This is a genomic window from Novosphingobium sp. Sphag1I (assembly GCF_056279125.1).
In genome coordinates, this window is record NZ_JBWBQS010000005.1 from 1 (window position 1) to 223279 (window position 223279).

219 protein-coding genes, 8 tRNA genes and 2 riboswitches (1 of these 229 cut by a window edge) are annotated in these 223279 nt (G+C 61.6%); of the genes, 102 read left to right on the forward strand and 125 right to left on the reverse strand.

What is annotated here, in order from left to right; translation table 11 throughout:
• The first annotated feature begins 103 nt into the window (after window positions 1–103).
• A tRNA-Glu gene (locus ACZ9HU_RS06685) sits at window positions 104–178 on the forward strand.
• Window positions 179–206: 28 nt separating this feature from the next.
• Window positions 207–281: transfer RNA gene (locus tag ACZ9HU_RS06690), tRNA-Glu, on the forward strand.
• A 102-nt stretch (window positions 282–383) separates the two neighbouring features.
• Here the strand turns inward: ACZ9HU_RS06690 and ACZ9HU_RS06695 are convergent.
• The 3 genes from ACZ9HU_RS06695 to ACZ9HU_RS06705 all read right to left on the reverse strand — a co-directional run bounded on the left by ACZ9HU_RS06695 (window position 384) and on the right by ACZ9HU_RS06705 (window position 4779).
• Window positions 384–2579 (reverse strand): TonB-dependent receptor, encoded by a 2196-nt coding sequence (locus tag ACZ9HU_RS06695; RefSeq protein ID WP_476103702.1) that lies wholly within the window; start codon window positions 2577–2579, stop codon window positions 384–386.
• A gap of 177 nt (window positions 2580–2756) precedes the next feature.
• The gene (gene aptA, locus ACZ9HU_RS06700) at window positions 2757–4058 is read right to left on the reverse strand and encodes an omega-aminotransferase AptA (protein WP_476103704.1); all 1302 of its coding nucleotides are present in this window, start codon (window positions 4056–4058) and stop codon (window positions 2757–2759) included.
• A 175-nt stretch (window positions 4059–4233) separates the two neighbouring features.
• Window positions 4234–4779 (reverse strand): cupin domain-containing protein, encoded by a 546-nt coding sequence (locus tag ACZ9HU_RS06705; RefSeq protein WP_476103706.1) that lies wholly within the window; start codon window positions 4777–4779, stop codon window positions 4234–4236.
• A gap of 236 nt (window positions 4780–5015) precedes the next feature.
• Here ACZ9HU_RS06705 and ACZ9HU_RS06710 point away from each other — a divergent pair, with 236 nt between their 5' ends.
• From ACZ9HU_RS06710 to phoB, 8 genes are all read left to right on the forward strand, one after another.
• Complete coding sequence (locus ACZ9HU_RS06710) at window positions 5016–6131, forward strand: P1 family peptidase (RefSeq protein WP_476103707.1); 1116 nt, start codon at window positions 5016–5018, stop codon at window positions 6129–6131.
• A 39-nt stretch (window positions 6132–6170) separates the two neighbouring features.
• Window positions 6171–6413, forward strand: coding sequence for a hypothetical protein (locus ACZ9HU_RS06715; RefSeq protein WP_476103709.1), 243 nt, complete (start codon window positions 6171–6173; stop codon window positions 6411–6413).
• Window positions 6410–7825, forward strand: coding sequence for a sodium:solute symporter family protein (locus ACZ9HU_RS06720; RefSeq protein WP_476103711.1), 1416 nt, complete (start codon window positions 6410–6412; stop codon window positions 7823–7825). Before ACZ9HU_RS06715 ends, ACZ9HU_RS06720 begins: the two co-directional genes overlap by 4 nt.
• Before the next feature lie 15 nt (window positions 7826–7840).
• Complete coding sequence (locus ACZ9HU_RS06725) at window positions 7841–9340, forward strand: CoA-acylating methylmalonate-semialdehyde dehydrogenase (protein ID WP_476103713.1); 1500 nt, start codon at window positions 7841–7843, stop codon at window positions 9338–9340.
• Between the two features lie 67 nt (window positions 9341–9407).
• Complete coding sequence (locus tag ACZ9HU_RS06730; protein ID WP_476103714.1) at window positions 9408–10799, forward strand: amidase; 1392 nt, start codon at window positions 9408–9410, stop codon at window positions 10797–10799.
• A gap of 140 nt (window positions 10800–10939) precedes the next feature.
• Complete coding sequence (locus ACZ9HU_RS06735; RefSeq protein WP_476103716.1) at window positions 10940–12196, forward strand: sensor histidine kinase; 1257 nt, start codon at window positions 10940–10942, stop codon at window positions 12194–12196.
• A gap of 120 nt (window positions 12197–12316) precedes the next feature.
• Window positions 12317–12997, forward strand: coding sequence for a phosphate signaling complex protein PhoU (gene phoU / locus ACZ9HU_RS06740; protein ID WP_476103718.1), 681 nt, complete (start codon window positions 12317–12319; stop codon window positions 12995–12997).
• A 30-nt stretch (window positions 12998–13027) separates the two neighbouring features.
• Window positions 13028–13717: a phosphate regulon transcriptional regulator PhoB gene (gene phoB / locus ACZ9HU_RS06745; protein ID WP_168605257.1), complete on the forward strand. Its 690-nt coding sequence runs from the start codon at window positions 13028–13030 to the stop codon at window positions 13715–13717.
• A gap of 55 nt (window positions 13718–13772) precedes the next feature.
• Here phoB and ACZ9HU_RS06750 read toward each other — a convergent pair whose 3' ends face one another.
• Complete coding sequence (locus ACZ9HU_RS06750) at window positions 13773–15302, reverse strand: amino acid permease (protein ID WP_476103720.1); 1530 nt, start codon at window positions 15300–15302, stop codon at window positions 13773–13775.
• Between the two features lie 198 nt (window positions 15303–15500).
• On the opposite strand from ACZ9HU_RS06750, the gene panB reads away from it, so the two are divergent.
• On the forward strand, window positions 15501–16373 hold the full coding sequence (gene panB / locus ACZ9HU_RS06755) for a 3-methyl-2-oxobutanoate hydroxymethyltransferase (RefSeq protein ID WP_476103722.1): 873 nt from the start codon (window positions 15501–15503) through the stop codon (window positions 16371–16373).
• A 20-nt stretch (window positions 16374–16393) separates the two neighbouring features.
• A complete protein-coding gene (locus ACZ9HU_RS06760; protein WP_476103724.1) occupies window positions 16394–17440 on the forward strand; it encodes a DUF475 domain-containing protein in 1047 nt (348 codons plus the stop codon).
• Window positions 17441–17654: 214 nt separating this feature from the next.
• Here ACZ9HU_RS06760 and prsR read toward each other — a convergent pair whose 3' ends face one another.
• From prsR to ACZ9HU_RS06780, 4 genes are all read right to left on the reverse strand, one after another.
• Window positions 17655–19016 carry a PEP-CTERM-box response regulator transcription factor gene (gene prsR, locus ACZ9HU_RS06765; protein ID WP_476103726.1) on the reverse strand — a complete coding sequence of 454 codons (1362 nt, stop codon included), beginning with the start codon at window positions 19014–19016 and terminating at the stop codon, window positions 17655–17657.
• 1 nt (window position 19017) lies between these two features.
• Window positions 19018–21129, reverse strand: a complete 2112-nt coding sequence (prsK, locus tag ACZ9HU_RS06770; RefSeq protein WP_476103728.1) for an XrtA/PEP-CTERM system histidine kinase PrsK — start codon at window positions 21127–21129, stop codon at window positions 19018–19020.
• Window position 21130: 1 nt separating this feature from the next.
• The gene (locus tag ACZ9HU_RS06775; RefSeq protein WP_476103730.1) at window positions 21131–22516 is read right to left on the reverse strand and encodes a TIGR03013 family XrtA/PEP-CTERM system glycosyltransferase; all 1386 of its coding nucleotides are present in this window, start codon (window positions 22514–22516) and stop codon (window positions 21131–21133) included.
• 130 nt (window positions 22517–22646) lie between these two features.
• Window positions 22647–24179 (reverse strand): methyl-accepting chemotaxis protein, encoded by a 1533-nt coding sequence (locus ACZ9HU_RS06780; protein ID WP_476103733.1) that lies wholly within the window; start codon window positions 24177–24179, stop codon window positions 22647–22649.
• A 145-nt stretch (window positions 24180–24324) separates the two neighbouring features.
• Between ACZ9HU_RS06780 and ACZ9HU_RS06785 the strand changes: the two genes are divergently transcribed.
• Window positions 24325–25389 carry a hypothetical protein gene (locus tag ACZ9HU_RS06785; protein ID WP_476103735.1) on the forward strand — a complete coding sequence of 355 codons (1065 nt, stop codon included), beginning with the start codon at window positions 24325–24327 and terminating at the stop codon, window positions 25387–25389.
• Here ACZ9HU_RS06785 and ACZ9HU_RS06790 read toward each other — a convergent pair whose 3' ends face one another.
• A complete protein-coding gene (locus ACZ9HU_RS06790; protein ID WP_476103737.1) occupies window positions 25390–26661 on the reverse strand; it encodes a M28 family peptidase in 1272 nt (423 codons plus the stop codon).
• 154 nt (window positions 26662–26815) lie between these two features.
• On the opposite strand from ACZ9HU_RS06790, the gene ettA reads away from it, so the two are divergent.
• The 3 genes from ettA (at window position 26816) to ACZ9HU_RS06805 (ending at window position 30465) form a co-directional block, all read left to right on the forward strand.
• Complete coding sequence (gene ettA, locus ACZ9HU_RS06795) at window positions 26816–28495, forward strand: energy-dependent translational throttle protein EttA (protein ID WP_476103739.1); 1680 nt, start codon at window positions 26816–26818, stop codon at window positions 28493–28495.
• A gap of 208 nt (window positions 28496–28703) precedes the next feature.
• On the forward strand, window positions 28704–29705 hold the full coding sequence (locus ACZ9HU_RS06800; RefSeq protein WP_476103741.1) for an RcnB family protein: 1002 nt from the start codon (window positions 28704–28706) through the stop codon (window positions 29703–29705).
• 73 nt (window positions 29706–29778) lie between these two features.
• On the forward strand, window positions 29779–30465 hold the full coding sequence (locus tag ACZ9HU_RS06805) for a prolyl hydroxylase family protein (protein ID WP_476103743.1): 687 nt from the start codon (window positions 29779–29781) through the stop codon (window positions 30463–30465).
• Window positions 30466–30691: 226 nt separating this feature from the next.
• Here ACZ9HU_RS06805 and ACZ9HU_RS06810 read toward each other — a convergent pair whose 3' ends face one another.
• The gene (locus ACZ9HU_RS06810; protein WP_476103745.1) at window positions 30692–32284 is read right to left on the reverse strand and encodes a lysine--tRNA ligase; all 1593 of its coding nucleotides are present in this window, start codon (window positions 32282–32284) and stop codon (window positions 30692–30694) included.
• 390 nt (window positions 32285–32674) lie between these two features.
• Between ACZ9HU_RS06810 and ACZ9HU_RS06815 the strand changes: the two genes are divergently transcribed.
• Window positions 32675–35449: an ATP-dependent DNA helicase gene (locus ACZ9HU_RS06815; protein ID WP_476103748.1), complete on the forward strand. Its 2775-nt coding sequence runs from the start codon at window positions 32675–32677 to the stop codon at window positions 35447–35449.
• A gap of 6 nt (window positions 35450–35455) precedes the next feature.
• Window positions 35456–36016 carry a SixA phosphatase family protein gene (locus tag ACZ9HU_RS06820; protein ID WP_476103750.1) on the forward strand — a complete coding sequence of 187 codons (561 nt, stop codon included), beginning with the start codon at window positions 35456–35458 and terminating at the stop codon, window positions 36014–36016.
• Between the two features lies 1 nt (window position 36017).
• Here the strand turns inward: ACZ9HU_RS06820 and ACZ9HU_RS06825 are convergent, their stop codons facing one another.
• The 5 genes from ACZ9HU_RS06825 to rpmF form a co-directional block, all read right to left on the reverse strand.
• Window positions 36018–36425, reverse strand: coding sequence for a MerR family transcriptional regulator (locus tag ACZ9HU_RS06825; protein WP_476103752.1), 408 nt, complete (start codon window positions 36423–36425; stop codon window positions 36018–36020).
• Between the two features lie 29 nt (window positions 36426–36454).
• Window positions 36455–36739: an integration host factor subunit alpha gene (locus ACZ9HU_RS06830; protein ID WP_476103754.1), complete on the reverse strand. Its 285-nt coding sequence runs from the start codon at window positions 36737–36739 to the stop codon at window positions 36455–36457.
• Window positions 36740–36872: 133 nt separating this feature from the next.
• A complete protein-coding gene (locus ACZ9HU_RS06835; protein WP_476103756.1) occupies window positions 36873–37841 on the reverse strand; it encodes a beta-ketoacyl-ACP synthase III in 969 nt (322 codons plus the stop codon).
• A 14-nt stretch (window positions 37842–37855) separates the two neighbouring features.
• Window positions 37856–38923, reverse strand: a complete 1068-nt coding sequence (gene plsX / locus ACZ9HU_RS06840) for a phosphate acyltransferase PlsX (RefSeq protein WP_476103758.1) — start codon at window positions 38921–38923, stop codon at window positions 37856–37858.
• A gap of 43 nt (window positions 38924–38966) precedes the next feature.
• Complete coding sequence (rpmF, locus tag ACZ9HU_RS06845; protein ID WP_127707171.1) at window positions 38967–39146, reverse strand: 50S ribosomal protein L32; 180 nt, start codon at window positions 39144–39146, stop codon at window positions 38967–38969.
• A gap of 161 nt (window positions 39147–39307) precedes the next feature.
• Here rpmF and ACZ9HU_RS06850 point away from each other — a divergent pair, with 161 nt between their 5' ends.
• Window positions 39308–39721, forward strand: coding sequence for an MAPEG family protein (locus ACZ9HU_RS06850; RefSeq protein WP_476103760.1), 414 nt, complete (start codon window positions 39308–39310; stop codon window positions 39719–39721).
• Window positions 39722–39737: 16 nt separating this feature from the next.
• Here the strand turns inward: ACZ9HU_RS06850 and ACZ9HU_RS06855 are convergent, their stop codons facing one another.
• On the reverse strand, window positions 39738–40424 hold the full coding sequence (locus ACZ9HU_RS06855) for an MBL fold metallo-hydrolase (protein ID WP_476103762.1): 687 nt from the start codon (window positions 40422–40424) through the stop codon (window positions 39738–39740).
• 94 nt (window positions 40425–40518) lie between these two features.
• Between ACZ9HU_RS06855 and ACZ9HU_RS06860 the strand changes: the two genes are divergently transcribed.
• On the forward strand, window positions 40519–41034 hold the full coding sequence (locus ACZ9HU_RS06860) for a thioredoxin family protein (RefSeq protein WP_476103764.1): 516 nt from the start codon (window positions 40519–40521) through the stop codon (window positions 41032–41034).
• 16 nt (window positions 41035–41050) lie between these two features.
• Here ACZ9HU_RS06860 and ACZ9HU_RS06865 read toward each other — a convergent pair whose 3' ends face one another.
• On the reverse strand, window positions 41051–41701 hold the full coding sequence (locus tag ACZ9HU_RS06865) for a S24 family peptidase (protein WP_476103767.1): 651 nt from the start codon (window positions 41699–41701) through the stop codon (window positions 41051–41053).
• A gap of 112 nt (window positions 41702–41813) precedes the next feature.
• Between ACZ9HU_RS06865 and ACZ9HU_RS06870 the strand changes: the two genes are divergently transcribed.
• Window positions 41814–42002 carry a hypothetical protein gene (locus ACZ9HU_RS06870; protein ID WP_476103769.1) on the forward strand — a complete coding sequence of 63 codons (189 nt, stop codon included), beginning with the start codon at window positions 41814–41816 and terminating at the stop codon, window positions 42000–42002.
• A complete protein-coding gene (locus ACZ9HU_RS06875) occupies window positions 41992–42417 on the forward strand; it encodes a hypothetical protein (protein ID WP_476103771.1) in 426 nt (141 codons plus the stop codon). Before ACZ9HU_RS06870 ends, ACZ9HU_RS06875 begins: the two co-directional genes overlap by 11 nt.
• A gap of 44 nt (window positions 42418–42461) precedes the next feature.
• On the opposite strand, the gene cysS is transcribed toward ACZ9HU_RS06875, so the two are convergent.
• The 5 genes from cysS to fsa all read right to left on the reverse strand — a co-directional run bounded on the left by cysS (window position 42462) and on the right by fsa (window position 47694).
• Entirely contained in the window at window positions 42462–43931 is a 1470-nt protein-coding gene (cysS, locus tag ACZ9HU_RS06880; protein ID WP_476103773.1) for a cysteine--tRNA ligase, read from the reverse strand.
• Window positions 43932–44008: 77 nt separating this feature from the next.
• Window positions 44009–44527, reverse strand: a complete 519-nt coding sequence (locus ACZ9HU_RS06885) for a DUF2846 domain-containing protein (protein ID WP_476103775.1) — start codon at window positions 44525–44527, stop codon at window positions 44009–44011.
• 59 nt (window positions 44528–44586) lie between these two features.
• A complete protein-coding gene (locus ACZ9HU_RS06890) occupies window positions 44587–45177 on the reverse strand; it encodes a hypothetical protein (RefSeq protein WP_476104201.1) in 591 nt (196 codons plus the stop codon).
• A gap of 31 nt (window positions 45178–45208) precedes the next feature.
• Window positions 45209–47023, reverse strand: coding sequence for a cobaltochelatase subunit CobT (gene cobT, locus ACZ9HU_RS06895; protein ID WP_476103777.1), 1815 nt, complete (start codon window positions 47021–47023; stop codon window positions 45209–45211).
• A 20-nt stretch (window positions 47024–47043) separates the two neighbouring features.
• Entirely contained in the window at window positions 47044–47694 is a 651-nt protein-coding gene (gene fsa, locus ACZ9HU_RS06900; RefSeq protein WP_476103779.1) for a fructose-6-phosphate aldolase, read from the reverse strand.
• A gap of 198 nt (window positions 47695–47892) precedes the next feature.
• On the opposite strand from fsa, the gene ACZ9HU_RS06905 reads away from it, so the two are divergent.
• From ACZ9HU_RS06905 to ACZ9HU_RS06930, 6 genes are all read left to right on the forward strand, one after another.
• Window positions 47893–50079 carry a primosomal protein N' gene (locus ACZ9HU_RS06905; protein WP_476103781.1) on the forward strand — a complete coding sequence of 729 codons (2187 nt, stop codon included), beginning with the start codon at window positions 47893–47895 and terminating at the stop codon, window positions 50077–50079.
• A gap of 372 nt (window positions 50080–50451) precedes the next feature.
• Complete coding sequence (locus ACZ9HU_RS06910; RefSeq protein WP_476103783.1) at window positions 50452–51006, forward strand: F0F1 ATP synthase subunit delta; 555 nt, start codon at window positions 50452–50454, stop codon at window positions 51004–51006.
• 66 nt (window positions 51007–51072) lie between these two features.
• Window positions 51073–52602 carry a F0F1 ATP synthase subunit alpha gene (gene atpA, locus ACZ9HU_RS06915; RefSeq protein WP_476103785.1) on the forward strand — a complete coding sequence of 510 codons (1530 nt, stop codon included), beginning with the start codon at window positions 51073–51075 and terminating at the stop codon, window positions 52600–52602.
• Window positions 52603–52632: 30 nt separating this feature from the next.
• Window positions 52633–53505 carry a F0F1 ATP synthase subunit gamma gene (locus tag ACZ9HU_RS06920; RefSeq protein WP_476103787.1) on the forward strand — a complete coding sequence of 291 codons (873 nt, stop codon included), beginning with the start codon at window positions 52633–52635 and terminating at the stop codon, window positions 53503–53505.
• Window positions 53506–53534: 29 nt separating this feature from the next.
• Complete coding sequence (gene atpD / locus ACZ9HU_RS06925) at window positions 53535–54971, forward strand: F0F1 ATP synthase subunit beta (RefSeq protein ID WP_476103790.1); 1437 nt, start codon at window positions 53535–53537, stop codon at window positions 54969–54971.
• Between the two features lie 3 nt (window positions 54972–54974).
• Window positions 54975–55232, forward strand: coding sequence for an ATP synthase F1 subunit epsilon (locus ACZ9HU_RS06930; RefSeq protein WP_476103792.1), 258 nt, complete (start codon window positions 54975–54977; stop codon window positions 55230–55232).
• 232 nt (window positions 55233–55464) lie between these two features.
• Here the strand turns inward: ACZ9HU_RS06930 and ACZ9HU_RS06935 are convergent, their stop codons facing one another.
• Complete coding sequence (locus ACZ9HU_RS06935) at window positions 55465–55707, reverse strand: hypothetical protein (protein ID WP_476103795.1); 243 nt, start codon at window positions 55705–55707, stop codon at window positions 55465–55467.
• Between the two features lie 158 nt (window positions 55708–55865).
• Between ACZ9HU_RS06935 and ACZ9HU_RS06940 the strand changes: the two genes are divergently transcribed.
• Window positions 55866–56132, forward strand: a complete 267-nt coding sequence (locus ACZ9HU_RS06940) for a hypothetical protein (protein WP_476103799.1) — start codon at window positions 55866–55868, stop codon at window positions 56130–56132.
• A 158-nt stretch (window positions 56133–56290) separates the two neighbouring features.
• Here the strand turns inward: ACZ9HU_RS06940 and ACZ9HU_RS06945 are convergent, their stop codons facing one another.
• A complete protein-coding gene (locus ACZ9HU_RS06945; RefSeq protein ID WP_476103801.1) occupies window positions 56291–56632 on the reverse strand; it encodes an HNH endonuclease in 342 nt (113 codons plus the stop codon).
• Window positions 56633–56746: 114 nt separating this feature from the next.
• Here ACZ9HU_RS06945 and ACZ9HU_RS06950 point away from each other — a divergent pair, with 114 nt between their 5' ends.
• Both ACZ9HU_RS06950 and ACZ9HU_RS06955 read left to right on the forward strand, forming a co-directional pair.
• On the forward strand, window positions 56747–58264 hold the full coding sequence (locus ACZ9HU_RS06950; RefSeq protein ID WP_476103804.1) for a CpaF family protein: 1518 nt from the start codon (window positions 56747–56749) through the stop codon (window positions 58262–58264).
• Window positions 58265–58329: 65 nt separating this feature from the next.
• On the forward strand, window positions 58330–59238 hold the full coding sequence (locus ACZ9HU_RS06955) for a DMT family transporter (protein ID WP_476103808.1): 909 nt from the start codon (window positions 58330–58332) through the stop codon (window positions 59236–59238).
• A 49-nt stretch (window positions 59239–59287) separates the two neighbouring features.
• Here ACZ9HU_RS06955 and gcvPB read toward each other — a convergent pair whose 3' ends face one another.
• From gcvPB to ACZ9HU_RS07010, 11 genes are all read right to left on the reverse strand, one after another.
• Window positions 59288–60841, reverse strand: a complete 1554-nt coding sequence (gene gcvPB, locus ACZ9HU_RS06960) for an aminomethyl-transferring glycine dehydrogenase subunit GcvPB (RefSeq protein WP_476103811.1) — start codon at window positions 60839–60841, stop codon at window positions 59288–59290.
• Window positions 60841–62196 carry an aminomethyl-transferring glycine dehydrogenase subunit GcvPA gene (gene gcvPA / locus ACZ9HU_RS06965; protein WP_476103813.1) on the reverse strand — a complete coding sequence of 452 codons (1356 nt, stop codon included), beginning with the start codon at window positions 62194–62196 and terminating at the stop codon, window positions 60841–60843. The genes gcvPB and gcvPA overlap by 1 nt, the downstream gene beginning before the upstream one ends.
• A gap of 6 nt (window positions 62197–62202) precedes the next feature.
• Window positions 62203–62574: a glycine cleavage system protein GcvH gene (gene gcvH, locus ACZ9HU_RS06970; protein ID WP_476103816.1), complete on the reverse strand. Its 372-nt coding sequence runs from the start codon at window positions 62572–62574 to the stop codon at window positions 62203–62205.
• Window positions 62571–63758 carry a glycine cleavage system aminomethyltransferase GcvT gene (gcvT, locus tag ACZ9HU_RS06975; RefSeq protein ID WP_476103818.1) on the reverse strand — a complete coding sequence of 396 codons (1188 nt, stop codon included), beginning with the start codon at window positions 63756–63758 and terminating at the stop codon, window positions 62571–62573. Before gcvT ends, gcvH begins: the two co-directional genes overlap by 4 nt.
• A gap of 34 nt (window positions 63759–63792) precedes the next feature.
• A riboswitch (glycine riboswitch) is annotated at window positions 63793–63909 on the reverse strand.
• A riboswitch (glycine riboswitch) is annotated at window positions 63910–64011 on the reverse strand. It lies immediately after the preceding riboswitch.
• Window positions 64012–64114: 103 nt separating this feature from the next.
• Window positions 64115–65275: a deoxyguanosinetriphosphate triphosphohydrolase gene (locus tag ACZ9HU_RS06980; RefSeq protein WP_476103821.1), complete on the reverse strand. Its 1161-nt coding sequence runs from the start codon at window positions 65273–65275 to the stop codon at window positions 64115–64117.
• Between the two features lie 255 nt (window positions 65276–65530).
• Complete coding sequence (locus ACZ9HU_RS06985; protein WP_476103823.1) at window positions 65531–65836, reverse strand: hypothetical protein; 306 nt, start codon at window positions 65834–65836, stop codon at window positions 65531–65533.
• Between the two features lie 12 nt (window positions 65837–65848).
• Window positions 65849–67312 carry an NAD(P)(+) transhydrogenase (Re/Si-specific) subunit beta gene (locus ACZ9HU_RS06990; RefSeq protein WP_476103825.1) on the reverse strand — a complete coding sequence of 488 codons (1464 nt, stop codon included), beginning with the start codon at window positions 67310–67312 and terminating at the stop codon, window positions 65849–65851.
• A complete protein-coding gene (locus tag ACZ9HU_RS06995) occupies window positions 67312–67608 on the reverse strand; it encodes a proton-translocating transhydrogenase family protein (protein WP_273619060.1) in 297 nt (98 codons plus the stop codon). Before ACZ9HU_RS06995 ends, ACZ9HU_RS06990 begins: the two co-directional genes overlap by 1 nt.
• A gap of 12 nt (window positions 67609–67620) precedes the next feature.
• Complete coding sequence (locus tag ACZ9HU_RS07000) at window positions 67621–68739, reverse strand: NAD(P) transhydrogenase subunit alpha (RefSeq protein ID WP_476104188.1); 1119 nt, start codon at window positions 68737–68739, stop codon at window positions 67621–67623.
• Between the two features lie 22 nt (window positions 68740–68761).
• On the reverse strand, window positions 68762–68869 hold the full coding sequence (locus ACZ9HU_RS07005; RefSeq protein WP_476104189.1) for an aa3-type cytochrome c oxidase subunit IV: 108 nt from the start codon (window positions 68867–68869) through the stop codon (window positions 68762–68764).
• Entirely contained in the window at window positions 68827–69060 is a 234-nt protein-coding gene (locus tag ACZ9HU_RS07010) for a hypothetical protein (RefSeq protein WP_476104202.1), read from the reverse strand. The genes ACZ9HU_RS07005 and ACZ9HU_RS07010 overlap by 43 nt, the downstream gene beginning before the upstream one ends.
• Window positions 69061–69101: 41 nt before the next feature.
• Here ACZ9HU_RS07010 and ACZ9HU_RS07015 point away from each other — a divergent pair, with 41 nt between their 5' ends.
• The gene (locus ACZ9HU_RS07015) at window positions 69102–70526 is read left to right on the forward strand and encodes a sigma-54-dependent transcriptional regulator (RefSeq protein WP_476103828.1); all 1425 of its coding nucleotides are present in this window, start codon (window positions 69102–69104) and stop codon (window positions 70524–70526) included.
• Window positions 70527–70733: 207 nt separating this feature from the next.
• Here the strand turns inward: ACZ9HU_RS07015 and folP are convergent, their stop codons facing one another.
• The 3 genes from folP to ACZ9HU_RS07030 form a co-directional block, all read right to left on the reverse strand.
• Complete coding sequence (folP, locus tag ACZ9HU_RS07020) at window positions 70734–71816, reverse strand: dihydropteroate synthase (RefSeq protein ID WP_476103830.1); 1083 nt, start codon at window positions 71814–71816, stop codon at window positions 70734–70736.
• Window positions 71817–71835: 19 nt separating this feature from the next.
• Window positions 71836–73029, reverse strand: a complete 1194-nt coding sequence (locus tag ACZ9HU_RS07025) for a DNA methyltransferase (RefSeq protein WP_476103832.1) — start codon at window positions 73027–73029, stop codon at window positions 71836–71838.
• Window positions 73030–73245: 216 nt separating this feature from the next.
• Window positions 73246–73824, reverse strand: coding sequence for a ribonuclease HII (locus ACZ9HU_RS07030; protein ID WP_476103834.1), 579 nt, complete (start codon window positions 73822–73824; stop codon window positions 73246–73248).
• 83 nt (window positions 73825–73907) lie between these two features.
• Between ACZ9HU_RS07030 and ACZ9HU_RS07035 the strand changes: the two genes are divergently transcribed.
• The 6 genes from ACZ9HU_RS07035 (at window position 73908) to ACZ9HU_RS07060 (ending at window position 78335) form a co-directional block, all read left to right on the forward strand.
• On the forward strand, window positions 73908–74423 hold the full coding sequence (locus ACZ9HU_RS07035) for a GNAT family N-acetyltransferase (protein WP_476103835.1): 516 nt from the start codon (window positions 73908–73910) through the stop codon (window positions 74421–74423).
• Window positions 74424–74482: 59 nt separating this feature from the next.
• The gene (locus tag ACZ9HU_RS07040) at window positions 74483–75052 is read left to right on the forward strand and encodes a DUF1285 domain-containing protein (RefSeq protein ID WP_476103837.1); all 570 of its coding nucleotides are present in this window, start codon (window positions 74483–74485) and stop codon (window positions 75050–75052) included.
• Window positions 75049–75645, forward strand: a complete 597-nt coding sequence (locus ACZ9HU_RS07045; protein WP_476103840.1) for a CoA pyrophosphatase — start codon at window positions 75049–75051, stop codon at window positions 75643–75645. Before ACZ9HU_RS07040 ends, ACZ9HU_RS07045 begins: the two co-directional genes overlap by 4 nt.
• Window positions 75646–75652: 7 nt before the next feature.
• A complete protein-coding gene (locus ACZ9HU_RS07050; protein WP_476103842.1) occupies window positions 75653–76819 on the forward strand; it encodes a CCA tRNA nucleotidyltransferase in 1167 nt (388 codons plus the stop codon).
• 9 nt (window positions 76820–76828) lie between these two features.
• Window positions 76829–77581, forward strand: a complete 753-nt coding sequence (locus ACZ9HU_RS07055; RefSeq protein WP_476103844.1) for a retropepsin-like aspartic protease family protein — start codon at window positions 76829–76831, stop codon at window positions 77579–77581.
• Window positions 77582–77684: 103 nt separating this feature from the next.
• A complete protein-coding gene (locus tag ACZ9HU_RS07060; protein WP_476103846.1) occupies window positions 77685–78335 on the forward strand; it encodes a retropepsin-like aspartic protease family protein in 651 nt (216 codons plus the stop codon).
• Here ACZ9HU_RS07060 and parC read toward each other — a convergent pair.
• Genes parC through ACZ9HU_RS07080 form a run of 4 tightly spaced genes read right to left on the reverse strand, consistent with a single transcriptional unit; the run spans window position 78326 to window position 83115 of the window.
• Entirely contained in the window at window positions 78326–80617 is a 2292-nt protein-coding gene (gene parC, locus ACZ9HU_RS07065; protein WP_476103848.1) for a DNA topoisomerase IV subunit A, read from the reverse strand. The genes ACZ9HU_RS07060 and parC overlap by 10 nt on opposite strands.
• 41 nt (window positions 80618–80658) lie before the next feature.
• Window positions 80659–80988, reverse strand: coding sequence for a 2Fe-2S iron-sulfur cluster-binding protein (locus ACZ9HU_RS07070; RefSeq protein ID WP_476104190.1), 330 nt, complete (start codon window positions 80986–80988; stop codon window positions 80659–80661).
• Between the two features lie 37 nt (window positions 80989–81025).
• Entirely contained in the window at window positions 81026–82090 is a 1065-nt protein-coding gene (locus ACZ9HU_RS07075; RefSeq protein WP_476103850.1) for a cysteine desulfurase family protein, read from the reverse strand.
• Complete coding sequence (locus tag ACZ9HU_RS07080) at window positions 82087–83115, reverse strand: cysteine desulfurase family protein (protein WP_476103852.1); 1029 nt, start codon at window positions 83113–83115, stop codon at window positions 82087–82089. Before ACZ9HU_RS07080 ends, ACZ9HU_RS07075 begins: the two co-directional genes overlap by 4 nt.
• 157 nt (window positions 83116–83272) lie before the next feature.
• Between ACZ9HU_RS07080 and ACZ9HU_RS07085 the strand changes: the two genes are divergently transcribed.
• On the forward strand, window positions 83273–83929 hold the full coding sequence (locus tag ACZ9HU_RS07085; protein WP_476103854.1) for an alpha/beta hydrolase: 657 nt from the start codon (window positions 83273–83275) through the stop codon (window positions 83927–83929).
• 91 nt (window positions 83930–84020) lie between these two features.
• On the opposite strand, the gene ACZ9HU_RS07090 is transcribed toward ACZ9HU_RS07085, so the two are convergent.
• Together ACZ9HU_RS07090 and ACZ9HU_RS07095 are read right to left on the reverse strand one after the other, a co-directional pair.
• Window positions 84021–84206, reverse strand: a complete 186-nt coding sequence (locus ACZ9HU_RS07090; protein WP_476103856.1) for a hypothetical protein — start codon at window positions 84204–84206, stop codon at window positions 84021–84023.
• Between the two features lie 3 nt (window positions 84207–84209).
• Complete coding sequence (locus tag ACZ9HU_RS07095) at window positions 84210–84572, reverse strand: hypothetical protein (RefSeq protein ID WP_476103858.1); 363 nt, start codon at window positions 84570–84572, stop codon at window positions 84210–84212.
• A 529-nt stretch (window positions 84573–85101) separates the two neighbouring features.
• Here ACZ9HU_RS07095 and ACZ9HU_RS07100 point away from each other — a divergent pair.
• The 7 genes from ACZ9HU_RS07100 to ACZ9HU_RS07130 all read left to right on the forward strand — a co-directional run bounded on the left by ACZ9HU_RS07100 (window position 85102) and on the right by ACZ9HU_RS07130 (window position 90601).
• Window positions 85102–85857, forward strand: a complete 756-nt coding sequence (locus ACZ9HU_RS07100) for a response regulator transcription factor (protein ID WP_476103860.1) — start codon at window positions 85102–85104, stop codon at window positions 85855–85857.
• Window positions 85854–87446: a sensor histidine kinase gene (locus tag ACZ9HU_RS07105; protein ID WP_476103862.1), complete on the forward strand. Its 1593-nt coding sequence runs from the start codon at window positions 85854–85856 to the stop codon at window positions 87444–87446. Before ACZ9HU_RS07100 ends, ACZ9HU_RS07105 begins: the two co-directional genes overlap by 4 nt.
• A complete protein-coding gene (locus tag ACZ9HU_RS07110) occupies window positions 87443–87868 on the forward strand; it encodes an HPr kinase/phosphorylase (protein ID WP_476103864.1) in 426 nt (141 codons plus the stop codon). The genes ACZ9HU_RS07105 and ACZ9HU_RS07110 overlap by 4 nt, the downstream gene beginning before the upstream one ends.
• A 94-nt stretch (window positions 87869–87962) precedes the next feature.
• Entirely contained in the window at window positions 87963–88922 is a 960-nt protein-coding gene (gene rapZ, locus ACZ9HU_RS07115; protein WP_476103866.1) for an RNase adapter RapZ, read from the forward strand.
• Between the two features lie 94 nt (window positions 88923–89016).
• Window positions 89017–89421, forward strand: a complete 405-nt coding sequence (locus ACZ9HU_RS07120) for a PTS sugar transporter subunit IIA (protein WP_476103868.1) — start codon at window positions 89017–89019, stop codon at window positions 89419–89421.
• Between the two features lie 19 nt (window positions 89422–89440).
• Window positions 89441–89719, forward strand: a complete 279-nt coding sequence (locus ACZ9HU_RS07125; protein ID WP_476103870.1) for an HPr family phosphocarrier protein — start codon at window positions 89441–89443, stop codon at window positions 89717–89719.
• Between the two features lie 81 nt (window positions 89720–89800).
• The gene (locus tag ACZ9HU_RS07130; RefSeq protein ID WP_476103872.1) at window positions 89801–90601 is read left to right on the forward strand and encodes a TrmH family RNA methyltransferase; all 801 of its coding nucleotides are present in this window, start codon (window positions 89801–89803) and stop codon (window positions 90599–90601) included.
• On the opposite strand, the gene ACZ9HU_RS07135 is transcribed toward ACZ9HU_RS07130, so the two are convergent.
• The 4 genes from ACZ9HU_RS07135 to recR all read right to left on the reverse strand — a co-directional run bounded on the left by ACZ9HU_RS07135 (window position 90598) and on the right by recR (window position 93952).
• Window positions 90598–90909, reverse strand: coding sequence for a hypothetical protein (locus ACZ9HU_RS07135; protein ID WP_476103874.1), 312 nt, complete (start codon window positions 90907–90909; stop codon window positions 90598–90600). The two genes, ACZ9HU_RS07130 and ACZ9HU_RS07135, sit on opposite strands and share 4 nt — an antisense overlap.
• A 355-nt stretch (window positions 90910–91264) precedes the next feature.
• Window positions 91265–92668 (reverse strand): DNA recombination protein RmuC, encoded by a 1404-nt coding sequence (locus ACZ9HU_RS07140; RefSeq protein WP_476103876.1) that lies wholly within the window; start codon window positions 92666–92668, stop codon window positions 91265–91267.
• 52 nt (window positions 92669–92720) lie between these two features.
• Window positions 92721–93290 carry a peptide deformylase gene (locus ACZ9HU_RS07145; RefSeq protein ID WP_476103878.1) on the reverse strand — a complete coding sequence of 190 codons (570 nt, stop codon included), beginning with the start codon at window positions 93288–93290 and terminating at the stop codon, window positions 92721–92723.
• 68 nt (window positions 93291–93358) lie between these two features.
• Window positions 93359–93952, reverse strand: a complete 594-nt coding sequence (gene recR, locus ACZ9HU_RS07150; protein WP_476103880.1) for a recombination mediator RecR — start codon at window positions 93950–93952, stop codon at window positions 93359–93361.
• A 53-nt stretch (window positions 93953–94005) separates the two neighbouring features.
• Here recR and fmt point away from each other — a divergent pair, with 53 nt between their 5' ends.
• Window positions 94006–94914, forward strand: coding sequence for a methionyl-tRNA formyltransferase (fmt, locus tag ACZ9HU_RS07155; protein WP_476103882.1), 909 nt, complete (start codon window positions 94006–94008; stop codon window positions 94912–94914).
• The gene (gene truA, locus ACZ9HU_RS07160; protein WP_476103884.1) at window positions 94911–95657 is read left to right on the forward strand and encodes a tRNA pseudouridine(38-40) synthase TruA; all 747 of its coding nucleotides are present in this window, start codon (window positions 94911–94913) and stop codon (window positions 95655–95657) included. Before fmt ends, truA begins: the two co-directional genes overlap by 4 nt.
• A gap of 232 nt (window positions 95658–95889) precedes the next feature.
• Here truA and ACZ9HU_RS07165 read toward each other — a convergent pair whose 3' ends face one another.
• Together ACZ9HU_RS07165 and cobS are read right to left on the reverse strand one after the other, a co-directional pair.
• The gene (locus tag ACZ9HU_RS07165) at window positions 95890–96387 is read right to left on the reverse strand and encodes a hypothetical protein (RefSeq protein WP_476103886.1); all 498 of its coding nucleotides are present in this window, start codon (window positions 96385–96387) and stop codon (window positions 95890–95892) included.
• The gene (cobS, locus tag ACZ9HU_RS07170) at window positions 96387–97379 is read right to left on the reverse strand and encodes a cobaltochelatase subunit CobS (protein ID WP_476103888.1); all 993 of its coding nucleotides are present in this window, start codon (window positions 97377–97379) and stop codon (window positions 96387–96389) included. The genes ACZ9HU_RS07165 and cobS overlap by 1 nt, the downstream gene beginning before the upstream one ends.
• 87 nt (window positions 97380–97466) lie before the next feature.
• Here cobS and ACZ9HU_RS07175 point away from each other — a divergent pair, with 87 nt between their 5' ends.
• The gene (locus ACZ9HU_RS07175) at window positions 97467–98099 is read left to right on the forward strand and encodes a glutathione S-transferase family protein (RefSeq protein WP_476103890.1); all 633 of its coding nucleotides are present in this window, start codon (window positions 97467–97469) and stop codon (window positions 98097–98099) included.
• On the opposite strand, the gene ACZ9HU_RS07180 is transcribed toward ACZ9HU_RS07175, so the two are convergent.
• The gene (locus tag ACZ9HU_RS07180) at window positions 98072–98770 is read right to left on the reverse strand and encodes a winged helix-turn-helix transcriptional regulator (protein ID WP_476103893.1); all 699 of its coding nucleotides are present in this window, start codon (window positions 98768–98770) and stop codon (window positions 98072–98074) included. The two genes, ACZ9HU_RS07175 and ACZ9HU_RS07180, sit on opposite strands and share 28 nt — an antisense overlap.
• A 69-nt stretch (window positions 98771–98839) precedes the next feature.
• Between ACZ9HU_RS07180 and ACZ9HU_RS07185 the strand changes: the two genes are divergently transcribed.
• The 4 genes from ACZ9HU_RS07185 to ACZ9HU_RS07200 are packed head-to-tail and all read left to right on the forward strand — an operon-like array spanning window position 98840 to window position 101259.
• Window positions 98840–99625, forward strand: coding sequence for a VOC family protein (locus ACZ9HU_RS07185; protein ID WP_476103895.1), 786 nt, complete (start codon window positions 98840–98842; stop codon window positions 99623–99625).
• 52 nt (window positions 99626–99677) lie between these two features.
• Window positions 99678–100316 (forward strand): glutathione S-transferase family protein, encoded by a 639-nt coding sequence (locus ACZ9HU_RS07190; RefSeq protein WP_476103898.1) that lies wholly within the window; start codon window positions 99678–99680, stop codon window positions 100314–100316.
• The gene (locus tag ACZ9HU_RS07195) at window positions 100313–100822 is read left to right on the forward strand and encodes a VOC family protein (protein ID WP_476103900.1); all 510 of its coding nucleotides are present in this window, start codon (window positions 100313–100315) and stop codon (window positions 100820–100822) included. The genes ACZ9HU_RS07190 and ACZ9HU_RS07195 overlap by 4 nt, the downstream gene beginning before the upstream one ends.
• The gene (locus ACZ9HU_RS07200) at window positions 100822–101259 is read left to right on the forward strand and encodes an SRPBCC domain-containing protein (protein ID WP_476104191.1); all 438 of its coding nucleotides are present in this window, start codon (window positions 100822–100824) and stop codon (window positions 101257–101259) included. Before ACZ9HU_RS07195 ends, ACZ9HU_RS07200 begins: the two co-directional genes overlap by 1 nt.
• Before the next feature lie 5 nt (window positions 101260–101264).
• On the opposite strand, the gene ACZ9HU_RS07205 is transcribed toward ACZ9HU_RS07200, so the two are convergent.
• Window positions 101265–101855: a J domain-containing protein gene (locus tag ACZ9HU_RS07205; RefSeq protein WP_476103902.1), complete on the reverse strand. Its 591-nt coding sequence runs from the start codon at window positions 101853–101855 to the stop codon at window positions 101265–101267.
• Window positions 101856–101913: 58 nt separating this feature from the next.
• Between ACZ9HU_RS07205 and ACZ9HU_RS07210 the strand changes: the two genes are divergently transcribed.
• The 8 genes from ACZ9HU_RS07210 to ACZ9HU_RS07245 all read left to right on the forward strand — a co-directional run bounded on the left by ACZ9HU_RS07210 (window position 101914) and on the right by ACZ9HU_RS07245 (window position 109708).
• Window positions 101914–102192 (forward strand): BolA family protein, encoded by a 279-nt coding sequence (locus ACZ9HU_RS07210; RefSeq protein WP_476103904.1) that lies wholly within the window; start codon window positions 101914–101916, stop codon window positions 102190–102192.
• Window positions 102189–102635, forward strand: a complete 447-nt coding sequence (locus tag ACZ9HU_RS07215) for an NUDIX hydrolase (protein WP_476103906.1) — start codon at window positions 102189–102191, stop codon at window positions 102633–102635. The genes ACZ9HU_RS07210 and ACZ9HU_RS07215 overlap by 4 nt, the downstream gene beginning before the upstream one ends.
• Window positions 102636–102793: 158 nt before the next feature.
• A complete protein-coding gene (gene hisG, locus ACZ9HU_RS07220) occupies window positions 102794–103456 on the forward strand; it encodes an ATP phosphoribosyltransferase (protein ID WP_476103908.1) in 663 nt (220 codons plus the stop codon).
• On the forward strand, window positions 103453–104748 hold the full coding sequence (gene hisD, locus ACZ9HU_RS07225; protein ID WP_476103910.1) for a histidinol dehydrogenase: 1296 nt from the start codon (window positions 103453–103455) through the stop codon (window positions 104746–104748). Before hisG ends, hisD begins: the two co-directional genes overlap by 4 nt.
• 25 nt (window positions 104749–104773) lie before the next feature.
• Window positions 104774–105223, forward strand: a complete 450-nt coding sequence (gene nusB, locus ACZ9HU_RS07230) for a transcription antitermination factor NusB (RefSeq protein ID WP_476103912.1) — start codon at window positions 104774–104776, stop codon at window positions 105221–105223.
• A 5-nt stretch (window positions 105224–105228) separates the two neighbouring features.
• Window positions 105229–106101, forward strand: coding sequence for a thiamine-phosphate kinase (gene thiL, locus ACZ9HU_RS07235; RefSeq protein WP_476103914.1), 873 nt, complete (start codon window positions 105229–105231; stop codon window positions 106099–106101).
• Window positions 106102–106262: 161 nt separating this feature from the next.
• Window positions 106263–108356, forward strand: a complete 2094-nt coding sequence (locus ACZ9HU_RS07240) for a sodium-translocating pyrophosphatase (protein ID WP_476103916.1) — start codon at window positions 106263–106265, stop codon at window positions 108354–108356.
• A gap of 128 nt (window positions 108357–108484) precedes the next feature.
• Complete coding sequence (locus ACZ9HU_RS07245) at window positions 108485–109708, forward strand: GNAT family N-acetyltransferase (protein WP_476103918.1); 1224 nt, start codon at window positions 108485–108487, stop codon at window positions 109706–109708.
• 7 nt (window positions 109709–109715) lie between these two features.
• Here the strand turns inward: ACZ9HU_RS07245 and uvrC are convergent, their stop codons facing one another.
• Complete coding sequence (gene uvrC / locus ACZ9HU_RS07250; protein ID WP_476103920.1) at window positions 109716–111653, reverse strand: excinuclease ABC subunit UvrC; 1938 nt, start codon at window positions 111651–111653, stop codon at window positions 109716–109718.
• An 84-nt stretch (window positions 111654–111737) separates the two neighbouring features.
• Entirely contained in the window at window positions 111738–114341 is a 2604-nt protein-coding gene (locus tag ACZ9HU_RS07255; protein WP_476103922.1) for a TonB-dependent receptor, read from the reverse strand.
• Between the two features lie 241 nt (window positions 114342–114582).
• Between ACZ9HU_RS07255 and infA the strand changes: the two genes are divergently transcribed.
• The 5 genes from infA (at window position 114583) to ACZ9HU_RS07280 (ending at window position 116741) form a co-directional block, all read left to right on the forward strand.
• The gene (gene infA, locus ACZ9HU_RS07260) at window positions 114583–114828 is read left to right on the forward strand and encodes a translation initiation factor IF-1 (RefSeq protein WP_168605162.1); all 246 of its coding nucleotides are present in this window, start codon (window positions 114583–114585) and stop codon (window positions 114826–114828) included.
• Between the two features lie 3 nt (window positions 114829–114831).
• Window positions 114832–115428, forward strand: coding sequence for a Maf family protein (locus tag ACZ9HU_RS07265; RefSeq protein WP_476103924.1), 597 nt, complete (start codon window positions 114832–114834; stop codon window positions 115426–115428).
• Between the two features lie 6 nt (window positions 115429–115434).
• The gene (locus tag ACZ9HU_RS07270) at window positions 115435–116391 is read left to right on the forward strand and encodes a ribonuclease (RefSeq protein WP_476103926.1); all 957 of its coding nucleotides are present in this window, start codon (window positions 115435–115437) and stop codon (window positions 116389–116391) included.
• Window positions 116388–116549, forward strand: coding sequence for a DNA gyrase inhibitor YacG (gene yacG, locus ACZ9HU_RS07275; protein WP_476103928.1), 162 nt, complete (start codon window positions 116388–116390; stop codon window positions 116547–116549). Before ACZ9HU_RS07270 ends, yacG begins: the two co-directional genes overlap by 4 nt.
• Before the next feature lie 116 nt (window positions 116550–116665).
• Window positions 116666–116741 (forward strand) — tRNA-Phe (locus ACZ9HU_RS07280).
• On the opposite strand, the gene ACZ9HU_RS07285 is transcribed toward ACZ9HU_RS07280, so the two are convergent.
• From ACZ9HU_RS07285 to ACZ9HU_RS07315, 7 genes are all read right to left on the reverse strand, one after another.
• The gene (locus tag ACZ9HU_RS07285; protein WP_476103930.1) at window positions 116742–117011 is read right to left on the reverse strand and encodes a hypothetical protein; all 270 of its coding nucleotides are present in this window, start codon (window positions 117009–117011) and stop codon (window positions 116742–116744) included. It lies immediately after the preceding tRNA gene.
• A gap of 127 nt (window positions 117012–117138) precedes the next feature.
• The gene (locus ACZ9HU_RS07290; RefSeq protein WP_476103932.1) at window positions 117139–118449 is read right to left on the reverse strand and encodes a spinster family MFS transporter; all 1311 of its coding nucleotides are present in this window, start codon (window positions 118447–118449) and stop codon (window positions 117139–117141) included.
• Complete coding sequence (locus tag ACZ9HU_RS07295) at window positions 118446–119312, reverse strand: TauD/TfdA family dioxygenase (protein WP_476103934.1); 867 nt, start codon at window positions 119310–119312, stop codon at window positions 118446–118448. The genes ACZ9HU_RS07290 and ACZ9HU_RS07295 overlap by 4 nt, the downstream gene beginning before the upstream one ends.
• A gap of 44 nt (window positions 119313–119356) precedes the next feature.
• On the reverse strand, window positions 119357–120985 hold the full coding sequence (locus tag ACZ9HU_RS07300; RefSeq protein ID WP_476103936.1) for a thiamine pyrophosphate-requiring protein: 1629 nt from the start codon (window positions 120983–120985) through the stop codon (window positions 119357–119359).
• A 16-nt stretch (window positions 120986–121001) separates the two neighbouring features.
• Complete coding sequence (locus ACZ9HU_RS07305; protein ID WP_476103938.1) at window positions 121002–121949, reverse strand: TauD/TfdA dioxygenase family protein; 948 nt, start codon at window positions 121947–121949, stop codon at window positions 121002–121004.
• Window positions 121950–122027: 78 nt separating this feature from the next.
• A complete protein-coding gene (locus ACZ9HU_RS07310; protein WP_476103940.1) occupies window positions 122028–124463 on the reverse strand; it encodes a TonB-dependent receptor in 2436 nt (811 codons plus the stop codon).
• A gap of 121 nt (window positions 124464–124584) precedes the next feature.
• Window positions 124585–125364, reverse strand: coding sequence for an IclR family transcriptional regulator (locus tag ACZ9HU_RS07315; RefSeq protein WP_476103942.1), 780 nt, complete (start codon window positions 125362–125364; stop codon window positions 124585–124587).
• A 98-nt stretch (window positions 125365–125462) separates the two neighbouring features.
• Here ACZ9HU_RS07315 and ACZ9HU_RS07320 point away from each other — a divergent pair, with 98 nt between their 5' ends.
• Together ACZ9HU_RS07320 and ACZ9HU_RS07325 are read left to right on the forward strand one after the other, a co-directional pair.
• A complete protein-coding gene (locus ACZ9HU_RS07320) occupies window positions 125463–125852 on the forward strand; it encodes a YybH family protein (protein WP_476103944.1) in 390 nt (129 codons plus the stop codon).
• Complete coding sequence (locus ACZ9HU_RS07325) at window positions 125849–127198, forward strand: MFS transporter (protein ID WP_476103946.1); 1350 nt, start codon at window positions 125849–125851, stop codon at window positions 127196–127198. Before ACZ9HU_RS07320 ends, ACZ9HU_RS07325 begins: the two co-directional genes overlap by 4 nt.
• Here the strand turns inward: ACZ9HU_RS07325 and ACZ9HU_RS07330 are convergent.
• The 3 genes from ACZ9HU_RS07330 to ACZ9HU_RS07340 are packed head-to-tail and all read right to left on the reverse strand — an operon-like array spanning window position 127183 to window position 129821.
• A complete protein-coding gene (locus ACZ9HU_RS07330; RefSeq protein WP_476103949.1) occupies window positions 127183–127656 on the reverse strand; it encodes a DUF3237 domain-containing protein in 474 nt (157 codons plus the stop codon). The two genes, ACZ9HU_RS07325 and ACZ9HU_RS07330, sit on opposite strands and share 16 nt — an antisense overlap.
• Window positions 127653–129338, reverse strand: a complete 1686-nt coding sequence (locus ACZ9HU_RS07335; RefSeq protein ID WP_476103951.1) for a CocE/NonD family hydrolase — start codon at window positions 129336–129338, stop codon at window positions 127653–127655. Before ACZ9HU_RS07335 ends, ACZ9HU_RS07330 begins: the two co-directional genes overlap by 4 nt.
• A complete protein-coding gene (locus tag ACZ9HU_RS07340; RefSeq protein WP_476103953.1) occupies window positions 129339–129821 on the reverse strand; it encodes a DUF3237 family protein in 483 nt (160 codons plus the stop codon). It lies immediately after the preceding gene.
• Between the two features lie 82 nt (window positions 129822–129903).
• Here ACZ9HU_RS07340 and ACZ9HU_RS07345 point away from each other — a divergent pair, with 82 nt between their 5' ends.
• Complete coding sequence (locus ACZ9HU_RS07345) at window positions 129904–130371, forward strand: MarR family winged helix-turn-helix transcriptional regulator (RefSeq protein ID WP_476103954.1); 468 nt, start codon at window positions 129904–129906, stop codon at window positions 130369–130371.
• A gap of 246 nt (window positions 130372–130617) precedes the next feature.
• Here the strand turns inward: ACZ9HU_RS07345 and ACZ9HU_RS07350 are convergent, their stop codons facing one another.
• From ACZ9HU_RS07350 to ACZ9HU_RS07405, 12 genes are all read right to left on the reverse strand, one after another.
• Window positions 130618–131244 carry a TetR/AcrR family transcriptional regulator gene (locus ACZ9HU_RS07350; protein ID WP_476103956.1) on the reverse strand — a complete coding sequence of 209 codons (627 nt, stop codon included), beginning with the start codon at window positions 131242–131244 and terminating at the stop codon, window positions 130618–130620.
• Between the two features lie 38 nt (window positions 131245–131282).
• Window positions 131283–132056: an enoyl-ACP reductase FabI gene (gene fabI, locus ACZ9HU_RS07355; RefSeq protein ID WP_476103957.1), complete on the reverse strand. Its 774-nt coding sequence runs from the start codon at window positions 132054–132056 to the stop codon at window positions 131283–131285.
• Entirely contained in the window at window positions 132053–133252 is a 1200-nt protein-coding gene (locus ACZ9HU_RS07360) for an acetate/propionate family kinase (protein WP_476103958.1), read from the reverse strand. The genes fabI and ACZ9HU_RS07360 overlap by 4 nt, the downstream gene beginning before the upstream one ends.
• Window positions 133249–134670 (reverse strand): bifunctional enoyl-CoA hydratase/phosphate acetyltransferase, encoded by a 1422-nt coding sequence (locus ACZ9HU_RS07365; RefSeq protein ID WP_476104192.1) that lies wholly within the window; start codon window positions 134668–134670, stop codon window positions 133249–133251. Before ACZ9HU_RS07365 ends, ACZ9HU_RS07360 begins: the two co-directional genes overlap by 4 nt.
• Window positions 134671–134672: 2 nt before the next feature.
• Window positions 134673–136427: a PHA/PHB synthase family protein gene (locus tag ACZ9HU_RS07370; protein WP_476103959.1), complete on the reverse strand. Its 1755-nt coding sequence runs from the start codon at window positions 136425–136427 to the stop codon at window positions 134673–134675.
• Entirely contained in the window at window positions 136424–137920 is a 1497-nt protein-coding gene (locus tag ACZ9HU_RS07375) for a TolC family protein (RefSeq protein ID WP_476103961.1), read from the reverse strand. Before ACZ9HU_RS07375 ends, ACZ9HU_RS07370 begins: the two co-directional genes overlap by 4 nt.
• On the reverse strand, window positions 137917–139044 hold the full coding sequence (locus ACZ9HU_RS07380; RefSeq protein ID WP_476103963.1) for an ABC transporter permease: 1128 nt from the start codon (window positions 139042–139044) through the stop codon (window positions 137917–137919). Before ACZ9HU_RS07380 ends, ACZ9HU_RS07375 begins: the two co-directional genes overlap by 4 nt.
• Entirely contained in the window at window positions 139041–141755 is a 2715-nt protein-coding gene (gene rbbA / locus ACZ9HU_RS07385) for a ribosome-associated ATPase/putative transporter RbbA (protein ID WP_476104193.1), read from the reverse strand. Before rbbA ends, ACZ9HU_RS07380 begins: the two co-directional genes overlap by 4 nt.
• Before the next feature lie 23 nt (window positions 141756–141778).
• A complete protein-coding gene (locus tag ACZ9HU_RS07390) occupies window positions 141779–142765 on the reverse strand; it encodes an HlyD family secretion protein (protein WP_476103965.1) in 987 nt (328 codons plus the stop codon).
• Window positions 142766–143136: 371 nt separating this feature from the next.
• Window positions 143137–143700 carry an RNA polymerase sigma factor gene (locus ACZ9HU_RS07395; protein WP_476103967.1) on the reverse strand — a complete coding sequence of 188 codons (564 nt, stop codon included), beginning with the start codon at window positions 143698–143700 and terminating at the stop codon, window positions 143137–143139.
• Window positions 143700–144152, reverse strand: a complete 453-nt coding sequence (locus ACZ9HU_RS07400) for a periplasmic heavy metal sensor (protein ID WP_476103970.1) — start codon at window positions 144150–144152, stop codon at window positions 143700–143702. Before ACZ9HU_RS07400 ends, ACZ9HU_RS07395 begins: the two co-directional genes overlap by 1 nt.
• The gene (locus tag ACZ9HU_RS07405) at window positions 144149–144412 is read right to left on the reverse strand and encodes a hypothetical protein (RefSeq protein WP_476103972.1); all 264 of its coding nucleotides are present in this window, start codon (window positions 144410–144412) and stop codon (window positions 144149–144151) included. The genes ACZ9HU_RS07400 and ACZ9HU_RS07405 overlap by 4 nt, the downstream gene beginning before the upstream one ends.
• An 89-nt stretch (window positions 144413–144501) precedes the next feature.
• Between ACZ9HU_RS07405 and ACZ9HU_RS07410 the strand changes: the two genes are divergently transcribed.
• From ACZ9HU_RS07410 to ACZ9HU_RS07485, 16 genes are all read left to right on the forward strand, one after another.
• The gene (locus ACZ9HU_RS07410; protein WP_476103974.1) at window positions 144502–144936 is read left to right on the forward strand and encodes a copper resistance CopC family protein; all 435 of its coding nucleotides are present in this window, start codon (window positions 144502–144504) and stop codon (window positions 144934–144936) included.
• Window positions 144937–145486: 550 nt separating this feature from the next.
• Complete coding sequence (locus tag ACZ9HU_RS07415) at window positions 145487–147619, forward strand: TonB-dependent siderophore receptor (RefSeq protein WP_476103975.1); 2133 nt, start codon at window positions 145487–145489, stop codon at window positions 147617–147619.
• Window positions 147620–147713: 94 nt separating this feature from the next.
• Window positions 147714–148691 (forward strand): PepSY-associated TM helix domain-containing protein, encoded by a 978-nt coding sequence (locus ACZ9HU_RS07420; protein ID WP_476103976.1) that lies wholly within the window; start codon window positions 147714–147716, stop codon window positions 148689–148691.
• Window positions 148688–149641 (forward strand): 2-hydroxyacid dehydrogenase, encoded by a 954-nt coding sequence (locus ACZ9HU_RS07425; RefSeq protein WP_476103977.1) that lies wholly within the window; start codon window positions 148688–148690, stop codon window positions 149639–149641. The genes ACZ9HU_RS07420 and ACZ9HU_RS07425 overlap by 4 nt, the downstream gene beginning before the upstream one ends.
• Before the next feature lie 148 nt (window positions 149642–149789).
• On the forward strand, window positions 149790–150458 hold the full coding sequence (locus ACZ9HU_RS07430; protein ID WP_476103979.1) for a haloacid dehalogenase type II: 669 nt from the start codon (window positions 149790–149792) through the stop codon (window positions 150456–150458).
• Window positions 150459–150463: 5 nt separating this feature from the next.
• A complete protein-coding gene (locus ACZ9HU_RS07435) occupies window positions 150464–151744 on the forward strand; it encodes an NAD(P)/FAD-dependent oxidoreductase (protein ID WP_476103980.1) in 1281 nt (426 codons plus the stop codon).
• Window positions 151744–153261, forward strand: a complete 1518-nt coding sequence (locus ACZ9HU_RS07440) for an ABC transporter substrate-binding protein (RefSeq protein WP_476104194.1) — start codon at window positions 151744–151746, stop codon at window positions 153259–153261. The genes ACZ9HU_RS07435 and ACZ9HU_RS07440 overlap by 1 nt, the downstream gene beginning before the upstream one ends.
• On the forward strand, window positions 153258–154244 hold the full coding sequence (locus tag ACZ9HU_RS07445; RefSeq protein ID WP_476103982.1) for an ABC transporter permease: 987 nt from the start codon (window positions 153258–153260) through the stop codon (window positions 154242–154244). The genes ACZ9HU_RS07440 and ACZ9HU_RS07445 overlap by 4 nt, the downstream gene beginning before the upstream one ends.
• A complete protein-coding gene (locus ACZ9HU_RS07450; protein WP_476103984.1) occupies window positions 154241–155062 on the forward strand; it encodes an ABC transporter permease in 822 nt (273 codons plus the stop codon). Before ACZ9HU_RS07445 ends, ACZ9HU_RS07450 begins: the two co-directional genes overlap by 4 nt.
• A complete protein-coding gene (locus ACZ9HU_RS07455) occupies window positions 155059–156831 on the forward strand; it encodes an ABC transporter ATP-binding protein (protein WP_476103985.1) in 1773 nt (590 codons plus the stop codon). The genes ACZ9HU_RS07450 and ACZ9HU_RS07455 overlap by 4 nt, the downstream gene beginning before the upstream one ends.
• A 421-nt stretch (window positions 156832–157252) precedes the next feature.
• Window positions 157253–158068 (forward strand): GNAT family N-acetyltransferase, encoded by an 816-nt coding sequence (locus ACZ9HU_RS07460; RefSeq protein ID WP_476103986.1) that lies wholly within the window; start codon window positions 157253–157255, stop codon window positions 158066–158068.
• Window positions 158069–158071: 3 nt separating this feature from the next.
• Window positions 158072–159532 (forward strand): NAD-dependent succinate-semialdehyde dehydrogenase, encoded by a 1461-nt coding sequence (locus ACZ9HU_RS07465; protein ID WP_476103988.1) that lies wholly within the window; start codon window positions 158072–158074, stop codon window positions 159530–159532.
• A 5-nt stretch (window positions 159533–159537) separates the two neighbouring features.
• A complete protein-coding gene (locus tag ACZ9HU_RS07470) occupies window positions 159538–160605 on the forward strand; it encodes a tartrate dehydrogenase (protein ID WP_476103990.1) in 1068 nt (355 codons plus the stop codon).
• Between the two features lie 74 nt (window positions 160606–160679).
• Entirely contained in the window at window positions 160680–162068 is a 1389-nt protein-coding gene (locus ACZ9HU_RS07475) for an aminotransferase class III-fold pyridoxal phosphate-dependent enzyme (protein ID WP_476103992.1), read from the forward strand.
• Between the two features lie 15 nt (window positions 162069–162083).
• Entirely contained in the window at window positions 162084–162578 is a 495-nt protein-coding gene (locus tag ACZ9HU_RS07480; protein WP_476103994.1) for an Lrp/AsnC family transcriptional regulator, read from the forward strand.
• Between the two features lie 11 nt (window positions 162579–162589).
• Window positions 162590–163747 (forward strand): M20 aminoacylase family protein, encoded by a 1158-nt coding sequence (locus tag ACZ9HU_RS07485; protein ID WP_476103995.1) that lies wholly within the window; start codon window positions 162590–162592, stop codon window positions 163745–163747.
• 3 nt (window positions 163748–163750) lie between these two features.
• Here ACZ9HU_RS07485 and ACZ9HU_RS07490 read toward each other — a convergent pair whose 3' ends face one another.
• The 22 genes from ACZ9HU_RS07490 to ACZ9HU_RS07595 all read right to left on the reverse strand — a co-directional run bounded on the left by ACZ9HU_RS07490 (window position 163751) and on the right by ACZ9HU_RS07595 (window position 184106).
• A complete protein-coding gene (locus ACZ9HU_RS07490) occupies window positions 163751–164986 on the reverse strand; it encodes a DUF3422 domain-containing protein (RefSeq protein WP_476103997.1) in 1236 nt (411 codons plus the stop codon).
• On the reverse strand, window positions 164983–167223 hold the full coding sequence (gene hypF, locus ACZ9HU_RS07495) for a carbamoyltransferase HypF (RefSeq protein ID WP_476104000.1): 2241 nt from the start codon (window positions 167221–167223) through the stop codon (window positions 164983–164985). The genes ACZ9HU_RS07490 and hypF overlap by 4 nt, the downstream gene beginning before the upstream one ends.
• Entirely contained in the window at window positions 167223–168692 is a 1470-nt protein-coding gene (locus ACZ9HU_RS07500) for a nickel-dependent hydrogenase large subunit (RefSeq protein ID WP_476104002.1), read from the reverse strand. The genes hypF and ACZ9HU_RS07500 overlap by 1 nt, the downstream gene beginning before the upstream one ends.
• Window positions 168689–169717: an NADH-quinone oxidoreductase subunit B family protein gene (locus ACZ9HU_RS07505; RefSeq protein WP_476104004.1), complete on the reverse strand. Its 1029-nt coding sequence runs from the start codon at window positions 169715–169717 to the stop codon at window positions 168689–168691. Before ACZ9HU_RS07505 ends, ACZ9HU_RS07500 begins: the two co-directional genes overlap by 4 nt.
• On the reverse strand, window positions 169714–170769 hold the full coding sequence (locus ACZ9HU_RS07510) for a sensor histidine kinase (protein WP_476104006.1): 1056 nt from the start codon (window positions 170767–170769) through the stop codon (window positions 169714–169716). Before ACZ9HU_RS07510 ends, ACZ9HU_RS07505 begins: the two co-directional genes overlap by 4 nt.
• Window positions 170766–172271 carry a sigma-54-dependent transcriptional regulator gene (locus tag ACZ9HU_RS07515; RefSeq protein WP_476104008.1) on the reverse strand — a complete coding sequence of 502 codons (1506 nt, stop codon included), beginning with the start codon at window positions 172269–172271 and terminating at the stop codon, window positions 170766–170768. The genes ACZ9HU_RS07510 and ACZ9HU_RS07515 overlap by 4 nt, the downstream gene beginning before the upstream one ends.
• Before the next feature lie 11 nt (window positions 172272–172282).
• Window positions 172283–173320 (reverse strand): hydrogenase expression/formation protein HypE, encoded by a 1038-nt coding sequence (hypE, locus tag ACZ9HU_RS07520; protein ID WP_476104010.1) that lies wholly within the window; start codon window positions 173318–173320, stop codon window positions 172283–172285.
• On the reverse strand, window positions 173317–174444 hold the full coding sequence (hypD, locus tag ACZ9HU_RS07525) for a hydrogenase formation protein HypD (RefSeq protein ID WP_476104012.1): 1128 nt from the start codon (window positions 174442–174444) through the stop codon (window positions 173317–173319). Before hypD ends, hypE begins: the two co-directional genes overlap by 4 nt.
• Window positions 174441–174683 carry a HypC/HybG/HupF family hydrogenase formation chaperone gene (locus ACZ9HU_RS07530; RefSeq protein WP_476104014.1) on the reverse strand — a complete coding sequence of 81 codons (243 nt, stop codon included), beginning with the start codon at window positions 174681–174683 and terminating at the stop codon, window positions 174441–174443. The genes hypD and ACZ9HU_RS07530 overlap by 4 nt, the downstream gene beginning before the upstream one ends.
• A gap of 4 nt (window positions 174684–174687) precedes the next feature.
• Window positions 174688–175662, reverse strand: a complete 975-nt coding sequence (gene hypB / locus ACZ9HU_RS07535; protein WP_476104017.1) for a hydrogenase nickel incorporation protein HypB — start codon at window positions 175660–175662, stop codon at window positions 174688–174690.
• Entirely contained in the window at window positions 175593–175925 is a 333-nt protein-coding gene (gene hypA, locus ACZ9HU_RS07540; protein WP_476104019.1) for a hydrogenase maturation nickel metallochaperone HypA, read from the reverse strand. Before hypA ends, hypB begins: the two co-directional genes overlap by 70 nt.
• A gap of 8 nt (window positions 175926–175933) precedes the next feature.
• Window positions 175934–176650 (reverse strand): Ni,Fe-hydrogenase I large subunit, encoded by a 717-nt coding sequence (locus ACZ9HU_RS07545; protein ID WP_476104021.1) that lies wholly within the window; start codon window positions 176648–176650, stop codon window positions 175934–175936.
• A complete protein-coding gene (gene hybE, locus ACZ9HU_RS07550) occupies window positions 176647–177117 on the reverse strand; it encodes a [NiFe]-hydrogenase assembly chaperone HybE (protein ID WP_476104023.1) in 471 nt (156 codons plus the stop codon). The genes ACZ9HU_RS07545 and hybE overlap by 4 nt, the downstream gene beginning before the upstream one ends.
• Window positions 177114–177335: a rubredoxin gene (locus tag ACZ9HU_RS07555; RefSeq protein WP_476104025.1), complete on the reverse strand. Its 222-nt coding sequence runs from the start codon at window positions 177333–177335 to the stop codon at window positions 177114–177116. Before ACZ9HU_RS07555 ends, hybE begins: the two co-directional genes overlap by 4 nt.
• Window positions 177332–178177 carry a hydrogenase expression/formation protein gene (locus tag ACZ9HU_RS07560; RefSeq protein ID WP_476104027.1) on the reverse strand — a complete coding sequence of 282 codons (846 nt, stop codon included), beginning with the start codon at window positions 178175–178177 and terminating at the stop codon, window positions 177332–177334. The genes ACZ9HU_RS07555 and ACZ9HU_RS07560 overlap by 4 nt, the downstream gene beginning before the upstream one ends.
• Complete coding sequence (locus ACZ9HU_RS07565; protein WP_476104029.1) at window positions 178174–178635, reverse strand: thioredoxin domain-containing protein; 462 nt, start codon at window positions 178633–178635, stop codon at window positions 178174–178176. Before ACZ9HU_RS07565 ends, ACZ9HU_RS07560 begins: the two co-directional genes overlap by 4 nt.
• The gene (locus ACZ9HU_RS07570) at window positions 178632–178943 is read right to left on the reverse strand and encodes a HypC/HybG/HupF family hydrogenase formation chaperone (RefSeq protein WP_476104031.1); all 312 of its coding nucleotides are present in this window, start codon (window positions 178941–178943) and stop codon (window positions 178632–178634) included. The genes ACZ9HU_RS07565 and ACZ9HU_RS07570 overlap by 4 nt, the downstream gene beginning before the upstream one ends.
• Window positions 178943–179647 (reverse strand): HyaD/HybD family hydrogenase maturation endopeptidase, encoded by a 705-nt coding sequence (locus tag ACZ9HU_RS07575; protein ID WP_476104033.1) that lies wholly within the window; start codon window positions 179645–179647, stop codon window positions 178943–178945. The genes ACZ9HU_RS07570 and ACZ9HU_RS07575 overlap by 1 nt, the downstream gene beginning before the upstream one ends.
• 239 nt (window positions 179648–179886) lie before the next feature.
• The gene (cybH, locus tag ACZ9HU_RS07580; protein WP_476104035.1) at window positions 179887–180606 is read right to left on the reverse strand and encodes a Ni/Fe-hydrogenase, b-type cytochrome subunit; all 720 of its coding nucleotides are present in this window, start codon (window positions 180604–180606) and stop codon (window positions 179887–179889) included.
• A 12-nt stretch (window positions 180607–180618) separates the two neighbouring features.
• Window positions 180619–181185: a HupE/UreJ family protein gene (locus ACZ9HU_RS07585; RefSeq protein WP_476104038.1), complete on the reverse strand. Its 567-nt coding sequence runs from the start codon at window positions 181183–181185 to the stop codon at window positions 180619–180621.
• A gap of 12 nt (window positions 181186–181197) precedes the next feature.
• On the reverse strand, window positions 181198–182997 hold the full coding sequence (locus tag ACZ9HU_RS07590; protein ID WP_476104041.1) for a nickel-dependent hydrogenase large subunit: 1800 nt from the start codon (window positions 182995–182997) through the stop codon (window positions 181198–181200).
• On the reverse strand, window positions 182997–184106 hold the full coding sequence (locus tag ACZ9HU_RS07595; protein WP_476104044.1) for a hydrogenase small subunit: 1110 nt from the start codon (window positions 184104–184106) through the stop codon (window positions 182997–182999). The genes ACZ9HU_RS07590 and ACZ9HU_RS07595 overlap by 1 nt, the downstream gene beginning before the upstream one ends.
• Before the next feature lie 286 nt (window positions 184107–184392).
• Here ACZ9HU_RS07595 and ACZ9HU_RS07600 point away from each other — a divergent pair, with 286 nt between their 5' ends.
• The 4 genes from ACZ9HU_RS07600 to ACZ9HU_RS07615 all read left to right on the forward strand — a co-directional run bounded on the left by ACZ9HU_RS07600 (window position 184393) and on the right by ACZ9HU_RS07615 (window position 188617).
• A complete protein-coding gene (locus tag ACZ9HU_RS07600) occupies window positions 184393–184746 on the forward strand; it encodes a DUF2946 family protein (protein ID WP_476104047.1) in 354 nt (117 codons plus the stop codon).
• Window positions 184747–184825: 79 nt separating this feature from the next.
• Entirely contained in the window at window positions 184826–187069 is a 2244-nt protein-coding gene (locus tag ACZ9HU_RS07605) for a TonB-dependent receptor (RefSeq protein WP_476104049.1), read from the forward strand.
• Between the two features lie 58 nt (window positions 187070–187127).
• Window positions 187128–188084 (forward strand): asparaginase, encoded by a 957-nt coding sequence (locus tag ACZ9HU_RS07610; protein ID WP_476104051.1) that lies wholly within the window; start codon window positions 187128–187130, stop codon window positions 188082–188084.
• Between the two features lie 2 nt (window positions 188085–188086).
• A complete protein-coding gene (locus ACZ9HU_RS07615; protein WP_476104054.1) occupies window positions 188087–188617 on the forward strand; it encodes a GNAT family N-acetyltransferase in 531 nt (176 codons plus the stop codon).
• 70 nt (window positions 188618–188687) lie between these two features.
• Here the strand turns inward: ACZ9HU_RS07615 and ACZ9HU_RS07620 are convergent.
• The 3 genes from ACZ9HU_RS07620 to efp all read right to left on the reverse strand — a co-directional run bounded on the left by ACZ9HU_RS07620 (window position 188688) and on the right by efp (window position 190260).
• Window positions 188688–188772, reverse strand: a tRNA-Leu gene (locus tag ACZ9HU_RS07620).
• Window positions 188773–188857: 85 nt separating this feature from the next.
• Window positions 188858–189694 (reverse strand): inositol monophosphatase family protein, encoded by an 837-nt coding sequence (locus tag ACZ9HU_RS07625; RefSeq protein ID WP_476104056.1) that lies wholly within the window; start codon window positions 189692–189694, stop codon window positions 188858–188860.
• 2 nt (window positions 189695–189696) lie between these two features.
• Window positions 189697–190260 carry an elongation factor P gene (gene efp / locus ACZ9HU_RS07630; RefSeq protein WP_168602661.1) on the reverse strand — a complete coding sequence of 188 codons (564 nt, stop codon included), beginning with the start codon at window positions 190258–190260 and terminating at the stop codon, window positions 189697–189699.
• Between the two features lie 108 nt (window positions 190261–190368).
• Here efp and ACZ9HU_RS07635 point away from each other — a divergent pair, with 108 nt between their 5' ends.
• Window positions 190369–190716: a hypothetical protein gene (locus tag ACZ9HU_RS07635; protein ID WP_476104058.1), complete on the forward strand. Its 348-nt coding sequence runs from the start codon at window positions 190369–190371 to the stop codon at window positions 190714–190716.
• A gap of 9 nt (window positions 190717–190725) precedes the next feature.
• On the opposite strand, the gene ACZ9HU_RS07640 is transcribed toward ACZ9HU_RS07635, so the two are convergent.
• The 6 genes from ACZ9HU_RS07640 to tkt all read right to left on the reverse strand — a co-directional run bounded on the left by ACZ9HU_RS07640 (window position 190726) and on the right by tkt (window position 198877).
• Entirely contained in the window at window positions 190726–192708 is a 1983-nt protein-coding gene (locus ACZ9HU_RS07640) for an OPT family oligopeptide transporter (RefSeq protein WP_476104060.1), read from the reverse strand.
• Window positions 192709–192771: 63 nt separating this feature from the next.
• Entirely contained in the window at window positions 192772–193452 is a 681-nt protein-coding gene (gene thiE / locus ACZ9HU_RS07645) for a thiamine phosphate synthase (protein WP_476104062.1), read from the reverse strand.
• Window positions 193453–193531: 79 nt separating this feature from the next.
• Window positions 193532–194443, reverse strand: coding sequence for a class I fructose-bisphosphate aldolase (locus ACZ9HU_RS07650; protein WP_476104066.1), 912 nt, complete (start codon window positions 194441–194443; stop codon window positions 193532–193534).
• A gap of 141 nt (window positions 194444–194584) precedes the next feature.
• Window positions 194585–195781 (reverse strand): phosphoglycerate kinase, encoded by a 1197-nt coding sequence (locus tag ACZ9HU_RS07655; protein ID WP_476104068.1) that lies wholly within the window; start codon window positions 195779–195781, stop codon window positions 194585–194587.
• A 100-nt stretch (window positions 195782–195881) separates the two neighbouring features.
• Window positions 195882–196889, reverse strand: coding sequence for a type I glyceraldehyde-3-phosphate dehydrogenase (gene gap / locus ACZ9HU_RS07660; protein ID WP_476104069.1), 1008 nt, complete (start codon window positions 196887–196889; stop codon window positions 195882–195884).
• A 14-nt stretch (window positions 196890–196903) separates the two neighbouring features.
• Window positions 196904–198877: a transketolase gene (tkt, locus tag ACZ9HU_RS07665; protein ID WP_476104071.1), complete on the reverse strand. Its 1974-nt coding sequence runs from the start codon at window positions 198875–198877 to the stop codon at window positions 196904–196906.
• A gap of 195 nt (window positions 198878–199072) precedes the next feature.
• On the opposite strand from tkt, the gene ACZ9HU_RS07670 reads away from it, so the two are divergent.
• The 4 genes from ACZ9HU_RS07670 (at window position 199073) to ACZ9HU_RS07685 (ending at window position 200745) form a co-directional block, all read left to right on the forward strand.
• The gene (locus ACZ9HU_RS07670; protein WP_476104074.1) at window positions 199073–199303 is read left to right on the forward strand and encodes a hypothetical protein; all 231 of its coding nucleotides are present in this window, start codon (window positions 199073–199075) and stop codon (window positions 199301–199303) included.
• The gene (locus tag ACZ9HU_RS07675) at window positions 199300–199611 is read left to right on the forward strand and encodes a cell division protein ZapA (RefSeq protein WP_476104076.1); all 312 of its coding nucleotides are present in this window, start codon (window positions 199300–199302) and stop codon (window positions 199609–199611) included. Before ACZ9HU_RS07670 ends, ACZ9HU_RS07675 begins: the two co-directional genes overlap by 4 nt.
• A 343-nt stretch (window positions 199612–199954) precedes the next feature.
• Complete coding sequence (locus ACZ9HU_RS07680) at window positions 199955–200530, forward strand: 5-formyltetrahydrofolate cyclo-ligase (RefSeq protein ID WP_476104079.1); 576 nt, start codon at window positions 199955–199957, stop codon at window positions 200528–200530.
• Complete coding sequence (locus ACZ9HU_RS07685) at window positions 200530–200745, forward strand: DUF2842 domain-containing protein (RefSeq protein WP_476104081.1); 216 nt, start codon at window positions 200530–200532, stop codon at window positions 200743–200745. The genes ACZ9HU_RS07680 and ACZ9HU_RS07685 overlap by 1 nt, the downstream gene beginning before the upstream one ends.
• 108 nt (window positions 200746–200853) lie before the next feature.
• Here the strand turns inward: ACZ9HU_RS07685 and ACZ9HU_RS07690 are convergent.
• The 4 genes from ACZ9HU_RS07690 to thyA all read right to left on the reverse strand — a co-directional run bounded on the left by ACZ9HU_RS07690 (window position 200854) and on the right by thyA (window position 202786).
• Window positions 200854–200930, reverse strand: a tRNA-Asp gene (locus tag ACZ9HU_RS07690).
• A gap of 34 nt (window positions 200931–200964) precedes the next feature.
• Window positions 200965–201041 (reverse strand) — tRNA-Asp (locus tag ACZ9HU_RS07695).
• A gap of 206 nt (window positions 201042–201247) precedes the next feature.
• A complete protein-coding gene (locus tag ACZ9HU_RS07700) occupies window positions 201248–201832 on the reverse strand; it encodes a YdeI/OmpD-associated family protein (RefSeq protein WP_476104083.1) in 585 nt (194 codons plus the stop codon).
• Between the two features lie 9 nt (window positions 201833–201841).
• Window positions 201842–202786, reverse strand: a complete 945-nt coding sequence (gene thyA / locus ACZ9HU_RS07705) for a thymidylate synthase (RefSeq protein WP_476104086.1) — start codon at window positions 202784–202786, stop codon at window positions 201842–201844.
• A gap of 213 nt (window positions 202787–202999) precedes the next feature.
• Between thyA and ACZ9HU_RS07710 the strand changes: the two genes are divergently transcribed.
• The 8 genes from ACZ9HU_RS07710 to ACZ9HU_RS07745 all read left to right on the forward strand — a co-directional run bounded on the left by ACZ9HU_RS07710 (window position 203000) and on the right by ACZ9HU_RS07745 (window position 210551).
• Window positions 203000–203257, forward strand: coding sequence for a hypothetical protein (locus tag ACZ9HU_RS07710; protein WP_476104088.1), 258 nt, complete (start codon window positions 203000–203002; stop codon window positions 203255–203257).
• Window positions 203254–204786, forward strand: coding sequence for a methyl-accepting chemotaxis protein (locus ACZ9HU_RS07715; RefSeq protein WP_476104090.1), 1533 nt, complete (start codon window positions 203254–203256; stop codon window positions 204784–204786). The genes ACZ9HU_RS07710 and ACZ9HU_RS07715 overlap by 4 nt, the downstream gene beginning before the upstream one ends.
• A 161-nt stretch (window positions 204787–204947) precedes the next feature.
• Window positions 204948–205024 (forward strand) — tRNA-Pro (locus ACZ9HU_RS07720).
• A gap of 350 nt (window positions 205025–205374) precedes the next feature.
• Window positions 205375–206952 carry a putative bifunctional diguanylate cyclase/phosphodiesterase gene (locus ACZ9HU_RS07725; RefSeq protein ID WP_476104092.1) on the forward strand — a complete coding sequence of 526 codons (1578 nt, stop codon included), beginning with the start codon at window positions 205375–205377 and terminating at the stop codon, window positions 206950–206952.
• A gap of 41 nt (window positions 206953–206993) precedes the next feature.
• A complete protein-coding gene (dapF, locus tag ACZ9HU_RS07730; RefSeq protein ID WP_476104094.1) occupies window positions 206994–207806 on the forward strand; it encodes a diaminopimelate epimerase in 813 nt (270 codons plus the stop codon).
• A complete protein-coding gene (gene mtaB, locus ACZ9HU_RS07735) occupies window positions 207803–208993 on the forward strand; it encodes a tRNA (N(6)-L-threonylcarbamoyladenosine(37)-C(2))-methylthiotransferase MtaB (RefSeq protein WP_476104099.1) in 1191 nt (396 codons plus the stop codon). Before dapF ends, mtaB begins: the two co-directional genes overlap by 4 nt.
• The gene (gene ftsY / locus ACZ9HU_RS07740) at window positions 208990–209919 is read left to right on the forward strand and encodes a signal recognition particle-docking protein FtsY (RefSeq protein WP_476104101.1); all 930 of its coding nucleotides are present in this window, start codon (window positions 208990–208992) and stop codon (window positions 209917–209919) included. Before mtaB ends, ftsY begins: the two co-directional genes overlap by 4 nt.
• Window positions 209916–210551: an inner membrane-spanning protein YciB gene (locus ACZ9HU_RS07745; protein ID WP_476104102.1), complete on the forward strand. Its 636-nt coding sequence runs from the start codon at window positions 209916–209918 to the stop codon at window positions 210549–210551. The genes ftsY and ACZ9HU_RS07745 overlap by 4 nt, the downstream gene beginning before the upstream one ends.
• A gap of 236 nt (window positions 210552–210787) precedes the next feature.
• Here ACZ9HU_RS07745 and ACZ9HU_RS07750 read toward each other — a convergent pair whose 3' ends face one another.
• From ACZ9HU_RS07750 to bamA, 14 genes are all read right to left on the reverse strand, one after another.
• The gene (locus ACZ9HU_RS07750; RefSeq protein WP_476104103.1) at window positions 210788–211408 is read right to left on the reverse strand and encodes a superoxide dismutase; all 621 of its coding nucleotides are present in this window, start codon (window positions 211406–211408) and stop codon (window positions 210788–210790) included.
• 135 nt (window positions 211409–211543) lie between these two features.
• The gene (locus ACZ9HU_RS07755) at window positions 211544–213472 is read right to left on the reverse strand and encodes a potassium transporter Kup (protein WP_476104195.1); all 1929 of its coding nucleotides are present in this window, start codon (window positions 213470–213472) and stop codon (window positions 211544–211546) included.
• Between the two features lie 119 nt (window positions 213473–213591).
• Window positions 213592–214278 (reverse strand): tetratricopeptide repeat protein, encoded by a 687-nt coding sequence (locus ACZ9HU_RS07760; protein ID WP_476104104.1) that lies wholly within the window; start codon window positions 214276–214278, stop codon window positions 213592–213594.
• A complete protein-coding gene (locus ACZ9HU_RS07765; protein ID WP_476104196.1) occupies window positions 214275–214694 on the reverse strand; it encodes a cytochrome c-type biogenesis protein in 420 nt (139 codons plus the stop codon). Before ACZ9HU_RS07765 ends, ACZ9HU_RS07760 begins: the two co-directional genes overlap by 4 nt.
• A complete protein-coding gene (locus ACZ9HU_RS07770) occupies window positions 214694–215245 on the reverse strand; it encodes a DsbE family thiol:disulfide interchange protein (RefSeq protein WP_476104105.1) in 552 nt (183 codons plus the stop codon). Before ACZ9HU_RS07770 ends, ACZ9HU_RS07765 begins: the two co-directional genes overlap by 1 nt.
• Window positions 215242–217221 (reverse strand): heme lyase CcmF/NrfE family subunit, encoded by a 1980-nt coding sequence (locus tag ACZ9HU_RS07775; RefSeq protein ID WP_476104106.1) that lies wholly within the window; start codon window positions 217219–217221, stop codon window positions 215242–215244. Before ACZ9HU_RS07775 ends, ACZ9HU_RS07770 begins: the two co-directional genes overlap by 4 nt.
• An 11-nt stretch (window positions 217222–217232) precedes the next feature.
• On the reverse strand, window positions 217233–217679 hold the full coding sequence (gene ccmE / locus ACZ9HU_RS07780) for a cytochrome c maturation protein CcmE (RefSeq protein ID WP_476104107.1): 447 nt from the start codon (window positions 217677–217679) through the stop codon (window positions 217233–217235).
• Window positions 217680–217820, reverse strand: coding sequence for a hypothetical protein (locus ACZ9HU_RS07785; RefSeq protein ID WP_476104108.1), 141 nt, complete (start codon window positions 217818–217820; stop codon window positions 217680–217682). It lies immediately after the preceding gene.
• Window positions 217820–218578 carry a heme ABC transporter permease CcmC gene (gene ccmC, locus ACZ9HU_RS07790; protein WP_476104109.1) on the reverse strand — a complete coding sequence of 253 codons (759 nt, stop codon included), beginning with the start codon at window positions 218576–218578 and terminating at the stop codon, window positions 217820–217822. The genes ACZ9HU_RS07785 and ccmC overlap by 1 nt, the downstream gene beginning before the upstream one ends.
• Before the next feature lie 187 nt (window positions 218579–218765).
• Window positions 218766–218842, reverse strand: a tRNA-His gene (locus ACZ9HU_RS07795).
• Window positions 218843–219015: 173 nt separating this feature from the next.
• The gene (rpmE, locus tag ACZ9HU_RS07800) at window positions 219016–219249 is read right to left on the reverse strand and encodes a 50S ribosomal protein L31 (RefSeq protein WP_168602635.1); all 234 of its coding nucleotides are present in this window, start codon (window positions 219247–219249) and stop codon (window positions 219016–219018) included.
• 91 nt (window positions 219250–219340) lie between these two features.
• Window positions 219341–219820, reverse strand: a complete 480-nt coding sequence (gene fabZ, locus ACZ9HU_RS07805) for a 3-hydroxyacyl-ACP dehydratase FabZ (protein ID WP_476104110.1) — start codon at window positions 219818–219820, stop codon at window positions 219341–219343.
• A 20-nt stretch (window positions 219821–219840) separates the two neighbouring features.
• Window positions 219841–220518: an OmpH family outer membrane protein gene (locus ACZ9HU_RS07810; protein WP_476104111.1), complete on the reverse strand. Its 678-nt coding sequence runs from the start codon at window positions 220516–220518 to the stop codon at window positions 219841–219843.
• Window positions 220518–223279, reverse strand: the 3' portion of a protein-coding gene (gene bamA, locus ACZ9HU_RS07815; protein WP_476104112.1) for an outer membrane protein assembly factor BamA. Its footprint extends 16 nt past the window's final position; 2762 of the gene's 2778 nt are visible here — the last part of the coding sequence; the start codon falls outside the window, past its right edge — the gene reads right to left on this strand; it ends in the stop codon at window positions 220518–220520. Before bamA ends, ACZ9HU_RS07810 begins: the two co-directional genes overlap by 1 nt.

Here is a 223279-nt window from a genome sequence, read left to right on the forward strand (position 1 = left end):
GCCCCTTCGTCTAGCGGTTAGGACGCGGCCCTTTCACGGCTGAAACACGAGTTCGATTCTCGTAGGGGTCACCATTATATAGCCTGCCTTGGCTTTCAAGGATGGCCCCTTCGTCTAGCGGTTAGGACGCGGCCCTTTCACGGCTGAAACACGAGTTCGATTCTCGTAGGGGTCACCATTATATAGCCTGCCTTGGCTTCAAGGATGGCCCCTTCGTCTAGCGGTTAGGACGCGGCCCTTTCACGGCTGAAACACGAGTTCGATTCTCGTAGGGGTCACCACTTGATTTTGCAGCAAAGGCTGCGCCCTCCATCCCATATGTTGCGCAACATGCCGCACCCCCGGACCAGTAAAGATCCGAGGATGCGAAAATGCGTCATCCATCAATATTTCAGGCCAAAGCGGACGCCATAGCTGACCGGGCGCGCCGGTTGCGCGATGTCGGCGCTGGTAAAGAAGTTACGCGTCAGGTCGTATTTCTCGTTGAAAATGTTGCGTCCCCAGATCGAGAGCGTCCATTTTCCATCGGCAGGCGCCAAAGACACTTCGGCATTGGTGACAAAATAGGCGCCAATGTCATAGGTCCTGCCCAGCCATGACGGATATTTCGAGCGATAGGTAAAGGTGGCCGATGGCGTCACCACGAAATCGCCAACCGGCTTGGCATAGCTGATCGCCGCGCCCCATGACCATTTGGGAAACGGAATGCTGGTATGCGACCGGTCGGAATAGACCGCCGCCCCCGCCGCGCGCGATGCCGCCACGTTCAGATCGCTGAAGCTGAGATAACGCCCCGAACTGTAGCCAAGATATTGGCTGATCATCAGCCCTTTGACCGGTTGCAGCGTCATTTCCAATTCGCCGCCCAGCACGCGGGATTTGTCGGCATTGGTGAATCGGCCCACCGGACCATTGGCGCCCCAAACCGCCGAGAGCACCTGTTGATCGCGATAGTCGTAATAATAGAAAGACCCGTTGACCTGAAGGAAGCTGAGAGGATTGCTCTTGAAGCCCACTTCATAGGCGTTGATCTTTTCCGGGGCAAAGGGCTGAATACCGCTGGAATTGCCGGTGTTATAGGTGGTGAAGCCGCCCGACTTTGTGCCCCTGCTGGCCGAGGCATAGACCATCAATGCGCGGCTGGGTTGATATTGCAGGGCGATCTTGCCGGTCACAGGGCTCATGCTGGTATCCACACTGGTCGGGCGTAGGGCCTGCGCCCCGCCAAAGGCGCTGCCGAAGCCCTGAAGCGAGCGTTTTTCATATTCATAGCGCAGGCCTACCGTCGCCTTCAGCTTGGGCGTGATCGCATATTCGGCCTGACCAAAGGTGCTGATCGATTCGACCTCTTGCGCATAATTCACGCGGGCATAGGTGCCGTAGATGTTGATGAAGTCGGAATAGTAGCGCTCGTTCAGATTTTGCTTGGCGTAATAGACCCCCGCCACCCATGTCAGGCGCCCCGGCTTGGAATTGCTCAGACGCAGTTCCTGGGCAAAGACCTTGACCTTGGACCCGAAAAACGTGTCGGCCTCGATCGAGGAGGAGGAGTCCCAATCGCCAAACTGGCGACGGTCCAGCCAGTCATAGGAGGTGATGCTGGTTAAGGTGGCCGGGCCAAAATCATAGGCCAGATTGGCCGATGCGCCCCATGTCCGGTTATTGACGCCGGGCTTGGAATTTTTGGTCAGCCCGGCGTCCGCGATCAATTGCGGTGACAAGCCCCAACCCGTGGCAAAACGATCCGTGTCGGCCGGGATGGTCACCCCCGTGCCCCCGGCCGTTCGCAACGGATTGAGCAGATAGAGTCCCGTCGCCTCCGATTTATCGCGCCCATAATGGAAATCGATCAAGGCGGTAAACTTGCCGCCGGTCGGCGCGACGGAGAGCAAAGCGCGACCGCCCCAGCGGTTGGCGTCGCCCAAGGGCGCGCCCGTGCTGCGGTTATATTGATAGGCCCCGCCCTGCTGCGTCGCGCCCGCCACGCGCAGGTTTACGCCCTCGGTGATCGCGCCCGAAACAAAGGCCTCGCCGTTAAAGGCGCCAAAGCGGCCATATTCCATCGTGCCTCCGGCATGAAACTCGCTGGTCGGGCGGTTGGTGATGAAATTGATCGCGCCTCCGGTTGTGTTGCGGCCGTAAAGCGTCCCCTGCGGCCCGCGCAGCACCTCGACCCGGCTGACGTCAAAGATCAGGCCCTGGGTCATGATCGGCACCGGATAGGCCACTTCGTTCACATAGACGCCGACGGTGGGCGAATTGTTCGACGCGTAATCCTGAAAACCCACCCCGCGCAGGCGGAATTGCGGAGCGCCTCCGCCAAAGGCCGGTTCGACCTGTAGGCTGGGCGTGGCGTCCTGTAACTGATTGACGTTGGTGATCCCGCGCTCTTTCAACATGTCGGCGTTCACCACGCTCAGCGCGATGCCCACGTCCTGTGCCGATTGGGCGCGGCGTTGAACGGTCACGACGATTTCGGATTCCGGCCCCTTTTCGGCACCGGCCTCCGCTGCAAACAGGGGAGCGCCATAGCCCCCGATGATGGCGCAGATGGCTGCGCTGGTCAGTAAACGCTTCATCTTGGCTCCTCGTCGAATTGCCGCCATGCGAAATTGCACGACAGGATCGGCCAAAGGAGGCACCCTCTGTTGTCCCGTATTCCCCGATTTGGGTTGGGGCGGCTTGGGCCGCCCTCTGTCTTTGCCCTGCGATTTACTGATCTTGTTTCTATTGCGCCGGCGATCCGGCGTTACGCATCATCGGATCGCGGCCAACTCTCGCCGGATCACATGCACGATCTCGTCAATCTGCTCCTGTGTGATGATAAGGGGTGGGGAAAGCGCGACAATGTCGCCCGTTACGCGGATAAGCACGCCCGCATTCCAGCAGGCGTCAAACAATTCCTTGGCCCGCGCGCCCGGTTCATTTTCACGCGGGGCCAGTTCGATCCCGGCCACCATGCCCAGATTGCGGATGTCGATAATATGGGGCGCATCGGCCAGACTGTGGACGGCGGCCTCGAAACCAGCCTCCATCGCCAAGGCCCGCCCAAACAGATCATCCTGTGCATAGACGTCCAACGTCGCCAGCGCGGCCGCACAGGCCAAAGGATGCGCCGAATAGGTATAGCCGTGGAAGAATTCGATCCCCTTGGCCGCATGGGCGATCACGGTGTCATAAATCTCGCGGCGCACACCGACACAGCCCATGGGAACAGTGCCATTGGTAATGCCCTTGGCCGTGGTGATGATGTCGGGAATGACGCCCAAACGTTGCGCCGCCGTCGTCGCGCCCAGACGCCCGAAACCGGTGATCACCTCGTCAAAGATCAACAGAATGCCGTGTTCGCAGGTGATTTCGCGAAGGCGCTCCAGATAGCCCACCGGCGGCACCAACACGCCAGCCGACCCCGACAGCGGCTCGACAATCACCGCCGCGATGGTTTCCGCACCATGTTCGGCGATAATATCCAGCAATTCCTCGGCCAGTTCCGCGCCCCATTCGGGCTGTCCCTTGGAAAAGGCGGTGCGGTTGATGACCAATGTCGCGGGCATGTGGCTGACGTCCGGCAAGAGCGGAAAACCACGGCGGTTATTGGGCAATCCGCCCACCGAAATCCCGCCGAACCCCACACCGTGATAGGCCCGTTCCCGCCCGACAAGGCGCGTGCGCCCCGGTTCCCCTTTCGCCGCATGATAGGCAAAGGCGATTTTCAGCGCCGAATCAACCGCCTCCGAACCGGAATTGGCATAAAAGAATGTGTCGATTTCCGCGGGAAACACTTCGGCCAATCGCGTGGACAATTCAAAGGCCAGCGGATGTCCCAGTTGAAACGTCGGCGCATAATCAAGCACCTGGGCCTGCTTCTGGATCGCATCGACGATAGGTTGCCGCGCATGCCCCGCATTCACGCACCAAAGCCCTGCCGTCCCGTCCAGAATGCTGCGCCCGGCAACATCGGTATAATGACACCCGCTGGCCGAGGCGAAAAGTTTGGGCGATGCCTTGAAGCCCCGGTTATCCGTAAACGGCATCCAGAAATTGTCGGGCGAATGCATGATAAAAGGGGTCTCCATTCCACTGTCGATGACAGATTGATGGCACAGGCCCCATTCCCACAAGACTGTTATTTGCGTGGCAATCCGCAGCGATGCAATGCAACAAGATCCAAGCATTCCAGCGATTGCGCGCTCATTATCCTGAGCGGATTAATCACTTTCCACCATGCATCCATCAAAAACTTGGCGGGGTACAGGCGCTGACGACAACGCATTTTTCCTTGCCGATATTGCGGAAACGATGCGGCTTGGTGCTGGCAAAGAGATAGCCGTCCCCCGCCTCCAACACCTGTTTTTCGCCTGCGACCGTCACTTCCAGCTTGCCGGAAATGACAATGCCCACTTCTTCGCCCTCATGGCTCAACATCACGCGGCCGCTTTCCGCCCCGCTCTGATAAACCTCATACAACATCTGGATCGAGGATGAGGCCATGCTGCCCAACTGGCGATAGCTGACACCATCCTTGCCGATTTCGATCAATTCGCTGCTGCGGAAATAGAAGCGCTCCTGCTGCGCCGCCTCCAGGTTGAAGAACTCGCCCAAGGGCATGTTGATCGCCCCCAATATCCGCTTGAGCGACCCCACCGACGGATTGGTGGCCCCGCTTTCAATCAGCGAGATCGTGCTGCTGGGCACCCCGGCCATTTTGGCCAGCATCCGCTGGCTCAAGCCTTTTTTCTCCCGCACCAGACGCAGGCGCATGCCAACCTCATTGTCCATCACGATCTCCGTCACCTAAAGGCCGAGCTTTGCGTGTCGCCTTACGGAATAAGATGGTGCATCAGACGTTTGTGGTGTTCAATATTTCATATTGGTTGCACTGCAAAAAACAGGCTTGCCGGTGAACGCCCTTGGCTCTCTACTTGCCCCACCACAAAGAGCGCGAGGTCGCAAACAGGGTTTGACCGCCAAGGCCCAATTGATTCAGTTAGCATCCCAATAGCAAAAGGATCGTCATGCATCGTCGCCATCTGTTAACGGGTGCGGGATATCTCGCCGGTCTTTCGATGACCCCTTGGGGTTTCGCGCGCGCTGCCGGGGTGCCCTATGTCGGCAGCCAGACGGGGCCGTTCAATCTGATCACCGACGTGCCGGGCATTCTGGTGGGCTGTGCCGAAGATCCGGCGGTGCGGACCGGCACGACGGTCATCCTGCCCGACAAATTGGCGACGGCGGCGGTGGATGTGCGCGGCGGAGGCCCCGGAACGCGGGAAACGGATGCTCTGGATGCGCATAATCTGGTTGCGGCGGTCAATGCCATCGTCCTGTCGGGCGGGTCGTCATGGGGCCTAGCGGCGGCTGATGGGGTGGCGGCGCATTTGGGCGCAAAGGGTGTTGGCTATGGCGGCATGGCGCGTCCCGGCGTTCCGGTTTCCCCCATTGTGCCTGCGGCCATCCTTTATGACCTTGCCAATGGCGGGAACAAGAATTGGGGCACAGAGCCGCCCTATCGCAACCTTGGCATAAAGGCACTGGCGGCGGCGGGATCGCAATTCAAACTTGGCACATCGGGCGCCGGTTATGGCGCGATGTCGGGGGGGCTGAAAGGCGGGCTTGGTTCGGCCTCTACTCTTACCAGCGACGGCGTCATGGTGGGCGCGATTGTCGCGGTCAATTCGATGGGTTCAACCGTCATCCCCGGCACGCAACAATTCTGGGCGGGCGCCTTTGAAATCGGCGATGAATTCGGCGGCCTGACCCCCACCCCCATGCGCGTGGGGCCGGAAGAATGGGGCTATACCAAGACGCCAGCCGCGCGCGAGAACACGACCATCGCCTGTATCGCCACCGATCTGGCGCTGACGCCCGATGAAATGAAGCGCGTGGTCATCATGGCGCAGGATGGGATGTCGCGCGCCATTCGTCCGGTGCATACGCCCTTTGATGGGGATGTGGTTTTCGGCATTTCCACTGGCCGCATCGAACCCAAGGGGCCTCGCCAGATCGCCGTGCTGAAGGTCGGCACCATTGCCGCCGACACATTGGCCCGCGCCATCGCACGCGGCGTGCATGAGGCCGTTGCCCCGCCCGGATCGAATGTGAAAACCTGGTCCTCGCTCAAACCCAAGTAACCATCGCCAGCCGGATTTGCCATCAACAGGAATAGACCCATGCATGAAATTCCTGAAGACAGACCGACCGACCTGCCCGACACGCCGCAACCGCGTTGGACGGTGTTGGTCGGGCTGATCCTGCCGCTGGTTCTGGTCATCACCTGCGGATTGGCCATTCCGGCGGATGCGGGGCGGTTTCTGGGCATATCCTTGGCCACATGGTGCCTGTTTGCATGCGCGCCGGTGGTCAGCCTGTGTCTGACCCTGTGCTGGCGCTATGGCTCTGGGGACGGTTCATGATCGCGGCGTTTATCGCCATCATGCTGCTTTCCCTCGCTCTGGCCATATGGTCTCGGCGCGGGCATGACCGGCCCGATGCGCGCGAATTCTTCACCGCATCGGGACAGTTCGGCCCCATCCTGTTCTTCTTCCTCTCGGTAGGCGAAACTTATTCCATCGCCACGATGCTGGGCTTTCCGGGCGGAGTTTATGCCGGGGGGGAAAGCTTTGTCCTGTGGTTCTTCGGCTATATCCTGATGGCGGGACCGGCGATCTATTTCGTAGGCCCATGGATCTGGCGGGCGGGCGCGCTTTATTCCAGCGCGACGATACCGGACTTCTTCCGCTCTCATTTCGACAGCCGGACACTCGAAGTTCTGATTGCGGCCAGCGCCATCATCCTGCTGATCCCTATCGGCACGACCCAGTTTCTGGGGCTGCGGCTGGTCTTTGGCGGATTGGCGCCGGGCGTGCCGACGGTGATGTTGACCGCCATGGCGGGGCTTTTGACCTTTACTTATGTCGCCTTGGCGGGCTTGCGGGCATCGGCCTTTGTCGCGGTTTTGAAAGACGTGCTGATGATGGGCTCGATCGTGCTGGTAGGCGGCGTGGCCATCATGATGTGGGAAACGGTGCATCCATCCTCCCCCCTGCCCGCGCCGAAACCGGCCAGCCCGGCCAACATGACTTTCGCCGTTTCAACCATCGTGTTGCAGGCGGCAGGCTTTTTGATGATCCCGCAGAACTGGGCCTTCATCTTTTCCGCTCGCGCCCCGCGCGCCATCCAGCGGGCACAGGTTGTCGCGCCCATCTATATGCTGATGTTCCCGCTGCTGATGATCGTGGCCTATTATGCCAAGGCGGGCGGGATCGTGCCGCATGTGCCCGATTATGTCTTTCTGGCAACGGCCACGGCTCTGCTGCCGGGCTGGATGGTGGGGGTGGTCATGGCGGCGGTGGTTCTGTCCGGTCTGGTCGTGCTCAGCAGCGTGTGCCTTGCCATTGGCCCCCTGTTTGCGCGCAACATCGTGCCGGGTTTGAATGGTCAGGCGCAACAGCGCTGGTCGCGGATCATCATTGCGCTGTTCATCCTGTTCTCGCTGATCGCGGCGGAAATGTCGGTGCCGCTGATCGCCACGCTCAACAACATTTTCTATTTCGGCATAGTCCAGCCATTGCCAGGATTTGTCGCGGCGATGCTGCTGCCCCGCGTTCCGGCCAAGGCGGTGATTATCGGCATTCTGTCGGGCGATGCCTTTGTCCTCTATGCCCGTTTGGCACAGGTGGATCTGGGCGGGATCAATCCGGGCCTTATCGGTCTGGGTGTCAACGCGGCGATAATGTCGACCATCGCCACCCTTTGGCCAAGGATCGGCCATCAATCGGTCATGCAGCAATTTGCCTCGCCCGCCAATCATGCAATCCAGACATAAGGCACAAAGAAATCCATGTCTCTGATCCTGCATTTCATCAACGGTTCGGCCCTTAGCGGCGCCGACAATGCGCTCTCGCCCGTGTACAACCCCAATGTCGGCGAGGTGCAGGCGCAGGTTCAATTGGCCACGCAGGTCGAACTCGATCTGGCCATTGCCGTGGCGCAGGCGGCACAGCCCGCATGGGCCGCCGCCAACCCGCAGCGCCGCGCCCGCGTCATGTTCCGCTTCAAGGCCTTGATCGAGGAACAGATGGATGAACTCGCCATCCTGCTGTCGAGCGAACATGGCAAAGTGATTGAGGACGCCAAGGGCGATATTCAGCGCGGGCTGGACGTGGTCGAATTTGCCTGCGGCGCGCCCCATCTGCTGAAAGGCGAATATACCCAAGGCGCAGGCCCCGGCATCGATGTCTATTCCATGCGCCAGCCTTTGGGCATCGTGGCCGGGATCACGCCCTTCAACTTTCCCGCGATGATCCCGCTGTGGATGGCGGCGCCCGCGATTGTTTCGGGCAATGCCTTTATCCTCAAACCTTCCGAACGCGCGCCCTCGGTGCCCGTCCGCCTTGCCGAACTGGCGCGGGAAGCCGGATTGCCCGACGGTATTTTCAACGTCATCCATGGCGACCGCACCATCGTCGAAGCGATCATGGACCACCGCGCGATCAAGGCGGTCAGCTTTGTCGGCTCATCCGATGTGGCACAGGCGATATATGCGCGCGGAACCGCCAATGGAAAGCGTGTTCAGGCGATGGGCGGGGCCAAGAACCATGGCATCGTCATGCCCGACGCCGATATGGATCAGGCCGTGGCCGACATCGTTGGCGCGGCTTTTGGTTCGGCGGGCGAACGCTGCATGGCCTTGCCCGTGGTGGTGCCGGTGGGCGCGCAAACCGCAGATCGCCTGCGTGGCAAGCTGGTCGATGCGATTGCCGGTTTGCAGGTGGGCATCTCCACCGACCCACAGGCCAATTACGGCCCCGTCATCACCGCCCAGCATAAAAAGCGCATAGAAGATTATATCACCATGGGCGTTGAGGAAGGCGCCGAACTGGTCGTCGATGGGCGCGGTTTCGTGCTTCAGGGCTATGAAGGCGGCTATTTCGTCGGGCCGACCCTGTTTGACCATGTTACGCCCACCATGCGCAGTTATCAGGACGAAATCTTCGGCCCCGTCCTCCAGATCGTGCGCGCCGACACGCTGGAGGAAGCCACCGCACTGGCCAGCCGCCATGCCTATGGCAATGGCGTCGCGCTGTTCACCCGCGATGGCGGCGCGGCGCGCGCCTATGCCGGCGCGGTCGAGGTGGGCATGGTGGGCATCAATGTGCCGATCCCGGTGCCGGTGGCCTATCACAGCTTTGGCGGGTGGAAGCGTTCGGCCTTTGGCGACCACAATCAATATGGCACCGAAAGCTTCCGCTTCTTCACGCGGGTCAAGACCGTGACGCAGCGCTGGCCAGCGGCGGGTGAAAGCGCGGGCAATGCCTTTGTGATGCCCGTCATGAAGTAAAGCGCGGCCCCAACCCCAATGCCAAGTATGACATGCGGCCCCATCGCCGCCCAACGAGGACATGTGCATGGACGAGACACTGGCCGATCTGACCGGCGCCCAAATGGCCAAGGCTTTTGCAGCGCGCAGCCTGTCGCCGGTGGAGGTCATGCGCCACGTCATTGCCCGTGTCGAAAGGCTGGAACCTCATCTATGCGCCACCTATGCTTTTGATCCCGTCGCGGCGCTGGAATCGGCCCGCGCGTCCGAACAACGTTGGACGGATGGGGTGGCGTTCAGCCCTCTCGACGGCATACCGGCGACGATCAAGGAATTGATCGCCACGCGGGGCACGCCAAAGCCGGTGGGCACCGCCGCCGGTGACATGACCCCGCAAAGCGTTGACGCCCCACCCGCCGCGCGCCTGCGAGAAGCCGGTTGCGCGATTTTTTCCAAAACCACCGTTCCCGATTACGGCATGCTGTCATCGGGCCTGTCGAGCTTTCACAAACTGGCCCGCAACCCATGGGACATTTCTAAAAACCCCGGCGGGTCCAGCGCAGGCGCCGGCGCGGCGGCGGCGGCCGGTTACGGTCCGTTTCATGTCGGAACCGACATTGGCGGGTCGGTGCGCCTGCCCGCGGGGTGGTGCGGGGTTTTTGCGTTAAAGCCCAGCAACGGGCGCATTCCGATTGACCCGCCCTATATTGGCCGGGTTGCCGGGCCGATGACCCGGACAGTGACGGACGCGGCGCTAATGATGACCATGCTGTCGCGCCCCGATCCGCGTGATTACATGGATCTTCCCTATCAGGACTTGCCGTGGCTTGATCTGAACGCCGATGTGGCGGGCCTGCGCATCGGTTTGATGATGGATGCCGGTTGCGGTTCCGCCCCCGAGCCAGAGATTGTCGAGGCCGTTGAGGCGGCGGCGCATCTGTTTGAAGAAGGCGGCGCAATTGTCGAGCCCGTCGAACCCTTTATGACCCCGGCCATGCTGGACGGTCTGGACCGTTTCTGGCGCACGCGCTTTTGGGAGGAAACAAGGTATTTGCCGCCCGATCGCTATGGCCTGATCCTTGAATATATTCGCCAATGGGTTGAACCGGCGGCGGGCTATGATGGCGCGTCGGTCTATACCGGATTTGATCAGATCATCAAAATGCGCGAACGCGGACGGGCCTATAATGACTATGACCTGATCCTCTCGCCCGTTTCCCCCATGCCCGCCTTTGCGGCGGAATTGCCCTCGCCCACCAATGATCCGGCGCGCCCGTTTGAACATATCGGCTTTACCGTGCCGTTCAACATGACCGAACAACCCGCCAGCTCGATCAATTGCGGCTATACGTCGGATGGTCTGCCCATCGGGTTACAGATTGTCGGGCGGCGGTTTGATGACATGGGCGTCATGCGCGCGTCACGCTGGTATGAAAAGGCCCGCCCCGCCCAGCGCCCGTGGCCTATGTCGTTGAAATAGGCCTATGCCGAGGGGCGCCAATTAACATGCATTCTTGTGGTCAATGCTTGGCTGTTTCATAAAACTGTCATACGTCTTCCCCATGCGCAGAACAAAGCGCCTCGCCTGATGCAGGCGCCAAGGAATGGACGATCCAAGCAATGCGCGACAGCAAGCTTCCCTGGCCTGCCATAATTCTTGAATTGCTGACGCTTTTGTTGCTCTACCTTGATGGGGTGGGGCTGTTGATGGTGTGCCTGACGGGGGCATTCTGGACCTTCTCGCTGCTGGCCGTATGGTGGTGGTGCAGCGATCAGGCCGAACCCGACGCCCCGCGTGAAATCGAGGGGACGGCCCGCCAATTGCAACTGGAACAGGGGCATATGGTGCGCCGCGCGCTGTCATCGGCGCTGGAGGGCACCGGATCGCCCATGCTGCTGATCGACCGGGCGCGGATCATCGACGCCAACAGCGCGGCCCGTGCGGCCCTTGGCGATCATATTCTGGAACAGGACCCGCGCATCGCCCTTCGTCACCCCGATGCTATCCGCCTTTTGGACAGCCCCGATGATGAAAGCGCAACGGCCAGCATCCGCGGCCTGACCCGCAGCGGCAGCCTGTGGCAATTGACGCGCCGCCCGGTCTATCCTGGCCTGTGGGTGATCGAGGCGCGCGACCGCACCGCAGAGGCCGACATCAGCCGCGCCCACACCGATTTCGTCGCCAATGCCAGCCATGAATTGCGCACGCCCCTCTCCTCGGTCATCGGCTATGTCGAAACGATCAGCGAGAGTGCCGGGTCGATGGACAGTTCGGTCATGCAGCGTTTCCTCGGCACCGTCCTGCGCGAGGCCAAGCGGATGCAGGCATTGCTCAACGATCTGATGTCGCTGTCGCAATTGGAGGCCGAAAAGCATGATGCGCCGACGGCCTTGATCGATCTGGCGCCGCTTGCCGCGCGTGTCGTAGGCGAATTTGCGCCGCCGCCGGGCAATCCGGTTCGTGTTGAATTTGCCAAACCCGATGAACCGTTCGAGGTCGCCGGCGACGTCAAGCAGATCGAGCAAGTGCTGCGCAACCTGATCGACAATGCGTTGAAATATGGCGACGCGGATCAACCCGTGACCGTTACGCTGACCCATGCGCCGCGCGGCATGGCCGAACTTTTGGTGACCGATCGCGGGGCGGGTATTTCGGCCGATCACCTTCCCCACCTCACTCGCCGTTTCTATCGCACCGATCCGGGCCGCAGCCGCGCGGCGGGCGGCACCGGCCTTGGTCTTGCGATTGTAAAACATGTCGTCGAACGCCATCGCGGCAAACTGGACATCACCAGCAAGGTGGGCGTCGGCACCAAGGTTTCCGTGCGTTTGCCCTTGATGACACCAGCGCAGGAAAAAGTCACAAGCCTGTCATAGTCCTGTCACCAAAACGCTGCATGGCGCTTTCAAGGCACGATGGATCGAGCGAAAGCTTCCAACCTTGTTACACATATGTGACAAGGCATCCATCACAGCTTGAACAGGGAATAGCGTCCAGTGGCAGAACATACGGTCAAAGCCTTTGACGAAGAAATCACCACGCTGCGTGGTCTGATCGCCGAAATGGGCGGTCTGGCCGAACTGGCCATTGGGGAATCGGTCGAAGCGCTTACCAAACGGTCACTGGAACTGGCCGCACAGGTGATCGAGCGGGACAAGCGGATCGACCGGCTTGAGGCCGAGGTGGACCGCCTTGCCGTCAAGATCATCGCCTTGCGCGCGCCGGTCGCGGATGATTTGCGCGAAGTGCTGGCGGCTCTCAAAATCGCGGGCATTCTGGAACGCATTGGCGACTATGCCAAAAACATCGCCAAGCGGGTGTCACGGATCGAAGGCAGGCTCAATTCCGAGACGCAGACACTGATCCCGGCCATGGCCGAAATCGCGGGCGAAATGGTGCATGACGTGTTGACCGCTTTTGCGGCGCGCGATCCCTCGCTGGCGGTGGATGTGATCGAACGCGACGCCCGGGTGGATGCTTTTTATGACAGCATTTTCCGCAACATGGTGTCTTTCATGATGGAAAATCCCTCCACCATCACCTCTGCGGCGCACTTGTTATTCATTGCGCGCAATATCGAACGGATCGGCGATCACGCCACCAATATTGCCGAACAGGTCTATTTCGCGGCCACCGCTGAATATGTGGTCGACCGGCTGGAACGTCCGGAAAACTAACCTCTTTTTAGAAGGTATCAGGGGGCAACCATGAAACAACCCCGGCTCTTGCTGGTAGAAGATGATCCGGCGCTGGCGGAACTGCTGGAATTCCGCTTTCAGGCGGAGGGCTATACGGTCCTTTCAACGCCCGATGGCGATGAAGCGCTGTTGCTGGCCGCCGAAGAAGCGCCCGATCTGGTCCTGCTCGACTGGATGATCGAGGGCACCAGCGGGATCGAAGTCTGCCGCCGGTTGCGCCGCGACAAGGCGACGGCCCATGTGCCGATCATCATGCTGACGGCGCGCGGGGCCGAGGATGACATGATCCGCGGCCTTGAAACCGGGGCCGATGATTATATCACCAAACCATTCAGCCCCCGCGAACTGATCGCGCGCGTATCGGCCATCATGCGCCGTATTCGCCCTGCGCTGGCGGGTGAACAGATCACGGTGGGCGACCTGACGCTGGACGCCACCGCGCATAAGGTGACGCGCAAGGGGACGATCCTGGCGCTGGGGCCGACCGAATTCCGCCTGCTCAAGTTTTTCATGGAGCACCCGGGCCGCGTATTCTCACGCGGGCAATTGCTGGATGCGGTATGGGGCACGGACAGCGATATCGAATTGCGCACCGTGGACGTCCATATCCGCCGGTTGCGCAAGGGGATCGAATTGGAAGGCGCGGTTGACCCTGTCCGCACCGTCCGCTCGGCAGGCTATGCGTTGGAAGCGGTGTAAACCAAACCCGCAACCCGGAATCAAAAAGGGCGGCCCGATCAGGCCGCCCTTTCTTTTAATCAACGCCCGGAAGCGGCGGCACCGGAAGATCCGGCGCATCGGCGTCATCTTCATGAACATCGATGATCCCGCGACCGACATAGGAACGGCTGCGGCTGTAGGTGAAATAGACAAACAGACCGATCAGGCCCCAAATCCCGAACAGCATCTGGCTCTTCACGTCCAGCTTGTAGAACAGATAGAGGCAGCCCAAAAACGACAACGGCGCCGTGACAAACAGCGCCGGAGTGCGGAACGGGCGATGACGATGCGGGTCTTTCTTGCGAATGACCATCACGGCAATCGAAACCGCCGCAAAGGCAAACAGCGTGCCCGAGTTAGAAATATTGGCCAGCAGACCGACCGGGAAAAAGGCCGAGAAAAGAGCCACAAACACGCCGGTGATGATCGTGATCACGTGGGGCGTGTTGAACTTGGGGTGGATGCGCGAAAAGACTTCAGGCAGCAGGCCGTCACGGCTCATCACGAAGAAGATGCGGGTCTGGCCGAACATCATCATCAGGATAACCGAGGGCAAAGCAAGGCCGGCGGCAAGGCCAACCAGATTACCGATCTGGGGCCAGCCGATCGTGCGCAGCGTCCATGCCAGTGCTTCCTTGGAACAGACAACGGCCTGATCGCCAATGGCCGAACAGGCGGCGCTCAATTCACGGCTGCCGGGTTCCAGTTCAACGCCACCGGGCCCGAACACGGGCTGTGCGCCGACCGAACCGATCACGCCAGAGGCCACCAGCAGATAGAAGATCGTGCAGATCGCAAGGCTGCCGATCAGGCCGATCGGCATGTTGCGCTGGGGGTTCTTGGTTTCTTCGGCGGCGGTGGAAACCGCGTCAAAACCCACATAGGCAAAGAAGATCGACGCCGCAGCCGCCCCGATGCCGGCAAAGCCGAGCGGAGCAAAAGGATCGAAATTCTGCATCTTGATGACCGGAACCGACAGCGCCACAAACAGCGTCAGCGCGGTGATTTTGATAGCCACCAGCACGGCATTGACCGACGCGCTTTCCTTTGTCCCGATCACCAGCAGCCATGTCACCAGCGATGCAATCAACATTGCCGGCAGGTTTACCACGCCGCCGTCATAGGGGCCGCGCACCAGCATATCGGGAATATCGATATGGAAAGCATGCTCGATCAGGCCCACGACATAGCCAGACCACCCGACCGAAACCGCACCAGCGGCCACGGCATATTCCAGAATAAGCGCCCAGCCCACCATCCAGGCGACCAGTTCGCCCATCACGGCATAGGAATAAGTATAAGCAGAGCCGGAAACCGGCACCATGCTGGCCATTTCGGCATAGCACAGCGCGGCCACGGCGCAGACAAGACCAGCGATGATGAAGCTGATCATCATGCCGGGGCCAGCCTTTTGTGCGGCTTCGGCGGTCAGAACGAAGATACCCGTCCCGATCACCGCGCCAACACCCAGCATGGTCAATTGAAAGGCGCCCAGCGAGCGATGAAGTGATTTTTTCTCAGCCGTGGCCAATATGGCATCCAACGGCTTGACGCGACCGAACATGCAGTTCCCCTGAACGCAATAAGCAATGGGAAAGAAAATTAACGGATCGCGCAACATTCGCAAGGGCGGATTATGCGTAGTCCCCCGTCTGATGAACCACCTTGCCTCAAAGCGGATCGCCTGTCACCCGCTTCGCGCTTTATGAACAGGTCATTCATCGCACTTTCCCGATGCGCTCTGCCGGGCTAGAAGCCGCCCATGTCTACGACCTTTCAGATCGATACCGCCACCAGCCGGGCCCATCCCACGCCCGCGCCGATGCGCCGCCTGACCATTCCGGCCATACGCCAACGTAAAGTGGACGGCGTCACCGCCGATCCTGTGGTGATGCTGACGGCCTATACGGCGCGCCAGGCCCAATTGCTGGACGCGCATTGCGACCTTTTGCTGGTGGGCGATTCGCTGGGCCAGGTCATTTATGGCCTGCCCTCGTCCCTGCCCGTTACGCTGGACATGATGGTGGCCCATGGGGCGGCGGTCGTCCGGGGCAGCTGGCATGCGGCGGTGATCGTTGACCTGCCCTTTGGCACGTATGAAGCGTCACCTGTTCAGGCGTTTGAAACCGCATCACGCGTCCTGCGCGAAACCGGATGCGCGGGCGTCAAGCTGGAAGGCGGCGTCGCCATGGCCGAAACGGTCGCGTTCCTTTCGCAACGCGGCATTCCGGTGATGGGCCATATCGGCCTGACGCCGCAGGCGGTGAACCAGCTCGGCGGCTATGGCGCGCGCGGACGCAGCGAGGCGGAAGCCGAAAAGATCGTTGGCGACGCACGCGCTCTGGCCGATGCGGGCGCCTTTGCCATTGTGGTGGAGGGCGTGGTGGAACCTTTGGCCATCGCCGTCACACAGGCGGTCGCATGCCCGGTCATCGGCATTGGCGGATCGGCGCAATGTGACGGGCAAGTCCTTGTGACCGAGGACATGCTGGGGATGTTCGAGCGTGTTCCCCGCTTCGTCAAACGCTATGCCGATGTCGCAACATTGATTGCCGACGCCGCCGCCCATTACGCCCAGGAAGTGCGCGAACGCAGCTTTCCCGGCATCGAACAAACCTATCAGCCCAAAACCTGATCCTTCGGAGTAATTCTCAAGTGGCTCAATTTTTTCGCCATTTCAGCGGATCGCTGATCTTTTCCGCGGTCTGTCTGGCGCTGGCCGCGGCCTATGGGTGGAATGACACCGCATCGGTTTCGGCGGTGGGCGGTATGCTCTGGGTCGTGCTGGTGCTGGCCGTACTGGAAGTGTCGCTGTCTTTCGACAATGCCGTGGTCAATGCCGCCGTTCTAAAAGACATGGACCTCATCTGGCGCAAGCGCTTTTTGACATGGGGTATGTTATTTGCGGTGTTTGGGACGCGCGTGGCTTTTCCGCTGCTGATCGTGGGGCTGACTGCCGGGCTTGGGCCGATTGAGGCGATCCATCTCTCGCTCAACCAACCTGCGCAATATGAGGCGATCATGCGCCATGCCCATATTCCGATTGCGGGCTTTGGCGGGGCGTTTCTGGCGATGGTGGGCCTCGGCTTTTTCATCGATCCGGACAAGGAAACCCATTGGCTGCGCTGGGTCGAGGTGCGATTGAAACTGGTCGGGTCGATCAAGGCGGGCGAAGTGGCGCTTTTGCTGCTGGCCCTTGTCGTGATCGGACGCTGGCTGCCCGCGGACGAGGCCTATACTTTGCTGGTGTCGGGCATCTTTGGCATCATCACCTTCATCGCGGTGGAGGGGCTGGGCCATTATCTGGAAAGCCGTGAGGCGGCGCGCGCGCTGGCTGGGACCGCTGTACGGTCGGGGCTTGGCGGCTTCCTCTATCTCAACGTGCTCGATTCCTCGTTCAGCCTTGATGGCGTGATCGGTGCTTTTGCCTTGTCGAACAATATGGTGATCATCGCGCTGGGCCTGTCGATCGGCGCGATCTTTGTGCGTTCGTTAACGGTAATGCTGGTCGAACAAGGCACGCTGTCGGAATATGCCTTCCTCGAACATGGCGCGTTTTGGGCGATCATTGCGCTGGCGGCGATCATGTTGGGTTCGGCGCTGGTCGAAATTCCTGAAACCGTGACGGGTCTGATCGGTGCCGTTCTTATCGGCGCGGCGCTTTGGGCCTCGGTTCGGTTGAACCGGCGGGAAGAAGGTTAATCTCGAACTAAGGGTGCCAGTGTGGTTCGTTTGCCACAATAGGCGGCAAATTACCCGGTGAGTGCTGCGCCGCCATTGAAGCCCCGCACTTTCTGTGTAAATCGGGCGGCGGAAGAAAAAATGGGAGAGGAAGGGCGGCTTTCGGGCCGCCCTTTTTCATTTCGGACAATCGAAATCGCAGACGGAAAATTGTACGATATGGTACATCTTTTCATCAATTCTGCATGTCATACTGTTTCAGCAAATCATAAAGCGTCGGACGGCTGATACCGAGCAGCTTGGCGGTCGACGATATATTCCCCTCGCTACGCGCCAGAGCATGGCGGATCACGCGCCGATCGGTCATTTCCCGCGCCGATTTCAGGTTGAGCGGAAAATCCTCCTCGGCCCCCGGCGCGGCCAGATCAAGATCACCGGCATGGACCAGTTTGCCATCGGCCATAATGACGGCGCGCTTTATCCGGTTTTCCAGTTCGCGCACATTGCCGGGCCAATTCCATGCGTCCATCGCCGCCAGAGCATCAGGCGCAAAGCCTTTGACCTGCGGGTTCATTTCTTTGGCAAAACGCACAAGGAAGGCCTTGGCCAACAGTCCCGCATCGCCGGGACGTTCTGACAGCGACGGGATCTTCACCACGATTTCGGCCAGCCGGTACCACAGATCTTCGCGAAACCGGCCATCGATGATCATGGCCTCAAGGTTCTGATGAGTCGCGCAAACAATACGAGTGTCGACCGCGATTGAGCGCCGTCCACCGATCCGCTCGATCACCCGTTCCTGCAAAAACCGCAGCAATTTGACCTGAAGCGCAAAGGGAATATCGCCCACTTCGTCCAGGAACAGCGTCCCGCCATGGGCCTGCTCGATCTTGCCCTCGGTGGTCTTGATGGCCCCGGTAAAGGCGCCCTTCTCATGGCCGAACAATTCGGATTCGAGAAGGTTTTCCGGGATGGCCGCGCAATTGATCGCGACAAAGGCCCCTGCCCGCCCGCTGGCCTCATGCAGGCCGCGGGCCAGCAATTCCTTGCCCGTGCCGCTGGCGCCCAGCAGCATGACCGACACATTCGTGCCCGCCACGCGTTCAATCGTGCGCGCAACCCGCAGCATTTCCGGCGCCGCGGTAATCATCGTGCCCAGCACGCGATTATCCTTGCCCGCGCGTGAGGCAAGCTGGCGGTTTTCGGCCTCCAACCGATGCAGCCGATAGGCCCGGCGCACGATCAGCGCCATTTCGTCAAAATCCATCGGCTTTTGATAGAAATCATAAGCCCCGCGCTCGATCGCCTGCAACGCACTTTCCCGCGCGCCATGGCCGCTGGCCACGATGATCTTGGTGTCGGGTTTCAACGCCATGATTTCGTCCAGCACCGCAAAGCCCTCGCTGGTGCCATCCGGGTCGGGCGGCAGGCCAAGGTCGAGCGTCACCACCGCCGGCTCCTCGGAACGCAGAGCTGCCATTGCGCTGGCCCTGTCCCCGGCGACGATCACGTCGAAATCCTCATAGGCCCATTTGAGCTGCGCCTGCAGACCCGGATCGTCCTCGACGACCAGCAATTTGGGGCGCGTCTCACTCATTTCAGGCAACCTTTGTTTCATTATCCAGAGTTTTCAAGATTTCGGCCGCGCTGGCCAAAGGCAGACGGATGATGAAGCGTGTGCCGATCCCTTCGCGGCTCTCCACGTCCAACCGCCCGTGCATCGCTCGGACCAATTCGCGCGCTTCATAGGCGCCAATGCCAAAACCGCCGGGTTTCGAGGAATCAAAGGGTTTGAACAGGCGGTTGCGGACAAATTCCGGCGCCATGCCATGTCCGGAATCGACAATCTCGATCCGACAAAACAGCCCGTCGCCGGTGATCGAAACAAACACCGGCATTTCGGGCGCGCTGGCATCCACGGCGTTCTGGATCAGATGGGTCAAGATCTGTTCGATACTGTGACGCTGGCCCGCGATGGTGCATTCGTCGCGCTCGATCACCTGAACATTGTGCCTCACGCGGAAAGTCTCGGCCAATTGCTGGGCCAATTCGCCCACCTCAACCGGCTCGACCTTGTCCACCGTGCTGGAACCATAACGCGACAGGCGGGCGACCAGATGGTTAAGCTTGTCGGATGAGTTACGCAAAGTAACCAGCATATCAGCGCGAAAGGCCGGATTTTCCGCATGACGCTCGGCGTTGCGGGCCAACAGGGCAAGCTGGCTCGACAGGTTCTTGATGTCATGCATGACAAAGGCGATGCGGCGATGGAATTCATCGAAACGCGCCGCCTCGGCCAAGGCCTGTTGCCCCAGATGCTCGGCCAGATAGGTGCCGATCTGTTGGGCCACAACGCGCAAAACGTCGAAATCTTCCCAATCCAGTTGGCGATCCTGTGGCGGACGGGCCAGGATGACCACGCCCACCAAACGCCCATTATGCTGAAGCGGGACGATGGCCCATGCGCGGATTTCCTCACGCAGCCAATCGGGGATGCCCATGATCTCGGTTCCCGGCGCGCCCGCGCGCACGGTATCCAGATCAACGATATGGTCGCTGGCGGAAAGGAAGTGGGCGGCGGCCAACCCCATGGCTTGGGCCGGAACATCGGCGGTCGACCATTGCCAACGCGCGGCCAGCACCAGTTCGCCCGTTTCATCGGGCGTCAACAGCAGGCCCGCCGGGCTGTCGGTAATATCGGCCATCGCCTGTACCGCGCGCTGGTGCAATGGGGCGGCATCCTTGCCCTGCCCCCCGATGGTGCGGGCAAAGCGGAGCCATTCCTCGCGATAGTCATAGCGGTGCTGAAAGAAATGCTTGGTGAACATCACCCGCATCCAACCGCGCAGGCGCCGCGAAGGCAGCAGCAGCGCCGCCGCCGAAATCGAAGCGATCAGGAAGCTGAATTGCCACCAACGCCCCAATTCGCCGCCCGCATTGGCCAGCCAACGGGCAATCGCGATCATGGCGATGAAATAGCCGCCGATCACAATCAGCGACATCGATTGAAACGTCACCGTCCGCGAAGGTTTCAGGCGCAGCGGTTCCCGCCCCTTCATCGCGCCCAGCGCCAGAATGCCCGCAAAGCCCACATCGAGCAGCCCATGAAGCGAGGCCAGTTCGACCGGCCAATGTTTGGCCAGATAGGCGACCGTAAACAGGTTGAGTTCAAACACCCACACCGCCGCCAGCGCCAAAGCGGGCCAACGCAACATCTGGCGCGAACTGCTCGACGCGCTGGCATAGAGGTTGTGGACCAGCACCAGCGACCCCACCACGCCCAGCATCGCCAGCATGATGTTCAATTGATACAGCGCCACTTCATTAAGCAGCGCCGGGTTGATCCGATGCTCGATGAATTGCACCGTCGGCACCAGAATATCGACCAGGCACAGCGCCGCCACCACCGGCCCGACCTCGGCCAGGCTGGTGTGCCGTCCATCGCTGGCGAACATGGCATAGGTGGCCCACAGATAGGTCAGATTGCGCAGGCCCATCAGCCCCTGCGCGACAAGGCTGAGTTCGCCCTCGGCCGCCACGGCAAGGCACCACAGCGCGGTCATCACCAGGGCGGCGACAATGGCCTTTCCCGCGCCGCTGTAGCGTTCGCGCTGTCCCCAAAGGCTGACGGCCACGGTAATCGCGGCGCATGCGCCGGCCACATGGCTGGCGTTGGACACCCAGTCCCACAGGCTGGGGCCAGCCGCCATCTTACCGCGCCCCTTCGTGCCAGAGGACCACGCGCAGCGTTTGAAGGATGATCAGGATGTCGAGGAAAGGCGTGTAATTCTTGACGTAATAAAGGTCATATTCCAGCTTGTTACGCGAATCCTCAAGGCTGGCACCATAGGGATAGTTGACCTGTGCCCATCCGGTTATGCCCGGTTTGACCATGTGCCGCTCGGCATAATAGGACAGCTTGTCTTCCAGATCGGAGACGAATTCGGGGCGTTCCGGGCGCGGGCCGACAAAGCTCATCTCGCCTTTGAGAACGCTCCACGTCTGGGGCAATTCGTCGATGCGGACCTTGCGGATGAAATTGCCGATGCGGGTGACGCGAGGGTCATTCTTGGCGGCAAATTGCGCGCCATTGACCTCTGCGTCCAAACGCATGGAACGCAATTTGATCACATCGAAATTCTGGCCATAAAGGCCGACGCGGCGTTGGCGGAAGAAGGCGGGGCCTTTGCTGTCCAGTTTTACCAGCGCGGCGAAAATCAGGATAATGGGCGCGGTCAGCAGCAGGAGTACAAGGCTGACGATCACGTCAAAGATCCGCTTGGCTGCGCTGGAAAAGGCGCGGCCCGAGGAAAAGCCGTCCGAGAAGATGAACCAACTGGGGTTAACCGTGTCCAGATCGACGCGGCCCGTCTCGCGCTCCATAAAGCTGGAGAAGTCATTGACGTGGACACCCGCCGTCTTGATCCGCAACAGATCCTTGAGCGGGAGCGCATTGCGGCGTTCTTCCAGCGCCAGCACGACCTCGGACACGCCAAGGTTTTCGACATGGCGCTTCAGATTGTGGATCGCGGTGCGCGGGATCGCTTCTTCGACCACGGGGGTTGCTTCGCTCATCGCGACATAGCCGACGATGGCAAAGCCGCTTTCGGGGCGATCACCCAATTCACGCAGGCGTTGGGCACGCAGACCCGCCCCTAGCACCAGCACCCGTCGACGGAACGCCGAAGTGCCCAAAATTCCGCCCACAATCAGCCGGTTCATCACCAGCATCGCGATCGAACCCAGCATCGCGTAGAACAGGGTCGAACGCCAAAAAATCTGACTGGTGAACATCGAATTGAACAGCGCCAGACCGATCACGCCCAGCGACACCGCCACCAGCAACCGCGCCGAGGCAAAGCGCACCGAACGCAGCGCATCGGCGCCGTAAACGCCCACCGCGATCATCGCCATCAACATCACCAATGCAAAAGCGATCAGTGGTTGAAGCCGCGTTTCAAAACTTTCCGGCGGCATGCCCAATTGGTCCGCCCGCAAACGCCAGGCAAAATCCGCCGAAATCATCAGCAGCACCAGATCAATCAAACCCAACAGAATGACCGAATGGGGGATGTAATGTTTGAAAAGACGAATCATCGGCCTGCTCAATTATGCGCCAGCCATCAGGCGGGCTTTGAGCATGGATTAGGGATGAGACGTAAAATGTCGGTAAATTTTACAGTGATTGCGGGAATTAGGGCCGATGACCGGTCCGGCCCTGCGCGATTTAGAATTCGCTCCAATCATCATTGGTCGGCGTTGGCGTAGGGTTCAATGCCAGATTGCCGGTCATGGGCATAAAGGGACGTTCCGCCGCGTTGCTGATCCGCCTTGCGGTGGATTTGGCTTTTGAATTCTGGCGTGTTTCAATCTCGCGCGTGCGAAATGCGCGCACCAGCGTGGACAGTTGTTCAGCCTCATTGGCCAGATCGCGCGTCGCGGCGGTGGTCTGTTCGACCATGGCGGCATTCTTTTGGGTCACGCGGTCCAATTCGCCCACGGCATTGTTAACCTGATGGATGTTTTGGGCCTGTAATTCGGCGCTGGTGGCAATTTCGGTGATGACTTCGTTGATCTGACCCACTCGCCCCAGAATAAGGCGCAAGAGATCGCCCGTTTCGCGCACCAGCACGACACCGCCGGCAACCTGATCGGTCGAATCATGGATCAGGTGGCCGATATTCTTGGCCGCATCCGCGCTGCGCTGGGCCAGAGCGCGCACTTCGGCGGCAACCACGGCAAAGCCTTTGCCCGCCTCGCCCGCACGCGCGGCCTCTACGCCTGCATTCAAAGCGAGCAGGTTGGTCTGGAACGCGATGCCGTCGATTACGCCCACGATCTTGCCGATTTCGGTGGCCGAACTTTCCAGCGCGGCCATGGCGTCGATGGCGCGGGTGATGACGCCGGCCCCTTCATCACCCTGGGCGCAGGTTTCGGCAATGGATCGCTGCACCTCGGTCGCGCGGGTCGCGGTTTCCTGTACGCCATCGGTAACCTGGCTCATTGCGGCGGCGGTTTCTTCCAACGTGGCGGCCTGCTGCGTGTTGCGATGGGCCATATCGTCGCTGGCGCTGCGGATGTCCTGAATGGATTCCATGACGCTGGCCGCGCCCACGCGCACCGACCCGATGGCCTTGGCCAAAGACACCAGCGCCAGATTGAAATTGACGCGCAATTGTTCATATTCAGGCGGGAAAGGCGTTTCGATACGAAACTCCAGATCCTGTCCGGCCAGCTTGTCCAAACCTTCGGTCAGGGCGCGTACAACCATTTTCTGCTGATCATCGGCATCAACTTTGGCCAAGGCGGTTTCGCGAAAGACGGCGGCGGCGGCGTACATTTGCGCCACTTCATCGCCCTGATTGTCGCCTTCCAGCGCCACGCCATAGTCGCCCGCCGCCATCGCGTTCAACCTTTCGGCCAGATGCGAGACAGGATCAACAATCGCGCTCGACACAAAAGTCCATGCCCACCACAGCGTCGCGGCACCCACCGCAATGGTGATCAATGTTGTGATCACCGCCGCCATGATCAACCAATCCACACCGCCAGCCGACCCGGCCGCCGCGCTCAACGCCTGATTGGCGGCATAGAGCCGATAATGCAGGAAAGTCGCCGCCGACACCTGCACCACACTGACCAATGCCAGAGCGCCAAGGCAGAAGACCAGCTTTTGCCGGAGGCTGTTTGCAGTTGAATTACCACCGAAAAAAGCCCTGCCGGAATTGGCCGTGCCGGAAAAACCATCGCCGGAAAGCACGCAAGCGTCCCCTTATTGATTCCGATGTTTCGTGTGATGCGCTGATAATATGGCCCTCGCCAAATCACCCCTTATCGGCGTTTAGGTAACTCCACTTATTCGCTTGGCTCTTGCATCCGTAATCGGATTGTCCAAAGGAGAGCGCGTGATAGCTCTCCTTCCCCGCCCCGCCGCGATCCTGTTCGCTTTGCTTGTCCTTGCAACGACCGCATGGTGTTTTTCGGTCACGCCCCCGCCGATCAAGACCGCGAAAAAGGGCGGATATACCGACGCGCGGCTATATCACGACATTGCCGCCGAAGTGGCCAAGGGAAAGCCCTATCATCAGGCCGCCGCCGAATTGCATCGCGCGCATCACTATCCGCTTAAACCCTTTGTAACGATGCGCCCGCCCACGGAAATGGAAATCGCCGCCTTCATCGGGTGGAAGGGTTTTCAAAAGCTGTGCATCCTGATGCTGGTGGCCGCGATCTTCACCTGGGCCATCGCGCATGAAGGGCGATTGACCGGCATCGAGCGCTTTTTGGCCGGGGCGGCGGTGGCCGCGGGGGGGACGGCGGTGTCCTCGGACTGGTTGATGGCGTTGCAGGAATATCCGGCGGGCCTGTGTATAACGGTCGCCTTTGCCGGGGTGATCGGTTGGCCGCGTCAGTGGTGGTATGTCGTGCCGGTGCTGGGCGCGGGCCTGTTTATCCGCGAACTGGCGCTGCCTTTTGCCTTGCTGGCCATGGTGTTTGCCGGATGGAACAGGCGCTGGGTCGAGGTCGGCGCATGGGCGCTGTTGATCGCGGCATGGGGCGTGTTCATGGCCATTCATGCGCAACTGGCCATGGCGCAATGGTTGCCCAATGATATTCAAAGCCAGGGCTGGCACGCGATGCAGGGCTTTTCAGGCTTTCTGAAGGCGGTGATTTACACCACCCCGCTGCAACGTCTGCCTTTGCACTGGGCGCTGTTCGGGGCGAGTTTGCCGTTGATGGGTTGGCTCTCGCTGGGCGGGCGAGAAGGCGTTTTCGCCAATCTGCTGGTCTGGGGCTATGCGATTATGATCGCGATGTTTTCGCGGGCCGATACATTTTACTGGGGGGCCATCATGAACCCTTGGTATCTGGTCGGCTATGCGCTGCTGCCCCGCGCATCGGTGCAACTCTATTGGGCCGTCCGGGGACAGCGAAAGGCGCAAGTGCCCCCGCTGCCCGCCGGGGCGTGATTATCCGGCCGGATTGATTGTGCCGGTATAGGAACCCAGAATTTTCAGCACGGTGCTCCACGCATCGACATTCTGCTGCAATTGCACCGGGTCGACCTTGTCCAGCGTATCGTCGGGCGTGTGGTGCCAGTCGAAATAGCGCGTCATGTCCTGATTGAGGTCGATGACCGCCAACTTCTGCTTCTGGGCGATATAGCCCACGTCCTCGCCGCCTTCGGGCGTACCCTCGCCGGTATAGATGCCCATCTTGGCCAATTCGGCACCGATGCGCTCGGCCAAGGGCTTGTCCTGCGCCGACAATTTGAACAGCGCGCGGAAAACCTTGTCCGCGCCCGTGTCCGATTCCATCACAATGGCATGGGGTTCATTGCCATGGGCCGCCGCATAGGCCTGCCCGCCAAAGCCGCCCATTTCCTCGGTCCCGGCCCAAAGCACGCGGATCGTGCGGGCAAGCTGGCCCGACTTGCTGGCCTCCAGCGCAGCGGCGGTGATGATGCCGCAACCCGATGCGTCATCAATCGCCCCCTGCCCCAGGTCCCAGCTGTCGAGATGGCAAGCAACAAGGATCGGCGCCAGTTTGGGATCACGCCCCGGCAATTCGGCAATCACATTGCCCGACATCACTTGCCCGGTGAAACGAGGGGTCAAGGTGACGCTGGCGGTCAAAGGCTTCCCCTTGGCGGCCATTCGCGCGATCAGGTCCGCATCGGGGTTGGACACCGCGCCCGAGGGCAAAGGCTCGCCCTGCGGCGGCAAACGGGTGACGCCGGTATGCGGATCACGCGCATGATCGGTGCCGATGGAACGGATCAACAGCGCCGACGCGCCCTTGGCCGCGGCAATGGTCGGCCCCTGACGACGGGCCGCGCCAAACGGGCCGTATCCGCCGCCATCCTGCGCCGCCTTCATCGCGTGATCGACAAAGGCGATCTTGCCCCGAAGCGAACCTTCGGGCGCGAGTTTCAAAGCGTCCAGTGTCGGGAAATAGACCAGTTCGCCGCTCACACCCTGCGCCGGGGTGGCCCCGGAATAGCCAAGCGCCGTCACGGCCAGTTTCTGCGGAACCGGCGCGGTGATTGCGGCACGTTCCTCGCCACGCACCCAACCCTTGATCGGGAAAGGTTCGGCATGGACATTGGCAAAGCCCAAAGCCTTTAACCGCGCCACGGCCCAATCGCGCGCCGCCGCCTCGCGGTCGGTGCCGCCAAGGCGTTGCCCCACATCCGTGGTCAAATCGGTGATAATCGAGAGAGCATCGCCCCCCGCCGCCATGGCAGGAGAAGCAATCAATCCAACGGATAAGGCCAACAGGCTACAGAATTTTCGCATGGGGCCCAGGCTATCGCCCAAGCGCGCGCTTGGCAACTGCGCGCCCAGGTTGTAGAGCGGCGCGCAAATTCATCATCCTTTATCCGGAGACCGCCACGTGGCCGCCCAATATGCCTTCGTCATGAAGAACATGACGAAAACTTTCCCCGGCGCGCAAAAGCCGGTGCTGAACAACATCAGCCTGCAATTCTATCAGGGCGCCAAGATCGGTATCGTTGGCCCCAACGGTGCGGGTAAATCGACGCTGATCAAGGTCATGGCCGGGATCGACACTGATTTCACGGGCGAAGCATGGCCGGGTGAAAACATCACCGTCGGCTATCTGGAGCAGGAGCCCCAGCTCGACAATTCCAAGACGGTTCTGGAAAACGTCAAGGATGGCGCGCGCGCGACCGCCGATCTGGTGGACCGCTTTAACGAAATCAGCAACATCATGGCCGACCCGCCAGAAGATTGCGATTTCGACGCGCTGATGGAGGAAATGGGCGATCTTCAGGGCAAGATCGACGCGGTCGATGGCTGGACGCTCGACAACCAGCTTGAAATCGCGATGGAAGCGCTGCGCTGCCCGCCCAGCGACTGGTCGGTGGAAAGCCTGTCGGGCGGTGAAAAGCGCCGTATCGCGCTGACCCGCCTGCTGATCCAGAAGCCTGACATTCTGCTGCTCGACGAACCGACCAACCACTTGGACGCGGAAAGCGTGGAATGGCTGGAAAACCACCTTAAGGAATATCACGGCGCGGTGTTGATGATCACCCACGACCGCTACTTCCTTGACAATGTGGTGGGCTGGATCCTCGAACTCGACCGCGGAAAGTACTTCCCCTATGAGGGAAATTACTCGACCTATCTGGAAAAGAAGTCGCAGCGTCTGGCGCAGGAAGACCGCGAGGCCACCGGCCGCCAGAAGGCGATCAACGACGAATTGGAATGGATCCGCGCCGGCACCAAGGGCCGCCAGACCAAGTCCAAGGCCCGTATCAAGAAGTTCGACGAACTGGTCGCCAGTCAGGAAAACCGCACCCCCGGCAAGGCCCAGATCGTCATTCAGGTGCCCGAACGCCTTGGCGGCAAGGTTATCGAGGCCAAGAACATCTCGAAGGCCTTTGGCGACAAGGTGCTGTTCAACGACCTTTCGTTCCTGTTGCCGCCGGGCGGCATCGTGGGCGTGATCGGTCCGAACGGCGCGGGTAAATCGACGCTGTTCAAGATGATCACCGGTCAGGAAACCCCCGACAGCGGCACCATCGAAATCGGTTCGACCGTCCGCCTCGGCTACGTTGACCAGAGCCGTGACCACCTTGATGATTCCAAGAACGTCTGGGAAGAAATCTCCGATGGTCTGGATTACATGACCGTCAACAAGCACGAGATGTCGACGCGCGCCTATGTCGGGGCCTTCAACTTCAAAGGTCAGGATCAGCAGAAGAACGTCGGCAAGCTGTCGGGCGGTGAACGCAACCGCGTCAACATCGCCAAGATGCTGAAGCGTGGCGGCAACGTGCTGCTGCTCGACGAACCGACCAACGACCTTGACGTGGAAACGCTGGCCGCTTTGGAAGAAGCCATCGAAAACTTTGCCGGTTGCGCCGTGGTCATCAGCCACGACCGCTTCTTCCTTGACCGTCTGGCCACCCACATCCTCGCCTTTGAGGGCAATGGCCATGTCGAATGGTTCGAAGGCAACTTTGAATCCTATGAAGAAGACAAGCGCCGCCGCCTTGGTGATGCGGCCGACCGGGCAAGCTCCGGCTCGTACAAAAAGCTGACGCGCTAATAGTAGCTTAGCGATAACAAAAAGGGCGGCAGGCATCGCGCTTGCCGCCCTTTTTTGTATTAGGCCTTGCTTATAGATGAATGATCGCCAACAAGGCGGTTCAGACTGCCGACAGAGGCCAGCAGATATACGCATGATCACAGGAAGTGCACCGGCCATGCGATGGGAAGCATGCCGACCGGCCAACGCTTTGACTGGGAGGTGGCTTATGAAGACAATTTATGGGCGTATGCGCCCTCTGGCCAATCTGGCGATGGGTCTGGCTCTGGTTTCGATGCCGATGCAGGCGATGGCGCAGGAAGGCCATGGTGGCGGTGAACGCGGCAATCGCGGCGGCGGTCGCGGTGCGGAAATGTCGGGCGGCGAACGCATGGGCGGCGGCGCCCCGATGGCACGCGGTGGCGGCGATATGGGGGCCCCTCGCGGCGCTCCGGCTCAGGCACAGCCTTCGGGCGGCGGTTTTGGCGGTGGCCAGCCGGGTGGATGGCAACAGGGTGGTCGCCCCTCATGGGGCGGCGGCAATGCTGCCCCGTCGGCACCTGCGGCGCGCCCTGCTCCGGCGGCACCTTCGGCCCCGGCCGCGCCGGGTGGGTGGAATGGAGGCCAGCGCGGCCCTGATCGCGGGTATGATCGGGGGGCGATAGGCGGCGGCTGGAACAACGGTCGCGGCGATGGGCAACCCCAGCGCAATGTTCAGCCGGGCCGTAATGACGAATTTCGTGGTGATCGTGGGCGTAACGACGGTTTCCGCGGCGATGGAATGCGCGGCGGCAATGAAAGCTGGCGCGGCACGCCGGGTTGGCCGCAGGGCGGCGTGAATCGCGGTCCGGGCGGGTATAATCAAGGTTGGAACGGCAACCGTGGTCCGGGCGGCTTCAATGCGCCGCGCGGTGACTATCGCCGCTGGACACAGGATTGGCGGCGCGACAACCGGTATGACTGGCAGCGTTTTCGGTCCAGCAACCGGATGGCGTTTCACGTCGGACGCTATAACCCGCCCTATCGCGGCTATGCCTATCGTCGGCTCAGCGTAGGTCTGTTCCTGCAACCGCTGTTCTACAGCCAGAGCTATGTGATCTACGATCCCTATACCTATCGCCTGCCGGCGGTTTACGGCCCCTATCAATGGGTGCGTTATTACGATGACGCCATGCTGGTGGATACATACACCGGCGAAGTGGTGGACGTTCTCTACGATTTCTTCTGGTAAAAAAGCCCGAATGGGTCGCAAGGAACAGGGCGGGGTTGATCCCCCGCCCTGTTCTGTTTCATAATCGGCCATCATGAAGAAACCTGATCCAGCGCCAGACCGCGATGCCCTTGTTGCGCAGGGTGATGCGGTTCGTGCGCGCCTCGACGGCGATCCCTATGCCTATCGCGTCCCGCTGGACACGATGGACATGTATGCGATCACCGATTTCCTGTCGCCGGCCGAATGCCATCGGTTCATGACGCTGGTGGACGAGGTGGCACGACCTTCGGCAACCTTTGAACCGGGCGATCAGCAGGACTATCGCACCAGCTTTTCGGGCGACGTGGACCGGGCCAATCCCTTTGTCGCGATGATCGAGCGGCGGATCGACGACCTGATGGGAATCGACCCGCATTTCGGTGAGGCCATTCAGGGCCAACGCTATGCCGTAGGTCAGGAATATCGCGGGCATTGCGACTGGTTTCCCCCCCTCTCCTCCTATTTCCGCAAAGAGATTCCATGCGGCGGGCAGCGTAGCTGGACCGCGATGATCTATCTCAACGAACCGGACGAGGGCGGCGAGACCGATTTCATGCATGTCGGCGTCTGCGTCGCGCCGCGTCAGGGCATGTTGCTGGCATGGAACAATGCCAATCGCGAGGGCGTGGTGAACACATACACCCAACACGCGGCCAAGCCTGTCCTGAAGGGGCAGAAATATGTCATCACCAAATGGTATCGCACGCGGGAATGGGCGGCGCGGGTGGCGGATGTTTAGAGTTTTGCCTCCGGCGGGCAAAGGGACTCGGTCCCTTTGCAATCCCGTTAATGGGGTGGTGGCTAAAACGCTGGCCCTTGCGTGGATAGATTAAAGCCTGCGGCGCGAGGATGATGCGCCGCAGGCTTTAAAATTCCAAACATCGCGTCCGACACAATTGGCCGAACACATGGCTCAACGAAGACAGTAATGGGAGCGCGAGGGTCCAGACCCTCGCATTAAACCCTTACCCCTCCAACGCCTCCGCAATCAGCTTGCGTGTATTCTCAACGCCATAGAGCGCAATGAACGACCCCATGCGCGGCCCTTGGCTAGAACCAAGCAGCGTTTCATACAGTGCCTTGAACCAGTCGCGCAGGCTTTCGAAGCCGAAATGCGGGTCCTTGCCGATTTCATAGACGATGTTTTGCAGCAATTCCGCCGTGGCATCGTCGCTCGTTGCGGCCAGTTCTTCGTCCAGCGCGGCCAGAGCGGCGGCCTCACCTTCCTCCGGCTTGCGGCGATGCAGCGTGGGTGCGATAAAGTCGCGGTTATAAGCCAACGCCCGCGTCACCAGAGCATCGAGCGCGGGATGTGCTTCGGGACGGGCATCCTCGACATAATTGGCAAGGTAGGACCAGACCTGATCGCGCGTTGCATGGGCGCCCAGCACACCGACAAGGTTGAGCAGCAGGCCAAAGCTGACCGGCAGCTTGTCGCCCTCACCGCCCTGATAGCCATTGGTGCGCAGCAGGTGCCACACCGGATTGCCCAGCTGCTGCTCGACCGGCTGGGTCGCCAGCTTTTCGCGGAACTGCCAATATTCGTCCACCGCGCGGCCGATGATGCCAGGGTGCAGGCTCTTGGCGCTCTTGGGGTCACGGAACAGATAGAAGCCCAGCGATTCCTCGCTGCCATAGGTCAGCCATTGCTCTATGGTCAGGCCGTTGCCCTTGGACTTGCTGATCTTCTCGCCCTTTTCGTCGAGGAAAAGTTCGTAGATCAGCCCTTCCGGCTTCTGCCCGCCCAGAACGCGGGCAATCTTGCCCGATTGCGTCACCGAGTCGGTCAGATCCTTGCCACACATTTCATAATCGACGCCCAGCGCTACCCAGCGCATGGCCCAATCGACCTTCCATTGCAGCTTGGACCAGCCACCGAACACGGTCTGCTCAATCACTTCGCCGTCGTCCTCGAAACGGATCATGCCGGTTTCGGCGTCGACCACTTCGATGGGAACCTGCAACACCACCCCGCTCTTGGGGCTGACAGGCAGGATCGGCGAATAGGTCTTGCGGCGCTCTTCGCGCAGCGTGGGCAGCATAATACCCATGATCTTGTCATAGGCGCGCAGCACGCCGCGCAGCGCATCGTCAAAGGCGCCCGAATTATAGCGGTCGCTGGCCGAAACGAACTCGTAATCAAAACCGAACTGATCCAGGAATTCACGCAGCATGGCGTTGTTATGATGCGCAAAAGATTCATGCGTGCCGAACGGATCGGGAATCCGGCTCAACGGCTTGCCCAGATTGTCGGCCAACACCTGCCCATTGGGGACATTGTCGGGCACCTTGCGCAAACCGTCCATATCGTCCGAAAACGCCACCAGACGCGTGGGCAGACCCGTCAACGTCTCATAGGCGCGGCGGACCAGCGTCGTGCGCAACACTTCCTGAAACGTGCCGATATGCGGCAGGCCCGATGGGCCATAGCCCGTCTCGAACAGCACCGGCTCTCCGTTCGGTTTCCCGTTTGGATAGCGTTTCACGATCTTGCGGGCCTCCTCGAAAGGCCATGCTTTGGAAACCTGTGCGGCGGCAAGAAGTGCTTCGTCTGTCATAATGCCACGCCTTTTGCCCAAGGGGCCCGAAATGGCAAGCAGGGAATGGCGCATAGGGAAACACCCGGCCCGCGCGAACACGCATCCCCGCTTTACATTATCGCAGCCCACCCTGCGCCATCATTTACCATCACAGTCGCCCAGAACCGTCCAACAGAGGTGTCCGAACATGGTGCAAACACCCCGGAATGTTCATAATCCTGAAGGCCATAGCCCCACATATTGCACATCCCGACCGATGGACCCGTGCGATCGCCTGCGCCGATATGGCCCAATCCGCCCGATGCAAAACCGCCCCAGCCTGATTGAGCGCATTTTGTTCTCCTGACGGGGTAAAACCGCCCGCTGCTCCATTGCCAATCGGCCTGCGCCCCGGCATCAGTCGAGCCAATGGATGACGCCCCCGCCCTGCCCACGCTGGAATTGCCCGCCCTTCATGCCAATCAAAGCGGTTGCTGGCTGCGATTGCGGGGCGGCGTCACCAATGCCGTGGGCAAGGGTGAGGCGATTGTCACGGCGGCTGATACGCCGCTGCTGATCCTGAACGCGCCGCTGGTGGCCAGCCGGTTGGGCTATCCCGACCTGTCGGGGCTGGATCTTCTGGAACTTTACGCCTTCGTTCATCCCGCGCGTTTCGTTGTGCCAACGCCCAAGGGGCTGGCGCAAGCCTTGGGACTGCCGGTGCCGGGGGGGGATGATGATGTGCCGCTCTTGCTGCAACAGGCGGCGGCGGCGCTCTTGGCCCATTGCTCCGCGCCCGATTGGGTCGAACGCGAAGGTGCGTGGACCGCGCTTCAGGGGCTGGCCAAATTGCGCTGGTCTTGGGCGCCGGTGCTGGCCACGGCCATTGATAAACCGGCGCGGGCGGAACGCTGGCTGTTCTCACGCCTGCCCGAATGGGAGGAGACCGCCGAACGCCCCCAACCCGCGCAGGTTGATTTGCTTCAGGCCGATGTGCTGGGTCAATTGGACCATATCACCGGCCATGGCAGCGAGAGCAGGCAGGGCCAACAGGAATATGCCGCTCGCGCCGCGCATATCTTTGCCCCGCGCACGTCGCGTGGCGCCCCGCACATGCTGCTGGCCGAGGCGGGCACGGGTACGGGCAAAACGCTGGGCTATCTTGCCCCCGCCTCGCTCTGGGCGCATGCCAGCGGCGGGACGGTTTGGGTTTCGACCTATACCAAGGCGTTGCAACGTCAATTGCGGCGCGAGGCCCGGCGCGTCTGGGGAGATTCCGACCGGGTTGTGGTGCGTAAGGGGCGCGAGAACTATCTGTGCCTCCTGAACCTTGAGGACGCGCTGCAAGGCGGATTTGGCGGGCGTGCCGCCATCCTTGCGCAACTGGTCGCCCGCTGGGCCGCCTATACGCAGGACGGGGATATGATCGGGGGCGATCTTCCGGGCTGGCTGGGCACTTTGTTTCGCCAGCGGGGAATTACATCCCTGACCGACCGGCGGGGTGAATGCGTCTATGCCGGTTGTCCGCATTACCGCAAATGCTTCATCGAACGCTCCGCCCGGGCCAGCGCCGACGCCGATCTGGTGATCGCCAACCACGCGCTCGTCATGGTCAATGCGGCGCGCGGCAAGGATGTCGCCCAGCGCCCCACGCGCATCGTCTTTGACGAAGGCCACCATGTGTTCGAGGCGGCAGACAGCACCTTTTCCGCCGACCTGACCGGGGCCGAGGCGATCGAGTTGCGCCGCTGGGTCATCGGGCCGGAAAAGGGATCAAAGGGCCGCCGCCGGGGCCTGTCCGCCCGCCTTGCCGATGTGGCCAGCTATGACGAAGCAGGCGCCCGCGCCATCGCCGCCGCGCGCGAGGCCGCCGAGGCATTACCCGGCGATGGCTGGTTGCAGCGCGTGGTCGAGGGTGAGCCTAGCGGCGAGATTGAATGTTTGCTGGCCGCCGTCCGGGCCACAACCTTTGCCCGCGATGAAAGTGGCGGACAGGAAGCGGGCTATGGATTGGAAACCGAGGCCGCCTCGCTCGATGGCCCCTTTATCGAGGCCGCACTGGCCGCAGGTGAGGCATTGGCGGCCTTGCGAAAACCGTTGATCCAACTGGGCTTGCGGCTGGAAGCCATTATGGATGAGCCGCCAGACTGGCTCGATGGCCAGGGCCGAGCGCGCATCGAGGGGGCGCGCGCATCGCTGAGCTGGCGTGTCGATCTGATCGCCGCGTGGGAGGTTTTGCTGGCGCGCCTGTCGGGGCCAGCCGATCCCGCCTTTGTCGACTGGCTGGCGGTGGACCGGGCCGATGGGCGCGAATATGACATGGGCCTGCACCGCCGCTGGGTCGATCCGATGCAGCCCTTTGCCGCCACAGTTCTGAACGGAGCGCATGGGGTAATGATGACCAGCGCCACCCTGCGCGACCGGGCCGGGGACGCGGATTGGGACCAAAGCTGGGAGGGCGCGGTGGCCCGTTCCGGTGCGTCGCATATCGAGGTCGCGCCCGAAGTCGCGGCTTTCGACAGTCCTTTCGATTACGCCAGTCAGGCCGAAGTTTTGATCGTCACCGACATTCCGCGCGGCGACATTCCGGCGCTGGCCGGGGCCTATGGCCAATTGATCGAGGCGAGCGGTGGCGGCGCGCTGGGCCTGTTCACCGCGATCCGGCGGTTACGCGCCGTGCATGGGCGCATTGCCGACCGCATGGCGCGAAACGGCCTGCCGCTCTATGCCCAGCATGTCGATCCGATTGATACCGGAACGCTGGTCGATATTTTTCGCGATGATCCCCATGCGTCTTTGCTGGGCACCGATGCTTTGCGCGACGGCGTGGACGTGCCGGGCGATTCCCTGCGTCTGGTCATCATGGAACAGGTGCCTTGGCCCAAACCGTCGATCCTGCACCGCGCGCGCCGATTGGCGCATCCGCAAGGCGGCCAGGCGCATGATGACCGCATCATCCGCGCACGACTGGCACAGGCTTTTGGCCGGTTGATCCGGGGTCGCGGCGACCGGGGCCATTTCGTTGTTTTGTCCGCCGCATTCCCGTCGCGATTGTTGACGGCCTTTCCCGCCGGCACGCCTGTTGTGCGCTGCACGCTTGCAGAGGCTTTACAAAGGCTGCGCGCCCATGCTTCAGGCGATGCTACTCCTTTTTCGCGGGCCGAGTCTTCGGCCCAAAGTCGAAATGATTGCCAGAATGGTTGAACGCCGATGAAAACGCTGGGCCTGTTGCGTCACGCCAAATCCGATTGGGGCGATGCCCGCGCGCGCGATTTCGACCGCCCGTTGAACGAACGCGGGCGAAAGGGCGCGCCGTTGATGGGTAAGCATATCGACCGATATTGCGCAGATCGTGGTCTGCGCTGGGGCCGCATTCTGGCATCGCCTGCGGTGCGGGCGGCCGAAACCATCGAATTGGGCGCGCAGGGGGCCGGCTATGGCCACGCCCTGCCGGTCAATTGGGACCGCCGGATCTATCTGGCATCCTCGGCATCGCTGCTCGATGTGCTGCGTGATCAGGCCGATGATATCGAATCCGTCTTGCTGGTCGGCCATAATCCGGGGTTGGAAGATCTGATCTTTGATCTCGTGCCCGACGACGGTTCATCGCCCTTGCGCGATGTGGTCGAACAGAAATTCCCCACCTCCGCCTTTGCGGTGATGGAGGTGGATGTTGATAGCTGGAAGGACATTGAGGAAGGTCAGGCGCGCCTGGTCCACCTGATGCGCCCCCGTGATCTGGACCCCGCCTTGGGGCCGGAAAGGCTCTAATTCAGGCCAGCGCCGCGGCCAGTTGCGCGCGCAGGGCGATCAGGTCGGCGAGCAATTGAGAGTCATTGACGGACGCTGCCACCACTGGCGCAGTTTCCGGCACAGTTTCCAGTTCCGGCGCCAATTCGACCTTCTTTTGCGATTGGAGCCATTTCTTGGCGCCGCGCAACGTGAACCCTTCACGATGGACCAGTCGGTCGATCGTGCTGATCAGTTCCACGTCTTCGGGACGGTAAAGGCGCCGTCCACCAGCACGCTTGACCGGACGCAACATCGGGAATTGCTCTTCCCAATAACGCAGGACATGCGGCTGGATCGACAGCGCCTTGGAAACTTCACCAATCGTGCGGAATGCTTCGGGCGCCTTGCCGTCGTCGGTGGACGTTGATGCGCTCACTTCTTCAGCCATGCCCGAAACTTCCCACTGTCCAGACCCGATCAACCGGCAACCCGGTCTTTCAACATCTGGCTGGCGCGGAACGTCAGCACGCGGCGCGGCGTAATCGGCACTTCAACCCCGGTTTTGGGATTGCGCCCGATGCGCTCGGTCTTGTCGCGCAAAAGAAAGGTGCCAAAGCCCGAGATCTTCACGTTCTCGCCCTCGGCCAAAGAGTCGGAGACCAGATCAAGGATCGATTCCACCATGTTCAGGGAATCGGCCCGTGAAAGGCCCAGCTTGCGGTTGATGGCTTCAGCCAGATCAGCTCTTGTCAGTGTAGACATAGATCGCACTACTACCCCCTCCAAAGGCCTCTTGTGGGCACCCCTCACCACACAAGATAGCAAATATCGCGGGTAATACAATGCCATCCCGCGTCGGATTCGACGCAATATAAGCAAATTCGCAATAAAGAGTTTAGATGCGGATCAGGCTTGCGCCCCATGTAAATCCGCCACCCATCGCCTCGAGCATGACCAGCTGCCCCGGTTGAATCCGGCCATCACGCACCGCGCAATCCAGCGCCAAGGGCACCGATGCGGCCGAGGTATTGGCATGATCCTGCACCGTCATCACGACCTTTGCCGAAGGCATGTTCAGCTTCTTGGCGGTCGCCTCAAGGATGCGCGCATTGGCCTGATGCGGGACCAGCCAATCGATATCCTGCGGCGTAAATCCTGCTTCTTCAAGCACTTCGCCAAGAACAGAGGCCAGATTGACCACGGCATGACGGAACACTTCGCGCCCCTTCATCCGCAGTTTGCCAACATCGCCGGTGGTCGAAACGCCACCATCGACGAACAACAACTGGTTATGCGCGCCATCGGCATGCAGCTTGGTGGCAAGAATGCCCGGCGCATCAGCATCTTCGCTTTCGCGCGCCTCGAGAACCACCGCGCCGGCGCCATCGCCGAACAGAACACAAGTCGCGCGATCGTCCCAATCGAGGATTCGACTGAAAGTTTCTGCGCCAATAACCAGCGCGCGGCGCGCCTGACCACAGCGCAACATCGAATCGGCCACGCCCATGGCATAAAGAAAGCCCGAGCATACCGCCGCCACGTCAAAGGCGATCCCGCCATTGGCGCCAATCGCATTCTGAACGATCGTTGCGGAGGCGGGAAAGGTCTGATCAGGCGTGGCGGTCGCCAGAATGATCAGGTCAATGTCCTTGCCCTCAACCCCGGCCGCTTCCAGCGCCTGACGCGCCGCAGCCGTGGCCAGCGAACTGGTGGTTTCCCCCTCACCCGCCAGATAGCGTTGACGGATGCCGGTGCGTTCGACAATCCATTCGTCGCTGGTGTCCACCTTTTCCGCCAGTTCCACATTGGGAACCACACGCGAAGGCAGAGCGCTGCCCGTACCGATCAAAACCGAACGCCGCATGACCTGCCCCATATTTATCGACCGGCCTCGGCCGCGATCTTGTGGGGTGCGCGCAGCGTCTCGGTGCCAAGCCTTGCCAGGTCGGCCTTGATCCGTTCGGTCAGATTTTCCTCCAGCAGCCGTTGAGTCACCCCAACCGCATTGGCCACGCCAACCGCATTGGCGCTGCCGTGGCTTTTGACGACAACCCCGTTCAGGCCCAGAAAAACCGCGCCATTATGATTGTTGGGGTCAAGATGATGTTTGAGAAGATCCGTCGCAGGACGTGAGATCAGAAAACCGACCTTCGAACGCAGCGAGGATGAAAACGAACGGCGCAGCAGGTCACCGACAAAACGCGCGGTGCCTTCAATCGCCTTGAGCGCGATATTGCCCGAAAAACCGTCGGTGACGACAACGTCCACCTCGCCGCGACAGATCTTGTCCGCCTCGGTAAAGCCGTCAAAGGCCATCGACAGATCACCCGCACGCTCTTTCAACAGAGCCGCGGCTTCGCGCAATTCTTCGGTGCCCTTGATATCTTCGGTGCCAATGTTGAGCAGGCGCACGCGCGGCTCAGGCTGGCTGTTCACGATGCGCGCATAAGCGGCGCCCATGATAGCAAATTGCACCAGATTGCGTGCGTCGCACTCGGTATTGGCACCAAGGTCGAGCATCACGACATCGCTGGGTTGCAATGTGGGCATGATTGCGGCCAGAGCCGGACGATCAATACCGGGAATTGTACGCAGGGCCAGCTTGGCAATCGCCATCAGCGCGCCTGTATTGCCCGCGCTCAGGGCTGCGCCCGCCGAACCATCCTTGACCGCATGGATAGCCATGCCCATCGAAGTGGTCCGCGCGCGGCGCAGAGCCTGACTTGGCTTGTCCTCGCCACTGATGACATCATCAGCATGGAGGATCTCTACCAGCGGACGAAGGGCCGAATGACGGTCCAGCGCCCGCTCAATCCCGGATTGGTCACCTACGAGGAGGAAGCGCACCTGCGGATAACGGTCCGCCGCCAGGGCCGCACCAGCGACCATGACCTGCACACCTTCATCCCCGCCCATCGCGTCGATTGCGATACGCGGAAAATTCATGGTGCAACTACCCCTTCACAGGCCCCCAATCGGGAGCCGGACATTAAAGACCGACTGCGATGATCTCACGACCATTGTAATGGCCGCAGGACGGGCAGAGGTTGTGCGGGCGCTTCAGTTCGCCGCAGTTCGAGCACTCGTGGAAAGCTTCGACCTTCAGCGCATCATGGCTGCGACGCATGCCGCGACGGCTGGGGGAAGTTTTTCTCTTAGGGACAGCCATTTCGGCACCTATTCCTGAAATATACGAATTAGACGACAAAAGCCGCCCGATATGCGTTGCCGCACAGGCGGATGCGAAGCGGCGCCTATACCGGATTTCTCGTGCGTTGCAAGTCGCTGATGGCTATGGCGACCACGAAAGATCGAGAGGGAGCTGCAAATATGAACTTACTGAACCTCAACGCCGTGCTTTTGCCCACAACTCTATGCCTTTGCGCGGCGGCGGCTGTCATCAATTTCTGGCTTGGCCTGCGCATTGGACGCCTTCGCATCGCACGAAAGGTGGAGATGGGCGATGGCAATGACCCTCTGATCTATGCCCGGATGCGCGCCCAATCCAATTTCATCGAAAATACGCCCATCACCCTGATTCTCTTTGCCGCTGTCGAATTGGCGGGCAAGGGCAGCTGGTGGCTCGCGCTTGTGGGCGCGGTATTTATGGCCGGGCGGATCATGCACGCCTTTGGCATGGACGGTAATTTCAAACCCGGCCGCCCCTTTGGCACGGCCAGCGCCTATCTGGTGCAACTGGGCCTTGCCGTAGTGGCCGTGTTGACGGCGGTCCGCGTTATCTGAACCGCCGTACACTTACTTAGCCATAGATGCTGCCCACGAAAGGATTGGTCAGCATCTCATGGCCGAATGTGCTGCACGGACCATGGCCGGGGACGAAAGTAATGTCCTTGCCCAGCGGCCAGAGCTTGCCCGTGATCGAATCGATCAATTGCTGATGGTCGCCCTTGGGAAAGTCGGTGCGCCCGATGCTGCCCTGAAACAAAACATCGCCGACAATGGCCAGACGCGAGGGTTCGTGGAAAAACACCACATGCCCCGGCGTATGGCCGGGGCAATGCAGGACCTGAAACTCCAATTCGCCCACCGTCACCGTATCACCATCGACCAGCCAGCGGTCAGGCTCAAAGCTTTTGCCCGCAAGGCCCATGCGCATATTGGGGTTGTCGAGGCCCTCGATCCAGAAGCGGTCGCCTTCATGCGGCCCCTCGATCGTCAACCCCAGATCCTGCGCCAGAACGCCCGCCAGACCGCAATGATCCATATGCCCATGCGTGACGAGCAGCTTTTCCAGCGTCACGCCGCGCCGTGCCACCTCGGCCTTTAATTTATCCAGATCGCCGCCCGGATCGATCAACGCCCCGCGCATGGTTTTCGTACACCACACCAGCGAGCAATTCTGCTGGAACGCGGTGACAGGGATGAGATGGATGCGCAGCGGCGGTTCACCGCTTGCACCGGTGTCAGTAGGTTTGCTTTCAGCCATGACGGAAATCCTAGTGCCACCGCGGCGCGAAGGCCAGTAGAGAAGAGCGAAAGGATCGCTATATATACTCTATCGTCTTACTAAGGATTACGAGATGCGTCACCTCCTCGTCGGCCTCGCCCTTGCCGCTGCTCCCATGATGAGCGCGCCCGCCATGGCCGCCCCCGCCCCGCGCCTGCCCGAAACCAGCTTTGCCGCCCTGCCCCAGCCGTTGCCGCTGCCCTATGATGAGGCCGCCGACGCGCATAAGGACGTGGCCGCCGCCATCGCCCGCGCCAAAAAGGCCAAGAAACTGGTGCTGATCGATCTGGGCGGCAACTGGTGCCCCGATTGCCGCATTCTGGCCGGAACCATGGCTCTGCCCAGCCTGAACCCCTGGGTCAAAAAGCACTTTGAACTGGTGACCGTGGACGTGGGCCGCTACACCAAAAATCTGGACATCGGCGCGACCTATGGCGTGACGCGTCCCAAGGGTGTTCCGGCGCTGTTCGTAGTGGATCCCAAGACGAACAAACTGCTCAACCCAACCACTTCCGTTACGGCTCTGGCCGATGCGCGTTCGATGACGCCGCAATCGCTGGCCGACTGGCTGGCACAGTGGACCAAGTAATCGGGATGCGGGCGGCTTAAAGCCGCCCGCCCTTCCACACGACGCGGCCGATCACGGCCACCTCCTCCGGCGACAGATCGATGGGATCATAGGCCGGATTTTCACTTTTCAGGCGCACCTTTCCGGGGCGCCCCATGTCGATCCTCTTGACCAGAACATGGTCCCCCACGCGCACCACATGGATGCCATCGGCCAAGGCGCGGCGCGACTGATCGACCAGAATTTCATCGCCATCATTGAGCACGGGATGCATCGAATCCCCCGCCACCGCGATCGTCGTCAATTGCGACGGGGTCAGCCCCATGCTGCGCAACCAATCGCGCGAGAAACGCAGGGCGCCAAACGGCACTTCTCCGCCCGCAAAGGCGCCCGGCCCCGCCGAGGCGTCAACCGCCAGACGCGGCACATCGACCCAATGTTCGCGTGGGGATTTTTCCAGCGGAGAAAAGGATTTTTCCTCTGATCCGCCCAATCGCGACTCGTCGATTCCAAAGAAATTGGCCAGTTTCCGCCGGTCACCTTCCTCCAGCTTGCGCGGGCTGCCCTTTTTGACAAATTGCTGCAAGTAACTGGAATTACGACCTATTAACCCGGAAAGTGCCGCCAGGCTCACGCCTCGCTCTGCCGAAAGAGCCATCAGAGTGGATTGCGCATTTTCCTGTTCCATGTCCAAATTTATACCATAGGAAATTTCCTAGACAAGTAGGATTTCTTATGAGAACAAATGAGCAACAGATCCGGCGAATCGGACCAAACTTCAAACCAATGAAGGGGGCTTCATGCTGTTGCGAATGATAGAGGATTTCCTGTGCCGTACCGGCATGCCGTGGACAAAGTTCGGGCGCATCGTGGCCCATGATCCGCGTCTTGTCGGCGATATGCGCAATGGGCGCAGCCCCCGGCCCGATCTGGCCGCCCGCATCGAAAACTATATCACCACCTATTCGGAGATGCCCAATGCGCTTTGACTTTCGCACCAGCAACGACATCGACGCCCAGCGCGTAGCCCTGTTCAGCCCCGCCGCCCGCATGAATGAAACCAAGGGCGTCGGCGCCCCGCGCGCCCGTTTACGCCCCCCTTCGGTCCTTCTGCTCGATGCGGTTATGCGCCTTGCGGGGGAACGTGGCGAATTGATCTCTCACGCCGAACGGCCTTGGGCCAGCGCGACTTTTAACGGCTCGCGCCATACGATCACGCTGCTGTTCAATGGCAAGGACGGCGCCGCCGCCGCCGAGGAATTTATCGCCAGCATTCCCGAACATGAATTCACCATCCGCGGCCAACTGGTCGCCGATGCGGTGGTCAGCGAAGTCACCCACGTTCAATTGCCCGTGGAGCGCGTCGTTGTGGAAACCGAACTGCTGCTTTTGGCCGACGGATAAGCCTTGCTGGATGGCAAGGGGCATCCGGCCCCTTGCCTAAATCCTCAACCCAACTTCCATTCCCAGCCAAGCGGGTCGCCATCCATGGCCTCGACACCCTTGGCCGCCAATTCATCACGAAGCGCGTCGGATCGCGCAAAATCCTTTTCCGCCCGCGCTTCCTTGCGCTGAACCAGAACGGCCTCGATCTCTCCCTCGGTGATCGAGGCGGCCTTGGGACGGATCCGCAGATCACCGCGTTCCATGGCCAACAGGTTCAGGCCCAGCACATTGTCCATCGCCGTGATCGCGCCCAGCTTTTCGGTGGCCGGCACCTTCTTCATCGAGGCGACTTCCTCCAGCAGCGTCAAAGCGACCGGCGTGTTGAGATCATCGCTGATGGCCGCTTCGAAACGCTCCATCACCGGCGCGATCTTCTGGCCCCAACCGCCGATGGCCGCATAGCCGGCGTCGGCGCATTGCGCCTTCACCTGCGCCACGGCCATCAGCAGACGTTTCAGGCGTACCAATGCCGCGCCCAGACCTTCCCAACTGAACTCCAGTTCGCTGCGATAATGCGCCTGAAGGCACATCAGGCGATAGGCCAGCGGGTGATAACCACGGTCGATCAGCAATTGCAGCCGAAGAAATTCGCCCGAAGACTTCGACATCTTGCCGCTGCGTTCAACCAGGAAATTGTTGTGCATCCAGAATTGCGCGCCCGAATTGGCGGCGTGATCCAGCCCGCCACAACCACAAGCGGCCTGATTCTGGGCAATTTCATTGGGGTGGTGGATTTCGCGATGGTCGATCCCGCCGGTGTGGATGTCAAAGGGAAAGCCCAGCACCTCACCCGACATGACCGAACATTCCAGATGCCAGCCCGGCGCACCGCGACCCCACGGGCTGTCCCACTCCATCTGCCGCTTCTCACCCGGCGGCGTTTTGCGCCAGATGGCGAAGTCGGCGGCATTGCGTTTGCCATCGACCTTTTCGATGCGCCCCTCACCCTCCTCGGTATTGGCGCGGGCCAACCGCCCATAGTCGACCACCGTGGAAACGTCGAAATAAAGGCCACTGTCCAGTTCATAGCAATGAGCGGGCGCGATCTTCTTGGCAAACTCGATCATCTGGGGCACGTAATCGGTGGCGATGGTCCACTTGGCGGGCTGACGAATATTCAGCGCGCGCACATCGGCCCAATAGGCCTGCTTGTAATGTTCGGCGATGTCCCAGATGGATTGGGCCTGCGTCCGGGCCATCTTCTCCATCTTGTCCTCGCCCGCATCGGCGTCATCGGTCAAATGGCCAACATCGGTGATGTTGATCACATGGGTCAGCTTCAACCCCTTAAACGAGAGCGTACGGCCCAGAATATCGGCGAATACATAGGCGCGCATATTGCCGATATGGGGGTAATTATAGACCGTCGGCCCGCAGGAATAGACCCGCGCCTCACCGGGATGGACAGGCGTAAAGGTCTCGGTCTGGCGGGTCAGGCTGTTGAACAGCCGAAGAGGCGTTTGCTCGGTCATGGCGCGCGGCGTAAACGCCCGCCCGGCAAAAGGTCAAGAGGGCGCGGGCGCGCATAAAGCGGCCCGCACGAAATTCATCAATGTGCAGCGACCGGCGCCGAAACCGTCACCCCGGCCAGCGTAGCGATCTCGTCAGGCTTGAGCACGCCTTCGCCATAATTTTTCGGATCGGAAAGCGAGAGCTTCTTGTTACCCCGGAAATCGGCTTCCTTGGCAGGGAAAAGGTCAGGGCGGCCCGTCATGATGCCCATCTTGATCCGGCAACCGACATATTGCACTTCATCGGCTTCAAGCTCGAGCGTCACCTTATCCTTGGCTTCGCTGGACACCGAAAAGCTGTGCTTGCCCGGTTCAGCGGCATAGACGAAATAGCGCCCGACCCCCATTGAGCTGATCTTCTTGTCATTTTCCGAAACAGCACAGCTGATGGCCGCGCCAAAGATCGACGCGCTGCGATAGAAAACCACCAAACCCTTGCCCTTGGGCGCGGGGGGCACAACCATCATCAATTCGGGCGGCGTGTCATAAGCCATCGCCGGCATCGAAATCCCACATGCCAACACCGATGCCAACACCGCCATTTGTTTGAAACGCATTGAAACCCACTCCCGTTGTAAAACTGCTTTCGTTTGGATCGAGTTTCAGCGCTCAACCGTCAGGGAGCGACCGAAAAATCTGCGGCCACCTTGGCTTCCGCGATCGTACCTGAAGGAACAACCACTTCCTTGCCCTTCATGAACCAGCCCGCCATGGCCGCGATTGGAACGGTTGCCGCCGAAGCTATCATGATGCGATTGACGTCTTTGATGCCGCTTTTCCCGTTTTCCGCCATATGCATCGAACGCAAACGCAAATGCTGTCCATTCACGTCAATCCAGCGGGCGGCCAGAATAAGCTCACCCGGCCCGCCACTCATACTGGATTTTTTGGCGTGCACGACTTCACCTTCGCCCAAGGCGCCAGCGGCGATGATGGTTTTACCATCCATGACAATGGGGTCGGCCAGTCGGATGGGGAAATGCGCATCCGGCTTGGAAATCGCACTTCCTTGCGCTTCAAGAATCTCGATGCGGACAGGGGTCAATGCCGCAATAACCTTCGCATTGGTTACGGGCACAGCCCCATTAGGCACTTCCTGGGCAAACAAATGACAAGAGAACAGCGCAAGGCCACATGCCGCCGAGCGCAAAAAAAGCCTAATCATAAAGTGATAGCCCCCCCAGACCCTGTGGAAGCTATCGTTCAAATTCCTTAGTGGCAATCACCAATAACGTGATTCATCCATCTTCGAACAAACCAGCCAATTGTTCGATCATCGTGCCGCCCAATTGTTCGACATCCATGATCGTCACGGCGCGGCGGTAATAGCGCGTCACATCATGCCCGATGCCGATCGCCACCAACTGCACCGGCGACTTGCTTTCGATCCAGCCGATCACGCGGCGCAGGTGGCCCTCAAGATAGCCCGCAGCATTGACCGACAAAGTGCTGTCATCAACCGGCGCGCCGTCGGAAATTACCATCAGGATGCGGCGATCTTCCGGTCGCGAGAGCAGACGGTCATGCGCCCATTTCAGCGCCTCGCCGTCGATGTTTTCTTTCAGCAAACCTTCGCGCATCATCAGGCCAAGGTTCTTGCGCGCCCGGCGCCAAGGTTCATCGGCCTTTTTATACACGATATGGCGCAGGTCGTTCAAACGCCCCGGATGCGCCGGCTTGCCCGCGGCCAGCCACGCCTCACGGCTCTGTCCGCCCTTCCACGCGCGGGTGGTAAAGCCAAGGATCTCGGTCTTGACCCCGCAACGTTCCAGCGTGCGCGCCAGAACGTCGGCGGAAATGGCCGCGATGGAAATCGGGCGCCCGCGCATCGAGCCGGAATTGTCGATCAGCAGCGTGACGATCGTATCCTTGAACTCGACATCACGCTCGACCTTATAACTGAGCGAGGAACCGGGCGCGACGACGATACGCGAGAGACGCGCCGCGTCCAAAATGCCCTCTTCCTGATCAAAGTCCCAACTGCGGTTCTGCTGCGCCATCAGACGCCGCTGGAGCCGGTTGGCAAGGCGCGTGACAATGCCCTGCAACCCCTTCAACTGTGCATCCAGATAGGCGCGCAGACGGGTCAGTTCATCGTCGTCACACAGATCCTGCGCAGCCACGACCTCGTCAAATTTTTCCGAAAAGACCTTGTAATCAAAATCATTGGGCAGATCGGTCCACGGGCGATTGGGGCGCGTGGGCAACATGCCTTCGTCGCTGTCGTCGCCTTCGTCGTCCATCTGACCGTCATCTTCGATTTCGGTCTGCTGTTCGCTGTCGCCCTGTTCGTCGCCCTGGCTGCGGTCAGCGGCCATTTCGACGGGCTGCTGCTCCTGTCCGGGCTGATCCTCGTCCTGCTGCTCTTCCTTGTCCTGCTCGGCGTCCTCATTGTCCTCATCCTCGCCGGGTTCATCCACGGCTTCGGGCTTGGTCAATTCCAAATGGCGCAGCATGTCCAAAGCAAGGCTTTGAAAGGCGCGCTGATCGTTCAGCTTTTCGGCCAGCGCGGCAATATCCCCGCCCGCCTTTTCCTCGATAAAGGCGCGGCGCATTTCAACGCCGCCTCTGGCCATTTCCGGGATCGGCTGGCCAGTCAGCTTTTCGCGCAGGATGAGAGCAAGCGCCGTGTGCATCGGCACCTGCTCTGCGCGTTCGGCGCGGGAAATGGCGTCTGTTGCCATCCGCATATCCAGCGCCGCACCCAGATTTTCACGCATTCCGGCATAGTCATTGGCCCCGAGCGCCTCAAAGCGCACGGTTTCCACCGCATCAAAGGCCGCACGAGCCACCGCATCCTGCGGCGCGTTCTTGCGGTGAAGCGCCTCATTATGGTGCTTCAAACGCAGCGCATAGGAATCGGCAAACCCGCGCGCCTCCATGGCGGCTTCGCGCGGGATGCCACGCCCCGGCATCGGGATGCGGAAAGTCGCACCCGTCTGGCTGGGGTTATCCGCGCTCCAGTTCACCTCAATATCCGCGCGTTCAGCGATCGCGCGTGAGGCCCCGGTCAGCGCAGCCTTGAAACGGTCGAGAGGAGTTTCCTCGGCCAATGTCTATCCTTCGGAAATTATTACAAGCTCTGGCCGGTCTTGGCCCAGTCAGCCATGAAACCTTCAATGCCCTTGTCCGTCAAGACATGCTTGACCAGCCCCTTGATGACGGCGGGCGGCGCGGTCATCACGTCGGCGCCGATGCGGGCGCATTCCAGAACATGCACGCCATGACGGATCGAAGCGGCCAGAATTTCGGTCGCATAGTTATAGTTGTCGTAGATCAGGCGGATGTCACGGATCAGGTCCAGACCATCAAAGCCATTGTCATCGTGACGACCGATGAAGGGCGAGATGAAGGTCGCGCCCGCCTTTGCGGCCAGCAGAGCCTGATTGGCCGAGAAGCACAGCGTCACGTTGACCTTGGTGCCGTCGCCGGTCAACGCCTTGCAGGTTTTCAGGCCATCGATGGTCAGCGGAACCTTGATGCAGACATTGTCGGCGATCTTGCGCAGGATTTCGGCCTCACGCATCATGCCTTCGTGGTCCAGGGCAATGACTTCGGCCGAAACCGGGCCATCGACGATGCCGCAGATTTCCTTGGTCACTTCCAGAAAATCACGGCCCGACTTGGCGATCAGCGAAGGGTTGGTGGTGACGCCATCAAGCAGGCCCGTTGCGGCCAGTTCCTTGATGTCGTTGATCTCGGCGGTATCGACGAAAAACTTCATGGGGTGTCCCCTGATTGGCGCGCGCCCGGCGGTGGGCGCGATTCTTGAAACGCTCTACCCCGCCGCCTATAGGCATGAGCGCCGCGCAACCCAAGCCCCCACTTGCACGAGTTTTATCGCCACATCGCTCGTCGGCCAAATTATGCCTGCGCGAAGGCGACTTGACCCACCGGGGCGTTTGGTCGCATGGCCTTGCCCATGACCCGCGCGCGCCTGCTTGTGATGAACTCTGCCCTGCCGGTGCTGGATTACCGGGTGCCCCATGGCATGGAGGTCGAACACGGCAGCGTGGTGATCGCGCCGCTCGGGCCTCGTCAGGTTATGGGCATCGTGTGGGAACCTGAACGCCTGCCCGGTGAAGAAGTGGGCGACAATCGCCTGCGTCCGCTGCTTGCTGTGTTGCCGGTGCCGCCCTTGCCCGCGCCTTTGCGCCGGTTGATCGAATGGACGGCGGATTATTATTGCGCCTCGCTGGCCAGCGTCGCGCGCATGGCCTTGTCTTCCACCGCCGCATTGCAGGGCGGGCGGATGATGACCGAATATCGGCTGGCGCCCAATGCCGAACCGCCCAAACGCCTGACCCCGCAACGCGCCGCGGCATTGGAAACCTTACAGGGCATGCAGGGCACCCTACGCGAATTGGCCGAGGCCGCCAGCGTGACCGAGGGCGTCTTGCGCGGCATGGTCAATGGCGGGATGATGGAAACGGTGCGGGTCGATCTGGACCGCCCCTATCCATTGGCCGACCCGGCCTTTGATCAACCCGACCTGTCCGAAGGGCAACAGGCCGCCGCCGATCAGATGGTCGATGCGGTGCGCGCCGGAATATCGCAGAAGGGCGCCTTTGCGCCCTTCCTCCTCGACGGCGTAACAGGCAGCGGCAAGACCGAAACCTATTTCGAAGCCGTCGCCGAGGCAATCCGCCTTGGCCGACAGGTTTTGGTGATGCTGCCCGAAATTGCGCTGACGCAGAACTTCCTGCGCCGGTTCGAGGCGCGCTTCGGGGTGGAGCCGGTCTTGTGGCACTCCAGCCTGAAGTCAGCCGAACGCCGTCGGGCCTGGCGGGCCATCGCCGCGGGCCAAGCTCAAGTGGTGGTGGGCGCGCGATCGGCACTGTTCCTGCCCTTCCCGCGCCTCGGCCTTATCGTGGTGGACGAAGCGCATGAGGTGTCGTTCAAGCAGGACGATGGCGTGCGCTATAATGCCCGCGACGTAGCGGTGATTCGCGCAAGGTTTGAAAAGATCCCCGTCGTGCTGGCTTCGGCCACTCCCGCGCTGGAAAGCCTGACCTTGGCCGAGGCGGGCGTATACAAACGAATCATCCTGCCCGATCGTTTCGGCGGGGCGCAATTGCCCGATATTCAGATCATCAATCTGATCCAGCATCCGCCAGAGCGGAACCACTGGATTTCGCCGCCATTGGTCAAAAAGCTGGAGGAACGGTTGGAGAAAGGTGAGCAATCGCTGCTGTTCCTCAACCGGCGCGGTTATGCGCCTTTGACGCTGTGCCGATCATGCGGCCATCGGTTTCAATGTGATACGTGCAGCGCGTGGCTGGTCGAGCACCGCCTCTCGCGCCGCCTCGCCTGTCACCATTGCGGACAGGAACAGCCCATGCCCACCGCCTGCCCCGAATGCGGAGAGGCTGATTGTCTGGTCGCCTGCGGGCCGGGGGTGGAACGCATCGCCGACGAAGTGGCCGAGATTTTGCCATCGGCCCGCGTCGCGGTGGTCACGTCGGACACATTGAACACGCCCGACAAGGTGGCCGAATTCGTGGCGACGGCCGAAGCCAAAATGGTCGATGTGATTGTCGGCACGCAGCTGGTTACCAAAGGTTACCATTTCCCTGACCTGACTTTGGTTGGCGTGATTGATGCCGATCTGGGGCTGGAAGGCGGCGATCTGCGCGCGGGCGAGCGCTCTTATCAACAGATCGCGCAGGTGGCCGGGCGCGCGGGACGCGGTGAAAAGCCGGGCGAAGTGCTGATTCAAACCCGCCACCCCACCGCGCCCGTCATCGCCGCTCTGGCCGCAGGCGACCGCGACGCCTTTTATGAGGCCGAGGCGGAGGGGCGCCGCCATGCCGGTGCGCCGCCTTTTGGTCGCTGGGCGGCCATTATCGTTTCCAGCGAGGAAGAATCAGAGGCCAAGGAGGCCGCAAGGGCCATTGGCGGCACGCGCCCCAACCTGCCCGATGTCGCGATTCTGGGGCCGGCGCCGGCGCCTTTGTCCCTCTTGCGCGGGCGCTATCGCTATCGCCTGCTGGTCAATGCCAAGCGCAGCGCTGAATTGCAAAAGGTGCTGCGCGAATGGCTGGGCGCGCTGAAATTCCCGCAAGGCGTGCGAGTCAGCATCGATATCGACCCTTATTCCTTTGTCTAAAGGCGGCCTTCACAGGCGACCATCGACTAAACCATGCGCCGAACGGGCCGATTATGCCCCAAAAAAATTCAATTCAGCGCATCACCGATAGAAATACGCGTAACGCCGTCCATGGCATCCAATGGTCCCCTTGCGATCAATGATTTTTCGGGCAAAGTGACGCATAGGAATGCATTGCGCATTTCTCAGACAATCTGACCAATTCGGCGCTGGACCATGGACTTTGGAATCAGGTCGCATCGGGCCGCTTGCATCGCGCGGTAATCGTCGCTATGCGCGCCGCCCAAGGGGGACAGATACGCAGTTTGACGCTGCGCATCCTTACCTTTGCGAACCGGCATAGAGCCTTCCGGCAAGAGGGGACGTAAAAGCGTGGACAATTCCGCCGGCATTACTGCCAGTCTTCAGGGGCGCTACGCGTCCGCCCTGTTTGAACTGGCGCAGGATTTGGGCGCGGTCAGCGCCGTAGAAGCGGACCTTGAGACTTTGGGTGCGGCCATTGCCGAATCCGACGATCTGGGTGCCCTGATTCGCAACCCGCAGATCAGCCGCGATGCGGCTGGCCGTGCGGTAGAGGGTGTCGCCGGGGTGTTGGGCCTTGGTGATGTGACCCGCAAGTTCCTTGGCGTGTTGGCTGCTGGCCGCCGTCTTTCGGCCCTGCCCGACATTCTTCGTGCATTTGCAGCCATCGCGGCTGCTGCGCGCGGCGAAGTGACGGCACAGGTCACCAGCGCCCACCCGCTCAGCGACGATCAGCTTTCGGCCCTTTCGGCCAAGCTGGCGGCCCGCGAAGGCAAGGCCATCAAGCTGAAGACCAGCGTGGATCCGGAACTGCTTGGCGGTCTGGTTGTACGCATCGGCAGCCAGCAGATCGATAGCTCGATCCGCACCCGTCTCAATTCTCTCGCCCAAAAGATGAGGGGCTAACAGGCCCCTCCTAAAGGGTCGATTGCGGGGCCTTGGCCCCCAACAAGGTTCGATGAAAGGCTGAACATGACAATTCGCGCCGCAGAAATCTCGAAGGTCATCAAGGACCAGATTGCCAACTTCGGCACCGAAGCCCAGGTTTCGGAAGTCGGCTCCGTTCTCTCGGTGGGTGACGGTATTGCCCGCATCCATGGTCTGGACAAGGTTCAGGCCGGTGAAATGGTGGAATTCGCCAACGGCGTTCAGGGCATGGCTCTGAACCTGGAAGCCGACAACGTCGGCGTCGTGATCTTTGGCTCGGACAGCGAGATCAAGGAAGGCGACACCGTCAAGCGCACCGGCACCATCGTGGACGTGCCGACCGGCAAGGGTCTGCTGGGCCGCGTGGTGGACGCTTTGGGCAACCCGATCGACGGGAAGGGCCCGATCATGTACACCGAGCGCCGCCGCGTCGAAGTCAAGGCTCCGGGCATCATCCCTCGCAAGTCGGTGCATGAACCCGTGCAGACCGGCCTCAAGGCCATTGACGCTCTGGTTCCGGTTGGCCGCGGCCAGCGCGAACTGATCATCGGCGACCGTCAGACCGGCAAGACTGCCGTGGCGATCGACACGTTCATCAACCAGAAGGCCGCCAACGCCGGTGATGACGAATCGAAGAAGCTGTACTGCATCTACGTCGCCGTGGGTCAGAAGCGTTCGACCGTCGCCCAGATCGTGCGTCAGCTCGAAGAAAACGGCGCGATGGAATATTCGGTCGTGATCGCCGCGACCGCTTCGGAACCCGCTCCGCTTCAGTACCTGGCGCCCTACACCGGCGCTGCGATCGGTGAATTCTTCCGCGACAACGGCATGCACGCCGTGATCGTGTATGACGACCTTTCCAAGCAGGCCGTGGCCTATCGTCAGATGTCGCTGCTGCTGCGTCGTCCTCCGGGCCGTGAAGCTTATCCGGGCGACGTGTTCTATCTGCACTCGCGCCTTCTGGAACGCGCTGCCAAGCTGAACGATGACATGGGCGCCGGTTCGCTGACCGCCCTGCCGATCATCGAAACGCAGGCGGGCGACGTGTCGGCCTACATTCCGACCAACGTGATCTCGATCACCGACGGCCAGATCTTCCTTGAAACCGGCCTGTTCTATCAGGGCATCCGTCCGGCCATTAACGTTGGTCTGTCGGTGTCGCGCGTGGGTTCGTCGGCTCAGACCAAGGCGATGAAGAAGGTTGCCGGCTCAATCAAGCTGGAACTGGCCCAGTATCGCGAAATGGCCGCGTTTGCCCAGTTCGGTTCGGACCTCGACGCTTCGACCCAGAAGCTGCTGAACCGCGGTGCGCGTCTGACGGAGCTGCTCAAGCAGGCTCAGTTCTCGCCGCTCGGTTTTGAAGAACAGACCTGTGTCATTTTCGCTGGCACCAACGGCTATCTGGACACCGTTCCGGTCAACCGCGTCACCGAATATGAAGCCGAACTGCTCAGCTTCCTGCGTTCGCAGCATGGCGACCTGCTCGACCTGATCCGCAACACCAAGGATCTGGGCGACGAAGCCAAGGGCAAGCTCAAGGCCGCTCTGGACGCCTTCGCCAAGCAGTTCGCTTAAGTCCGTTCTAGCTACGAAAGGTAGTTGGCAATGGCCAGCCTTAAGGAACTCAAAGGCCGGATCAACTCGGTCAAATCGACCCAGAAGATCACCAAGGCCAAGCAGATGGTCGCGGCAGCGAAATTGCGTAAAGCGCAATCCGCTGCCGAGGCCGCGCGCCCCTATGCATCGCGGCTGGCTGGCGTTGTCGCCAGCCTCGCCTCGCGCATTGTGGTCAGCGAAAACAGCCCGAAGCTGCTGGCGGGCACCGGCAAGGATGCGGTGCATCTGCTGGTGGTGGCCAATTCGGACCGTGGTCTGTGCGGCGCGTTCAACTCGAACATCGTCAAGGCCGCTCGCCTGAAGGCCAAGGCTCTGGAAGCCGAAGGCAAGAAGGTGGCGTTCTATCTGATCGGTCGCAAGGGCCGCGCGGTTATCCGTCGCGAATATCCCAACGCAATCATCGGTGGCTTTGACACCACGACCGTTCGCGAAGCAGGATATGCCGAAGCGGACGCGATCGTTGCCGAACTGATGGCGCTGTACGAAGCTGGCAAGTTTGACGTAGCGCACCTGTTCTTCAGCCGTTTCCGCAGCGCCCTGCTGCAGGAACCGACCGAACAGCAGATCATCCCCGTGCCCGCTCCCAAGTCGGAAGTGGCCGCGGATTCGGTGGTCGAGTATGAGCCCGAGGAAGAAGAAATCCTCGCCGCTCTGCTGCCGCGCTATCTCAAGACCCAGATCTTTGGCGCGCTGCTGGAAAATTCGGCCAGCGAGCAGGGTGCATCCATGACCGCCATGGATAACGCCACCCGCAACGCCGGCGAACTGATCAGCAAGCTGACCATCCAGTATAACCGCAGCCGTCAGGCCGCGATCACCACTGAACTCATCGAAATCATCGCGGGCGCCGAAGCGCTCTGACGACGACACAGCAGGCAAGGAAGAAACCCATGTCCACCAGCACTGGCAAAATTGCCCAGGTTATCGGCGCCGTCGTCGACGTTGCCTTCGACGGGGAACTCCCGGCGATTCTGACCGCTCTGGAAACCGACAACAACGGCAACCGTCTGGTTCTCGAAGTTGCTCAGCACCTTGGCGAAAACACCGTCCGCACCATCGCCATGGACGCGACCGACGGCCTGACCCGTGGTCAGATCGTGACCAGCACCGGCGCGCAGATTTCGGTGCCGGTTGGCCCGATGACGCTGGGCCGCATCATGAACGTCGTGGGCGATCCCATCGACGAACGCGGTCCGGTTGGCGCTGCTCAGGTTGCCCCGATCCACGCCAAGGCCCCGGAATTCATCGACCAGTCGACTGAAGCCGCGATCCTCGTGACCGGCATCAAGGTCATCGACCTTCTGGCTCCCTATGCCAAGGGTGGTAAGATCGGTCTGTTCGGCGGCGCGGGCGTTGGCAAGACGGTCCTCATTCAGGAACTGATCAACAACATCGCCAAGGGTCACGGCGGCGTGTCGGTGTTCGCTGGCGTGGGTGAACGTACCCGCGAAGGTAACGACCTTTACCACGAATTCCTCGACGCCGGCGTTATCGCCAAGGACGCCGATGGCAACCCGACCCCCGATGGTTCGAAGGTTGCTTTGGTGTTCGGCCAGATGAACGAACCGCCGGGCGCGCGCGCGCGCGTGGCTCTGTCGGGTCTGACCATGGCTGAATACTTCCGCGACCAGGAAGGTCAGGACGTGCTGTTCTTCGTGGACAACATCTTCCGCTTCACGCAGGCCGGTTCGGAAGTGTCGGCTCTGCTGGGCCGTATTCCTTCGGCCGTGGGTTATCAGCCCACCCTGTCGACCGACATGGGCGCGCTGCAGGAACGCATCACCTCGACCACCAAGGGTTCGATTACCTCGGTTCAGGCCATTTACGTTCCCGCGGACGACCTTACCGACCCGGCGCCGGCTACCTCGTTCGCCCACTTGGACGCAACGACCACGCTGAACCGTGCGATTTCGGAACTCGGCATCTATCCGGCGGTTGACCCGCTCGACTCGACCTCGCGCGTGCTGACGCCCGCCGTTGTCGGTCAGGAACACTACGAAACCGCCCGCCGCGTTCAGGAAACGCTGCAGAAGTACAAGTCGCTGCAGGACATCATCGCGATCCTGGGCATGGACGAGCTTTCGGAAGAAGATAAGCTCACCGTTGCCCGCGCTCGTAAGATCCAGCGCTTCCTGTCGCAGCCCTTCCACGTGGCCGAAGTGTTCACCGGCATCAGCGGCAAGTTCGTTCAGGTCGAAGACACGGTCCGTTCGTTCAAGGCAGTTGTGGACGGCGAATACGACCACCTGCCCGAAGCAGCCTTCTACATGGTTGGCGGCATCGACGAAGCGGTCGAAAAGGCCAAGAAGCTGGCTGCGGAGGCCTAAGTCATGGCCCTGCACTTCGAACTCGTCACGCCTGCGAAGCTGGTCCGCTCCGAGGAAGTCCACATGGTGGTCGTCCCCGGTTCGGAAGGTGAGTTCGGCGTGCTGGAAGGGCATGCGCCCTTCCTTTCGACCATCACCGACGGCACCGTGAAGGTTTACAAGACCGAAAACGGCACGCCGGAAGAAATCGTCATCGTCGGCGGCTTTGCCGAAGTGACGCCCAAGGGCCTGACCGTTCTGGCGGAAAAGCTTGCCGGGTAAACGTCACGATTGACGGAAATCAGATTGAGGGGCTGGAAAGGGGGTTGCGCCTTTTTCCGGCCCCTTTTCTGTTTGATGCGGGAATTTTGCCTCCGGCGGGCAAAGGGCGGTGGCCCTTTGCAATCCCGATACCGTCAATGTGAAGTTACAGGACCAGCGTCGTGGGATCGCAGAGCCAATGGATTTGAAAGCTGCTTCGCAGCGGGGAAAGACCGGAAATGCTGGGAAGCAGTCATTGTGCCCAGCCGCCCGCAAGCTGGGCTATTCCGCCCACTGTAAATCCAAAAATCACCGCGCCAACAAAGATGCCATAGCCTTTAAGGGCCTTCCGCCCGTAACCTTTGCGACTTTCAGACTTCTGGAAGCGACTGACCCACATCGGCAAAAAGAAGCAGGTACCATAGAACCACGCGCCTAACGCCACCAACCATGCGATGATGAATAGAATAAGCATGGCATGGGCCAATAAGGTCATCGCCGATTGATAGCTCGGGGTATGGTCGTCCGCAACAGCACCGTGTCCGGAAAGGCGCTTATCGTCGAAATTTGGTGGGAAACGGTCATTGTGTGGTAGAGCTATGTTACAGTGAACAAATCGGACCAAGCATGCCAACCCTCAGCGACTGGCTAGTAATGACCACTTCAACGGCCACTGAACCTGAGGCAATGGCTTATCTGCGCTCCCAAATGGATGCGGAAACCCTCAACGAGCTAGTTCAAATTGCGCTTGAAGGGGAAGACATGGGAGATGCGCCATGGGCCGCCGCGAACGTGATTGCAGAGTATCCCGCTAAACTGCTGAAGAAACACGTAAATCAGCTTCGCGAGATCGCTGCGGAGCCATGGGATTACCTAAATCGTCCAGCAAAAATCGCGCTAGAGAAGATAGCCGACCACTGAAGCTCAGGCTTCGCGAATGTCGGCAAGTGGGGCGATTGCTGTCATTCAGGCAACAAAGTCTTCCGAAACGCCATACCTACAACAGCGAGATTGCAAAGGGCCCCTACTCTTTACCCGCCGGAGGCATCAAACGGAGGCTCAAACCCTCTATCAAAACCCTACCGCTTTCCCTTTCTGGCCGTTGGCGCATGAAAATTCGGGTCCTTTCCGGCCACCCATTTCATGAATTTCCCGATAGCCTCATGGCCGCGCAGCAGGTCGACATCCATGCCCACCCGCGCCAATTCGGCGTTGGTGAAAGTGGTATGCAAAATGCGATGGCAAATCGGGTGAACGCCCACCACGGCGCGGCCCCCTCGCGATTTTGGTACGGGATGGTGCCATTCGACAAGATCGCCCAACATCCGTTCGCACAGCCAGCATGTTGCAGGTGGGGTTACCGAATTGGGCTCATCTGCCTCATCATAATCGGTATTTGCCCGATAGCGCCGCTTGGCCATTAGCAAATCCTCAAAGTTTGCACTCTAATCACCTTGTCAAATTGGCACAGGCTGTTCGCGTTCCAAAGCGGGCCTGCGCGAAAATTGTGTGGTTTGTGAAGGAATGGACGAACGATGAGCGCATTCGGTCGACGCACTGGCCCCGGCAGCTTCGGCGCTGGCGCAAGACCGCAATTTGGCGTGGCGCGTCCGATGCGGGCCGATGGCCTGCCCGCCGGTGCGCCCCCGCCGCCATCGGGCGGGGAACAGTTCCCTCCCCTGCCCGCCGAACCCGACATGCCGATGGAAATGTCCAAAGGCGGCGATGCCATGGCCCGCCTTGCCGAGCGGATGAATTCCACCGTCGAGGGCACCCGTCAGGCCGAAGGTTTCGAAGCCAGCGTCCACAAGATCAAGGAGCAGGTGCTTCCCCGCCTGCTGGAACGTGTGGACCCGGAAGCGGCCGCGACGCTGACCAAGGATGAACTGGCCGAGGAATTCCGCCCTATCATCATGGAGGTGCTGGCCGAGCTGAAAATCACGCTTAACCGTCGCGAACAATTCGCGCTGGAAAAGGTGCTGATCGACGAATTGCTCGGCTTTGGTCCGCTTGAGGAATTGCTCAACGATCCTGACGTGTCCGACATCATGGTCAACGGGCCGGACCAGACCTATATTGAAAAGAAGGGCAAACTGACCCTTTCAACGATCCGTTTCCGCGATGAACAGCACCTGTTCCAGATCGCCCAGCGCATCGTCAATCAGGTCGGCCGCCGCGTTGACCAGACCACGCCTCTGGCCGACGCCCGTTTAAAGGACGGCAGCCGTGTGAACGTGATCGTCCCACCGCTCTCCTTGCGCGGCACGGCGATCTCGATCCGTAAATTTTCCGAAAAGCCGATCACGATCGACATGCTGCGCGATTTCGGGTCGATGAATGACAAGATGGCCACGGCGCTGAAAATCGCGGGCGCCTGCCGGATGAACATCGTGATTTCGGGCGGTACGGGTTCGGGTAAAACCACGATGCTCAACGCCCTGTCGAAAATGATCGATCCGGGCGAGCGTGTGCTGACCATCGAAGACGCGGCCGAACTTCGTCTGCAACAACCGCACTGGCTGCCGCTGGAAACCCGCCCGCCCAATCTTGAAGGCCAGGGCGCGATCACCATCGGCGACCTTGTGAAGAACGCTCTGCGTATGCGCCCCGACCGCATCATCCTGGGCGAAATTCGCGGCGCGGAGTGTTTCGACCTGCTGGCCGCGATGAACACGGGCCACGATGGTTCGATGTGTACGCTCCACGCCAATAGCCCACGCGAATGTCTTGGCCGTATGGAAAACATGATCCTGATGGGCGACATCAAGATCCCCAAGGAAGCCATCAGCCGTCAGATCGCCGAATCGGTGGACCTGATCGTTCAGGTCAAGCGCCTGCGCGATGGCAGCCGCCGCACCACCAACATCACCGAAGTGATCGGGATGGAGGGCGACGTGATCGTGACGCAGGAATTGTTCAAATTCGAATATCTGGACGAAACCGACGACGGCAAGATCATCGGCGAATGGCGTTCATCGGGCCTGCGCCCCTATACGCTGGAAAAAGCGCGCCAATTCGGCTTTGATCAGACTTTCCTCGAAGCCTGTCTTTAACACGCAGGCGGGCCTTGCGTAAAAAAGCGGTGCCACAAACCGCCGCTTTGCACTAAGGCCCGCCTGTGCTTCAAAATCAACGCCCCTTTCTTGCGCTGGGCCTTCGGCTGACGGCAACGGTCGCGCTTGCAACGCTTTATATGATGGTCAAATTGCTCCATCAGCGCGGCGTTCCATTGCCCGAAATCATGTTCTGGCGCCAGGCGATCACCTTGCCCTTGCTGGGCGGCTGGCTGTTGATGCGGGGCAAACTTTATTCGCTTTATACCAAGCGGTTAAAGAACCATGCGATGCGCACCGTCACGGGGACAATCGGCATGGTCTGCCTGTTTGGTGCACAGGTTTTGCTACCCTTGCCGGTGGCCACTATCCTGGGTTTCACCACGCCGCTCTTTGCGGTGCTGTTGACGGCGATTGTCTATAGATCAGCGCCGGGTATGTTGCGCTGGCTGGCGGTCGCGCTGGGCTTTGCCGGCGTGTTGATCATCACCGCCCCGGCGGGCGGCGGCGCATCCATGGCCGGTTCCATCTCGCCGCTCGGCCTTGCCGCAGGTCTGTGTTCGGGCTTTCTGGTGGCCGTCATCAGCCTTCAGATCCGCGATCTGACCAGCACCGAAACGCCGATTTCCGTGGTGTTCTATTTCGCGCTCTTTGGCACATTGCTGACACTGATCCCGATGCTGCTCTATCGCACGCCCCATCCCGCCATGGTCTGGGCCGGGATCATCGCCATGGGCGTGGTGGGTACCTTGGCACAGGTCCTGATGACCGCCGCCTTGCGCTTTGGTTCGGCGGCCAGCGTTCTGGTCATGGATTACGCGACGCTGATCTGGACCACATTCTATGGCTGGGCGATCTTTGAGCAATTGCCGCCCGCGCATACATGGGCCGGGGCGCCGCTGATCGTGGCGGCGGGGATGATGATTGCCCTGCGCGAACATCGCCGCATCAAGGCGGCCCGCGAAACCGCATAGAAAAGGGCCGCTGCGCGAACGCAACGGCCCCCTCCTGCGACCCTATAGCTTAGTCCTTCCAGACCAGCTTGGGCTTGCGCGCTGCCAATGTTTCATCAACACGGCGACGCGGTGTATAATGCGGCGCGCTTTTCAGCGTGACGTCCCCGGCACGCCCACGCTCGGCCAGTGAACGGAGCGAGGAGATCAGGCGGTCGGTGCCTGCCTTGCTTTCGGTTTCGGTGGGTTCGACCAGCATCGCACCATGGACCACCAGCGGGAAATAGACCGTCATCGGGTGGAAACCCTCGTCGATCAGACCCTTGGCAATATCCAGCGTCGAGAAGCCATCGGCCATGCCATCGTCGCTGAAGAGGGCTTCGTGCATGCACGGGCCAGAGGCGGCGAAGGGCGCATCCAGCACGTCTTCAAGCGAGCGCAGGATGTAATTGGCGTTCAGCACCGCATCTTCCGACACCTGACGCAGACCATCGGCCCCGTGGCTGAGGATATAGGTCAGCGCGCGGGTGAACATGCCCATCTGGCCATGGAATGCGGTCATGCGGCCAAAGCTGCTGGGGTGGCCGTGGGTTTCGGCATCGCCCTCTTCGACCAGATGCGCAACGCCATCGGCGTCCAGCGTGGCAAAGGGCAGAGGCGCAAACGGCGCCAGCGCCGCCGACAGCACCACCGGACCCGAACCCGGACCACCGCCGCCATGGGGCGTCGAAAAGGTCTTGTGCAGGTTGATGTGCATGGCGTCGATGCCAAGGTCACCGGGGCGCACCTTGCCCACGATGGCGTTGAAATTCGCGCCGTCGCAGTAAACATAGCCGCCAATGGCGTGAACCGCATCCGAGATCGTCTTGAGATCACGTTCAAACAGCCCGCAGGTGTTCGGATTGGTGATCATCACGCCCGCAATATCCGGCCCAAGGCGAGCGGTCAGAGCGTCAACATCCACGCGGCCATCAGCAGTCGCAGGGATATTTTCCACGCGGAACCCGGCAAAGGCGGCGGTGGCGGGATTGGTGCCATGCGCGCTTTCGGGGACCAGAACGACCGGGCGTTCCTCACCGCGAGCGGTCAGAGCGGCACGGATGCAGAGCAAGCCGCAAAGCTCACCATGCGCGCCCGCCTTGGGCGTCATGGCCACGGCGGGCATGCCCGTCAGCGCCATCAGCCAGTCGGCCAGCTGCGTGATGACCTTCAAAGCGCCCTGCACCGTCTGGGTCGGCTGCAACGGGTGAACATCGGAAAAACCGGCCATCCGCGCGACCTTTTCATTGAGGCGCGGATTGTGCTTCATCGTGCAGGAGCCGAGCGGGAACGGCCCCAGATCAATGGCATAATTCTGACGCGAGAGGCGGGTATAGTGGCGCACCACTTCCGGCTCGGTCAGTCCCGGCAGAGCGGGCGCAGCCTTGCGCAGGAACTTGCCCAGCGCGGGCGCGGGGGCGACATCGGCGTCATCGAAATCGACGCCATAGGTGCCCGGCGCGGCCAGTTCAAAGATCAGCTTTTCTTCAAGGTTGAGACCATGATCGCCGCTGTTGGTGGGGGGCAGGACGGCGCCCGCCTCACCCATTTCCGGACGCCAGCCCGAAGCGTTGGGAGCGTTCATCACAGCACCTCCTTGAGCGCCGCAACCAGCGCCGCAATATCTTCATCACTCGTGCATTCGGTCGCCGTCAGCAGCAGGCCATTGGCCAGCGCTGGAACCTCGGCATAGAGGCGGCCCAAAGGCACACCGCCCAGAATGTCCCGCGCCGCCAGAGCATCAACCACTTCACGTGCATCCTTGGGCAGGATCACCGTGAATTCGTTGAAATAGGCATCATTCAGGACCGACACGCCCGGAACCGCCGCCAAAGCGGCCGCCAGAGCCTGCGCCTTGCCATGGTTGATGCGGGCCAGACGTTCCAGACCAGCGCCGCCCAGCAGGCTCATGTGAATGCTGAAAGCCAGCGCGCACAGGCCGGAATTGGTGCAGATATTGCTGGTCGCCTTTTCGCGGCGGATGTGCTGTTCGCGGGTGGAAAGCGTCAGCACGAAGCTGCGGCGACCTTCGGCATCCACCGTTTCGCCGCAAAGGCGGCCGGGGATCTGGCGCAGGAACTTTTCACGGCAACCGAACAGGCCCAGATACGGCCCGCCAAATTGCAGGCCTACGCCCAGCGACTGCCCCTCACCCACGACGATGTCGGCGCCCAGCGCACCCGGCGCTTCGAGCAGACCCAGCGCCACAGGCTCGGTCACGACCACGATCAGCAGCGCGCCGTTGGCCTGCGCCGCCGAAGAAATCGCGGCCAGATCGGGAATGCGGCCCAGAATGTCAGGGTACTGGACCACAACCGCGCTGGTTTCACCGTCGATGGCCGCAATGATCGCGGCATCCTCGGCGTCCGCCGACAGCACCGGGGCCTGCGCCACCAGCACGTCATCGGTGAAACGCGCCATAGTCTGCGCGGTAGCTACATAATGCGGGTGCAAACCGCCCGTCAGGATCGACTTCTTCCGCTTGGTCACGCGATGCGCCATGGCGATCGCTTCCCAGCATGCGGTCGAACCGTCATAGAGGCTGGCATTGGCGATGTCGGTGCCCAGCAAACGCGCTACCTGCGTCTGGAACTCGAACAGCACCTGAAGCGTGCCTTGGGCGATTTCCGGCTGATAGGGCGTATAGGCCGTCAGGAATTCGCCGCGCTGGATCAGGTGATCGACGCTGGCCGGAATATGGTGCTTGTACGCGCCCGCGCCCAGAAAGAAGGGCGCCGCGCCCGCCGACAGGTTTTCCGCCGAAAGGCGGCCCATGTGGCGTTCCACAGCCATTTCGCTGGCATGGGCCGGAAGGCCCGCGATCGGCCCGCTTTGCAAAGCATCGGCGGGCACATCGGAAAACAGCGCGTCAATATTGTCCACGCCGATCCGCGCCAACATGGCGGCGCGATCGGCCGGGGTGAGAGGCAAATAGCGCATAAGGGATTAGAGCTCCGCAATATAGGCGGCGTAGGCGGCCTCATCCATCAGATCGGCCAGATCACCGGCATCGGCCACGCTCATGCGCCACAGCCAGCCTTCGCTTTCGGGCGAGGTATTGACCAGTTCGGGCGCTTCTTCCAACGCCGGATTGCCTTCGGTCACTTCGCCCGCAACGGGGGCGTAAACGTCGCTGGCGGCCTTGACGCTGTCCACCACGCTGGCGGTGTCGCCCTTGGCCAGGGTCTTGCCCGCTTCGGGAACTTCGACAAAGGTGATGTCACCCAGAGCGTTCTGCGCGAAATCGGTGATCCCAACGGTCGCAACGTCGCCGTCAACGGAAATCCACTCGTGGTCCTTGGTGAAATAACGGGTCATTTTGCGGCTCCTTTGCGGAAATAGCGATGGGGAACAAAAGGCATGGCAGCGACTGTGGCGGGCAATTTCTTGCCGCGCACGTCGATGAAGAGTTCGGTGCCGGGCTCGCCCAGAGCGGCGGGCACATCGGCCATGGCGATGGGGCAACCAAGGCTGGGCGCGAAACCGCCCGAGGTCAGCACGCCGACCTTTTCCTCGCCGCTGTAAACCTCAGCGCCTTCACGCGCGGCCTGACGGCCCGACAGTTTCAGGCCGACACGGACCGTTTCCGTGCCCTGTGACAGGCCGGTCAGGATGCGGTCGGCGCCGGGGAAACCGCCTTCGGCGCGGCGGCGCTTGGAAATAGCGAAGGACAGGCCCGCGCTGATGGGGTCGATTTCTTCGTTCAGGTCATGACCGTAGAGCGGCAGGCCAGCTTCCATACGAAGGCTGTCACGCGCGCCAAGGCCGATGGGCTTGACCGCCGGATGGGTGCAGAGCATTTCGGCCAAGGCTTCGGCGCTCTCGGCCGGGACCGCGATTTCATAGCCATCTTCGCCGGTATAACCGCTACGGCTGATATGCAGTTCGACGCCGTTCCAGACATAATGTCCGGCCTGCATAAAGGAGAGCTGGTCCACCGCGGCAACCTCCGGCTGGGCCGGTTCGATACCAAAAGAGGCCAGAGCCTCCGCCGCGCAGGGGCCTTGCAGCGCGAGCAGCGCGAAATCGTCGCGATGCGTCAGCGTGATGTCGTCGGGCAGGAATTCGCGCAAATGGCCGATGTCGTCCCACTTGGTCGCGCCATTGACGATCAGGAAGAAACCATTGGCCCAACGTGTGATCATCAGATCATCGATAATGCCGCCGGTTTCGTTGAGCAGCAGCGAGTAACGTTGACGACCAACCTTGAGGATCGAAAGGTCGGCGGGCATCAGCGCTTCCAGTGCGGTGATCGCGTCTTCCTGCGCTTCGTCTTCGCTCGACACGACCAACTGGCCCATGTGGCTGACGTCGAACAGGCCGGCGTTTTCACGGGTCCACAGGTGTTCGCCCATGATGCCTTCGTATTGCACGGGCATCCAGTAACCGGCGAATTCGACCATGCGGCCGCCGCGTGCGCGGTGCCATGCATCAAGGGGAAGCGTGAGGGTTTCGGGGGTTTCGATCTCTTCGACCGAGTCAGAATCGTATGTGTCGCTCACTAATCAGCCTTCCGCACAGCGTTGCACCAATCTCGGTGCCCCCTCTGTCACGGAAACCTGAGAGCTTAGCCCGCACATGGAAATGCGCAGATTTACCCCTTCGGCGGCCCTCGAACCGATTGGTCCGATTGCACTTTCCAGAGCGTCGCTATTGACCGACACGGTCCTTATTGCCTGAGAGATTCCGGGGCGGTTGCTCCTTCGGCGTCGAGCGATCCTTGACGAATCACCCGAACTCTCCCGCATCGTTCAGCGACTGGTGTCCGCCTTCTCTTTTTGCGGCGCAAAAGTCAAACAGAGTGTCAGAAATTCTACCCCAATACGCAATCTGGTCACCAAATCCGGCACGATGTGGCTCAGACGTTGCTCAAACCCTCCGGCGCGGTGCCGAAAATGGTCCTATATTGTGCAATGGCGAAGCGATCCGTCATGCCGGCGATGAAATCGGCGATGTGGCGGCTGCGTTGAGGTTCAGCCGCAGGCAGGCGCCCGGCCCAATCCGCCCCCATGTGCCACGGATTTTCGCGATAAGCGGCAAACAGACCCGACACGACCTGATGCGCCTTTTCCGCCGTGGCCAGTTGTTCGGGGTGATAATAGAGCTTGGCGTACATAAAGCGCTTCAGCGTACGCTCGGCCTCACCCATCGCGGGCGAGAAGGCGACGCTGGCACGCGTGGCGGCGCGCACATCGGCGATGCTGGCCATGCCCGCCGTGCGGGCCTGCGTTTGCGCGATGACGTCATTGACCATGATGCCAATCTGGCTGCGCACCAGTTCGCGCAATTTGCGGTCATGAGGGGCGTTGGGGTGCTTTGCCTCCACCGCGCGCCATTGTTCGGCCACGAAGGGTTGGGTCAGCAGATCGTCGAGATGCAGGAATCCGGCGCGCAGCCCATCGTCAATGTCATGATTGTCATAGGCGATGTCGTCGGCAATCGCGGCCACCTGCGCCTCAAGACATGACCATTCACCCAGATGCAGCGGATAGGCCGCATCCAGTTCGGCCAACGCCCAGTTGGGATTGCGCACCGGCCCGTTATGCTTTGCCAGCCCCTCCAGCGTCTCCCACGTCAGGTTCAGCCCCTCATGCTCGCAATAGGGGCTTTCAAGGCGCATCAGCGTGCGGAGCGTATTGGCATTGTGGTCCCATCCACCCTGCTCTTTGAGCGCTTCGTCCAACGCGTCCTCGCCGCTGTGGCCAAAGGGCGGGTGGCCGATGTCATGGGCAAGGCAGAGCGCCTCGGTCAAATCCTCGTCCAGCCCCAGCACGCGGGCAATGACGCGGCCGATCTGGGCCACCTCAAGGCTGTGCGTCAGGCGGACGCGGTAGTGATCTCCGTCGGGGGCAACGAAAACCTGCGTTTTATGGCGCAAACGTCGGAACGCAATCGAGTGGATGATCCGGTCGCGGTCGCGCTGATACGGGCTGCGCGGACCGCGGGCGATCGAGCCTTCCAGCGCGAATTCACGGCCAAGGGTTTGCGATGGGTCACAGGCCAGGGGGGATAGAGGCATCGGGTAGGGGTAGGCGGATTTCAGTTGAAGAAAAAGGGGAAAATGCGAGGGACTTGTCCCTCGCGCTCCCATTACTGTCTTTGTTGCGCCACGGGTTCTGCCTCAGGTGTCGGACGCGGCGTTGAAATGATAAAGCCTGCGGCGCCCATAACCAGCGCCGCAGGCTTTAAAAATCATCACACAACCGGGCAATTTCACGCCACCCATTAATGGGATTGCAAAGGGCCACCGCCCTTTGCCCGCAGGAGGCAAACCTTATCTTTCCCACCCGCTCATGCACAACCCAGCCGCCGCAGCCGTCACGCGAATGACTTCCGGATCCTGAATTCGGCGCACCGCCATCACGTAATCAAACAGCGACCGCTTTGGCCCCTGCAACGCCTCCAACTGGCGCAATTGGCTGATAGTCAGCTTGTCCACCATATGCTCGGCCATGCAGGCCGACACCGGTTCGGACAGCCCCGCCCCGACAAGGGCCGATTTAACCCGGCCTCTGGCGACCCCCTGAACACAGCCCGACAGGGCAAGGGTAAGGGCAAGGACTGTCAGAACTTTACGCATTCAATGGACCCTTTAGTGGGCCAGCGCCTTGACGATGTCTTCCACCATCTTCTTGGCGTCGGCCAGCAGCATCATGGTCTGGTCCATGTAGAAGACATCATTATCAACACCTGAATAACCCACGCCGCCCATCGACCGTTTGACGAACATGACCGTCTTGGCCTTGTCCACGTCGAAGACGGGCATGCCATAGATCGGGCTGGACTTGTCGGTCTTGGCGGCGGGGTTGACCACGTCATTGGCGCCGATGATGAAGGCAACGTCGCACTGGCCGAACTCGGAATTGATGTCCTCCAGTTCGAAGACTTCATCATAGGGCACATTTGCTTCGGCCAGCAAGACGTTCATATGGCCCGGCATTCGCCCGGCAACCGGGTGGATGGCATATTTGACGCTGACGCCTTCCTTTTTCAGCACATCGGCCATTTCGCGCAGCGCATGTTGAGCCTGCGACACCGCCATGCCATAGCCGGGGATGATGATGACGCTCTCGGCCTCCTTCATCAGGAAGGCCGCGTCCTCCGCGCTGCCGCGCTTCCACGGGCGCTGCTCCTTGGCCGCGCCGCTGGCCGCTTCCGGCGCCGCGCCAAAGCCGCCAGCGATCACGCTGATGAAGCTGCGATTCATCGCCTTGCACATGATATAGGACAGGATCGCGCCCGACGAACCCACCAGCGCGCCCGTGATGATCATCGCGCTATTATGCAGCGTGAAGCCCATCGCCGCCGCCGCCCAGCCGGAATAGGAATTGAGCATCGAGACGACCACCGGCATATCCGCCCCGCCAATCGGGATAATCAGCAAGAAGCCGATGATGAAGGCCAGCAGCGTGATCAGGCCGATCACCCAGAGCGACTGATCCATCGTGAAATAGCCGACAAGGCCAAGGATCGCGACAATCGTGCCAAGGTTGATGACATGCCGCCCCGGCAGCATGATCGGCGAACCCGACATCTTGCCCGCCAGTTTGAGGAAGGCGATGATCGAACCGGAAAAGGTGATTGCGCCAATGGCGATGCCAAGGCCCATTTCGATGCAGGATTGGGCGTGGATCTGGCCTGCTTCGGCAATGCCGAAAGCCCCCGGATTGAGATAGGCCGCCCAGCCCACCAACACCGCCGCCATACCGACCAGCGAGTGAAACGCCGCCACCAGTTGCGGCATCGCCGTCATGGCAATGCGGCGGGCAATGACAAAACCGATGCCACCGCCGATGGCGATGGCGGCCATGATCAGGCCGAAGCTACTGCTATCAAACGCAGTCGGAGCACTTGAATCGCCATCGAGACTAAGAGAAATACGTGGCACATGCGTCACCAACGTCGTGGCCACAGCAATCAGCATGCCGATCATGCCATAGCGATTGCCCGCCCGGCTGGTTGCCGGAGACGACAGCCCGCGCAAGGCCAGAATGAACAACACGCCGGAAACAAGATAGGCAAACATCGCCCATGAAGGAGTTGTGACATGTTCCATCACTTCTTCTCCTTCTTCTTATACATGGCCAACATGCGCGCCGTGACCGCAAAACCGCCGAAAATATTGACGCTGGCCAGCACCACCGCGCCCAGCCCCAGCCATTTCGACACGCCGCCCGCAGCGCCAATCCCGCTGGCCGCCGCCGCAATCAACGCGCCCACCACGATCACCGAGGAGATCGCATTCGTCACCGCCATCAAGGGCGTGTGCAGCGCAGGCGTGACCGACCACACCACATAATAGCCGACGAAACACGCCAGCACGAAAATCGACAGGATCGAGATAAAGTCCATAATGCCCTCCCCTCAGAGCAGTCGTGGATTGACGACCTGGCCGCCTTGCGTCAGCCGGATCGCATTGCCGATTTCCTCGTCCAGAACGGGTCGCCCCGCCTCCTTGTCCCAAAAGGCCGAGAGGAAGTTGTAGAGATTGCGCGCAAACAGCGCCGAAGCATCGGCGGCCAGATGCGCGGGCGTATTGGAATAGCCCATGATCTTGACGCCATGGCGCTCGACAATCTGATCTGGCAAGCTGCCCTCGACATTGCCGCCCTGCGCCACGGCAAGGTCGAAAATGACGCTGCCGGGTTTCATCGTGGCAATCTGGGCATCGGTGATCAAACGCGGCGCGGCCCGTCCGGGGATCAGCGCCGTGGTGATGACAATGTCCTGCTTGGCAATATGGCTGGACACCAGTTCGGCCTGCGCCGCCTGATATTCCGCGCTCATTTCGGTGGCGTAACCACCCGCGCCCTCGCCCTCGATGCCGGCGACCTTTTCAACAAAGATCGGCTTGGCACCAAGGCTCTGGATCTGCTCCTTGGTCGCGCTGCGCACGTCGGTGGCCGACACCTGCGCGCCAAGACGGCGCGCGGTGGCGATGGCCTGCAAGCCGGCCACGCCCACGCCCATGATAAAGGCCTTGGCCGCCGAAATCGTGCCCGCCGCCGTCATCATCATCGGAAAGGCGCGACCATAGGTGGCCGCTGCATCAATCACTGCTTTGTAACCGGCAAGGTTGGATTGCGACGAAAGGATGTCCATCGACTGCGCACGGGTGATGCGCGGCATGAATTCCATCGCCAGCGCCTCAACACCGGCCGCCGCATAGGCATCAACCCGCGCACGCTGGCCAAAAGGATCCAGCCCCGCCGCGACCCATACGCCCGGTTTTGCACCGGACAGCATCGCCACATCCGGCCCTTGAACCCCCATCACGATATCCGCGCCCGCCACAACCGAGGCCGCATCACCGACAATGGCGCCCACAGCCGCATAATCAGCGTCAGCAATCGAGGCGGCATGCCCCGCCCCGCTTTCCACCGCGACCAAAGCGCCCAAGGCCGTGAATTTCTTGACCGTTTCCGGCGTCACACAGACGCGCGTTTCCCCCGCCGCCCTTTCACAAAGAGCAGCGATACGCAATTTTTCAGCCATTCCAGACCTTTCAGCGGGAGATAAGGTAGACGATGAAGGCAGCCAAAATAGCAATAATGGGGGTACTGATTTTGATCAGCCGAATGAAACCTTCATAGGTTTGCTTGGCCGCGGTAATATCCTGACTTTGCGCCATTGATTTTTCCCCTGTCCCATTAGTTCTTGTGCAATTCTTATCACCACGCCCATGAGGCACAAGGCAAAACTGCCCCATTCGAATGTCGCCGCGATAAATGGCCCAAAGGTAGGATTGGCCTCAGAAGAATTCCGGTCCCGAAACAAGACAGGTTTAAGCAGGTCTTTACCCATATTGGCTAAATGCCAAAGCCATGACGACAGACCGGGCAAATATGGCAGAATCCGAACAGCGCCTGTTGATGCTGATCGATGATGAACCGGCGCAGAGCCGCCTGATCACGGCTCTGGCCGCGCGTGAAGGGTGGCGGACGCTGGTGGTCAATGATGCCGAAACGGCGGTGGCCATGCTGGGCACGCGTCAGGGCATGCAATTGGGCGCGGTCATCCTTGACCAATGGGTGCCCGGTGACGAGGCCTGCTCGCTGATTGCCGATTTGCGCGGGCGCCGTCCGGCGCTGCCGATCCTGATGCTGACCACGTCGGCGTCGCCTTTGTTGGCGGTCGAGGCCATGCGTGCGGGGGCAACCGATTACCTGATCAAACCCATCGCGCCCGACCGGTTGATGAGCGCGCTGCGCAACGCCACAACGCGGGAAACGCCGCGCGATGAATTGCAGCCGCTGACCGAAAAGATGAACGGTCCGGCCGATTTTGAATCGATGATCGGGGCCGCGCCCTCCTTCCGCACCGCTTTGGCCATTGCGGCAAAGGCGGCGCGGGGTCAGAGCCATTTGCTGATCGAAGGCGAAAGCGGGACCGGCAAGGAAATGCTGGTGCGCGCCATTCACGCCGCTTCGCAACGCGCAAAAATGCCGCTGCGTATCGTCAATGCCGGGTCAACGCCGGGCAATTCAATTGAATCGGCCCTGTTCGGCCACGAAAAGGGTGCATTTCCGGGCGCGTTTGACCGGCAAATGGGCGCGATCCAATATTGCGATGGTGCAACGCTGGTCATTGATGAGATCGACCGCCTGCCCATCGGGGTTCAGGCGCGGCTGGCCGAATATCTGACCACGGGGTCATGCCGACCGATTGGCGCGCGCCATGCATTTCGTGTGGATGTGCGCCTGATCGCGGCGTCGAATTATCCTCTCAAGGAATTGATCCTCCACGGCGATTTCCTGCCCGAATTGCACGCGGCAATTTGTGCAACCACAGTGGCGCTGCCTCCGCTGCGTGCGCGGCTGGGGGATATTCCGGCGCTGGCGCGGCATTTTCTGGCCCGGATTGGCGAGCAACCCGGCTTGCGCCAACTGGGCATTACCGATGGGGCGCTGGCGCTGCTCTCTGCCTATGACTGGCCCGGCAATGTTCGACAATTGCAGGCGGTGCTCTTCCGCGCCGCGGTGTTCTGCGATGGCGATGCGCTGACCGCCGACGACTTCCCGCAGCTGTCCAGCATGATTTCCGCCGAGCCCATTGGCGCAAATAGCGGCGTTACCCATGAAAGCGCAGGCGTGATGCTGTTCACCGCCGACGGCAATCTGCGCCCGCTCGAAGACATCGAGGCTGACGTCATCCGGCTGGCCATCGGCCATTATCGCGGCCGTATGACCGAGGTCGCGCGGCGGTTGGGGATCGGGCGCTCGACTCTCTATCGCAAATTGAGCGAGCTTGGGATTGGGGATGCGGCTTAGGTTTTAATTTGAGCCTCCGGCGGGCAAAGGGTCCCGACCCTTTGCAATCCCATGAATTTGGCGTTTGGCCTGCCAAATAACGCCGATCCGCGAAGTGGTTTCATAGCCTGCGGCGCGGCAACTTCGCGCAAGGACGATTAGGAGCGCCACCCCTTAAAGGGATTGCAAAGGGGCAAGACCCTTTGCCCGCCGGAGGCACCCTTAACCCTAAACCAACTGCCCAAAATCCGTCAGCGCCGCGTCCCGCACCCCGCGCCACACGTGCAAGGCCTGCACCGTCTGCGCCACATCGTGCACGCGGATGACCTGAACCCCGGCGTCCATCATCTTCGTCGCCAGCATCAGCGAGCCGCCCAGACGCTTATCCGCAGGCGCTTCATTGGACAGCGCGCCGATCATCCGCTTGCGGCTGGCCCCGACCAGCAAAGCACAGCCAAGCGCATGGAACAGCGGCAAACCATTCATCAGCGCGAGGTTTTCCTGCAACGTCTTGCCAAAGCCGATGCCGGGGTCGAGCAGGATCCTGTCCCGCGCCACGCCTGCCGCCTCCGCCGCATCTCGCTGAACCTTGAGCCAGTCGAAAACATCCAACACGACGTCCTGATAGATCCCGTCATCGTGCAGGTCATCCCCCTTACCCGGCGCATGCATAATGCAGACCGGGGCGCCGGAATGGGCGGCAAATTCCCGGCTGCGCGGATCATGGCGCAGGCCCGACACATCGTTCCACAAATGCCCGCCCGCGGCCAAGGCAGCCTCGAATACCCCCACGCGGCGCGTATCGACGCTGATGGCCGCCCCGGTACGCGACAGCTTTTCAATCACGGGGACAATGCGCTCGATCTCGTCGCCTTCCCACACCGGGGGGGCGCCGGGGCGCGTGCTTTCGCCGCCAATGTCGATGATGGCCGCGCCTGCCTCCAGCATCGCGCTGGCATGGGCGATGGCGACATTGGGGCCGGACATGTTGCGCCCGGCGTCGGAAAAACTGTCGGGCGTGATGTTCAAAATGCCCATGATCTGGGGCTGATCAAGGCGGATGATGCGCTCGCCCATGTGCAGCGGCGCGCGGGGGTTGCGCAAAGCCTCCCACTGTTCCTCAACATCGCCGCGGATCACACGCCCCGCCTCGGCCACGCCAAAGCGGGTGCGTTCGACAATCTTGCCGCCTTCGCGCCGGATCAGCGCAAAACGGCTGGCATAGGTCAGCCCCCCGGCCAGACGGATGGCTTCACCATCCTCGGACTGGGGGCTGTCGGCAAGGGCGATCGGGCGCAGATATACAGTCATGCGCCGCGTCTAAACCCGATCAGTCCTCGTTTGCCAGCAGATAAAGCTGACGGATGGCGTCGAGGGGCTTCATCTTGCCCTCATGCTCGATGTTCCAAAAGGTCCAGCCGTTGCAGCTGGGCGCGCCCTGCAATTGCGCACCGCAGGAATGGATCGAGCCTTCAATCTTGTCCGAAACCAGCGAGCCATCCGCGCGCACCACGGCGGTAAAGGCCGGACGATTGCGCCCCTTCTTGCCGGTCAGAACCGTGCCCGGCTTAATCCAGCCGGTTTCGATCAACGTGCCGAAGGGAACCTTGGGCGCGGCGCGCTTGCTCTTCATCGTGCTGATGGCGGATTCGTCCAGAGGCAGCGCCATTTCGATACGTTCCATCGCGGCATCGCGATAGTTCTGCTCACGCTCACAACCAATCCATTCCCGACCCAAACGCTTGGCCACAGCCCCGGTCGTGCCGGTGCCAAAGAACGGGTCAAGCACCACATCGCCTTTGTTGGTCGTGGCCAGCATCACGCGATAGAGCAGGCTTTCGGGCTTTTGCGTCGGGTGGACCTTCGACCCGCCCTTCTTCAACCGCTCGGCCCCGTTGCAGATCGGCAGCACCCAGTCGCTGCGCATCTGAAGCTCATCGTTCAACGTCTTCATCGCGCGATAATTGAACGTGTATTTCGCCTCCTCGCCCATGCTGCACCAGATCAGCGTTTCATGGGCATTGGTAAAGCGCGTGCCCTTGAAATTGGGCATCGGGTTCGATTTGCGCCACACGATATCGTTCAGGATCCAAAAGCCCATGTCCTGAAGGATCGCGCCGACGCGGAAGATGTTGTGATACGAACCGATCACCCAGAGCGAGCCATTAGGCTTCAACACGCGGCGTGCTTCGGCCAGCCAGGCGCGGGTAAAACGGTCATAGGTGCCGAAACTGTCGAACTTGTCCCAATCATTGGTGACGGCGTCCACATGGCTGCCATCCGGGCGGGCAAGGTCGCCGCCGAGCTGAAGGTTATACGGCGGGTCGGCGAACACCATATCGACGCTGGCCGTGGGGATGCTGCGCATCGCCTCGATGCAATCACCGTCCAGAATGCGGCCCAGCGGCAGGTCGGCCTTGGGCGTTTCGACCGGCTTGAGGACAAGATCCTTCCTGATGCGGCTGGCGATCTTGCGCGGAGCCGGGGTGGAGCGTGCGCGCTCCTTGAGAAGGACGTTGCCCATGATAATTCCTGTGAATAAGTGTCTCTAACACCCCCTCAATGATTCAAACACAGACTCCCGTCAAGGCCCGACTCGTGGATTCAGCACGAGTCGCGGCGTATGAACCGAGTCAAGAACAGGAGAACAGAAAGAGTCTGACACAAGGGATAGAGTCACAGGCGAATCGACAGACTCAACATCTAGTGGCGTGACAAAGCAGACTCACACCGCAAATTTTTACAAAAGCGGCAATTGAGCAACCGGCGCGAAGGACCGCCGATGATGCACCGTCGCCCCATGTTCACGCAGCGCGGCCAGATGCTCCGCCGTGCCATATCCCGCATTGCGGTCCCACCCATAATGCGGATGCGCCAATGCCAATTCCCGCATCACCCGGTCGCGGTGCTCCTTGGCGATAATGCTGGCGGCAGAGATCGCCGTCTCACTGGCATCGCCCCCCACAATCGCCCGCGCGGCCCAGCGCCAGTCCGCGACCCGCCCCTGCGGCGTCTTGTTGCCGTCGATCAGCACCATCGCCGGTTCACCCACCTTGGCCACCAGCCCGGCCACAGCCCGCGTCATGGCCAGCATCGTGGCGGCAAAGATGTTGATGCGGTCGATCTCATCGGCCTCGACCACGCCAATGGCCCAATGCGCTTCGGCCATGATCCGCGCCTCTAATGGCCCGCGCTTTTTGGCCGATAATTTCTTGCTGTCGTTCAGCCCCGCAATGGCGCTGTCGGCCAACCACACTGCGCCCGCCACAACAGGCCCCGCCAAGGGGCCGCGCCCCGCTTCGTCCACACCAAAGATCATGCGCCGATCCGTGGCGCGACAGCCTGCGCCCTGCAAGCATTTCCTTGCATATGGTGCCCCCCTGCCCTAACGCGCCGGGCATTATGGCAATCGAACCCTCGCTCATTCCGCTGGACAATGTCGACCCCTCGCTCGTCGAGGAATTGCTTGATCGTGCGTTCGAGCCGGAACGACGCGGACGCACCGCCTATAAGGTGCGCGGCGATGCCGAATGGCTGCCCGCGCTTTCCTTTGCCGCGGTGGACGAGGAACAGCATCTGGTCGGCTCGATCCAGTGCTGGCCGGTCGCGCTGACCGATCCCGATGGGCGGCGCCATCCGATGGTCATGGTCGGCCCTGTGGCCGTCCTGCCCGAAATTCAGGGGCGCGGCTTTGGCAAGGCGCTGGTCACCGCCGCGATTTCGGCCATGAACCCGCAGGCGCCGCTGCCGATGGTGATGATTGGCGACCCGGAATATTATGGCCGCTTCTGGGGCTTTACCAATGCGCCCACCGGCGAATGGGAATTGCCCGGACCGTTTGAACAGCACCGCCTGCTTGTGCGCTGTGACAACACCGCCGTTCTTCCGCAAAAGGGCATGCTTGGCCCCTGGGCTTAAACAGAATTTGGGCAGGCGGACCACTGGCGCATAGCCACCGCCTGCCCCATATTGCCGATATGCCTTATACGCCGCCCCCCGATCTGGCCGCACTTTCGTTGCAGGAAATCGCCGACATGGTGGCACAGCGCCGCCTGCCGCCGGTCGATCAATGGCATCCGGCCGAAGAACTCGACAGCCAGATGGAGATCCGAGCCGACGGATCATGGTGGCATCAGGGCGGGCCGATCACCCGTCCGGCCATGGTGAGGGCCTTTTCAACACTGTTGATGCGCGATGAAGCGGGCCAACACTGGCTGGTCACGCCGCAGGATCGACAGAGGATCGCGGTGGCCGATGCCGCCTTTGTCGCGGTGGATGTGGCGCGGATTGACGGGGCACTGGCGTTTCGGTTGAACACCGATGACACGGTGATTGCAGGGCCGGACCATCCCTTGATCGCGCGGGGCGATGCGGAAACGCCCGCCATTTACCTTGGCGTACGCCATGGGTGTCTGGCGCGGATCAATCGCTCCACCTGGGGACAATTGGTGGATATGGCGCTGGAAAACCCCGGTACAGGCGATGGCACAGACGGTGGACTGGCTGTGGATAGCCTGGGGATAAACTTCCCCCTTACCCCGCAATGAGCAATCTGCGGCATAAGCTGGAACGGTTGTATCAGGCCGGAATGGCCGGGCCTGCGCCCGCGCTTTTCCCCGATCCGCGCACCGAAGGCATGGTCGAATTCAAACCCGCCGCCGTGTTGATTGCCGTCACCGAAAGGGCCAATCCCGGCGTTCTACTGATCCACCGCCCCGGCACGATGCGCGCCCATGCGGGACAGGTTGCCCTGCCCGGAGGCCGCCTTGACCCCGGCGAGAATGAAATCGACGCCGCCGTTCGTGAGGCAAATGAGGAATTGGGCATTGATCCGCACCATGTGGACATCATCGGCCCTCTGGACACATTCCTTACCGGATCTGGCTATGCGGTAACGCCGGTTCTGGCGCTGATCCCGCCCGATCTGCCGCTGGTGCCAAATCCCGATGAAGTGGCGGAATGGTTTGAGGCCCCCTTCGACTTTGTCATGGACCCGGCCAATCATCAAAGCCGCGCCATTGAATGGCAGGGCAAGCTGCGCCATCTGGTCGAAATCCCTTGGGAAGGGCATCATATCTGGGGCATTACCGGGGCCATTCTGGCCAATCTATCCCAACGGCTGAATTGGCCCAAAATCTGAAAGTGGTATGACGCAATTTCTTGAACGTGACGGCTGGATGGGCCGGGATGATCTGGCGCAATTGGTGGCCGCTGTTGGCCCCTTGCGTTGGGTGGGCGGCGCGGTGCGCGACACGCTGCTGGGCCTGTCGGTCAAGGATATTGATGCGGCAACCCCGCTGCTGCCTGATGAGGTGATCGCGCGATGCAAGGCGGCGGGCATTCGCACCGTGCCCACCGGGATCGAACATGGCACGGTGACGGCGGTGCTGGATGGCGGGCCGGTGGAGATCACGACGCTGCGTCATGATGTGTCCACCGATGGGCGGCGCGCAACGGTCGCCTTTGCGCAGGATTGGCGCGATGATGCGGCGCGGCGCGATTTCACGATCAACGCCCTGTATGCAGACCCGATCACCGGCGAGATTTTTGACTATTTCGGCGGGCTGGACGATCTGGCGACGCGGCGGGTGCGTTTTATCGGCGATGCGGCGCAACGCATCCGCGAAGATCACCTGCGTATCCTGCGCTATTTCCGGTTTCAGGCGCGTTTTGGCCAGAGTGCCGATGTAGAGGCCGAAAAGGCCTGCGCCGCACTGGCCGCAACGCTCAAGGGCCTGTCGCGTGAAAGGATCGGGATGGAGATGATGAACCTCCTCGGCCTGCCCGATCCGGCCCCGACGGTGGCGCGGATGGCACAGTTGGGCGTGCTGGCGGTCGTCCTGCCCGAAGCGTCGCCAGAGACTTTGGCGCAATTGGTGGCGCAGGAAAAGGTCGAGGGCGTGGCGCCCGATGCCTTGCGCCGGCTTGCGGCCTTATTGCCCGCGAATGTGTCTTTGGCCGAACAGGTTGCCTCTCGTTTCCGCCTTTCGGGCGCGCAGAAAAAGCGGCTGGCTGCTGCGGCCGCGCGTGATGGGCAAGTGAGTGATGCGCGCGCGCTGGCCTATCAATTGGGCATGGACGGGGCGATGGACCGGCTACTGCTTTGCAATGGGACAATTCGTGATTTGCGCGACTGGACCATCCCCGTTTTCCCCTTAAAAGGTGGGGATATCGTGGCGCGGGGCATCGCCGCAGGCCCGCGTATCGCGCAATTGTTGCGCATGGTCGAACGGCTTTGGGTTGCCGAAGGTTTTCCCGATGCCGCGCGGGTCGATGCCCTGTTGAACGAAGCGCTGAATACAGAAGCGCCATAAGGAGACGGAATGACCACTGCCCGCGCACAAACGGCTGGAAGCGATGCCATCGATCGATTGATCGCGGCGGGCTCGGCCCTTTGGGCGCAGGTGGGCGATCTGGTCGCGACGCAGCCTTTGCTGAAATATTCGCTGATCTGTGCGGGCATTCTGATCCTGGGCAATCTTCTGCGCTATCGCGTGCCGTTGCTGGGCGGGCTGTTGCGCTTTATCGGCAATCTGGGGCTGATCGTGGCGCTGATTATGGTGTTTCTGGGCTTTGTCGATCTGCGCCAATTCGGGATCGACACGCCGCTGCCCAAGGCGATCACGCAATATCTGCCCGGCCCAAAGGATGAGCAGGTGGTCGAGGGCAATGTCACCCGCGTGCCCTTGTCGGGCGATGGGCATTTTTGGGTTCGGGTATCGATCAATGGCGTATCGCGACGTTTCCTTGTCGATACGGGCGCGACGCTGACCACCATTTCCCCCGACACGGCGCGCGAAACCGACCTGACCATACCCAGCAATGGGCGAAAAATCGAATTGCGCACCGCCAATGGCAATTCGACAGGCCGGATCATCGTTATCCCCGAATTGAAGGTGGGCAATGCGGTGGCGCGCAACATCGAGGCGGTGGTGGCCCCCGGCCTTGGTGAAACCAATGTGCTGGGCATGAACTTCCTGACCAAGCTCAAAGGCTGGCGGGTGGAGGATCGCGTGATGGTGCTGGAACCCCACCATCCGACCAATGAAGACGCGGATACCGACAGCGCGAATTGATCCGTCCCACGCTGGTACGGGTTGGCGTGGTTAACGCAATTGAGATCGGGCCACTCGCGGGAAATACATAGGGCATTCTTCGATACAATCGAAAGCCTGCCTGATGCCGCTGATTGATTCCCTGCTCGACCTTCCCAACCATCTGGTTTTGGGTGCGGCCTTTGCGTTTATGGCGCTGGTGCTGGTGGGCGGCATCATCCGGGCCGAGGCCAATGGCGCCTTGGGAGCCTTGATCCGCATGGTGGGCAGCGCGGGCCTGACCGTCGCATTTGGCATTACGCTGATCCAGCTTGGCGGGGCCTTTATCGGCGTGCCGGTGATCGCGGGCGCGGCCATGGCGGCGCAAGTGTCCATGCAAAGCGTGCGCGGGGGCGAAACGCGCGTTCCTCTGGCCGAGGATGGGCATTACTGGGTCGATGCCAGCGTCAATGGCACGCCCCAACGTTTTCTGATCGATACGGGGGCCACCTATACCACCGTCTCATCCGAAGTGGCGCGTGAGGCGATGGTCGAACCCGGCCCGCAATCCACGCAGGTCAATCTGCACACCGCCAATGGCGATGCCCCGGCCCAGATGGCCGCGATCAGCAGCCTTGACGTAGGTTCCATTCACGCCGCCGACATGACCACCATCATCGCCCCCGCCATAGGCACGACCAATGTGCTGGGCATGAATTTCCTGTCGTCGCTCGAAGGCTGGCGGGTAGAGGGCAAGGTGATGATCCTTACCCCCAAAACCTCAAATCAGACCTGAAACTTGTTGTCGCGAGGGAAGCCTTGCGGGGCAAAGCTGCCCGCGGCCCCGCGCGCCACACGCCATTGACGCAGGTCTTTTTCCACCCGCGTCCGGCCCGTTTCGCCGCCCATTTGCCAGCTTAGCCCGTCCTCGAATTTCAGCGTGATAATGTCGGACAGGCCGCCATCGCGGTAACGCTGGAGCGTCACGCCCTGCCCCTTGGCCAGAACAGGCACTTCGACCAGGCCGAAGATGACGATGCGGCGGTTTTCGCCCATCACCGCGACGTAATCATGTTCAGGCGGTATCTCGCGCACCACCATCAGTTTGACGCCATCCTTGACTGTCATCACCGCGCGCCCCTTGCGGGTTTCGGCCAGCAATTCGTCGGCCTCGGCCGCGAAACCACGTCCGGTGTTGGCGGCCAGCAGCAATTGCGCCTTGGGGTGATAGACGATCATCGCGACGATATGGGCGTCGGCGTCAATATCGACCATGCTGCGCACCGGCTCACCAAAGCCGCGGGCGCCGGGCAATTTGTCGCAACCCAGCGTATAGAAACGCCCATTGTCACAGGCGATCAACAGCTTGTCCGTCGTCTGGGCATGCAGGACAAAGGCGGGGCCATCGCCCTCCTTGAACTTATATTCCTTGTCCAGCGGCTCATGCCCGCTGGCCGCACGTATCCATCCGCGAGCCGAGAGGATAACCGTCAGGGGCGCCTTTTCGATCATGGCGTCCATGCTGAATTCGCGGGTGGGCGCGGCTTCCTCGATCGTGGTGCGGCGGCGGCCCAGAAGTGTCGTTTCCGCATAATCCTTGCGCAGGGTCGTCAGGTCGCGCTTCAACCGGGTCCGCTGACGCGCCGGGTTTTCCAGCAGCTTGTTCAGCTCATCCTGTTCCTTGAGAAGATCGTCCCGCTCACCGCGCAGCTCCATTTCTTCCAGCTTGCGCAAGGACCGCAGGCGCATGTTCAGGATGGCTTCGGCCTGACGGTCGGTCAGGTTGAATTCGGCCATCATCACCGGCTTTGGCTCATCCTCGGTACGGATGATCTCGATCACCCGGTCAAGGTTGAGATAGGCGATGATATAGCCTTCAACCAGTTCAAGCCGGTTGGCGATCTTGTCCAGACGGTGGCGGGCGCGGCGTTGCAGGATGTCGATCTGCGCCACGACCCATTGCAGCAGCAAGGGCTTGAGCCCCAACACGCCGGGGGTCCGCTGCGCATCCAGAACGTTGAGGTTGAGGCTGAACCGGCTTTCCAGTTCAGAAAGCTTGTACAGGCTTTCCTTGAGCAGATCTGGATCAACATTGCGCGTCTTGGGCACCAGAACGATGCGGATCTGCGTGTCGCTTTCATCGCGCACATCTTCAAGGATCGGCAGTTTCTTGTCCGCAATCAGGCCCGCAAGCTGTTCGATCAGCTTGCCCTTTTGCACCATGTACGGAATTTCCGAGACGACCAGCTGCCATTGCCCGCTGCCCAGTTTTTCAATGCCGGTCGCTTCCCAATTGCCCGCTTCATCGCGCCCGGTGGAAAAACGCGCCCGAACGCGGATTGAACCCTTGCCCGTGGCATAGGCATGCGAGATCGCCGCCGGACTGTCGACGACGATGCCGCCGGTCGGGAAATCAGGCCCGTGAAATACCTTCATCAATTCGGCATGTTCGGCCTGCGGATTGTCGATCAGCATCAGCGTCGCGTCGAGAATTTCCGCGACATTGTGGCTGGGAATGCTGGTGGCCATGCCGACCGCAATGCCCGTCGCGCCATTGGCCAACAGGTTGGGGAAAAGGCCGGGGAAAATCTCCGGCTCTTCTTCCTCACCATTATAGGTCGGGATGAAATTGACCGTGCCTTCTTCAAGCCCCGCCATCAATTGCATCGCCGTCTTGGTCAGGCGCGCTTCGGTGTAACGATAGGCCGCCGCATTATCGCCGTCGATGTTGCCGAAATTGCCCTGCCCCTCGACCAAGGGGTAACGCAGCGCAAAATCCTGCGCCAAACGCACCATCGCGTCATAGACGCTAGCGTCGCCATGCGGGTGGTATTTGCCGATGACATCGCCCACCACGCGGGCCGACTTCTTGAACGCCTGCGCCGGGTCCAGCTTCAACTGACGCATGGCCCAAAGCAGGCGGCGGTGAACAGGCTTCAACCCATCGCGCAGATCGGGCAGCGAACGCGCCGTGATGGTGGACAGCGCATAGACCAGATACCGCTCGGACAAAGCGGCGTCGAAGGGCGCATCAATGATGGCGTCAAACGGATCGGGCTGTGTGATGTCGCTCGGCATATCGCGCCTCTCCTAACAGGCTGGCACGCATATCCCAAGTGTTACCCGCGCTGCATATCGCGGCTTTCACCGGGAATTTTCACTGTCAGCCCATCATGATCGTCGCCCAGCGTGATCTGGCACGACAAACGACTGGTTGCGGCAACGCCGGCTGCCAGATCAAGCATATCTTCTTCATCGGCGCTGGCCGGTTTGAGGCGCGAAAACCAGTCGGGCGAAATCAGCACATGACAAGTCGAACAGGCCATCTGGCCCTCGCAAGTCCCCTCCAGCGGCATACCGGCGGCCTGCGCCACTTCGAGCAGGCGTTGGCCCGCATTGGCCTGGGCCTCGATACGCTGCCCCCCGGCGGTGATGAATTGCACCTTTATCACTATAAACAGACCCCTATCCGCTTAAACGGCCGCCCTATTGGGCTTTGGCTGCAGCATCGATTCGCTTCAAGGCCTCGGCAAACTCTCCGCTTTGCGTATAGCGCCCGAAACCAAGCCGGATAGAATTTTTTGCCTGTGCCGACGAAAGTCCCAGCGCGGTCAGGACATGGCTGGGCCGCCCCGACCCGCTGGCACAGGCCGAGCCTGCGGAAAAGGCGATGTCGCGCAAATCGCTCATCAATCGGGCAACGTCCAGCCCGTCGCGGCGAATGTTGAGATTGCCATGCCAGCGCTGCGCCTCGCTGCCATTGAGAGTCCAGTCGGGAAGGATCGCGCGGGCGATTTGCCACAGCGCCTCAACATGTTCCCCATCCTTTATCCACAGGTCTTTACACAGGGCGGCCGCCGCACCGAATCCGGCACAGAGAGCGGGGCTAAGTGTCCCCGAACGCAACCCGCCTTCCTGCCCCCCGCCATGGATCAACGGCAAGAGCGAAACACCATCACGCAGCCAGAGCGCGCCAATCCCCTTTGGCCCGTACAATTTGTGGGCCGAAACCGCGATCATATCCGCCCCGTCAGGCGCGGCCATCTTGCCCGCCCCCTGCACCGCATCGCACAGAAACAAGGCGCCCGCCGCATGGGCACGCGCGGCTAGTTCGGCAATCGGTTGGACCGTGCCGATTTCATTGTTCACCTGCATCACCGCGACCAGATCGGTATCGGGCGCGATCTCTGCATCGGGCGGCACCAAACCGTCAGAGGATACCGGCAACACATCCACCACCGCCCCGCATGCCCGCGCCGTGTCCAATACGGCGGCATGTTCAATGGCCGAAACCGCGATGCGGCGCGGGCGCAGGCCCTGAATGGCCAGATTGATCGCCTCGGTCGCACCGCTGGTAAAGGTGACGTTGCCACCGGGCGGCAAAATGCCCGCAACCTGATCGCGGGCAACCGAAACGGCGGCGGCGGCGGCGCGGCCGGGCCTGTGCGGGCTGTGCGGATTGGCGAAACCATCGGCGCCCAGCCAGTAAAGCATCGCCTCTCGCGCTTCGGGGGCCAGGGGCGTTGTCGCCTGATAATCGAGATAGATCAACGCCGTACCCCACGCAAAACCTTGAGCAAGGCGGCCAGATCGTCGCGCGTCGTGCCGCGTCCGATGGAAACGCGGAAAACCTCGCGCGCCTCCTCCTCGCTTCGCCCCATGGCCAGAATGACCGGACTGGGCTTCAGGCTGCCGCTGCTGCATGCCGACCCCGCCGAAATAGCGATGCCGGCCATATCGGCGCGGATCAGCACCGTCGTCGCATTCACTCCGGGCAGGCGATAGGCACCAATGGTGGCGATACGTTCCGCGCCATGGCCGATGACTTCGCCGCCCATCTCGCGCAATTCATCCTCGAACCACCCGCGCAGGACGGCAGCCTGAAACAGCCAGGACCGATCCGCCTCCAGAGCCGTCGCAAGGCCCAGAATATAGGGCAAATTTTCCGTGCCGCCGCGATAGCCCCGCTCTTGTCCGCCGCTGGGCTGAAGCAGGCCGAAATTGCGCACCAGCAGCGCCCCGATGCCCGGAGGCGCGCCAATCTTGTGCCCGGCAATCGCAATCATGTCGGCATCGGGCAAAGGCAATTTCCCCGCCCCCTGCGCGCAATCGGCCAACCATACTGCGCCCTTGCCACGGATCGCTTCGCCCAGATCGGGCTGAATAACGCCGGTTTCATTGTTCACCTGCTGCACCGCGATCAGATCGACCGACGGCAAGGCGCCCGGATCAATCCGCCCCAAACGGTCCACCGGAATGATCGCGTCCCGTTCCGCCAAACGCGCAACGGCGGGATGCTCCACCCCGCTGGCCGCGCGGCGCAGGGCCTGCGCACGGGTGTAGCCAATGGCCAGCGCCTCGGTCGCCCCGCCAGTAAAGATCACTTCTCCGGGCCAGTTCAGCGCCTTTTTCACGCGGTCCCGCGCCGATTCCAGTTGCGCCCGCGCCCCGCGACCCGCCCCATGCTGGCTCGACGGATTGGCCCATTCGCGCATGCCTTCGACGATCGCCGATTGCACCTCGGGCAGGATCGGCGTGGTCGCGGCATGGTCAAGATAGATCGTCGACTTGGGCATTTTAGCGCTCTTTTACACTTGGGACCGCGAAATCATTGCTTTCGCTAGGCGGCTTTCTATATAGCGCATCGCTTCCAATCACAGTCCCCGCCGCAGGTTTTGCGCGAATTTTGCGTAATGGCCGCCGGATCTGTCCACTTGATCAGGGATTTGTTCGATGCCCGCAGTGATCTTTCCCGGCCCCGAGGGCCGCCTCGAAGGCCGCTTTCAACCCGGCACCCGCCCGCGCGCGCCCGTGGCGATGATCCTCCACCCGCACCCGCAGGCTGGCGGCACGATGAATGACCGCGTGACGCAGGCTATGTACAAGACCTTTGTCGCGCGCGGTTTTGCCACGCTGCGCTTTAACTTTCGCGGCGTCGGCCGTTCGCAGGGCAGCTTTGACAATGGCATCGGCGAATTGTCGGATGCGGCGGCGGCTCTCGACTGGGTCCAGTCGATCCACCCGGAATCGAGCACGACCTGGGTTGCCGGTTACAGCTTTGGCGCGCTGATCGCGATGCAACTCTTGATGCGCCGCCCGGAAATCCGCGGCTTCATCAGCGTGTCGCCGCCCGCCAACATGTATGATTTCAGCTTTCTGGCCCCTTGCCCGGCCAGCGGCATCATCGTGCAGGGCGCATCCGACACGGTCGTCACGCCCAATTCGGTGCAGAAGCTAGTCGATAAGCTGCGCACGCAAAAGCACATCACGATCCACCATGACGAGATCCCGCGCGCCAACCATTTCTATGAGAATGAACTCGACGAAATGATGCGTGCCGTGGACAATTACCTCGACATGCGGCTTTCCCCGGATTGCCCGATCCGTTGATCGGGCGGGCGCCGGATTGCTCGATCCGTTGATCTGCTGATCCGACAAAATGCAAAACGCCCGATCTAATGGTCGGGCGTTTTTGTTTCCCTCAACGCGGTGCCGATAGCGCAGCGGGGGCGGGCAAACTCCATATCGCCACATTGGCCCCCAAGACGACCGCCAGAACGATCATCAGGATCGCCTGTTTACGCACGCCGCGACGCCACAGCGCGCCCGATCCGATCACCAACAGGATAACGGCCAGAACGGCCAGCGACAGTGCCACATCCATCATCGATCAGGCCTTGCCGAAAAATCCTTTGGCAAAACCGATCACATCATTGACCGCGCTGCCATCGCCATCCCGGTCGAGCAGGCTGTTGATGGTCGAGAGGATTTGCGGATTGTTCTGCAAAACCTGCGACACCTGACTCAGGCTTTCAACGCCCCCCATCGCGCTGACCACCTGATTGAGTGTATCGGGAGCAAGTCCGGTCTGCTGCGCGGCGGCCTCGACCGTATCACCTTCCTGCGGATAGGCCTGACCCAATGCGGTAATGGCATTTTGCGCGGTGGCCGGATCAATCCCGACCTTTTGCGCGATGGCCGCAACATCAACATTTCCGGACAATTGGCCCAGTAAGGAATCAAGCAAGCTCATCTCATCACCCTCCGCATAAAGAGCGGCCAGCATGACACGCCATCACCCCGCCGCCAAGAATTTGTGGGCCATAAAGGGCAAAAGGCGCCAGCGACATTAGCCACCGGCGCCCCTCCTCTCACCAATCTTCCGTGGTGTATGCGCGAAACTGAAATCTAAAGCCGGACAGACAACAACCCATCGCACCGGCGCAACAGGCCAGCATGATCGGAAGTGTCATCAAACAGCTTGGTCAAAACCGAATACTCCGTAAGAATGACCCGCAACATATGGGCCACAACAACAACGGTCGATTCAAGAATGGCTATTCGAAACAATTGCTTTGCGAAGAGCCCCCCTCACGCAGTTGCATACGAATTGACGAGGCTTTTAATAGACGACACTTGGCACTACGTCAAATGGCAGATTGCATTTCCACCTGTTTCCACGAATTTGATGCCGATGCGCCACGCCCCTCCCATTGCGCCGCGCCCCGCCACAGGCTACCGCTCATGCCTGGTTCAGCCGTTCCATGCAGGGCGTTTTCGGGATGAGCAGTAACGAAAAACCCGCTTCTTTCACGCCCCCGCGCCACACGATTGCGTTGGTGGACGATGATCGTAATATTTTGACCAGTGTTTCCATTGGCTTACAGGCCGAAGGATTCACGACGCGGGTCTATGCCGACGGGGCCAGCGCGTTAAAGGCTTGTTTGGACAATCCGCCCGATCTGGCCATTTTCGACATCAAGATGCCGCGCATGGACGGGCTGGAACTTCTCCAACGGCTGCGTGAAAAATCCGCGCTGCCGGTCATTTTCCTGACCAGCAAGGACGAGGAGCCGGACGAGGCGCTCGGCCTTGCCATGGGTGCAGACGATTACATAACCAAGCCTTTCAGCCAGCGCCTGCTGGTCGCGCGAATCCGGGCCATCCTGCGCCGGGTCGAGGTCGCCCGCGCCGACGCAGGCGATTCGTCGCCCGACGCCCCGCCCGCCCCCGACATGGTGCAACGCGGCCGCCTCAGCATGGACCCGGCCCGCCATGAAGTCCGCTGGGACGATAAGCCCGTTTCACTGACCGTGACCGAATTCCTGATCCTCGAAACACTGGCCCAGCGCCCCGGAGTCATCAAAAGCCGCAACCAGTTGATGGACTGCGCCTATAATGATGACACCTATGTCGATGATCGCACCATCGATTCGCACATCAAGCGCCTGCGCCGCAAATTCCGTCAGGTTGACCCGACATTTTCGGCCATCGAAACGCTTTATGGCGCGGGCTATTCCTTTTCCGAGGGCGGATGAGCGGGCCGGAGGGACATATACCGCGCCGCCCGACCTATATGCGCGGCGGCCCGTGGCGCGGCGTTTCGCTGACCACGCGCATTCTGGCAGTCAATGTGATCGTGTTGGCGCTGATTGCGTTCAGCCTTTTGTACATCGATTCCTATCGCCGCGAAGTGTTGGGCGAACGTTTCAAGCGGGCCAGCGGCGAGGCCGAGATTGCCGCCGAGGCTCTGGCCCAAGCATCGGATGACAAACGCGCGCAGGTTTTGACCACCATTGGCCGCCGCCACGCGCTGCGCCTGCGCCTTTTCCGCCCCGATGGCGCGTTGGAGGCGGACAGCTTTCTGCTTGCTCCACCATCCTTCCATCTGGCCGATCCCGCAATCCAGCCGTGGTATATGCAGGCCGCGCGCATTCTTGATCGCGGCATGGACGCCATTCTGGGTGCGCCAGAAGTGCCGGCCTATCGTGAACCCAAATCACCCGTACACGCCAATGACTGGCCCGAAGTGATCGAGGCGCGCAAAAGCGGACAGACTGCCGTGCGCGAAAGATATGCCCCCGACCGCACCCCGATCATCAACGCCGCCACCCCCGTCGGACGCCGGGGACAGGTATTGCTGGTCCAGCAAAATGCCCGCGATGTGACACAAAGCGTGCGCGATGCACGGCAGACATTGGCCATTGTGGTAGCGATTGCATTGCTGCTGACGGTCTATCTCTCGCTGTTTTTGGCGCGCACGATTGTCCAGCCATTGCGCCATTTGGTGCGTGCATCGGTGCGGGTGCGATTGGGGCGTGACCGGACGGTGGTGGTGCCACGTTTGCCGGATCGCGGCGATGAAATCGGGCTGCTGGCACGCGCCTTGTCCGATATGACCGAGGCCCTGCGGCAAAGGATGGACGGGGTGGACCGCTTTGCCGCCGACGTTGCGCATGAGATCAAAAACCCTCTAGCTTCATTGCGCAGCGCGCTGGAGTCATTGGATAAAATTGATGATCCCGATTTGCGGCGCCAATTGATGGACATTGCCAATCACGATGTTCAGCGCATGGACCGATTGATCAGCGAAATTGCCGAAGCAAGCCGGATCGATGCCGAATTGGCCCGCACAAAATTTGAACCGGTCGACCTGATCGTGCTGGCCGATGCGATGATTGGTGCGCGCGGGCGACGGGGCGCGAACCGTGATTGCCGCCTGACGCTGGAATATGCCGGCGATCATGAAGCCATCGTCGCAGGCGTTGCCGCAAGGTTGGAGCGGGTGCTGGAAAACCTGCTCGACAACGCGGTATCCTTTTCGCCGCCGGGCGGCATAATTCGTGTCGGGATTACGGCTTTGGTCGAACATGTTCTGGTCGAAGTCCGGGACGAAGGCCCCGGCATTCCGCCACAGGCCCGCGAGAGGGTGTTCGAACGTTTCCACTCGCTGCGCCCGGCGGGTGAGGATTTCGGGTCGCATTCCGGGCTGGGACTGGCCATCGCGCGCACCATTGTCGAGGCGCATGACGGCACGCTGACCGCCCGCGATCCCCTGCCCGGTGAACGCGGGGCAAGGCTGGTGATTGAATTGCCCACCTATCACCACGAGGCCGAGGAAGAATGAGCCAGTGGGCCAGACAATCGACATGCGTGGCCATCGAAGGCCGAGCCATGTTGATCGAAGGCGCGCCGGGCGTTGGCAAATCCTCGCTCGCACTGGCGCTGATAGACCGAGGCGCGGTGCTGATCGGCGATGACAGTGTTATGCTGGAGGAACGTGAGGGCGCGCTCTATTCCCTGCCCCATCCCAATACGCATGGGTTGATGGAGGTGCGCGGCGTAGGCCTTGTTGCCATGCCGGTCGCGCCCTTGGCCCCGGTGGCGCTGATGCTGCGTCTGGATGAAGGCGCGCCGCGGTATATTGAGCAGGCCCCGACAACGATTGTCGGCGAAATTTCCTTGCCGTGCATCACCTTATGGCCAGGTGCATCGGCATTGGCGCTGCGCGCGGAAATGGCGTTGCGGGTGCATGGGCTGAAGGTATGAAACGCGCCGGAAACTCTGATTAACCCTGAGATTGCTTTAATTAGCGTAAGACAGCCCTCTTCACTTTTTAACGGTCTGGGCGCACAGAAGGCAAATGACAGCCTCGGACATACATCCCGCCGCTTCGGACAGCCTTACCTTGCATGGCACTCCGGACAAGCAGCGCATCCTGTTGGTGACGGGCGTGCTGGGCGCGGGAAAGACCACGGCGCTGCGGGTTTTGGAGGATTTGGGGTGGGAAACCATCGACAATTTCCCCATCCGCTTTCTTGAACGCCTGCTCGATACCAGCCGGGAAGATCACGGACTGGGCACGCCCTTGGCCATCGGTTTCGATTCGCGCACGCGTGGGTTTGATCCCCAATCGGTGATTGCACTGGTTAAACGGTTGAGCACGCGGCAAGATATCGAACTGGCGACGCTCTATCTGGATTGCAGCGTGGGCGAATTGGAGCGGCGTTACAACGAAACCCGCCGTCGCCACCCCATGGCAACCGAAATGCCCGTTGCCACCGGCATTTCGGCCGAACGCGACATGATGGAGCCGCTGCGCCGCTGGGCCGATATCGTCATCAACACGACGGCCTTTTCGACCAATGCATTGCAACAGGCGATGCGCGAACAATTTGCCCCTGATTCGGGCCCGGCGTTAACCTTGACCATCACCAGTTTCGGCTTTTCCAAGGGGATGCCGCCACTGGCCGATTTTGTTTTCGACATGCGCTTTCTGGACAATCCGCATTGGGACAAAGTCTTGCGCCCGATGACCGGGAAAGAAGGCCCCGTTGGCGATTTTATCCGCAAGGACCCCGCCTTTGACGAGGCATTTACCCGGATCCGCGACATGCTGTTGCTGTTGCTGCCCCGCTTTCAACATCAGGGCAAAGCCTATGTCCATGTGGCGTTTGGTTGTACCGGCGGGAGACACAGGTCGGTTTTCATGGCCGAACAAATCGGCGCAGCCTTGCGCGCATCGGGATTTTCGCCCACAATGATTCACCGTAATCTGGGTTCACGCGCGGCCGACCTGGTGGAAGGAGTAGCGGCGCGATGAAACCCAACGCCTGTTTGCCTGCGAAAGGTCTTGCTCCCCACATGCCCTGCGCCTTTACCGTCAAGTTTCCACGAATGATGTTTGAGAATTGGGCATGATTGGCCTTGTTCTGGTAACCCACGGCCATCTGGCCGAGGAATTCGTTCGTGCGATGGAGCATGTGGTTGGCCGCCAAGAGGCCGTGGCAACCGTCTGTATCGGCCCCAATGACGATGTCGAACGCCGCCGCAAGGAAATTGCCGAGGCGATCAAGAATGTCGACAGCGGAGAAGGCGCGATCATCCTGACCGACCTGTTCGGCGGAACACCGTCAAATCTGGCCATTTCGCTGATGGAAGCGGGCCGGGTCGAGGTGATTGCCGGGATCAATCTGCCGATGCTGATCCGCCTGGCCGGCGCGCGCAAGGGCGCGAGCGTTCAGGTGGCCATCAGCGCGGCGCGCGACGCCGGGCGCAATTACATAACAATAGCGTCCGAATTTCTGGGCCAGGAAGCCTGAAAACAGGTGAGAGGGAAGCATGGGTGAAGCACGGGAAACCGTTGAAATCGTGAATGCAAAGGGCCTGCACGCCCGCGCAAGCGCGAAATTTGTCAATATGGTGGCGATGTTGCCGGGCGGCTTGAACGTCAAGGTCGTCAAGGACGGGACGGAGGCTGCGGGTGGTTCGATCCTCGGCCTGATGATGCTGGGCGCGGCGCGTGGCGACAATGTCGACATCGTGGTGGCCGGTGACGGCGCTGATCTGGCGCTGGCCAAACTGTCTGGTCTGGTCAAAGACGGATTTGGCGAAGACTAGACCCAATGGGTTCGACAGGACGACGCCGGGTGGTTATAGGCCCGGCAGTTTTCCTGTTTCCCCACAAGGCTTGCCTCTGACATGCGCCGCAACATCACCGGCTTTTCCAATCCCACGGTCAAATTCCTGCGTTCGCTGCGGGAAAAAAAGTTGCGCAAGCGTGAGGGCCGTTTTCTGGCCGAAGGTTTGCGCCTGCTGACCGATGCGCGGGAAAGCGGGCGCTTGCCGGAAACTTTGGTTATGGCTGAGGGACGCGATCCTCATCCCTTGCTCGATGCGCTGGAACTGGCCGTGCTGGATGCGGGCGGCGATGTGATCGAAACCAGCGAGGATATTCTTTCCAAGATCACCGGCAAGGATAACCCGCAGGCGATCTGCGGCGTGTTCCGCGAATTCGATACCTCGCTGAACATCATTGACCGCCATAGCGCGCCAATCTGGCTAGTGGCGCAGGCGATGCGCGATCCGGGCAATCTGGGCACGATGCTGCGTACCGCCGATGCGGTGGGTGCCGGTGGATTGATTCTCCTCGACGATTGCGTCGATCCGTTCAGCGTCGAGGCCGTCCGCGCCAGCATGGGTGCTATCTTTACCGAAAAACTGGCCGTGGCGCGTTGGGAAGAGTTTCTCCCCTGGCTGCGCGGCGGTGAAGGCCAATTGGTGGCGGCCAGCCTGCGCGAAGCCGTGCCCTATCGCGGCGCGCCCTATGCGGGGCCGTGTTTCATCATGGTGGGCAACGAATCGCGCGGGTTGCCAGAGGAATATGAAATGGCCTGTGACCTGCGCGTGACGATGCCGATGAAGGGCCGCGCCGACTCGCTCAACGCCGCCGTCGCGGGCGCCGTTCTGGCCTATGAAGTCCTTGCGACGCTTGACGCCTAATCGCCAGAAACAAAGGCCGTGATGACCCAGCGGCCCTTTATACGTTCGGCCATGATGCGATAATCGGTGACGGAACGCAGGCTTTTGGTGGCGACATAGCCCTGAAGCTTGCCGTGGCCGAGAACCGACACTTTCTGACGCTGACGACGCGGTTCCCATGGGCCGTTCAATTCGCTCATCGCCCAATCGATCCGGGCCAGTTCCTGCGCGCCCGACGGCCCGGCATAGAGCGGCACGTCCCGCCCCATGATCAATTGTCCCGCCGCCGGGTCATCAAGCGCAAAGCTTTTGGAGAAATACCAAGGCATCGTCGCAACGCCCCGGTGCCGCCTGCACCCAAGTTTCAGGACTTGATCGAGCGCCCGCCATAGACCGGCGCCATCACGCGACCTTAACCGACGCGCCAGTTCAGCGTTACCGCTGCCTCCTCCAAAATCGAGTTTAACATCGGGATCAACAAAGCGGATTAAGCCTTTGATATCACGATCACGAACCGATCGTACAATCTCACTGCGAAAAATAATGAAGCCGGGAATCGAGGCGCATTCATCGCGCGGTGCCAATCGGCCATCGACATGAACCGCAGAGGGAAGCCCGGCAAAAGCCGACACCGGGATCAACGTCAATACAAACCCCAGCGCTGGCCCCCACCTTGTCATCCGATCATTCCCCGTCTGGCCAAGGCAGCGCCGAAGGTTCGACCACATCGCCATGGCGCGGCTGACTTTCGACCAACACGACATCTTCGATCTCGCGCTTGCCGATTTCGATCCCCTTGTCGCGCAGGCGGCGGCCACTGGCCATCACATTGCGTTCAAAGCTACCGACGAACTTGTTGTAATTGTCCACGGCACTGGTCAATCCGCCGCCAACGCGCTTTAGGTGATCGCCCGCAACCGCCAGTCGATCATACAATTCGCCGCCAAGACGGCCGATCTCGCGGGCTTCCTGCGCCAGCATATCCTGTTTCCACACCATTGCCACCGTGCGTGCAATCGCAACTAAATTCGTAGGTGTCGCCAGCAGGACCTTGTTACGGAACGCGAAATCCCAAAGCTCAGGATCTTTCTCCATCGCGGCGGCCACAAAGTGTTCGCCCGGCACAAACATCACGACATAATCGGGCGCTTCGGCAAACTGGCTCTGATAGGACTTGGTCGCCAGCGTTTGCACATGGCCCCGCATGCTGGCCACATGGCGGGCCAGAGCAATGTCGCGCGCCACGTCATCACTGGCCTCAAACGCCTCCTGATAGGCGTTGAGCGAGACCTTGGCGTCGATCACCAGTTTCTTTTGCCCCGGTATCGAAACGATAGCGTCGGGACGCAACCGCCCTTCCTCGGTGTCGATCGAATGTTCGGTGACGAAATCGGTATGTTCGGAAAGACCGCATTGTTCCAAGACGTTACGCAGCGCCTGTTCACCCCAGCGCCCACGCGCCTTGGGAGCATTGGTCAGAGCATTGCCAAGACGCGCCGCTTCTTCGCGCACCTTTTCCTGACCATCACGGATCGATTGGATGAGGCCGGTCAACTGACCAAAAGCATCGACGCGCCCTTGTTCCAGAGCCGCAACCTGTTCCTCATAGGCCTTCAACCGGGCGCCGACCGGGGCCAGAACGGTGCTGATCCGCTCGGCCTGCTTTTCCTCGCTCTGGCTAAATCGCGCCTCGGCACGAGACAGGAAAGCTTCCTGCGCCTTTTCCAGAACGCGCGCACCGGCAACCTCGAACTCCCGCCGCAACTGATCCTGCGATTCGAGAAGCAGGCGCTTCTGCTCTTCAAAATGCTCTGCCTGCGCGCGCAAAGTTGCCAGATCGCCCTGCGCCCGAAGCATATCGGCCCGCGCGCGGTCCAGATCATGCGCCAAGGTATCCGCCCGCGCAGCCCGTTCACTGGCCGCGGCAAGGTCGGTAATCGCACGGCGGAACCGTTCATCCAGTTCCGCAAACGCTTTTTCGCGCTCGGAAACCCTTACCTGCAAATCGGCCAAAGGGCGGCGGCCAAAAAACCAGCCCAACCCCAGCCCCGCAAGCAAGGCCACAAACACAAAAACGGCAGATTCCACGGTTCACTCCAATCAGAACGAACCGTGAACCTAGGCCGTTAACGCCGCTAGATCAAGCCAGCTTGCGCGCCTTTTCCAGCTTCTTGAGCGCCATGTTACGTTTCAGACGCGAAAGATGGTCGATAAACAGGATGCCTTCGAGATGGTCGATCTCGTGCTGGATGCAGGTGGCCATCAGGCCCTCCATCGCTTCCTCATGCACGGTCCCGTCCAGATCCTGCCAGCGCAGGCGGCAGGTCGCGGGGCGTTCCACCTCGGCGTAAATGTCGGGGACCGACAGGCAGCCTTCCTGATAGACCGAAAAATCTTCCGACGGATCAAGGATTTCCGGGTTGATAAACACATGCGGTTCACGCTTCACCGGCTGATGCGTATGTTCATGCCCGCCGTGCGATGTGCAGACTTCGGGTTCGGCATCGGGGTCTTCAGGCTGAAGATCGACCACCACCACGCGCAGCGGCACGCCCACCTGAATGGCGGCAAGGCCAATGCCCGGCGCGTCATACATCGTTTCAAACATGTCCGCGACAAGCGTCTTGAGCTCATCATCAAACACGGTGACAGGGGCAGAAATCTGCTTCAGGCGCGCATCGGGCGCTTCCAGGATCGGTCGAATAGCCATAGGCCGCAGATAGTCTCACCCCGCCCCCGGCGCAAGGCGGTCCGTCCGATTTCTGTCATCGACCGGGACTAAACCGGACGCCTTGCCCGCAAGGCCTGCGCCAAAGTGCCTTCGTCAAGGTAATCCAGTTCACCCCCGACCGGCAAGCCATGCGCCAATTGGGTAACGCGGACCGGCATACCCTCCAGCCTTTCGGCGATGTAATGCGCGGTTGTCTGCCCCTCCAGCGTGGCATTCATGGCCAGAACGACCTCGTCCACACCGCCCGCCGCCACGCGGTCAATCAGGGGCGCGATCGACAGATCCTCTGGACGCACGCCATCCAGCGCCGACAAACGCCCGCCCAACACATGATAGCGCCCGGTAAACAGCCGCGCCCGGTCCAGCGCCCACAGATCGGCCACATCCTCCACCACGCAGATCGAGCGCGCATCCCGGCGCGGATCGGCGCAAATGGCGCAAGGGTTGGTCGTATCGACATTGCCGCAGGTGGTGCATTCGACCAGCCGGTCCTGCAACACCTCCAACGCATCACGCAATTGGCCCAGCGCCGTATCCCGGCGTTTGATCAACCACAGCACCGCCCGCCGCGCGCTGCGCGGGCCCAGCCCCGGGATACGCGCCAATACCTGCGCCAGTTGTTCGATCTCTTGCGATGCCATGCCGGTCCAGATAGGGCGGCGCGGAGCAAAGGCAAAGAGCCGGAAAGTGACTTATGCGCATCATCTATATGGGCACGCCCGAATTCGCCGTTCCGGCGCTGGATGCTTTGGTGGCCGCGGGCCATGACGTGGTGGCCGCCTATACTCAGCCGCCGCGCCCCGGTGGCCGCCGTGGCCGCGAATTGACGCCCAGCCCTGTGCATAAGCGGGCGCAGGAATTGGGCATTGAGGTCCGTCATCCGGTGTCGTTGAAGGGTGCGCAGGAACAGGCCGATTTCGCCGCCTTGAACGCCGATGTCGCGGTTGTGGCCGCCTATGGCCTGATCCTGCCGCGTGCGGTTCTGGCCGCGCCGCGCCATGGTTGCATTAACCTGCATGGCTCGCTCCTGCCCCGGTGGCGCGGCGCGGCGCCGGTACAGCGCGCCATTCTGGCCGGAGACGCGGAAACAGGCGTCGGCATCATGCAGATGGAGGCGGGACTGGACACCGGCCCGGTTCGCCTTGAAGGGCGTACGCCGATTGCGGACAAGACCACCGGCGAATTGACACTGGAATTGGCCGAAATGGGGGCGAGTCTGATCGTTCAGGTTCTTGCCGATCTCGACGCCTATCCAGCGAAGGCCCAGAGCGACGATGGCATCACCTATGCCCACAAAATCGACAAAGCCGAAGCGCGGCTGGATTTCAGCGCTGATGCCGCGCAAGTCCTGCGCCAGATCCGCGCCTTCATGCCCGCGCCGGGTGCTTTTTTTGAGCTGGAGGGTGAGCGGTATAAGGTGTTGTCGGCGGAGTTGTCCGATGGTGATGGCGATGCCGGCGTGACACTGGACGATGCCCTAACCATCGCCTGCGGCAGCAGCGCAATCCGCGTCACCTCCATTCAGCGCGCCGGAAAGCCCGCCATGCCCGTGGGCGATCTGCTTCGCGGTCGACCGATTGCCGCGGGGACCGTGCTGGCATGACGCGCTTTGCCTTTACGCTGGAATTTGACGGCACGCCCTTCATGGGCCTGCAACGCCAGACCCATGGCCCTTCGGTCCAGCAAGCCGTCGAAGAAGCGATCCAGCGCGTGACCGGCGAAGAAGCCTTGATGTATGCCGCCGGGCGAACCGATGCGGGGGTCCATGCGCTGTTCATGCGCGCCCATGCCGATATCCAAAAGGACATCGCCCCGTTTCGCCTGATGGAGGCAATGAATTATCATCTGCGCCCCAACCCCATCGCGGTGCTGGATTGCCAAGTGGTGGCCGACGATTGGCACGCACGATTTTCCTGCATCGGGCGCAGCTATATCTATCGCATAGTCAACCGCCGCGCACCGCTGACTTTTGGGCGGAACCACGCGTGGCTGATTGGCAAACCTCTGGATGCCGAAGCCATGCATGAGGCGGCGCAATTGCTGGTGGGACACCATGATTTCACCACTTTCCGATCGGTCCATTGCCAATCGGCCTCGGCGCTCAAGACGCTCGACAGCCTTTCGGTGCGGCGAGAAGGCGAGCAGGTGATCATCGAAACCGCCGCGCGTTCCTATCTGCACCATCAGGTCCGCTCGATGGTGGGGGCGCTGTCTTTTGTCGGCCTTGGGCAATGGCCGGTGGAACGGGTGGGTGAAGCGCTGGCTGCGCGTAATCGGCAGGCATTGCCGGTGAATGCGCCGCCCGATGGGTTGTTTTTCAACCGGGCGGTTTATCCGGGGGAGTAGGAAGGGATTAATGCGAGGGACGCGTCCCTCGCGCTCCCATTGCTGTCTTCGCTGCGCGCCGATTAGACCTTAGGTTTTAGGCGCAACGTTCCAAAATTAAAGCCTGCGGCGCCATTTATCCGCGCCGCAGGCTTTAAAAATCATCACACTACCACGGGACCAAAGCGCAACCCCAAAATGGGATTGCAAAGGGGCCAAGTCCCTTTGCCCGCCGGAGGCAAATCTCAAACACTCAACGCCCCGCCTTCATACAGCCATAGCGCACAACAATCGCCCCATTTTGCCGCGCAATCAGCCCGGCAAACGGAATAACCGAAAGGCTGCTATATTTGCTCCATTCGAGGAAATAGTCCTCTCGCTTGGCCGCAGCGCGCTTCTTCAGCTCGGCGGCACTTTGCGGAGTAAGGACTAGCTTACCTTTGGCGTTGGGCCGATAGGTCGCCGTCCAGAAAGGATCGTTGATATAGTGACCATGCCTTGCCAGCGACACCACACGTCCGGCGGCATCGAGACCATACGTATCCTCAACGTAGCTATCTTCGCTTTCGGTTCCCAAAAGCAGCCGGGTCACCGCCCCGCCCTGCCACTGCATTTCCGCCCATTCCACGGCTGTCTCGCCGGTTCGGGCAGCCTTTTGCATTTGGGCCGAGGTACGATACGCGCACCAACGCTGAGGACCTTCTTCCTGACCTCCAAAGGCCAGAAAGAAGGCCAATGCAGCAACAGGCATCAAGCCCGCGCCACCACGCTTTCGGGCAGATCGGTGCCAAACACGCGCTGATAATATTCGGCCACCAATACGCGCTCGGTCTCATCGCACTTGTTGAGGAACGAGAGGCGGAAAGCGAAACCAGCGTCCTTGAAGATTTCGGTGTTCTGCGCCCATGTGATGACGGCGCGCGGCGACATCACGGTCGAAATATCGCCGTTGATAAACCCAGCGCGGGTCAGGTCGGCCACGCGCACCATGTCGGCGATCGTCTTTTCGGGCAGGCCGGGCACCTTCTTGTGGACGATGCCCGTTTCAGTCGCGTGGGGCAGATAGTTCAGCGCAACGACCATGTTCCAGCGGTCCATCTGGCCCTGATTGATCGCCTGCGTGCCGTGATACAGGCCCGACGTATCGCCAAGGCCCACCGTATTGGCCGTGGCAAACAGGCGGAACCACTTGGACGGGCGGATCACGCGGTTCTGGTCCAGCAGGGTCAGCTTGCCCTCGGTTTCCAGCACGCGCTGGATCACGAACATCACGTCCGGGCGGCCCGCGTCATATTCGTCGAACACCAGCGCGGTCGGCGTTTGCAAAGCCCAAGGCAGCAGGCCTTCGCGGAATTCGGTAACCTGCTTGCCATCCTTCAAGACAATGGCATCACGCCCGATCAGGTCGATACGGCTGATATGCGCGTCAAGGTTAATGCGGATACAGGGCCAGTTCAGACGCGCGGCCACCTGTTCGATATGGGTCGATTTGCCCGTGCCGTGATATCCCTGAACCATCACGCGGCGGTTAAAGGCAAATCCCGCCAAAATCGCCAGCGTGGTGTCCGGGTCGAACACATAGGTGTCGTCGCGGTCGGGCACGCGTTCGTCCGCCACCGAAAAGGCGGGGACTTTCATATCGATATCAATGCCGAACACCTCGCGCACATCAACGGTGATGTCGGGGGCGCTCAGGATCGTGGTCGAGCGGCTGTCGGGCTGAATGTTCTGAATCTCGGTCATCGCGGGAAACTGCTAGCCGCTGCTTCTCGCGGCTGCAATATGTTTACTGGGTTCTGAAAACAGAATCGCTTGGGGAAAGGAATTATCATGAAACTTTATGGTGCCCTGTTTTCGCCCTTCGTGCGCAAGGTTGCGGTCGTGGCCGCGGAAAAAGGGATCGAACTGGACACTCCCGCCTTCAGCTTTGCCGATCCATGCGAGGACTTCCTGAAAGCCAGCCCCTTTCGCAAAATCCCCGCGATTTGCGACGGCGATTATCATCTCAGTGATTCCACCGCGATCTGCGCCTATTTCGACGCTCTGGTCCCCAACCCGCCGATCTATCCGGTCGACGCCCGCGCAAGGGGCCGCGCCGTCTGGTTCGAGGAATTGGCCGACACGATCATGGTGCCCGCGATTGGCCCGGCGATCTTTAACCGCTTTGTCCTGCCCCGGTTGCGCGGGGTTTCGGGCGATGAAGAATCTGCGCTGGCGGCTATCGCAAAATTCAACGACGTGTTGGCCTATCTGGAAAGCGTGACGCCGCAGCAAGGCTGGCTTGCAGGAGAATTTTCACTGGGCGATATTTCGGTGGCCAGCCTGTTGCGGACCATCGAGTACATCGACGCCTCACCGGACCGGGAACGTTTTCCCCTTATCACCGCATGGTATGACCGCGTTACCGCTCGACCGGCGTGGCAAAAGGTGGCTGTTCAGGAAGCGGCGCTCGTCTCAGCCTGACCAGAGGTAACCTGTGGTGGCAAGGCAAAGCAACGGGCGAACATCATGGCCGTATAGGCATCGCCCGTCAGCGCCACTTCCGGCAATGTGGCCAGCGGCGCCTTGCCATAGATAAAGCTTTTGAGTGGAGCGGTGTTGGGAACGGTCAGCGTGAAGTCGCCCTGCCCGTCCCCGCGCTCAATAGACAAAGCGCCGCCCTGCAATTGCACCGTAAAGCTTTCGCGCCCGATGGTGATCGTGCCGCGCATATCCATCGCCCCGGCTTTTTCCGGCACGATCAGCGCCTTTAACGACAACATCAGCGACACCGGTGAAAGCGCCAGCGACATATCGCGATCCGGCGACATCAACGCCCATCGGCACATGCCAATCAGGATCGGTTCCACCGCACGGCCCCATGCCGTCAAACCGTAAAGTCGGTCGCCTTCTTTACGAACCAGCCCCGATGCCTCAAACCCCGTCAGCCTCTCGGTCAGCACCCTCGCGCTGATCCCCGGAAGAGCAAAGCGCAGATCGGTAAACCGCCGCGCGCCCAGCATAAGTTCGCGTAAAACCAGCCCCGCCCAGCGTTCACCCAGCAGCTCCATACCCAGCGCCGCGCCGCATGCGTCGCCATACCAACGGCCATGGCCGTCGGTCATTTTGGGTTCGGTTACTTTTTCCAACTTCATAGTTGTATTTTGTAACCAGAGTGCCACGCTCTGTCGATACGAATCGCATCTGTTTTGGGGAGAAGATGCATGGAACCGCTCTTGGGCCAATGGATCTGGTACGAATTGATGACCAAGGACGCCGCGGGGGCCAAAAGCTTCTATGAAAAGGCGATTGGCTGGACCATCACACCGGGCGCCGAAGCACCTCTGTTTTATGGTCATATCGCAAGGTCGGATGGACGACAAGTAGGCGGAATTCTGCCACTTTCCGACGACAGCCTGGCACAGGGCGCGCACCCGATGTGGGTGGGCTATATCGCCGTTGATGATCTGGACGCGACACTGGCACAGGTGATCGAACGCGGCGGGCGCGCCCTGATGCCCCGCATGGACATTGCCGAGGGCAGCTTTGCCATGGTCATGGACCCTTGGGGTGCTTGCTTCTATCTGATGCGCCCCACCCCCGCCCCCGACAGCGCCCCCTCGGTCGCCTTTTCCCCGCGTGATGCGCAAAGCATGGGGTGGAACGAACTTTACACCGGCAATTTCGATGAAGCGCTTGGCTTTTATACCGAAATCTTCGGCTGGGCGCCCGCCGGATCGATGGATATGGGCGATTATGGTACCTATCAGTTCCTGTCGCACAAGGATGTGGTGATCGGCGCGATGATGCCAAAACCGCCGCATGTGCCGGTGGGCGGGTGGAACCACTATATCCGCGCCGCCGATTTCGACGCCGCCCATGCCGCCGTGGTTGCGGCGGGCGGCACTGTGCTGCACGGCCCCAGTGAAGTTCCGGGCGGCGACTGGATTATCAATGCGATAGATCCGCAAGGGGCCCCCTTTGCCATCGTGGGCCAGAAATTGGCTTGATAAGGGCGATATTTGCGATATCGTTCCGCAAATGTTCCAATGAGGATGCACCATGGCCAGCTATACGTTTTTCACCAATCCGATGTCGCGCGGCCAAATCGCTCGTTGGGCGCTGCATGAGGTTGGCGCCGATTACGAACAGGTGATCGTGGAATATGGAAAGCCCAAGCCGGAGGCGTTGCTGGCGGCCAATGGATTGGGCAAATTGCCGACGTTGGTGCATCACACGGCGCAGGGTGAATATCCCATCGCCGAAACCTCGGCCATCTGCGCCTATCTGGCCGAAACCGAGGCGGATGGCACGCTGGCCCCCACGGCGCAGGAACGGGCGGCCTATTACCGCTGGCTGTTCTTTGCCGCAGGGCCGTTGGAACAGGCGATCACGGCCAAATCCATGGGTTTTGAACCCAATGAGCGTCAGAAGGTTAGCGTCGGTTACGGCTGTTATGATCTGGTTGTCGAAACGCTGGCCGCGCATTGCCGAGACAATGATTTCGTGTGCGGGGCGCGATTTACCATGGCCGACGTCTATGTGGGCAGCCATGTCCTGTGGGGCACGATGTTCAAGACATTGCCCGAATTGCCCGAATTTCTGGCCTATGGCGCGCGTTTGGCCGAAAGGCCGAAATATGCCGAGGCCAAGGCCATCGACCACGCCATGATCGCCGCAGCGCAGGAAGCCAAGGCATGAGCGACTGGGGCAAAAGCAAAGGCACGCTTTGCCTGTGGTATGACAAGGCCGTGCATGGCGGCGCAGAGGCTGCGGCGCAATTTTACGCCGCGCTCTTTCCCGATACGGCGGTGGGTCATGTCATGCGCTCGCCCGGCGATTATCCGGGGGGCAAGGCGGGCGATGCGCTGGTGGTGGAATTCACGCTGCTGGGCTTTGCCTGCATCGGCCTGAATGGCGGCGGGCATACACAGCACACCGACGCCTTTTCAATGCAGGTCAGCACCGAGACGCAGGAGGAAACCGACCGTTACTGGGATGCCTTGATCAGCGACGGCGGACGGACAATGGCTTGCGGATGGTGCGTCGACCGTTGGGGCATCCGGTGGCAGATAACGCCGCGCGCGTTGATCGAAGGCATGGGCGATCCCGATCCGGTGGCGCGAGCACGGGTCTTTGCCGCGATGCAGACCATGGTGAAGGTGGACATCGCCGCCATTGAAGCCGCAAGACGCGGAAACGCATGATGCACGAATTATCCATCACCCGCTTTATCGCCGCCCCGCCGGAAAAGGTCTGGGACGTTCTGGTCAATCGCCAAAATGAATGGTGGTGCCCCGCCCCATGGCGTGCCGAGGTGACGCTTCAGGATCGTCGCCCCGGCGGCGCGTGCGAAATGACCATGTTCGGCCCCAATGGCGAGGAAGTGCCCTTGCGCGGCATCTATCTGGCATGGGACGAAGGGCGGCGGTTTGTCACCACCGATGCGGTCAATGGCGATCTGGAACCGGCCGGACCGTTCATGATCGGCATTTGGGAAGTGGCGCCCGAAGGCGATGGCACCCGCTATACCGCCAGCGCCCGCCATTGGACCGCCGAGGCCAAGGATCAGCACGAAGCCATGGGCTTTACCCAAGGATGGGGCGCCTGCGCCGACCAACTGGCCGCCTTGGCGCAGGCGTAAATGCGTCAGGCCATGCCGGGCAATTTGCGCAGCATTTGATAGGCTTCGACCACCTGTTGCAGCTTGGATTCGTGCCGCCGGTCGCCGCCGTTGCGGTCGGGGTGATAACGGTGGAGGAGATCGGAATAGCGCACCCGCAATTCCCGCCGACTGGCATCGACGCCAAGCCCCATCGTGTCGAGGGCGCGCTTTTCATCAAGGCTGACCATGCGCCCGTCGGGCCATGCCATCGGGCGCATCGCCTCCTTGGCGCGGCGCGCACGTTGGCTGATCGCGTCCAACGGATCGGAAAAATCGGCCCAGCGCGGGGCCGAATCGATACCCGCCGTCGGGCGAAAGGCGCGGGCTTCCTGTTCCCAGCCGTGGATGGGCGATTGCGCGGCCCAGATTTCCTCCGGGCTCATCCCTTCGAAATAGTCATATCCGGCGTTGAAGGCGCGGATATGTTCAAGGCAAAACCACCGGAAATTGCCCGGCCCGTCAAAGCCGGAAGCCTTTGCGCCCGGTGCGCGGAATTCGCCTGCTTCGTTGCATCCGGGCCATTCGCATGCCCGATGGGAACCTTTTACCCTGCCGTGAAATCGATCCTGAACCATCTTTCTCCCTTGGCGAAATATGGGCTAGGAGAAAAGACCAAGCTTTTGAGGAAACCTTATGTCCGGCCCGCTCGCCCAGGAAATCACACAACGTCTTACGGCCGCTTTTGCTCCCGAACGGTTGGAGGTGATCAATGATTCGCATCATCACGCCGGTCATATGGGCGACGACAAATCGGGCGAATCGCATTTTACCGTTGTCATTCAGAGCGCCGCCTTTGCCGGGGTGAACCGCGTGATGCGCCAACGTCTGGTCAATCAGGCGCTGGGCGACATTCCGGGCCAGCGGGTCCACGCCTTGGCCATCAAGGCTTCGGCCCCCGGCGAGGGCGCATGACCACCCGCCGCATCCGCCGCGCCTCGCGCATTCTGCTGCTCAATGGCGCGGGTGAATTGCTGCTGTTCCGCTTTACCCCCGACGACCGCGCCCCCTTCTGGTGCGCGCCGGGGGGCGAGGCCGAGGAGGGCGAAACCTATGACGAAGCCGCCACGCGTGAATTATGGGAAGAAACCGGCATTCGCGCCGATTGCGGCCCCGAAGTTGCCCGCGTAATCAGCGATTTCGTGACGCTGGCCGGTGAACCTGTGACGGGGGACGACCGCTATTACCTGCTGCGCATGGACAATCCGATCATCGACACGGCAGGCCATACCGAAACCGAACAGGCCGTGATGCGCGAATATCGCTGGTTTGCGCATGGTGAGATCGCCGGTTGGCCCGAAACGATCTATCCCTATGACCTGACCGAAATGCTGGAGCGGGTATTGGCCAAGGCTTGACGATACCCGTTAACCCATGCGCCAAGGCCGCGCGCCGTTCTGATCGCAATGGCGCGCCAGTCCTTTCAAAGTCTCACGCACATGGACGATTTCCATGATCGGATTCTCTGTTGTCATGGCGGTTGCTCTGGGCTTCAATGCAAACTAATGCGGCGCGCATGTCTTTCTCGTCCAAACCGCTCACCTTTGCGATCCCCAAGGGGCGCATCCTCGATGAAGCTCTGCCGTTGATGGCGCGCGCTGGTGTCGTGCCCGAAGCGGAGTTCCATGACAAGAAGTCGCGCGCGCTGTCTTTTGCGGTCGAAGGATCGGACATGCGCCTGATCCGTGTGCGCGCTTTTGACGTGGCGACTTTCGTGGCGCATGGCGCGGCGCAGGCCGGGATCGTGGGATCGGATGTGGTCGAAGAATTCGCCTATCCCGACCTGTATGCGCCGGTGGATCTGAACATCGGCCATTGCCGTCTGTCGGTGGCCGAACCGGTTGACGCCGACGACACCGCCACGGCCAGCCACCTTCGCGTGGCCAGCAAATATCCACATCTGACGCGCAAGCATTATGAGGCCAAGGGCATTCAGGCCGAAGTGGTCAAGCTGAATGGCGCGATGGAACTGGCGCCAATGCTGGGTCTGTCGGGGCGGATCGTCGATCTGGTGTCGACGGGGCGGACGCTGAAAGAAAACGGTCTGCGCGAGACGGAAACGATCATGCAGATTTCGGCCCGTTTGATCGTCAACCGCGCCGCGCTGAAAACCGATCCGCGCGTGGGCGAGTTGGTCGAACAATTCCGCGCCATGGCGGCGCAGCAGGTTGAGGCATGATCAAGCTTTATTCCAAAGACCCCGGCTTTGCCGAGGCATTTGAAAAGATCGTCGGCGACCGGCGCGAAAGCGATGCGGGCGTAACGCAGGTGGTGCTCTCGGTTCTGGCCGATGTGCGCGCGCGCGGCGATGTGGCACTGGCCGAATACACCGCAAAGTTTGACAGCCACACGCTGGAAACGCCCGATGACTGGCGCATCAGCGCGCAGGATTGCAAAGCGGCCTTTGATGCGCTGCACCCGACGCTGCGCGATGCGTTGGAAACGGCGGCCAAGCGGATTGCGGCCTATCACGCGGCGCAAAAGCCGGAAAATCGCGATTATGTCGATGAAACCGGCGTGCGTCTGGGCGCGGTATGGCGTCCGGTCGATGCGGCGGGGCTGTATGTCCCCGGCGGCCGCGCGGCCTATCCCTCCAGCCTGTTGATGAACGCCATTCCCGCCAAGGTGGCCGGGGTTGAGCGTCTGGTCGTCGTCACCCCCACCCCGCGCGGATCGGTCAACAACCTTGTTCTGGCCGCCGCGCATTTGGCGGGCGTCGATGAAATCTGGCGCGTGGGCGGGGCGCAGGCGATCGGCGCGCTGGCCTATGGCACGGATCGGATCAAGCCTGTCGATGTCATCGTCGGCCCCGGCAACGCCTATGTGGCCGAGGCCAAGCGCCAGCTTTACGGCGTGGTGGGCATCGACATGGTGGCCGGGCCGTCGGAAATTCTGGTGGTGGCCGATGGCAAGAACAATCCGGCATGGATTGCCGCCGACCTTCTGTCTCAGGCCGAACATGACCCGGTGGCGCAATCCATCCTGATCACCGATGACGCCGAATTTGCCGATGCGGTTATCGGCGCGGTCGAGGTCGAATTGCAGGCTCTGGCCACGCAGGCCACCGCGCGTCAGTCATGGGACGAATACGGCATCGTCATCGTCGTGGATGATCTGATGGGCGAAGCGCCCGCGCTTTCGAACCGTCTCGCGGCGGAACACATCGAAATCGCCATCGACGATCCCAACGCCATGTTCGCCCACATCCGCCACGCAGGCAGCGCCTTTCTTGGCCGCCATACGCCTGAAGCGATTGGCGATTATGTGGCCGGACCCAATCACGTTCTGCCCACCGGGCGCCGCGCGCGCTTTGCCAGCGGGCTTTCCGTGCTGGACTTTATGAAGCGGACCAGCTTCCTGCAACTTGACGAAGCCGCTCTGGCTGCTATCGGCCCCGCCGCTGTTGCCCTTGCCGATGCCGAAGGGCTGCCCGCCCATGGTCGCTCTGTTGCGATCCGGCTTGGTCAATAAATCGGGCCATATAAGGAATTCATTGATGAGCAAAGCTCCCAAGTCCCAATCACGCTCGGTCGCCCGTCTCGGCGCGGTGCAGGCGCTGTATCAGCATGCGATGGAGGGTACCCCCCTGCCCACGCTGCTGGATGAATTCCACCGCCACCGTCTGGGCGCGGAAATCGAGGACATCCAGTTTGCCGATGCCGACCGCATCCATTTCGACGATGTGGTCAAGGGCGTCGTGGCGCGCGGCGAAGAAATCGATGCGCGCATTTCGGAAAAGCTGGCCGAAGGCTGGCGTCTGGACCGTCTGGACAAGACGATGGTCCAGATCCTGCGCGCGGGCACCTATGAATTGCTGGCCCGTGACGATGTTGCCGGGCCGACGGTCATCAACGAATATGTCGATGTCGCCCACGCCTTTTTCGACGAACGCGAAGCCAAGTTCGTCAATGGCGTGCTGGACGCCATTGCCCGCGCGGCACGCTGATCCGTTTGGCGGGAGAACTGGCCTTTATCGAGGCGCTGCGCGCGCTGGCCAGCGATCCCGCCGCACGCGGATTACGGGATGATTGCGCCGTCCTGCCCTTTGGCGGCGAGGTGCTGATCCTGACCCATGACACGATGGTGGCGGGGGTCCATTTCCTGCCCGATCAGGATCCGGCCGATGTGGCGTGGAAACTGGTGGCCACCAATATATCCGACCTTGCGGCCAAAGGCGCCGCGCCGGTCGGGGTGCTTCTTTCCTATCAACTGACCGGCAACGAGGTGCGCTTTCTCGAAGGTCTGGCGCAGGCGCTGGCGGAATATGGCGTGCCTTTGTTGGGCGGCGATACGGTGGGCCACGCGGGGGCGCAGGTTCTGGGCCTGACCGCGCTGGGCCGCGCCACTTGTTCGCCGGTGCCGGGGCGCGATGGCGCAAGGGTTGGCGATGCGGTGTATCTGACCGGCCCCATTGGCGGCGCCATGGTCGGTTTGGAGGCTTTGCGAGCAGGTCGCCCGGAAGCCGAAAGCCTTGCCTATCGCCGCCCGGTGGCGCGTCTTGCCGAAGGGCGGGCTCTGGCGCCTTTGGTCACGGCGATGATGGATGTCTCCGACGGACTGCTGCTCGACGCATCACGCATGGCACGGGCCAGCGGGGTGACGATGGACCTGTGCGCCGATGCCATCCCACTTGCCTGCCCCCCCGAACGCCGGGATGAGGCGATGCGTTGGGGCGATGATTACCAATTGCTGCTGACCGCGCCTGCCGAACTGGAATTGCCGGTTCCTCTGCACCGGATTGGCGTGGTTGTGGCGCCCGGCGATGCGCCCGTCACAATCGACGGCGCAGTCCCGTCCGGCCAATTGGGCTATCAACACCAATAGAGTGCAGGTTGGGCAATCCCACCCGGCCAGTATCAAATCATTCTTGCACCCAATTTTCATAGTCCTATACCTATAAGACCATGGGCACTGTCTGACCAAACAAAGGCAGGTCCGGGGGAAATGCCGGATTTTCCGGCAGGACCGAAGCAGAGGGGAATGCTATGAACCTGGTGCTGATCGCCATGGGCCTTGGGGCCTTGGCCGTAATTTACGGTTACATCACAAGCAGACAAGTTTTGGGCGCGAGCGCAGGTTCGCCCCGGATGCAGGAAATTGCCGCCGCGATTCAGGAAGGGGCGCAAGCCTATCTCAAGCGGCAATATACCACGATTGCGATTGTCGGCGTCGTTGCGGCGATCATCATCGCGGCCAGCCTTGGCACGATTGCCGCGACGGGCTTTGTTCTGGGCGCGGTTCTGTCGGGGGCGGCCGGTTTTATCGGCATGAATGTGTCGGTGCGATCCAACGTGCGGACGGCGGCGGCGGCTCAACAAGGGCTTCAGGCGGGGCTGACGCTGGCATTCCGCGCCGGGGCCATTACGGGCATGTTGGTGGCGGGGCTGGCGCTTTTGGCGATTGCCGGGTTCTTTTGGTATTTGACGGGGACGGCGGGTTTTGCGCCCAATGACCGGACGGTGGTGACGGGTCTTACGGCGCTGGCTCTGGGCGCATCGCTGGTGTCGATTTTTGCGCGGCTCGGCGGCGGCATTTTCACCAAGGCCGCCGACGTTGGCGCCGATCTGGTCGGCAAGGTCGAGGCGGGCATCCCCGAGGATGACCCACGCAACCCTGCGGTGATCGCCGACAATGTGGGCGACAATGTCGGTGACTGTGCCGGGATGGCGGCTGACCTTTTCGAAACCTATGTGGTTACGGTGGGCGCAACCATGGTTCTGACGGCGCTGCTGGTCAAAGGCACCGACAACCTGATGGCTTTGATGAGCCTGCCCCTGCTGATCGGCGGGGTTTGCATCGTCACCTCGATCATCGGCACCTATTTCGTCAAATTGGGAGGCAGCAACAATATCATGGGCGCAATGTACAAGGGGTTCCTTGTCACTGCCTTGCTCTCGATCCCGGCGATTGGCTGGGCGATCCATACCGCGGTGGGGGACTTCGGAACGCCGATTGACGCCAGCGGTTTGACGGGAGGCGCATTGTTCCATTGTTCGCTGCTGGGGCTGGTTATCACGGGCCTGATCATCTGGATCACCGAATATTACACCGGCACGTCCTATCGCCCGGTCAGATCCATCGCCAAGGCATCCGTGACCGGCCACGGCACCAACGTCATTCAAGGCCTTGCCATCAGCCTTGAAGCCACCGCCCTGCCCACGCTGGTGATCGTGGCGGGCATTATTCTTGCGCATCAATGGGCCGGGCTGATCGGCATCGCCTATGCGGCGACGGCCATGCTGGCGCTGGCGGGCATGGTGGTGGCGCTCGACGCCTATGGGCCGGTGACGGACAATGCGGGCGGGATTGCCGAAATGGCCGATATGGAGGCCTCGGTGCGCGAAAAGACTGATGCTCTGGACGCGGTCGGCAATACGACCAAGGCGGTGACCAAGGGTTATGCCATAGGTTCGGCGGGGCTGGCCGCGCTGGTGCTGTTTGCGGCCTATACGACGGATTTGCGTGAATTCTTCCCCGCGCTGACCGTCAATTTCAGCCTTGAAAACCCCTATGTCATTGTCGGGCTGCTGCTGGGGGCCTTGCTGCCCTATCTGTTTGGGGCGATGGGCATGACGGCGGTGGGGCGCGCGGCGGGCGATGTCGTGGTTGATGTGCGCGAACAGTTCCGCGACAACCCCGGCATCATGGCGGGCACATCGCGGCCTGATTATGCCCGCACGGTCGATCTGGTCACCAAGGCGGCGATCAAGGAAATGATCGTGCCCAGCCTGTTGCCCGTTCTGGCGCCGATATTGGTCTATTTCATCATTACGATGGTCGCGGGTCAGGAGAATGGCTTTGCGGCCCTTGGCGCGCTGTTGCTGGGCGTGATCGTGGGGGGACTGTTCGTTGCTCTCTCCATGACCAGCGGCGGCGGGGCATGGGACAATGCCAAGAAATACATCGAAGACGGCCATTACGGCGGCAAGGGTTCCGACGCACACAAGGCCGCCGTCACCGGCGATACGGTGGGCGATCCGTACAAGGATACCGCTGGCCCGGCGGTCAATCCGATGATCAAGATCACCAATATTGTCGCGCTGCTGCTTCTGGCGGCCTTGGCGGGGCATGTTGGGTGATGCACTTCGCCCCTCTGCCGCGATGACAGGGGGGCGAATTTTCACCTGCTTATTCATACTTCCTTTGCGGCTTTGCCCTTAACCTTTGACCCGCGTGGCATTCCGACCGCCGCGCTCAAGAGGTAACTTTGGCCAGCCAGCCCCAATTTTCTGTTCCCGCCCATGCGCGCACCATGCCGGAATATGTCGATCCGGCGGTGCGGACGCCTGAGCCTTTCGCCCCCGCGCCGCGCCCGGACATGCCCATCCCGTCGGGCCGTGTCCAATTGCTCGATTGGCGCGAAATGGAGGGTATGGCGGCAACGCTTGGCTGGGACGCATTGGCCATGTGGGCCAGCGAACCCAATCCGTTTTATGAAAGCTGGTATCTCCTGCCAGCGCTGCGCGGATTGGACCCCAAGGGCAAGGTCAAAATCCTGCGTTTTGAAATGGGCGGCGATCTGGCCGGGATCATGCCCATTGTCGCGCAAAGCCGTTATTACACGCGGCCGATCCCGCATTGGGCCAGTTGGTCACATCCCAATGGCTTTCTCGGCGCGCCTTTGGTGGCGCGCGGGTTGGAGCGGGCTTTTTGGCGCGCGGTGCTTGAATGGGCCGATGCGCAGGGCGGGCTTGGTCTGTTTCTGCATTTGGGCGAATTGCCGCTGTCGGGGCCGGTGGCCGATGCGTTGCGCGACGTTTTGGCCGAACAATCCCGCAATGCCGCCGTTGTGTCGCGTAAGAACCATGTGATGCTGCAAAGCGATCTTTCACCCGAAGACTATTTCGAAGCCAGCGTTTCGGGCAAGAAGCGCAAAGAATACAGGCGTCAGGCCAACCGATTGAGTGAATTGGGCAAGGTCGAATTCATCCGCCATGAGGACGAGGATGATCTGTCGCAATGGAGCGAGGATTTCCTCGCGCTGGAACGCGCAGGGTGGAAGGGGGAGGCAGGTTCCGCCCTCGCCTGTCTGCCCGAAACCGAGGCATTATGGCGCGATGCCCTGCGCGGGGCGGCGGCGCGGGGGCGGTTGGAACGGCTGTCCATGACGCTGGATGGGCGGCCCATCGCCATGTTGGCCACATTCATCACCAAGCCCGGCGCCTTCATGTTCAAGACCGCCTATGATGAAAGCCTGAGCGCCTATTCCCCCGGCGTTTTGCTGCAACGGGAAAATCTGGCCATGTTGCAGACGCCCGGATTGGGCTGGGTCGACAGCTGCGCCGATGACACACATCCGATGATCACCCACCTTTGGCGCGAGAGGCGACCCGTCGGGCGGGTGTCGATCGAGATCGGCGGCCTACTGCGCCGCAGCCTGTTTGGCATGATGGCGCGGAGGGAATTGGACGGGCGGAGCTTTGGCCTGTAACGCCCGCCTATCCCCCCGGATGATAGAAATCATAGACCGTCCGCGCCACCGCCTCTGACACTCCGGGCGTTCGCGCCAAATCCTCCAGCGAGGCGGCGCGAACCCGACTGGCCGTGCCGAAATGCAGCAACAGAGCGCGTTTGCGGGCCGGACCGATGCCGGGGATTTCATCCAGCGGACTGGCCGTAATCGCCCGGCTGCGCTTTTCACGATGCGCGCCGATGACGAAGCGGTGCACCTCATCGCGCATGCGTTGCAGATGGAACAGGACGGGCGAATTGACCGGCAGCATTTTCTCGCGCCCATCGGGGAAATGGAACACCTCGCGCCCGTCGCGGCCATGGTGCGGCCCCTTGGCGATGGCGATCAGCGGCACATCTTCGACGCCCAATTCTTCGAGCGCCGCTTTCACCGCGCTCATCTGCCCCTTGCCGCCGTCGATCAAAACGCAATCGGGCCATTGGCCTTTGTCGCGATCAGGGTCTTCCTCCATGGCGCGGCCAAAGCGACGAGTCATCACCTCGCGCATCATGGCAAAGTCGTCGTTGGTCTGGGCCTCGCGGATGTTCCATTTGCGGTACTGGTTTTTCAAGAAACCCTCCGGCCCCGCACAGATCATCGCGCCAAGGGCGTGCTGGCCCTGAATATGGCTGTTGTCGTAGACCTCAATCCGCGCCGGTTCGTCCAGTTCGAGGAAATCGGCCATCTCGCGCCAGACTTTTGCCTTGCTGCCGCTTTCGGCCATGCGGCGGTCCAGCGCCTCGACCGCGTTGCGCTGCGCCTGTTCCAGCAGGCGTTTGCGATCCCCGCGTTGGGGCGTGGAAATCTCCACCTTGCCCCCTGCGGCCTCTTTCAACGCCTCGGCCAGTAGGTCAGTTTCGGGCAAAGCGCGATCGATCAGGATGACGCGGGGCGGCGGCACTTCTTCATAGAATTGCGCCATAAAGCTTTGCAGCACCTCGCCCATTTCCATGCCTTCGGTGCGGGCCGGGAAAAAGGCACGGTGGCCCCAATTCTGGCCGCCGCGGATAAAAAAGGCCTGAATGGCGATTTGCCCCGCCTTTTCCGCGCAGGCAAAGATGTCGGCATTGGGAAGGCCCTCGGCATGGAGCGCCTGTGATCCTTGGATAAAGGTCGCCGCACGCAGACGGTCGCGCAACATGGCGGCGCGTTCGAAGTCGAGATCCTCGGCCGCCGCGCTCATCTGGGCCTCGATTTCGCGCTGAACCGCATTGCTCTTGCCGCCAAGGAAGTCCTTGGCCTGACGCACCAGTTCGCCGTAATCCTCCTTGCTGATCCGGTCGACACAAGGGGCGCTGCACCGCTTGATCTGATAGAGCAGGCAGGGCCGGTCGCGCCGCGAAAAGAAGGAATCCGTGCAGGAGCGCAGCAGAAACAATTTCTGCAACGCGTTGATCGTCGTGTTGACCGAACCGGCGCTGGCAAACGGGCCGTAGTAATTGCCCGGCGCCCGCCGTGCCCCGCGATGTTTGGTGATCCGCGCAAAATCATGATCGGTGCGCAACAAAATAAACGGAAAGCTCTTATCGTCCCGCAGCAGCACATTGTAGGGCGGACGAAACCGTTTGATCAACTGCGCTTCCAGCAGGAGAGCCTCGGCCTCGCTGTTGGTGGTGACGATGGTCATGCTGCGCGTTTGCGACACCATGCGTTGCAGGCGCAGAGGCAGGCGGTCCACCTGCGTATAATTGGCCACGCGATTGCGCAAAGCCCGCGCCTTGCCGACATACAGCACATCGCCGCGCGCATCCTGCATCCGGTACACGCCGGGCCGCACCGGCAAAGTGGCCAGCACTTCGCGGATGGCCGCCACGCCCGCGTCCAGATCGGGCCTTTCGCCCGTTCCACGGATCAGGCTGGTCGCCTTATCCTCGTGAAAGCGGTCGGCCGCGCGGTCGGGGGGATTGTTCGCATCATCAACCATCCCGCCCAGATAGGACCATCAAAGCAAAAAGGGGAGAGGCAGGCCCCGCCTCTCCCCCAGCTTTTGCCCAATTCTCAAAACCCATCAGAACATCTTGCGGAATTCGATTTCTACAACGCGGCCCTGCGGGTCCACATACAGCGGTTGATAGGACAGCGGCGTGTTGCCTGCATTGTCCGTCACACGCTGGCGCTGGTTAAAGATGTTCTTGGCGCCGATGCTGAAACGCGCGTCCTTGAAGAAGGGATGATCGCGCACCAGTCGCTTCTGCTGGCCAAGGTCAAAGAACAACCGCGTGTTCAGTTTGAACAGCGCGCCAAAACGCAGATCGGTCGAACCGGGCGCCCCGCTGCCGTTGACATGCGTTGGCGCGGTCCACGTGCCATTCATGCGCAGGCCGATGCCCTTGAAGAAGAACCCGCCCTCGCCCTCAAGCGAATGGCGCGCCGTACCGCCGCCCGACAAGGCATCGCCGCCCAGCAGGTCAAGCGAAGGACCGCTGGCCGCGACCTGAACCCGGTTTACGAAATTGACCGTGTGATAAAACGACAGGTTCCAACGGCCTTCGTACCGGCCACCGCGACCGCCACGTCCACCACCGGGAGGGCCACCGGGAGGGCCACCGGGACCACCCGGACCGCCACCGGGCGGAGGGCCACTCATCCCGCCACCGGGGGGCGGGCCACCTGCACCACCGGGGCCGCCGCCGGGGGGCGGTCCACCCATGAACCCCATAGGTCCGCGTCCCTGCGTCTTGATTTCCTTGCCCAGATTGCCACCGATGTTGAAACCCCAGCGCACATGCTCATCGCGCGTTTCGGCCAACGTGATGGCGCGCCGGTCGATCGAAGTGATCAGGCCCGTCGTCGCATCGCGCGTCACACGCCCCGGAAAGGCGCCTTCGATCGCGGTCGTCAAAGTGGTCGGGAAAGCATTGGTGACATTGGAGGAACGGTTGTTGAAATATTCAACCACCAGATTGGATGCGCCCTTCAAAATCGGCGGGGTCCAATTCAGCCCCAGCTTGATATCGTTGCGATGTTCCTTGACCAGCGCCGAATTGCCGCCGGTGATAACCGTGGCAAGCACGGTCTGGCTTTTCACAAAGTCATAGACCGATACGTTATAGGTCGCGACCATCGGAGAGCCAAGATTGGCCAAAGAAGGCGCAGCCTCATCATACATATAGCTGGCCTGAAAACCCAGCTTGTCGGTCAGGTTCCACGTCAGGCCCGCGCTCATGTCCACCAGATTGCCGAAATCGGACAGGTGATCAGCCGATGCCGAAAGGTTGAGCGTGATATCGCCCAATGCCTCGCCCACATGTTCGCGGCGGCTGGTCAGAGGGATGCCCAGATTGACGCCCAGCGACGCATCGCCGCGCTTCAGATTGGACGAAGCGCTCAACGCGCTGGTGCTGCTGGCGGCCAGAGCGGTGTAGTTAAAGCCACCCTTGACCGTCACGGCCATCTTGCCCGCAGGCAGCGTAACCGGACGCCCGCTGAGCGTCACCAGCGTCGTGACCGTGTCGGTCTTGCTCAAGGCCGTGGTAAAGCCGCCGCCGGGCGAAGTTCCGCCGGCAAGGGCAGCGGCCAGTATGGCGCTGTCCGTGACGCGGTTGGCGGTGGTAACGGTGGTGTCGACGTGGCTGATATCGGCGGTGGCCGACAGGTTCCAATCCAGCAGGCGCTTGTTCACCCCCGCCCCGGCCGAGAACGTATCGGTCAACGTCCGCCGTGTCAGCGCCCCGTCAAAGGTGCGCAGGACATCGCTCGACGGCGAATAGCTGTTCAACCCGACCAGCCCCGTCACATCCGCGCGCGAGGCCAGCGCGTTGAACGTCATATTGCCGCCCATGCCGTCCTTGCCGATTGGCACGGTATAAGTGCCGTTGATCGAATAATCCTTGGTATTGGAAATGACGGTGCGATTGTCCGCCGGTTGCGGATCGCCCGCAACGGTAGGCGTCGAACCACTCGCCTGCATGATCTTTGCCTGCGCCTCGGTCACGGGGTTCGTCTTGTCCGCCTTGACCGTCAGGTTCATGCGCTTGCCTTTGTCGATCTTTAGGATCGAAGCCATGCCCTTGACCGTGTTGGCGCCGATGCTGTCGGAAATCGCGTCTTCGATTTCGGCGGTGCGGGCCTTGAAATGGTCCTTGAGGATGATGTTCACCACCCGTTGATCCGCGCTGTAACCATATCGCAGCGCGACTTCTTCGGGCAGGACTTCGACCCGGCGGATCGATTCCGGCGGGTAATTCATCATTTCGCGGAAATTGGTGATCCGCTGTCCATTGACCAGAATGACCGGCCCGCCGGACCCGCGCCCACGGCCCGAACCCGTTTGCGGCGAGATCGCGGTGATCAGATCGTCCACCGTCGTCGCGCCATAGGCGGCAATGTCTTCTTCATCGAACACGGCAATCGGTGGCTGGGGCGCTTCGACCTGCCCCTTGATGCGGTCGGCGATGACGACGATCTCGCGGTTTTTGGGTGTTCCGGCGCTGCTGCTTGTCGCGGCGTCGTCGGACGCGCCCTCGCTGGCGGCGGCGTCTACCGAGGGGCTGTCGGCCACGGCGGCCAAAGGCGCAGCCTCTGCGCCCACAGATGGCGTCTGGGCCATCACCGACCCTGTGGACGCCATCACCCACACCAGTGACACCGGGACAAAGGCAAATTTGCGCAAAACTGGATACTCCCTGAGACAGCCCATTATGATCCCGCAGGCTGACAGGGCTATGCGGATGCCGTTTGATCCGGCCATTCGCAAGTGCGGCATGGTAACATATTGTCGCACTCCCGCTACATTTTTGCCGATCTATTTCCGGTGTTGGCCAAGAGTTGCGCGACTTGGGCTTTCCTTTTCCTGCATCTGAGTCTATGGCGCGCCCCAATCTCCCCTTTTATCAGAGAACCGAAGTTTACGGATGGCGAAAGAAGAACTGCTCGAAATGCGCGGCCAGGTGGTCGAACTTCTGCCCAACGCGATGTTCCGCGTGCGGCTGGAGAATGATCACGAGATCCTCGGTCACACCGCCGGCAAGATGCGCAAGAACCGCATCCGCGTTCTGGTGGGCGACGAGGTGCTGGTCGAGCTGACCCCTTACGACCTGACCAAGGGTCGCATCACCTATCGCTTTATGCCCGGTCGCGGTGGCCCCGGCTCGTACTAAGCCATGGTCATGACTGATCAGGCTGGCAAACCTATGCTGGTGCTGGCCTCTTCCTCGCCCCGGCGGCGGGATCTTTTGGCGCGTCTGGGCGTGGTGCCCGACAGGATCGCCAGCCCCGACATCGACGAAACCCCGTTAAAGGGCGAATTGCCGCGCGCCTATGCCCGCCGCCTTGCGGTGGAAAAGGCGCGTGCGGTGGATCGGGCACCGGGCGAAATCGTGATCGCGGGCGATACGTCCGTGGCGCTGGGTCGCCGTGTCCTGCCCCCTGCCGATACGGTAGAATTGCAGCGTGAGATGTTGCGCGCGATTTCCGGGCGGCGGCAATTGTGCATCTCCTCGGTCTGCGTGATCGACGCCATTGGGCGCGAACGCGTGAAGCAGGTTGAGACGATCGTCATTTTCAAAAACCTGACCGATCAGGAAATCGAGGCCTATATCGCCAGCGGCGAAGGTCTGGGCAAGGCCGGCGGTTATGCCATTCAGGGCCGCGCCGAGGCGCTGATCCGGCGTTTGTCGGGCAGCCATTCGGGCGTGATCGGCCTGCCCCTTTACGAAACGCGGGCGCTGTTGCGTGCGGCCGCCTATCCTCTGGATTAAACCCCTATGTGGCTGATCGAGCAAGGCATCGGCGAGGATCGCGCGGTGCTGCTCGATGGCTCGGAAGTGGTTGCGGCCAAGATCGACTGGCCCGGACGCGCCGCGCCCGGACAGGTGGAGGAGGCCGTGCTGATCCGCCGCGCCGGTGGATCGCGCCGCGGCGTCCTGCGCCTGAACAGCGGCGAGGAAGCATTGGTCGACCGCCTGCCGCGTGAGGCGAGCGAGGGCGCCCCGATACGCGTCGAAATCACCCGCAGCGCCATGGCCGAGACAGGCCGCTACAAACTGGCCCATTCACGCCCCAGTGACGCGCCCCTGCGCCCTGCGCCGCGCTTGGCCGAAGCGCTGCCCGATGCGCAGGTGGTTCGCCAATTCCCCACCGGCGTGTGGGAAGATGTATGGGCCGAGGCATGGAGTGGGACCGTGGACTTTACCGGCGGCTCGCTGGTGCTTTCGCCTACGCCCGCGATGACAGTCATTGACGTTGACGGCCCCCTGCCCCCGCCTGCGCTGGCCGTGGCGGCGGCGGAGGCTGTGGCGGCGACTATATTGCGGCTGGACCTGAGTGGGTCGCTGGGCATCGATTTCCCCACTCTGGAGGCCAAGGCCGAACGACAAGCCGTGGATGCCGCCCTGACGCAGGGGCTGGAAGGCTGGACGCATGAGCGCACCGCCATGAACGGCTTTGGCTTTGTACAGATCGTGGCGCGGATGGAGCGGCCTTCTTTGCTGTCGCGCCTGACCCATGCGCGGGTCGGTGCGGCGGCCCGTTTGCTGCTTCGGCGTGCCGAACGCGTTCAGGAGGCCGGCGTGCTGTTGCTGCGCGCCCATCCACAGGTGATCGCCGCCATCACACCCGCATGGCGCGACGAATTGGCGCAGCGCAGCGGACGTCGGCTGGAATTTCAGGAGGATGCGGGTCTTGCCCTTGATGGCGGATTCGCACAGGCGGTGACATTATGATGCAACAAAATCGCAAATGCCCAGTCTGCGGCAAGCCCCGCAGCGAATCACACAAACCCTTTTGTTCGACCCGTTGCCGGGATCGTGACCTGTTGCAGTGGCTTTCGGATGGCTATGCCCTGCCCGGAAACCCCGCAAATGCTGACGATGAGAAATAAGTTTTAACGGAAGTGTTTTTTTGGCTTGCAAAGACCGATCCGGTTAGCCATAGGCCCCTCCACCGGCGGCGAGGTGGTGACAACAACCTCTTACGGAACCGGTAAAAATTGGTAATGCCTGGGTAGCTCAGTTGGTAGAGCACGTGACTGAAAATCACGGTGTCGGCGGTTCGATCCCGTCCCCAGGCACCATTATCCCCTTGTAAAGACAATGAGAAAACAGCCGGTCGCTTCGATCGGCTTTTTTGTTTTACCGGGCGGCGCTTCAACCCTTATTGCGCGCCCTGAAATGCGGTGCGGCATCAGGCCGCCTGCATAGTAACTCCATCCGTTTCGAATATTCCGATTTGGCGAAACGGCTGTGATTATCTGATCCTGAAGAATTCCAAGCCCCGCCCCCATGCCCGCGCGAATCATAGCGGGACGCCGAAACGAAAATTCGGAATCCATTTTCAGGATCATCGCTGGATCATACGAGGGCGGTCAAAACCCACCGACAGACCGGGAAATTTTCAGAATTGTCGGAACTGCCTTCAACCCAAACCCTCGAACCTCATCCAATCGGCGCAATGGCCACCATGGCCAGAGTTCAGGCCGCCTCCACCTGTCCATGCGGCAGAAAGGCAGCGCGCAAAAAGCACAAGCCCGACAGAACCGGTGTCACCGCGATGATCAGCATCGAGTAGCGCACCGCAAAGGGTCCATATTCATCAGCAAGCCTGTCGTTGAGCAGGCCCACCGCACTTGGCCCCACAACATTGCCCAGAAAACTGGCCCCGAACAAGATCACTGAAATGGCCAGCGCGCGCTGCCCCGGCCGCACGACATTCATCGTTGCGGCATAGATCGGCCCCTGATGGATCAGCGAGAGAAAGCTGGTGGCAACAAAGCCTGACAGCCATAGGCCGCGAGCATCGCCCAGCAGAAACAACGCCTCGGCAGGCCCGGCCAGAATGCAGGCAATGGCCGGAATGGCCAAGCGCCAAACGTCACGATGGGCCGGCAGCCGATCAATCAGGAAACCTCCGGCCAACACGCCCGCCGCGCCGACAAAGCCGCGTACCGGGCCGACGGTGCCGGCCACCTCGGCCAGACCCATGTGATGCACGCGCGCAAAAAACGTGGGCGTCCACGCCCCCGCCGCCCAGACATTGGCCCCCATCAGCGTTACACCCAGAAATACCCAAACAAACCAGCGGTTGCGAAACAGCTCGGCCACATCGCGCAGGATCGCCCCGCCCATCACCGCGCCACCTTGCGGACGGGACGCTTCGGCCGCTTGGCTCAGTCGCACAGGCTCGCGCACCGTCGTGATAAATAGCAAGGCCACCAGCAGGCCCGGCGCGCCCATGGCCAGAAACATCGCCCGCCAGCCATAATGCTGCGCCACCCAACCGGCGATAGGAAAGAAGATGATGAAGGCCAGCGAATTGGCGGTGCCGAATATGGCCATGGCCAGCGGACGACGACGGGGAGGAACAAGATCGGCAATGATCGAATTGGACGGCGGCATGGCGCAGGCTTCACCCGCGCCCATCAGGAAACGCGCCATGGCCAATTGCCAGACCGAACCCACAAAGCCGGTCAGAGCCGTCATCAGGCTCCAGAACGCAAGCCCAAAGGTGATGATGTTGCGCCGGTTATAGCGGTCGGCCAGCCATGCGATCGGCACACCCAACACCGAATAGAGCAGGACGAAAGCGATCCCGGTCACCAAACCAAGCACGGTGTCGGAGGCCCCGAACTCGCGCTTGACCAAAGGCAGCGCCAGCCCCAGCAGCGACCGGTCGAGGTAATTGAAAACCGCGATCAGGGTGAGCAATGCCAGCGGCCAGCTCGCTTTCCATGGCCATCGATTGTCTTGCGGCGCAGTATGAACCGTGGCGGCGGCTTCGTTCATGGCGTTGCACTCTCCCATTGTCTTGTTATTCGATGATCTTCATCTATCCGCAGCCCCAGTTCAAGCAGCGCAGGATCCGCGCGCGGGGGCAGCGCGGAACGTATCCACAGGCGAAAAAGCAGGCGGGAGTGACCGGCACGATCGGTAAAGGGCGTGCGGCCATGCAACCAGCTCCAATTGTGCCAAAACAACATGTCGCCGGGCATCAGGGCGAACCTTGCCCGCCCTGCCATTTGTGCCGTCAGCCGGTCGAACGCGTTGATCGCCGGGGGTGGCTCCTCACCTTGTTCCAGCGCGCCCCGTCGCAGGAAATAGCCATTATAGGCCAACTGTGGCCCGCATTCGGCATCCGTGGGCAACAGCAGGATCGGCACCTTTGGCCGCGCCTTGCCCGACGATTGCAGGGCCGGATTGCCGCCCCAATGATAGGGACAGGTCAATTCGGGCAACAGCGACGGTGTTTCCTGCCTGACCGCCCGGCAAACATCCCGCGCCGAGAGCAACAGGCTTTCTCCGCCCGAAGCAGCGGCCCGATAACAGGCCAGCGCCAATATGTCGTGAAGGTCAGTATGAGGGCGCAATTCCGCATCAGAATAGGTGCCACGCCGGGCGGGATCATCCGGTCTTTGCTCGACGCGGGCCACGCGCTCGCCCTGTGGCGACTGTATCGCCAATGTGCCCAGCCAATTGCCTAGGCGGGCAAAAGCGGCCGCAAAACCGGTTTCGTCCAACATATCAGGCTCCAGCCCGCGCAGCAGGATCGCCCCCGGACCGCGCGCGAAATTGGCCGTCATGTCATCGCGCAGATCGGCCAGCGCGTCCTCCCGCCCATCCAGCAAAGCCTGCACCTCCCCGGTGGTCAATGGTCGGATGGGCGGGCGCTCCGCCTGCGGAGACAAAGGCATTGTCACAGCCGCGAAGCTCTGGTTTCCTTGGCGGTCATGAATTCCAGCAGAGCGGGCTGGCCTGCCTGCGTGGCGGCAATCCCGCGCCGGATTGCATCGGCGATTTGGGCCGGGTCGGTGATCCTTTCGCCATAGCCGCCCAGCGCGCGGGCAAAATCGGCATAATGGCCGGAAATGGCGGTGGCGTGATAGCGCTGCGTCGCCACCGGCATCTGGTCCAGCTCGATGGCCATGGCCGAATTGTTGAGCAGGATCGAGAGGATCGGCAGACGTTCGCGCACGGCGGTTTCAAAATCCATGCCGGTAAAACCGATCGCCGCATCGCCCCAAACGTTAATGCACAATTTGTCGGGACAGGCCAGCTTGGCCCCCATCGCCAGCCCCAGTCCATAGCCAAGCTGGGTGGATTTACCCCAGCCGATATAGCTGAGCGGGGTGATCGATTTCCAGAAAGGGGTAAGCTGATCACGCGGCGAACCGGCATCATGGGTGATGATCGTATTGGCCACATCGACCGTACGCTGCAATTCCCACAAGACGCGATAGGGGCTGATCGGCGCATCCCCGCTTTCCAGCAAGGGCAGCCATTGGGCGAGCCATGCCTGCTCCTCCTTGGCGATTTCCTCGGCGACGGGGGTCATATCGCGCGGGGATGGCACCAGTTTGCGCACCTCGGCAATCAACATGGCCAGCGTCAGTTGCGCATCGCCAATCAGCGCCGCCTCGCAGGGCACGCCCTTGTTAATGTCGGCCGGGTCGAGCGTGGCATGGATGATCGGCACATGGCCGGGCATGGCAACGCCAAAGGCGGTCTGGGCAAAGCTGCAACCGATACCGAAGATGAGATCGGCACTGTCGAGGAAATGGCGCAATTGCCCCGGTATGGCCGCCCCGCCCGAACCCAGCGCCAACGGGTGGGTTTCGTCGAACGCGCTCTTGCCCTCAAGGCTGGTGGAAACGGGCGCGGCCAGCAATTCGGCCAGTTCGCGCAATTCGCCATAGGCATTGGCCCAGTGCACCCCCTGCCCCGCGTGAATTACCAAACGGGGCGTATCGACCAGCCGCCGCGCGACAGCCGCCACCTGCGTCGGATCGGGGCCATAGCGGGTGGATACCACCGGCGCGTAATCCAGCGTCTCGCCGACATCCTCGGTCAACACATCCCACGGCATTTCCACCAGCGCGGGCCGCCGCCGCCCGTTGCGCAGGGCGGTAAAAGCACGGCGCAGGATCGCGGGCGTATCCTGTGCGCGCAGGATCGGCTCGGCGGTTTTGGTGATGTCGCGCATCGAGCGGCAGGCGTTGTAATTGTCCGGCACATGGGCCAGCGCCCGCGCATAGCCTTGCGGCAGCACCAGCACCGGCACGCTTTCGGAAAAAGCCTGCGCCACGCCGCCATAGGCGTTTTCCGTGCCCGGCCCGTGCTGCATGGCAAAGACGCCCATCTTTTCACCCCGCGTCATGCGGGAATAGGCATCGGCCATATGCAGCCCGGTGCGTTCCTGTCGCACGATGATGGTGCGGATATCCTCCTTGGCCGCGGCCTCCAGCACCGCATTGCGCGGATAGCCAAAGAGGACATCGACGCCCTCGATCTTGAGGATGCGCGCAATGGCGGTGCCAACTTTCACGATCTTTCCCCCTTGCTCAACGCGCCGCCAGATCGGCAATGCCCATCGGTCGCTCGCCGATGACGGTGGTGCGGATCAGATGGCGCCGCTCATGCTTGAAATCATGCACGCCGCGATGGAGCGTGAAGCGGTTGTCCCACACGATCAGCGTGTCTTTGCGCCATTTGACACGGCAATGGTAATGCAGATGCTGGGCCAGGCTTTGCAGATAGTTGAGCAGGGCGCGGCTCTCCTCCTCGCTCCACCCGACGAAATGGCGGAAATAGGCAGTGGTGGCGAATAGCGCGCGGCGTCCGGTTTCGGGGTGGACGCGCACGGCGGGCTGGATATTTTCCAGCTGATCCTCGGTAAACCCATGGCTCTCGCGCAGACGCAGCCGCTTTTCGGGCGGGAGCTTCTCGTTCTTGCTCCACACATCCTTGGCCGAATAGACCACCTGAAGACCGTCGAGCAGCGCCTTCATCCCGTCCGAGAGGTGTTCATAGACCAGATAGGCGTTGGAAAAGGCCGTGTCGCCGCCCCATTGCGGGCAATCGAGCGCGCGCATCACGATGCATTTGGGCGGTTGGGGCAGGAAGGGGCTGTCGGTGTGGAAATGCTCGAAACTGGGCACGACATTGACCGGCTCCCACGCCTCGCGGCGCACCTCCTGCATCAGATTGTCGCCATTATAGGTGGGCGCCTGCGGCAATTCGGTCAATTCGCCGAAATGGCGCGAGAAAGCCTTGTGCTGTTCGGGCGTCAGGTCCTGATCGCGAAAGACGATGACGAGGAAATGCTTAAAGGCCAGCATGATCTCGCCCAGCACTTCGGGCCGCAAGGGCTGGCGCAGATCGACCCCGCCGATTTCACACCCGCAGGCGCCGCTGATCGGTTCGACCGTGATGTGGCGAAATTCGGGCATGGGCAGCCCGGCGACGATAGGTTCGCCGGGGGGCGTTTGGCTGGAAATGGACGTGGCCATGAGGGATCCTCCCGCAAAATGGGATAAAGGGATGGTGACATTGGATGATTGGGGGCGCCGTCACGGGCGCCCCGATGTTCAGAAGCGGCGCTTGACCGTCACCGCCCATGTGCGCGGTTCGGCAGGCGTGCCCTGGATCGAATTGGTCGATCCGCGATTGTCGAAAATATCGGTGTAATAGAGCTTGTCGGTCAGGTTGCGCCCTTCCACGGCCAGCTCCCATTCCTTGCCCGCGGTTTGATAGGCCACGCGAGCGTTGACCAGCGTATAGCCCGGCACCTGTCCAAAGATGTCCTTGCCCCCGGTGGTGGCATCGACATTGTTGGCGTTGCGGTTGAAACTGTCGATATGGTTGACATCGACGCGCGGAGTGATGGTGCCCTTGTCGCCAAGGCTCCAGTCATATTGCACGGCAAAGCTCCATTGCCATGGCGAGATATACTGGCCCTTGTCCTCTGTGCCGATGCCGGAGGTGACGGCGGCGGCGCTGACGGAGTCATACTTGAAATTGAGATAGGCGAGCGATGCCTCCACCGTCAGCCCTGGCACGGGTTGCAGCCGCATTTCGGCCTCCAGCCCCTTGATCGTGGCATTGCCCGCATTGAGCGGCAACGAACAGGGCGCGGCCGGAACACCGGGCAACGGACAGCTGGCCGCCGTCACCAGAATATCGGTGTATTTGTTGATGAAGCCGGAGAAATTCATCCGCAACCGGCGGTCAAACAGGTCGGTTTTCAAGCCCACTTCATAGGCATTGATGGTTTCGGGGCTGTGCGGCAGAGCTTGCGCGGGAAAGAAGGGGCGCGGATTGATGCCGCCGCCGCGAAAGCCGGTCGAGAATTGGGCATAGCCCATCACATCATCGTTGAAGCGATATTGCAGCGCCGCGCGATAATCGACCCGACCGCCGCTGAAACCCCCGACCAGCCCGTTCAGCGCCGCCAGTGAAGGCGGCACCGCGCCGCCGGTTGACGACCCCGGCACGCCAAAGCGGCCATAGTAAAAGGTCTTGGACTGATCGGTATAACGGATGCCGCCGATCACGGTCAGGTTCCTGATCGGGCTGATGTCGGCATTGGCAAAAACCGCCTTGGTGGTGGCGGGGATCGAATCGTCCTCGATAAAATTGAGCGTGGTCAGCTCGATCCGCGCCTGATACCGGCTGCGCTTGTAGAAATAGAAGCCGCCCACGGTCAGATTGGCCAGATCGCCGAATTTGGCCGACAGGCGCAATTCCTGACTGAATTGCTTGTTATAAATATTGTTGGCCTGAAGCGAGGGGTTGAGCGGCGATCCGTCGCCGGTGGAATAGACCCCGTCGAACTGACGATAGGCGGTGATCGAGGTCAGTTTCAGATTGGGCGTCAGCGTGGCGTTCAGCGTGCCCGAAATGCCCCATGTGTTGAGCGCGGCCTTGAGCGGGGCCTGCCACGGGGCCGAACCGTCGCGCGGGGCGGTGTCGGCGTAATTCTCGTAATTGATATAGGGGCTGCGGCTGAACGTATCCTGCGCATAGGAGCCAAAGGGCGAATAGCTGATGAAGGGCGATCCGGTGGCATTGCCATAGACATTGCCGTTCAGCACATAGGCCGCCGCAGGCGGGCTGGCGATGCCGGTCAGGGTCGAGCCGGGATTGGCGTTGCGCCCCACATAGAGCAGGGTTGAAGGCGTGGGCTCGCTGTTGTCGCGGGTGATGTCCACCGCCACATCGGCGGTCAGGAAGCTGGCAGGGGTCCAGCGGAAGGCCGCGCGGCCCGCGACATAATCCTTACCCCCTTCAGTGCCCAATTTACAGCTCGATCCGGTGACCGAACTGGGCACTGTGCTGCCCGGATGGGTGCAGGCATAGTCATAGCGGGTGACATAGCCGTCCTTGTGCACCCCCACCCCGGTCAGGCGCATATAGAGCTTGTCCGGCGCGATGGTGAAATTGGCACCACCGCGGATTTCGACGCGGTTGAACGCGCCATAAGTTGCCGAGATGTAGGCGTCCGGGTTGGCATCGGGCTTTTTGGAATAGAGCTTGATGGCCCCGCCGATGGAATTCTGTCCCGCCAATGTGCCTTGCGGCCCGCGCAGGATCTCCACCCGATCCAGATCGACCAGATTGAGCAGCGACCCATGCATCGTGGGCAAATAAACATCGTCAATATAGAGGCCGACCCCCGGCTCCAGCGCGAAATTGGTGTCGCGTTGGCCCACGCCGCGAATATAGGCAACCACGGAGGGACCAAAACTGGCCGCCGCCGGGCGCAGCGTCACGTTGGGGGCGCTGGCCCCGATATCGGCAATATTGGTGGCGCCGCGCTGTTCCAGCATGGCCGAATTGACAGCGGTGATGGCGATGGGCACATCCTGCAGCTTCTGGCTGCGGAATTGCGCGGTAACGACGATTTCTGGCGCATTGTCCTTGGCCTTGGCCGGTTCTTCGGCATGCGCCGCGCCGCCAAACATCGCCATGGCCAAGGCGGCCGACGAGGTGTAAACGAGCACCTTCCCCTTGCGGTAGTTCATTGCCCTCTCCCATTTTCCCGGTATTTTTTGCGCCGGGTTACGGGAAGAGACGATAATGTTGAGCAATCAACTTTCAAGCATCTTCCATCTTACAGAACCACTATTCCGTATTTTGGAATTTTCAACTCACACTCCCCTGCCCCATGGACGCCTGCGCACTCAGATTTTGCCCCGCCTCATGCACGGCCAGCACCAGATCATCCTCGGCGTGAAGCAAATAGCGTTTGGATGGCATGGTCACACCGATACAGCCCAAAACCAACCCTTCGGCGCCGAACACCGGGGCGGAAATGCCCGCGATCTCGATGTCGGGATCATAAAAGCGCGACACGCCCGCTTCACGCACCTCGCGCAGATCCTTTTCCAATTCGCTGCGCGGGTCACGCGGCCGGCCGGTCAGAGGGCCGAAACGCGTTTCTCGAATAATCGCCTCCATCTCTCCGCCGGAAAGAAAGGCGAGAATCGCCCGTCCCAGCGAGCCCCAAGGCAATAGGATCTCGCCTCCCCTTTCCACCGCAAAGCGCAAAGGATGCGGGGTCATGACGACATCGGCAATGGTCGCGCGACGGTCGGTGGGGTTATAGGTGCACAGCACCGCCGTCTCATGCCAGCGCTCGACCAGTCCTTCCAGCAAAGGTCGTGCCGAGCGGATGACATCGAATCGCGCCACCAGTTGCGACGCCATGGCATAGAATTCGCGCCCCGGACGATAGGTCTGATGCGCCCCACGTTCGACCAATCCCGCCCGCACCATCACCTGTAACAGACGATGGACCGTGCTGGCCGGAAGCCTTGCGCGCGCGGCCAGATCGCCAAGGCTGAAGCGATCCGGGCCATGAGCCACCAGTTTGAGCAGATATGCCAGCCTGTCTGCCGCGCCGGATGGGACCTCACGCATCATGCCTCCGAGAATTATGTTGATCTATCAACTTAAACAGTCAAAGATGGTTCGACAAGAATACAATGGGAGAGCAGATCGCCATGCAGCCACATGCCATCATGGAGAACTATATAGCCGCCTTCAACCGGGGCGATGAAGATGCCTATGCCCGATTTTACGCGCCCGATGTGGAATTGCGCATTGGCACGGGCCTGCTTTTTCGCGGCGCAGAGGCGATCAAGGCGTTTTATCGTCAGGCACGCGAAGATTTCCACCGGGTGATGCGGCTGCGCGCCGTTCTGGCCGGGGACGGCGCCATTGCCGCGGCTCTGGCCTCGGTTTTCACCGCAAGGCGCGACGGCGTCGAACTGTCGGGCCGGACCATGCAGGCGGGCGACACCTATGCCATTGAAAGCATGGCGCTCTATCAAATACAAAATGGCCTGTTTCACCGGATCGAGGCCGTCACCCTCTCGCGCAGCCACAGCGCCGTTGGAGAAGCGGCATGAACGCGCCTACGGCTCCGCGCCGCCGGACTTTGCTGGTGCTGCTGCTGCTCACCTGCACGCTCAATTTTGCCGACCGGGCGGTGTTTTCCGCGCTGGCACAAACGATCAAGGCCGATCTTCTCCTCACCGATCTGCAATTGGGTCTGTTGCAAGGGCTGGTCTTTGCCGCGCTCTATGCTCTGGCCGGATTGCCGATCGGGCTGCTGGCCGAGCGTTTTTCGCGTAAACGGATCATCGCCTCCTGCACCATCATCTGGTCGCTGGCCACCGCCGCCACCGGCATGGCGGGCAGCTTTGCCGCGCTGGCCGCCAGCCGCCTTGGCGTGGGCATGGGTGAAGCCGGCTTTGTGCCCCCCACCGCATCGATGGTGGCCGACATCGCCCCGCGTGAAAAGCGCGCCTCAACCTTTGCACTGGTGATGCTGGGCACGCCCATCGGCACGCTGCTGGGCGCGATGCTGGCCGGACATATTGCCTCGCTCTGGCATTGGCGGACGGCCTTTCTGCTCTTTGCGGTGCCCGGATTTGTGGTGGCGGGCCTGCTTTTGCTGCTGGCGCCGGAACCCGAACGGGGGCGTTATGACACCGGCACAAAGGGCGGCAAGGCCCCGCCGGTGGGCGAATTCCTGCGCGAGGTGGCGGGCAACCCCACCCTGCTCTGCGTGATCGCGGGGGGCAGTCTGGCCGGATTTGGCATGACCTCGATCTCGCAATTTCTGGCGGTGTTTCTGGCGCGTACCCATCATCTGGGCGTGCGCGAGGCGGCGGCCAATTTCGGCCTGATTTCGGGCCTTGCCATCACCTTCGGTCTGATCGTGGGCAGTTTCGGCACCGACTGGCTGGCGCGGCGCGATGCGCGCTGGCCTGCATGGGGCGCGGCCTTTGGGCTGACGCTGGCGCCGCCGATCTATTGGCTGGCCTTTCATGCCACGTCGCTGGGCGCGGCCTTTGCGCTGCTGCTGGCGGCGGGCGCGTTCCTCCTGCTGTTTTACGGGCCGACCACGGGCATGATCCAGAACCTCTTGCCCACCCGTATGCGCGCCAGCGGGGTGGCGCTCTACACCCTGCTCTATACGCTGATCGGGTCGGGTCTCGGGCCGGTCTTTGTCGGCTTTGCCTCGGACCGGGCGGCGCGCGCCGCCTATGCGGGCCAATATAGCGTTGATTGCCCCGCAGGCATGCCCGCCCATGGCGCCGGCGAAGCGATCGCCGCCGCCTGTCGTCAGGCCTCGGCGCAGGGTTTGCAAAGCGCGCTGTCGCTGGCGGTGCTGGTGTTCTTTGTGGCGGCCCTGTGTTTTCTGGCCGCCACGCCGGGGTTGCGCCGGATCGCTCAGGCCAGAGCGTAATAGCGAAAGAGCGTGCGGTCCGGGTCGGACCGCCGCTCTCCCCCGCCCACGATCACGGTGCGGCCAAGCCAGTCATGCGGCCCGACCGGCACCCGGAAATAGGGCGTCAGCTTGAAATAGGACGGCTGATCCTGGCCGGCGCGGGGGCGGACCAGGTAGCCCAGATTCTGGATATAAATCATCGTGCCATCATCGGCGCGCAGCAGATAATGGGCGCGCAGTTCGATGGTGCCATCCTCACGCACTGTGGCATAATCGGCGCCCGAATGGGGCACCACGCTGCCCGTCAGGCGCGGCCCGGTGATCGTGCCGCCGATGGCGGGCGTATAACCCTGATGCCCGCCGCCGGGCAGCGGGCCGAACAAGGTCCGGTCCGCGCCAAACAGCACCTCGATGTCAAACACATGCTCAAGGCGGCAATCGGCAAGGGTGGCCGAGGGGGTGGGCTGCAATGTCATGGATTCTCCGATGCGGGAATGAAGGGCAGGATCAGGCGCGAGGCCATCGCCCCGCCGCCGTGAAAGACATGATGGCCCGCATTGCGCGTATCCTGATGCTGGGGGAAAGGCAGCATAGCGCCCGACTCTGGCCGATAGATGTCGCGCCCCGCAATCACCAGCCGCAGGCTCTCGCCCGCCGCAAAGCGGACCGAGAAAGGCCATAGTTCGACGTCAACCCGCGCGATCTCGCCCGGTTTCAGCCTTTCCTCGCGGCGGTGGCTGTGCACCGGGCGTTCCGGCGTGGAAAGCGCCTCGTCCAATTCGCGATGGCTGGCCCTTTGCCAGCCCAGCGCAATGGGGCCGGTTTCATAAAAGGCGTAAAAGGTGAAGCCCACCTCCTGCCCGTCGGCATCGAGTTTTTGCAGGGCGATGAACAGGTCCGCATCATCGCTGCCCTCGGCCTCCACCCAGAGGCGCAGGGCGGCATGGCCGGTGATTTCGGTGGGCCGGTCAAAACGAACCGTGAAATGGGCCTCGCCGTGGATGGCGCCCTGCCGCAGGCTGGAGGGCGGAGGCGCGGCATCGCACAAGGTGCCCCGCGCCGGATCAAGAAAGAGTTCTCGATAGGCCGTGCGCGCGGGCGGCCATTCCTGCTCTGCCCGTTCCTGCTGCACACCATGCCGGTCGCGGATCTCGATCCGCACCGGGGGCCAAGCGGCCAAAGCCGTCGGGCGATCGAACAGGAAATGCTGGAAAAAGGCGGCCTGCCGGGCGCGGCTTTCGGGGCAATAGTAATGCGCCCATTTCTTCTGGCCATGGATATCCAGCCATTTTTGCGGGCTGCTCATCTGGCGCCAAGCCTCGATTGTGCCACGCAGATGAAGCCCCTGATCCGACCAGCTGGCCACAACATAGGCAGGCTGAGTAATCGCGGCCAGATCATAGGATTTCGACAGCCAGTAGTCGTCCATCAGCGGATGGGCGCGGACATTTTCCAGCGTGTCCTCGGTCCGCCCCAGAGAGAAGCGGATGTTGTCCGAGGCGCGCGGCAAAAAGCCGGTTTCGGGAATGCCGCCATGATAGGCAAATTCGCGGTACCAGTCGGAAAAGCCCTCCCACGGATTGATCGCGGCCAGCGCGGGCGGATGGAGCGGCGCCACCAGATACTGGATCGCGGCCAGATAGGACACGCCCGTCATCCCCACCCGCCCGTTGCACCACGGCAGCCCGGCCAGCCACTCGATGGTATCGGCGCAATCCAGCGCCTCCTGCGCACCATTGTGATGAAAATCGCCGCCCGACAGCCAAGCTCCGCGCGGATCGACCACCGCCACGCCAACGCCATGCCCGGCCCAAAAAAGGGGATCGGGCGCCTCGAATGCGGTGAGATCGGACAGCCATTCCGGCTCCACCCCGGATCGCGGCCAGAACACGCGATTGGTCAGCGCATGTTTGCCATAAGGCCCCCATGCCAACAGGATCGGCACGCCTTGCTGTGCGCCCTCGGGCCGATAGATGTCGGCAAAGATCTCCACCCCATCGCGCAGGCGGATGCGATGGTTGCGCTCGATGGTCAGCCCGCGCTCGGTCCAGCGGGCAAAACTGGTGGGCGGCAGGGGCGGTTTGTGCGTCGCGCTGTGCGGATCGACGCCAGGGCGCATCAGAACCGGATAGGACGGTGCCAATCCCCCGCCCGTCATTCACATCACCACGAAGTAATGGATGCGGTTGGCATTGGGCACTTTTTCCGCAACGCCTACAAAAACATGCTGGCTGAGCCATTCATGCGGCCCGGCGGGCGCGTCGAAACGCGGGGTCACGCGCATATAGTAATCGTCAAAACCGACGGGTTCGTTGCGGCGCATCTTTTCCGCAATTTCCGGGCTGCGCGCCCAGCGAAAGCCGCGATTTTCCAGATAGATGATCGCACCATCCTCGGCTTCCAGCAAATAGCGCGCGTCAAAATCAATCACCCCGTTGGGGCGCGAAAGCGGATAGTCGCCGCCCGACATGGGCACCACCCGGCCTTGCAGACGAGGCCCCTCGATCACACCCTGTGCCGCGAAAATCGCCGCCCTTGTATCCCCGCGGGCCGGAGGCGTGATCCAATAGGGACGCGAGAGGTCGATCGAAATGGTGAAGGCATGTTCCAGCCGCGGCAAAAATGGATGGTTTTGGGTCATGCCCTTTTCATGATCGCCCAGTGTTGATTAGTCAACATGATTCCCGTTGCATTTGTCCGCTCGCTTTGGCAGCGATAGTGGGATGACTTTGCCACGGACATGGGATCTGTTTGGCGGCTCCCACTTGCCGCACCGACTGCTCTTGCTGGCGCGGATGATCGACCGCGCAACGGCGCAGCAATTGCAGGAAAATTTTGGGCTGACCCTTGCCGAATGGAGGGTGCTGGCCTTCATTTGCTCTGTGGGTCCGGCCAGCGCCGCCGATATTGGCGGGGCCTTCGACTCCGATCGGGCCGAAGTGAGCCGCGCGGTGAAACGGTTGATCGATGCGGGCCTGATTGATCGCAACAGCAACGAAAGCAATCGCAAGCGGCAGATCATTTCCGTTCTGCCCGAGGGCCAGGTGATCTTTGACCGCGCCCGAAAAATGCGCGGCGATTATTTCGAGGCAATTTTGCAGGACGTCGACCAATCGGGTCGAGATTTCTTCAACGACGCCTTGCGCAAGATCGCAATGCGTGTGGCCGAGCATCGTGAACCCAAATCGTGATCGGGCCGCAAGGTAAAGCGAGAAAGTAAATCATATAAGACGATAGAATTTCGAGAAATGCATTGTATTGTCCGGAAACAATGCGTGATCAATCACTCACCACGCATCCATTGTTGAAGCATTACAAGAACGATTTCACAGCCGGTTATCCGAACCGGGATGACGAGATCACCCCAATGTCGATAATGAGTTGATCGAAAGAAAGATCATTCTCCAATTTCAACATTCTATTTCTGTGAATTTATTTCAATCCGTTTCACACCCTTCAATCCCGCGGGTCAACAGCCTGGCCAGAAAGCGGGCCAGCCCCGCAATGTCGGCATTTCGGGTTTTCAAGGCGCCGAATATGGCTTCTGTTCCGGTGGCGAACATGATCGAGACAAGGAGTTTGCGCTCGTTTTCGGCAAGTCTGTCGAGAACGCCTAACTGCGCAACGTCAATTTCAATATCGGCCAGCAAGGCTCTGATCTGTGCCGAGCCGAACAATCTTGACCTTATATGATGCTGGTTTCTTTCAAAGAATTCCGCGCCGCCCGGCACCGAAAGCAGCATGTTCATAAAGGCGCCATAGCCCTGGCGCAGCATCGTCTCGATATCCTGCGCGCCCGCTTTGGCCGCCGCGATTTCAAGCCGGATACGCTCCATCAACTGGGCGACCAGCTTGTCGAACACCGCCTCCTTGGTGCGGTAATAATTGTAGAAACTTCCCGCCGAAACCTCGCTCTCGGTCACAATGTCGCGCACCGTGGCGCCATCAAGGCCAAGCGTCGAAAAGACCTTCCACGCTGCGGCCTCGATCTTTTCCATATTCTGCGCGCGGGTCATCTCGCGCTTCTCGGACAGGCTGTAGGGCGCCTTTCTCTGGTTCGGCATCTGGCACTCTTGGGCTCGGGGGAATTTTTGAGCCGCGCTTAGGCCATCAATTGCTGTCCGGCGTCAACAGGAACGATGGTGCCGGTAATATGCCGCGCAGCATCGCTCGCAAAAAAAGCGGCCAGAGCGCCGACATCCTTGATCGAAACCAACGTTCCGGCCGGAGCTACGGCTGCGGCGCGCTCCAGCAATTCGTCGAAACGGTCGATACCGCTGGCCGCGCGCGTGGCGATCGGGCCGGGCGAAATGGCGTGGGCGCGGATGCCTTTCGGGCCGAGTTCGGCTGCAATATAACGGGTCGCGCTCTCCAGCGCGGCCTTGACCGGCCCCATCATGTTGTAATGCGCCACCACCCGGTCCGAGCCGTAGAAGGTCACGCACATCAAACAGCCCCCGTCCTGCATCAGCGGTTCGGCCAAGCGCGCCATGCGCAGAAAGCTGTGGCACGACACGTCCATGGCCAGCGCAAAGCCCTCCGCAGAGCAATCGACAACCCTGCCCTGCAAATCCTCTCTGGGCGCAAAGGCGATGGAATGGAGCAGAAAATCCAGCTTTCCCCAACGCGCTTTGACCTCATCAAACAACGCTTCAAGCTGCCCCGTTTCGCGCACATCACAGGGCGCCAGCCAGTCCATGCCCAGCCGCTTGGCCACCGGCTCGACAAATGGCTTGGCCTTGTCATTCAGATAGGTCGCGGCCAGCGTGGCCCCGCATTGCGCAAAGGCCGCCGCGCATCCCGCCGCGATACTGTGCTCATTGGCGATGCCCACCACCAGGCCGCGCTTGCCCGAAAGATCCACCAATGGTTTCATGCCCTTGCTCCCTGCTGATCGTGCAGCATGTTGAAAGTGTGGAATGCAATCATGCGTTCTTCATCGGTGGGGATGACCCGCACCGCGATGCGGCTGTCGGGCCGGGTGATGACGGGGGCATGCGCCGCATTGGCCGCCTCGTCCAGAATGAGGCCCGCCCATGCCATGCGCGCGCAGATGGCGGCGCGAATGGCGGCATCATTCTCGCCAATTCCGGCGGTAAAGATAATACCGTCCACCCCTTCGAGTGAGCCGATCAGAGCGGCCATATGGCGCGCGACGGTCCAGACGAACAGCTCTATCGCCTCCTTCGCATGCGGGTCCTCGCTGGCGTGGAGCACCCGCATATCGCCCGATACGCCCGACACGCCCAGCAGGCCCGACTGACCATAGAGCAAGGCTTCGACCTGCTGCACGCTCATCCCTTCCTGAAGCATCAGATGCAGCACCGCGCCCGGATCCAGAGCGCCGCTGCGCGTGCCCATCATCAACCCGTCGAGCGCGGTAAACCCCATGGTCGTGTCGATGCTGGCCCCGCCGCGCATCGCGCAAAGGCTGGCCCCATTGCCCAGATGGGCGACGATCACCCGCCCCTTGGCCAATTCGGGATCGATTTCACCCAGACGCCGGGCGATATATTCATAGGACAGGCCATGAAAACCATACCGCCGAACCCCTTTTTCCGCGAACCGGCGCGGCAGCGCCAGTCGCGTCGCCACCGCAGGCATGGCATGATGAAACGCGGTATCGAAACAGGCGACCTGAAGCAGATGGGGCGCCATGCGATCGATCTCGCGAACGGCGGCCAGATTGTGGGGCTGATGCAGCGGCGCGAGCGGCGAGAATACCTCCAGCCTGTCGACAAGGGCCGCATCGATCCTTTGCGGCGCATGGAATACCCCGCCGCCATGCACCACCCTGTGTCCCACCGCGACGATCTCATGCTCGCCCAGATGATCCTGCGCCCAGCCATAGAGTTCGCCCAGCAGATCCTCATGGGTCAGACCCGCCCCGCCCGGCCATGATTTTTCGAGCAGCACCTCGCCGTCATCCTTGCGGACAAGGATACGCGGATCGCTGCCGATCCCTTCCAGCTTGCCGCCCGCGGCATGGCGCGGCCCGTCATGCTCCAGCGTGTAAAGGCCGAACTTGATGCTCGACGAGCCGGAGTTGAGGCTGATGAGAGCGCGGCTCATAAGGTGGGCCGGAACAGGCCGGGTGCCGCCTTCGTCCCGGCATGGGCCAGCAGCACGGCCACCGCGCAAGAGGCAAGGCGGGTGGTCAGACTGTCCGCCCGGCTGGTCAGGATGATCGGCACCCGCGCGCCCAGCACGATGCCCGCCGCATCCGCCCCGCCCAGAAAGGTCAATTGCTTGGCCAGCATATTGCCCGCCTCCAGATTGGGGACCACAAGGATTTCCGCCTTGCCAGCAACGGGCGAGACAATGCCCTTTTCCTTGGCCGCGCCCTCGTTGATGGCATTGTCAAAGGCCAATGGGCCATCGAGCAGCGCACCGGCAAATTCGCCCCGATCCGCCATCTTGCACAGCGCCGCCGCATCAATCGTCGAGGCAATCGCCGGGTTCACCATTTCCACGGCGGAAAGAATGGCCACCTTGGGCTGTTCTATGCCGATCACATGGGCAAGGTCGATCGCGTTGCGGATGATATCGGCTTTCTCGGCCAACGTCGGCGCGATATTGACCGCCGCATCGGTAATCAACAGGGGCCGGGGATGGCCCGGCACATCCATCAGATAGACATGGCTGATCCGCCTTTCCGTGCGCAGCCCTGTTTCGCGCGCGACCACGGCGGCCATCAATTCATCGGTATGGAGTGACCCCTTCATCAGCAGCCCGGCCTCTCCGGTTCGCACCATTTCCACCGCCGCCGCTGCGGCCGCATGGCTGTGGGGCGCATCAACAATGCGGTAGGAGGCAATGTCCACCCCCGCCTCCTGCGCTGTGGCGCGAATGCGGGCCGCCGGGCCGACCAGAATGGGGACGATCAATCCAGCCTCCACCGCCTCGGCCACCGCAACAATCGCCGCCACGCTGCACGGATGGGCAATCGCGGTGGCCACCGGATGGGCGTCCTTGGCCGCCGCCATCAAGCGGCGATAGGCATCATGGTTCGACAGGCTGACATCGGGCAGGCTGGCCCGCGCGCGGCGCACCTTTTGGGTGGGTGCCTTGACACTTGCCACGCCGCTGATGACCTCCTCACCCGCCTGATTGGTGCACAGACAATCTAGCGTGACGATATGGTGCTGCTCGGCCTTGGCGGAAACGGTCAGACGCGCGGTGATCGTATCGCCAACCGCCACAGGCCGCAAAAAGCGCAGGCTTTGTTCCAGATAGATCGTGCCCGGCCCCGGCAATTCGGTGCCCAGCACAGCGGAAATCAGCCCGCCCCCCCACATGCCATGCGCGATGACGTGGTGAAACATGTCGCCCTTGGCGAATTCCGGGTCGAGATGGGCCGGATTGACGTCTCCCGACACCAGCGCGAAAAGCTGAATGTCGCGCTGGGTCAATGTGCGCGACAGGCTGGCGGTATCGCCAATCGCGATCTCGTCAAAGGTGCGGTTCTCGATCATGGCGGGAGTCGTCATCATCACTTCTCCAGAATATAGAGGCCCGGCGCATCGGCGATGGGGGCATAACCCTTGTCCGGCGCGCCCATCGGCGGTGGGGCAACGGCGGCGCCGGACCTTGCATCAAGCCATTGGCCCCATGCCTCCCACCACGAACCGGGATGGTCCGGGGCCTGCGCCTGCCACACATCGGGCGCAAGGGCCGGGGCGCAGGCCGGGCGCACAAGCATTTGGTAATGGCGGTGTTTATGCCCCGGCTCGGAAACGATGCCCGCATTATGGCCACCATTGGTCAATGCGAAACATATTTCCGCATCGGTCAACATATGGATCTTATGCACCGAGCGCCACGGCGCGACATGGTCGGTCTGCGTGCCCACCACGAACATCGGGGCTTTCAACGCGGACAGGCTGATCGGCTGACCGCCCGTTACAAAGCGCCCCTCGGCCAGATCGTTCCGGAGAAACAGTTTGCGCAAATATTCGCTGTGCATCGCAAAGGGCATCCGCGTGCCATCCGCATTCCACACCATCAGGTCGCTGGCTGCGGGCCGTTCGCCCATCAGATATTCGTTCAGGATGCGCGACCACACCAGATCGTTGGAACGCAGCATCTGGAACGCGCCGCCCATCTGGCCGCTGTCGAGATAGCCGCGCTCCCACATCATGCTGTCGAGCAGGTTCAACTGCGCCTCATCGATAAAGAGGCCCAATTCGCCCGGCTCGCTGAACTCGGTCTGCGCGGCCAGCAGGGTCAGGCTGGCCAGCCGCTCGTCGCCATCGCGCGCCATGGCCGCCGCCGCAATGGTCATCAACGTGCCGCCCAGGCAATAGCCCAAAGCATGGATTTTCGGCGCGCCGGTAATCGCGCCAATGGCGTCCAGCGCGGCCATCGGCCCCAGCAGGCGATAATCCTCCATGGTCAGATCGCGATCCGCACCATCCGGATTGTGCCACGAAATCGCGAAAACCGTATAGCCCTGCCCCACCAGCCAGCCGATCAGGGAATTGCGGGGCGAAAGATCGAGAATGTAATATTTCATGATCCATGCCGGAACGATCAACACCGGCTCGGGCCGGACCGTCGCGGTGGTCGGCTCGTACTGGATCAGCTCCATCAGGCGGTTGCGATAGATCACCTTGCCTTTGGCTGCCGCGATGTCGCGCCCGATCTTCAGGGGCTGCTCGCCCGCCTGCGTCTTGCCGCGGGCTAGCGCCTCGACATCGGCCATCAGCAGCCTTGCGCCCTCGACCAGACACATCCCGCCCGTATCGACGATCCGCTTTTGCAGCACAGGGTTCGTAAGGATGAAATTGCTGGGCGCGAACATGTCGAGGATTTGGCGCGTGGTGAAGGATGTCACCGCTTCATGGCGGGCGCTGACGCCGGAAATGCCGGTGGTGGCCGCATGCCACCATTGCTGCGTCATCAGAAAGGATTGCGCGATCAGATTAAAGGGCGCCGCTTTCCATGCCGGATCGTCAAAGCGCCGATCCTGTGGCAGCGGCTCAATCGCGGGGTGTTCGCCATCGGCGCCATGGGCGACATAATCGGCCAGACGCAGACCTTTGCGCCAAGCCTTGGCCAGCAGTTCCAGCCGCCGCCCCGGCGATACCGCCAGATGCAGGGCCCAATCCGACAGCGCCTGTGCCACGGTAAAGGGCGAGAGGCCGCCCGTGACACCGGCAATCGCGGCGAAAGAGGCGCGATCAAGGGTCCGTGCCATCCCTTCGAGCGGATCGGCGGTATCTGAGGCGGTCGGCTGGTCGTTCATGGGTGAACTCCTTCTGGCACGATCGGGCCGGGGGATGATGCGTTTGCGCCCCAACCGCCCGCAATCGCGCGATAAAGCTGAACCGTGGCGGTGCCCTGCGCCAGCTTGGCCTGCTCAACCTTGTCGGCATCGGCCAAGGCATCAAGCCGCGCCTGCAGCACATCGCCCAAAGTCATGCGCCCTGCACGATAAAAGGCCTGCGCCTGATCGACGCGGCGGGCGGACAGGTCACGGGCCTGCTCAAGGCCGCGCAAACGGGCATCCAACCCTGTGCGCATGGCATAGGCAGTCTCTACCTCCTCAAGCGCCAGCAGGATGGTACGGTCCTGCCCCGCCAGCGCCGCCTCCAGTTCGCCATGGCCCGCCGCGATCCGTCCGCGCAGCAGACCGCCGGTGAAGACCGGAACACTGGCCTTTACGCCCACCAACCCGATCGGACCGCCAAAACCGGGCAGGCCGGACAAGGCGATATGGCCATCCTGTCCCATAAAGCTGATCCCGAAACGCGGCATCAGATCCGCCTTCAGACTTTTCAACCGGGCGGCCCGCGCGGCAACGATCATCATTCGGGCGCGCACGTCGGGGCGGCGTTCCAATATGGCCGAGAGAAACTGACCGGCGGGCGGCGGCGGCACGGTCAGATCCGCGCTGACCGCCTGCGCGGGCATCGCTTCGGGCAAATTTCCGGCCAGCACGGCCAGCCGCCTGCGCCGCGCGTCGATCAGCGACAGGAGCGGCGCCCGGTCCGCCTCCAGCGAGGCCAAGGTCGCCTGCGCCTTGGTCACGTCCAGCGCCTTGGCCTGCCCCAACCCTTGCCGGGCGGAGAGATAATCGGCCAATGCCCGCGCCGATGTGATGCTTTGATTAAGGATGGCAACGCGGCGGCGCAGCCCCTGCCATTGCTGATAATTTTCCACCACATCGCCGATCACCGTCAGCGCAACGCCTTGCGCCAGCCATTGCGCGCTGTCGGCAAGGGCCTTGGCCGCTTCGGAATCGGCGTGGCGGCCCCCGAACACGTCCGGCTCCCATTGCGCGCCAAGGCCGACAAGATAGCCACCTCCGGTCGCGCCCTCGGACACAGGCGCGAGAAGCGAGCCCAGAGCACCATCGGCCCCCGTATCGGCCACCGTTCCCCATGCCGCACCATTGGCCGCAATGGATGGATAAAGCGCGGCCTCCGATACGGAGACAAGCGCCCTTGCCGCGCGGACATGGGCCTGCGCCACGCGAATATCGGCATTAGCGGCCAACGCCTTTTCGACCAGCGCGTCCAGTCCGGGATCGCCCCAAAGGGTCCACCAACGATCCGGCGCGCCCGCCGATGGCAGACCGGCATCGGGCGCGGCAAGGCGCGCGGGCGCGGAAACCATCGCCTGCGGCGTGGCCATCCGGGGCGGCGATGCGCAAGCGGCCAGACCAAGCGCCTCCCCCGCCGCCAACAGTGCGCGCAGGGTTCTGTATGGGCCATTATGCATGATATTTGCCTTCATCCCTGACGCTCCAGCATCGAACGGAAGCGTTGCACCGCAAGGGCCACGAACAGCACGCCCCAGCCGCAGATCATGGCCAGTTGGGGCCATACGGTGACCATTTGCGCGCCGCGATAGAGCACCGCCTGTGAAAGGCTGACAAACTGGGTCGTGGGCAGCAGCCTTGCCACGATCTGGACGGCGGGCGGCATGCTCTCTAGCGGGGTGGCGGCCCCGGACAGCAGATAGGCGATGGCATAGACCGGCACGGCAAACAGGCCGAATTGCGGCATGGAGGGCGCCAGCGTCGCCATCCACATGCCCAGCGATGTCACCGAAAAGAGATAGAGCACCATCGCGCCCGCAAAGAGCGCCAGCGAACCCGCCAGCGGCACCGCCAGCAATCCATGCACCACAAACCACAACGACGCGATCGAGGCCAGAAAGATGACCAGTCCATTGGCCAGAATTTTCGAAAAGGCGATTTCACTGGCGCGGACGGGCATGACCAGCAGATGCTCGATCGTCCCATGCTCGCGCTCGCGGATCACCGCCGCGCCGACAAGGATGATCGAGAGCACCGTCACATTGGTCACGATCTGCATCACCGAACTGTACCAGGCCGATTGCGAATTGGGGTTGAAGAAGATCTGACTGGTCACCGACACGGGCAGAGCCGCCAGCAACCCGCGCGCATGGAGGAAATCAAGCGTCTCGGCGGCAAAGATCCGCTGGAAATCGACAGCCCCCAGCCCCGCCTGCGTCATGGCCGTGGCATCGACCAGAATCTGAACCGCGGGGCCGCGTCCGCTCAGAACATCGGCCTGAAATCGCGGCGGGATCTCGATCACGAAAATATAACGGCCTGCGTCCATCGCGGCGGAAACATCCGCGCGCGCGATATCCACCGGCGGCTTGAAATAGGGCGGCTGCACCGCATCGCGCAGGCGGCGCGACAATTCGCTGTGGTCATCATCAACAATGGCCACCGAAGCATTCGATACTTCGGCCTTGAGCCCGGTGGCGACGAGTTGAATGGCAACGGTAAAGGCAAAGATGATCAACGCCATCAACGTGACATCCTTGAGAACGCTGCGCAGTTCCTTGACGCCGAGCAACCAGACATTGATCAGCCAGCGCTTCATACCTCCTGCTTTCCAAGCATCAGCCGCGAGGCCATGATGACGATGAGGGCAAAGAGCGCCAGCGCCAGATAGGCCGTGCCGAAGCTGGCCGGACCAAGCCCCTTGGTGAAGGTGCCCAGACTGATGATCTGAAACCATGAGGAGGGAAAGATGACACCGATCCAATAGCTGCCGTCGAGCAGCGTCGAGACCGGATAGAGCAGGCCCGAAAAATTCACCGAGGGGATAAGGCAGATCAGCGCCGTGGCGAAAATCGCGGCGACTTGTGTGCGAACAAGGGTCGAGATCATCATGCCAAGCCCGGTGGAGGCCAGCACGAACAGCAGCGCCCCCACCGTCAGCGCCAGCAGCGACCCTTTGAGCGGCACGCCCAGAACGGACACGATCAGGGCCACAAGGCTGGCATAGCTGACCATGGCCAGAGCGACATAGGGGGCCTGTTTGCCGATCAGGAACGCCCCGGCCCCGGCGGGCGAGGCATAGAGGTTGATGATCGAGCCGATCTCCTTTTCGCGCACAATGCCAAGCGCGGTCAGCATCGCGGGGATCAGGATCATCGTCAGCATCAGCACGCCCGGCGTGATCGCATAGATGCTGCGAAAATCCTGATTGTAGATGAAGCGCGGCTCTATCGAGGCGGGCAGCGTGACTGCGGTGGCGCCGGCCCCCAACCTGTCGAGCGAATAGGACAGGATGATCGCATCGGCATAGCCCTGAATATTCGCGGCCAGAAAGGGGCTGGCCCCGTCAATGAAAACCCCCAGATCCGGTTTACGCCCCGCAGCCAGATCGCGGCCAAAGCCGGGCGGAATGTCCAGCACCATCTGGACATCCCCTTCGCGCAGGCGGGCATGAGCGTCCTCCTCGCTGCCGATGGGGCGGGTTTCCACGAAATAGCGTGATCCTTCAAAGCGGCGGATCAGGTCGCGGCTGGTCGCGGTCTGATCGTGGTCGAACACCGCCATGCGGATGTTCTGCACGTCAAAGGAAATGCTGAATGCGCAAATGCACAAGAGGATGATCGGCCCCGCCAGCGCAAAGCCCATGCGGATGCGGTCGCGCATCAGCTCGGTCGCCTCACGCCGGGCAAAGGCCCAGGCAAAACCCAGCCAGCCGGCCAGGCCGCCCTGCCTGTTGTCGGCATCATCCGGCGTGCGCTCCACCGGTTCCGGGCGCGCGACCGATGCCCCTTCGGCCGAATTGTTCTCCAGCACCGCGATGAATGCGTCTTCCAACCGATCGGCATGGTATTGGCGCGTCAGTTCGGCCGGTGTTCCCACCGCCAGCACCCGCCCGCGATCCATCAGCGAGATCCGGTCGCACCGCTCGGCCTCGTTCATGAAATGGGTCGAGACGAAAATAGTCACGCGGTCCTCGCGCGAGAGGCGCAGCAAATGGCCCCAGAACATGTCGCGCGCCGCCGGATCGACGCCCGATGTCGGCTCATCGAGGATCAGGATTTCGGGCTTGTGCAGACAGGCCGCCGCCAGTTGCAACCGCTGGCGTATCCCCAGCGGCAGCGCGGCAGGCAAAGCGCGGGCATGATCGAGCAGCGCATATTGCGCCATGACCTCGTCCACCAGCGCCGCCGCCTCGGCCTGCGGCACGCGATAAAGGCGGGCGTGCAGGGTCAGATTCTGCTCAACGGTCAATTCTTCATAAAGCGAGAAAGCCTGCGACATATAGCCGACACGCATCCGCGTCTGCATGTCTCCGGCGGTGATCGGCCGACCGAACAGGGTTGCGGTCCCGCTGCTGGCATCGAGCAGGCCGGTCAGCATCTTCATCGTAGTCGTCTTGCCGCAGCCATTTGAGCCCAGAAAGCCAAAGATCTCGCCCCGGCCGATCCGAAAGCTGACATCATCAACCGCCACGAAATCGCCGAAGCGGCGTACCAGATGCTGCGCTTCTATGGCGGGCCCCTCGCCCCGGTCGTGCCATGGCGCGACATTCATCAGTTCACCCGCAGGCCGCTTCGCCTCGGGCAGCAGGCTGATATAGGCCTGCTCCAGCGAGGCGGCCCCGGTTTGCGCCAGGATGTCGCGCGTTGGCCCCTGCGCGATGATGCGCCCATCATCCATCGCCACCAGATGATCGAAGCGCTCGGCTTCCTCCATATAGGCGGTCGAGACCAGCACGGTCAGTTCGGGCCGCTCCGCCCGCATCGCATCGACCAGTTCCCAGAACTGTCGCCGCGACAGGGGATCAACGCCGGTTGTCGGCTCGTCCAAAATCAACAGGTCCGGGTCATGGACCAGCGCGCAGCACAGACCCAGCTTCTGCTTCATCCCGCCCGAAAGCTTGCCCGCGGGCCGGTCGGGAAAGGGGGCCAGACCCGTTGCCTCAAGCAGCCGTTGCATATGCGCGCGCCGCTCGGCCGCGTCCAGACCGAACAGACGGCCGAAAAAGTCGATATTCTCGGCCACGGACAGCGTGGGGTAGAGATTACGCCCCAGCCCCTGCGGCATATAGGCCACGCGCGAGAGGAAAGCGGAGCGGTCGCCCCGCTGCGCAAGATCGAAGCCAAGGACGCCGACCTTGCCCTGCTGAACACGCTTTACCCCGGAAATCAGGCCCAGCAACGTGGATTTTCCCACCCCATCCGGCCCTACAAAGGCCACCGCCCCGCCACGCGGCAATTGCAGGCTGACGTTGTGGAGCGATTGAACCGGGCCATAGTGATGGGAAACATCATCAAGGACGATGGCCATGGCGCCCGGTTCCTGCGCCCCGGTCACGGTCTGGCCGTTCCCTGCTCTGGCCCCAGTTCCGGCCATTCTTTGCCCGGATCGGTGCGGACAAAGCCATCGGCGGTCATCCCCGCCTTCAGCACGCCCGCATACCGCCGTGCCACCTCGACGGGTATCTGCAGCTTTACCCGATAGGAGAGATTGTCGCGCTCATTGGCAGTTTCGACATATTTGGGCGTGAACTGCGCCTCGGGCGAGACAAAGCCCACGCGGGCGGGCAAGGCGTGGGTGAAGCCCTGCGGCAGGACGCGCGCCTCGTCACCGATCCGGATGCGCGACGCAGCGGCCGAGGGCACGAAGATGGTCAAATAGACATCTTCTGGATTGATGATCGACAACAGTTTGCCGCCCGGTGCCATCATCGCGCCCGGTTCCGCAATGCGATATTCCACCCGGCCCGGCCCCGGCGCGCGGATATGCAGATCGGCACGGATAGCCGAAACCAGCCGGATCTGGGCATCGGCCTGCGCAATTGCGCCGCGTGCTTCGCCTATGGCGCCGCTTGCCGCCTCAAACCCGCCTGTCTCGCCCGCCAGCGCCAGATTGCGCTGCTTCAACTCCACATCGGACACCATGTCGCGTGCGCGAAGGCCCGCGGTTTCCGACCAGTTGAGCCGGGCGAGTTCGGCCTGACTGCGATGCGCGGCCTGCTCGCCCCGCGCGCGGGCAAGGCCGCCCAACGCCCTTTCGCGCGAAGCTCTGGCCGCATCAAGCTGGGCCAGAACATCGCCTTCGTCCTGTTCGGCCAGGATCTGGCCCGCATGAACGAAATCGCCTTCATGAACCGTCACAGAGACCAGCCGCCCCGGATATTTCACCGCAATATCGGTCCGGGTCATTTCAATCCGGCCATTGCTGCGCAAGACCCATTCCGGCAGCGCGGGGCGGCGCACAAAATAATGCCACGCCCCATAGCCACCCGCCGCCAGCGCGAGCAGGGCCAATGCGACAAGAATGCGACGAGACGTCATCGGCCGCCTCTGTGGCCGCAAAGCGTCGACATGCGAGCATCAGCACATTGCATAACCATCGGGCTCCTCAGCCGGAAGGAAAGTGAAGGGCGTGTATGGCCCGTCGGAATGTTCTGATTTTGATTTACGACGCGCCATAGTCGGCGGTCACTATGCCGACTCCGGAACAATCGCCTCTCTCAGGGCGTGAACAACAAAAAATTGAACGCAATGTCAAGTTTTCTATATATCAGATCCGAAAGGCTTGTTGGGAATTGGCGCTGGTCTGCAAAGCTCTTGAGGCCCTCCTTCACGCGGCAAAATGCCCAAGACGCAAGGAACCATAAGCGGCCAGCTGGCGGCGCGATCAAAAGCCATTCGAGGGTAACGACCTAATTGATGGCCAGCATCTCGGACAAGGCTCTGCGCGCACGGTAAAGCCGCGTCTCCACGGCCTTGCCGGTGATGCCCAACAGCGCGGCAACATCGGCCTCGGCCATCCCCTCAACCCCGCGCAGGACCAGAACGTCGCGCTGCGCGGCGGGCAGGCGCGCAATGGCGGCCATCGTGCGGGACAATTCCTGACGATGGGACAACGCATCGTCCGCGGCCACGGACGGATCGGGCAGGTTTGGCGCCTGATCATCGGGCAAGGCAAAGGAAAAGATGGCGCGCAATTTCATCCGTCGCGCCCGGTCGCGACATTTGTTGAGCGCAATACGCGCAATCCAATGGGCAAAGGGCCGCGCCCGATCATATCGCCCCAAGGCGGCAAAGGCGCTGATAAAGCTCTGTTGCGTGATGTCGAGGGCAGCATCGTCATCGCCACAGGACGCACGCGCAATGCGAAAGACGACGTCGCGGTGGCGGCGCAGCAAAGCGCTGTAGGCCGCCTGTCGACCGCCCAGCGCCAGCGCGGCCAGATCGCCATCGCTCAAGGCATCCAGCGCGGACATCAGCGGGGCTGGTCCGCCTCCGTGCTGGTCAACATGCGGGCTATGCCCTGATCAAAGCGCGCGGCCTGATCGGGGCGCAACACGCTGCGCATGGCGAACACATGTTCGAGCGTGGCTTTTTGCAGAGCGCCCATCGCATGGTGCGAGCGATCCACCGCCGCCGCCACCCGCGGGCCATAGCTATGTTCATCGCGCAAGGCCGCCGCCAGTTCAGCGTTGGCGGCGCGTTGCTGCGCGACAAGACCGGCCTTCTGCACCGCGAAACCGGAATTCAACGCATCGATCTGGGCCTGCTGCGCCTTGTCCAACGATAATTCATCATGCAGCAAACGGTGCAGCGCGGTTTCATCCTGCGCGCCATTCACCGGCACCATTCGTCCCGCCAAAGCCCCGCCCAGCGCCCCGACAAAGCCCAGTGCCAAGGCCAGCAGCATCGACCACTTGCGGTTCACAACGCGCGGTCCAGCAAGGTCGAAGGCGCCAAGGCCAGTCCCTGCCCCAAGGGATCAGCGGGCGCGCGCGGCGCAGAACCTCCCCCCATCCACGCCCCCGACACAATCGCCAATGCCGCAATGCACGCCAGCATCGGCATGGAGAGGGCCGGTTGGCGCGCACGTTCGGCGCCTTGCAACACCGCGTCCTCGATCATGTCCAAACGCGGATCGGGCGCCGCCGATCCCAATCGGGCCAACAGATCATCGATTTGGGTCATCGTCTTTGCCTCACTCAAATTCCCGCAGCACCCCATATACGCAGGCGCGCGAAACGCCCCTCGCATTTATTTGCGAGGGGGGCGGCGAAATGCTGCGTATCCGACATGACTATCCCCAAGTGGAGAATTTGCCCATGCGTTTCCTCGCCCCTCTTGTTGCCCCGTTTGCCCTCCTCGCCGCCCTGGCCGTGTCCGGCACGGCGTCGGCCGCACCCATCGTCGATTCCACATCGCCCGCCGAAAAGGCCGATGCCGCCAAGGTGACCCAGATTACCATCCATTTTCAGGACGCCATCAACCCGGCTGCATCGGGCATTCAGATTTGGATGACCGGAATGCCCGGCATGGATCACCACGATCCCATGAAGATGAATGGCGTTAAGGTCTCTGTATCGCCTGATGCGAAATCGCTGATCGCAACGCTGGGCCGCCCCTTGCCGGAAGGCACCTATGCCGCGCGATGGTTCGCCACCGACAAAAATGCGCAAAAGGCCGAGGGCAGCTTGACCTTCAACGCCCGCTGAGGCCCATCATCCCTTTTCCTCAACGTGACACTTGTCATGATGCGCCATATTTTCCGGCGCTGTTGCGTTGAGGAAGGGGAGTTTTTTCCACCACAGCATCCCATCAGGCAGCAACGAGGTTTGCATAAGACTTGACCCGCATAGCGAAATTGAAATAGGATGATATAACATGACAAAGCAACATCCACCTTCCCGCTGCGCCTTTCCCACTGCATGGACAATATACTTTTGTTCCGGGCATGGTGCTTTGCACTCTGTCGCCAATCTGACAATTTCAAAGACCGGGCCGGGCCAAACCTAAACCCCTTAAATTTTCGGGATCGAGGCGCTACGGAACTTACGCAGAGTTCGTGCCGCGCGCTGCTTCTTTTCGATATGATCAACCGTCAAGTCACCCCGCTTCGATCAAAGATTCCTCACAAAGCACATAGCCTCATAACTGTCACAAAAGAGACTGGCCGCCGCGAAACAGGGTGAAATTCATCGCGGCAGGATCGGTCCGATACCCAAGCAGGTTGCGGAACAAGCATTCATCAGGGGGAATTTCAGAATGATCGATCAATCCGCTTTCAAACCCGTGCTGCTGGCAACAGCTGCACTTTTGGCCACGCCGGTTTTTGCGGCCGATAATACCGACTCTATTGTGGTTACCGGCCAGCGTCAGGCCTATCGCGGCGACGTGCCGGTCAAGGAATTGCCGCAAACGATCCAGTTGATCGACGCCAAGATGATGGACGTGGTCAATATGACCAAGATGGATTCCATCACCGAAATCGCCAGCGGCGTCGTGCGTCAGAACAACTTTGGCGGCCTGTGGGACAGCTTTGCCATTCGCGGTTTTTCCGGGGACGAGAATTTCCCGTCGGGCGTTTTGGTCAATGGATTTAACGGTGGGCGCGGTTATGGCGGCGCGCGCGATGCGTCCAACGTCGAAACGATCGAAGTGCTTAAAGGCCCCAATGGCGCAGTGTTTGGCCGTGGCGAACCGGGCGGCACGATCAACATCATCACCAAGAAAGCCAAGCTGGGCAGCAGCTTTGGCAAGATCGGCGCGCAGGCCGGTTCCTTTGACACCTATCGCGGCGAAGGCGACGTGAACCTTGCGCTCAGCGACAAGCTGGCCATCCGCGCAACCGGCGCCGTGGAAGACGCAGGCTCATTCCGCAACACGGTGAAATCCAGCAAGGAAGTCTTCAACCCCTCGATCCTGTGGCAGCCGGCCGACAAGACGACGCTGACCTATGAGATTGAATATGTCGGCCTTCGCACGCCTTTTGATCGCGGCATCGTCGCAATCAACGGCAAGCTGGGCGCGGTTTCGCGCAACACTTTCCTTGGCGAACCCGGTGACGGCCCGACCCGCGTCAAGGTGTTTGGCCATCAGGCACAGTTGCAGCAGAAGCTGGGCGGTGACTGGGTGATCATCGCGGGCTTTGGCCTGCGCGAAACCAGCATGATCGGCTATTCCGAAGACGCCGAACTGGCCACCGGCCGCCAGCCTATCTTCAGCACCGGCACGATGCTGGCCCGTCAGCGCCGCTATCGCGATTTCCGCACCCGCAACATCACGGGCCGCGCGGAAATTTCCGGCCGCATCACCACGGGCTCCATCCTGCACCACGTCCTGCTGGGCGCGGATGTGGATGAATTCGACATCAACACCTGGCAAACCCGCTATCGCCCGGTCGCCTATACGCCGGGCACCCCGGTCACGGCGGCCAGCAATGCGGTCAACGTCTTCGCCCCGGTCTATGGCCAGATGTTCACGCCTACGGCCGTCGTGCTCAACTCGCTGGAAAAGCAAAAGAGCTGGGGCATTTATGTTCAGGATCAGATGGATATTGGCGAAAAGGTCAAGATCCGTTTCGGCGGCCGCTTTGACCATTTCAACCAGTTGATCGGCGCCCGCGTGGGCAATTACAACCCCACCGTCAACACGGTCAAGGAACGCTTCAGCCCGACGGTCGGCCTGCTTTACGACGTCAACACGCGCATGGGCCTGTATGCCGCATGGGGCAACGGTTTCCGCCCAAACAGCGGTCAGGACTTCTTTGGCCAGCCCTTTGCCCCGGAAACCAGCAAGTCGTATGAAGTGGGCGCACGTTATACCAGCAAGGTCATTTCCGCCTCGCTGGCCGTGTTCACCATGACCAAGGCCAACGTGCTGACACAAGACCCCGACACCGCGCATCAGGGCTTCTCCATCGCGGGCGGCAGCGCGCGCAGCACAGGCGTCGAGGCCGGTGTAGACGCTCATCTGCCCGGTCAGATCGACGTGCATGGCACCTATGCCTATACCGACGCGCATTGGACCAGCACGTCCAAGGACTTCAACTTCGGCCTTGCCATTACGCCCGGTTCCAAGCTGATCAACATTCCGGCTCATACGGCCAACCTGTTGGTCACCAAGGGCTTTGATGTCGGTTCCGAAGGCAAGGTGACCATTGGCGCGGGCGTCAATTATGTCTCATCGCGTCTGGGCGAAACGGCAACGACCTTTACCCTGCCGGGCTATACGCTGACCCGCGCCTTGATGACCTATGAGCCGAACAAGCGCATTCGTCTGGGCGTCGATGTCACAAATCTGTTTGATGTGACGTGGTACGCATCCTCTTACTCGACGCTGTGGGTCGCACCGGGCGCGCCGCGCACGGTCACCGGACGCATCAGCTACGCATTCTGAGTTACACCCTGACTGGCCACCGCTTGCTTTTGATATAGCAGGCGGTGGCTTTTTTGCGTCAGTCGTGCACAAAGCCATGGACAAGGGCCACATAATGAACCGCAAAAGCCTGCTGATCTGGCATCGCCGCATTGCGCTGACGCTGGCGCCGCTTCTCCTGCTTCAGGCGCTGACGGGCCTGTTGTTGCTGCTGCCCTCGCCCAAATGGAGCATGTCGCCCGGACCTGCGCTGCCGCCCTCCGCCCTGCTGCACAGCGCGCAAAGCGCAGCGCCCGGCTATCAAACATTCCGTCTCGATTATCCCGCCAATGACGCGGTGGTGGCGCGCATGGCCAATGCGCAAGGCCACCGCCTGTTCGTCCATATCGACCCCGCCACGGCCCGCGTTCTGGCCGTGGGCAGCCTTTGGCAAGACCCATGGCGCGTGGCGCAGGAATGGCACAATAGCCTGTTTTCCGGGCGCATCGGATCAACCATAGTCGCGCTTGAAGCAACCGGCCTGCTGGCTCTGGCCATCAGCGGCCTGATTTTCTGGTGGCCCGGCAGGTCGCGCATCAAGCAAGGCCTGTCCATCCCGGCCCGCGCGCCCAAGCGGCTGAAATTGCGCCTGTGGCATCGCTCCACCGGGGTCATTGCCTCGGCGCTGCTGGGCATGATGGCGGTGACGGGTATGTTGCTGGTATGGCCTTTGATGGTGCCGCCTTTGGCTGGCCCAGCGCGCGTGGATCAGGCGTTGCCTGTTGACGCCGCCTATGCCCGCGCCACTTTGCCGGATCAGCCCTTGCGCGATATCCGCATAGCCTCGACAGGGCACGCCACATTCCATTTCGCGGCCAAAAGCCGGAACCATTGGGACCTCGACACCGTCACACTAGGCCCGGATGGCGCACGCCGGATTTCGCGCGCCGCCGATGCGCCTGCGTTATGGATGACGCTCTTGCCCTTGCACACCGGCGATGCGCTGGGCACGATTGGCCAACTGGTCATCGCGTGCCTTGCCGCCGCCCTCCTCTTTCTTACCATCAGCGGCGTAATCGCATGGAACCGCGCCCGAAAAGGAAAAAGCAAATGAGCCTTGAACCCCAAGGTCCCCGCGCCTCTATCGTCCATTGCGGAGATCCCAAGCGCGGCGCGGCATGGTCGGAAATTTTTGCCCGCGACATGCCGCATGTGCCTTTTCACTGCTGGCCCGACATCGGTGATCCACAGGACGTGCGCTATCTGATCGCCTGGACGCTCAGCGAGGAAGTCATTGCCGCGCTGCCCAATCTTGAGGTGCTGTTTTCGATTGGCGCGGGTGTTGATCAACTCGACCTGTCGATCCTGCCGCCGCATGTCCGGGTGATCCGTATGATCGAACCGGGCATTACAACCACCATGGCCGAATATGTCACCATGGCCGTTCTGGCGCTGCATCGCGATTTGCCGGCATTGGTGGCCGGACAAAGGGCGGGAACCTTCCCCTATATGCCGGTCCGCATGGCCCGCGAACGCAGCGTCGGCATCATGGGCCTTGGCGAATTGGGGCAGGCCGCGCTGCGCATGCTGGCGCCCATCGGTTTTCGCCTGTCGGGGTGGAGCCGCAGCAAGCGCGAGATCGAGGGCGTTGAATGTTTTCACGGCGCCGATGGGATGGATGCCTTTCTGGGCGCGGTCGATATACTCGTCTGCCTTCTGCCTCTGACGGAGGATACGCGCGGCATTCTGTGCCGTAAAACCTTTGCCAAATTGCCCAAGGGTGCCGCGCTCATCAATGTTGCGCGGGGCGGGCATCTGGTACAGGATGACCTCATCGAAGCGCTGGACAATGGCCAGATCGGGCAAGCTATTCTGGACGTTTCCACCCCAGAACCCCTGCCCGAAAACCACGCTTTGCGCGGGCATCCCGCGGTTTTCCTGACCCCGCATATCGCGGGCGTTACCCGCATCGATACGGCGGTCTATGCTCTGATGGACGCCCTTGCCGGGGTGATGGCCGGAAAGCCCGTCGCGGGCGACATCGACCGCAGCCGGGGATATTAAGCCCGCAGCATAGTGTGCCGAATGTTCGCCGTAAAAAACCGCATGCGCGCCCTTGGGCTTGTCGCAATCGGCTTCTTCTTCCGGCCGGGTGGTGGCCTATTATCGGGGTGTACGGTGCCGGTCACGCACCGCTTTGCAGGATGCAACCATGACGATTTTCACTCCCAAGTTCATCAGCTTTGATTGCTACGGCACGCTCATCAAATTCCACATGGGCGAAATGGCCAGTGATTTTTACGCCGGTGTGATCGGCGCGGCCAACATGGACGCTTTCAACCGCGACTTTTCCGCCTATCGCTTTGACGAAGCGATGGGTCCGTGGAAACCCTATCGTGAAGTCATCGGCAACGCCCTTGCCCGCACCGCCAAAAAGTGGGGCGTTGCCTATGACACGGCCTATGGCGATGCGATTTATGACATGGTGCCCAATTGGGGGCCGCATGCCGACGTTCCGGGCGGCCTGTCGAAAATCGGCACCAAGATCCCGCTGGTCATCCTATCCAACGCGATGAACAGCCAGATCCACGACAATGTGGCCAAGCTGGGCGCGCCTTTCTATGCCGTCTATACCGCCGAAAGCGCACAGGCGTATAAGCCCCGTATGCAGGCGTTTGAATATATGTTCGACCAGCTCGGCTGGGGCCCGGAGGTCGGCATGCATGTCTCCTCCTCCTTCCGCTATGACCAGAACACCGCGACCGACCTTGGCTTTGGCACGCGCGTTTTCGTGGGCCGTGGCCATGAACCCAGCAACGCCAATTATCGCGACGTGGAAATCCCCCACATCGGCTGTCTGCCCGCTCTGGTGGGTCTCTGATCCTGATGCGCCCCGCCCTTTCCCTTTGGCAGGCAACGGCACCCGGTTTTGCCTCTGGCATGACCGGGCCGGTCGAAGGCCGCTATGATGTCGCCATCGTCGGTGGCGGGTTTACCGGCCTGTCGGCGGCGCTCTCGCTGGCCAAGGGCGGGGCAAGGGTTGCATTGCTGGAAGCTGGGCCGGTGATCGGCGCGGCATCGGGCCGCAATGGCGGGCAATGCAACGCGGGCACGGCGCATGACTTTGGCGCTTTGGCCGCCGCCCATGGCGTGGACAAGGCACGCCGTTGGTATCTGGCCCATTGCGACGCGGTGGACACGGTCGAACGGCTGGCGCGTGAAGAAGGTATCGGATGCGACTTCCGCCGCGCGGGCCGGGCCAAGCTGGCCGCCAAACCGGAACATTTCACCAAGATTGAGGCCGCCTACAGGCTGCTCTCGTCCGAGGTGGACCCCAATGTGTCGCTGGTGGATGCGGCCGGTCTTTCTAGCGAAATCCGCGCCGATGGTTTCTATGGCGCACTGATCCAGCATACCAGCGCGCAATTGCATGTCGGGCGTTTCGGCATCGGCCTTGCCCATGCCGCGGTCCGCGCGGGCGCGCATATCTGGGAACAGGCCGCCGTCACCGGTATCCAACGCGATGGCGCGCAGCATCGGATCGAAACGCCACGCGGAACGCTCACCGCGGCGCAGGTTCTGATCGCCACCGGCGGCGCCAGTCCGCAGGCGCCCTTTGGCTGGTTCCGCCGCCGTATCGTCACCGTGGGCAGCTTTGCCATCGCCACCGCGCCATTGTCGGATGCGATGGTCGATCACCTGTTTCCGGGCCGCCGCAATTATGTGACCAGCCGGATCATCGGCAATTACTTCCGCCTGACCGCCGACAATCGTCTGGTCTTTGGCGGGCGCGCGCGCTTTGCCCTGTCCAATCCGGCCTCTGATCTCAAAGGCGCGGATATTCTGGAAAAGGCCATGCTACGCCTGTTCCCCGATCTGGCCGGCACGGAAATTCAGCATCGCTGGGGCGGCGCCATCGACCTGACGCAGGACCGCCTGCCGCGTGCGGGCGAACATGACGGGCTTTATTACGCCATGGGCTATTCCGGCCACGGGGTTCAGATGGCCACCCATATGGGCGGGCAAATGGCCAAGGTGATCGGCGGCGACATGTCGGCCAATCCCTTCGCCGATTTGCCCTGGCCCGCCATTCCCGGCCATTTGGGCAAGCCGTGGTTCCTGCCCTTTGTGGGCGCCTATTATCGCGTGCTGGATTATTTCCAATGATGAATTTTTCACGCCGAACCATGATGGCGGGCGGGTTAAGCGCCGGATTGATGGGCATGCCCGCCTTGGGCGCCGGCGTTCCAAAGCGCGGCGGCTCGATCCGTGTGGCCACGCAATCGGTGTCGACCGCCGACACGCTGGACCCGGCCAAAGGCGCGCTTTCGACCGACTATGTGCGCCATTACATGCTCTATTCCGGGCTGACCCGGATCGGGCCGGACATGATCGCGCGCCCGGCTCTGGCCGAACGGATTGAAAGTGCCGACCGGACAACGTGGCATATTACGCTGCGCCGGGGCGTCCATTTCCATCACGGCGGCGAATTGACCAGCGCCGATGTCGTCTTTTCCCTGCTGCGCCACAAAGACCCCAAGCTGGGCAGCAAAATGGCCGGCATCGCGCAGCAATTTGTCGAGGTGCGGGCCGATGGCCGCCATGGCGTCATTATCCGCCTGTCCGGCCCCAATGCCGATTTGCCCGCCGTTCTGGCCCAGTCGCATTTCCTGATCGTCCGGCACGGCGCGGATCGCCCCGATGGCAATGGCACGGGCGCCTTTCGGCTGGATGATTTCAAACCCGGCATCCGCACCGTCGTTGTGCGCAACCCCGATTACTGGGTCCATGGCCGCCCCTATCTCGACCGGATCGAATTGATCGCCATTCCCGATGAAGTCAGCCGCGTGAACGCGTTGCTGGCCGGTGACGTGCAATTGATCAATGCGGTCGCCCCGCTTTCCACCAAACGGGTTGAGGCATCGCCCGGCCATGCCTTGGCCGCGACACCATCGGCGCTCTATTCCAACCTGATCGCCCGCATGGACCGCCTGCCCAGCGGCAATCCGCATTTCGTCGCGGCGCTCAAATATCTGTGTGATCGGCCGCTGATCAAACGCGCATTGTTTCGCGGCTATGCCACGATCGGCAATGACCATCCGATCCCGCCATTCCACCCCTATTACAACCCGTCGATCCCGCAAACCGCGCTCGATCTGGACCGCGCGCGCTGGCATGTTCAACGGGGCGGGCTGACCAATGTCCGTCTGCCCATCTTTTGCGGCCCGGCGGTCGAAGGTTCGGTGGACATGGCCTCCGTGCTTCAGGAATATGGCGCAAGGGTCGGGCTTGATCTGGCGATAACGCGCGTGCCTTCCGATGGCTATTGGTCGACGCACTGGATGCGTCACCCGTTGACCTTTGGCAGCACCAACCCGCGCCCGACGGCGGACCTGACCTTCTCGCTCTTCTATAAATCCGACGCGGCCTGGAATGAAACGGGTTGGAAGAACCCCCGCTTTGACCAATTGCTGATTGCCGCGCGCGGCGAAACCAACGAGGCCAATCGCAAGGCGATGTATGGCGAAATGCAAAAGATCGTGCATGACCAATGCGGCTCGATCATCCCTGTGTTCATCAGCCTTCTTGATGGGCATGACCGCCGGTTGCGCGGTCTGGACCCGATACCGTTGGGCGGCATGATGGGTTATCAGTTTGCCGAATTTGCATGGTGGGCGGCATGAGCGCGCCTGCAACCCAGAACGGCGCGTCGGGGGCCGGGCTGTGGCCTATGGTGATCCGGCGCATCGGATCGTCCATCCTGACTTTGTTGATGGTTTCGGTGGTGATCTTTACGATTGCGGGCCTGCTGCCGGGCGACGCGGCACAGGAAGCGTTGGGGCAATCGGCTACACCCGAACAGGTGGCGGCGCTGCGCCATGAAATGGGCCTCGATCGCCCCGCGCCCCTTCGCTACGTCACATGGCTGTCCAGTCTGGCGCAAGGCGATGCGGGGCAATCGATGGTCGCGGGCATGCCCGTGGATCAGATCATTGCCGAACGCCTGCCCAATACGCTGATGCTGGCGGGGATGACGGCGGCATTGGCGGTTCCGCTGGCGCTGTTGATGGGCATTGTGGCGGCCATTCGTCGCGGCACATGGATCGACCAGGCCATCAATCTGGCCTCGCTTTCGATGGTGGCTTTGCCCGAATTTCTGGTGGCGACGGTGGGCGTGCTGATCTTTTCGGTCGAGCTTACGTGGCTGCCTTCGATCGCCATGGTTTCGGCCGATGCAACGTGGAGCGATACGTTGCGTTCCTGCGCCTTGCCAATCCTGTCCTTGACCGTGGTGGTGGTGGCGCAGATGGCGCGCATGACCCGCGCGGCCATCGCCGATCAGCTTGACCGGCCCTATGTCGAAATGGCGCGGTTAAAGGGCGCCTCGCTCTCGCGCGTGGTGCTGGGCCATGTGCTGCCCAATTGTCTGGGGCCGATTGTGAACGCGATGGCGCTGTCTCTCTCGTATTTGATGGGCGGGGCGATCATTGTGGAAACGATCTTCAACTTCCCCGGCCTTGCCAGCCTGATGGTCAATGCCGTGACCAGCCGCGACATGCCCTTGTTGCAGGCCTGCGCCATGATCTTTTGCTCTGCCTATCTTTTGCTGATGCTGGTGGCCGACATGGTCGCGCTGCTGGCCAACCCAAGGCTGCGTGCGCAATGAAACGCTTGATTTCTTCTTGGGCCAAGGCGCCTTTGCCAAGCCGCGTGGCGGCAGGCTTCGTCGGTTTCTGGCTGGCGCTGGCGGTGGCCGGGCCTTGGCTGGCGCCGCATCCGGTGGGCGCGTTTGTCGATTATGATGTGTTTTCGGGCCTCTCCTCAAAATTCTGGCTGGGCAGCGATTATCTGGGCCGCGATGTCTTTTCGCGATTGCTTTATGCGGCGCGCTATACGGTGTTTCTGGGGCTGGGCGCGGCATTGCTGGCGGCTTGCTGCGGCACATGTCTTGCGCTTTGGGCGACGCTGGCCGGAGGGCGGGTGGATGAAGTGATCTCGCGCCTGATGGATACGCTGATTTCGATACCGTCAAAGATCCTTGCGCTGGTGCTGGTCGCGGCTTGCGGGTCGTCTCTGCCCTTGCTGCTGCTGATCTGTGCGCTGACCTATGTGCCGGGCAATTTCCGCATTGCCCGCGCGCTGGCGATGAACCTTGCCTCGCTGGATTTCGTGGCGGCGGCGCGGGCGCGGGGCGAAGGCCGCATCGCCATCGCCATCCATGAAGTGTTGCCCAACATGGTCCACCCTTTGCTCGCCGATCTGGGACTGCGCTTTGTCTTTGTGGTGCTGTTGCTCTCGGGCCTGTCCTTTCTGGGCCTTGGGGTACAGCCGCCCTATGCCGACCTTGGTTCGCTGGTGCGTGAGAACATCTCTGGCCTGACCGAAGGCGCCCCGGCAATCCTTGCCCCGGCGCTGACCATTGCGGTGCTGACCGTGGGGACCAACCTTTTGATCGATGCCCTCAAGCCCGGGGACAAGAAATGAGCGCGCCCCATATCGAGGTTACCGGCCTGACCGTGTCGGTTGGCGATGTGCCGATTGTTTCGGACATTTCCTTTGCCGCGCAAAGAGGCGAAGTGCTGGCGCTGATCGGGGAATCCGGGTCGGGCAAGAGCACGACCGCGCTGGCCCTGATGGGATGGTGTCGGCATGGCGGGCGCATCGCGGGCGGCGAAATCCGCGTCGGCGGTATGGTCATCGAGGGCAAGAGCGAAGAAGAGCTTTCCGCCATCCGTGGCCGCCACATCGCCTACATCGCGCAAAGCGCCGCAGCAGCCTTTAACCCGTCGCGCCGCATTATGGCACAGGTGATCGAACCGGCCCTGATCCACCGCATTATGACGCGCGAGGAGGCCGAGGCCAAGGCCGTGGATCTGTTCCGCGCGCTGGCCCTGCCCTCACCCGAAACCATCGGTTCGCGCTATCCCCATCAGGTGTCGGGCGGGCAGTTGCAGCGTCTGATGGCGGCCATGGCCTTGATCACCGATCCTGAATTGGTGATCCTTGATGAACCCACCACGGCGCTGGACGTGACGACGCAGGTTGAAGTGCTGAAATGCTTCAAATCAGCCTTGGCACAATGCAACCATGGCCGGGGCGCGACAGCCATTTACGTCAGCCATGACCTTGCCGTCGTTGCGCAAATGGCGGATCGCATTGCCGTATTGCTCAAAGGCCGATTGGTTGAAGAAGGCCCAGCCGAGCAAATCCTGACCGCCCCGCGTGAAACCTATACGCAAACGCTGCTCAACGCCCCTCGCCCTTTGCCAGCGGCGCCAGTTTCGCGGGATGGCACGCCGGTTCTGGCGGTGAAGGGTTTGACGGCAGGCTATGGCCGCGTGGTCGATGGCATGCCGCAAATACCCATCCTGCGCGATGTCGGTTTCGAGCTGCCCGCTGGTGGAGCATTGGGCATTATTGGCGAAAGCGGTTCGGGCAAATCGACACTGGCGCGGGTGATCGCGGGCCTGCTGCCCGCGGCACAGGGCGAGGTTCTGCTCAATGGCGCGGCCCTTCCGGCCAAGCTGGAGGACCGCAGCCTTGACCAATTCCGCACGGTGCAATTGGTGTTCCAGAACGCCGACACTGCGCTCAACCCCGCGCATAGTGTGCGCCGCATCCTGTCGCGCCCCTTGCAGCATTACCACGGCCTGACAGGCAGCGCGGCGGATCGCCGTGTGGCCGAATTGCTCGACCTGACGCGCCTGCCGCAGGAAATGATCGACCGGCCTGTAACCAAACTGTCGGGCGGTCAGAAGCAACGCGTGAACCTTGCCCGCGCCCTTGCCGCCGATCCCAAAGTGCTGCTGTGCGACGAGGTGACCAGCGCCCTCGATACGGTGGTTGGGGCCGCAATCCTGTCGCTGATCGAGGATCTGCGCCGCGACCTGGGGTTGGCCACGGTGTTTATCAGCCATGATATCCATGCCGTCTCGTCGCTGTGCGAACAGGTGCTGGTGCTCTATGGCGGCACGCCGGTTGAATTGGCGACGCGCGAGGCCTTTAACGGGGCGCGCCATCATCCCTATACCAATCTGCTCAAATCCAGCCTGCCCACGATGGACCCGCGCTGGCTTGACACCACGCACGCGCCCATCCTGCGCGGCGATCGGATTGCGGGACTTTGCCCGTTTCAACCTCGGTGTGCCGAAGCTATCGCCGGGCTTTGCGACAATGTGCCCGCCCCTGTGCGCGAGGGAGAGGGAATGCGCTGGCTATGCCATCATTCCCCAAACATGGCGCAACCGGTGTGATCTGCTTGCTGAATTCCTGATCGGGAAAGGGCGTTTTGGCGATCCATATTGTTCGCTCCTTTTGATGGCTGAGCCTTCGGAATATAATTCCGAAGGCTCACTTTTGCGCCACCGAAACGGAATGTTTGCAGACCGCCAAAGGCGATTATTTTAGACCATCGCGGCATCTCATGCTGCATGGAATTCACACCAACCGTCGCGGGATTGGGCGCTGATACCAAACGCCCTTCCACTCCACAGCAGAATCTACCGGGTGATGCGAAGCGCACTACGCCATAATCTTCCGATATGCGCCATAACGCGGCATCCTATTCCATCCATGCGGCGCTAACCCTTTATCAACATGGCCATGGTGCCACAGCAACGGATCAGGAGTGTTATGATGGGTGAGCTGGTATCCAGCGACATCTCTTTTCGGGAAATGAGGCACCAGGACATCGACCGCGCGGTGGAAATGTCGCGCGCCCTGTCATGGCCCCATCGCGAAGAAGATTGGGCGCTGTTCCTCCAGCTGGGCGAAGGCATTGTGGCGCTGGATGATGACCGGGTGATCGGCACGATCATCGGCTTTCCCTATGGGCAAAAGGCCGCGGCCGTAGGCATGGTCATCGTCGATGACGCCTATCAGGGCAAGGGCTATGGGCGCCGCCTGATGCAGGCGATGCTGGACCAACTGGGTGATCGCACCGTCATGCTTCAGGCCACTGTTCAGGGCGCGCCGCTGTATGAAAAGCTGGGCTTTGTCGATTGCGGCGTGCTGCATCAGCATCAGGGCACGGTCCCGCTTGCGCCTTTGGCCTCGCTGCGCAGCGGCGAGCGTATCCGCCCCTTGGGCGCGTCCGAACAAAGCCCCGGCGATCTCTATTCCCGCGCCACCGGCACCGACCGCCATTCGGCCATGCGCGCGTTGACGGCTCAGGACAGGTCGGTCGTTTTGACCCGTGACGACATTCCGGTCGGTTTTGCCCTGCTGCGCCGCTTTGGCCGTGGATGGTCGGTGGCGCCGGTGATTGCGCCCGACGGCGACGGTGCCAAAGCGCTGATATTGCACTGGCTGGCGCAGAATGCGGGGAATTTCACGCGCCTTGACGTAACCGAGGCCAGCGGGCTTTCCCCCTGGCTTGAAGGGCTTGGCCTTGCCCGCGTTGATACGGTCCGCATGATGGCTCGCGGTCCACTGCCCGAAACCGACGAGAGCGTTAAGCTCTTTGCCCTCTCCGCCCAAGCGATGGGATGAAACATGCAGCTTTCTGATTCTACACTTTTGAAGCAGGCCGCCCTGATCGGCGGGGAATGGCTCTCGGCATCCTCGCGCGATGCGCTCTCGGTCAATGATCCGGCCAGCGGCGCCGTGGTGGGCGCGGTGCCCGATTGCACAGCCGATGATACGCTGGAGGCGATTGCCGCAGCCAACGCCGCATGGCCCGCATGGCGCGCACGCACGGCGGGCGAACGCTGCGCCTTGCTGGAAGCGTGGCATGCGCTGGTGCTGGCCAACCTGGACGATCTGGCGCTGATCATGACGACGGAACAGGGCAAACCTCTGGCCGAGGCGCAGGGCGAAATCCGCTATGCCGCCAGCTTCATCAAATGGTTTGCCGAGGAAGGCCGCCGCACCGGCGGGCGCAATGTCGTCTCTCCCGAACGCGACCGGCGCATCATTGTCCTGACCGAGCCGGTGGGCGTTTCGGCAGCGATCACGCCTTGGAATTTCCCCGCCGCGATGATCACCCGCAAATGCGCGCCCGCGCTGGCCGCAGGTTGTCCGGTGGTGATCAAGCCGTCGGAAATGACGCCCTTTACCGCGCTTGCGCTGGTGGAACTGGCCGTTCGTGCAGGCATTCCGGCCGGCGTCATCAATATCGTGACCGGCATGCCCACCGCAATTGGTGCGGCCATCACGGCCAGCCCGCTGGTGCGCAAGCTGTCCTTTACCGGATCGACACGCGTGGGGGCGCTGCTGCTCGAACAATGCGCGAAAACCATCAAGCGGACCAGCATGGAATTGGGCGGCAATGCGCCGTTGATCGTTTTTGCCGATGCCGATCTCGATCTGGCGGTGAAGGCGGCGATGGCGTCGAAATTCCGTAATTCGGGACAGACCTGCGTTTGCGCCAACCGCATGTTGGTGGCCGATGAAATCTATGATGCCTTTGCCGAAAAACTGGCCGCGGCGGTTGGGCAATTGAACGCCGCGCCGGGGATGGAGGCGGGTTCCACCGTCGGCCCATTGATCAACGCAGCGGCTGTCGAAAAGGTTTCCGCCCATCTGGAAGATGCGCTGGGCAAGGGCGGCAAAATCATCGGCGAAGGCAAGGGCCGCAGCGATGACCGCTTTGTCCGCCCCGTCATCATCGGTGACGCAAACCCCGACATGCGTCTGGCCAGCGAAGAAACCTTTGGGCCCCTCGCCCCGCTCTTCCGCTTTACCAGCGAGCGGCAGGCGATCGAGATGGCCAATGACACGCCCTTTGGCCTTGCCGCCTATTTCTACACCCGCGACCTCTCGCGCTCGTTCCGCGTGGCCGAGGCGTTGGAAGCCGGGATGATCGCGCTGAACACCGGCGGGATCGCGATGGAAATGGCGCCCTTTGGCGGGATCAAGCAGTCGGGCCTTGGCCGCGAAGGCGGACAGCAGGGCATTGAGGAATATCTGGAAACCAAGGCCTTCCACATCGGTGGGCTGGAATTGGGGGCATAAGACCCATGCGCAATTACAAGATCGCCGTCATCGCCGGGGACGGCATTGGCAAGGAAGTCATGCCCGAGGGCTTGCGCGCGCTGGAAAAGACGGCGGGGGCCTATGGCTTCGGCCTCGACCTTCAGGTACATAATTTCGCCGATTGCGATTATTATGCCCAACATGGCCGCATGATGCCCGAAGACTGGAAGGATCAGATCGGGCGCCCCGATGCGATCTTCTTTGGCGCGGTGGGCTGGCCCGCGACGGTGCCCGATCACATTTCGCTCTGGCAATCGCTGCTGCAATTCCGCCGCGAATATGACCAGTATGTCAACCTGCGCCCTGTGCGCCTGATGCCGGGCGTGCCTTGTCCGCTGGCGGGGCGCGAGCCGGGCGACATCGACTTTTGGGTGGTGCGCGAAAACACGGAAGGGGAATATTCCAGCGTTGGCGGCCATATGTTCCCCGGCACCGAGCGCGAGATCGTCATTCAGGAAACCGTGATGACCCGTCAGGGCGTGGACCGCGTGCTGCGCTTTGCCTTTGAACTTGCCCAGAAGCGCTCCGCCAAGCATCTGACCAGCGCGACCAAGTCGAACGGCATCGCCATCACCATGCCCTTCTGGGACAAACGCGTCGAGGCCATCGGCGAGGAATTTCCCGATGTGACCCACGACAAATATCACATCGACATCCTGACCGCGCAATTCGTGATGAACCCGCAACGTTTCGACGTGGTGGTGGCATCGAACCTGTTCGGCGATATCCTGTCCGACCTTGGCCCGGCCTGCACCGGCACGATCGGCATTGCGCCATCGGGCAACATCAACCCCACGGGCGAACATCCCAGCCTGTTCGAACCCGTCCACGGTTCGGCTCCCGATATTGCGGGCAAAGGCATTGCCAATCCGGTGGGCCAGATCTGGTCAGCCGCGATGATGCTGGAACATCTGGGCGAAGCACAAGCGGCGGCGGGCATCATGCGTGCCATCGAGGATGTGCTGTCCACCCCATCGGGCCGAACCGGCGATCTGAAGGGCAGCGCCAACACGGTGGAATGCGGCAAGGCGATTGCCGCCGCCATCGGCTGATCCACAGCATTTTATGCCGCACCCGCGCCGCAGTTTGGCGCAACACGCCTGAACCGTTAGCATAGGTTTGCCACATGACCGAAACCTTGACCAATCGCTCGCTGATCGACCTTGACCGCGATCACCTGATCCACCCAGTCGCTTCGTTCCGGGGCCATGAGGAGCATGGCGCACGCGTGCTGGCCAGCGGGGACGGCATGTGGCTGACCGATATAGACGGCAGGCGCGTGATCGACGCCTTTGCCGGCCTGTGGTGCGTCAATGTCGGCTATGGCCAGGAAAGCGTGGTAGAAGCGGCGGCCGAACAGATGCGCCGCCTGCCCTATGCCACCGGCTATTTCCATTTCGCCAGCGAACCAATGATCCGCCTTGCGGCAGAATTGACCGCGCTGACGCCCGAAGGCCTCAACCACGTCTATTTCACCCAAGGCGGTTCGGATTCCGTGGACAGCGCGGTGCGCTATATCATCCACTATTTCAACGCCATCGGTAAGCCGGAGAAGAAACAGTTCATCGCGCTGGAATGGGGCTATCACGGCTCGTCCTCGACGGGCGCGGGGCTGACGGCGCTGGGCAATTTCCATCGCGGTTTCGACCTGCCCTTCAAGTGGCAGCATCATATTGCCTCGCCCTATCCCTATCGCCACCCCAATGGTGATGATGATGCCGCCGTCATTGCCAGCACCGTCACCGCATTGGAGGCCAAGGTGGCCGAGATCGGCGCGGACAAGGTCGCCGCCTTCTGCTGCGAACCCATTCAGGGCAGCGGCGGCGTGATCGTGCCTCCCGTCGGCTGGCTCAAAGCCATCCGTGAGGCTTGCGACCGTCTGGGCATTCTGATGCTGGTGGACGAAGTCATCACCGGCTTTGGCCGCACCGGGCCTTTGTTCGCCTGTAATGCCGAAGGCGTGACCCCCGACTTCATGACCACGGCCAAGGGCCTGACCGCCGGTTACATCCCGATGGGCGCGCTGTTCATGGCCGACCATATTTATCAGGCGATTGCGGACGCCAGCCCCTTGCCCGTGGGTCATGGCGGCACCTATTCGGGCCATCCGGTGGCGGCGGCTGTGGGCCTTGAAGTGCTGCGCCTCTATCGCGAAGGCGGCGTCCTTGCCAATGGCGAGAAAGTGGGCAAGCGTTTTGCCGCACGGATGGATGCGCTGCGTTCGCATCCTCTGGTGGGCGATGTGCGTTATCGCGGGCTGCTGGGCGCCATCGAACTGGTCGCCAACAAGGAAACCAAGGAAGCCTTCCCGGCCGAATTGGCCATTGGCGACCGACTGTCGCAAATGACATGGGACAATGGCGTGATCGCACGCTGTTTTGCCAATGCCGTCATCGGCTTCGCCCCCGCGCTGACCTGCACCGATGAAGAAATGGACACCATTTTTGATCGTGTGCAATTGACGCTCGACCAATTGCTGGAACAAGCCGATATTCGTGCCGCAATCGGCAAATAAGAGGAATAGCGCCCCATGATGCCCGGCCTCAAACTAGACCGCATCGATCTCAAGATCCTTGCCAAGCTGCAACAGGCCGGGCGCGTCACCAATGTCGAACTGGCCGATGCGGTGGGGCTTTCGCCCTCGCCCTGCCTGACCCGCGTAAAGCGGTTGGAGCAGGCAGGCTATATCACCGGCTATGGGGCGCATCTCAACCTTGGCAAGCTGGGCGAATTTCTGACGGTGTTTACCGAGGTGACGCTGTCGGAACATCGTCGCGGCGATTTTTCGCGCTTTGAAAGCCGGATCGTCAAACTGGACGAGATCGTCGAATGCCATCTGGTGTCGGGCGGCTATGACTATCTGCTCAAATTCGTCACGCGCGGCGTTTCGCATTACCAGTCGATCATCGAAGGCATGCTGGAAAGCGATTACGGGATCGAGAAATATTTCTCCTATGTCGTGATCAAATCGCCCTTCATCAAACATCACTTCCCGATCCAGAGCCTGTTCGGCAACTCGATTTAAGGCACCGATCCATGACAGATATTACTGCGCTGATGGCGCCATTGGTGGCGTTGCGCCATGATATCCATGCGCACCCCGAATTGGGTTTTGCCGAACATCGCACGGCGGGCATCATTGCCGATGCGCTGCACGCGGCGGGGCTGGATGTCCACGAAGGCATTGGCGGCACCGGAGTTGTGGGCGTGTTGCGCCATGGTTCCGGCACCCGTACCGTTGGCCTGCGCGCCGACATGGATGCGTTGCCCATCGATGAAAAGACCGGCCTGCCCTATACCAGCCGCCACGAAGGGTGTTTTCACGGCTGCGGCCATGATGGCCACGTGGCGATGCTGCTGGGCGCGGCCCAGGCATTGAGCGCCGATCCTTCGGGCATTGACGGCACCGTGCATTTCATCTTTCAACCCGCCGAGGAAGGACAAGGCGGCGCGCGTGCCATGATCGAGGACGGGTTGTTCGAACGCTTCCCCTGCGACCGGGTCTATGCGCTGCACAACTGGCCCGCCCTGCCCGCCGGGACGATTGCAACGCGGGCCGGGGCGATCATGGGGGCCGCGGACAAATTTTTCATCACCCTGCGCGGACGCGGAGGCCATGCGGCGGTTCCGCATGACACCAATGACACCCTTTTGGCCGCAGCATCGCTGGTGCAGCAATTGAACACCATCGTTTCGCGCAATGCCCCGGCCAGCGCGAATGCCGTCCTGTCCGTCACGCAAATGCATGGCGGCCATGCGCATAACGTCATCCCGGGCGAAGCCATGGTGGCGGGTACGGTCCGCACATTCGACCCCGCCGTTCAGGACCGTATCGAGGAACGCATGCGCCAGATCATCGCCGGGATCGAGACCGGTTTCGAGGTCAGTGCCGAACTGGTCTATGACCGTTACTATCCCGCCACGATCAATGATGCAGACGCTGCGGAGGATGCGCTTCGCATCGCCGCGACCGTCGGCCATGCTGAACGCGCCCCCGAACCCGCCGCGACCTCAGAGGACTTCTCCTTCATGCTCCAGGCCCGCCCCGGCGCCTATATCTGGCTGGGGCAAGGCAAGGGCGAGAACCCGCCCCCGCTGCACAATCCGCATTACGATTTCAACGATGCGGTGATGGAAACGGGTGTGCGACTGCATCTGGCGCTGGCCCATCACTGGCTGGCGCCGCAAGTGTGAGCCTTAATGTTCACCCATAACCCGCGCCTTCATCCGGTGCAGGCCCAGCCACATGGACACCACCACCATCGGCACCAAAACGCCCATGATTTCGGCCGCCGGGAAATGCTCGAAACGATGCTCGGCGGCTTTCAGCATATAGCCGATCAAGCTGATGCCGTAATAGCTGAGCGCGACGACAGAAAGGCCTTCGACCAATTGTTGAAGCCGCAATTGCAGGCTGGATGAACGCTCCATGCTGCGCAGCAATCGGCCATTCTGATTTTCGATGCGGGTTTCAACGCGGGTGCGCAACAGCGACGTAAAATGCGCCGCCCGCCCCGACATATCCTCCAGCCGCCGCGAATAGGCCTGCGCGGTGCGGATCGCGGGCAGCAGGCGGCGCTGGGTAAAATCCTCAAGGCTGGGATAGCCGGGGATCGCGCGCGGCATTAATCCGGCCAGACGCTCCTCGACCAATTGGGCATAGGCGTCGGTCGCGCTCATCCGGTAATTGGTTTCGGTGGAAAGCGACATCAGGTCTAGGCTGAGCACCGACACGCGTTCGAGCAGCGCATCGTCGGTCGTTTCAGGATTGGCGACATCGGCGGCCAATTGTCGCAACGTCGCCTCTGCCGCATCCAGCCTTGGCCAGTAAGCCTGCGCCACCGGCAAGCCCATCAGCGCCAGATTGCGGTAATTGCCCAATTCCTGAAACCTTTGCAGCAATCGCGCAAGATCGGCGGGTGCCGCCCCATTGCCCGCCACCAATGCAATACCCAGACCTTCGTCCCCAATCCGGAAATCGGACCAGAGACGCACGCCCGACGCCCCGATCAGGCATGAAATCAGATCGCTGCCGACAAAGCCCATTTGGGGCAGCATGTCGCGGGCCTGTGCCTGATTTTCGACGACATGGATGCGGGTCGCGCGCATGGTCTGGCCCGGAAAACGCTCGATCCATGCCATGGCCTCGGACGGATCGGCATGGGGTTCCTGCATGAACAGGGTGATGCCGCATGCCTCGCTATGCTGCTCCCACACAAAGGAAATGCCGGGTGCCAACTCACCTTCGGCATGACGGGGGTTTTCCGATTGGCCCAGCCAGTTGTCCAGCATCGTCCGATGCGCCGCGCGTTCTTCGGGCGTCACCAAACGCAGCACCTGCACAATTTGCGCCGGGGCATGGATCGCAGGCCAGCGCCGCAAATGCATTTCGCCCACCACCTGACGGCGCAGCGGATGTTCGTTGAGCCTCATTCACCCTCTCCCCTTAACGCGGCGATGATGCCCTGTCCCAAAGACAGGCCGCCGTCATTGGCCGGAACGTGCCGATGGGCCAGCGGGACCATATCCCGCGCCCGGATTTCCCGACGCAGCGCGGCCAGCAAGACCCGGTTCTGCATCACGCCGCCCGACAGCACGACATGTTGCCCCGGACGCCCCGCCAATGCCGCCTGATGGCCCAAAGCCGACGCCAGCGTGGCGTGGAAGCGGGCCGCGATCCGCCCCTTATCGACGCCTTTGCCAAGATCAGCCAGCAAGGCGCGCCACAATCCCCCCCATTCCAGCGCGGGTTCGATGTCCCACGCCTTTTCATCCCATGGCCGCGCCATCGCCTCCAGCGCCATGGCCGCCTGACCTTCATGCCCGACACGCGCCGGGTAAATGCCCAGCGCCGCCGCGACCGCGTCAAACAACCGGCCTGCGGACGAACATGGCGGACAATTCGTACCACTGTCGATCATGCTTTCGGCCAAGCGCAACTTGGTCTCGTCGGGCAAATGCGCCATCACCGGCCCGGCAAAACTGCGCCATTCGCGCCCGAATGCGGCGCGCAAATGCGCCAGAAGGTTGCGCCACGGTTCCTTCATCGCCGCCGATCCGCCGATCAGCGGGACCGGAGCAAAACCGGCCACACGTTCGACATGACGATAGCCGCCGTAAAGGACCTCACCGCCCCACAGCGCGCCATCCGGCCCCATCCCCAATCCGTCGAGCAGCAATCCCACATAATCGTCATCACCCATGCCATTGTCGGCCAGACAAGCGGCCATATGAGCGTGGTGATGCGCGACGCGGGCCAACCGGGCGCCGCATTCCTGCGCGACCATTTCACCGATCTGGGTCGAGAGATAGGACCGGTGCGCATCGACGGCGACGATCTGCGGGGTAAAATCGAACAATCGCCGATAGAGATCGAACATGGCCCGATAGTCGCCAAGCGCCGCCGCCTGTTCCAGATCGCCGATATGCGGGCCAACGATCGCCTCGCCATCACGGATCAAGGTGAAGGTCGCCTTCAACTCCCCCCCGCAGGCGAGCACAGGCGGCAGACCGGAAAAAGGCAGCGCAATGGGTGCGGGCGCATAGCCCCGCGCGCGGCGAATGGGCAATGACGCGCCGCATTCATCCATGGCCAGAACACTGTCATCCAGCCGGTTCTGGATGGGCCGGTCGTGCATCAGGAAAGCATCGGCAATCCCAGCCAACGCCGCGCGGGCCGCGTCATTGTCGATCACCTGCGGTTCGTCGCTGTGATTGCCCGATGTCATCACCAACGGCCCGCCAAAGGCTTCGCACAGCAAATGATGCAATGGTGTCGCGGGCAACATCACGCCAATGTGATCCTGACCGGGCGCCAGAGCATCGGGCAAGGACGCGACATGCGGCAACAGCACAATGGGGGCCGCAGCGCTTTTCAGGATCTGCCACGCCTGATCGGAAACATCGCAAATGTCTTGCGGGCATGGGGTCATCACGGCGAAAGGCTTGCTGTCCCGCCCTTTGCGCCTTCGCAATTCCTCGATGACGGCCCCGTTCCACGCGTCACACGCCAGATGGAACCCGCCCAGCCCCTTGATCGCGACGATGGCGCCATCGCGCAGCAATTGCACCGCCGCATTGATAGGATCGCCCTGCGCCCCTTCGATCCACAAACGCGGGCCGCAATCGGCACAGGCGATGGGTTGCGCGTGAAAGCGCCGATCGGCCGGGTTTTGATATTGCGCCAAACAGGCCGCGCACATCGGAAAATCGGCCATGCTGGTTTGCGCCCGATCCCACGGAATGGCGCGGGCAATGGTCAGGCGCGGGCCGCAATGGGTGCAATTGGTAAAGGCATAGGCGTGTCGGCGCTCCGCCGGATCGCGAATTTCGGCAAGGCAGTCCGGACAAGTCGCCGCATCGGGAGGAATGGCCGTATTGGCAACGCCATGCCCGCTTTCAACGATACGAAAGCCCGATGGCCGCACGCCCGATATGGCTTCAGCTTCGACCGCAACAACTGTGGCCAATGGCGGCGCATCGCTGCGCAAACGGCGTTCCAGATCGGCCAGCGCCGACACCGGACCCCACGCCGAGATCAGTACCCCCTGCCCGTCATTCGACACTTCGCCCGTCAACGCCAGATCCTGCGCCAGACGCCAGACGAAGGGGCGGAACCCCACCCCCTGAACCGTCCCGCGCACACGGATGCTGCGCCCCGTGACCGGCATCAATGCACCGTGCAGACCATGCATGGGTCAAAGCTGCGCACGATATGCTGCACAGCCACCGGCTCGGTTTCGCCCGGACGGATCGGCGCTCCTACCAAGGCCTGCTCCAGGGGACCGGGCACGCCTAGCGCGTCGCGGGGCGAGAAGTTCCATGTCGTGGGGGCGATGATCTGGTAATGGCTGATCCTCCCTCCATCCAGCCTCAGCCAATGGCCAAGGCTCCCACGCGCCGCCTCGGTCAGGCCCATGGCATCGCCCGTATCCAGACGCGGGCGCGTATCCTGAAAGGGCGCCGAAGGGTCGATGGCCGCCACCCATTGCTCCATCGCCATGACCACCAGAGCAACCTCGATGATCCGCGCCACCACGCGGGCCTCGACACTGGCCCCATCGCGCGCGACATAATCGCGCAGCAAGGGATGCCCCGCCACCAATTGCCGCGAAAGGGCGCCAACTTCGGCCACGCGCCCATCAAGGCGCGGCGCCTTGCACCAGCTATAGGCATCAGGATTGCTCATGTCAGGCGCGGGCGCAGCCTGACGCGGGGGGCCGCCTTCACCCACATACCATGCGTGCGACACGTCCTCGGTAATAGCGCCAATGGGCAAGGCCCCCGCCACGCCCAGCCCGGCGTCGAACATGCCTCTGGGAAACAGCGGCCCGTCGGCCCCGGCATAGGCCCCAAAGGCGATATGGCGAAGACGCGTCACGCCCGACCGCGCCAAGCCAAGGCGCCGCGCAATCTTAAGGAAATGGGCAAAATCGCCGCGATTACCCTGTGCAAAGGCGTAGAGCGCGTCGCGGCTGGATATGGCCGCCACCGTTTCCAGCGACGCGCCAAACAGCACATTTTCGCAAAAGCCGCGAAACCCGGCCAGCATCAACCGCAACCGCGCCTGTTCCGCCCGCGTGATGGCCCGCGTCGATCCGCCCGGCTGAATCGAGAGCGTATGCGGCCATTTCCCGGCCAGAATGCCCATCATGTTCATCAAACCGGCACGGGCGGGCAACATCTGGGTCGCCGCCGTCCCTTTGAGCGCGGTAAAACGCATGGCGGCACCTTCATGCCACGGCTCGTCGGCATAGGTTGCGCGGGCGAAATCGGGCATGAAGAACAGATAGAAATGCGTGATATGGTCCGCGATATTTTCCACCGCATGGACCAGATTGATCGCATGTTGCCCGTTGGCGGGCGGCAATTGCCGCTGCATCCCGGCGGGGCGCACACCCGCCAAGGCCCGCGACGCCGCCACGCTTTGCGACACCGAACAAATGCCGCAAATGCGCGGAGCATAGGTCAAGGCATCGGCCGCAGGCCGCCCGACCAGCATCGCCTCGAACCCGCGATAAAGCGGCGAGGTGACACGCGCCCCCTCGACATGATCGCCCGCAATGTCGAGCCGCACCTCTAGATCGCCCTCCACCCGGTTGAACGGGCCGAGGATCAGGCGCGATGGCTTGTCACTCATACGCCCTCCTTGCGCTTGTCACGCGGCAGGATGGCGGGCGTGGGCCTAGCGGCATTTTCCTTTAACCGGCGGGGCGTTGCGGCCTTGGACAGGCTGGCCAGAGCGACAAACCATGCCTTGGGCATATCGGTGGGCAAGCCGATGGGAATGCCGCTGATCTTGGGTGTGGTTGAAAAACTGTGCCCCGGCTCCTCAAACCCCGGCGCGGTGCAATTGATGCACGGGTATCCACCCGTCAGGCAAGAGCCAGACCCGTTCCACGCCCGCGTGTTGCAATCGGCCCGCGCCTGCGTCCCCTTGCAGCCGAGGTTTTCCATCATGCAACCAAGGTCGCCCAGTTCCTCGGCGCTGGCCTTGAATTCATAATATTCGTTGCGGGAGCAGCCGTGGTGAACAAGGCTGGACGTATAGGCCAAGGGGCGTTCCCATTCATCCAGATCGGTCGCGTTCAATGTGCCCCCCGCCAGTTGCAGGATTGTATCGACGAACCACCCCGGATGGATCGGACAACCGGCGATGTTGATGACCGGCAATCCGCCCCGCCCGCGGAATCCCGCACCCAGCAACCCGCCAGAGGTCCGCCCATTATAGGCAAGCCCGCCCGCCTCCACCGCATTGCCGCCGCCCATCGTAATCCCGCCATAGGCCGCGCAGGAACCGACGGCGATGACATGGGTGGCATGTTGTGCAATGGCGTGGATCATGTCGCGCATCGGTCGCCCGGTGCCCGCCATCAGGTGAAAGCCGCCCGTACCATTGGGGCCGTGGATGACCGATCCTTCAAGGCACAGAATATCGACCGGATCGCGCCCATCGGCCGCCGCGTCCAATATCGCGCGCGCTTCCGCACCCGTCGCCTCGGACAGCGAGGGGTGCCACAGCACCTCGACATGGGCGGCGCGCAGGGCCGATACCAGATCCGGCTCCTGTTGCCCTATGAGCGAGAGCGTGCAGCCGCCACATCCCCCCGATTGCAGCCAGATCAGGCGCAAGGGACGCTGGGCCGTGCCCGATGGATAGCTCATTCCTCGCCTCCCTCGGGGCTGGATACGGACATGCGCAGCGTGAACATCGCACCACCGCCCGGCGCATCGGCATATTCCAGATTGCCGCCCAATTTCCCCGCCATCGTATAGGAGACATAAAGCCCCAGTCCCGTCCCCGCGCCAATCGGCTTGGTGGTGAAAAAGGGTTCAAAAATCTTGTCCTGATGCTCGCGGGCAACCCCTTGCCCGTTGTCGGCAACATGCAGGGCGATCATGTTCTGGGATTGATCGGAACTGATCCTGATGATGCCCCCTTCTTTGTCTTTCAGCGCATCGGCGGCGTTCTGGACAAGGTTGACGAGGATCTGATGCAATTGCCCCTTGCGGCTGGCGATCTCCAGCGTTTCGGGCAGATCACATTGCAATTCGGGCGGATCGCGCAAAGCCTTCAGAACCCAGTCGGCCGCCGTATGAACCAGACGGACGAGGTTGAAACTTTCCAGCGGTTCGCGCTGATTGGCGGAAAAGCGGCGCAGGTCCTGCACGATGTCGCGCACCCGCTCGGCCCCTTCCAGCGTGCCATCGACCAGCGGGCCGATGTCAGACAGCACCCGGTCAATTTTGAGCTTTTCGCGCAACGCCGCCAGTTCGCCCCCGCCCCGCCCCGCGTCAATCGCGGCCAGATATTGCGTAATCGCCCCGCCATAGCGTTTGAGCGCATACATATTGCCGAACACAAAGCTGATCGGATTGTTCAGCTCATGCGCCACGCCCGCCACCAATCGCCCCAATGCGGCCATCTTCTCGCTGGTCAGCAATTGCTGTTGGGTCTGGCGCAATTTCTGATGCGCTGCGTCCAGTTCGGCCAAGGCATGTTCCAGCGCGACGTTGCGCTCTTCCAACGCGGTCTGGCTGGTGACAAGATCGGCATAGACATCGTCCATCTTGCGGATGACATCGATCCACATATCCTCGCCATGAAAGGCGCCGTCGCCCGGCATCGACAATTCCGGCATGGGGTCATGCGGACAATCGACATGGGCCGGATCGAACCGCCCTTCGAACCTGTCATTGCCCCCCTGATGCATCATCGGCTCACCGTCCCACGCCCGGCCACTTCCCGCAACGGATGGACATTTTCCAGACCATAGCGTTCGAGTTTGGCCCGCAGCCCCACGCGCGAGAGGCCCAATTCGCGAGCCGTCTGCGATTTGTTCCAACGGTGCCGGATCAGCGTTTCCCGGATGATCCGCGCCTCCATCGCACAGACGCGCTCCTTGAGATCGCCGGTCAGGTCGCCCAGATCGGGCACGGCATCAGCCTGCGCAACCGGCGCACGGGACACGGGCGCGGCGATATGGGGCGAAAGCACATCCACCCCCAGCCAGCGCCCTTCCACCCCGCGCACAAGCATGCGCTGAATCTCATTCTGCAATTCACGCACATTGCCCGGCCATGCGTAAGCCGACAGGCGCGCCATCGCCTCATCCGAAACGCCCTGCACACGCTTGCCCATGTTGCCCATGGCGCGGTCCAGCAAGGTCTGCACCAGCACCGGCAGATCGCCGGGGCGGTCTTTGAGGTCGGGCAGGCGCACGATCATGCCCGCCAACCGATAGAACAGATCGGCGCGGAACCGGCCCTCGCGCACTTCCTCTTCCAAATCGCGGTTAGTGGCGGCGATGACGCGCACATCGACCTTGCGCGTGCGGCCATGGCCCAGCGGGCGGATCTCGCCTTCCTGCAACACGCGCAGCAATTTGACCTGAAAGGCCGGGCTGACCTCGCCGATTTCGTCAAGGAACACCGTGCCGCCATCGGCCCGTTCAAACAGGCCAATGTGGTCATCAATGGCCCCGGTGAACGCCCCCTTCTTGTGGCCGAACAATTCGCTTTCCAGCAATTCATCGGGCAAAGCGCCGCAATTTTCCACCACAAACGCCTTGTTCCAGCGCAGCGAGCCATAGTGCAGCGCCCGCGCCGCCAGTTCCTTGCCCGTGCCCGATGATCCGATCAGCAGCACCGGCACATCAAAGGGCGCGACCTGCGCCAGCGCGCCGCAAACGTCATCCATCGGGCTGCCATGGCTGCGCACGATGCCGTCGTTGAAGTCATAGGCGCGGCGCACCTGCGCTTTGCGCTTGTCCACCACCGCGCTGGCGGCCTTGGGCGCCATGCGCAGTTCGACCGCCAGCAATTCGTTCTCGCGCTGAAGCTGAAATAGGCGGCAGGCCGAATGCAGCGTCAGGAGCAGATGGTCGGGATGCCATGGCTTCGTCACATATTGAAAAATGCCCGCCTGATTGATGCCGTCGATAATGTCATGCGCATCGGCATAGCCCGAGATAATCATGCGGATCACATCGGGCCAGCGCTCCTTCACCAGCGTCAGAAACTCCACCCCGCTGCGTTCGGGCATGCGCTGGTCGCACAGGATCACCTGTACCCAATGCTGGGACAGCATCTCCTCGGCCTCACGCGTGGATGAAGCCGTCAATACCTCGAACTCATCCTCCAGAATGCGGCGCAGGGATTCAAGGCTGCGGATCTCGTCATCGACGATCAGGATGGTAGGCAGGGCAGATTGCGTCATAAACCAGCCCTCTAGCAGATTCTGGGCAATTGCTCACCCGCCAACCAGTCAACCACGCGCATCCCGCCAATCAGCGTTTCCATGCGCAGCAATCCGGGCGTGCCGGGGGGCATGGATGCGCCCACCGTGCCGATTTGCACGGCATCGCGCCCTTCGGGATGGGCGCGCATGATGGACAGCACCGCCTCGGCCTGATCATCGGGACAGATACAGACCAGCTTGCCCTCATTGGCGATATGGATGGGGTCGAGGCCGAGCAATTCACACGCCCCCGCCACTTCGGGCCGTACAGGGATCGCGGCCTCGCGCAGCGTCATGCCCACCCCCGCCGCCTCGGCCAATTCGTTGAGCGTGGCCGACAAGCCGCCCCGCGTAGGGTCACGCAAACAGGCAATCGAAGGCACCGCCGCCAGCATATCGCCCACCATCCGATGCAACGCCGCACTGTCGCTCTCGATTGTCGTGCCAAAGGCCAGACCCTGCCGCTGGCTCAATATCGCCACGCCATGGTCGCCCAGCGAGCCCGACAGCAGGATCGCCATGCCCGGTGCGATGCGCTGCGGCGCGATCTCGACGCCTTCGGGGATGATGCCGATGCCGGTGGTGGTGATGAAAAGGCCGTCTGCGGCCCCGCGCTCGACCACCTTGGTGTCGCCGGTGACGATGGGCACGCCCGCCCGCCGCGCCGCCTCGCCCATGCTGGCCGCGATGCGGTCCAGCGTTTCAAGCGGCAGCCCTTCCTCGATGATAAAGGCCGCAGACAGGGCCACCGGCATCGCGCCCCCCATGGCCACATCGTTGATCGTGCCATGCACGGCCAGCGACCCGATATCGCCGCCGGGAAATTCCAGCGGGCTGATGACATGGGCGTCGGTGCTCATCACCATCCGGCCATGCGGCAGGTCCAGCCGGGCCGCGTCATGCCCCTGATCAAGGATGGGATTGGCGAAATGGCGGGCGAAGATTTCGCGGATCAGGCGCGTGGTGGCCATGCCGCCGCCACCATGGGCCATTTCGACCGCCGCGCCGGGGCGCAGGATGCCGCTCATTCCGCCGCCTCCATTTCCGCCAAAGTTTCGGCGCGACGATAGGTGTAATAGGCTGCGCAAGAGCCTTCGGAGGACACCATGCAGGCCCCCATCGGCGTTTCGGGCGTGCATGCCTTGCCGAACAATTTGCAATCCTTGGGGCTCTTCACCCCGCGCAAGATGGCGGGGCATTCGCAGGATTTGACCTCGCGGCTCTGCTTCTCGCTGATGGTGAAACGCGCCTCGGCGTCGAAATCGGCCAACGTCGGCCGGATCGCGCGGGCGCTGCGGGGCACGCTGCCCAAACCGCGCCATTCAAAGGTTTCGCGCAGGGCAAAGACCTCCTCGATCACGTCCTGCGCCCGCGTGTTGCCCGCATCGGTCACCACGCGCGCATATTGGTTCTCGACCTCGCATCGCCCCTCATTCACCTGCCGGATCAGCATCAACACCGATTGCAGCACATCCAGAGGCTCAAACCCGGCGATCACCATCGGCCGCCCATATTGCGCCACCAAGGGGCGATAGGCCGATGCGCCGATCACCGTCGAAACATGGCTTGGCCCCAGAAACCCATCCAGCGCAATGCCCGGCGCGGCCAGTACATGCTCCATCGCGGGCGGGGTCAGCACATGGTTGCAGAACACGCTGAAATTGGCCAACCCCTGCGCCCGCGCGGTCAGGATGGCCATGCCGGTGGCGGGGGTGGTGGTTTCAAAGCCGATCCCCATGAACACCACCTGCCGCCCCGGATTGTCCCGTGCCAGCGCCAGAGCGTCGAGCGGCGAATAGACCATGCGTATATCGGCCCCCGCGCCCCGCGCGGTCAGCATGGATCGCCGCCCGCTTCCCGGCACGCGCATCATGTCGCCATAGGTGGCCAGGATCACGCCATGCCGCTCGGCCAGTTCGAGCGCATCGTCCAGACGCCGCATCGGCAACACGCAAACCGGACACCCCGGCCCATGCACAAAGCGCACATTGGACGGCACCAGATCCTGAACCCCATAGCGGAAGATCGCATGGGTATGCCCACCGCAGAACTCCATGAAGGCATAGGAGCGCGCCGGATCAGCCTCGCGCGCGATAGCCGTGGCAAGGCCTTGCGCCAGCGCCGGGTCGCGAAATTCGGAGACATATTTCATTGCCCGCCCCCCAGTTCTTCCTCGATCAGCCCCGCCTCGGCCATCATTTTGAGCGTCGCTTCGGCTTCTTCCGCACTGATCTTGTGCAGCGCATAGCCGACATGAAGCAGCACATAATCGCCCAGCGCCACATCATCGACCAGCGCCACCGAAACGATGCGCGTCACGCCGCCCGCCGACACCGTGGCCATACCATCGGGCAGCAGTTCCACCACCTGCGCGGGGATCGCAAGGCACATGGGATCAACCCTCCACGAAAGAGCGCGAGGCCAGAGCCATCGCCCGCGCCGCCCGCAGCCAGTCGAGCCATTGGCCCATACCCTCGCCGCTGCGCGCCGAAACGCGGATCAGGCGCACGCGCGGATTGACGCGGCGGGCGTTGGCGATGGCCAAATCAATATCGAAATCCAGATGCGGCAAAAGATCGACCTTGTTGACCAGAACCAGATCGGCGCTGGCAAACATATCGGGATATTTGAGCGGTTTGTCCTCGCCCTCGGTGACGGAAAGGATCGCCACACGCGCCCCCTCGCCAAGGTCAAAGGCAGCGGGGCACACCAGATTGCCGACGTTCTCGATGAACAACACGCTGCCCTCGGCTGGGGCAAGATGTTCCACCGCATGGCCCACCATATGGCCGTCGAGATGGCATCCCTTGCCGGTGTTGATCTGGATCGCGGGCGCCCCGGTGGCGCGGATACGGTCGGCGTCCGCGCTGGTCTGCTGGTCGCCCTCGATCACGGCCACGGGAAATTCACCCGCAATCTCGGTCAGTGTACGGCACAGCAACGTGGTTTTGCCCGATCCCGGCGAAGACACCAGATTGAGCGCAAGAATGCCCGATGCCGAAAAACGATCCCGATTGGCAGTAGCAAAGATGGCGTTCTTGGCCATGATGTCGGCTTCCAACTGGATCAGGCGCGTCTGGCTCATGCCCGGAACGGAAACGCCAGCCGCGCCTTGGCCGTAGTGCAGATCATCGCCATGATGGTGATGATGGCCATGATCGTGGCCATGATCGTGGCCATGATCGTGGCCATGATCGTGATCGTCGTGATGATGATGGTGGCCATGATGTTCGTGATCATGGTGATGATGCCCGTGTTCCAGCTTGGCCCCGCCATCGCCGCATCCGCAAACCGTACACATCACAAAACCTCCAATTCGCGAATGGTCATGTCTTGCCCACCCGTAATCTGCAATTGATAGGACCCGCATTGCGGGCAGGGATCATAGCGCGCGGCAATCGCCACATTGGCCGCGCATGGCATGCACCATGCGCTGGCCGCCACTTCCTCGATTTCCAGCCGAGCGCCTTCGGCCACGCCGCCGCGCATCACCACGTCAAAGCCAAAACGCAACGCTTCCGGTTCCACGCCAGACAGCGCGCCAATGGCCAGCTTCACCCGCTCCACCCGTGTAAATCCGGCCGAAGCAGCCTGTTCCTCAAGGATTTGACGGATGGATTCGCATATCGCCATTTCATGCATCAGGCATCCTCCCCCGTCATGTCCATGCACCATTCCACACAGGGATCGATCGCATGCATAACCCACATTGTCGCGTCCGCATCCCGACAAGGCGCCAACATGGAGGCGGCGTCCCCGTGCCGAGCGAACCGGCGGGCCGTGGGCGCGTCAATGGTGTAGGCGGCGACCCGCCCATTGTGAAGCGCCACGCGATGGGTCAACCGTCCCCTTGCGCAATTCAGACTGGCCACCCCTGTGCCGGGTTCAGAAGAAGTCATTTCAGGCGCGACAGGTTCACCATTCAATCGCGCCGCAAAGATGGGGCGCAGGGATACGGGCGCTCGATCCAGTATTCTTGCGGCCAGCCCCGATGCCTCCACACCGCGCCAATCCTCTGCCAGCACCTCTCTTGCCAGCGCAGGTTGCGGCGCCTCGCCGATCAGCGCCGGCCAATCGAGACACAGGCGCAGACCCGTCTCGCGCCGGGCTTCGGCATGAACGCGCGCGATGCGCCGGTCCAATTCGTCGGGCGCGATGGATTGCCCCATCGCCGCCGCCACAGCCATTTCGCCAACCAGTCCCTGCGCCTCGCGGCAAATCCCGTGAAGGCGGCGCAGGGCCTGCCCCACTTTATCCGCGGGCAGGCCGATCAGCAGGTCCTGCACATTGGGGATCGCGCAATATTCGATCCGGCTGCCTGCCGGGCTCGTGACGATGCGGATGGCGAGTCCGCTCATGCGGCATCCTCACGCGGCAGGCGGAACAGCGCACGTCGGCTGAGCGCGGGTTGAACATCAGGTTCGGGCGGAGCCGGTGCAGTCATGATCTCGGCCATTGCGGCGTCGGCCGTGGCGATGGCGGCCTCCATCGTTGCAAATTCAAACATGGGGGAAAACAGCGAGACCGACCAATAAAATCCTATGGCCTCTTCATATCCCCGGATCGCTTCGTATGCTCCCGAAGGCAGGGCCAGATTACGCTTTTCCCCCACCCGCGCGGGGGCATCATCATCGGGGGCCACCGCCATCAAATTCATAAACCAAGGCGTCACCAGAACACCCATGCGCCAACCATCGGTTACACAGGCCCCGCGCATCGCCACGCCCAGCGCATCATTCATCACCGGAACGCCCACCATGCGCGTTTGCGCGATGTCGGAAAACACGGCCTCGACCTGCGCGGCCCATGGTTCGTGCTGGTTCATTCCACCACCATAAAGCCTTGTTTGGGCGCATCGCATTGCGGGCATGTCCAATGGTCGGGCAAATCGGCAAAGGGTGTGCCGGGCGCCACCTGCCAATATGTGCAACCGTCGGCGGGGTCATAGATATGCCAGCAGATTTTGCATTCGAGCCGCGTTTGGGGGCCGATCTTGGCCGTATCGCCGCCGAACGAGCCGTCGAAGAAGTGCTGTCCCGTCACCGATAGGTGTCCATGATTTCGGCCAGCCGTTCGGCGCTGTCGGCAATGTCTTCGGGCGCGGCCTGCGCCACGGCGGGCAGAGCGCTGATCTCGATCGTGTTGAGGATCAGCGTGTCCTGCGAATTGAAATAGCGCACCCACCAGTTATGCCGCGTCCCCGTGCTGCGGATCCGGCAATTGCCATAGCCGCGCGACAGGATGATAAGATCGCCCTTGCCCAGCGCTTCTTCAAGGAACAGCAGATCGCCCTCAGTATGGGGCAGCAGCGAGAGGTTGATGACATGTGGATCGGTGCGCGTGGCCGCGCCGGGAATATGGGCGTTGATCTCGGCAATCAGGGCGGGTGCGTTGAACAGGCCGTCAAATGTCCTTTCAGGGATCGTCACCTCGCCCCGCGCCCGGCCAAAGGCGGCGGCGATGAAACCGGCGGGAAAGGCGCCAATGTCCACCCGGTCGCCGCGCCGCTCGCCCGTCCCGCGCACGCGCCACACGCCCGCCAGCACCGATTCCTGGGCTTGGTAACTATCGCCCAGCACGACAGACACTTCGCCCTCGCCCAGCAATTGGTCAACAAAGGCAAGGTCAGCAGGCGCCAAATGGGCCAGATCGACGCTTTCCTCCGGCCCGCCCGTCGCAACACGGTTTAACGCGGCCAGGATCGCATCACCCGCCGCAACGCCGGCGGCATGATCGGCGGCATCGGCCGGGATGCTGGCCATCGAGAACACCCGCATTTCCTCGGGCATGATCATGTAATCCAGCTTGGCATCATCCGGGCCGTCAGGCTGGCTGCCGGGGCCGACCAGAGCGCTGAGCAAGGTTTCGATTTCCGGGTTCATCATGCGTCTCCGTTGGGCGTGGCGCAGCCAGAAGGCATGCGGAAGGGCGGCGGATCGGACGGCTCGCGCCCCAGCATGTCGGGCAGTTCGTTCATGTAATCGGACCAGTCGCGAATACCCTCCATCGCGCCCAGATATTGCCCTTCGCGAAGGAAGATCAGCGCGGGGAAAGCGGCAAAACGAAAACGGCGCTGCATCGCGCGCTCGGCATCGCGCGCGGCGACCAAAACGCCGACATGCCCGCCCAGCGCCTTGTCCAGTTCCGGCACCACCACGGCCAGATCATCGCATTCGGCCAGCCGCCACCAGTCGCCCGCCACCAGCAGCATTGCGAGCGGATGGGACGCGGCAATGGCGTCAAAATCCTCTTCGCGCACCACGGCGTAACCGTGGCGCGCGATAATCGAGGCAAGCAGCGGCGAATGGGCCGAGCGGTCGAGTTCGGGGGAAAGGTCGCTCATGGGCGGTTCTCCGGCATAAGGTGGTCTGGCAATTGCGGCTCGCGGGTGATCAGATCGGCAAAGGCGGCGTCCAGATCGACAGGTTCGCCGCGCAGCAAAGCGGCCAGCGCATCGGTGGCGGCCAGGGTTTGAAGGGCGGTCTCCTCGTCCATCTTTTCACGCGCCGCGCCAAGGAAGGTCATCAGCCATTCGCCCGGCGCACAATCGCCCACCAGCGCAGTGTCGATGGAATGGAGCGCCCCATCGTGGTGGCACAGCGCAAAGCCCGCGCCATTTTCCACCACGCGCATGGGCAGGCCAACGCACATTACAGCGCAACCTTCAGATTGGACCCGCCAAGGATCGACTGGATCTCGGCCTCATGGTCCTGTGGCCCCGCAGGTCCGGCCCAGCCATCGGCCAGCACGCGCGCGTCGCCATGGCGGGGGGCCTGATCGGCATCAGGGCGGGCGGCCTCATAATGCTCCATCAGCATTTCGAGGCTGCCGATGCCCTGTTCGGGCGAAAGCGGCACCGGGCGGCGCGTGGCATGAACCCCGCGCGAGGCAAGCCATTTGAGCGCCACCTCAATGGCAGGCTCCATCTGCGCCTTGACACTTTCGCGAAGAGAGCCGCCGAAATCCTCCAGTTCTTCAGGCTGAACCCCCACCAGCAGGATTTCGGATGGTGGCTCCCCCATCATCTCGGCCATGGCCAGCACTTCCTGAAAGCCGGTCTGATGCAGCGAGATCTTTTTCGCGCCAAGGAAGCTGGGCACTTCCTCGCCCTCGACCACTTTCATCGTAGCGGGGGGCAGGCCGTAATCCACCGCATCGAACACCACCAACAGATCGGCCTCGCGGATGTCCTGCACCAGATAAATGCCCTGCGTTCCACCATCCATCAACCGCACATGGTCAGGGAATGACCAGTGGCGATGGAGATGCTCGACCGTGCGCACGCCAAAGCCTTCATCGGCCCACAACAGATTGCCGATGCCCAGAATAAGTGTGTTGAGCTTTTGCTCGTTCATGGATTGCTCCCCACCATTTCCTGCAATGGTTTCGCTTTGGAAAGAAGGATAGCAAGCGCTGTGCCAGTTCCTGCCAAAGCGTGAAGATACGGGCCAAATGGGTTAGGGATGGCGCCGGAGCAAAAGGGTTAATTGCAAGATTACTTTCCACTATGGAAAGCTGATGCGGAAACAAATCTTCCACAAAAAAAGGGGAGCGGTTTCCCACTCCCCTTTCCCATCGCACGCGACAAAACCGATCAGGTGTCGCGATCAATCGGCTTGGCATCGCGGAAATTGCGCCAGCCCGAAATCATCGAGGAAATGATCGACTGACGCGACATGATATCCTCGCGCACGGCGGCATAGATGTGGACGATCACAAAGATCACCATCGCCCACATCGCCAGATGGTGCCAGGTGTGCACCGTCTGCGAATTGCCGCCAAACAGCCACAGGACCGGGCCGGTAAAGACCGTGTGAATCCATCCCGGCCCCTCGCCCTCGCCATAAAGGGCAAAGCCGGTGACGATCATGAACAGGCCGACCCAGACGAACAGGATATGCATCGAAACCATCGCCAGCGGATTGTGGCCGATGTACTTGCGCGGATGCTCCTCGATCATCGCATACCAGCGCATTTCGTGCAGCACGCCTTTCCAGAAACCAATATGCCAGAAAGGCGGGCGGAAGATCTCGCGCGCGTGGTGGTTGCCGACAAAGCTCCAGTAGAAACGCAGGACAAAGCCCACCGCCATGATTTGCCCCGCGCTGAAATGCAGAAAGCGGACCCAGCCGAAGAAATAGTGGCTTGATGGCTCGCCCATCAGCGTGAAGGGCGGCGATCCGATCAGATAGCCGGTGACAAACAGCACCGTGACGGCAAGCGCATTGATCCAGTGCCAGATGCGCACCGGCGCTTCATAGACATAGACGGCCGGTTCGCTCGATAGCGGCTCTTCGATGGGAGTGCTGGCCATGGCGCACCTCCTTTATGCGGCAAGCAGCGCAAGGCCGGTGGCGCCAAGCGCGAGGCCCGCCGCCAGCCGACCTTGCGACTGTGAGAAGATCATCCGTCCGATGCGATAGCCCGCGCCATGCAGCAACGCCGAGGAGAGCAGGAAGCCGCCGAAATAGGCCGCCAGATTGCCGCTGGCCTCGGCGCCATGGGCCAGACCATGCACCGCGCCCGCCGCCACGATCAGCCCCAGCCCAAGGCCGGACGACAAACGCGTGGCCAGCACCAACAGCGCGCCCAGCACCAGCACCGAACCGGCCACCATCGGTTCAACCATAGGCAGCGCGCCCGTCATCAACCCAACCACCGCGCCCGCCGCCAACGCGCCCATAAAGGCCACCGGCGCAATGATCGCCGAACGCGCAGGCCGCGTTGCCGCCCACAGGCCCACCGCCACCATCGCGGCCAGATGGTCCACGCCCGAAAACGGATGCGCCAACCCCGCCATCATCGAACCATCATGGCCCGGATGCGCCATCGCAGGCATAGCGGTCGCCGCAAGGACAGAGGCGGCCAGAACAGTTTTACCAATCGCTTTCATCAAACCTCTCCCTTACCGTACCTTGACCTGCGCCATTTCCTGACCGTCCGGCCCCATCACATGGGTCGAACAGGCAAGGCAGGGGTCGAAACTGTGCAGCGTGCGCAGGATTTCCACCGGTTCCTCGGCGCGCTCGACTTTGGTGTTCATCAGGCTGGCCTCAAAGGCGCCAATGTTGCCCTGATTGTCGCGCGGGCTGCCGTTCCAAGTGGTGGGCACGACGCATTGGTAATTGTCGATCTTGCCATCCTTGATGCGGATCCAATGGCCCAGCGCCCCGCGCGGCGCCTCGGTAAAGCCCACGCCCTTGACCTCGGAGGGCCATGTCTTGGGGTCGAATTTGGCGGTGTTGGCGGTGGATGTGTCGCCCGCCTTGATATTGGCGATCAGCTTGTCGAGGAAATACTTCTGCTTGCGCGCGGCCCACTGCGCCTCCAGCCCGCGCGCGGCGGTGCGGCCCAGCGTCGAGAAGAGCGCATCCATCGGCACGTCCAGCGTTTTCAAGGCCCAATCAACCTGCTCCTTGATCTCCTTGTTGCCTTGCATATAGCCGATGACATAGCGGGCCAGCGGCCCCACCTCCATCGCATGGCCGCGCCATCGCGGGGCCTTGATCCAGCTGTATTTGGCGCTTTCGTCGATTTCCTCGATGCGGGTGCTGGTGCCCTTGGCGCCCTTGCCCAGCTCGTAATGCGGTTCGGTCACGCCGTCCCACGGGTGCAGGCCCTTGCTCTCGTCCTCATATTTGTACCAACTGTGCGGCACAAATTCCTGCACCTGCGTCAGGTCGGCCAGATCGACCGGGTGGACCTCATTCAGCTTGCCATTGATGATCGCCCCGCGCGGCATCAACAGGTTGGCGGGGCTGTAATCATTGGCCTTGTCGGGAATGTCGCCATAGGCCAGCAGCGATTTGTTCGACAGGCCCCCGCCATAGAGCCAGCCCTTGTAATAAGAGGCAATCGCCATCAGGTCGGGAATATAGACATTCTCGACAAATTCGATGCAGCGCTGGGTGATGTCGATGACATAGTTCAGGCTGGCCATATTGATCGGCGCGCCCGCCGCCATATCGCCGTCGATGTTGATCGCGCAGGGCACGCCGCCCACCAGCCAGTTGGGGTGAATATCCTTGCCACCAAAGATCGTGCGCACACGCATGATTTCCTTCTGAAAATCCAGCGCTTCGAGATAATGCGTCACCGCCATCAGGTCCGCTTCGGGCGGCAATTTATAGGCCGGGTTGGTCCAGTAGCCATTCTTGAACGGCCCCAATTGCCCGCTCTCGACAAATTTGCGCAGGCGCGTCTGCACATCGCGGAAATAGCCGGGCGAAGAATTGGGATGGCTGGGCGAGACTTTCTGCTGCAACTCGCTGGTGGCCTTGGGATCGGCTTTCAGAGCATTGACCGGGTTGACCCAATCCAGCGCATGCAGGTGATAGAAATGCACCAGATGGTCATGCACCTGCAGCGACAATTGCATGATGTTGCGGATCGAATTGGCGTTTTCGGGAATGTCGATCCCCAACGCATTTTCCACCGCACGCACCGATGTCAGCGCATGGGTGCCGGTGCAGACGCCGCAGATGCGCTGGACAAAGGCCCATGCGTCGCGCGGGTCGCGGCCTTTCAGGATCACTTCCAATCCGCGCCACATCGTTCCGGTGGAAACGGCGTTGCGGATCACATTGTTGGCGTCAAGGTTGACCTCGCAGCGCATGTGGCCTTCGATGCGGGTGACGGGATCGACGACAACGCGCTTGCCGCTGCTGTCGAGGTTAAAGCCATTGGGCGTGGCAATCGTGGCCATCAGTCCTGTCCCTCAAATTCATTGGATTTGGTGTCTTCGCCCGCCTTCTGGCGCGCGCGTTTCACCGCGCTGGCGGCGGCATGGGCGGCCGCGGAAATGCCCACCACGCCGGCCGCCGTCCCGCCGATCTGGTCGGCATTGGCCTCGATGCCAAACCCCTTGATGTCGGTCAGGCGTTCATAGAAGCTGCCCTTGTCCCAGAAGCCATCCTCGGAACAGCCGATGCAGGGATGCCCCGCCTGAATGGGGAAGGAAAGCCCGCCGTTCCAGCGCACCGTCGAACAGGCGTTATAGGTGGTCGGGCCTTTGCAGCCGACCTTATACAGGCAATAGCCCTTGCGCGCGCCCTCATCGTCGAATTTCTCGACAAATTGCCCGGCGTCGAAATGCGGGCGGCGATAGCATTTGTCATGAATGCGCTGCGAATAGAACATCTTGGGGCGGCCCTGAAGGTCCAGCTCCGGGAAACGCTCAAAGGTCAGGATATAGGCGATCACCGCCGTCATCACCTCGGCAATCGGCGGACAGCCGGGCACCTTGATGATGGGCTTTGCGGGCAGACCGGGCACCTTATGCACCGGGGTCGCCTGCGTGGGATTAGGCCGCGCGGCCTGAACGCAGCCCCAGCTTGCGCACGATCCCCAACTGATAATCGCCTTGCAATGGTCGGCGGCTTCTTTCAGCTGCTCAAGGAACGGACGCCCGCCGATGATGCAACTCATCCCCTCCTGATTGAGCGGCGGATTGCCCTCGACCGCAAGGATGAAATTGCCGTCGTATTTCTTGATGGTCTCCTGAATGATCGCCTCGGCCTGATGACCGGCGGCGGCCATGATCGTGTCGTCATAATCCAGACTGATCATCGAAAGGATGACGTCCTTGGCCAACGGATGGCCCGAACGGATAAAGCTTTCCGAACAGCAGGTGCATTCCAGCCCATGCAGCCACAGCACCGGAATGCGCGGCTTGGTTTCCATCGCGTCCTGGATCTGGGCGGCGGCGGCGGGCGGCAGACCCAATGCGGCGGCGGTCAGGCTGCAAAACTTGGTAAAGCTGCGCCTTGTGATACCCTGACGGCGCATCACGTCATAAAATGTCTCGGTGGCCATATATGTTCTTCCCCGGACGAAACCCCTTGAACGGGACTTTGCGTGTTAAGATTTCGGCGGGGGTTGTTAAGCAAGGCCTGTGCCAGATACGGATATTGGCGGGAAAGGTGGATTTTCCCGCCAACGCGAACCAAACCGGATGGCAAGTTGCCTTCCATTATCGGGTGCACGCTTTCCACCTGTGCTGGGTCAAATTGTCCTCATATGCCGGGATGACGTTGAATGCGCACCGGGCTATGCAGCCGATGTGTATTCGATCCGCCGCCTTGTCTTGAACCATCGCTGGATGGCCGCCGCGCTTTTGGCGCTGGCCATGCTGGTGCGTGCGTGGGTGCCCGCGGGATATATGCCGGGCCACGGGGCACGGGTTTTGACCATGGAAATCTGCGCCGATTCGCTGGGACAGCGTATCACGCGCAGCATCACCCTGCCCGGTCGAGACAACGGCACGGCGGGGGTCAAGAACCATTGCGACTATGCCGTGATGGCCGATGCGATGCTGGGCGGGGCAGATCCGCTGCTGCTCGGCGCGGCGCTTGCCTTTATACTGGCGCTTGGGTTTCTGCCTCGGCCTGTTCTGCGTGTTGCACGGGTCCGGGCGATCCGCCCTCCCTTGCGCGGACCTCCTGCCCTCCCCTGAACCGGCCATTGCGCCGGACTGACGCCTTGGCGCGGCCTTGGGCTGCGCCGCTTTGCGCCTGCCTGTTTCGGGGGTTTTCATGTCTTATGCTTTCTGCGCGGCCACATCTCTGGCCGTGCTTTCCGCCATCCTTGCCACGCCCGCCCATGCCGGGGACAAGGATGAAAGTCGCACCATCATCGTCAAAGGCGAAAAGCCCGATGACATCGCCCGTGCGGCGGCGTCATCGGCCATCGTCGATGCATCAACCATCGCCACGAAAATCAATGCCGTCAGCGTCGAGGACACGCTCAAATACCTGCCCAGCCTGATTATCCGCAAACGCCATATCGGCGACAATTACGCACCCATCGCCACCCGGACCAGCGGGTTAGGCTCTTCGGCGCGCAGCCTGATTTATGCCGATGGCGCGCTGCTATCGGCGCTGATCGCCAATAACAATGGCAATGGGTCGCCGCGCTGGACTTTGGTCACGCCTTCGGAAATTGAACGGGTGGACGTGATCTACGGCCCGTTTTCCGCCGCCTATGCGGGCAATTCGATCGGCACCGTGGTCAATATCACCACACGCATGCCCAAAGGTTTGGAGGCACGGCTTTCGGCCCAAACCAATCTCCAGACCTATTCCTATTACGGCACCAACAGCACATTGCCCACGACCCAGTTTTCCGGATCACTGGGCAATCGTTTCGGCGCCTTCAGCCTGCTGATCAGCGCCACCCGCACCACCGCCAACAGCCAGCCTGTGAGCTTTGCGACCACCACCAACGGAACGGCGGGTTACGCCGACGTCAATCGCACCGGGGCGCCCATTCGCGTTCTGGGCGCGGGCGGGATCGAGCATCATATTCAGGACACCTATAAGGCCAAATTCGCCTTAGACCTGACGCCACATGTTCAGGCCCGCTATGTGCTGGGCATCTGGCGCGATGATACGCAAGGGCGCGTGCAATCCTATACGTCATCCTATGCCACCGCGACCAGCGGGGCGACCACCGGTTTCAACTCGGCGGTCTATTCCCGCGACGCGCTGCATCTCAGCCACGCGCTCAGCCTGACGGGGCGGGATTGGGGGGTGATCGGCACGCTCTATCGCTATGAAAGTGATAATCAGACCAACCCTTCGCCCGACACCGCCACCGGCACATCGGCCGCCACAGGCTTTGTTTCGACGCGCAATGATTTGCCCAACGCTTACGCTGGCGGAGTGGGTACAATTGCACGACAAAAGGGCACCGGATGGGCGACGCTGGACGCAAAGGGCGCATTCGACATGGGCACGGCCCAGCGCATCAGCATGGGAGGCCATTTTGACCGCACCACGTTGAACAGCCAAACCTATACGATTGCCAATTGGCTCGATACATCTTCACCCCTTGGCCAATTACGGTCGGCCAGCAAGGGGAACACGCGGACATTCGCCCTGTGGGCGCAGGATGAAGTTCGCCTTGCCAAGGGCGTGAAATTGACCCTTGGCGGGCGGCAGGAATGGTGGCGCGCCTATGGCGGGGCCAACACAAGTCTGACTGCCACCATCAACGCCAATTTGGCTCAACCCGAACGCAGCTTTTCCGGGTTCAGCCCCAAGGCCGCGCTGGAATATGCGCTGGCCCCGCGATGGACGGCGCGCATTTCGGCGGGACAGGCGTTTCGCATGCCCACCGTTGGCGAACTCTATCAAACCGTCACCACGGGAACCTTGCTGGCCAATCCCAACCCCGGCCTGTTGCCGGAACGGGCGCGCAGCCTCGAACTGGCGCTGGAACACAGGGCCGCGCGCGGATCCATGCGGATCGCCCTGTTCAACGAAGTGGTCGATAATGCGCTGATTTCACAATTGAACGCGGCGACCAACACGACCTATGTTCAAAACGTCGACCGCACGCGCGCACGCGGCGTGGAAATCGCGTTTGAGCGCCGCGACCTGCCCGGCCATTTCGATGTACAGGCCAACATGACCCACGCCGCCGCCATCACCAGCAAGAACTCGATCCTGCCCTCGGCGACGGGCAAATTGCTGCCTTCTGTTCCCCGGTGGAAGGCCAGCGCGGTGCTGACATGGCATCCCAGCCCCCGTTTCAGCCTGACCACAGCGGCGCGTTATTCAAGCCGCAATTACGGGACACTGGATAACAGCGACATCATCGGCAACACCTATCAGGGTTTCGATAAATATTTCGTCGTCGATATCCGCGCCCTGTTCCACGTCAACGATCATTTCGAGGCCAGCCTTGGCGTTGATAATCTTAACAATGACAAATACTTCCTTTTCCACCCCTTTCCCCAACGCAGCTTTTCGGCGGGCGTGAACTGGCGGCTGTAACGCCTTCGCAGTTTGCCCCCTTGTTCCCCCGGCGCGGCGCGGCCATAGGCTTTTGCCTATGAGCATCATTCTGATCGACGCCGGGGGAACGATTTCTTCCTTGCCCGATGCGGGCGGAAAGCTGGCCGGGGGCGCATCCGGCCTTGGGGGCACATTGGCGGGACCACAGGTTCGCCAGATCTATGCCGGGCTGTCCGAGGACATGACATTGGCCGATATGGCGCGGGTGCGTGACGCAGTGCTGGCGGCTCTGGATGAAGCGGATGTCACCGGCATCATCGTCGCCCATGGCACCGACGCGATGGAGGAAACCGCCTTCCTTATCGACCTTTCCCTGCCCAGGGTTTTAAAGCCCGTCATCGTCACCGGCGCCATGTTGCCGATGACCGATCCCGACAGCGATGGCCCCGGCAATCTGGCCGCAGCGCTGCGCGCAGCCGCAACGCCGGAATTGGCGCAGCATGGTGCTTTGGTCGCCTTTGCCCGGCATCTGATCCCGGCCGCGCTGGTCTATAAATTTGCGACTTCCGCACTCGATGGCTTTGGCTGGCGGGGCGGCATGGCGGGCATGGCCAGTGGCGATGCGATCACGGCCCCCGCCCCCTTGCCGCGCCACGAACCATTGGCGGCGGTTGTGCCCGAATCGGCCTGTCCGATCATTGCTCTGTCGGGCGGTGACGATGGCGCGATGATTCGCGCCGCCATCGCCTCTGGCGTCAAAGGCATCGTGCTGATGGCGCTGGGCCGCGGCAATGGGTCGGTCGGCGCGGCAAAGGCCGTCGAGCAGGCCGTCGCGGCGGGCATTCCGGTCGTGGTTGCATCACGCTGTCCCACCGGCTCCACCGCCGCCGATTATGCCAGCGGTCAGCGTCTGGCCGATGCGGGGGCGATCTTTGCAGGCGGATTGGGTGCGACTCAGGCGCGCATCCTGCTCGCCACCCTGCTGGCATCGGGCGCCAAGGATGTGGCCCAGCAATTTGCCGCACGCGGCGCTCTTTATACGGAAACACATTGATCATGCTGACTCACCGAATCGCCACGATGGACGATCTGGAAAATCTGCGCGCGTTGATGGCTCTGGCCATCGACAATCTTCAGGAAGGCTTTCTCAGCCCCGCCCAAATTCAGGCGAGCCGCCATGTGATGGGGCTGGATACCCAGCTCATCAAGGACGGGACGTATTACCTTGTCGAATCGGATGGCGAACTGGCCGGTTGCGGCGGTTGGTCCTATCGCGCCACGCTTTATGGCGGCGATGCCAGCGTTGTGGCCCGCGAACCCGAAGTGCTGGACCCGGCCAAGGATGCCGCCCGCATTCGCGCCATGTACACCCACCCCGGCTTTGCCCGGCGCGGCATTGGCCGCCGCGTGATGCAGGTTTGTGAAGAGGCCGCCCGCGCCGCAGGCTTTGCGCGTACCGAAATGATGGCGACGATGGCGGGCGTGCCGCTCTATCGCTCGGTCGGCTATAGCCCGATCGAGGAAGTCCTGTCCGCGCCCATCGACGGGGTTCAGGTGCCTTTGCTGCGCATGGGCAAAGTGTTGTAACCAACCCGAATCGCGCAAAACGAAAAAGGGCCTGCGAAACCGCCGGCCCTTTTTTTTCGATCTTTGGAAATGGTGCCCCTGGCCCGACTCGAACGGGCACATCTCTCGATATCCGATTTTGAGTCGGACGCGTCTACCAATTCCACCACAGGGGCGTTCCAGATCCAATCTGGAAAGGATCGCTTGCGCGTCCTTGTGGAGCCCGCCTAGCGATCCTTTCGCATCAGATCAATGGGTTTTTCACCCTTCCTTCAATGCACCCACAAGGATTTTGTGGAGACGCGAGTGAAGAGCGTCATTCCCGGCCAAAACTTCCTTGTCACAAACCGGCAGCGACTGGCCGCGATAGTTCGAAACAAAGCCGCCGGCTTCACGCACCAGAAGGCAACCGGCAGCCGTATCCCAAGGCTTCAGGTTCGATTCCCAGAAACCTTCGTAACGACCGGCCGCCACCCAGGCCAGATCGAGCGAAGCCGCGCCAAAGCGACGGATGCCCGCAACCTGCGGCGCCAGAGCGGCGTAAATTCTGGTCCATTCCAGCGGATCGCCATGGCCCGCAAAGGGGATGCCGGTCGAAATCAGGCTTTCGTCCAGATGGCGACGGCCCGACACGCGCAGACGGCGATCATGCAGCCATGCCCCGCGCGTCTTTTCCGCCCAGAAGCTTTCATCCGTAATCGGCTGATAGATGATGCCCGCAATGACATCGCCCCAACCGTCACCCGCCGGACCCTTGCCATCCAGCGCGGGTTCCTGCGCGGCGATGGAAATGGCGAAATGCGGAATGCCGTGCAGAAAGTTCGAAGTACCATCGAGCGGGTCGATGATCCAACGCGGACGGGTGGGATCGCCTTCGATCACACCGCCCTCTTCCATCACAAAGCCCCAGTCGGGACGGGCCGCGCGCAGCTCGTCATAGATGGTGCGTTCGCTCTGCTGGTCGGCGCGGCTGACAAAATCAGCCGTGCCCTTGCGGCTCACCTGAAGGTGCTCCACTTCACCAAAGTCGCGACGCAGGCGCTGCCCGGCTTTACGGGCGGCGCGCTCCATCACGCGGATCAGGCCGGAAATTGCCATACTCAGTCAGCCTTGCCCACATAGGTGCGTTCGTAAACGTTGACCACGATGCGCGTGCCCGATGCGATATGGGGCGGCACCAGAATACGCACGCCATTGTCCAGAACGGCGGGCTTATAGCTGGACGAGGCGGTCTGGCCCTTCACCACGGCATCGGCTTCGACGATGGTGGCTTCGACCTGTTCGGGCAACTGAACGCTGATCGGGCGTTCATCATACATTTCGAGAACAGCCGTCATACCGTCCTGAAGGAAGGCAGCAGCATCGCCCAGAAGGTCGGAAGGCAGGTTGATCTGATCGTAGGTTTCAACATCCATGAACACCAGATCGTCGCCTTCGGCGTACAGGAACTGGAAATCCTTGGTGTCGAGACGAACTTTCTCCACCGTATCGGCGCTGCGGAAACGCACATTGGTCTTGCGCCCGTCGATCAGGTTCTTCATTTCGACCTGCATAAAGGCGCCGCCCTTACCGGGCTGGGTATGCTGGGTCTTTGCGACCTTCCAGATACCGCCTTCATATTCGAGAATGTTGCCGGGGCGGATTTCGACGCCGCTGATCTTCATGGGGTTTGACCTTCGATGGAAAAGAGCAGGAATAAGTTTGGCGCAAAAGCGCAGTCGGGCGCCCTTAGCGGACGCAAGACCATATGGCAATCGTGCTGTGCATTGGGATTGGCCGGAATTGCGGTCTTTTCTGTCCCGGCACAGGCCGGTCCCGAAGGTCCGGCCTTTACCGTGCGTCGCGGCGAATATGCCTGCGAAATGCCCGGCACGGCCCTCACCTCGGCCGGACTGCGCCGCGCCGAGGAGGATTTCACCATCCGCCAAGGGTCCATCTACAGCACCAGCGAGGGCCGCGGATCCTATCTGGCGACGGGCGATGAAATCCGCATGACCACCGGACCCAAGCAAGGGCAAAAATTCCGCCGGGTCAGCGACAACTTTCTGCGCAAGCTGACCAGCGAAGGCAAGGAAACCGACATGCGTTGTATCCGCCGCGTGGCCAACAACCGCTATTGATCGGCGCCCTTAATCCTCCACCGGCCATTGCGTACGATGGGCCGCTGCGCGCTTGGTGCCAAGATAGAGCCAGGCAATGGCCGCAGCAAAGAGGACCATGCCCAGCGGCAAAGCCAGTTCGCCCGGCTCGATAATTTCGAGCGGGGTCGGGCTGTTGCGGGCCGCGGCAATCCCGGCGAACACCACGCCAAACAGGCTTTCACCCGCAATCAGACCCGTCGCGGCCAGCACACCAAGCCGTTCTGCCACTTCTGCATTGCGGCTGTTTTTGGCCCAATTGTCATAGAACCGGCCAATGATCGCCCCCACCGGGATAAGGAGCGTCAAACCCATCGGCAGATAGATCCCCATGCCCAGCGCCAGTGGCGGCAAGGCACCCTTCTTGGTCGCGCGCAGCACTTCATCGATAATGACCGCCACCACGCCAATCCCGGCCCCAATGCCGATCAGGTTCCAGTCAAGGCTCCCGCCCAGAACGCCCTGCGCAATTGCCGAAATCAGTGCCGCCTGCGGGGCGGCAAGCGCTTCGGGGCCGGCATTGGCCGCGCCCTGAAAGCCAAAGGTCGTGTTGAGCAGGCTGAGCACCGGCGGGATCACCAGCGCGCCAAACAACACGCCCAAAGCCAGAGCGATCTGCTGACGCCACGGCGTCGCGCCGATCAGTTCGCCGGTTTTCAGGTCTTGCAGATTGTCGTTCGAAATGGTCGCCACACCAAACACGATAGCGGTCACGAACAAGGCAAAAGCGACCAGCGCGCGCGTTGCCTCCGGCGCGATATCCCGGCCAAAGATCGCCGCCAGAATCAGGGCGATGCCCAAAGCTGAAATGATGCCCGTGCCTGAAATTGGGCTGTTCGACGCACCGATCAGACCCGCCATATAGCCGCACACCGATGCAATCACGATGCCGATCAACAACACATAGAGCACCGTCAGGATCAGCACCGGAACGAAATGCTGCTCAATCGGCCCACCTGCGGCAAACCCGGCCAGCAATAGGCCGATGGGGATCATCGAAGCGGCAATTACCGCGCCGACCAGACCAATCGGCAAATCCTGCTCGGTCAGGGCAAGAGCCGCGCCCTCGCCGGATTTGCGCGCGCGCTGTGCGGCCAGAGCGCCGGTGATACCTTTCACAATCGGGCCAATCACGCGCAGCAGCGTCCAGACCGCCGCCACGCCGATTGTGCCCGCGCCGATGAAGCGGACCTTGCTCTTGAACACGCCCGAAACGAAACCGGCCAATTCATGCGCAGCCGGTACGCCGCCCGCGGTATAATGCGGCACCAGCACGACCCAGCTGATCAACATACCGATCAGCATGGCAAGGCCGACGGTCAGGCCCACCAGATGGCCCACGCCGATCAAGGCAAGGCTGAAACTGGTCGAAACGCCCGAAGCACCTGCGCCGAAACGGAAAACGCGCGAGGCTTCCTCGGCCACAATGCCCATCTTGGCCAGCAGCGTGTAACCCACCGATACGCCCGAACCTAGCACGATGGCGGCCAGCCCCTTGCGGTTCTCCTCATCGCCGCCAACGCCCGCGCCGACCTTGAGCACCTCGGCCGCCGCCACGCCTTCGGGATAGGGCAAATCGCTGCCCGTCACCAAAGCCCGGCGCAGAGGCACCGAATACATCACCCCCAGAATGCCGCCGACACCGATCACCGCCACCGATTGCCAATAGGGAAAATCCACCCACCACCCGATCATGATCAGGCCCGGCAGCACGAAGATGATCGCGCTGAGCGTCCCCGCCGCGCTGGCGATGGTCTGGACGATGTTGTTTTCCTGAATGGTGGCGCCCTTGAAATAGCGCAGCACCGCCATCGAGATCACCGCCGCCGGGATCGACGTGGCAAAGGTCAGGCCGATCTTGAGGCCCAGATAGACATTGGCCGCCGTAAACACGATGGTGAGCAAAGCGCCCAGAACAACACCGCGTAAGGTCAATTCGCGCACATTTGCGCCATCAGGATTTGATTGGGTCATGCCCATGTTCTGACACGGCGGCGCCCCTTGGGAAAGAGGGCGCCGATATGCCCATCAACAACTTTATTGCGCAGCCAGGATAGCATCCATCAAGGCTTTGACATTTGCCGCCTCGTCCCCGTTCCACACAGCGCCGGAAATCGCCAGGAAATCGGCCCCCGCGCGCACCAGAGGCGCGGCGTTTTCGGCATTGATCCCGCCAATCGCCACACAGGGGATTTCAAACAGGCCCTGCCACCAGGTCAGCAGGTCCAGTTCGGCATAATGTTCAACCTCTTTGGTGGCGGTGGGGTAATAGGCGCCAAAGGCCACGTAATCGGCCCCCGCCTCACCGGCCTCCAGCGCCAGATGGCGGCTGTTGTGGCAGGTCACGCCGATTTGCGCGTCCTGTCCCAATTCCTGCCGCACCACTTTGACGCCGCCTTCGCGCTCCAGATCGTCCTGTCCCAGATGGACGCCATCAGCATTCAGGCGCTTGGCCAGCGTGAGCGAATCGTTGACGATGAAGGCAATCTCTCGCTCGGCGCAAATGGCCTGAAGCGGCGCGGCCAGACGCGCGGCGGCATGATCGTCGATACCCTTTACGCGGAATTGGAAAGCGGCAATCCGGTGACGCCCCTTCAAACCGGCGTCCAGCGCGCGCGCCAGCCTTTCGGGAAAATCACCGCCCACATCGGCAGGCGAGATCAGATAAAGCTGCGTGGGCGCGCGGGTGTGTTCGAAAGTCGGTGCTTCTTCAGTCATGCCCGCGCCCATACCGCATAAAAAACGCGGAGGCCAGTGTCGGCCCCCGCGTCTTTTGCTTCACCCTAGGGGCTAAGGATTATTCCTTGCCCTTGTAGATGTTGATCAGCTTGCCCAGCATGGCGAGCGCTTCGTCGCGCGGGCGCTGGAACGTGTTGCGACCGATGATCGAGCCATTGCCGCCGCCATCACGGATGTCGCGCGCGTCCTGATAAACGGCATCGGCGCCCTTGGTGGCCCCGCCCGAAAAGATCACGATGCGGCGACCGTTAAAGCACGACTGCACCACATGCTTGACCCGGTCCGACTGCGCCGACCAGTCGGTGCCCTCATAGCAAGGCTTGGCTTCGGCCTGTTCAATGTGGTTGCTGGGCAGCTTCACCTTGATGATATGCGCGCCAACCAGCGCCGCGATATGCGCGGCATAAGCGCCCACGTCCAAGGCCAGTTCGCCGCTCTTGGGCAGCTTGCCGCCGCGCGGATAGGACCAGATCACCGTGGCAATGCCGACGCTGGCGGCTTCGTTGCGCAGTTCCTTGATCTCTTCGATCATCTCGAACACATCGTCCGAACCCGGATAGATCGTGAAACCGATGGCCGAGCAGCCCAGACGCAGCGCATCATCAACGCTGCCGGTCAGCGCCTGATTGGCCGCCGTGGCCCAGCTGTTCGAGCTGTTGACCTTGAGAATGGTCGGGATCTGGCCGGCAAACTTGTCGGCGCCCGCCTCCAGCATGCCCAGCGGCGCGGCATAGGCCGACAGGCCCGCGTCAATGGCCAGCTGATAGTGGTAGTGGGGATCATAGGCATCCGGGTTCACCGAAAAGCTGCGCGCCGGGCCATGTTCAAAGCCCTGATCCACCGGCAGAATGATCATCTTGCCCGTGCCGCCCAGCTTGCCCTGATTGAGCATGCGATAGAGGTTGGCCTTAACGCCGGGATTGTCGGATTCGTAATTGCTGAGGATCTTCTGGACAACCTTGGTGGTCATGCGTGTTTCCCTGTTTGGTTAAGGCCTCTCTTTTTCATACCTATGCGCAAAATTTTGCATAGGTATGCACGACAGGCCGGAAATAACCCGCCCGGTGCTGCAATGCAACCGCTGCACTGCAAACCGGGCGGGTGAATTCGTTTAGATTTCGAGCGCCTTGACGCCCGGCAGTTCGCGGCCTTCCATCCATTCAAGGAAAGCGCCGCCTGCGGTGGAGATATAGGAGAAGTCCCCCGCCACCCCGGCGTGATGCAGCGCGGCCACGGTATCACCGCCGCCCGCCACCGAAACCAGCGAACCTTCCTTGGTCAGCGCCGCGGCAATGCGGGCCAAAGCCACGGTCGCCGCATCGAAAGGCACGGTTTCAAACGCGCCCATCGGCCCGTTCCACACCAGCGTCTTGCAGGTTTTCAGCGCATCGGCCAGCGCCTCAACCGCGCTGGGGCCAACGTCGAGGATCATCTCGTCGGCGGCCACTTCATGCACGTTGCAGGTGCGCAAGCTGGGCGGATTGGCGGCAAATTCCTTCGACACCACCACTTCATAGGGCAGATGCACGGTGCAACCGGCAGCATCGGCGGCCTCCATGATCTCCTCGGCGGTGCCGGTCAGATCGTGTTCGCAAAGGCTCTTGCCCACATCAACGCCGCGCGCGGCCAGGAACGTGTTGGCCATGCCGCCGCCGATGATGAGGTGATCGACCTTGGTCACCAGATGCTTGAGCACGTCAAGCTTGCTCGACACCTTGGCCCCGCCGACAACGGCGGCCACCGGCTTTTCCGGAGCGTCAAGCGCCTTGCCCAAAGCTTCGAGTTCGGCCTGCATCGAACGACCCGCATAGGCGGGCAGGACATGGGCCAGCCCCTCGGTGCTGGCATGGGCGCGATGCGCGGCCGAGAAAGCGTCATTGACGTAAAAATCGCCAACCTCGGCCATGGCCTTGACCAGTTGGGGGTCGTTCTTTTCCTCGCCCGGCCAAAAACGGGTGTTTTCCAGCAAGGCAATGTCGCCCGCGCCCAGAATCCCCACGGCCTGCTTGACCACATCGCCCGCCACTTCGGGCACGAACATGACTTCGCGGCCCAGCACCTTTTCCACTGCGCCCACGACCAGCGAGAGCGACTGATCCGGCACGCGGTTGCCCTTGGGACGGCCAAAATGCGCCAGCAGCAGCACCTTGGCTCCCTTGTCGGCCAATTCCAGAATGGTCGGCGCCACGGCGCGCACGCGCGTGTCTTCCGTCACCGCGCCATCCTTCATCGGCAGATTGAAATCGACACGCACCAGCGCGACCTTGCCGGTCACATCACCCAGATCGTCAAGCTTGCGAAAAGCCATCACTAACCCCCAATTCGGGACGCAGATCTAGCGCCCGATCGTAAACATATAGCTGAGAAACAAAGGGCGGAAAGGTTTCCCTTCCCGCCCCGGTGTTCCATCAGAGGAACTTGGCCATCGCGCCTGCCGTGTCCAGCATACGGTTGGAGAAGCCCCATTCATTGTCGTACCAGCTCAGCACGCGCACCAGCTTGCCGTCGATGACAGCCGTTTCCAGCGCGTCGATGGTCGACGAATGCGGGTCGTGGTTGAAGTCGATCGAAACCAGCGGCTCTTCGGTATAGCCCAGCACGCCCTTGAGCGGACCTTCGGCAGCAGCCTTGAGCAGAGCGTTCACTTCCTCGATGGTCGTGTCGCGCTTGGGCTGGAACGTCAGGTCGACGACCGAAACATTCGGGGTCGGCACGCGGATCGACGAACCGTCCAGCTTGCCCTTCAGTTCGGGCAGCACTTCGCCCACAGCCACGGCAGCGCCGGTCGAGGTCGGGATCATGTTCAAAGCAGCGGCGCGGGCACGACGCGGATCCTTGTGGATCTGGTCCAGGATCTTCTGATCGTTGGTGTACGAGTGGATCGTGGTCATCAGGCCACGCTCGATACCGATCGATTCATGCAGAACCTTGGCAAAGGGCGCCAGGCAGTTGGTGGTGCACGAAGCGTTCGACACGATCAGATCGTCCGCGGTCAGCGTTTCGTGGTTCACGCCGAACACGACGGTCTTGTCGACCTTCTTGGCAGGCGCCGAGATCAGTACGCGCTTGGCGCCGGCGGCCAGGTGCTTGCCGGCCGAATCGCGGTCGACGAAGAAGCCGGTGCATTCCAGCGCGATGTCGATGCCATTGGCGGCATGCGGCAGGTTGGCCGGGTCCTTCTCGGCGGTCACCTGAACGCGCTTGCCGTTCAGGATCAGGTCGTTGCCGTCCACTTCGACGGTGCCCGAGAAAGTGCCGTGCACGCTGTCATGCTTGAAGAGGCGGGCATTAGCCTTGGCGTCGGCCAGATCGTTGATCGAAACCAGTTCGAGCCCGCAATCGGGGCGCTCCAGAATGGCGCGCGCGACATTGCGCCCGATGCGACCGAAACCGTTGATGGCAACCTTCACAGCCATGAGTATCCTCCTCGTTAGTTCTGGAGTGCCGCAAGAATTTGCGGCGCAATCTTTTCAGCCGTAAGACCGAAATAATCATAAAGTGCCGGGGCCGGAGCCGATGCGCCAAAGGTGTCGATACCAAAGCGCAGACCGTCAAGGCCCGTAATACGTTCCCAGCCAAAGGTCGTACCGGCCTCAATGCTGACCTTCAGCACATCGGCGGGCAGAACTTCGGCCTTGTATGCCGCATCCTGTTCAAGGAAACGGCTCATCGAGGGCATCGAAACCACATCGACGCCCACGCCTTGCGCTTCCAGCGCGGCGCGAACGCCAAAGGCGATCTCGACTTCCGAACCGGTCGCCACGATCACCACCTTACGCGCGGCTTCGGCCGCGACAAGGCGATAGGCACCCTTTGCCGTCAGGTTCGGACCCGACTTGCGAAGCTGCGGCAGGTTCTGACGGGTCAGAGCCAGCACGCTGGGGCGGCCTTCATTGGCGATCGCCAATTGCCATGCCTCGGCGGTTTCAATCACGTCGGCAGGGCGGAACACTTCCAGATTCGGAATCATGCGCATCGACATCACATGTTCGATCGGCTGATGGGTCGGACCGTCCTCGCCAAGGCCAATCGAATCGTGGGTCAGCACATAGACCACCTTGGCCTTCTGCAAAGCCGACATACGAATGGCATTGCGGCAATAATCCGAAAACACAAGGAAAGTGCCGCCATAGGGGATGATCCCGCCATGCAGCGCCATGCCGTTCATCGCCGCGGCCATGCCGAATTCGCGAATGCCGTAATAGACATAGCGGCCCGAATAGTCCTGCGGACCAAAGGGCTTGGTCGACTTGGTGACCGTCAGGTTCGACCCGGTAAGGTCGGCCGAACCACCCACCATTTCAGGCACATGCGCGGTCAGCACTTCAAGCGCCATTTCGCTGGCCTTGCGCGTCGCAACCTTGGTGCAGCTTTCCAGCCATGCGTCGAACGTGGCCTGAACCTCGCTCTGATCGGGCAGTTCGCCGTTCATGCGGCGCAGCAGTTCGGCGCCCTTGTCGCTCTTGGCCACGCGGTCGGCCCAATCCACCGCCGCCGTCTTGCCCAGAGCGCCGACATTGCGCCAGTCGGCCAGAACGTCAGCAGGCAGTTCAAACGCAGGCAGCGTCCAGTTCAGTTCAGCGCGAGCAGCCTCGATTTCAGCGGCACCCAGCGGCGCACCATGGACCGAGTGACCACCCTGCTTGTTGGGCGCGCCCTTGCCAATGATCGTGCGGCAGGCAACGAGCGAGGGACGCGGATCGGCGACCGCTTCGGCAATCGCACGTTCGATGTCGGCGAAATCATGGCCGTCGCACGAAACCACGTGCCAGCCAGTTGCAGCATAACGCGCGCCCACGTCTTCGCTGGTCGACAGATCGGTGTCGCCGTCAATGGTGATGCGGTTGTCGTCCCACAGCACGACCAGACGGCCCAGCTTGAGGTGACCGGCAAGGCCGATGGCTTCATGGTTGATGCCTTCCATGATGCAGCCGTCGCCCGCGATCACGAAAGTCTTGTGGTCAACCAGATCGTCGCCAAACTGGGCGTTCAAATGACGCTCGGCAATGGCAAAGCCCACCGACATGGCAAGGCCCTGACCCAGCGGGCCAGTGGTACATTCCACACCCGGCAATTCGGTGTTTTCCGGGTGACCGGCGCAGACCGAGTGAAGCTGGCGGAACTTCTTGATGTCGTCCATCGTCGGACGTTCATAGCCGGTCAGGTGCAGCAGGCTGTAAATCAGCATCGAGCCGTGGCCCGCCGACAGGATGAAGCGGTCACGATCGGGCCAGCGCGGCTGGGCCGGATCAAACTTCAGGAATTTCGAAAACAGGACCGTGGCGACGTCGGCCATGCCCATCGGCATGCCGGGGTGGCCCGAATTGGCAGCCTGAACCGCGTCCATCGAGAGCACACGGATGGCGTTGGCCATGTTTTGCAGGCGGGGGGCGGTAATGCTCATGATGCTTTCGAAAGCTCCGAATAGGTATGCATAGGCACATAGGCGTGCGATTCGCGCGGTCTCCATTGCGGATGGGTGGGGGCTGCGTCAACCTCTGCGCGACGCCAAAATGGCATCGAAATCGCCGCAACCGTTGTCATTTGGGTCCTTCTTGCCTTTGCAAGGGCAAAATTATTGCGCTACGCATGCAAATTGATGGCCACTAGCGAACATGAAACCTCATCGATGGACAGCGCCCTCGACCGGATCGAGGCGGCGTTGGACCGTATCGCCCGCGCGACCCAGCGCGCCAAGGAGGCACGGCTTGAGGCCGCAAACCAGACGGCCCAGCTTGAGGTGCGGCACGAAATCCTGCGTGAAAAGGTGGGCGACGCTTTGTTCACCCTCGATGGCCTGATCGCCAGAGCAGAAAAGGCGCAATCATGAGTCGAGTCGAATTGACCATCGGCGGCCGCGACTATGCGGTGGCCTGTGCGCCGGGCGAGGAAGACCACGTGCGCGTGTTGGGTGGGATTATCGAGGAAAAGATCGCCGCCCTGCCCGAGGCGTCAAATCAGAGCGAGGTTCGGGCGATGCTCTTTGCCGCCCTGCTTTTGGCCGACGAAGTTCAGGAATTGCGCCAACAGGTGGAGATGGGCGTGCCCTGCGATACCGATCCTGCGCTGGCCCGGCGCCTTGGCGCAGTCGCGACAATCCTTGAACAATTGGCTGCTTCGGTCGAAACTCTGGCATAAGCCCTTTGGGGCTTGAGAAATCACCTGGTCGCGCCTACATTATGCATCGACGGGTACTGCCCGGTGCGAGCCGCATGAAAATCCCTGAGGCTATAAGCAATCCTAGGGGGCTGTCCCTGCCACTGGCCCTGGCCTCTGGTACATGGTCCCCACCTGACGTCGAGGCGTCAGAGGATTTCCCGGCAACGGCCCATGGTGGTCCCGTCACCCTTTTCTTTGTTGGGTACGCCCAACGCCTACGCGTTGGGCTTGCTGTGCCGTCCCGCTCCCCCGGCCCAGCCACCCAGATTGTACTTAAGGTAGCCGCGCCGGGGGATCGGGACGGCACAGGCCGAAAGTGCAAATGTTGACCGACAAGAAATCCCTGCGCGCCCGTTTGCGTCGTTTGCGCCGCGAACATGTCAATGCCCTGCCTGCATCCATGTCGGCGCTGTTGTTCATGCGCCCGCCCGGCGCAGTGGCGGCTTTGGCGGGCGAAGGGACGACCATCGGCCTCTATCACGCCATTTCGGGTGAAGCGCCGACGCGGGCCTATGCCAAATGGTTTGCCGAAAATGGCCGGCGGATCGCCCTTCCTTGGTTTGCGGCCGTCGGTGCGTCGATGCAGTTTCGGGAATGGCGCGACCCGTATGAAGATGATGGATTGGAAACCGGCCCCTATGGCGCGTTGCAGCCAGCCGCCGACGCCGAAGAATTGTTTCCCGATGTCACCTTCGTCCCCTTGGTCGGCTTTACCGCGCAGGGCATGCGATTGGGCCAGGGTGGCGGACATTATGACCGCTGGCTGGCCGCCAATCCCGATGTCATGGCGCTGGGTCTGGCGTGGGATTGTCAAAAGGTGGACAGCCTGCCCACCGAACCGCATGATATGCCGCTGCGCGCGGTGGTGACCCCCACCCGCCTTTACGGAGACATTTGATGCGCAAAGAGCCGACTTGGCGAATTCCGGCAGGGTTGCTGCTGCTGCTGGCCGGATTGATGGTCTATGCCGGGCTTGTGGCGCGTTACGTCGCCCCGTGGATGGCCGGATGGCCTGCGCTGGGTCAGGTGCCGATATATGTCCTGCTGGGCGTGGTGTGGCTCCTGCCCTTGCGGCGGTTTCTGATCTGGATGGAGACCGGGCGCTGGGGTTGATGGCCCCACGCCATGAATTCGCGGATCGTGCCGACGACAGACGCAAAAAAGGCCCGATCCACTTGGGACCGGGCCTTTTTGAAACCATCCGAAAGAATGGACCCAAGGTGGCGCGAGTGACGGGGCTCGAACCCGCGACCTCCGGCGTGACAGGCCGGCACTCTAACCAACTGAGCTACACCCGCGCAATATGCTTGGGCCTCGCAAGGAACCATGAAGTGGCGCGAGTGACGGGGCTCGAACCCGCGACCTCCGGCGTGACAGGCCGGCACTCTAACCAACTGAGCTACACCCGCTCACTTCGATGTTTCCTTCGGGGCAGCGCCCCTTGGGTGACGCGGCCTCTAGATAACGAGGCGCACCCTGTCAACAGCCTTGCGCAAGCTTTTGCAGAAGCCCCGGATTTTCTGGGTTTTCGTCGGGTGAACGGCCCCGTTTCCGTAACGCGAATCTGTTTCGGCGGCATGACAATGTGATTTATCCACAGACAAAGCGCGTTAAATCAGCACTTTTCGTACTTCCAATGACGTTTTTTGCCCTGCGCCATCCATTCGACGGCCTGTTCTATGCGTTTGGTGCGGGTTGCGGCCTGTTTTGCCTCAACAATCCATTCCAGATAATCGCGTCGATGCGACGGGGCAAAGCCTTCAAACGTCATCCGTGCGGCCTGATTGCCATCCAAAGCCGTCAAAAGGTCGTCAGGAACGGCTATCTCGGCTTTGGGCGCATTGGGCACCTTTGGCCCCTTCTGCTCGCTCAGCAGCGCCTGCGCGGCCTGTGCCAGCCGTTCACGTAAGGCTTCCGGGTCGGGCAGGTCATCCATCGAGGCGATTTTACCATAATCGCCCATGCCGTCGGTGCGCTCCACACCCTGTCGGCCCGATACGTGGATGATAAAGGCGCAATGCGCCTTGAACGCGGCCATCCCGGCCAGATTTTTACCATTCAGCGTGAAATGGGGCATCGACCATTTGATCGCCTCGCCCAAACCCGGCACGGCGTCATGCACAATGGCACGCAGACGGATCAGGATCGGCCGGGCAAATTCCGGGGCCGCCTCGATATAGGCATCGATTCGCTGATCCATCACATCTCCTTACACGGCGACAGGTGCCCCCAGCTTGCCTTGAGGCGCGTAACCCAGAACCGAGAAGTCCTCGATTCGATAATCAAAGATCGTGTCGGGCTGGCGCGTGATCGACAATCGCGGATCGCCCGAAGGCGCGCGCTTCAACTGTTCCTCCACCAGATCGCCGTGGTTGAGATAGAGATGCACATCGCCCCCCATCCACACCAGTTCGCCCGGCTCCAGCCCACATTGCGCCGCCAACAAACGCGTAAAGAGCGCCGCGCCCCACAGGTTGAACGGCACGCCCAGCGCCAGATCCGCGCTGCGTTGATAAAGGATGCCCGACAGGCGCCCGTCGGCCACATGGAACTGATAGGTCTTGTGACAGGGCGGCAAGGCCATCGCATCGACCTCGGCCACGTTCCAGCCTTCGACAATATGGCGGCGGCTGCCCGGATTGGTTTTGAGCGCATGGACCAGATCGGCGATCTGATTGATCCCCCGCCCCAGACGATACAGGCCATCGCCCACCGGCTGATAGGTCGGCCAATTGACCCATTGCTTGCCATACACCGGACCAAGGTCGCCCCAGCGCGCGGCAAATTCCGCGTCAGCCACGATGCGGGCGGAAAAATCCTCGCGCGAAATCTGATCGCCCGTTTCGCGGCGGTAATGCGCCAGCGGCCAATCGGTCCAGATCTCCACCCCCTGCGCACAGAGCGCACGGATATTGGTGTCACCCGTCAGGAACCACAGGAATTCGCGAGTCGCCGTTTTCCAGAACACCCGCTTGGTCGTGACCAGAGGCATACGGCCATCCGAGAGATCACACCGAATCGTTGCGCCGAACAATGATCGCGTACCGATGCCGGTACGGTCGCGCCGCTCGTCACCATTTTCCCAAATCTGGCGCATCAGATCGAGATATTGCCATTCCCAATGGCGGCTGCGTTCGGGGCTGTTGGTTTGCATGGGCACCATCTAACGCCGCTTGTTTCATTTCGCCACCGGCAAAAGCCATGCGCCGCATAGGGGCATTTGCGGAAAGGCGCCTCGCGAATTGCCAAAGTCTACGCGGTAAAACGGGCAAATATTCCCCACTTACAGGGTCGCCCTTCGTTGAAATCCGTTAGTCTTCCTTACCGAAAACTGGCCATCGCACAGTTGGCATTGGCATTCGCGTTGATGCCGCTGATCGCGCTTTGGCCACGCGCGGGCATGGCTGTGCTGATCCTGCCCCTGCCCGGTCAGGCAAGTCGCGCAAAACTTTGGGTTCAACATCAGGGCATGCCTCTAATCGGTCGCGGCGTTGCAAAAGACAGCCTGCTGATGATCGGCCGCCCGCAATTCACACCCTTTTCCGCATTGGGCGCCGGGGCTCTGATCCTTGCCGCCCCTGCCTCTGTTTGCCAAACTTCTTCATACGTTAAGGAAAAGCCATGAATGAAATCGTCAAACTGCGTCAGGTGGGGATGAAATCCCTGGTCGGCGTATGCTGGCTAGTCACCATTCTGGTGCTGGCGGGCAGTTTGATCGCCGGTTCGGGATTTACGCCGGTGCTGCTGGCGCTGGCGCTGGTTGCTGTGCCCACCATGCTGATGTTTTCCGGCAAGGATGACGCCGTGGCCCGCGTCGCCATTGGCGCCACCCTGCCTCTGTTCAGCGCGGTCATGCTGTATCAATGGAGCGGCAGCGCATGGCAGGTTGACCTGCACATGACGTTCTTTGCCTTGATTGCGATGCTGCCGTTGCTGGTCGACTGGCGCCCGATTGTGGCCGCAACGGTGGTGACCGCCCTGCACCATCTGCTGCTCAGCTATATTGCCCCCTCACTGGTCTTTGGCGCGCAGGGAGATCTGTTCCGCGTGATATTGCATGCCGTCATCCTGCTGTTGGAATCCGGCGTCCTGATCGGGCTGGTCCATAAACTGTCGCAGGTGATGCTGGAACAGCAAGCCGCGCAGGAGGAAAAGGAGCGCGTCACACTGGCCGCCGAACGCGAACGTGAAAGCGTCGAGGCCGAACGCCGTGAAGTGGTCGATGAGATCGGCAATGCGATGCGCGCTCTGGCCCGCGGCGATCTGACCCATCGCCTCAACCGCCGCTTCCCGGCCCAATTCGAGGAATTGCGCGAAGACTTCAATCGGTCGGTCGCCGATCTGGCCGCGCTGGTGCATCAGGTGACCAAAGCGTCGAACGTCATTCAGGCCGGCTCGGTCGAGATCCGCAGCGCCAGCAATGATCTGGCCATCCGCACTGAACAACAGGCCGCCCGCGTCGAACAGGCCGGATCAACCATGAACCGATTGGTCGACGCCGCCCGCGATACTGCCCACAGCGCCGCCTCGGTCAATGCCGCGCTGGATCAGGCCCAGCAAAGCGCCAATGACGGACAGCAAGTCGTCAGCCGCGCCATGGCCACCATGGAACTGGTCGAAAAATCAGCGCAGGAGATTCGCCAGATCATCACGCTGATCGACGGCATCGCGTTTCAGACCAACCTTCTGGCCCTGAACGCCGGCGTCGAGGCCGCGCGCGCGGGCGATGCGGGCAAAGGCTTTGCCGTTGTGGCCAACGAAGTGCGCGCCCTTGCCCAGCGCAGCGCGGATGCAGCCAATGGCATCAAGCAATTGATCGACACATCCACCCATCAGGTATCCGAAGGCGTGGCGCAGGTGCTTCAGACCGGCGAAGCGCTGCAAGGCATCATCGGCCAGATCAGCCAGATCGCGCAGGCCGTGGGCAATATTGCCGACGCCGCCCAGAGCAACGCCGAAGATCTGGAACAGGTCAGCGACACATTCCGCATCCTTGACCAATCCACCCAGCAAAACGCCGCCATGGTCGAGGAAAGCAATGCCGCGCTTCAGGCGCTGTCGGGGGAAACCAATGTGCTGATCCATGCCGTCGGACGTTTTTCCAGTGACCAGTCAGGGGCCGATTCTCGCGGGCGCTATGGCATGGCGGCCTGATTGCCGCCTGTGGAAAACTATGAAATGCCTAGATTTCTGCGGTTTTTGAAAAAAATGCAGGGCTTTTTGAAAAAACTTGTCACTTGCCGCTTGCCAACCTGAATACCCCCCTATATAGGCGCGCTCCTGCCCAGCGGCGCTCTTCGGAAAGCCGCTCCGGTCGGGGAATAGCTCAGCCTGGTAGAGCACTGTCTTCGGGAGGCAGGGGCCGGAGGTTCGAATCCTCTTTCCCCGACCATTTTACCTCTTTTATGAGGTTCAGGATAAGGCGGCCTTCGGGTCGCCTTTTTCTTTGCACGCGATGCCCGTGCCCCATCGACGCCTGCGTCCCATCAACGTCTGGGCCCCATGGACAACGCGCGCACCGACATTTGCACAATGCAACGCGATGGCGCCCCGCTAAAAATTCTTAACACAAATTTTAGAACCTTCTCCTAGGTTTCATCCAATTTCGTGCTTTAGGGGCCAATTATATCCATGTCCGGCAGCGCCAAAATTAACCGGCCAAATCCCGATCAAGGCGCGCAGCCAAAGCGGTCCGCGCGCGGTGATTTGCTGGCTTTGGCCATTGCGGTGACGGCCACATGCATGGTTGCGGCCACCGGCGGCGAGGCACTGTCCCAGGTCTGGTACAAATTCAGCGGCATCGGCCTTGGCCCCAACCAGCTTTTGACCAACGCCCTGTTGCTTAACATTGCGCTCGTGATCTTTGGCTGGCGCCGGTACGAAGACGTCCATGCCGAAGTCGTGGCGCGGCGCAATGCCGAAGATCTGGCGCGTCAGATGGAACAAACCGACGCCCTGACCGGATGCCTTAACCGCCACTCGTTTGCCCCGCGTGCGGACCAATTGCTGGCCGCGTTGCGCGAACGTGGTGAAACGGCGGCGCTGGTCATGCTCGACATTCACGACTTCAAACACATCAATGACAAGATCGGCAGCGATGGCGGCGACCGGTTGCTGGCCGACACCGCGCGGCGGATCGAAGCGCTGCTGCCGCCCGATGCGCTGCTGGCGCGACTTGGCGGCGATGAATTTGCCTGCGTCATCCCCTATATCGCGGGCCATCCCGAACGCGTGACCCATATTGCCGAAGCCATGATCGCAACCATGGACCGCAAATTGGAAAATCACCGCTTGAGCGCCAGTGTGGGCATGGCCAATGGCGACCGCCAGAACCGCATGGGCAACGCCCCCATCGACGCCAATGGCCTGCTCCATCTGGCCGAGGTCGCCTTGCTCCACGCCAAGAAACTCGACCGCCCGGTGCCGGTCTGGTTTGAGGAATCGCTGGAAACCGAGTTGCGTTATCGTTGCGAAATGGAAATCGCGATCCGCGACGCCATCCCGCTTGGCGAATTCGTGCCCTATTATGAAAAGCAGGTCGATCTGGCCTCGGGCGAAGTGCTGGGCTTTGAAATGCTGGCGCGCTGGCATTCGCCGACGTTTGGATTGGTCGGGCCGGATGTGTTCATCCCGATTGCCGAAGAAATCGGCGTCATTGGCGAATTGTCCGAATCGCTGATCCGTCAGGCATTGCGCGATGCCCGCGAATGGGATCCGCGCCTGACCCTGTCGGTCAATGTTTCGCCATTGCAATTGCGCGATCCGTGGTTTGCCCAGAAACTGCTCAAACTGCTGGTCGAGGCGCAATTCCCGCCCCAGCGCCTTGAGGTGGAAATCACCGAAACCAGCCTGCATCAGAATATCGCCGTGGTGCAGTCGCTGGTCACATCGCTGCGCAATCAGGGTATCACGATCAGCCTTGATGACTTCGGCACCGGCTATTCCTCCTTTGCCCAATTGCGCAAATTGCCCTTCGACCGGATCAAGATCGACCGCAGCTTCGTTCTGGCCATGCAGGATGATCCCGACAGCCGCACGATTGTCGAAACCATCGCCTTGCTGGGCAAAGGCCTTGGCCTGAACATCACGGCCGAGGGTGTCGAATCAACAGAATTGCTGGCCCAACTGCAATCTTTGGGCAGCTTCAAGGGTCAGGGCTATCTCTATGGCAAGCCCCAGCCCGCCGAGGCCACACGCGCCTTTCTGGCCGAGCATGACATGCTGGTGCCCAATACCGACGAACTCTCTCTGGCCAGCAGCCGTCAGGAAGCATCCAAAACCGACGCCAAAGCGCCGCAAGAGTGGCGCCGCACCGCCTAAAAGGGTGGACCTGAGCCGCCAACAGGCATAGAGCGCGCGCCATGCGCATAGGTTTTGTCAAGATGCATGGGCTGGGCAATGATTTCGTCGTCCTTGATGGGCGCAGCGAAGCCTTGCCTGAAATCACCACCACGCTGGCCGCGGCATTGGCCAATCGCCACACCGGGATCGGTTGCGACCAACTGGTCGTGCTGGACGGGTCGCAGGTGGCCGATTTCCGCATGCGCTTTTTCAATGCCGACGGCAGCGAAAGCGGCGCCTGCGGCAATGCCAGTCGCGCGGTCGGCCTGCTGCATGGGCGGCCTGCGCAGATTGAAACGCTTGGCGGCATTTTGACCACCGAACCGACAGAGGCCGGGATCAGCGTCGATATGGGCGTGCCCCGCTTTGACTGGGACGCCATTCCGCTGGGCTTTGCAATGGACACGCTGACCATGCCGGTGGGCTGGGAAGATTTGCAGGACCCGACCGCGGTCAATGTCGGCAACCCGCATGTGATCTTTTTCACGCCCGACACCGATGCCGTCGATCTGGCACGGATTGGGCCGATCATCGAACATGACCCGCTGTTCCCGCAGCGCGTGAACGTCAATGTCGCCACGATCACCTCGCGCAGCGCCATCCGCCTGCGCGTGTGGGAGCGTGGGTCGGGCATCACGCTGGCCTGCGGCACGGGCGCATGCGCGACGGCGATTGGCGCGATGCGGCGTGGATTGGTGGATCGCCGCGTCGAAGTCACCCTGCCCGGTGGTCGCCTTATCATCGAATGGAATGCCGACGGGCGCATCATCATGACCGGCCCGGCCACCGAAGCCTTTCGCGGCAGTTTTGAGCTTTCCGATTTCCCTGCATGAGTGCGAAAGCCACCTCTGGCGTTGAGGTCGTCTCTTTGGGCTGCCGGATGAATCTGGCCGAGAGCGAGCGCATGCAGGCGATGCTGGCGCAGGAAGGTGATCTGGTGGTCATCAATTCCTGCGCGGTGACGGCAGAGGCTTTGCGACAGACGCGTCAGGCGATCCGCCGTGCGCGCCGCAATCGGCCCGATGCGCGGCTGTTGGTCACGGGATGCGCCGCCGAGATCGAACGCGAGGCCATCGCCGCCATGCCCGAGGTCGATGGATTGATCGCCAATGCGGAAAAGCTGGATGCGCGGGCGTGGAATGTGCCCGATCTGGCCCCTGTGGCGGCGCGGTCGGTGGGGCATACGCGGGCCTTTGTCGCGGTCCAGAACGGCTGCGATCACGCCTGCACCTTTTGCATCATCCCGCAGGGGCGCGGCCCTTCGCGTTCACGGCTGATGGCCGATGTGGTGGCCGAGGTTCGCGAACATGTCGCGGGCGGCGTGGGCGAGGTCGTGCTGACCGGAGTTGATCTTACCAGTTGGGGGCAGGATTTCGGGCTGCGGCTGGGCGCTTTGGTCGCGGCAATTTTGCATGATGTGCCGGAGCTTTCGCGCCTTCGCCTGTCTTCGGTCGATGGCGTGGAAATTGACGATGAACTCTTCGACCTGCTGGCGGGCGAGGCACGGCTGATGCCGCACCTTCACCTCTCGTTGCAGCATGGCGATGATCTGATCCTGAAACGTATGCGGCGCCGCCACAGCCGGGCCGATGCGGTGGATCTGGTTTCGCGCCTGAAATCCTTGCGCCCCGATATGGCCATCGGCGCCGATATCATCGCCGGCTTCCCGACCGAGGACGAGGCCGCCCATCAGGCCAACCTTTCGATCATTGCCGAACTTGCCATCGTTCACGGCCACATCTTTCCCTATTCCCCCCGCCCTGGCACGCCCGCTGCGCGTATGCCGCAGGTTGACCGACAGGTTGTGTTGGCCCGTGCCGCAGCTCTGCGCGAAGCCGTCGCGGCCCAGCGCAGCGCATGGCAGGAAAGCCTGATCGGACGCCCCCAGACCATCCTGGTCGAGCGCGATGGCACCGGTCATGCGGAAAATTTTGCGTCCATTGCGGCGCCCAAAGGCGCCCAACGCGGCGCCATCATCACCATCACACCCACACGTTTGCTTGAAGGAATGCTGGCATGAGTGCCGATAGCTGGTCTGACCGTCTGCTGGGCGGTTTTGCCAAAACGACCGACCGGTTGACGGGTAATCTTGCCGGATTGCTGGGCGGGGCCGCGCGCCTGACCGATGATCAGCTCGATGATCTGGAAGACGCGCTGATCCTGTCCGACCTGGGCCCGCGTGCGGCGGCGCGCATCCGCGAACGCCTTGCCTCGACCCGGTTTGAAAATGGCGTTGATGAAACCGCCATCCGTTCCGCCGTGGCCGAGGAAATCGCCGCGATCCTGCGCCCTGTGGCCAAGCCTTTGGACGTGACCGCATTCCCGCGCCCGCATGTCGTGCTGGTCATCGGCGTCAACGGCAGCGGCAAGACCACGACCATCGCCAAACTGGCCCATCTGTTTCAGGAACAGGATTATGCGGTCATGCTGGCGGCGGGCGACACGTTCCGCGCGGCGGCCATCGGCCAGCTTGGCGTCTGGGCCGACCGGATCGGCATCCCGATCATCAAGGGGCCGGAAGGCGGCGATCCGGCCAGCGTGGTGTTTGACGCGGTCAAGGCCGCGACCGACAAGGGCACGGACGCATTGATCGTGGACACCGCCGGGCGCTTGCAGAACAAGCGCGAGTTGATGGACGAATTGGCCAAGATCCGGCGCGTTCTGGGCCGATTGAACCCGGCCGCGCCGCATGATGTCGTGCTGGTGCTGGACGCCACCAATGGCCAGAACGCTTTGGCCCAGATTGAGGTTTTCCGCGAAGTGGCCGGCGTGACAGGGCTGGTGATGACCAAGCTGGACGGGACGGCGCGCGGCGGCGTTCTGGTCGCGGCGGCTGAACAATATGGCCTGCCCATTCACGCGATCGGCGTGGGCGAGACGATTGACGACCTGCGTCCGTTTGATCCTGATTTGGTAGCGCGTGTCATTGCCGGGGTTGCGGCATGAGCGCGACGAAGAAGAAATCTGGCTGGCTCAATATCGTCATCGATTACGGGCCGATGCTGGCCTTTTTCCTGGCCTATCGCGCATGGCGTCCGGCGGGCGGCGATGCGGGGATCGGTGATGTCGTGGCGATCACCAAGAGCACAGTCGTGTTTATCGCGGCAACGATTCTGGCGCTGATCGTGTCCAAATGGCGACTTGGGCGTATTGGGCCGATGCTTTGGCTTTCCTCTGGTCTTGTCGTGTTTTTTGGCGGGCTGACCATCCTGCTGCATGACGCGACATGGGTTCAGATCAAGCCAACGGCAATCTATCTGGCCAGCGGCCTTGCGTTGCTGATCGGGATGATGCGCGGCCATGCTTTGCTCAAAATCCTGCTCGAAGACGCCTTTGCGGGCCTGTCGGACGAAGGTTGGATGAAACTGTCGCGCAATTGGGGTTGGTTCTTCCTGTTCCTCGCGGTGCTGAATGAGGGGCTGCGCCATTTCTACAATCAGGCGAACCACAATTTCGACACTTGGCTCGCAATGAAGATTTGGCTGTTCATGCCGCTGTCCTTCCTTTTCACCTTTGCCCAGATGCCGATGTTGTTGAAGCATGGGTTGGGGGCAGAGGAAGGTTCAGAAGAAGATTGAAATGCGAGGGACTCGTCCCTCGCGCACCCATTACTGTCTGCCTTGCCGCTATGGGTTCGGCGTTTTGTGTCGGGCGCGGCGTTGAAATATGAAAGCCTGCGGCGCCCGTTCATAGCGCCGCAGGCTTTTTCATAAAAATGGCCTCAAAGCACAAAGCGTCAAGACCATCCCAAACCCTGTAATGGGGGTGCAGGGGGACAAGTCCCCCTGCAAAAATCAATCGCGAAGCGAAAAGATCAACCCTGCTGGTCCGCGCGCGAAGCGCCTTCGCCATCAAGGTTGGCTTCGACGAACGCCCAGTTCACATGGTCGAGCAGCGCATCGAGGTAGTTGGGACGCAGGTTGCGATAGTCGACGTAATAGGCGTGTTCCCAGACGTCGAGCGTGAAGAGCGGCTTCACGCCTTCATAGGCGACGGGGGTGTCGGCGTCGTGATAGCTCGTCACCTTCAGCTTGCCGTCTTCCAGCACCAGCCAGCCCCAGCCGCTGGCGAAGTGGCCGGCGCTCTCAGCCTTGATGGCCGCCTTGAACGCGTCCAGACCGCCCAGATCGGCTTCGATCTTGGCCAGCAGTTCGGCCGAAGGAGCGGTCTTTTCCGGCGACAGGCCAAGCCAGTAGAACGTGTGGTTCCAGATCTGGGCCGAAGCATTGAACAGCTTCTTGTTGCCCGCAGCCTTGGCGGCCGCGATCACTTCAAGCAGGCTCTTGCCTTCCAGATCGGTGCCCTTGATCTGGTCATTGGCCTGCGTGACATAGGCGTTGTGATGCTTGCCATGGTGATAATCAAAGGTTTCGGCCGAGAGGACCGAGCCAAAGGCGTCCTTGGCATAGGGCAGTTCGGGAAGAGTGAAGGCCATGACTTTCTCCTGTTTAATCGCGAATCCCCGGCCCCGGGGCTTGTGGCGTTATATGGGTATCAAAGCGCGTATCGGCCAGCGTTCAGAGAGAAAAAATCTGTAGGGCGGGAAAGCTTACCCTTCCCGCCCCGTGATTTAGATCTCAACCTGGCTGCCCAATTCGACCACGCGGTTCACGGGCAGGCGGAAGAATTCCATCGCGGACGCCGCGTTGCGCATCATCCATGCAAACAGCTTTTCACGCCAGATGGCCATGCCCGGCTTGGACGAAGCGATCAGCGTCTGGCGCGAGAGGAAGAAGCTGGTCTTCATCATGTCGATCGGTTCGCCGTCCAGCGTCACGCCTTTCAGCGCGGCAGGCACATCGGTGTCCTCAAGGAAACCGAACTTGATCACCATTTTGTAGAAACCCTGACCGAAGTTTTTAAGCTCGATCCGCTCGCCTTCCTCCAATACCGGCACATCCTGAATGGCGATGGTCAACACCACCACGCGTTCATGCAGAACCTTGTTATGCTTGATATTGTGCAGCAGCGCCGAAGGCACCCCGCCCCGCGTCGAGGACATGAAGATCGCTGTGCCCGCCACGCGCTGGGCGCTGGAATGGGCGCTCTTGGCGAAAACCTCGAACGGGATCGTACCTTCCGCCATGCTGGCCCGCATCAGCGCGCGGCCCTTGGACCAGGTGGTCAGCAGCGTAAAGATAGCCAATCCCATGGCCAGCGGCACCCAGCCGCCATCGGGGATCTTGGTCAGATTGGCCGCGAGATAACCGAAATCGAGCAGGGTAAAGATCACCAGCAGCGGGATCGCCAGCCATTTCGCCCATTTCCAGACGACGAACAACATCACCGCCAACAGGAAATTGTCGATCATCATCGCACCCGTCACCGCGATGCCATAGGCCGCCGTCAGGTTCGAGGATTCCTTGAACACAAACACCAACAGGATCACCGCGATCATCAGCGCCCAGTTGATGACCGGGATATAGATCTGTCCGGCATTCACACTGGTATATTTGATCGACATGCGCGGGATAAAGCCCAGCTGGATCGCCTGCTGCGTCACCGAAAAAGCGCCCGTAATCACCGCCTGCGACGCGATGATCGCGGCCAGACTGGCCAGGCCCAGTAAGGGCCATTGGAACCATTCAGGGGCGAGGAAATAGAAAGGGCTGGCCAAGGCCGGCTCACCAACGCGCACCAGCAGCGATGCCTGTCCCAGATAGTTCAGCACCAGCGAAGGCAGCACGATGGCCAGCCACGACAGGCGAATCGGCGGGCGGCCAAAATGGCCCATGTCGGCATAAAGCGCCTCGGCCCCCGTCACGGCCAGCACCGCCGAACCCATGGCCAGAAACCCGCGCATCGGATCGGCCACGAACATGGCGGCGGCGAAATGAGGCGAAAGCGCCGCAATCACGCCGGGATGCTCCAGAATGCTCATCACGCCCAAAACCGCGATCACCGCGAAATAAACCAGCATGACCGGGCCGAAAAAGGCTGCAACCTTGGCCGTGCCCCGGCTTTGAATCAGGAACAGGCCGATCAAAATCACGACCACCATCGGCACAACGGCGCCATGCATCCCCGGCTCGTATACGGCCAGACCTTCGATCGCGCCCATCACCGAAACAGCGGGCGTAATCATCGAATCGCCATAGAACAGCGCGGTCGCAAACACGCCCAGCAGGACAATGCCCGCCGACCAGCGCTTGCCCGAAATATGCTGGTTCACCAGCGCCAACAGGGCCAGTGAGCCGCCCTCACCCCGGTTGTCGGCGCGCATGATGATGGACACATATTTCAGCGTCACAATCACCATCATCGACCAGAACATCAGGCTGATGATGCCGTAAACATGCAATTGATCGAGCGGCAGCCGGTGATGGCCCGCAAACGTATCACGCATCGCATAGAGCGGGCTGGTGCCGATATCGCCGAACACAACGCCCATCGCGCCCAGCGCCAATTTGGGCAGGCTTCCATGCGTACCGTGATGTGAGGAAGAGTGTCCGCCTTGATCGACTTTATCGGTCGCGCCCGGCTGTGCCACTGGCTGCATCATGCATATGCCCCTGAGTCGCCGCGAAAAGCGGCAAGGCCCGGCGATTAGCAGCGCCGCATTGCCCCGGCAACAGCCGTTTGCAACGCTGACAGCTTCGCCAGACCTGCTTGTTCATCTTAACGCGGCGGGGCCGGCAAGGTTGCGCCCTGCCCTCCGGCATTTTCGGCCTCGGCGCGTTGACGCAACATCGCCATCAATTCATCCAGCCGCTTGAGCCGCATGGCAATGTCATCACGCCACGGCGCATCGGCGGGCGCCTTGGCCACCAGATCGGCCCACAGCGCGCGCGTTTCATCAAAACGCCCGGCCCGCGCCATGGCCAGACCAAGGAAGAAAGACGGCCCCGGTGATTTGGGATCGGCATTCTGCGCCATACGGAAAGCATAGAGCGCAGCAGGAGAGATGTTCCCTTCGGCATGGCTGACCAAAGCATTGGCGATGGCGAGCCAGGCGTCCCCATTCTTGGGATCAGCCTCCACCGCGCCGCGCAAAACCGTTGCCGCTTCGGCATATTGCCCATGCATGGCCAGAGCATCGCCCGGTACGATCCAGCGGTTTTTGGTGGGATCTTCGCCCGACAACTTCTGCCGTTCCTCGACCAGCGCCTTGCCATTGCTGGCAGCGGGATTGCCGGGCGCCTTCATGGCCGAGGGCATGCCCGGCTGACCCTGAAGCGCATAGCCGGCAAGGCCCACCATCAGGGCCGCGGCCACCGCCTCCCACCCCTCACGCTTGCCGCGCATCAGGAACATCAAGGCAGCCATGGTCACGATGACCATTGCAATCAGCACAATCCACGTCATGACTTGGCCTCCTGCCCGCCGATAAATCGTTTCCGCAACAAAAAGGCGGCCAGAGCGATCAACAACAAAGGCGCGGCGAACAGCGGCCAAGTCGCCGCGCTGACACGCGGTTCATAGCTGACGTAATCGCCGTATCGCTGGATCAACCAAGCGCGAATCGCCTCCGGGTCTTCGCCCGCGGCAATCCGTTCACGCACCTGCGAACGCATGTCGCCCGCGATCGAGGCGTCCGAATCGGCAATCGACTGGCTTTGACACACCAGACAGCGCAGCGTTTCCATCAACGCCTTCGCCTTGGCCTCCTGCGCCGGGTCGGGCAATTGGCGATAGGCCCAAGGTGCGGGCGGCATCGTGTCATCGGCCCAAACCGGCGCGGCAATCATCAACACGATGGCGGCTAAAAGCGCGCGAATCATCATTCGGCCTCCTTGAGCAGGCGAAGGATGTCGGGGATCTGTTCCGGGCGAATGTCGCCGATATGCTGATAACGGATCACGCCCTTGCCATCGATGACAAAGGTTTCGGGAACGCCGCTCGACCCGATGGCCAGTTGCACCGCCGAAACATCATCCGCGCCAATCCGCGCATAGGGATTGCCATATTGGCCGAGGAAAGCGGCAAGGTCTTCCTTGTGGTCACGAATGGCGATGGAATTGATCGTCGCCCCCTGACGGCGCAATTCCTCCAGCACCGGTGCTTCGGCGCGGCAGGGAATGCACCAGCTGGCAAAGATATTGAGCAATTGCGGCTTGCCGGTCTTGAAATCGGCGTTGCTCAACCCCGGTTTGCCATCGGCGGCGGGGCGCAGGGTAAAGGTCGGCAAGGGCTTGCCCACCATCTGGCTGGCAATATCGGTGTTCTTGGGCTTGACCAGCCCGACCACCACCAGCGCCACGAAAGCCACAAACAGGATCAGCGGCAACCACAAGGCCCAGCGGGGCGCCTTGGCCGGGGTCTTGTCGCTCATGCCACGTCTCCCTTGTTCAGCGCGGCCACTTCATCGCGGCGATAGTCGCCCTTGCGACGCGCCACCCGGCGCTTCAAATCCTGCGCCACGCGGCTGAGCAAAGCCAGACCGCCGCCCAGCGCCACCAGCAAGCCACCAATCCAGATCAGCGGCACATAGGGTTTCCACCATAGGCGCAACTGCCAACGGCTCTCACCCTTGTCCGAGGTCGTTTCCTCGCCCAGCACGGTGTAGAGCTGACCATTCCAGCGCCCTTTGAGCGCAGACACCGCATTGGTCTGAAGCGGCGCCCAAAAAGTGCGCGACTGCGGACGCAACGTCACCTCGGCCCCGCCGTCATAGCGGGCTTTCAAGACGCCCTCCATCGCGGTCCAGTTTGGCCCAGCGATCGGCGCCACTTCGGCCAGACGGATGCTCCACGGCCCGACCTGCGTCACCTCGCCCACTTTGGCGGCGACCAGACGCTCGACCGTAAAGGCGCTGTCGCTGGCCATGCCGAACAGGGCCACGCCGATGCCGGCATGGGCGATCACCATGCCCCACAGGCTGAGTGGGGCGCGGGCCAGCGAACGACCGCGCAGCGGCAGGAAACTGGCCACCACCAGCGCCGGACCAAGCGCAAGGCCGAGCAGCGGCAGCACATGGCGCACGCCTTCGGCAAAGGCCCAGACGCCCGCAACAACCGCCACCACCAGCGGCAAAGCCAATACCTTGTTCACACGCGAAAACTTGTCCCGCCGCCAACGCAGCATCGGCCCGACCAACAGCACGATGAACATCGGCACCGCAAACATCGCCGAAACCGGCGTGAAATAGGGCGGGCCGACCGACACCTTGGTCCCCATCGCCTCGGTAAACAGCGGATAGAGCGTGCCGATCAGCGTGATGCCAAGGATCGAGGAGAGCATGACATTGTTGAACACCAGCGCGCCCTCGCGGCTGGTGATGGCGAAACGCTCGCCCTCGGTCACAGTGGCCGCGCGCAGGGCAAAGAGCAGCAAGGCCCCGCCGATATAGATCGCCAGCAGCGCCAGAATGAACCCGCCCCGGCGCGGATCAACCGCAAAAGCATGGACCGAGGTCAGGATGCCCGAACGCACAAGGAACGTGCCCACCATCGACATGGAAAAGGCCACCACGCCCAGCATCACCGTCCAAGCCCGCAGAGCGTTGCGCGCCGCCAAAACGCTGGCGCTATGCAGCAACGCGGTCGCGGCCAACCAAGGCATCAGCGAGGCATTCTCGACCGGATCCCAGAACCACCAGCCGCCCCAGCCCAGCACGTAATAGGCCCAATAGCTGCCCGCCGTGATGCCCACGGTCAGGAAAATCCACGCGCCCAGCACCCATGGCCGCATCGCGCGGGCGAAATCAGGCCCGACCTGACGCGTGATCAGCGCACCGATGGCAAAGGAAAACGCGATCGAAAGACCGACATAGCCCAGATAGAGCGTAGGCGGATGAAACGCGAGGCCCGGATCCTGAAGCAGCGGGTTCAAACCATTGCCGTCCTCCGGCGCCGGATAGAGCCGCGCAAAGGGGTTGGAGGCGAACAGCAGGAAGGCATAGAAGCCGAGGCTGACGAACGCTTGCCCTGCCAGCGTCGCCATCATCGTGGGTTCGGGCAACCGGCGCTCAACGGCGGCGACAAACGCCCCGCCCAGCCCCATTACCGTCACCCAGAGCAGCATCGACCCTTCATGATTGCCCCAAGTCCCCGCGATCTTATAGATCAAGGGCTTGGCCGAATGGCTGTTTTCCGCCACCAGTTTGACCGACAGATCGGTTTCAACAAACAGCCAGATCAGGATGCCCAGAGCAGCCGCCGCCAAAACGCCCTGCACCATGGCCACCGGGCGCACGATGCCCGCCATCCCCTTGCCATTGGCCGTCAGCGACAACCCGCCCGCCAGCAATTGCAGACCGGCCAGCGCCGCCGCCAGCCACAACAGGCCCAAACCGATTTCAGGAAGCACAGGGGATGTCCTTACTTGGTGTTCTCTATGGCCTTGCGGGCCTGTTGCATGTCTTTCATCTCGCGCGGCACGTATTTTTCATCATGCTTGGCCAGAAGATTGTCGGCGACAAAAATGCCATCGCGGCCCAGCTTGCCCTCGGCCACAACGCCGCTGCCCTCGACGAACAGCGCGGGGCGGATACCGGCGAAGCGGACCGGAATGCGGGCCTTGCCATCGGTGACGATGAAATTGACGGTGATGCCATCGGCGGCATTCTTCATGCTGCCCCGTTCGACCATGCCGCCAAGGCGCACGGCGCGATCGGCCTCGGGCGGATTGGCAGCCATGTCGGCGGGAACATAGAAATAGCTGGCCTGGCTGCGCAGCGCCCATGTCGCCAGCAAACCGGCACCAATCAACGCCACCAGCGCAATGGCCAACAATACCAGTCTTTGATGTTTGGCCCGAACCGCCATTTAACCCTCTCGTACTTTATCACGGCGCGCTTCGGCCCGGCGCATGGCCAGCCAGCTCCACCCCGCAAGAGCCAATGTCGCGCCGCCGCCTAGAACATAGGCGGCGATAACAAATTGCCATTGGTCAAATGTCTCGGTCATTACCAGGCCTCCTCAGTCGCGGGAGCCTGCGCCCGCATAGCCTTGCGGCGCAAACGCGCTTCGGCCTGTTCATTGGCCAGAATGGTGCGCATCCGCGCCATGACGATCCCGCCAAAGACCAGCGAGAAACCCACCGTGGCAATCAGCAAGGGCACGAGAAAATCCGCCGCCATGGCCGATTTGCCCATCGAGATGCTGGGCGGTTGATGAAGGCTGTTCCACCATGTCACCGAATAATGGATCACGGGGATGTTAACCGCCCCCACAAGGCCAAAAATGGCAGTGATGCGACCCTGTCCCTGTCCGGCCTGCTGACTGCCCCGCGCGGCGGCGTCGAGAGCCATATAGCCGCAATAGAGGAACAACAGCACCAGCATCGAGGTCAGTCGACCATCCCACACCCACCACGTGCCCCAAGCCGGGCGGCCCCAGATCGAACCCGTCATCAGGCAAACCGCCGTAAACACCGCACCCGGCAACGCGACGGCGCGCGCGGCGATCCCTGCCAAGGGGTGACGCCAAACGATTTCAGTAAAACTGGCGATGGCAATCGCGCTCCACCCACCCATGCCAAGCCAGGCGGTTGGCACATGCAGGTAGATGATTCGCACCGTATCGCCCTGAAGCGCATCGGCAGGACCAATGAACACACCCCAAACCAGCGCCCAAGTGGCCAAAGCCAACCCCAGCAGCAGACAGAGCGGCGTGGCCCAGCGGGCGATACGCAGGAAACGGGCGGGATTGGCAAAACCGTGCATGACCGATCAATAACCGCAAAAGCGCCGACCCTTTCGGCGTACGCACATGCTTTGGCAGGCCGCATCGGTTGCGGCAAGGGGGCCATAAGCCCTGTACCACCGTTTTTGCGCGTAGTAGCGCGTCAACCAAGTGGTTTGCGGGCAATAAAAAAGCGGCCCGCCGGGGCCGCTGTCTCATGTGAAAAAATGGGGCGATTAAAGGGGTTCGAACCCTCGACCTCCGGTACCACAAACCGGCGCTCTAACCAACTGAGCTATAATCGCCACACCATTTTTGCGGGGCTTTTCAAACCGCGCCGCCGCTGTCGGGAGCGGCCCTTTGCACCAGCTTGGCGAAGATGAAAAGTGTTTTTTTCATTTTCCGCCAATTTTTTTGCTCACCCTTGGGTGGGCAAGGACGCAGCGGACCGGTGCAGGTCCGCCACGCCCCGAAACGCTTACTTCTTGGTGAGCGAAAGGCCACCAAAGCGCTTGTTGAACTGTGCAACGCGGCCGCCCTGATCCAGCAGACGGGCGTTACCGCCGGTCCATGCCGGGTGCGAGGTCGGGTCGATGTCCAGAGCCAGCGTATCGCCTTCCTTGCCCCAGGTCGAGCGGGTCTGGAAGGTCGTGCCGTCGGTCATCTGCACAGTGATGAAGTGGTAATCGGGATGGATGTTAGCCTTGGCCATGGCATTCACTTTCGCAAAAATCGACCGGTTCCGACCGGCCTGAATGAGAAGCGGCGCGCATAGACGCACGCCGCCCGCTTGTCCAGTTGAATCAATCCTTGGGCGGATCGGCGATCATCGCGGTGAAATTCACCTCGCAAGTCACCTTGCCCTCGATCTCGGCCTTGCCCCAGAATTTGCACACGCGGGCGCGCTTCTGGATAAAGCCGACCTTGAGGTCCAGCAGCACGCCCGGTTCAACGGGCGCGCGGAACTTGGCTTCCTCGATGCTCATGAAATAGACCAGCTTGTTGCTGCCGGCCAGTTCCAGAGTTTCGATGGCAAGAATGGCAGCCGCCTGTGCCAGCGCTTCGATCTGAAGCACGCCGGGCATGATCGGACGGCCGGGGAAATGCCCCTGAAAGAACGCCTCGTTGAACGAGACGGCCTTCACCGCGTGGATGTCCTCGCCAATGTTCAGCGCGGCAACCCGGTCCACCAAAAGCAAGGGGTAACGATGAGGCAGCGCCGCCAGAACCTTGCGAATGTCATATGTCAGCGGAGCCGCGGCTGCGGCAGTATCGTCGCTCATCTTATCCCCCACGCCTTCTCTTAGCGGCTCTCGGTCGCGGGAGCCTGCTGCTGCTGGGCGGCAGCTTCACGGGCTTCACGCGGCTGCCAGCCAGCGGGCGGAACGATCTGAACCGACGGCAGGGCCGTGTTCAGTTCGGTCAGGATCTGCTGGTTCAGGTTATAGGCGTTGGTCGCAGCCAGAATAGCTTCCGGGTTGAGCAGCAGCGTGACGCCGGCCTTGCTCATCGCGCTCTGTACGGCGGCGGCGCGCTTTTCCATGATCTGTTCCAGAACATAGGCGTCCGACAGACGAACCGGCTCAACGATCTTTTCGATCTCGGCCTTGCCCGCTTCCTGGATCTGCTGAACCTGCTGCTGAGCGGCAGCGGCCAGAGCGTTCACGTTGGCGCCCGGCGCCGCACGATCCTTCTGGAACTTGTCCACGATCGGCTTGATCTGGGCGTTAAGCGCAGCTTCCTTCGCCTTGGCGGCGTCAAGCTGCGGCTTGTAGGTCACTTCGCGGTCGGCCTGGGCCTTTTTGAAAGCCAGCGAATTGGCGACGACGGCATCCAGATTGGCAACGGCAATACCGTTGACACCAGCGGCCGCCGGGGCAGCAGCGGGAGCTGCGGCAGGCTTGGCAGCCGGAGCGGCCAGAGCGGCCTGCGATGCACCAGCCAGCGCGGCCAGGGCGATAATCTTGATAAAGGTTTTCATCAGAACTGGGTTCCCACGTTGAATTGGAAGGTCTTGATATCGTCGCCTTCTTGGTACAGCAGCGCCTTGGCGATATCGATGCGGAACGGCCCGAACGGAGAGTTCCAGTTAAAGCCAACACCAACCGCAATGCGCGGACGGGGCGAATCGCCGTAATAGAATTCCTTGAACGCGCTGACGTTCGAACCGATCTTGGTGTTCGCGACCCCGGTCGCCGTATTTGTGGCATTGGTGGTGGTCACCACCGTGCCATCCGCATTGGTCTGATAATACAGCGGATTGCCGCTCGTATCGCGGGTCGGAAGGAAAATCGAGCAACCGACATAGCCGCAAATGGCCGTCGAATCCTGCAGCGTCGGCTTCTTCACGCCCCACACCGCGCCGGCATCAAGGAAGATCGAGGGACGAATGCCCATTTCCTTGGCACCCGAACCCAGCGGAATTTCGACCTCTGCGCGGAACTGGTAATAATATTTGCCGCCCACGGCGTCCTGTGACCACGAATTCCTGTCCGTGGTCAGGACATAGGCCCCCGTGCTGTCCGTGATGTAGGGCTTGCGCACAACGCGCGGGCCGATACCGCGGATGTCAAAGCCGCGCATCTGGGGTTCGCCAAGGAAGAAGCGGTCCGTCAGATAGACGTCATCCGAACCATCCACATTGCGGCTGCTCAGCGCCTTGATCGCCCCGGCCTCACCCTTCATCGAGAAGATGAAGCCCTTGCCCAGCGGGTAGAACTGCGAGGCATTTGCGCGGATACGGGCATAACGAACGTCACCGCCAAGACCGGCGAAATCGACGCCCAGCGAGCCCGAACGGCCACGCGTCGGACGCATGCGATTGTCCAGATTGTCATAAATCAGCGACGCACCGACGATCGAGGACAAACGCTTGCCTTCCGCGTCGCAAAGATAGCGACCCGCCAGCAGCGGACTACAGGTCAGCTTGCCTGTCGCATCCTGTGCATAATAGGTCGATTGGGCCAACGAAACATTATCGTAGTTGAGCGTATAGCGGCCAACCAGCGATACAAATTCGGTCACCGCAAAACCAAGGCGCGCCTGAAAACCGATGGTTGAATTGCTGTAGGTCGTGGCCGTGTTCGAGCTGTAATAATTGTAGTTATTATAGTCGCGACGATAAATATCGAGACCCATCGAAACGTTCTTGTCGAACACATAAGGCTCGGTGAACGAGAGCACGATGCTCTTCGAATAACGCGAGACCGAACCCGACAGGCCGATCGTCTGACCACGTCCACGGAAATTGTTCTGCTTGATCGACGCCTGGAAGATGAAGCTTTCAAGGCTCGAATAGCCGGCAGAAAGTTGCAATTCGCCGGTCGGCTTTTCTTCGACGTTGGCCTCAAGGATGATGCGGTCGCGCGCCGATCCATTGACCTGCTTGACCTCAAACTTTTCCTGGAAATAGCCAAGGCTCTTGATGCGGTTGGTCGAACGCTTCACCTGCACCGAGTTGAACGCGTCACCTTCGGCCAGACGGAATTCGCGGCGCACCACCTTGTCCTGCGTCAGCGTATTGCCGTTCACGTCGATCCGCTCGACATAAACGCGCGGCGCTTCCTGAAGGTTGAAAGTGACGCCCATTTCCAGATTCTTGGCGTCGCGCTGATAATCGGGGCGCGCGTCGGCAAAGGCATAGCCGAACACGCCAACCGTCTCGTTCATCTTGTCGATCGTGTCTTCGACCAGCTTGGCGTTGTACCACTGGCCCTTCTTCATCGGCAATTGCTTGGCCAATTGGGCGCCGTCAAAGTCACGAAGCTGGCTCTCGACCTTCACGTCGCCGAACTTATAGCGCTGCCCTTCTTCGACCACATAGGTGATGATGAAGTCGCGCTTGTTCGGCGTCAGTTCGGCCACCGCCGAAACCACGCGGAAATCGGCATAGCCTTGCGTCAGATAGAACTGGCGCAACTTCTGCTGGTCATAGGCCAGCTTGTCCGGGTCATAGGACGTGTTCGAACGGAAGATGTGCAGCGGGCGCGCGGTTTTGGTGATCATCGCGGCCTCAATTTCCTTGAGGCTGAAATGTTCATTGCCAATCACGTTGATCTGCCGAACCTTCGACTTGGGGCCTTCGTTGATTTCAAAGACGATATCGACGCGGTTCTGGTCCAGACGCACCATCTTGGGCTCTACCGTCGCGGCAAAACGGCCCTGACGCTTGTAAAGCTCGATGATGCGCGACACGTCCGCGCGGACCTTCGACCGGGTAAAGATCTGGCGCGGGGCCAGCTTGATTTCCGGGTTGATCTTGTCTTCCTTGAGATGCTTGTTGCCCTCAAGAACGATGCGGTTGATGACCGGGTTTTCCTTAACCGTAATCACCACACGGCCGCCATCATTGCGCACCGAAACGTCGGCAAACAGTTCGGTCGCGTAAAGATCCTTCAACGCCTGGTCAGCGGCGGCCTCGCTATAGGGCTGACCGGGGCGAAGCTGGATATAGGACAGCACCGTATCGGGCTCGAGACGTTGGGCGCCTTCGACCGTCAAGGACAAGATCGGCTCGGCAGGCGCCGTCGCAACGGGCTGCGCGGCGATGGTCGGCTTGGCCGGAGCGGCTGCCGTGGCCGCCACCGCGGGCTTTTCCGAAGCCTTTGCCGCCGTTGCCTTTGGCGCCGGACGTTCGGCCGCGCTCACCACCTGGGGAACGCCCGCCAAAATCGTCGTGCCCAACAGCGCCATGCCGATCTGGCCCAGGCGCGTCGCTTTGATTGCGGCACTATCCGTATTTG

Excerpts from the sequence above, each read along its gene's own strand:
- efp (WP_168602661.1), bottom strand. The coding sequence starts at position 190,260 with ATGAAGATCAGCGGCGTCGAAATCCGCCCCGGCAACATTCTCGAATAT.
- ACZ9HU_RS07185 (WP_476103895.1), top strand. The coding sequence starts at position 98,840 with ATGGAACCGCTCTTGGGCCAATGGATCTGGTACGAATTGATGACCAAG.
- ACZ9HU_RS07445 (WP_476103982.1), top strand. The coding sequence starts at position 153,258 with ATGAGCGCGCCTGCAACCCAGAACGGCGCGTCGGGGGCCGGGCTGTGG.
- ACZ9HU_RS07365 (WP_476104192.1), bottom strand. The coding sequence starts at position 134,670 with ATGACGACTCCCGCCATGATCGAGAACCGCACCTTTGACGAGATCGCG.
- ACZ9HU_RS07035 (WP_476103835.1), top strand. The coding sequence starts at position 73,908 with ATGGCAATCGAACCCTCGCTCATTCCGCTGGACAATGTCGACCCCTCG.
- ACZ9HU_RS07760 (WP_476104104.1), bottom strand. The coding sequence starts at position 214,278 with ATGACGTGGATTGTGCTGATTGCAATGGTCATCGTGACCATGGCTGCC.
- ACZ9HU_RS07500 (WP_476104002.1), bottom strand. The coding sequence starts at position 168,692 with ATGAGTGACAAGCCATCGCGCCTGATCCTCGGCCCGTTCAACCGGGTG.
- fabI (WP_476103957.1), bottom strand. The coding sequence starts at position 132,056 with ATGAAACCATTGGTGGATCTTTCGGGCAAGCGCGGCCTGGTGGTGGGC.
- ACZ9HU_RS07725 (WP_476104092.1), top strand. The coding sequence starts at position 205,375 with ATGGTTGCGGCCACCGGCGGCGAGGCACTGTCCCAGGTCTGGTACAAA.
- ACZ9HU_RS06905 (WP_476103781.1), top strand. The coding sequence starts at position 47,893 with ATGACCCGCGCGCGCCTGCTTGTGATGAACTCTGCCCTGCCGGTGCTG.
- ACZ9HU_RS07205 (WP_476103902.1), bottom strand. The coding sequence starts at position 101,855 with ATGGTTCAGGATCGATTTCACGGCAGGGTAAAAGGTTCCCATCGGGCA.
- ACZ9HU_RS07050 (WP_476103842.1), top strand. The coding sequence starts at position 75,653 with ATGACGCAATTTCTTGAACGTGACGGCTGGATGGGCCGGGATGATCTG.
- ACZ9HU_RS07195 (WP_476103900.1), top strand. The coding sequence starts at position 100,313 with ATGAGCGACTGGGGCAAAAGCAAAGGCACGCTTTGCCTGTGGTATGAC.
- ACZ9HU_RS06800 (WP_476103741.1), top strand. The coding sequence starts at position 28,704 with ATGAAGACAATTTATGGGCGTATGCGCCCTCTGGCCAATCTGGCGATG.
- ACZ9HU_RS07595 (WP_476104044.1), bottom strand. The coding sequence starts at position 184,106 with ATGGCCACCGAGACATTTTATGACGTGATGCGCCGTCAGGGTATCACA.
- gap (WP_476104069.1), bottom strand. The coding sequence starts at position 196,889 with ATGGCTGTGAAGGTTGCCATCAACGGTTTCGGTCGCATCGGGCGCAAT.
- ACZ9HU_RS07055 (WP_476103844.1), top strand. The coding sequence starts at position 76,829 with ATGACCACTGCCCGCGCACAAACGGCTGGAAGCGATGCCATCGATCGA.
- ACZ9HU_RS07390 (WP_476103965.1), bottom strand. The coding sequence starts at position 142,765 with ATGACGTCTCGTCGCATTCTTGTCGCATTGGCCCTGCTCGCGCTGGCG.
- ACZ9HU_RS07265 (WP_476103924.1), top strand. The coding sequence starts at position 114,832 with ATGGTCATGACTGATCAGGCTGGCAAACCTATGCTGGTGCTGGCCTCT.
- ACZ9HU_RS06980 (WP_476103821.1), bottom strand. The coding sequence starts at position 65,275 with ATGCCTCTATCCCCCCTGGCCTGTGACCCATCGCAAACCCTTGGCCGT.
- ACZ9HU_RS07670 (WP_476104074.1), top strand. The coding sequence starts at position 199,073 with ATGGCCACTAGCGAACATGAAACCTCATCGATGGACAGCGCCCTCGAC.
- ACZ9HU_RS07135 (WP_476103874.1), bottom strand. The coding sequence starts at position 90,909 with ATGCCTTGGTATTTCTCCAAAAGCTTTGCGCTTGATGACCCGGCGGCG.
- ACZ9HU_RS06710 (WP_476103707.1), top strand. The coding sequence starts at position 5,016 with ATGCATCGTCGCCATCTGTTAACGGGTGCGGGATATCTCGCCGGTCTT.
- ACZ9HU_RS07010 (WP_476104202.1), bottom strand. The coding sequence starts at position 69,060 with ATGGGTAAAGACCTGCTTAAACCTGTCTTGTTTCGGGACCGGAATTCT.
- ACZ9HU_RS06885 (WP_476103775.1), bottom strand. The coding sequence starts at position 44,527 with ATGCGTTTCAAACAAATGGCGGTGTTGGCATCGGTGTTGGCATGTGGG.
- ACZ9HU_RS07240 (WP_476103916.1), top strand. The coding sequence starts at position 106,263 with ATGAACCTGGTGCTGATCGCCATGGGCCTTGGGGCCTTGGCCGTAATT.
- ACZ9HU_RS07285 (WP_476103930.1), bottom strand. The coding sequence starts at position 117,011 with ATGATCCTGAAAATGGATTCCGAATTTTCGTTTCGGCGTCCCGCTATG.
- hypB (WP_476104017.1), bottom strand. The coding sequence starts at position 175,662 with ATGCGGGTCCTATCAATTGCAGATTACGGGTGGGCAAGACATGACCAT.
- nusB (WP_476103912.1), top strand. The coding sequence starts at position 104,774 with ATGAGCAAAGCTCCCAAGTCCCAATCACGCTCGGTCGCCCGTCTCGGC.
- ACZ9HU_RS07710 (WP_476104088.1), top strand. The coding sequence starts at position 203,000 with ATGCCGCTGATCGCGCTTTGGCCACGCGCGGGCATGGCTGTGCTGATC.
- ACZ9HU_RS06865 (WP_476103767.1), bottom strand. The coding sequence starts at position 41,701 with ATGGAACAGGAAAATGCGCAATCCACTCTGATGGCTCTTTCGGCAGAG.
- ACZ9HU_RS07655 (WP_476104068.1), bottom strand. The coding sequence starts at position 195,781 with ATGGCTTTTCGCAAGCTTGACGATCTGGGTGATGTGACCGGCAAGGTC.
- ACZ9HU_RS07325 (WP_476103946.1), top strand. The coding sequence starts at position 125,849 with ATGAACGCGCCTACGGCTCCGCGCCGCCGGACTTTGCTGGTGCTGCTG.
- ACZ9HU_RS07030 (WP_476103834.1), bottom strand. The coding sequence starts at position 73,824 with ATGATCTTTGGTGTGGACGAAGCGGGGCGCGGCCCCTTGGCGGGGCCT.
- ACZ9HU_RS07510 (WP_476104006.1), bottom strand. The coding sequence starts at position 170,769 with ATGATGCATCAGGGGGGCAATGACAGGTTCGAAGGGCGGTTCGATCCG.
- ACZ9HU_RS07770 (WP_476104105.1), bottom strand. The coding sequence starts at position 215,245 with ATGAGCGACAAGACCCCGGCCAAGGCGCCCCGCTGGGCCTTGTGGTTG.
- ACZ9HU_RS07455 (WP_476103985.1), top strand. The coding sequence starts at position 155,059 with ATGAGCGCGCCCCATATCGAGGTTACCGGCCTGACCGTGTCGGTTGGC.
- ACZ9HU_RS07745 (WP_476104102.1), top strand. The coding sequence starts at position 209,916 with ATGAGCGCGACGAAGAAGAAATCTGGCTGGCTCAATATCGTCATCGAT.
- ACZ9HU_RS07200 (WP_476104191.1), top strand. The coding sequence starts at position 100,822 with ATGCACGAATTATCCATCACCCGCTTTATCGCCGCCCCGCCGGAAAAG.
- ccmC (WP_476104109.1), bottom strand. The coding sequence starts at position 218,578 with ATGCACGGTTTTGCCAATCCCGCCCGTTTCCTGCGTATCGCCCGCTGG.
- fabZ (WP_476104110.1), bottom strand. The coding sequence starts at position 219,820 with ATGAGCGACGATACTGCCGCAGCCGCGGCTCCGCTGACATATGACATT.
- ACZ9HU_RS07675 (WP_476104076.1), top strand. The coding sequence starts at position 199,300 with ATGAGTCGAGTCGAATTGACCATCGGCGGCCGCGACTATGCGGTGGCC.
- ACZ9HU_RS06810 (WP_476103745.1), bottom strand. The coding sequence starts at position 32,284 with ATGACAGACGAAGCACTTCTTGCCGCCGCACAGGTTTCCAAAGCATGG.
- gcvH (WP_476103816.1), bottom strand. The coding sequence starts at position 62,574 with ATGACCCGTTATTTCACCAAGGACCACGAGTGGATTTCCGTTGACGGC.
- ACZ9HU_RS07345 (WP_476103954.1), top strand. The coding sequence starts at position 129,904 with ATGACTTTGCCACGGACATGGGATCTGTTTGGCGGCTCCCACTTGCCG.
- ACZ9HU_RS07450 (WP_476103984.1), top strand. The coding sequence starts at position 154,241 with ATGAAACGCTTGATTTCTTCTTGGGCCAAGGCGCCTTTGCCAAGCCGC.
- truA (WP_476103884.1), top strand. The coding sequence starts at position 94,911 with ATGACGCGCTTTGCCTTTACGCTGGAATTTGACGGCACGCCCTTCATG.
- ACZ9HU_RS07605 (WP_476104049.1), top strand. The coding sequence starts at position 184,826 with ATGTCTTATGCTTTCTGCGCGGCCACATCTCTGGCCGTGCTTTCCGCC.
- phoB (WP_168605257.1), top strand. The coding sequence starts at position 13,028 with ATGAAACAACCCCGGCTCTTGCTGGTAGAAGATGATCCGGCGCTGGCG.
- ACZ9HU_RS06995 (WP_273619060.1), bottom strand. The coding sequence starts at position 67,608 with ATGGACTTTATCTCGATCCTGTCGATTTTCGTGCTGGCGTGTTTCGTC.
- rpmF (WP_127707171.1), bottom strand. The coding sequence starts at position 39,146 with ATGGCTGTCCCTAAGAGAAAAACTTCCCCCAGCCGTCGCGGCATGCGT.
- ACZ9HU_RS06945 (WP_476103801.1), bottom strand. The coding sequence starts at position 56,632 with ATGGCCAAGCGGCGCTATCGGGCAAATACCGATTATGATGAGGCAGAT.
- rpmE (WP_168602635.1), bottom strand. The coding sequence starts at position 219,249 with ATGGCCAAGGCTAACATCCATCCCGATTACCACTTCATCACTGTGCAG.
- ACZ9HU_RS06985 (WP_476103823.1), bottom strand. The coding sequence starts at position 65,836 with ATGCGTAAAGTTCTGACAGTCCTTGCCCTTACCCTTGCCCTGTCGGGC.
- ACZ9HU_RS06715 (WP_476103709.1), top strand. The coding sequence starts at position 6,171 with ATGCATGAAATTCCTGAAGACAGACCGACCGACCTGCCCGACACGCCG.
- uvrC (WP_476103920.1), bottom strand. The coding sequence starts at position 111,653 with ATGGTTGATGATGCGAACAATCCCCCCGACCGCGCGGCCGACCGCTTT.
- ccmE (WP_476104107.1), bottom strand. The coding sequence starts at position 217,679 with ATGGCGGTTCGGGCCAAACATCAAAGACTGGTATTGTTGGCCATTGCG.
- cybH (WP_476104035.1), bottom strand. The coding sequence starts at position 180,606 with ATGGCCAGCACTCCCATCGAAGAGCCGCTATCGAGCGAACCGGCCGTC.
- ACZ9HU_RS07360 (WP_476103958.1), bottom strand. The coding sequence starts at position 133,252 with ATGAGCCGCGCTCTCATCAGCCTCAACTCCGGCTCGTCGAGCATCAAG.
- ACZ9HU_RS07470 (WP_476103990.1), top strand. The coding sequence starts at position 159,538 with ATGCGCAATTACAAGATCGCCGTCATCGCCGGGGACGGCATTGGCAAG.
- mtaB (WP_476104099.1), top strand. The coding sequence starts at position 207,803 with ATGAGTGCGAAAGCCACCTCTGGCGTTGAGGTCGTCTCTTTGGGCTGC.
- ACZ9HU_RS06825 (WP_476103752.1), bottom strand. The coding sequence starts at position 36,425 with ATGGCTGAAGAAGTGAGCGCATCAACGTCCACCGACGACGGCAAGGCG.
- ACZ9HU_RS07025 (WP_476103832.1), bottom strand. The coding sequence starts at position 73,029 with ATGGGCAACGTCCTTCTCAAGGAGCGCGCACGCTCCACCCCGGCTCCG.
- ACZ9HU_RS07485 (WP_476103995.1), top strand. The coding sequence starts at position 162,590 with ATGACAGATATTACTGCGCTGATGGCGCCATTGGTGGCGTTGCGCCAT.
- gcvPA (WP_476103813.1), bottom strand. The coding sequence starts at position 62,196 with ATGCGCTATTTGCCTCTCACCCCGGCCGATCGCGCCGCCATGTTGGCG.
- cobS (WP_476103888.1), bottom strand. The coding sequence starts at position 97,379 with ATGACCGAGATTCAGAACATTCAGCCCGACAGCCGCTCGACCACGATC.
- folP (WP_476103830.1), bottom strand. The coding sequence starts at position 71,816 with ATGACTGTATATCTGCGCCCGATCGCCCTTGCCGACAGCCCCCAGTCC.
- ACZ9HU_RS07600 (WP_476104047.1), top strand. The coding sequence starts at position 184,393 with ATGGCCGCCGCGCTTTTGGCGCTGGCCATGCTGGTGCGTGCGTGGGTG.
- ACZ9HU_RS07320 (WP_476103944.1), top strand. The coding sequence starts at position 125,463 with ATGGAGAACTATATAGCCGCCTTCAACCGGGGCGATGAAGATGCCTAT.
- ACZ9HU_RS07700 (WP_476104083.1), bottom strand. The coding sequence starts at position 201,832 with ATGGATCAGCGAATCGATGCCTATATCGAGGCGGCCCCGGAATTTGCC.
- ACZ9HU_RS07125 (WP_476103870.1), top strand. The coding sequence starts at position 89,441 with ATGGGTGAAGCACGGGAAACCGTTGAAATCGTGAATGCAAAGGGCCTG.
- ACZ9HU_RS06750 (WP_476103720.1), bottom strand. The coding sequence starts at position 15,302 with ATGTTCGGTCGCGTCAAGCCGTTGGATGCCATATTGGCCACGGCTGAG.
- fmt (WP_476103882.1), top strand. The coding sequence starts at position 94,006 with ATGCGCATCATCTATATGGGCACGCCCGAATTCGCCGTTCCGGCGCTG.
- ACZ9HU_RS07120 (WP_476103868.1), top strand. The coding sequence starts at position 89,017 with ATGATTGGCCTTGTTCTGGTAACCCACGGCCATCTGGCCGAGGAATTC.
- atpD (WP_476103790.1), top strand. The coding sequence starts at position 53,535 with ATGTCCACCAGCACTGGCAAAATTGCCCAGGTTATCGGCGCCGTCGTC.
- dapF (WP_476104094.1), top strand. The coding sequence starts at position 206,994 with ATGCGCATAGGTTTTGTCAAGATGCATGGGCTGGGCAATGATTTCGTC.
- ACZ9HU_RS06705 (WP_476103706.1), bottom strand. The coding sequence starts at position 4,779 with ATGGACAATGAGGTTGGCATGCGCCTGCGTCTGGTGCGGGAGAAAAAA.
- ACZ9HU_RS06805 (WP_476103743.1), top strand. The coding sequence starts at position 29,779 with ATGAAGAAACCTGATCCAGCGCCAGACCGCGATGCCCTTGTTGCGCAG.
- ACZ9HU_RS06720 (WP_476103711.1), top strand. The coding sequence starts at position 6,410 with ATGATCGCGGCGTTTATCGCCATCATGCTGCTTTCCCTCGCTCTGGCC.
- ACZ9HU_RS07180 (WP_476103893.1), bottom strand. The coding sequence starts at position 98,770 with ATGAAGTTGGAAAAAGTAACCGAACCCAAAATGACCGACGGCCATGGC.
- plsX (WP_476103758.1), bottom strand. The coding sequence starts at position 38,923 with ATGAATTTTCCGCGTATCGCAATCGACGCGATGGGCGGGGATGAAGGT.
- ACZ9HU_RS06775 (WP_476103730.1), bottom strand. The coding sequence starts at position 22,516 with ATGATTCGTCTTTTCAAACATTACATCCCCCATTCGGTCATTCTGTTG.
- ACZ9HU_RS07105 (WP_476103862.1), top strand. The coding sequence starts at position 85,854 with ATGAGCGGGCCGGAGGGACATATACCGCGCCGCCCGACCTATATGCGC.
- ACZ9HU_RS07290 (WP_476103932.1), bottom strand. The coding sequence starts at position 118,449 with ATGAACGAAGCCGCCGCCACGGTTCATACTGCGCCGCAAGACAATCGA.
- ACZ9HU_RS06860 (WP_476103764.1), top strand. The coding sequence starts at position 40,519 with ATGCGTCACCTCCTCGTCGGCCTCGCCCTTGCCGCTGCTCCCATGATG.
- ACZ9HU_RS07215 (WP_476103906.1), top strand. The coding sequence starts at position 102,189 with ATGACCACCCGCCGCATCCGCCGCGCCTCGCGCATTCTGCTGCTCAAT.
- ACZ9HU_RS07340 (WP_476103953.1), bottom strand. The coding sequence starts at position 129,821 with ATGACCCAAAACCATCCATTTTTGCCGCGGCTGGAACATGCCTTCACC.
- ACZ9HU_RS07585 (WP_476104038.1), bottom strand. The coding sequence starts at position 181,185 with ATGAAAGCGATTGGTAAAACTGTTCTGGCCGCCTCTGTCCTTGCGGCG.
- ACZ9HU_RS07625 (WP_476104056.1), bottom strand. The coding sequence starts at position 189,694 with ATGGCAATTTCCGGCCTGATCCGCGTGATGGAGCGCGCCGCCCGTAAA.
- rapZ (WP_476103866.1), top strand. The coding sequence starts at position 87,963 with ATGACAGCCTCGGACATACATCCCGCCGCTTCGGACAGCCTTACCTTG.
- hypA (WP_476104019.1), bottom strand. The coding sequence starts at position 175,925 with ATGGCGATATGCGAATCCATCCGTCAAATCCTTGAGGAACAGGCTGCT.
- ACZ9HU_RS07755 (WP_476104195.1), bottom strand. The coding sequence starts at position 213,472 with ATGCAGCCAGTGGCACAGCCGGGCGCGACCGATAAAGTCGATCAAGGC.
- ACZ9HU_RS07395 (WP_476103967.1), bottom strand. The coding sequence starts at position 143,700 with ATGTCCGCGCTGGATGCCTTGAGCGATGGCGATCTGGCCGCGCTGGCG.
- ACZ9HU_RS07615 (WP_476104054.1), top strand. The coding sequence starts at position 188,087 with ATGCTGACTCACCGAATCGCCACGATGGACGATCTGGAAAATCTGCGC.
- ACZ9HU_RS06830 (WP_476103754.1), bottom strand. The coding sequence starts at position 36,739 with ATGTCTACACTGACAAGAGCTGATCTGGCTGAAGCCATCAACCGCAAG.
- ACZ9HU_RS07415 (WP_476103975.1), top strand. The coding sequence starts at position 145,487 with ATGATCGATCAATCCGCTTTCAAACCCGTGCTGCTGGCAACAGCTGCA.
- ACZ9HU_RS07210 (WP_476103904.1), top strand. The coding sequence starts at position 101,914 with ATGTCCGGCCCGCTCGCCCAGGAAATCACACAACGTCTTACGGCCGCT.
- ACZ9HU_RS07785 (WP_476104108.1), bottom strand. The coding sequence starts at position 217,820 with ATGACCGAGACATTTGACCAATGGCAATTTGTTATCGCCGCCTATGTT.
- hypE (WP_476104010.1), bottom strand. The coding sequence starts at position 173,320 with ATGAGCGGCATCCTGCGCCCCGGCGCGGCGGTCGAAATGGCCCATGGT.
- ACZ9HU_RS07130 (WP_476103872.1), top strand. The coding sequence starts at position 89,801 with ATGCGCCGCAACATCACCGGCTTTTCCAATCCCACGGTCAAATTCCTG.
- fsa (WP_476103779.1), bottom strand. The coding sequence starts at position 47,694 with ATGAAGTTTTTCGTCGATACCGCCGAGATCAACGACATCAAGGAACTG.
- ACZ9HU_RS06855 (WP_476103762.1), bottom strand. The coding sequence starts at position 40,424 with ATGGCTGAAAGCAAACCTACTGACACCGGTGCAAGCGGTGAACCGCCG.
- panB (WP_476103722.1), top strand. The coding sequence starts at position 15,501 with ATGTCTACGACCTTTCAGATCGATACCGCCACCAGCCGGGCCCATCCC.
- ACZ9HU_RS07190 (WP_476103898.1), top strand. The coding sequence starts at position 99,678 with ATGGCCAGCTATACGTTTTTCACCAATCCGATGTCGCGCGGCCAAATC.
- ACZ9HU_RS06940 (WP_476103799.1), top strand. The coding sequence starts at position 55,866 with ATGACCACTTCAACGGCCACTGAACCTGAGGCAATGGCTTATCTGCGC.
- parC (WP_476103848.1), bottom strand. The coding sequence starts at position 80,617 with ATGCCGAGCGACATCACACAGCCCGATCCGTTTGACGCCATCATTGAT.
- ACZ9HU_RS07330 (WP_476103949.1), bottom strand. The coding sequence starts at position 127,656 with ATGACATTGCAGCCCACCCCCTCGGCCACCCTTGCCGATTGCCGCCTT.
- gcvPB (WP_476103811.1), bottom strand. The coding sequence starts at position 60,841 with ATGAACGCTCCCAACGCTTCGGGCTGGCGTCCGGAAATGGGTGAGGCG.
- thiE (WP_476104062.1), bottom strand. The coding sequence starts at position 193,452 with ATGACTGAAGAAGCACCGACTTTCGAACACACCCGCGCGCCCACGCAG.
- ACZ9HU_RS07405 (WP_476103972.1), bottom strand. The coding sequence starts at position 144,412 with ATGACCCAAATCGATGATCTGTTGGCCCGATTGGGATCGGCGGCGCCC.
- hybE (WP_476104023.1), bottom strand. The coding sequence starts at position 177,117 with ATGAACCAGCACGAACCATGGGCCGCGCAGGTCGAGGCCGTGTTTTCC.
- hisG (WP_476103908.1), top strand. The coding sequence starts at position 102,794 with ATGTCTTTCTCGTCCAAACCGCTCACCTTTGCGATCCCCAAGGGGCGC.
- ACZ9HU_RS07435 (WP_476103980.1), top strand. The coding sequence starts at position 150,464 with ATGCGCCCCGCCCTTTCCCTTTGGCAGGCAACGGCACCCGGTTTTGCC.
- infA (WP_168605162.1), top strand. The coding sequence starts at position 114,583 with ATGGCGAAAGAAGAACTGCTCGAAATGCGCGGCCAGGTGGTCGAACTT.
- ACZ9HU_RS06875 (WP_476103771.1), top strand. The coding sequence starts at position 41,992 with ATGCGCTTTGACTTTCGCACCAGCAACGACATCGACGCCCAGCGCGTA.
- hypF (WP_476104000.1), bottom strand. The coding sequence starts at position 167,223 with ATGCCGGTCACGGGGCGCAGCATCCGTGTGCGCGGGACGGTTCAGGGG.
- ACZ9HU_RS07590 (WP_476104041.1), bottom strand. The coding sequence starts at position 182,997 with ATGGCCACGATTGCCACGCCCAATGGCTTTAACCTCGACAGCAGCGGC.
- ACZ9HU_RS07110 (WP_476103864.1), top strand. The coding sequence starts at position 87,443 with ATGAGCCAGTGGGCCAGACAATCGACATGCGTGGCCATCGAAGGCCGA.
- ACZ9HU_RS07175 (WP_476103890.1), top strand. The coding sequence starts at position 97,467 with ATGAAACTTTATGGTGCCCTGTTTTCGCCCTTCGTGCGCAAGGTTGCG.
- rbbA (WP_476104193.1), bottom strand. The coding sequence starts at position 141,755 with ATGGCCATCGTCCTTGATGATGTTTCCCATCACTATGGCCCGGTTCAA.
- recR (WP_476103880.1), bottom strand. The coding sequence starts at position 93,952 with ATGGCATCGCAAGAGATCGAACAACTGGCGCAGGTATTGGCGCGTATC.
- ACZ9HU_RS07570 (WP_476104031.1), bottom strand. The coding sequence starts at position 178,943 with ATGTGCGTTGGCCTGCCCATGCGCGTGGTGGAAAATGGCGCGGGCTTT.
- ACZ9HU_RS07765 (WP_476104196.1), bottom strand. The coding sequence starts at position 214,694 with ATGATTCGCGCGCTTTTAGCCGCCATCGTGTTGATGATTGCCGCGCCG.
- ACZ9HU_RS07015 (WP_476103828.1), top strand. The coding sequence starts at position 69,102 with ATGGCAGAATCCGAACAGCGCCTGTTGATGCTGATCGATGATGAACCG.
- ACZ9HU_RS06815 (WP_476103748.1), top strand. The coding sequence starts at position 32,675 with ATGGATGACGCCCCCGCCCTGCCCACGCTGGAATTGCCCGCCCTTCAT.
- ACZ9HU_RS07335 (WP_476103951.1), bottom strand. The coding sequence starts at position 129,338 with ATGACGGGCGGGGGATTGGCACCGTCCTATCCGGTTCTGATGCGCCCT.
- ACZ9HU_RS06730 (WP_476103714.1), top strand. The coding sequence starts at position 9,408 with ATGGACGAGACACTGGCCGATCTGACCGGCGCCCAAATGGCCAAGGCT.
- ACZ9HU_RS07515 (WP_476104008.1), bottom strand. The coding sequence starts at position 172,271 with ATGACGCAATCTGCCCTGCCTACCATCCTGATCGTCGATGACGAGATC.
- ACZ9HU_RS07530 (WP_476104014.1), bottom strand. The coding sequence starts at position 174,683 with ATGTGCCTTGCGATCCCCGCGCAGGTGGTGGAACTGCTGCCCGATGGT.
- ACZ9HU_RS07750 (WP_476104103.1), bottom strand. The coding sequence starts at position 211,408 with ATGGCCTTCACTCTTCCCGAACTGCCCTATGCCAAGGACGCCTTTGGC.
- ACZ9HU_RS07315 (WP_476103942.1), bottom strand. The coding sequence starts at position 125,364 with ATGATGCGTGAGGTCCCATCCGGCGCGGCAGACAGGCTGGCATATCTG.
- ACZ9HU_RS07145 (WP_476103878.1), bottom strand. The coding sequence starts at position 93,290 with ATGGCTATTCGACCGATCCTGGAAGCGCCCGATGCGCGCCTGAAGCAG.
- ACZ9HU_RS07565 (WP_476104029.1), bottom strand. The coding sequence starts at position 178,635 with ATGAGCGACCTTTCCCCCGAACTCGACCGCTCGGCCCATTCGCCGCTG.
- ACZ9HU_RS06990 (WP_476103825.1), bottom strand. The coding sequence starts at position 67,312 with ATGGAACATGTCACAACTCCTTCATGGGCGATGTTTGCCTATCTTGTT.
- ACZ9HU_RS07375 (WP_476103961.1), bottom strand. The coding sequence starts at position 137,920 with ATGAAGGCAAATATCATGCATAATGGCCCATACAGAACCCTGCGCGCA.
- ACZ9HU_RS06850 (WP_476103760.1), top strand. The coding sequence starts at position 39,308 with ATGAACTTACTGAACCTCAACGCCGTGCTTTTGCCCACAACTCTATGC.
- aptA (WP_476103704.1), bottom strand. The coding sequence starts at position 4,058 with ATGCATTCGCCCGACAATTTCTGGATGCCGTTTACGGATAACCGGGGC.
- ACZ9HU_RS07640 (WP_476104060.1), bottom strand. The coding sequence starts at position 192,708 with ATGACCCAATCAAATCCTGATGGCGCAAATGTGCGCGAATTGACCTTA.
- ACZ9HU_RS07350 (WP_476103956.1), bottom strand. The coding sequence starts at position 131,244 with ATGCCGAACCAGAGAAAGGCGCCCTACAGCCTGTCCGAGAAGCGCGAG.
- ACZ9HU_RS07810 (WP_476104111.1), bottom strand. The coding sequence starts at position 220,518 with ATGAAAACCTTTATCAAGATTATCGCCCTGGCCGCGCTGGCTGGTGCA.
- ACZ9HU_RS06950 (WP_476103804.1), top strand. The coding sequence starts at position 56,747 with ATGAGCGCATTCGGTCGACGCACTGGCCCCGGCAGCTTCGGCGCTGGC.
- ACZ9HU_RS07650 (WP_476104066.1), bottom strand. The coding sequence starts at position 194,443 with ATGACCACCAAGGTTGTCCAGAAGATCCTCAGCAATTACGAATCCGAC.
- ACZ9HU_RS07545 (WP_476104021.1), bottom strand. The coding sequence starts at position 176,650 with ATGAGCGGACTCGCCATCCGCATCGTCACGAGCCCGGCAGGCAGCCGG.
- ACZ9HU_RS07610 (WP_476104051.1), top strand. The coding sequence starts at position 187,128 with ATGAGCATCATTCTGATCGACGCCGGGGGAACGATTTCTTCCTTGCCC.
- ACZ9HU_RS06735 (WP_476103716.1), top strand. The coding sequence starts at position 10,940 with ATGCGCGACAGCAAGCTTCCCTGGCCTGCCATAATTCTTGAATTGCTG.
- thyA (WP_476104086.1), bottom strand. The coding sequence starts at position 202,786 with ATGCAAACCAACAGCCCCGAACGCAGCCGCCATTGGGAATGGCAATAT.
- ACZ9HU_RS07685 (WP_476104081.1), top strand. The coding sequence starts at position 200,530 with ATGCGCAAAGAGCCGACTTGGCGAATTCCGGCAGGGTTGCTGCTGCTG.
- ACZ9HU_RS07100 (WP_476103860.1), top strand. The coding sequence starts at position 85,102 with ATGAGCAGTAACGAAAAACCCGCTTCTTTCACGCCCCCGCGCCACACG.
- ACZ9HU_RS07480 (WP_476103994.1), top strand. The coding sequence starts at position 162,084 with ATGATGCCCGGCCTCAAACTAGACCGCATCGATCTCAAGATCCTTGCC.
- hisD (WP_476103910.1), top strand. The coding sequence starts at position 103,453 with ATGATCAAGCTTTATTCCAAAGACCCCGGCTTTGCCGAGGCATTTGAA.
- yacG (WP_476103928.1), top strand. The coding sequence starts at position 116,388 with ATGATGCAACAAAATCGCAAATGCCCAGTCTGCGGCAAGCCCCGCAGC.
- prsK (WP_476103728.1), bottom strand. The coding sequence starts at position 21,129 with ATGGCGGCTGGCCCCAGCCTGTGGGACTGGGTGTCCAACGCCAGCCAT.
- ACZ9HU_RS07440 (WP_476104194.1), top strand. The coding sequence starts at position 151,744 with ATGAATTTTTCACGCCGAACCATGATGGCGGGCGGGTTAAGCGCCGGA.
- ACZ9HU_RS06820 (WP_476103750.1), top strand. The coding sequence starts at position 35,456 with ATGAAAACGCTGGGCCTGTTGCGTCACGCCAAATCCGATTGGGGCGAT.
- cysS (WP_476103773.1), bottom strand. The coding sequence starts at position 43,931 with ATGACCGAGCAAACGCCTCTTCGGCTGTTCAACAGCCTGACCCGCCAG.
- ACZ9HU_RS06870 (WP_476103769.1), top strand. The coding sequence starts at position 41,814 with ATGCTGTTGCGAATGATAGAGGATTTCCTGTGCCGTACCGGCATGCCG.
- ACZ9HU_RS07380 (WP_476103963.1), bottom strand. The coding sequence starts at position 139,044 with ATGAAGCGCTGGCTGATCAATGTCTGGTTGCTCGGCGTCAAGGAACTG.
- ACZ9HU_RS07425 (WP_476103977.1), top strand. The coding sequence starts at position 148,688 with ATGAGCCTTGAACCCCAAGGTCCCCGCGCCTCTATCGTCCATTGCGGA.
- ACZ9HU_RS07465 (WP_476103988.1), top strand. The coding sequence starts at position 158,072 with ATGCAGCTTTCTGATTCTACACTTTTGAAGCAGGCCGCCCTGATCGGC.
- ACZ9HU_RS07270 (WP_476103926.1), top strand. The coding sequence starts at position 115,435 with ATGTGGCTGATCGAGCAAGGCATCGGCGAGGATCGCGCGGTGCTGCTC.
- ACZ9HU_RS07090 (WP_476103856.1), bottom strand. The coding sequence starts at position 84,206 with ATGATGGATGTGGCACTGTCGCTGGCCGTTCTGGCCGTTATCCTGTTG.
- ACZ9HU_RS07060 (WP_476103846.1), top strand. The coding sequence starts at position 77,685 with ATGCCGCTGATTGATTCCCTGCTCGACCTTCCCAACCATCTGGTTTTG.
- ACZ9HU_RS07310 (WP_476103940.1), bottom strand. The coding sequence starts at position 124,463 with ATGAACTACCGCAAGGGGAAGGTGCTCGTTTACACCTCGTCGGCCGCC.
- tkt (WP_476104071.1), bottom strand. The coding sequence starts at position 198,877 with ATGAGCATTACCGCCCCCCGCCTGCAAAACATGGCCAACGCCATCCGT.
- ACZ9HU_RS07420 (WP_476103976.1), top strand. The coding sequence starts at position 147,714 with ATGAACCGCAAAAGCCTGCTGATCTGGCATCGCCGCATTGCGCTGACG.
- ACZ9HU_RS07430 (WP_476103979.1), top strand. The coding sequence starts at position 149,790 with ATGACGATTTTCACTCCCAAGTTCATCAGCTTTGATTGCTACGGCACG.
- atpA (WP_476103785.1), top strand. The coding sequence starts at position 51,073 with ATGACAATTCGCGCCGCAGAAATCTCGAAGGTCATCAAGGACCAGATT.
- ACZ9HU_RS07505 (WP_476104004.1), bottom strand. The coding sequence starts at position 169,717 with ATGAGCTATCCATCGGGCACGGCCCAGCGTCCCTTGCGCCTGATCTGG.
- ACZ9HU_RS07575 (WP_476104033.1), bottom strand. The coding sequence starts at position 179,647 with ATGAACGAGCAAAAGCTCAACACACTTATTCTGGGCATCGGCAATCTG.
- ACZ9HU_RS07165 (WP_476103886.1), bottom strand. The coding sequence starts at position 96,387 with ATGCCTGTTGCTGCATTGGCCTTCTTTCTGGCCTTTGGAGGTCAGGAA.
- ACZ9HU_RS07460 (WP_476103986.1), top strand. The coding sequence starts at position 157,253 with ATGAGGCACCAGGACATCGACCGCGCGGTGGAAATGTCGCGCGCCCTG.
- ACZ9HU_RS06930 (WP_476103792.1), top strand. The coding sequence starts at position 54,975 with ATGGCCCTGCACTTCGAACTCGTCACGCCTGCGAAGCTGGTCCGCTCC.
- ACZ9HU_RS06920 (WP_476103787.1), top strand. The coding sequence starts at position 52,633 with ATGGCCAGCCTTAAGGAACTCAAAGGCCGGATCAACTCGGTCAAATCG.
- ACZ9HU_RS06835 (WP_476103756.1), bottom strand. The coding sequence starts at position 37,841 with ATGCGGCGTTCGGTTTTGATCGGTACGGGCAGCGCTCTGCCTTCGCGT.
- ACZ9HU_RS07085 (WP_476103854.1), top strand. The coding sequence starts at position 83,273 with ATGCCCGCAGTGATCTTTCCCGGCCCCGAGGGCCGCCTCGAAGGCCGC.
- ACZ9HU_RS07560 (WP_476104027.1), bottom strand. The coding sequence starts at position 178,177 with ATGATGAACCCGGAAATCGAAACCTTGCTCAGCGCTCTGGTCGGCCCC.
- ACZ9HU_RS07045 (WP_476103840.1), top strand. The coding sequence starts at position 75,049 with ATGAGCAATCTGCGGCATAAGCTGGAACGGTTGTATCAGGCCGGAATG.
- hypD (WP_476104012.1), bottom strand. The coding sequence starts at position 174,444 with ATGAAATATGTCTCCGAATTTCGCGACCCGGCGCTGGCGCAAGGCCTT.
- prsR (WP_476103726.1), bottom strand. The coding sequence starts at position 19,016 with ATGAGTGAGACGCGCCCCAAATTGCTGGTCGTCGAGGACGATCCGGGT.
- ACZ9HU_RS07095 (WP_476103858.1), bottom strand. The coding sequence starts at position 84,572 with ATGAGCTTGCTTGATTCCTTACTGGGCCAATTGTCCGGAAATGTTGAT.
- ACZ9HU_RS06935 (WP_476103795.1), bottom strand. The coding sequence starts at position 55,707 with ATGACCTTATTGGCCCATGCCATGCTTATTCTATTCATCATCGCATGG.
- ACZ9HU_RS07410 (WP_476103974.1), top strand. The coding sequence starts at position 144,502 with ATGCTGCGTATCCGACATGACTATCCCCAAGTGGAGAATTTGCCCATG.
- ACZ9HU_RS06725 (WP_476103713.1), top strand. The coding sequence starts at position 7,841 with ATGTCTCTGATCCTGCATTTCATCAACGGTTCGGCCCTTAGCGGCGCC.
- ACZ9HU_RS07490 (WP_476103997.1), bottom strand. The coding sequence starts at position 164,986 with ATGAGGCTCAACGAACATCCGCTGCGCCGTCAGGTGGTGGGCGAAATG.
- ACZ9HU_RS06790 (WP_476103737.1), bottom strand. The coding sequence starts at position 26,661 with ATGGCGGCGGGGGGCGATGCTCTCTCGATTATCACCGATTTGACCACG.
- ACZ9HU_RS07475 (WP_476103992.1), top strand. The coding sequence starts at position 160,680 with ATGACCGAAACCTTGACCAATCGCTCGCTGATCGACCTTGACCGCGAT.
- ACZ9HU_RS07040 (WP_476103837.1), top strand. The coding sequence starts at position 74,483 with ATGCCTTATACGCCGCCCCCCGATCTGGCCGCACTTTCGTTGCAGGAA.
- ACZ9HU_RS07080 (WP_476103852.1), bottom strand. The coding sequence starts at position 83,115 with ATGCCCAAGTCGACGATCTATCTTGACCATGCCGCGACCACGCCGATC.
- ACZ9HU_RS07680 (WP_476104079.1), top strand. The coding sequence starts at position 199,955 with ATGTTGACCGACAAGAAATCCCTGCGCGCCCGTTTGCGTCGTTTGCGC.
- ACZ9HU_RS06695 (WP_476103702.1), bottom strand. The coding sequence starts at position 2,579 with ATGAAGCGTTTACTGACCAGCGCAGCCATCTGCGCCATCATCGGGGGC.
- ftsY (WP_476104101.1), top strand. The coding sequence starts at position 208,990 with ATGAGTGCCGATAGCTGGTCTGACCGTCTGCTGGGCGGTTTTGCCAAA.
- ACZ9HU_RS07305 (WP_476103938.1), bottom strand. The coding sequence starts at position 121,949 with ATGGCCACGTCCATTTCCAGCCAAACGCCCCCCGGCGAACCTATCGTC.
- ACZ9HU_RS07370 (WP_476103959.1), bottom strand. The coding sequence starts at position 136,427 with ATGAACGACCAGCCGACCGCCTCAGATACCGCCGATCCGCTCGAAGGG.
- ACZ9HU_RS07715 (WP_476104090.1), top strand. The coding sequence starts at position 203,254 with ATGAATGAAATCGTCAAACTGCGTCAGGTGGGGATGAAATCCCTGGTC.